A 230,686-nucleotide genomic window follows, 5' to 3' on the forward strand; every position below is an offset into this window, starting at 1 on the left:
TTGACCAGCTGAGAAAAATTGCCCTTTTACTCCATCAATATTTTCAATTGCTTTCTCATCAATAATTGTTTTGTCAACCAAAACAAGTCTTAATCTTGTAGCGCAATGCTCAACTGATTTGACATTTTCTTTCCCACCAATATATTTAATAATTTCACTAGCAACCACTTGTTCTTTCATCTCTAGCCCTCCCATTCTTTATTCTCATTTAGTGCACAATAACCGTTTAACTCGTATACATTGCCATAAAATCATCTAATTGCTGTTTTGTTGGGTAACCATTATAGTCTCCATACGATTGAACCGCTAATGCTCCAATAGCATTCCCTCTTCTCACAGACTCATAGATTGATAAATTTTCGAATAAAGCACTAATAAATCCAACTGAAAACCCATCCCCTGCTCCCACTGTGTCGACTACTCTCTCTACAGGAAAAGAATCCACTTGACCTTCCTCATGACTAGTCTTATAAAAAGTTCCTTTCTCACCCAATTTAACGATAACCGCCTCTACCCCTTGATCCAAATAGAAAGAGGCAATATCTCTTGGATGTTCATAACCAGTTAAAATTCGTCCTTCCTTTAATCCTGGAAGAACAAAATTGGACTTAAAAGCAAAATCATTTACAACACTAATCATTTCTTGTTCTGAATTCCAAAGCGCAGGACGCAAATTGGGGTCAAACGAGATGGGAATCCTTTTCTTTAATACACTGCGAACAATACAACTAGCAAATTCTTTAGCATATTTTGAAATTGCTAACGGAATTCCTGTTAAATGGACATGACTTGAATTTAAAAAAAAGTTTTCTTTAAACTCTTCCTTTCTCATATAACTAGCAGCGGAACCTTTCCTGAAATACTGTACTTCTGGATCGCCGACAAGAACTTTTGATTTTATTTGGAAGCCAGTGGGATATTTATCATCTATTACAACACAACTAGTGTCAACGTTTTCATTTTTAAGACGCTCCATAACAAACTTTCCAAATGAATCATCCCCCACTTTACTTGCCCAGCCGCTTTTTAATCCAAGGCGTGCTAGACCAATTGCCACATTAATTTCTGCTCCGGCAAGTTCTCTATAATAACGAGAGACTTCATGTAGTGGTCCTGGTTCTTCTGCAATAAACATCGCCATTGCTTCACCAAATGTGGTTACATCCAAATTCGTCAAACTAAATCGCTCCATTCTATAATACTTTTGCGCAAATAATCGAAAATAGCTTTTTTCTCCCCTTCCATTTGATAAATCGGTTTACTAAATCGGTTTAGTAATCTTATCGTAAATTATATGTAAGCGTTTGTCAACCGAAGATTTCAGAATTTTTCCTCATGGGCACTTTATGAGGACATAGTTTACGTTTCGCTAAGGTTTTTGTCCTCATGAAACCTTTATAAGGACAAACTTTGCTTCTTTTCTGCTTTCTTTGTCCCCATGAACCCCTTATGAGGACACAATTTGCTTCTTTTTAGCTTTCTTTGTCCTCATGAACACACCCTTTTCGCACACATGCTGTTTTGCTTATTCGCGATTTTTATTAATTAGTGAACAACAAGCAAGCAAAAACCCTCAAAAGTGAACTGCCTCCCAATTGTTAGACATTATCTAACAATTGAGAGGCAGTTCAAACCTGGGGGTTTAGGATCAACTTAGTGCTGCATTTTAGTCTCGTACTATTCTTTTTCAATTGCTTTTAAACGAGGCGCCTCAAAAAAACGGTAATGCAAATCTTCAGTCACTTCAAAAAAATAAACTATCATAATGATCGAGCCAACTTTTTTAGTCCTTGGAATTGGCCAGTGTTTGGAAGAACAGTCATTGCAAAACTTAGAAAAATTAAGCAATCTGCGCAAGCTTTATAAGGAACAGCTGCCAAAGTTAAAATGACAGGCAAGGCTGAAGCTGGATTCGCGAGTTCACTATAATGGATGAAGTACTTTCTCATCAGCTTAGAGGCCGCTGATTTTATGGAAATCAACGGCCTCTAAGCTTAAACTTATGAATTTAAGTCTGAGCGCAACATCCCGTACACAATACTGTCTGTCCACTCACCTTTATTCCAATAATCCTCAATAAAATGGCCCTCTTTGCGCATGCCTATACGTTCACACAACATTTGTGATGCTGTATTTCTTGCATCAAGATTGGCTTGGATACGATGCACTTTAAATTCAGTAAATAATCTTTCCACTAAACCACGCACCGCTTCAGTGGCATAGCCCTTTCCTGATGCTGCACTGGCAAAGCTATATCCTATTTCAACTGTATCCTTCATCCCTGTATACCATACAGATAAATCACCGATAACCTTTTTATGGCAAACAACTGCCAAGCTTAAACTAGATTCTTTTGTGAGGACATTATTGTTCAGCTTTTTATTAAATTCATCCTCCTTATTTTCAGCAGTCCACTTGTCATGCAAAAGGTATCTACATGTTTCCTCGTTATTGTAAATGGTAAAGACATCGTTTAAGTCATTATGGTTAAACAACCTAATTATCAGTCTCTCGGTTTTAAATTCCAACCAAAAACCTCCCTTAACGGTCAATTTAATTTTTGCCAAGTTGCTTTTAGCTCTTAAAATTCCTCGTAGACTGCAGGGTCTTGATTGGCAATTCTACCATCTGGGTGTGATAATGCTGAAATGCTCGCCATTTCTTCTTCATTAAGGACAAAATCAAAAATAGAAATATTTTCGAGTTGCCTTGTCGGCGATGCTGATTTCGGTATTGAAATGGCTCCAAGTTGATAATGCCAACGCAACACCACTTGAGGAATCGACTTGTTATAGCGATCAGCTATCGCTTGAAGTGTATCAATTTTTAAATCCTTCAGTCCTCTTGTAAAAGGACTCCAAGACTGGGTTGCGATGTTTTTTTCCTCATGATATTTTCGTTGCTCGGCTTGATTAAAAAACGGGTGCAGTTCTATTTGATTGATGCTGGGCTTTACACCTGTTTCTTTTTCCAATCGTTCAATATGCTCTGGGAGAAAATTACATACTCCAATTGAGCGGATCAAACCCCATTTTTTCGCATCTATTAGTGCTTGCCATGCCTCTACGTATTGATCTTTACTAGGATTAGGCCAATGAATAAGGTATAAATCATAATAATCTAATTGAGCTCGATATAATGATTCTTGAATAGCACTGACTGCCTTTTCGTATTCATGATAGCGACCAGGTAATTTGGAGGTGATTCTTAGCTCTGATCTTGGAATAGAACAGCGTCTAACTGCTTCCCCCACTGTTCCTTCATTTTCATAATTATAAGCTGAATCAAGAAGTCGATAGCCCTTTTCAATCGCACTTTGAATTGAAGCAGCACCACTACTCCCTTTAAGACTGTATGTACCAAGACCTACTATCGGTATTTTCAAACCATCATTAAGCGTTATTTCTGGAATTCGACTGCTCATTTTCAAACACTTCCTTTCTTCGATTACTTTAAAAATAGCATACTGCACTGAAATAATCACAGCACTTGTCTTGAGGAAAAAAATCCGCTCAAATAAAAAGCTCCATAAAGTAGCATGCCAACTACTTTATGGAGGTCCAACGGTTTGCTTTTAAATTTCAATTACGATCAATCATCAAGTCTATCAATATCTTTTTCCAAAATTACACCCGTCCTTGCATCAATTTCAAAGTCCACTTCATGCGTATCCGTGTGAATTTCTATTTCATACTCGCCATCGTCATACTCAACATCGACTACTTTACCTGGAGTATCTTTTGTTGCGATAGCAATCGCTTCTTCTTGCGTTAGTACTTTTCCGTTAATTGTTTTTGTATGGGCCGATTCCGTTTTCGTACCTTTCGCAGTTGAGGTAACTATTCTATCGTCATCATCATACTTCACTTTTAGTACTTCGCCTGAATACGCATCTACATACACTTCAATATCATCGTCATCCCCATATCCTCCATCGATCTCGACTTCATATGTTAAACGACCTTGCTTCTTGTCTAGCTCCACACTTTCAATTACACCGTTAACCTCTGCAGCAGCAATTTCCTTCACTTTATCAATGGAAAGCAGATTTTCATTTGGCTGTAATTTTTCATTGCTCTGTTGTTCAGAGACTGCACTTACACCTAGTGAACCACCTAATAACAACAAACCAGCCACACCAAAAATAATTATTTTCTTCTTCATCATTGTTTCCTCCTTATTTGATATATCTACAATATAGACAATCAAAATGAGAATTCACAGATAGCAAAATGAGAATTTGATGAGAAAAGGATGAACAGCCTATGATTACATCTATCGGTCGACATGCCTTGAGTTCATTCAGTTGTCTGACCATTGGGCAATTCCGACCCATATCTACACTCTTTTTCGCATAGAAAAACGGGCATTTTTCGCTCCTAACAAAAAAAGAGATGACCTCACCTTTAGTCATCCCATGTAATCGACATTACTTCACCGGAAATTGCATTAATTTGTACTGTCGCTTCCCTATCATTATTTGTTTCGATTTCTACGAGATAATAGTTTAAACCATTTGATTGTTCGATGTCCACATCATCTATTTCACCCTTCACTTGGCTAAGAGCAATTGAGATAGCCTCTTCTTTACTAATATGCGTTTGTTCTTTTTGTTCTTCAGGAGGTGATTCAGGAGTCACCACTTCTCCTCCACCTTCTGAACTTTGTTCCTCTGGAGTATTAGCAACCGCCTTGCTTACTCTGTTCAACTTTCCAATATCGCCCGTATCGCGAGCAATTTCTATCTCATACTTCCCGGTGTCGAGTTTTATTGTAATCTGATATACTTCCGCTGTTTCTTCAATATTGACGATTTCACCTTTATATAGTTCTTGAACCTTATTCTTAGCCTCCTCGGCCGAAACCGTTTGTTCAACTGTCATTAACCTTAACAGTTGCCAAGTCAATATCACGACAACAAAAATAACGACCAAGCCGATGCTCATTTTCTTCCAATTGACAGATTCCAACCATTTCACCTCATTTCGTTCCTGTAAAAAAATTATACATAATGAAGATGAGAATTTAATGAGAAAGTGCGGGTGGAAGAATGATTTTGACTGTCGTTCCTAAACCTTCCACACTCTCTAAGCTAATTTTTGCTCCCATCGCCTCGGCAATATCTGTTGCCAATGATAGTCCAAGGCCAAAGCCACCTGTTTTTCGCGTTCTTGCTTTATCCACTCGGTAAAATCGGTCAAACACTTTTTCCAACTCTAGAGCAGGAATGCCTATTCCGTAATCAATTATCTCCACAACAACTTCGTGCTGCAACGTCATAATTCGCACCTTGATCGTTTCCTCACTGTACTTCCGCGCATTATCAAGGAAGATATAAAATAATTGTTTAAATTTTTGCAAATCAGTTTGAACCGTTACTTCACCTTCAACCTCCAATTCAATTTTTCGTTGATAAGATTTTTCAATCGTACGGACCATTTCAGCGACCACATCGGCAAGAGCAACCTCCTCCATTTCGATTCTCAAAGGTTTATCATTTCTTGCTAAGTTCAACAACTGCTCTATTAAGCCCTTCATTCGGAGTGCCTCAGAGTGAATAGCTTGGACAGATTCGGCGAATAATTCAGGATCTTCATGTCCTCTTCTTTTCAACAAAGATGCATATGATTCAATAACAGTCAGCGGAGTATTTAACTCATGAGAAGCATTCGAAACAAACTGTCCCTGTTTCTCATAGTTCACTTCTAATAAATCAATCATCTCATTGAAAGTCTCAGCCATTTGATTAAGCTCATCCTTTGATTCCTTCGGCTGTGCAATTCGTCTAAATTGCCCGCTTTCTCGAATTTCTTTCATCGTCTGAATCATTGAAGTAATCGGACGAGTAATCAAGTTGCTTAGAAACCTAGAGGAAAGAAGAACTGGAATTGTCGCCAACAAGGTAACAATAATTTGTACTATTCGCAAGGTGGATAGGATTTCATCCGTTTGCTGTAAACTTACAGTTATTTGAAGATTTGCTACCTCCCCATTTCGCCAAATAATCGGAAGCGAGGCAAAAGTATGCGTCACCCGATCGTAAGAAGTGATTTCTTGAACTTGCTTCTCATAATACTGAACATCCATTTTATGTAAATATTGGTGGTTTGGATCAACGACCGCTGTTCCAGGGCTCCCATCGTTATTGACAATTTGCAGCATTCCATTAATCGGCATGTAAGCCCGCAAAACTTCCTGATGAGGAACCTTTCCCTCTATTTGGCCTACCCCATCAGCAGCACGCGTTGCTTGAGCTATTGTCCTTTCCAGTTCATTATTGTACATCATCTGACTAAAGGAAAAATAAATCGCCCCATTCAGTAAAATCAATAAAATAATAAACAATACCGTCGAATATAAATTAATTTTATTTCTTAGCCTCATTTTGCATCCTTCAGCACATAGCCGACTCCTCTTACCGTATGAATGAGGGAAGTGCTAAAAGGCTTGTCAATTTTATTGCGCAAGTAGCGGATATAAACGTCCACCACATTTGTATCTCCGTAATAATCATAACCCCAAACACCGTTTAATAATTGTTCCCTATTCAAAACCTGACGTGCATGCTTCATTAAAAAAGCTAGCAGTTCAAACTCCCGTGGTGTTAGTTCGATCGCTTCCCCTGCTCGTACAATTTCTCTCGTAACCTCATTTAATTTTAAATCTCCTACAATGAGCCAATCATCAGCATTTAAAACAGCCTGAACCGGAACCGGCACTCGCAAATTTGCTCGTATTCGCGCTAACAATTCCTCGATTTCAAAAGGCTTTGTCATATAGTCATTTGCACCAAGATCAAGACCAGATACTTTATCTTCAATTGAATTTTTTGCTGTAAGCATTATAATTGCCGTATGTTTGTTGACAGAACGAATTCTGCGCAGCAATTCAATGCCGCTTATCCCTGGAAGCATAACATCTAATAAAATTAAATCCCACTCTTGCTCTTGGAAAAGCTGTAAGCCTGTCAAACCGTCTAACGCCTTCCCGACTTCATACCCTTCATAAGTCAGCTCCAGCTCTAGAACTCGAGCAATCTTTTCCTCGTCTTCAACGATTAAAATTTTCTGCTTCGCCATTTTCCCTCTCCATCCGCTCTAAGTTTTACCGTCATTTTAACATGGTTACTCAACGAAACAACCGTTTTTGATCATTCTATCCATCTATTTTTTGAGCTAGTCGTTAAAAAAGAAGAGGTATTTTGACAAATTACTCGACCTAAAACCGCTTGTTTAATGATTATTCAAAACACGAAAAATCAACAAAGTAATTTTTTCTGGATACTCAAAAGCATCCAACAAAAGAGTTTCTCATAATCTAAAAACTGCTCTGACTCCATGAAGATAAAGAATTTATTTCAAGGAGCCAGAGCAAAAAAGGCACTAAGATCATAAAAATCAGCACAATAAAATATATACTTCAACTAACTGATACTTGCTGTCCAGTTCCCTCCCCCTTGATTACATGTGAAAGTGCCGCTTGCTCTTCTCCCTTCAATTCGCCCATTGTACTCGCAGTTATTTCCATCACTGCTGTTTCTTCTTAAGATTCGAACATTGTTGCCCTCCTGTGTCATCGTTAAGACAGCGGTTACTGGTGTTGCCCCTTGCCTCGTCCATCTTGCATCAAAAGTGTTACTGTTTCCTCGGCGAGTCCAAATGCCACGCCATGCTCCTTCTTGTACTTCCCATCGTCTTCCCAGATCCGGCTGTAGCGGTCTCCTGTGAATCGTTGCGCTCCAAGTGCCACCACCACGAATGCATACATTCGTCCCTCTTACTCTATTACCCTCAATAATACCAACATACTGACAATCGTTTCCGTCACTGCTGTTTCTCCGGGATATAGATACAAAACGATCATGTACATTTACTGTCATCACAGCTGTTATTGGCGTTGCCCCTTGCCTCGTCCATCTTGCATCAAAAACATTGCTATTCCCTCTACGGGTCCAAACTCCGCTCCATGCTCCTTCTTCAACCTGCCACCATCTTCCTAAATCTTGTGGCTGGCGCAACAGATATTCCTGCTGATTTGCATATGGAACAGGTGGTTGAAAATATGAATTGACATACGGGTAACCATAATAGTTCATTTTGGAACCTCCTCAACTTAAGTTATTTCATGACCATCATATGTAAAATTGAGTAAAGTGTACTGTTCCAATCTGGTTTTTATTAGGCATACTACAGCAGCCTTTTCCTCCTCCATTATAGTGACAGAACTCACTGATCTTTATCCTCGTGTAGTCTTATAATGACTTTTGTTCATCAATTTAATGAAGGTACGTGAAAAAATGGAAAAGCAAATGAACTACATTCCCTCTCGATTTAATGCTCTATCCCATACTGATGATGGCGGCGTTGTTCTATTTAATAGTTATACCGGTGCCATTACCCATTTTAGCGAGGAAGAAAAACAATCTGCTATTTCTGCTTTAAAAAGAACGGGTATAGAACTACTGGAGAATCATATACAGAAAGAATTATTTCGCAGTGGATTTCTTATTTCTAGTGATGTTGATGAAATGAAAAGGGCAAAATATCTCCATCAGACCTTACATCGAACAGATCTTTTACATCTCATTCTTATGCCTACGGAATCATGCAATTTTCGCTGCACTTATTGTTATGAAACATTCGAACGGGGAAAAATGAAACGAAGTGTCATCAACAGTTTAAAAGCTTTCGTCCAAGAAAAGGCCTCGCATCTATCGGCTTTACATATAAGTTGGTTTGGCGGCGAACCGCTTATTTCTTTGGATGTTATTGAAGAACTTTCGCAGTCTTTTTTATCCATTGCCGAGGAAAAACAGATCCGTTACACCTGTGACCTTGTAACAAATGGATACTTATTAACGAAAGATACTTTTAAGCAATTGCTATCATGGAATATTAATCAATTTATGATCACCGTTGATGGGGTCGGAGAAATACATGATAGGCGAAGACATTTATCGGATGGAGGTCAAACGTTTGAGCGAATCATCGATAATCTCATTGCTATCAAAACCATTCCTGATTCTTTCAATCTCACCATTCGTTCCAATTTTGACGAAGACAATTTAGGGGATGTTTCCAAGCTAACGAAGTTCTTAAAACAACATTTTGCTGACGATGAGCGTTACGGAGTCCTGTTTCGACCAGTTGGACAATGGGGTGGGAAAAACGATGAGGCTATCCCCGTCTGCAGCCGCACGATGGCGAATAAAAAAATTTGGGAATTAACTGATGAGGCAATAACAGAAGGTTTAAAAATGAGCCCCATGGTTATCGAATCATTAATGCCCTCAGCATCTGTCTGCTATGCGGCAAAACCACATTCATTAGTCGTGGGCGCTGATGGTCAATTGTATAAATGTACCCTCTCCGTACAGGAAGACTTCAATAAGGTTGGGAAAATTGACGACAACGGTCATTTTCAGCTTGACTATGACAAAATCGCTCATTGGGTTACATCTGGTGAGGAAACGGATTCCTCCTGTCAATCGTGCTTTTATCGACCAGCCTGCCAAGGAAACCACTGTCCATTATATCGAATGAGAACAGGTAAAAGACCATGCCCCTATGAGAAACGAAATATAAAAAAGGTCCTAAATTTAATTTGGAAAAATAGCTGACATCCCTATTTTTTGAAAGGTGGTGAGCAAACATGCGTATATTACGTCCAGCTGCATCTCCAGTTAATCAGCAAAATACCGGAAAAATCATGAAATCCGTGCCGGGTAATTTAAAATAAAAGTGAAAGCACCCAAATGGGGTGCTTTTACTTCTCTATACAACTGCTCATTGAAAGCAAACAATTACAAATTTAATTAATTTTTTATGCCATTTCCACGTTTAAACTTCCACTAAAAGCAACTGCACTTTGTTTTTAACTAAAAATACAGTTATGAAATGGATGCAACGAGATAGTCTTTTAATTTTCCCTTCGGCTCTCCAAAAATTTCAGCCTCCAGTCTCCGCCCAGTTGGTGTTGCTGCTAAACCGCCTTGTGCCGTTTCTCTTAATGCAGAAGGCATTGTTTTTCCTATTTCATACATGGCAGCAATTACTTCATCACACGGAATTCTACTTGTGATTCCTGCAAGTGCCATATCCGCAGCCGTTAACGCATTGGATGCTCCCATCGCATTCCGTTTCACGCAAGGAACCTCTACAAGTCCTGCCACTGGATCGCACACAAGTCCCAGCATGTTTTTCAACGTAATCGCCATTGCTTCAGCCGCTTGTCTTGGTGTACCTCCAGCCATTTCAACGATGGAAGCAGCCGCCATTCCTGCTGCTGAACCTACTTCCGCCTGACACCCTCCAGCAGCGCCCGAAACGGTCGCATTGTTTGCTACGACAAACCCAAAAGCAGCAGCCGTAAATAAAAACTCAATCATTTCCATTCGAGTTGGGTTCAACTTTTCTTTTACCGCAAATAAAGTTCCCGGCACCACTCCGGCAGAGCCTGCTGTTGGGGTTGCACAGATCACGCCCATGGCAGCATTCACTTCATTGGTCGCGACCGCTTTACTGACCGCATCCAAAAGCAAATTACCTGATAATCCCTTACCGCTTCTTATATAGTTTTGCAATAAAACGGCATCGCCACCAGTTAATCCAGTTTGTGATTTTACCCCGCTTAAACCTCTTTCTAGGGCCTTTTCCATCACATCTAAATTTTGCTCCATTTTTGCGATGATTTCTTCTCGTGGTCGTCCTGATACTTCTATTTCTTGACGAATCATGATTTCTGCAATTTTTACTTGAGACTGTTCCGCGAGCGAAACAAGCTCTGCAACATTTCGAAACATTTCTTGTCCTCCTACTTATTAACGTTAATCCTGATATTTCACAATATACACAGGTGAAGGATTCTGGAAGTCAGTCATTATGAAATTGAATTATTTAGCTGGATTAAGCAACCATTCGGATGACTCCTCTTACATTGGAAAGTTCTTTTATTTCATTTAATACCGCATCCTCAATTTTTTGATCAACTTGGATAACCATTATCGCCATATCTCCCTTTTCTTTGCGTGAAACCTCCATATGGCCAATGTTTATTTTATACTTTGACAGAATGGATGTCACACAAGAAACCACTCCAAATTTATCCTGGTGCATCACTAAGAAGGCCGGGTCGCCTGAGAGTTTTAATTTAAAAGAATTAATTTCTTTAATTTCAATCGCTCCACCGCCGATGGACACCCCAATTACTTCAAGTGTTTGCTCATCTGAAGCTAAAACCAACTTGACTGTATTTGGGTGCTCCGGAATTGCTCCTTCTTCATGAAAAACGACCTCCATATTGACTTCATTGGCGATTTTTAATGAATCGGGAATTCTTTCATTAAAGGTATCAAAATCTAAAAGCCCGGCAACTAATGCTAAATCCGTTCCATGGCCTTTATAGGTGGTTGCAAACGAACCGTACAAATGAATATCGACTTTCTTTGGCTGTTTTTCAAATAAGCTTCGAGCCACTCGGCCGATACGAACTGCACCAGCCGTATGGGAACTTGAAGGTCCTACCATCACTGGTCCAATAATATCAAAAGCTGATCGGTATTTCATCGTCCATTTCCCCTTTATTGTTGAAGGGCACAAAAAGTGCCCACTACTTTTTTCTCTTATTTAAGCAGCTGAGCCCTTCTCTGTCTCAAGAGTTTGAAGCTGGTCAACCGTTTTAATTTTATAATTTTTGAAGACCACTGACCCTAAAAACCCGCACAGCAGGCCTACTGCTGCACATGCTGATGCGATTAGTGTTACTTTCATAGGATCATTGAAACCATACATTACAGCTAAGCCCGCAATCGGTGTTGCTGTTCCTGTTGCATTGTTAATTAGTCCAGAAAGAGCAATAATTACGCCTGCACTTGCCCCGCCGACAAAATTTGTCACATACACAGGGATTGGGTTCGCAGAAATAATATGCGCTTGTGTTAAGGGTTCAATCGCAACAGAAATGGTTGTTTTACGATCGCCGAATTTCATGCGGTCAAATAAGATATAGTTCATAAACGAGGACCCAAATACAGCTAGAGCACCAATCGCCATCGGAACACCTGTTAAACCAAGCATTGCTGTTAGCGCCATTGAACTAAGTGGGGCAGTAGCGACCACGGTAATAACCCCGCCTAAGATAATTCCCATTAATACAGGGTTGCTGTTAGCAGTTTCCGTAATAATTCCCCCGATATTTAATAGAGTTGCATTAACAACAGGTGTCATTAATTCCCCTAATAAGCGCACAAGTGGAGCACAGAATAAGATAATAACGATTAAATCTAATCCACCAGGAACTTTTTTCTCGATAAGTTTTACAAGAAAAGCAATCAAATAGCCTGCGATAAATCCTGGCAATAATCCAAGTCCAGCACAACTAACACCAAGTAGTAATGCATATACAGGAGAAACTCCAACTGCTATTGCTACTAAAGCGGCAGCTGCGACTCCGCCCATGCTTCCTGCTGCTGTCCCAACTTCACCTAAAAACTCAATCCCAAGTAAATCGCCACCCACATATAATTGGAATGCCTCAACCAGGAAAGCTGCACAGGCAGCTCCAGCAAGCGCGGCCATCGCCTTCATTCCTTTAGGTGCTTTATAGCTAAATAGTGAAAAACCTGCTAAAACTAATAATAAAAGTGCTGTACCCTTAATAATATCCATCTGCTTTACCCCCAGTTATTCATTTGTTTCTTCTTCAAGATGATACTCATTTTGAGTCCTTATTTTGTTCAGATAGTTATAAATTGTAAACTTCGAAACTCCAAGTACGCTTGCTAAATATTCAGTAGAACCTTTTATTAAAAAGGCACCTTTTTCTTCCAACAAACGTACACATTCAATTTTTTCTTCTAAAGTCAGTTGTGTATGCGCTTTCTTGAAGTTTGTTAAAACTTGGTGAACCATATCGTGTATGACATCTTGCACAGTACTGTGGAAGTTTTCGGATTTATCATCTGCTACATTAAAGGAGAGAAACTCCTCCAGTTCTCCGACGTTGATCATCATCTGCGAAATATCATAGTTGATGCAAAGTGCTCCAATCACCCTTTTTTGTGCATCACGTAAAAATACAGTTGCTGATTTTAATAGTGTTCCATTACGTGCCTGTGTTTTGTAATTGGGGATATCTTCAATCTCAGCCGGGTCTTTTCTGAGCTCAGTTAGAACAAGATCAGTAATAGGTGAACCAATCTTTCTATTCGTGACATTACCCGCTATATAGATTAAAGATTTTTTTAAATCCTTGAAATCATGGACAACAACCTCGCAACGCTGACCAAACATTTTTACAAGCATATCTGCTGTCCGTTTCGCCAAATCGAATACTTGAACGTTGTTACCTTTTTCCATACATGTCACATCCTTTTGCAATCGTTTACATATAAAGTTAAAAAATATATTTCTAGAATAGTATCTTGATATAGAAATCATACCACGCATTATATAAAATTAAAATAAAATTTTAACAGTTACAAAAATATTTTAATAAGAGAATTTACTAAAAACCCCCTTCACACACTATTACAAGGGTTTCGTAAAAAAAAGACCATGCTCACAAAATTGTAATCATGGTCTTTATAAAAATGTAGTTGCATCTAAACTGTTTAAAATTATTATTATCCCTTTAAAGGGTTTCATTATTATTCAATTTATAAATCCTGCATGTAATCAGAAACCCAACAGCTAACTGTTTTGGGGATAACTCAAGTTCAAAGGAAACTTCAAAAGTTTATCGACCTTCCTCCTCAATTAACTTTACAACATATTCTCATTTGGACACGAATGGGAGGATCTTTACCATTTTCTGTCCTCATAATAAACTCACCATGGGGATTCGATAAGGTCTCAGATCAACCTTCAGATTTTCACTTGACAGTAGCTTTCAACATCCTGAATCCGCCAGCTACTTTAGAGTGTCTTCAAAAAACACAAAAGGGAAGGCGCTTATTTTTGCCTTCCCTTCCTCTTCTTTTATGCTTCGACCACTTCGTCTAAGCCACCTTTATCATTGTACACTTTTTCATCAAATTCGCCTGTAATTTTTCCAGTTAAGACACCGGATGTCATACTACCACTTACATTTAATGCTGTACGGCCCATATCAATAAGCGGTTCGACCGAAATTAATAGACCCACAATCGCTACAGGTAGGTTTAGAACTGAAAGTACGATTAAAGAAGCAAATGTTGCTCCGCCTCCTACACCGGCAACTCCAAACGAACCGATGATAACGACAAGGATCAATGAAAGGATAAAGCCAGGATCTAGCGGGTTGATCCCGACAGTTGGTGCTACCATAACTGCCAGCATGGCCGGATAAATTCCTGCACATCCATTTTGCCCAATGGTTAAACTAAATGGACCAACAAAATTAGCTATTCCCGGAGATACTCCAAATCCATCAGTTTGCGTTTTAATATTTAACGGTAAAGTACCTGCACTTGAGCGAGATGTGAAAGCAAAAGTTAATGCAGGCAAACCTTTTTTCACATACGTAACCGGGCTTAATTTAGCCAGACTAATCATTAATAAATGGACAAGGAACATTGCTATTAATGCCACATAAGAAGCAACGACAAATTTTCCTAAATTCACGATTGCTGCATAGTCACTAGTTGCGGCTACTTTTGTCATTAGCGCCAACACACCATATGGAGTAATACGTAAAATTAATGTTACGATGCGCATCACAATCGCATATAAAGAATCCACAATTTTGGCGAACAATTCTGCCTGTTCCGGCTGCTTTCGCCTTACACCTAAATAAGCAATTCCAATGAATGATGCAAAAATAACGACAGCAATCGTCGATGTTGAACGGGAACCTGCTAAATCTGCAAATGGATTCGTCGGAATGAAGGACAAAATCTGCTCAGGAATTGTCATATTTTCAACTGTTGCCACTCGCTCAACGAGCGCCTCATTTCGTGCATTCTCGGCATCTCCTGCTTGCAGTTGCACGCCTTCTAAACCAAAACCAAGAGCAGCGCCGATTCCAATTGCCGCGGCAATTCCTGTTGTCACTAATAAAATCCCAATTCCGTAAAGGCTAATTTTGCCAAGATTCTTGGAAACACTCACTTTCGTAAATGCTGCAATGATCGAAATAAAAACTAGCGGCATCACAACCATCTGCAGCAAGCTAACGTATCCAGAACCGACGATATTAAACCATTGAATCGTTGTCCCGGTTACATCTGAAGATGTGCCATATAAAAGATTGATGATAATCCCGAATAAAATACCCAGGCCAAGTCCAGCAAAAACTCGTTTAGAGAATTTCACATGTTTCTTTTGCATGATATATAAACCAACAATGAGTGCTAAAAGAATAGCGATATTCACAATAACAAGAAATGTATTCAAATTGGTCTCCTCCTTAATGTTATTAAACAACATTAACTACTATAATACATTAAAACCTATTGGTAAAGTATGAATTATTTTTAAAAAAGTTTGTGAGTAATTGAATAACTCACATTATTATTCCATGAAATCATCAAAATGGTTATCTGCTTTAATATGTCGGTTTTTCATTAATAATTGCCGGACGAATTCTTTCTTATTTTTTGGAGAGACAGCTATCGTCTGAAATCTAGCATAATTAATTTCAATCTTGTCTAGTGACAGGGCTGGAGCAGTAAACGGATTTCTTGCCGCTCTAATGCTTGTAATCTCGTTAATGTTAATTTCCTTTTTTATCGGCCCAAATTCAACTTTCAGAATAGATTCTTTTATCCAGTACCCTGTTTTAAACCAAATCCAGATTAATAAAGTGCCCACAAGAAATAAAAGTATAATACTAATCAAGGTTGCGACTCCTATGTCAGCTAATCGATCAGCCCCAAAGTCTAAGGAAAATATCGGTAAGAAGATAGAGACGGCACTACAAAACCAAATGATTATGCCCATCCACCAATCCTTCTTTGAAGGAAAAAACAAATGATCCCCTCCTTTTACTTAAGATGATTTTTTCTCACTTTCCTTCAATTTTACCAGAATATAATTATGAGTGTGTAAAACGATTTGGTTCCGATCATGATCCATAGAGGCAACGTGGTAGGAATTATGAAGTGTGACTACTCTCTTTTCTCTGGAACCAATCCGTTCACATATATATTCCGTATTTTCAGGTGGGACAACATGATCGATGGATGATTTAAAGGCTAATATTGGAGTGGTGATGGTAGGCAGGAGCTCTGGTGTTTTTTTCATTAATTTTTGCAATTGATGGATTGCTTTAAGGGGAACTTTAGAATACGTAATTTCTTGAACGCCCTCAAGCTTAATATCTGGTGCGCTCTCCTTTATATATCTCGGAGTTGATTTTCCGCTCCATTTTTCATAACTTGGTAGCGTCAGTGCTGGATTAATCAGCACGATTCCCTCTATATCATTATATTTATTTGCCAACCAAAGGGTTAAAGTGCCTCCCATTGATTGTCCTATCACAAATACAATCGAACAATGTTCTTTTAAAATTAGATACCCCTTTTCAATTTCTGAGAACCAATCAGAGTACGTAGCATTCTCCAAATCTTGATAATGTGTACCATGCCCTGTTAATCTAGGCGCAAATACGGAATAACCTAATTCAAAAAACTTTTCTCCTAAATATTGAACACTTTGTGGTGTCCCCATAAATCCGTGTGTTAGCAATATCCCTATCTCATTACCTTTTAGAAAAAAAGCTTCCGCTCCAGCGATAACCGGATATCTCTCCTTCATAGCGCTCCCTCCCCTGTCGGCTTTTCGAAAGTATTACCTCCGTTAATAAGTAATTCAAAGTATAAATCATATTATTCCTACCTGTCAACTTGTATTTAAAGACGTTTTTATAGCAAGAAAATAAATTCTCCTTTAATATACTGAATGTTCCATGAAATGTTATCAAATGAAGCAGTTTAATTGTTGAGTTACAACCTTTAATGAACTATTATATAAATGTAATCATTCTTCGGTAAAAATTTACCAACACCACATAAGACTATTCATTTCTATTAAATTTTTGGCTCGTTTCGTATTAAGACCAGTGTTTCACACGAGATAAGTTAAAAATCAGCACCGACATACAAAGCCAAATTTTTCAAGTAAAACGTTCTCATTCTCAACAATTTGAGAATTTATAAACACCCATTACCGTTTACATACCTCAATTCTATCGTTATTCGCTTTTTTTATGATTCTCCTGTCCCTCGCCACTATTAGCTTTCTAATATTTTTTTATTTTATAAGGGTTATTGCTTTTCTTTTTTGAAATAGATTAATATAATGATTACATAATAATAATTATTATTATGTTCTAGTTTCGACTAGATTCATAAATAAATATATTTAAAAGGAGAGAAGAGTAATGGACAACAAAAACAGTGCAAACATTGAAGGCTGCCCATTTCATGGAGGTGCTACTAGTCCAAAAACTAGCGGTACAACAAATACTGATTGGTGGCCAAATGCATTAAACTTAAACATTCTGCATCAGCATGATAAAAAATCTAATCCTATGGGAGAAGACTTTGATTATGCAGAAGAATTTAAGAAATTAGATTACGATGCTCTCAAAAACGATCTTAAAAAGTTAATGACAGACAGCCAAGATTGGTGGCCAGCTGACTATGGTCATTATGGTCCATTCTTCATCCGTATGTCTTGGCATGCTGCTGGTACATATCGTATCGGTGATGGCCGTGGTGGCGGAAATTCTGGCAATCAGCGTTTTGCTCCTCTTAACAGTTGGCCAGATAACGCTAGCCTTGATAAAGCACGTCGCCTATTATGGCCTATTAAGCAAAAATATGGTAACAAAATCTCTTGGGCAGACTTACTCGTTTTAGCTGGTAATGTTGCATTAGAAGATATGGGGTTAAAAACTATCGGTTTTGGTGCTGGTCGTCCAGACATTTGGCATCCAGAAGAAGATATCTACTGGGGTGTTGAAAAAGAGTGGTTAGACGATAAGCGTTACACAGGTGATCGTGAGCTTGAAAATCCACTTGCAGCCGTGCAGATGGGTCTAATCTATGTAAATCCTGAAGGTCCTAACGGTAAGCCAGATCCAATTGCTGCCGCTCGTGATATTCGCGAAACGTTCGGGCGCATGGGTATGAATGATGAAGAAACAGTTGCATTAATTGCTGGTGGGCATACTTTCGGTAAAGCACACGGTGCAGGCGATGCTGCTCATGTAGGTCCCGAGCCAGAGGCTGCTCCACTTGAAGCACAAGGTTTAGGTTGGGAGAACTCTTACGGCAGCGGAAAAGGCAGTGACACGATCACTAGTGGTCTTGAAGGCGCTTGGACTGCTAATCCTACACAATGGGATAATGGCTACTTTGATCTATTATTTGGATATGAATGGTGGTTAACGAAGAGTCCTGCTGGAGCATGGCAGTGGATGGCAGTGGATCCTGATGAAAAGGATCTTGCGCCAGATGCACATGACTCTTCCAAAAAAGTCCCAACTATTATGTTTACGACTGACCTTGCGTTACGTCATGATCCAGAATACGAAAAAATTTCTCGTCGTTTCCATAAGAACCCAGATGAGTTTGCTGATGCATTTGCAAAAGCGTGGTTCAAATTAATCCACCGTGACATGGGTCCAAAAGCTAGATACTTAGGTCCAGAAGTTCCAGAGGAAGATTTCATCTGGCAAGATCCAGTTCCAACAGTTGATTACGAACTAACTGAAGAAGAAATTGCTAAAATTAAAACATTAATTCTTGACTCAGGACTTACAATTAGCGAACTAGTAACAACAGCTTGGGCTTCTGCAAGTACATTCCGTGGCTCTGACATGCGTGGTGGAGCAAACGGAGCTCGCATCCGTCTTGAGCCTCAAAAAAACTGGGAAGTAAACCAACCAGAACAACTTGAAAAAGTTCTAACTGTACTTGAAGGAATTCAAGCTCATTTAGAAAAGAAAGTTAGCTTAGCTGACTTAATCGTGCTTGGTGGTAGTGCTGCGGTTGAAAAAGCTGCACAAGATGCAGGCTTTGACGTTACAGTTCCATTCCTTCCAGGACGCGGAGATGCGACTCAAGAACAAACTGATGTAGAAAGCTTTGCCGTACTTGAGCCAGTAGCTGATGGTTTCCGTAACTATCAAAAGCAACAGTACAGTGTAGCTTCTGCTGAATTACTTGTAGACAAGGCACAACTTCTAGGCTTAACAGCTCCTGAAATGACTGTCCTAATCGGCGGTATGCGTGTTCTTGGTACAAACTTCGGTGGAACAAAGCACGGCGTATTCACTGACCGTGTTGGTACACTAACGAATGACTTCTTCGTTAACTTACTTGATATGAATGTGAAATGGACTCCAGTAGGTAACGATGTATTTGAAGGTCGCAATCGCCAAACTGGTGAACTTGTACGCACTGCAACAGGTGTTGACCTCGTATTTGGTTCAAACTCTGTTCTACGTGCCCTTGCTGAAGTTTATGCACAAGACGACAACAAAGAAAAGTTCGTACGCGACTTCATTGCTGCTTGGGTAAAAATCATGAACGCTGATCGCTTCGACGTTAAAAATAGCGAGAAAAAAGCTGTTCAATTAGCAGTTAAATAATAATGCTTAAGGAACCCCTCTTGTTGCCATGAGGGGTTTTTTTATGTTGCCCTCAAAATCCCTTCGACAATATAAGCTGCTATTTCCGCTAGCTACATCGAAATCGCATTTTTTGCAAGCATCATATCATTTTGAAGAAGTTTATTTAAGTCATAGGAAGGATACAACCCGTTTTGATACATGTAATTAAAAATCCTTTCGTGACAAGCTATAGCTTGATTTAGCTGTTTCTGCAACACCTCTCTTAAAGCTGGGGTAGCCGTTTCTGTAATAGCTACTCCGTAGTTTCTTACCGCTGCTTTTGAAAAAGATAATAAATCCCCTGCTGAGAAGCTATCTGTGATCCGATATTCACTTGTTGGACCAGGATGAGGAGCATAAGGATAAAATTGAAGAAGTTCATTTAAGTTCAATTCAAGCTCTTTTATTGTTTGCAGGTAAATCCTTCTCAAATGTTGATCTTGGATATTTTTTAACCCCATTTTAATTTTCATTAAACCGATAGATTGAAAAGCCACCAATTCATGCATTTCAAGTGTTTCATGCCAAGCTAAAGTCGCTCTGTCCATTTATTAATCTCTCCTTTCATTGTTTCAACGCTAGTTTATGTACAAAAAGATAATTCAGGTACATATCCATATTAGTTTCTTTCCGTGTATAAAATAAAAGAAGGAACCTAAAAAGGCTCCTAAACCAAGTTATATACTGTAGTTCCCTTAAAAAACTTCATGGAAATACCATGAAAACATACGGTCAATAAAAAGGGGGAACTACTTGGGTCACATCGATTTATTCGCATATTCCTTCCTTTTTTAAGGTGCTCTCGATAAACTCTATCGCCTCAACCTCGTCCGTCCCCGCAGTTTTAATCTTTATATGTTCTCCTGTAACTACCCCTAAGGTCATTAACCCGACTATCGATCTTAAATTTGTCTCCCTACCTTTGTATTCTAACGTTATCGTACATTTAAATTTATTTGCAGTTTGTACAAGTTTCGTAGCAGGTCTTGCGTGGAGACCGGCACGGTCGATGATTTTATACTGCCTTTCTAACATATTCTTCACTCCAAATCATTTCGTTACCCTCCAAGAACAAGGGTGCCAGAAATACCAGGCACCCCGCTCAAGAAAGATGTATTATAGTTTTTTACTTCCAAGTTTTTTATGAAATTGAGGGTCTTTCGGGATACTCGGATCTACACCTTTTAAACTTGGTATTTCTGCACATATTAACTGAACAGGAATAATATATTCATAGGTTCTATAGTATGGATGGTTAATAAAATCTGCCTTGAGGTTCTGTTCATGATCGTCTACATCAGAGCCAATCACATAAATATGCTCAGTCCATTCAGAGAGTACCTCAATCATTTTTTGAACTCTTTTCTCTACTCCCGTATCAAGGATAATAATTGTTGAATCTTCATTTATCGCATTATAAATACCATGAATAAATTCTTCAAATTCATAGCCTGTTACCGGGATCCTTATCGTTTCAAGCAGCTTGAGGGCACTTTCCAACGTATCGCCGTAAATCTCACTTGTGCCAATTACCCTGATATCCTTAGCTTGTGATAGCTTTTCTTTATTCTTCTTAATCCATTGAAGAGAAGTGTCGTATATTTTAAGGAAATGATCAGCATTTTTTTCAATTGCTTTAATCTCTTGTTGATACGCTTCTTCAGATAAAACTCCTTTTTCTCTAGCGTACTGAAAAGCAAATAATGTTAAATTTAACTTTGTACAATAGTATCCCTTTGTTTTTGCACCCGCTTTTTCATCACCGCATTCAACAGTAAGGGTAAAATCTGCTAATTCATCAATTAGCGCCTCTTTTTTACCAGCCATCGAAGCAATTTTACAGCCAGCTTCTTTTGCTAATTTCATCGCATTATAAGTTGAATAGCTGCTACCACCTTGTGAAATTCCTATCACAAGAGTTCTAGAAGCATCACCAAGAAATGTATCCTGGTTAATGGCAAAAGGGTAGTAGACGTCAACTCGAATTTTTGTTACAGCCTGCATTAATTTTTGAGTTTGAAGCCCTGAATGATAACTTGTTCCTGAACCAGTAACAACAATTCTATCAAAGCTCTCTTTTCTCACTTCGGCAAATAACTGATCGGCATGGCCAATGATTTCTTTCATTTTTCCTGGGGTTTCTTGCAAATAATCTTGTATTCTCATTATTCTAACATCCTTTCAACTTATAATAATCCAATCCAATGAAGGAAAATTCCCGCAACGATAATTCCAAGAGTTAATTTTGTAATACTTACTTTCCTTTTCATTAAACCATAGACAATGAATGTTCCTAGTAATGGCAGGGCATTCGGCAATATTTGATCGAATATATCTTGAACTACTACCTTTGCTCCATTCATATCAAATTCAAGAGGAGTGGTTATATTTAACATTGTCGCTACCATTCCGCCAACTACAAGCAATCCAACAGTTGTAGTCATGGACATAATCTTTTCCATTAAACCTTCTTTTTGAATTCTCTCGAGTGAATTTACTCCAACACGATACCCCATTTTTAACCCTGCAATCCTAACAAATAGATGTGGGATGTTATATAGAATTAAAAATAAAATTGGACCAAAAATGTTACCTTGTGTTGCAAGCGAAACACCGATACCAGCAGCGATAATGCGAAATGTTCCCCAAAAAAGCGAATCGCCGATTCCTGCGAGCGGTCCCATTAGAGACGCCTTTACTGCATTGATTGAGTTAGAATCAAAATTTGAATCATTCGCATTTTGTTCCTCCATTGCTGCAGAGATTCCCATAATCGTTGTGGAAACAGCAGGAGTTGTATTAAATATTTCAAGATGTCTATTAAGTGCTTTTACTTGATCATCATGTTTTTCGTACAATTTCTTAATTACCGGAATCATTGCATAGGCATACCCTAAATTCTGCATTCGTTCGTAGTTGAAAGCTCCCTGGAGGGCAAATGATCTCCAAAATACTTGGCGTAGTTCACGTTTCGTTACTTTCTTCTGACTACTCAAAATCAATCTCTCCCTCTGTTAAATTATTGTAACTCTCCTTTTCTTGATGTCCTTGATTGCCATTGTTATTGTTTATAACGATATAGATCACCACAGCAATACACGCTCCGAATAGGGCAATCGCTGTAATATCTAAACTTGTGTAAGACGCTGCCAAAAATCCTAAGAAGAAAAATACAGCCATCTTTTTTGAGAACAGCATATCCATTAGTAAAGCAAAACCAACTACAGGTAACAGATTTCCAGCAACCTTCAAACCACCGAGAATTGTTTCCGGTACCGCTTCTATTAGGTTTTTCACTTGCTCAGCACCTAAAATGATGGCTAAAAACGTTGGAATGAACACACTGAGAAAGAAGAGTATCGGTGGAATCCACATCATCAATGTGACACCACGGAAATCTGCCTTTAAAGCAAATTTATCCGCTTTATGCATAAAATAGGTATTTATGATTCTGACTAATACACCTAAAGATTGGGCCAGTACTGCTATAGGAACTGCAAGAACTAAAGCAACCTCTGCTCCTTGACCGGAGAGTATGGCAAACGCTGTTCCTAGCACACCCCCTGTTACTACATCTGGCGGTGTTGCTGCACCAATTCCGGCTATTCCCATCCAAATTAATTCTAATTGCGCTCCTATTAAAACCCCTTGTTGAACATCTCCTAAAACCAATCCAACTAGAAATCCAGTAACGAGAGGGCGCTCCAACATCAAGACACCAAAAATGCGGCTATCCAGTATTCCAATACCAGCAATAATCCCTAACATAATTGCCTGCGCTACCATTTTCTCACCTCAATTTCTCTATTTTAGATTAGGTCGTCCAGTCCTTTTTTCTTATCTCGCGGCAGCATCCTAAATTCCAATTTGACTCCTAATTTTTCCATTTCTTTAAAATTAGAAAGATCCTGCTCATCAACTGCTATTAAATCTGTTAGTTTCTTTTTTCCCTCTGCATATCGGAGTCCACCAACATTTACTTCTTTTATAACGCCGCCGGAATTTTTCACAAGAGACAAGGCATCATCCGTATTTTTTACAAGAACTAGGACATTGCTTTTTTTAGAACCAGCAAATTTTTCAACAATTTCTCCAGATTCTTTAACACCGCGAATATACAAATTTACATTGTTTGGTTTCGCAAGGTTTAGAGCCATTGCCTTCATTTGATCCTTTTGTGCTTCATCGTTCACTACCAGAATAACGTTTACTCCAAGTGCCGAAGTCCATCCATATGCCACTTGGCCATGTATCAAACGGTCATCAATCCGTAATAATGAGATCATCGTTTGCACATCCCTTCTGCTTTTCTATAAATCTGTTAATATGAATAATTCCTTCCTGGGCCGCCGCAATACCTTGACTGATCGTTTCTTCCACACCCAGATCCGCGTCTGCTAAAATCATGGACAGCATCATTGGTAAATTTACACCTGTGATAATATCAAAATCGTCATTTTCCAGAAGTAGTTCCGTACAAATATTAGAAACACTTCCTCCAAAAATATCTGTCAATACAATAAAGTGCTCATCTTCCTTTTTGTTTTTTAATATTTTTCTTAATTCTGCTTTCGCCGTATCACCGGATTTTAATTTCGTCATTCCAAAATAAGAAACATTAGTCGACTTTCCAGCAATCATCTCCACTGTTTCAATAAATGACTTCGAAAGTTCTCCGTGAGTGGCGATTAAAAAGTGCTTCATTTCCAACCCCCATATCATTTTTTTATTTTTCAGATATTGATAATGCAAAAAGCATGCCAACTAGTGACATGCTTTTTAAAAAATAATAAATATTATCAGAATGTAGACAATTCATAAATAGATAGCCGTTTCCCTTCAGACTGAGCGAAATCGTTTGTCGAATCACAGAGCGAAGCCTTGGGAGGAGCAGTGTTTACTATAATAAGTAATGGCACCGGACAAGGCGAAGCAACAAAGAAAGCGAGCGTTTGCCAGCAGTCTGATATTATATTAATTTCTTTCTCTCAAGCAAATTAGATTGAATAATATTAAAAATGTAGCCAATCTCTGCTAACGTCATCTTCACACTATAATTTTCTTCTAGCACACTAAAGGCATTTTTAATTAGCAGGATTTCATCAGTGTGATTAGATTCAAATTCACTCATATTTGGGTATTCAGTAATTGGTGCTTTTCTAATTAAGCGTTCAATCATACAGCTAACATGAACAAAAAGAGCGATTTTTTTATCATTAGGAAGTTTTTGCCCCATCAATTTTTCTAATTGAATAATCCCTACCTCAACTTTGCGGATGATCTTCTCTGTATCCAGAATTGTTAAAGAATCAATCACTCTACTTAGTGAGAAGTTCATTATGATCCGATCGTTCACTTGACGAATTGTTTCTGCATCGGCAATTTTGCCAAATATACGAAATACATCATCTTCTCCCTCTCCCGAAATAATATCCTCTAATGAGATAAAGTTAATTCCTTCAATCTCTGGATTGGCAGTTCCTACTATGGCAAGCACATCATAAATTCGTAACGGTGCTTCTGCTTTTCCATACTTTCTTAATCGATCATAATCATGTGCCACTACTTTTATCTCCAGTAAATCTTCAATACTTTCTGAAAGGAGCTCTTGAATTTGGGTTGCGGTCCCTATTCCAGTAAAACAGGAAGTAATGATCGCGTACTCTCTTCCTTTTGTTGGATAATACAAATTGATGTTAGGCTGCACAAACTCCTTAATGGGGCTTATGATTTCTTCTACGGACTTACCTTGAATTAAATGATTTCCAATTTCTAAGGCGACTGGAGTTGATACTTGATCTATAAAGAGAAGTGGACCATCAATGGCATCTTTGATATGTTCATGTATCAAGCTTAGTGACCCCATATCTACTAATACAACAAGTCCAGAGGTTGTATCCTGCTCCTCCATATATTGAAGCATCTTTTTCGTAATGTCTCGTACAGTTGCGTCTACCGGCATATCAATCGAATCAAAAACATTGATTCCTAATAACCGGTTACATACATTGGCAATGCTGCTGGCAGTGGCATAACCATGAGCTACAATCATCGCTTTAACTCGATTATTGAAATTCTTAATCTTTGCCTTACAAAAAAACAATGTCATTAAAATAATATCTTCCATATATAAATTTATATCCAATCGTTTTTCAATAATGAACATAAGCTTTGTGACAATTGAATGCTCAGTTTTGTAATACTCCTTAATAAACTGAAGCATTAATTCTGATATATGCTGTTCCTGTTTTGTTAACTGAAAAGGAATTGACTTGAAAAACAAATAGGACGACAATGTATAAACGCTATTTCCATCATACTTCACATTATAGTTCACTTCCAAATATCTAAAAATATCTTGCACCGTTGATAAAGTGAACTCCATCATTAAATTTTTTGATTCATTCGGCCGTTCGAATATTAATTTATCCATCATTGCTGTAATTTCATCTGTACATTTGTCAATCAGGACAGATTCATTCCAAATTTGATTCGCAAATTTTTGGTAGTAATTGAGACAATTTTGAAAGGTTTGCTCAATCAGTGAAATCTTCATTTCATGAACATAATTAAACGGCTTACTATCAGGTGAAAATAGAATACTTCCTTCCCTTGCAGCATAATGGTTAAAAAGTTGCGGCGACTTTTTATATATGTCTTTTGGTAAGTCTTTAAGAGTTACATGTATTTTATCTGTTGTACTAGACTTCTTGGAATAGGCGAATCCACAAGCATATTTAATCATATTTTTACACTCGCCAATATTACCGGTGTAATGATACTTGTTTAAGATATCAAGCGTCTTATTTGTTACTTCAATTGGAAAACCAAGTAGTTTGCTCTCCTCCATAAAGAAATGGTGAATAAATTGATTTTTTTCGTCTTGCCCTCTTTCATCTAAACTAGGAACATTGACTGTAATAGGAATTCTTCTTATAAAAGTATCTAAAAAAACAGATAGACTTTCTGTTGTAGCAAAGACGAGGCGAACCTTTGATTTCCTCACAACACTAGTTTCGCCTAATCGAGTAAATATTCCCTGATCCATAAAGGTAAATAATTTTTCTTGCCCTTCTTTATTCAAACGATGAACCTCATCTAAAAATAATATGCCATTATGGGCCTGCTCAATGAGGCCAATTTGGTCCTTTAAGGCCCCTGTAAAGGCCCCTTTCGCATGGCCAAATAGATAGCTTGATAAAAGTTCCGGATTATTTGCATACTGGGCACAATTAAATACATAAAAGGGAGCATGATCTTCGATTACTTTTTTCGCACGTGAATAGTCATATAAAATTCTCGCGAGAAAAGTTTTACCTACTCCAGTAGGACCAAGAAATAATAAAGGTAGCCCATTATCAGGGTATAAGACGGCAGTTTTAACCTGCTCTATCGGTTCCTTTAAACTCTTCTCATACCCAATTAACCTTTTGAAGATTTCCTCAGATTTGTCTGAAGACATTTCCTTCTCAAAAGCATCCAAGCTTTCATATATTGATTTCTTAATTTGTCCATATTGTTTTTCTAGTGTCTCTCTATGAAAAAAACATACAGGGCGAGTATTAATTTTTATTAAGATATGTTCTTTCGTTAGATCATTTAGTATTCTACTTGCCCTCGTACGGTCTATATCAAAATGTCCTGCAATCACCTCTGTTTGATAAGCTTCAAGGCGGACCCCTTTTTTAAAGGAAAAATCAGACGTCGCTACTTCCATATAATTAACCATCTCATTCTTCATCGCTGTTCCTCCTGCCTATTAACTCTATGTTAATATTTCAGAATATTTAAAGCTTTCATAACTTAAATTTAGACTATTTTTACTTTTGTTTCAACACAACAATTTGAACTGTAGTATGTTCTGTTACTTTAATAGCTTTTACGCCTTCTCACTATGCCGGGCAACAAAATAGTTTAGCAGACGGATAATTTCCGGGCAAAACTTTACTCTGTCATTAACGCATACGCTGAAATTGCTTTAATTCGCCGTGAAACGAGCAAAGAAACAATATAGGCTAAAATCAGAATGCTGCTACAAATTAAGATAATAATAGGCAAATGAATGGTAAATTCCAAGCGTTTAACCCCTGCACCCGATAGTAAGACGGATAGCATAGGATTTGTGAAAAAGTACCCAAGGACTCCACCTAAAGCAACGCCGATCGTTATCACTGGTAGAAAACTAATTGATATTTGATTCATTAACTGCAGGGTTGAATAACCTAATGCTTTCATGACCCCAAACTCTTTTTTTCGCTTAATAATCATCGTCCTGATCACTAAATAGAGAATCAACACAACGACTAAAATCGTAATCAATAACACTAAGAGCATAAGCGCAAGCACTGCAGCGGTATACATCCCTGTTTGGCTCTCAATATTTTCATCTATATCCAGCGTTTCAATGATTTGCTCTCCGTATTGATTTTGAACATTTTTAACAAAATCTTTATTTGATATTCCATCTAAATAGACGTAAAGGGAAGTACCTGTATAGTCTGATTGCAATCGTTGTATCCCTTCCATTGTCACCGCTGCTACCTGCCCCAAATTACCGATAGACTGACTGATTCCCGTTACGAGAAATGAACTTGTTTCTGTCCCGTATTCCAATTCAACCATATCGCCAATGCCCTTGTTGATTTGTTCGGAGACAACCCATGAAAGTGCTATTTCATTTTCATGCTTTGGCTGCCGCCCTTCATAGACGATATTATTTTCTAATTGATTATAGTGATCAGTAATATTTGTATAGACTATTTGATCTTCAATCTTTGTTTCTATTAAATCGAATATATTTACTTTCTGAACATGGTCCATTTGCTGGATATTGTGCAAAAGCTCCTTTATGTCTGCATCCGCCTTAACCGTGATCATCAAATTTGCAGGTTCTGCACCAAATATATTTACGAATGCTGTTTTATCTGAACCAATGTTATAATACAGTACTGCTGAAAAAACTGTGGCAAAGGTCAAAGCAATAACAATGAGGAGGATCATCATATTTTGCTTTGCATTTGCTAACGTCGATTTAATCGCAAGGACGAAATGAAGATCGCCGCCTGTCTTTTCCAAAGGAAAGTAATTCTTTTTAAAACTGTGCGTTTGAATACCTCCTCGAAGTGCCGCAACCGGTAAAATTTTACGTACTCGATAAGCTGAAAATAAGGTAACGATAACTACGGAAAAAACAATAAGAACAATACTGACCAAGTTAATAAAAATATCTAATTTTTGTACCCATATTAATCCAGATAAGGACGAGATAATATTGCCGAAAAGGGGCATTAATCCATAGGATAGGGCGACCCCTACTCCACTCGCACAAAGGGCGATTAAGATGAACTGCAGAATAATGGATAAAAGAATTTGTCCACTTGTATAGCCAATCGCTTTAAGAGCTCCAATATTCCCCATCCCATCTTCTATATTATTGGAAACGCGGAATCTAATCACAATTAGTGACACAAGTACAATAATGGCTGCAAAAGCAACTAATATTGTTGCGACAATATTAATCGTTAATGTATTCACATTTTTAACCATTTCGATATCCAATCCAAAAATATACGCTCCCGCTTCATCCTTTTGAGAAAGTTGAACTTCCTTCATGAAATCGTTGCTTAGCTGGGAGGACTCTGTTTTATCCTCCATGATCACAGATAACAGCAACGCTTCTGAACGATTGTCCAATTCACTCGCTAATTTGCGGTAAGTGGTTTCCGGTAGCATAAATTTCATTACGCCTATATTGTTCGTACCCATCATCGTCGTCTCAAAGAATCCAGAAATCCGATATTCATAGTCCTTATTTTGTGATGTTAAGGTAAACTGATCCCCCAGTTGATAACCCCCATCTGTTTTAAAGCTGTATGGAACAAAAATATCATTGGTGCCTGGAGAATCTAATTTTTCAATAAACCTCGGCGCACCTATGTTACGTTCGGCATCTGCATTAAAAATAACCGCACTGCTATTCAATTCACCATTACCATATTTATAAGTGGAATTCTCCATATGGATAACATCTTCCTTTTCCGTCTCTGTTACCCCTTGATAGTCCTCTAAATATTCACTGCGGGAAGGATGATAGCTTTCCTTGTTGATAACAAACATGGCATGGGGATCCTTTAACTGATCAACTTTATCGTCAAAAAAAGGATTAACCTGTGTAACAACCATTAGTCCAATATTGAGTAATAATGAAGCCACTAAAACAAAAATAAACAAAGAAGCTGTAGCCGATTTACCTTTTCTAATATTCGCCAGCGCTAGATTCAGTATTTTCACATTACCACCCCATTTCTGCAAGGAACTCTTTCAGTCTTTCATGACGTTCGAGATTGTCATCGTCACTGTAAGAACCTAGTTGTAAATCGCCACAAATGACCCCGTCCTTTAAATAGATAACGCGATTTCCACGCAGGGCCGTATTTACGTCATGGGTGACCAAAACGATACTTTGTCCAGAGCGATTTATCTCTGAGAATACGTCTAAAACATTTTTACTAGATAATGAGTTTAATGCCCCTGTTGGTTCATCTGCAAACAGTATTTTCGGATTGTTAATGATCGCTCTGACAATTCCAACACGCTGAGCCTCACCCCCAGATAATTGAGTTGGAAATTTAGACCATGAATTTTCATTAATTCCTACTTGAAGAAGTAACTCTTTTGCTCTTTTAACAAGCTCCCGTTTATTTTTATTAACTAAAAGACCGCTCGCCAACACATTATCGAGTACGCTCATATTGTCTAGTAAATAAATCTGTTGAAAAACAAAGCCGCAGTGATTTCTTCTAAATATAGCCAGTCGATCATTGCTGAACTTAGTTAATTTTTGACCGGCAAAATCAATTTCGCCTAAAGTTGGTTTATCCATCCCGCTAATAGCGTAAAGCAGCGTTGATTTTCCAGAACCCGAGCTGCCCATGATTATGGTAAAATCCCCTTCAACGATACGTATATCAAGATTTTTTAATACATGCTGTTGAATCCCACCACTTGAGAAGGTTTTACACAATTTCTCCGTTCTAATGATTGTTTTTGTCACCGTGCGCATCTCCCTTTATATTAAAGTTGGTATCTTCTCGCCATAGAAAAAAGACTGTATAAAAGATTACAGTCTTATCTTACAAAACATTTCCTTATTAAATCTTTGTGCAATTCTTAACCAATTATTAATTATTATGCAAGCTTGATTTTTAAAGCGACTGTAAATCCATCATTGCGGTTGTAACAGACAATATCGCCACCCATATTTTCCATGAAATACTTTGAGATATAAAGACCAAGACCGGAGCCGTTTTTACCTGCGACATTTCCCCCACGATAATATTTATTAAATACTAGGGGTAATTCTTCATCACTCATCCCTGCTCCGAAATCATTAATCATCAATTCCAGGTACTCTTGATTAATCTGCGAAGCGATTTTAATTTTGGTGCCTGCATATTTATATGAGTTACTGATAATATTGTCGATTACCTGCTGGATTCGCAGCGGATCCGTTAAAATGATACAAGCTGGGATAGGATCATACTCAATTTTGTGGTCATAATTGACATTTTCAATCATTTCCACAAGCACATCACTCGCTACTTCTGTGACTTTTAATTTCAATTGTTGAAGTTCCTCCAGAGTGGCGTGAAACATATCTGTCACAAGCAAGTCAATTTGCTCTGCCTTTGAATAAATCGTATTCACTTGCCTAACTATCTTCTCATCTTTTGCTTGCATGAGCATCAACTCACTAACCGCTTTAATGGAAGCAACAGGCGTCTTAATATCATGGCTTAATGTCGCGACAAGCTCTTTCTTGCTGCGATTGGATTCATACTCCTTTTGCCGGGCAGCATCAAGCTCTTCACGCAATAAGTCAAAACTTTCTGTAAATGCACCAAAGTAATTATTCTTCTCCATATTTAAAGGGATGTCGAAATTGCCTCTTGCTATATTAGCGGCAAACTGTTGAAGCTGATGAAATGGCTGCAATAAAGTTTTGTTCAGATAAAAAATGTAAAAAATGCTTATCAGCATTAATAAACCAACGAAAAAAATCACAAATAAAAGCAATTCCCATTTCATTTGCTGGACGAGTTCCTGTTCATTATTGCGAATAATCAATTTTCCGACCAATTCGTTATCCTTCTGCAAATCGATAAACAGATCCCTATTTTTTATAGAATCATATACATCTATAAATTGCGCGTCAGGTGTTTGATAGATTACGTTTCCTAAATGGTCCGTAATCAAAAATGGTTGTGTTAACTCAGCATTGTGAAATGTTTCATCACTAACTTGGCCCCAATTTTTTTCGATTGTTTTAACTGCATCATTGATTGCCACAACATCCACTTCTGCCATATTTTTATTACTTATCGTAATCACGGAGAAAACAATTATTGCGCTAAAAAAAACTAGCATTGTTATCAAGGTAATCTTTAGTTTCATTGATCGTGGTCCTCTAAAACATATCCTGTTCCCCATACTGTTTTTATAAATTGCGGGTCATTCGGATTACTTTCAATCTTTTCACGCAAGTGGCGAATGTGAACGTTAAGGGTCCCATCTCCCACGAAAGCATCTCCCCATACATGTTGGAAAAGTTCGTCTTTAGAAATGATTCGATTTTTATGCTTTGCCAAATAAGAAAGAAGTTTATATTCCATCGTTTTTAAGTGAATGGCGTCTCCATTCACTTTGACTCGTTGTAGCTTTGTATCAATTTGGATTGGTCCAAATGTTAGGATGTCCTGGTGATCATTCGAAGCACTGCCATATCTTTTGAGCACTGCTTTGACCTTTGCTAAGAGAATACTTAATTTATAAGGCTTTTGAATATAATCGTCTCCCCCGATATTTAAAGCGATCAAAACATCGTCATCGCTCGAACGGGCACTGATAAATAAAATAGGAATCTGCATCGTTTGCCGCAGTTTTTTACATAAATCAAAACCAGAACATTCCCTTAAATTAATATCAAGAAGAATCACTGCCGTTTCATGTTCCTGCAAAAAAAGCTCACACTCCTCCGCACTTGTTACAAATGCTGTCCTAACATCAAACATATTAAAATACTCACACGTAGTCTCAGCTAACGCAAGTTCATCATCTACAATCAAGCAATCGTATTTCATTGTAAATCTCCTTGAAAAAAATTATCCTCACATGTTATCAGGGATACTAACAGTATACATTAGATTTAATTAGGCAGTGTAAATCTTTAAGAGTTGCATGTTAAAAACTCACTTGAGCTATGGTAAACTCCAAGCGAAAAAGTGGATTTCAGCAAATGTCTAAACAAAGGTTGGCTATTGCGTTAATTTCCTCATGACCGCATATTTAACTGTTATATTTATTTTTTACATCCAGTTTCTTACTCTTACAAATGATTTTAAATTGATCTGGAAAGCAGAAAGTTTGCATAGAATTGCGGGATTTGCCAATTAATCGTGGAATTTTTGAGGGAAAACCTGCGAATGACTCATAGCTCAAAAAAGCAAAAGGAGAAAAATCAAGCATTTTTCTCCTTTTGCTTTTTTATATCTGCCGAAAATATCCGGGCTTAACTCCCCATAATGAGAACAACGATACACTGTTCATCTTCTGTAAAAAGCAGACGTCCACACTCCATTTCCCTTCTGGATGGCATGACTCTTCGTATTGCAATCAAGTGTATATTCGCTTTACTTTTATTGCGCGTCTGTATAAAAATCTTCGATCGCTTCATCAACGTAAACCCAGCCCTTCCAGCCAAGGTGGAGCGTATCTTTCAAGAAATACGGATCATATTCATGATTTGTTAAATCAGCGACTTGAAAGCCTTCTTGTTCGATTTCTTTTTTTATCTTTTTATAAAAATCAGTCCGACCTTTATTTGGGAAGCCGGTATAATCATAAAATTTCCCATGTACAGGAACTAAGATAAATAGTGGTTCTGCACCGGATTCTTTCAATACATCCATCATGAGGTGGAAATCATGGAACTCAACGGACTCAGCATAATTCATATTTTTTTTACGGTCTTTAAGCTTTGTTAGCTGTGGTTCCAACCTCTTATAAACGCCGTTTGAGATTTTAAACTCATTGTTGTTGGATTCTTCGGCCCCAACCTTTTCGGCCATCTGCTTTAATTCATCCCACGACTTGTTTTTTACATCTTGAGAAATGGTCCTCTTTGGACTGATTCCTTTAACGATGGAATAGTAGATATCCTTTTTCTCCAGAATACTTCGGTAAGCTTTTGCCGGCGGAGTCAGAAGAGACAATGCCACTTTGTCCTGCTCGAGCTCGGCTTTAAAAAGAGCTGAAAGCAGAACGTCATTTTTCACTGCATGAAAATTAAGCATGCGTTTGATGAGTTTTTTATTCAGCTCGGAATCATCATTTTGATTAAACACAAGATTGTAAGCCTGCAAAGCCGAAAAGTTCGGCGCGAAGTGAGCTTCGTCTGAACCGCCTTTTTGAAACCACTGTGGAGAAATAATGAAAACAATTTTCTTGCCCTTTAATTGATCAGACCGTACCGCAAAGTTGATCGCATGGATCAAAGACTGTGAGCCGCCTTTTCCGACTAGGTAAGGCGTGAACCCTTGATTGTTTACTTTAAAATAGTTAGACGGATGGAATGCATCTAACCGGGACAATTCCGATGATCCGTAAATCGGCAAATATTGCGGATCTTCAAGCGCTTTGTCTTGAAGATACATCCCCTGAAACATCGTTGGGTTTAATTCAGTAGCTGCAGTTTCGACGCGTTCTTTAGGAACAAGCTTTAACAGCCATGCTTTTGGGATCAAGATCACGGTGAAAAAAAGGAAAAATGCCAAGATGATTGGCCCGAATAAAAAACGCTTTTTCATTATCTCAACTCATTCAACTGCTTTATGATTTGATTTGGCGTGCTCCATTCATCCCGATCGAATTCCGTTATCGGCACGGTAATGTTAAAGTGATTTTCAAATGCAATCAGCAGTTCCACCGTTCCGAAGGAATCAAGGATTCCCTCCTCGAATAGATCAATATCCGGATTTTCCTTTACAATATCGTCCTGACATACCTCTGCTAAAACTAAAAGTACTTCTTGATTAAAATCCATTATAAAAATCTCCTTTTAATGTATTAATTCGCCTGAGAAAATAAAAAATCCAAAACAGACAAAGTGGAAAGTCACCACGACTGAGACAGCTGTCGTCCACTTATTGTTCGGCCACCATTTATATTTCTTATTCCATTTTTCAAAGAAGTTAAAGCCGACCATAAGCAGCGCGTGATACAATCCATAGACGATGTATTGAAGAGCAAGGCCGTGCCAGACGCCCATAAGCAAGAACAGCAACAAATATCCAATATTGGAAACAGCCATCCTATTTGTGATCCATTTTTTCTTCGTCATCCACAGGACAAAGCGCATAAACACATAATCTCTGAACCAAAAGGAAAGCGACATATGCCAGCGATTCCAGAAATCTTTAATATTGCGGCTGATAAACGGCTTATTAAAGTTTTCAGGGGATTTGACTCCCATGATATAACTGATGCCGACCGCAAAAGCCGTGTAGCCGGCAAAATCAAAGAACAGATAGAGACTGTACGCATACATATATGCCAATCCATGCGAGAAACTGCTGGAAGTCCAATACTGCATTGTCATAATGACATACGTATTAATGCAATAGCCAAGAATGAACTTATATAAAAAGCCGAGAAAAATTTTATTGATTCCTTTGTAAAGCAGGTCTTCGTATTGCTCCTTCGTCCATACCGTCTGATCGTCTTTCTCAAATCTGCGATACCTGTCGATTGGACCTGATGAGATGGTTGGAAAAAAGAGAATAAAATAAAGCAGTCTGCTGATTGGGAGCTGCTTTTTAATGAGACCGTCGCGGGTTTCAATGATGAGCTGAACCCCTTTAAAAGTTAAATACGAGATTCCGAGAAATGTTGCCCAGTTGTCAACAGCGAAAAACGGCAGCAGCTTTGACAACGCCAATGGCAGAATAGAAGCTGCTGCTGCCAGACAAAATATGATGCCGCTGTTCGCTTCGCGACGGTAAGCGATATAGCTTTTGATCAAAATTGTCTGCCAAAGCGTAAACAGGCACAGCATGATCAAGCCGTGCAGGCTGTTGGAAAAAATAAGTGCCAGAACCAGGACGGAAACCAGCATATTATATAAACGAAAGCTTTTTCCGTTCAGTCCGAGAATGATGGTCGGCGCCAATAAAATCCCTAAAATAATGAAGAATAGAAATGAACTATAAGGCGTCATACGGTTACCTCTTCTTTTAATCTCTTGCGATCAATTTTACCGTTTGCCGTCATCGGAATCTCGTTTTGATACATGAATTTCCTCGGAATCATATAGGCCGGCAGCCTGCTGCCCAAATCTTTCTTAATGGCACTGGTTAACTGGTAGTCCTTTTCGAAATTATGTTCGGCAGGCACGATCATGGCGATCAGATACTCAATTTTTTCCTCGCGATAAAATGGAGTAATGACTGCCGACTGCACGTATCGGGACTGTTTGATTTGATATTCGATCTCCTCAAGCTCAATCCGGTAGCCATGCAATTTAATTTGGAAATCAAGTCTTCCGAGGAAGAACAATTGCCCATTTTCTTTATAACCTGCGTCACCGGTGCGGTAAGCAGGAGCGCCGTTGTAAGAAAAAAACGCTTTTTCCGTCAGCGCTTTTTCACCTAAATAGCCTTTGCTGACACTGGTTCCGGTAATAATGATCTCGCCTTTTTCCCCATCTTGGACGGCTGTTCCGTCTTCATTGATGATCACGATTTCGGTTTCGGGCTTTTCAGAACCGACGGGAAGTGAAGAATAGTTGTTTAATACGTCGTCTGTTACTTCGATGGAAGTAACGGCAACGGTCGCCTCGGTCGGGCCGTATGTGTTAAAAACACGTGCCTTTGGAAATCTTTCTTTAAGCTGTCTGGCGACTGACGCAGGCAGCGTTTCTCCGCAAAACATAAACAAGCTCAGGTCCGGAAGCAGCTCTTCCGAATAAGAGGGATCCATCAGGCACATTTGTGCGAAAGAAGGCGTCGATGTCCAGACGTTAACATTCGACTGCTTCAGTGCTTTAAACAATAGTTTAGGCCGATTAATCATGTCTTTCGTAACCGTCCATAATGTACCCCCAGACTGCAGGCACGGATAAAGATCCATTACCGATAAATCAAAGGAGAACGGGGCTTGATTTAAGAACACTTGACCGCTTTCTACCGGAAAGTCATTCGTGACCCAATCTGTGAAGCTCTGAAGATTGTCAGCTGAAATTTGCACGCCTTTTGGATTTCCCGTGCTTCCAGATGTATAGATAATGTAAAAAGTATCTTCACCATCAACCCAGAGTCCGGGATCTGTCTCCGGCCCCCCGTCTCCTTCAAGAACGCCCGGTTCCACTACAGAAATGAGGACATCTCCCGTGTTAACCAAAGTGCCTGAATTATTGAGTAAAAGCTCGGTTTTTGAACTGTTGATGATTTTCAGAACCCGGTCTGCCGGAATCGATACGTCAACTGGAATGTACGGATGCCCGGCTTTCACACAAGCCAGGAAGGAAACCGCCATAGCCGGTTTCATATGCCCATAGACAATGATCGGAGAAGCATCTGTTAAAGCCTCGCTTTGAATCCTTGCGGCAAGGCGCTCAGATTGTGACCAAAGCTCTCCGTATGTCAGTTTTTCTTCTTCATTCAAAAAAGCAAGGGTATCGGGTTGTGTTTGCGCATATTCTTTAATTGTTTCTATCAATCTCATTGTTTTTTCTCCATTAAAAATCATTATAAATATATGAACCTGTATTAGCTGTATGGAATCCGTAAATTAAAAACAGCAGCATTAAAATAAGAAAATAATAGGAAGTTTTGAGCAGCCACTTCATTGCTGTTTTTTCATACAACATTTTTAGCTTATTTAACATTGGTCTGTTCCTTTCCAAAATGTCTTAACAAAAATATATAACGAAAATGTTTATATAAAAGTTTCACTTATGAGGAAATTTGTATATCCAAGTGATACAATTATCAGCTCGCTGCCTGACTCCATATTAAATTTTTGTTCTATAATAATTCAGGATTATTTGCATACTGAGTGCACTTAAACACATAAAAAGATGCATTTTCCTCTATTACTTTTTATCACGTGAACAGTTATATAAAATTCTTGTCAAAAAGATTTTGCCTCCTTCTGAAAAGCAGTGAACCCATTATCCGGATAAAACACGGTTGTTTTAACTAACTCTATCGGTGCTTTTAAACTATTCTCGTACCCAATTATTTTTTTAAAGATTTCTTCTGATTTGTCTAAAGAAAATTTCCTTCTCAATAAAATCCAAGCTATCATTTATGGACTTTCTAAGTCTCAAGATTTTAAAAAATAAAGGATAACCCTGCGTAATTAATAACTTTTATTGACCCTTCATATTTAATTTCAACAAAATATGATCGGATTTTTTGTAGTATTTTTTAGTTTTTTGTAGTTAAGATAATATGATGATTGAAAGGTTGTACTAAATCATAGAATTAATAACTAGACTATTATGTAACAGGAGGCGAAAATACTTGATCCTTTTTCGCAATGTAAATAAACACTATGGAAATTTCCACGTACTGAAAAACATTAATCTTTCCATTGAACGTGGAGAAGTAGTTGTTATTCTTGGACCTTCAGGATCCGGAAAAAGCACAATGCTCCGCTGTATCAATCGTCTCGAAACAATATCTGACGGCGAGTTGATCGTAAATGATATTCCCATTCACGATAAAAAGACAGATATTAACAAATTACGCCGCAACATCGGGATGGTTTTCCAACATTTCAATCTATACCCTCATAAAAAAGTTATTGATAACATCACGTTAGCTCCCAAGAAAGTTGCAAAAATCTCCGACGAGGAGGCAAAAGCTACTGCAATGCAATACTTGCAAAAAGTCGGCATTCCAGAAAAAGCTGATTCTTTTCCATCTCAGCTATCTGGCGGTCAACAGCAGAGGGTTGCAATCGCTCGAGGGCTTGCCATGAAACCTGAAGTAATGTTATTCGATGAACCAACATCTGCCTTGGACCCAGAAATGATCGGAGAAGTACTTGATGTTATGAAAACACTTGCAAAAGAAGGCATGACAATGGTTGTTGTTACCCATGAAATGGGATTTGCAAAAGAAGTAGCGGATCGAATCATTTTTATGGATGAAGGCCAAATCGTGGAAGAAGCAACTCCTGCTGAGTTCTTTAGCAACCCTAAGGAAGAACGCACTCGGATTTTCCTCAGCAGATTGTTGCATTAATAAAAAATAAGCTTTGTTATACGATACTGTTGATTCTTAGCTCATTTCGAATATCTCACGTCTTTCAGCTATGCAAAACAGATAGCTCTGACTCGCTGAAACGGGAAGGCTCACTTTCTCGTTTCAGCGAGTCAGAGCTTAAGGAGCCAATAATCAGCAATATTGTATTGCATCAAAAAATAATAAAAAAAGGGGTATGTTCAATGAAAAAGCTAATTTTTAGTCTGATTTCACTTACCATGATCTTCGTATTGGCGGCATGCGGCGGAGGTAATGAAGAGGAAGCCAATGGCGCATCTGGATTGGACGCAATCAAAGAACGAGATAAACTTATTGTCGGTGTTAAATATGATACGAAATTATTCGGTTTGCAAGACCCATCAACAAAAGAAGTAGAAGGCTTTGATATCGATATTGCAAAAGAAATTGCAAAAGAAATTCTTGGAGATGAATCAAAGATTGAATTAAAAGAGGTAACTTCAAAAACAAGGATTCCTATGCTAAACAATGGCGAAATTGATGCTATTATCGCAACTATGACCATTACTGAAGAGCGCAAAAAAGAAGTTAACTTCTCAGACGTATATTTCAATGCAGGGCAATCTTTACTAGTTAAGAAAGGAAGCCCGATCAAAAGCATTGATGATGTAGGTGCAGATACAACCGTTTTGGCCGTTAAAGGTTCCACTTCATCTATTAATATTCGTGAAAAAGCACCGGATGCTACCTTATTAGAATTCGAAAATTATCAAGAGGCATTCCTTGCCCTGAAAGCAGGTCAAGGTGATACTTTAACGACAGATAATGCAATTCTTTACGGTATGGCACAGCAAGATAACAATTATGAAGTTGTCGGTGACACCTTCACTGATGAGCCATATGGAATCGCGATTAAAAAAGGAAATGATGACCTGACTGAAGCAATCAATGAAGTTTTGAACAAATTAAAAGAATCAGGCAAATATGATGAAATCTATGAAAAATGGATTGGTGAGAAGCCGAAAAACTAATTCTTTCAAAGAATAGGAGTAAGTATACTCCTATTCTATTGATACACAGGAGGATCTTACCTTGATTAACTTTTCCATTCTAATCAACTACTGGGACATGTTCCTCGAAGGGTTCCAAAATACACTCATTGCCAGCATGATAGCACTGCTTGGCAGCTTTGTGCTCGGAACCATTATTGCAGTATTTCGAATTGCTCCTTTTCGTCCCTTAAATTGGGTCGGAGCTGCCTATGTTGAATTTATCCGTAATATTCCCCTGCTCTTAATCGTTTTTGTATTTTTTTACGGTTTTAAATTTGGCGGATTTACAGCAGGAACACTTGGATTAATTATATATACGGCTGCCTTTATTGCTGAGGCAATTCGCGCAGGCATCCTTTCAATTCCAAAGGGCCAGACGGAAGCAGCTAGATCTTCCGGTCTAACCTATATACAAACAATGCGATATGTTATATTACCTCAGGCGATTAAGGTTGTCATTCCGCCACTTGGTAACCAATCGCTTAATTTAGTGAAAAACTCCTCTATCTTAGGAGTTGTAGCAGGTTTAGACCTAATGTATTATGCTGATCTTGTTTCTCTACATACATATGTAGTTTTCAGTGTCTACATTATTGTTGCATTGTTCTATCTTGCTATTACAATACCGCTGAGCTTCTTAGTCGAGTACTTAGAACGCCGGCTAACAACGAGTTATTAAGGAGGGAAAGCAATGGATTTCATAGGTGCTTATTCTCCAGAGAATCTAACGTTTTTATTGTCCGGCTTCATGGTTACGCTTAAGGTAGCGGCAATCGCTATTGTTCTCAGCTTTTTACTCGGTACTATCATTGCGATAATCCGCTATGCAAAAGTACCGGTGTTGTCACAAATACTGGCTGTTGCTGTAAATATTATACGGAATCTGCCGTTACTACTCATTATATTCTTTATGCGATTTGCACTTCCGGAAGTCGGCATCAATCTTGACATTATGACGGCAGCGATTGCAGGATTGACTATTTTCGAAGCTGCTCTTATTTCTGAACTTATCCGTAGCGGTCTCAACTCGATTGATAAAGGACAAATTGAAGCAGCCAGATCCTCTGGGTTGAATTACATTCAAACATTATGGCATATCGTATTACCACAGGCAGTTCAAAGAATGGTTCCGCCTACTGTCAGCCAATTTATTGCCTTATTGAAGGATACATCGCTGGCAGTCGTTATTTCCTTGCCAGAGCTCATGCACCATGCTCGGATCATTAACGGTGGCCATCAAGACTATGTCATTCCAATCTTCATCATGGTTGCCTTTATGTACTTTACAGTAAATTATTTGCTTTCCATATTTGCAAAACGTTTTGAAGCAAAACATGCATAAAAATGCAAGGTGTCTTTGCACCACTTACATTAAGATAAAATGCTAACCCGTTGAAGCAATTCGAAAGCTGATTGTATTTGGGATGATAAAAAAAAATAAAGTGATGCGGTTTCTGTCAATCCCCCATCACTTTATTTTTTCCAATGTTTCCAGGTAAAGCACCTGCAAAAACTTCTTCACATTCACTTTCACATTACTCCGCTTCTCGTTGTTTTCAAGCTCTTGCATTTTTAACCTCACATCTTGAAAATCAAAAAACAAGGGTGCAAAATGTTCAAACTTAGGATGTGAGTAATCTGTCAATCCTAAAGAAGCAATATTGTTCAATGCTGATACTACTGTTCTGCGTATTCTCTGTTCAATTGCCTTTACTTCTTTTAATATATCTTCCCTATCTTCCTTCAAATGTTCTGCAATCATCGTATACAACTTCTTTAATGGTGGCAATTCAATGGTTGTCTCTTCATTGATGAGAAGTTCCATTGCAATGACAAGATCCTTGCTTCCCTTCTCTGCCAATATTCCCATATCTTTTAAAATTTGCGAAACAATCTCCTTAACGGAAAGCCTTTGAATATCCCTTGAAATTTCAGGCTGCATTATCTCCAGACCTGTTAATGATCGCCTGATTTCGACAATGGAGCGGTCCAAAGTCATCTGCATCCTGATCCGATTTAATACTGCCTCAACCTCTATACTATTGATGGGTTTATGAATAAAAAATTCTATCCCCACTTTATAGGCCTCTCCTACCATTTCTTTATTGCTGATTTGAGAAATCATGATAAATTTTCCATTATAGCCACGTTTTTTCAATTCTACAATCATTTCTATTCCATCAATCTCTGGCATCAGCAAGTCGATTAAAACAACATGCGGTTTTTCCTCCAAAATTAAATGAATTGCTTCTTCTCCTCCTGTAGCACTTCCTATCACTATGCCTAATCTGCAATCCGTAATGATATTCTCGATCATTTTGCGACTGGCCGTGTCGTCATCTATAATACAATAGGTAATCATATACTCTACTCCCCGACTTTTAATTTCGCCGTCAGTATCTTCATAACAAAAGATGTCCCTTCGCCTTCAATTGAGTTGACCGTTATCTCACCATTGAAGCCTTCCACAATATTATTTACATGCGAAAGACCAATGCCTGTCGCCGCAACACCTCTCTGGTCATATTTCGTTGTATATCCAGGCACAAAGATATACGGAAGTTCTCCTTCTTTTATCCCTTCCCCAGTATCTTCAATCTGGAAAATAGTCATCTTCCTTTGTTCAGATACCCTAATTCTCACACTGCCACTTCCCTCTATCGCTTCCACTCCATTTGCCGCAAGATTATTTAAGGCAGTCAAAAGCAGCAGATGATGTGATGTCAGATAATTTACATGTAAGTGGCAGGAGAACTCTATCTCTTTTTGCAGCCATTTACTATATTGCTGATTAGCTCTTATTACAAAATCTATAATATCCGATAGCAGCATTTCATTATTCAGCTCTGTATCGTTATGTAATTTAAGTAAGCCGGCCCGGATTCTCTGAGCGTCTTTTTTAATTTCATGTATGCCTTCTGCTATCGATAGGGCATGCTTGCTATGTGCATACAGCCGCTCTTTTTTCAAGCTACGGTAGTGGTCATAACTGCTTAACGTTAAATTTTCAATTTCATCCATTATTTTCTTCATATAAAAACTTTCACTGTATAAACTTGCCCCAACACTTAGAGTATGTTCGTATCGTTTCTGCTGTTCAAAATGAACTGCCTGCAATTGTTTTAAAATTATATTGGCGTATAAACCAATGACAAAGAAGACTCTGATACACGCCACCAACAAAAATGTCATCCACTCTGTAAGGGAAAGTGATGTAGTTTCAATTAGAATTTTTCTAAAACCTATTTCGACCATATTGGAATAAAAATCGACAAAAGTCACAATAATGCCTAGTAAAAATAAGCGAGATTGAAAAAATTGCTTCGGTATCCTGCTCATCCCGAAAGCAAATGCAATATAATAAAACATTGCTGGCACGTGAGTAACAAGGACTTCCCAAAACAAACTAGGTTCGATGATAAAGCTTCTACCCGTTAATGTCCGAAACAAGACGACTACCATTCCAGTAACTACACCTGTACGAAGCATGGGAACATTATTCATCAAAAGCAACAATAGAAAAAACATGCTGCTTCCCAATCCAAAGCGAAACTCCCAGCCAAAAGGGACTATTCGCAGTTCTCCAAATATAGCCGTTGCTACTGCAATAAAAAGAATTTGCAAACTAATATACTTCCTAATAAAATTTATCAAAGGTTCTACTTCTCCCAAACATACAATGTTCGTCATGAGCAAATGACGATACTCATTTTTTGAAATATCTGAAATTATATTTACAATTATATCATTACGTTACTTCACTACACCATATCTTTTACTACTTAATCCTTTAGGGCCCTTCGTTAAGATAAAAGGTTCAAGGCAGAAGCCTGCTAGTTATTTATGTTTCTAGTTATGCTTTCAAAATATAAAAACCACCTCATTCTTCGGTGAGTGAGAACTGTCAACACTACCAAACAGAAGAGGTGTCCCTTATATGATAAAATACAATGACCAAAACAAGCAACTGGAAAGCCGTTTTCCCTGTTATAGTACGAAGTGATATAGAATGGTCTATTAAAATTTTAATAATTGTTAAATAGTTTCTCATTCAGACTTGTCTTTCTCTCTTACCCTTCCACTTTCTTTGCCGCAAAATGATCGAGCATGGCCCGGACTTCATCTGTTGATTTTGTACTCATCAATTGATTTCTTAATTCACTCGCCCCGCGAAACCCTTTTACATAAATCTTAAAGAAACGTTGAAGAGCGGTAAATGGACGTGGCTCCAATTCCTTTGAATATTTATCATGAAGATCAAGATGCAGCCGCAAAAGAGCAAGATGTTCTTCACTACTATGTTCCTTCTTCTCTGTTTCAAATGCAAATGGATTTTTAAAAATACCGCGTCCGATCATAATGCCATCGACACCATATTGCTCAGCAAGATTCATGCCTGTTTCACGATCAGGAATATCCCCATTGATCGTCAATAGTGTATCAGGGGCTATCTCGTCGCGAAGTCTCTTAATGTCCGGAATCAATTCCCAATGAGCATCCACTTGGCTCATTTCCTTTCGTGTGCGCAGATGAATAGAAAGATTCACGATGTCTTGTTTCAAAATATGTGTGAGCCAGCTCTGCCACTCATCTACATTCGTGTAACCGAGCCTAGTCTTCACACTTACCGGCAAGCCACCCGCCTTTGCAGCTTCAATAATGTCTGCAGCAACTTCTGGACGAAGGATAAGGCCACTTCCCTTCCCTTTCTGTGCTACGTTAGGCACCGGACAGCCCATATTAATATCCACACCTTTAAAGCCAAGCTGTGCCATGCCGACACTCATTTGCCGAAAATACTCGGGCTTATCTCCCCATATATGAGCAACGATTGGCTGTTCATCTTTTGTGAACAGCAATCGTCCACGTACACTTCGATTCCCTTCTGGATGACAATAACTTTCCGTGTTGGCAAACTCTGTGAAAAATACATCAGGTCTACCCGCTTCACTTACGACATGGCGAAACACAACATCTGTCACATCTTCCATCGGTGCAAGTACAAAAAATGGTCGTGGTAACTCCCGCCAAAAATTTTCTTTCAATTCAAACTCAAATCCCCTCGTCATGGTAACGACGTCAAACCTCGTCCCAAAGTTGTAAATATATTGTTCATACTTATTTTACATTTATATCATGCTTAGCGACTTATTATCAAACCATATTTACTTTACACATTTTTGAAATATCTCTATCTCTTTCACTAAAACAATCCGGTTTCCATTTTTAACATAAAATTCCAAAAATTACGAGACAGGCGTTTAATCTGCTCCTATGATTGTTCCTTGAGTTTCTCGTAAATACGTCGTTTCTTATACAGCATTTTCCCCGTTTCTCCAATATCGTGAATCATCGATTTATTAATAAAAGATCCAAAAATCATGCCGGCAATCGGAATCATCTGAAATAGCTTTTTCCAGCCAAAATTATCTCTGTATGTCATGATTACCTCTCTCCAGCCTTGCACCTGAGAAATTATTTCATCATTCTTTTCCATCGAAGGGTCTGAGTAGGCCGACAATTCTTTTAAAACAGCTTGCTTCCCGACAATATCCGAAGAAGTGAATTGTAGACATTTTACGATAAAAATTCGCTCCTTTTTATCATTCGGGTCATAGCCATAAGCAACAGCAATTTCCTGAAGTGTCTTTAGTGAAATACCAAGAAGTAGCGGAATATCAATCGACAATGTAAAGATCCCGCCTATTCCAGTTGTGGCTCCTTGTGTCATCGCCATATTTTTTCTTGAATGAATCAATTCATCACTAACTTCATCCATCATGTTTAGCGGTAACTCAGGAATGGATTCTAGTGTGATCTCCTCAACGCCTGTTTTCCGAACGTACCTTTTTAAAATGTCCTTTTCATTTAAGAGATAACGGCCACCCGTTTGTAAATAGCTACCCAATTCATCCAGTGCTTGTCCGATCTTTTTGTGAATAAACTGTGGCGTAAGGCGATCAAGAAGCTTAAAAGGGAGACGGCCGAGCTTTTCCCAAAACCATAGACCCTTTTGTTCTTCCTCCCACTTTTGTATGGCATCTAATTCTTTTAGCAGTTGCTCTTTTGTTTCCATTCTCTACTCTCCCCCGGAATTTCCTATTCGAAATATTTTTATCAATCTTTGCACAAATTCTTGAAAATCAAACGGACTGCCCTGCTTCTGGTTATACCATTTTCTCACCGTTTCGATGAGCCACAAGGGGATTTCTTTTCCATCAATTAAATCATAGTACTCTTCATACCCTTTTCTCAAATAAGTCCAGCGATGGTCATTTCCTTCCTTTAAGTATTCAGAAACATCGAGAAGCTTTCCTCTTCCTTCATGTAAAAGGATATTTTTCAAATGAATATCTCTCGGGTTCAATCCTTTCGATATCGCATAAGCACGGGCTTCCTCCACATCCGTGATCACTTGCCTTGGAATGTGAATCCCCTTTACTAAACAATCATAAAGCGTAACCCCTTTTTCATAACTTAAAATAAGAAAATGACTACCTGCCCCATAATAAATTGGAAAATAGGGGGAATCGCCAAGTTGTTCATATACTTGCTTCTCCCTTTCCATTGTTTCTAATTTATCCTCACTAAATACCTTATACACATATTGCGTGTCCCCTTCAATATGGAAAACTGCCGCATCTGTCCCAACACCAATACATTTCAATTGGTCGGAACCACCTTTAACCGTTACAGGGTTATTATTCTTCGAAGAAATGACCTGGATATCCTTTATGATATTTTCAACATTATGATTTTTCAAATCTTCACCTCAAATTTAGCTTTCGTTTAAGTAACATATGAACTCTTTCATTCCACATTCCCTAAATTTTTAAAATAAAGCCCTTGTTTCGTTACTTTCGTTTATTAGTCCTTAGTTTCCGAATATAAAACAAAAAGACCTTTACCATATGTTTGGTAAAGGTCTTGAAAAATCGAATATATATCACCTTTACCGAATGGCAAAGGTCTCGCAAACAACTTTCGTTGCCAGTTTAGCCGGTGATCATATAATCACGTAATGACGACATAACTGTAAGCTACTCCCCTTTGGAGTAATTAACTTTTACATGTGTACAGTCCTAACTCTAAGACTGTACTTAAAGGATACTATATTTTTGCAGTATACGTCAATTGAAAGGGTTCATGCCCATATATTATCTAATTTCTCAGGGCTTCTTTTGAAAATTTTCTTGTGTTTTTTGTTCACATCTATTATCTTATATCTAAATGATATATATCCTTTAGATAGGTGTGGGAATATTGAAGCGTTATAACGATACAACATATGCAATATTAGGAATATTAACTACGGAATGTAAATCTGGTTATGCAATTAAACAGATAATGGATCAAAGCTTAAATCATTTTTGGAAAATAAGTTATGGTCAAATTTATCCAACTCTTAAACTAATTGTTCAAGAAGAATTAGCTGAAGTTCGTACTTTATCAAGTCAAGGAAGACCTGATAGAAATGAGTACCATCTAACCTCGAAGGGTATTGAGGTACTAAAAAATTGGTTGGAGCAGCCAATTGAGCACTTCCCAATTGAGCGGAATGAAGTTTTGCTTAAATTATTTTTTGGCCGTTTTCAAACTCAAGAAAAACAGGTGTTTCTTTTACAAACTTATAAGAAAGAACTTGACAGACGTTATCAAACCTATATAACTATTGAACAGGCTATTATCAATCAGAACTATAACGATGAAGATTCAAAATATTGGTTGTTAACATTGGATTATGGTAAAAGAATAACCAAAGCCGCAATTGAATGGTGTGTGTTTACTCTAGAAAATAAGCTATAGGAAGGGGAATTCGTGATGAACCATGTTTATACGGGCCGTTATACCACTGACAATAAAGAGGATATTGTCGTCTTCATCATTGGAATGCGAATAAACAGACGGCTAGCCATTCATAAGTGGTTACCAGTATTCACTGCCATGCCTGGAATGATAAAAGAACTTAACACTAAGAAAGAGGAGCTAGGATTTTTATCGATGGAAAGTTTTTTTGGTCTTAGAACAACGGCGATGATCCAATATTGGCGTTCTGTCGATGACCTGCTCGCCTATGCTAAAAATGATAAACATTTAACTGCTTGGAGAAATTTCAATCAAAAAGTCGGGAATAATGATGCCGTTGGAATCTATCATGAAACTTATCATGTTAGGAAAGGAAGATATGAATCGATTTATGCAAATATGCCTCTCTATGGTTTAGGAAAAGCAGTAAACCATATTTCCACTACTCCTGAACGAAACTCCGCTCGTGAACGACTTAAAAATGTTTAAATAAGAAAAAGGAGGCAAATTATATTTCAATTGCCCAGAGTGTAGACAAAGTCAAAAATAAATTTTAGCTTTCTTTGTCCTCATGCATTCCTAGAAGGGAAAGTACCTGTTGTTCATCCAGAGTTATCAGGCTTGCCAACGATGCCAGCCCGATGGACAAAACTCATTGAATTCGCTCAACAATGGATTACCCAACAGTGGTCTGCCTCACTTTTTGTTTGCAGAAAACGTTTGATAGCTTGATTTATAGCAAAAAACCCGGATTTGTATTAGAACAAACCCGGGGATTCTTTTATTGGGTACAGCTTCATCATTGCTTCGCAGTGACTTGTGAGGAAGTATTTCCGTTCTCAGAAACGTACCCACGGTTTGAATCTTCAGTATGAGAGAACTTATCTATACCATTCTCAACAATTAGCCTTTTTTTCATTAACATATTTTGAAGACGCTCAGATGTTAAGACACGTCGCTATAGACCTTTTCATATCATTAACAAGTTCAGCCACTTCAGTCTCCATTCCTTCCCAATTATCCTCATACTCTCCTAAATAGGCCTTTCTTGCTTTGTCGAGTAAAATCGCATGCTCTTTATTTAATTGAGGTATCGCCCATTCAGCCGCCAAATCTTTTGAACTAATTTCACCGGTAGAGGCAGTCAGCCACATTCTGGCTAAAGTTAAAATTACATTGCGTTCATCCCCTTTCATGCCAGCTATCAACCCTGGTAAAGACTCTTTAATCGCCTTTTGAATATCTGTCATTGGTACTGATTCAAGAACTTCTGTTGCCTTTAGTCCAAAAAGGTTAATACTATTTTTTCTTAATTGAGCTAAAAGAATTGTTAAATCCGGATCAAAAGTCGGCTCTGGAATTTCTCCCTTCTCAAATTGTTCTCTTAACCACTCTCCGTACATAAATTCATATTTGGGAGGAAATTGCCAAGGAACAACATCTTTTTGATTGATAACCGTAACTTCCAGCGGTCTTATAGCATCTACGTTTCCTATTTCCCCAGATATAAGCATCAGCCTCTCTGCAAGCTCTTTTCGAGTTCTTTCAGATATATTATCATTAGTTACTACCAATATATCTATATCACTATCCGTGCGCAAACCTTCCATTACAGCAGAACCATATAAATATACTGCCACTAATATCCCGTCAAACAGCTCCACGATAATTTTTAATGCTTGAATTGCTTCATTCGGTATTTCTTTGTTATTCATATTCTCGGCAGGGAGCTCCTTTCATTCAAACAAACTTAAACACTCTTTTACCTATGCGCTTTATTAAATTTATCGCCACTGCAGTATTACCTGACACCATTTGCCCGCTCCATAATTTCTTGAACGATCGATGCTTTGGCATCTGCGTAATGCTGAACATGATGCCACTTACTTTTTGCCAAACTTCGCTTAACTTGCACACTTTCTTCCCAGTCTGTTTCACTGGCTCTTAATCCATCTCGATTCAGTGTTTTTTTTATCATTCTTATTTTCTCCTGTTGGCTTTTGGCCATTTGTGGAACGGTACATATTGCACCATTGTTTTAAAAATAATACTCCACTGCTTTTCATCGAGTGTTCCAATTGCCTTTTCATTGTTGATTTTTAGGTTTTTTCTCAAATATTTCATCTGAGGTGGTGTAAAAACACCAGATAAAGCAATTTCGAATGGAGCTTGTGGTTGCCTTAGAGCATATTCTGCAAGCCGTAAAAAATTTCTATACTCTTTTTTTGGCATTAACTCTTCTTTTTTTCGAGTAATCATCACCATTGCTGAATCTACTCTCGGTGGAGGCGAGAAATTATTACGGGAAATTTCTTTTATATAACGAAGATCAAACCACATTTTCCAAACTAAAACATATGAATTCTTAATGAATTTTGACGTGAAGCGCCTTGCTGCTCCTTTTTCCATTACAATTACACCACTTTGAAATCCACTTGATGGATTATCAAGAAGCATCTTCATAATTGGCGTCGTGATGGCATAGGGAATATTCGAAACGACGACAAATTTCTCTTTTGGCAATTGGATTTTCATAATATCTCTATGAATAATGATTGTATTGGAAGATTGCGCTGTTTTTCTGTTTAAAATATCTACAAACTTGGCATCATATTCTACCGCCAATACTTTTCTAGCTCTTTGACTTAATATTGTTGTTAAAGCACCCTTTCCAGCACCTAACTCTAAAACAATATCGTTGTTGCTAACATTTGCCCGATTTACAATTTCATCTAACAACTTCTTATTATGCATTAAATGCTGACCAGAAAAATTGGGAGGCTCCCCACGACTTAATTTTTTCCCACTATACTTATGAAATTTTTTTGTCATTTCTTCTCTTCCTTTCCTAATAAAAAATCACAGGCGATCTGCCTGTGATTCAGAGTAAAAGGGAGAAGACCCATCCTTATTAACCTAATGGATTCAGTAGCTTCATCAAATAAACCTCCTGTTCAATTAATAAGGAAGGAAAATTAGACAAAAATAAAGAAAGGCAGAATTATCCGTCTTTCTAAACATTACATATTTTACTATCTCTACACAAAGATAGTATAAAAAACACAGCGTAATTGCTGAATGGCAAAATACGTGTATTACAATACGAAATGAAGATTATTAAAAAAGGACAGACTTATCCCATCTACTCTGCATTCACAAACAGAGCCTTTGAAAGTATTCAATTACTGATTCAAAGTTGAGAAACGAAGTCTGATAGAATGTGTCATTTTTTAATAATCCTCCTACAAATTTAAAATACAATAGTCATTATAGACTCCCTGTTAAAAAAAGTCAAATGGAAATCATACTACCTACATTTACCTTAACCTAATTTTTTCTAACTTCCATATTTTCGAAATCAATGATTAATTCATGGGCAAGAAAAAAATCACTGCCGATGACATCATCAAATCCATGCATTTCTCTAACATCACCAAGTTGTATAGTGAATTTATCGAGTTGAAACATATCAATTGTCATGCTGCTTACTTCTTGTTCTATACAAATTTCTGTGCCGCCAATTCCGTACATTTTTCGTGTAACGACATTTTCTAAATCAAGCATCAGCCCGATTTCTTCACATAAGTCCGTATCTAAAATGGTTGAAGAACAGCCAGTATCAAGGAGCACGTTATTGAATGTCTTTCTGTTTCCATTGTATTTAATCTCAACAGATACTAGAGGTAAGTGATCATTCATCTGAAATCTCATACTCTTCTTCGCACTCCTATATACGGCTGCTCAATTATCTTTATTTCTTCATTATTTGTGTGAAAAATATATAATTCACGATTTTGATTTTCCGCATGTAGCTTTTTATATACTTTCCATGCAGCATTGCCATTTTCAAAGTCATCGATTACTGACATTTCTTCGATAATTCTTTCTTTTCCTCTTGTTTCTGATTTTAATGCTTCCACTAAAACACAGCGTTCTGGAAAAAGCTGACGAACTTCAGACCCTTTCAATTTAAAGTCCCTCCATTTGGAAAGTGATTTACATTTATTATAACATTAATTAGATTTATATAAGTTAATCCCCTTACAAACAAACACTATTAAGGACTTTAGAAACATTGATACGTCTTTATAAATCCGAGAATCTTCCACCGATTTTCGGCTTCTGGTGCTCATCCATTAATTTAACACTTAGAGTCGTTTTCTGTTTAACACAGACCCTTGTTCTTAAGAGGATACAGGTAATAGGTTAAAACTTGATGTATCTTTTATATATACCAATAATTTACACATTCATTCCACTTGCCTAATATACCCCCATAGCCGGGCAAGGGAAAATGCACCTATTAAAATTGGGTATATTTTTTACGTATACTTTCTATGTACATGCTCACTTTCTCATCATAATCAGGATATTTATAATTAAATGTTTTTGCAATAAAATGGGACGTTTCTCTAAATAATTCAATACTAGTATTAAGTGCTTCCCACATTTTTTGATACGAGCCCATATCATAAGTAGATAAAATGTTATTCCACATTTCTTCAGAAATATATTCTTTTAAGAACTTATCCGATTTTCCAATGCTTACAGAAAAACCTGTTTCCACTCCAACCTTCCAACGCAACATGGTATGCAAACTTGGACGAAATGCATGATTCATGATATCAATAGCAAAGAGAATTTCCCTTCTTGCAAGACCTTTTACAACATATGTAGATGTCATCCAAAACTCATTACAACAGTCATCAAATGATTGTTCACTTGGCTTATGAATGTGGTACAAGCGATCTGTCGGAATAACTGAATTCTGAATAAGATTATCCTTATCCAACAAGACTTCAACAAGTCCATCGCTATTTTTGAAATAATCTTCATATTCATTAAGCGGAATAAGTGTAAGGTCAATTTTCGTACCATCTTCAAAAATCATTAGATACGAGTACCAATTACCCAGCTCTGGTGGATACAATTCCATGGCTTCTGGTTTCTGCATAATTATCCTTTCACCAAAATAACTTAACCAATCATCACTTTTTTTGAAATCATCCATATCTGTAACAAAATAACTAAAATCATAATCTTGAAATTCATCCTTCGGAATATTTATATTTGTTCGTGACCCCTCAAGAGTAAAGAGTCTAATTTTTTCACAATTAAGAGCAAAATTCATCCCTAAATCCATCATTTCTTTCTTACTTCTCAATGTTATCACCTCCATAGACTGTTATAAAAATTATAATTCATCTGAAAAATTTATCGCAATGCTTTCAACGATTAATATGGCGAACGGAGATGGCCAGGAGCATTCAAAGAGTGTATAAAATGACGCAAGACTTTATATCATTAATCAGTAGTCAATGAAAAAAGGGGCGAGGAACGAAGCCCCCGAGGTGAGCGAACCGAACGGAGAATACATAGGTACTAATTAAAGTATTGCTATGACTCTTATTTTTCTTAATACTTTTCTATTTAATCCATTCATCAGCTAGTATGCCATAAACAACATGGTCAACATAATGGTCGTATAACCATTCTGCTCTTCTAATGCAGCCCTCATTAACGAAAGCTAGTCTTTCAGGTATTCTTCTACTTTTCTTATTCCCCACAGCAGCCCTAATTTCCACTTTATTTAATTTTAATTCAGTAAATGCATAATCAGTTAATGCTTTAGCTACCCTTGTCATAATACCATTTCCTTGATATCCTTCTCCGAGCCAATAGCCAATATATGCTGTATTGTTTGACCAATTAATACTATTAAAGCCAGCAACTCCAACGATATTTCCTTTGAATAAAATGACTGTACTCAGACTTTTATTTTCAGCAAAACCTTTTAAGCACATTTTTATATATTCAATTGTATCTTCAATTTTTATTGTAGTATCTAGCCATGGAAGCCATTCTCTTAAATACTCCCTTGAATTATTGGTTAATTCGAATATTCTTTCTCCATCCCTTAATTCAATTAATTTTAAAGATAAATCTTCATCGATTTTATGAACAAACATATTAACCCCTCCATACAATTTAATCTATCAAATTATAAATTGAAAAGATTTTACCAAATCGAGGAACTAAATTCTAGTAAACATTTAATTCCCTTCTCCTAAACTTTAGAAAACTATTCGCCCACATAGAACAATTGCTAGGTTTGAGAGGGGCGATAATTATGAACATTAAAAGAGAATTTATCGGAACACAGTACTTTGGTTCAGTTCAAAAGATTAACATCCGCGATGTTACTACATTTCATTGATAAAACCGAAGTAACCGAAAACAAAGTTGTTAAGATTTACTACAAGTTTGCACAGGTTGAGGGGTTATAATTCCCCTCAATCATTTTTTAAAACTAACTGTGAAACACACTCCACATGGCTCGAGAGGACAGAATGAATGTCATTTGAGCGTATCCGTTCTCGGAAACATATCCACTACGTTTTTGGCACTATCGGTAGGCGGGAACATATCGACATATATAATTATAACGCCAACTACTAGATTTGTAATTGGCGTTATAATTATTATGACTTTAGTTTTGCTTTTAACTCTTTTATTTTTGTTTCTATTGTTGATATTACTTTTTTAAATTCCTCATCACTCTTACCTGTAGGATCATCCAACCCCCAATCTTCCCTGTGTTTACATGGAAGGTAAGGGCATTCCACATTACACCCCATTGTAATAACAATATCTACTGGAGGTATTTCATCAAGCAACTTTGAATGTTGAGTTTTCTCCATATCTATATCATAAAGCTCTTTCATTAGGCGCACAGCATCCTGGTTAATTTGAGGTTTTGTTTCTGTGCCAGCAGAGTAGCTTTCAAATATATCTCCTGCAAAGTGCTTACCAAGTGCCTCGGCTATTTGGCTTCGACATGAATTATGAACACATATAAATGCGACCTTTAGTTTATTACTCATTAAGCATTACCTCCTTTCTAGCTTTTTTCTGGAAACCAGTGCCTTGTATTATTCGCTATCTTTACTAATATCAACATAACAGGCACTTCTGTTAGAACCCCTACAATGGTAGCAAGTGCAGCTGGGCTTTGTGTTCCAAACAATGCAATCGCAACGGCAACTGCCAGTTCAAAAAAGTTAGAGGCACCAATCATACCAGCAGGCGCTGCTATCTCATGAGGTAGTTTTATAACCTTGCTTGCTAGATATGCAATGAAAAAGATTAGGAAAGTCTGAATAATTAATGGTATAGCAATTAAAACAATATGAAGTGGATTATTCAGAATTACATCGCCCTGGAATGAAAAGATTATTATTAATGTTAGCAATAGACCTATGGTAGTGATATTCCCAAACTTCGGTATAAAACTCTTTTCAAAGTAATCGAGTCCTCGCTTTTTTGTGATGTAATTACGGGTAATTATACCACCAGCCAGCGGGATAACAACAAACAATACTACAGATAAAACAAGAGTGTCCCAGGGTATGGTTACACCGCCCACACCTAGAAGAAACGCAACTATAGGCGTGAAAGCTATGAGAATTATAAGATCATTTGTTGCCACTTGCACGACGGTATAAGCCGCGTTGCCTTTGGTCAAATAACTCCATACAAATACCATCGCTGTACACGGTGCAGCTCCAAGAAGTATTGCTCCCGCAAGATAGTCTTGTGCCAATTCTGCCGGAATTAGAGATTTGAAAATTACAAAGAAAAACAGCCATGCAATGCCGAACATGGTAAAAGGCTTTATCAACCAGTTGGTTATCCATGTAACAAAAAGCCCCTTAGGATTTTTGCCTACATTTCTTATGCTTTGAAAATCTACTTTTAACATCATTGGATATATCATAAGCCAGATTAAAATAGCCATAGGTATTGAAACATTTGCATATTCAAAACGCCCTAAAAACGCTGGGATTCCGGGTAAAAACTTTCCAATCAATACACCTGCAAACATACATAAAATAACCCATACAGTTAAGTACTTTTCAAAAAATCCAATTCCACTATTACGTTCCTTACTCATGTAAATCAATCCTCCTTTCTTTCTAAGCTATCGAAAAATGTAATTAAGTTTTGTGGGATTTCATATTTCTCATTTGTCAAGGGGATTGAACTATGGCCATTATAAACTTCTTTCAAAATTGCGTTAATAATCATGGATTTTGGTAGTTCCGTATATTCTATACCATCCTGCACCCAAACTCTGCAATCCACAGAGTCGCCACACAGATCCCCACATTCTTTGCAGGAAGATTCCTTAACCTCAAGAGCAATATCCCTGCCATTTACACGAATTGTTGGAGAACTTAAAAAATGGTGTTCAATGGCTAACTCCCTTGAATTTATATTAATCTTGTTTATAACTATATCAAACCCTGCTGCTCTTAATACCGTTGATACTTCATTAACTGCATCCTCAAGATTAGTTTCAGTTCCTTGACACCTCTTACATACACTCAGATCAAGATAAAGAAATTCTATTATAATCTGCCTTTTTTCCTGTTCTTGTCCGCAGCAACCACTGCCACAAGAGCAACAGCCAGCATCACTTTTATTCATCGCTTTTACTACCTCCAGAAAAGTCCACCATATTTTCAATTGATGCATCCTGAAACCAGGGGATTGCAACAAAGTTATCAGAACTTATTTGCTTAACTTTTTCCAGCCATTGCTTTTCAGCATCAGCGCGAGCTATTAACATACTATTTTTAGTATTCGTCAATGAAAGGCACTGATTAACCACCCACCATTTATTATTAATTCCCGCTCTATTTAGGTCATCACCCAGTCTCTGAGCTTCAAATACCGGTGTTGCTTCAGGCAATGTAACAATAATAACCTCTGTTTGTTTCTCATCCCGAAGTCTTGGAAGTAATCTTTGAACAGATATTGGCGTTTCACCTTTTGTTCTCTGAACCTCTTTATGATAACTCTGTGTAGAATCAAGCAACAGAAGCGTGTGACCCGTTGGTGCAGTATCAATAATTACAACTTCGTTTTCAGCCTTGTCAACAATCTCAGCAAAAGCTCTAAATACTGCAATCTCCTGTGTGCATGGAGAGCGTAAATCCTCTTCAACATAAGCAACATCATCTTCGCTCATTGTTTCACGAGCCTTACTTAATACCTCATTTTGATATCGCAATAGTTCCTGCTTTTCATCTATTTTACTTAGTTTAATATTTTTAGTATCTTCAACCACATATTTGAGATGATTAGCTGGGTCTGTAGATGTTAAATGTACCTTAACACCCTTTCTAGCAAGAGCCACAGCAATGGTTGCAGCAATAGTTGTTTTTCCAACACCGCCTTTGCCCATTGTAAATATCACTTTTTTACCTGCCCTATAAATATCTTCAATCAGAACATCTAGGTGTCTTAAATTTAAGGATTTGCTATAAAAATTATTTTTTGTGTAATCGTCACTATATAAAAATGTTTTAATATTATCAATACCTACAACGTTATAGGAACGAAGTGGTATAGTGAAAATTTTAAACTTTTTTAAACCCTGTGGCATATTTTCCAAAGCCTTTTGCTGCTTATCTAACATTTTAATCGAAACATCGTCAGTTGCTTCACTCAGTATACTATTGATAACTAAAACCTGATTGTTTATCCCTAGCTCACTAAGCTCATTGCTTGAACGTTCAGCTTCAATCAAAGGAGTTTCCTCCGGCCTTGATACCAATATCAAAGTTGTTTTATCTTTATCTGCAAGGTTTTCAACCGCATTCTTATACATATCCTTTTTATCTTGAAGTCCAGCGAGCTGACCTAAACATGACGCCCCATGTGTACTTTCACTGATAAAATTACTCCAGGCTGATGGTAATTGCAGCATACGAAGTGTGTGCCCTGTCGGAGCAGTATCAAAAATAATATAATCGTATTTATTCTCTGTGGATTTATCAGTGATGAAGTTCGAAAACTGGTCAAAAGCGGCAATTTCAACTGTACATGAACCTGAGAGTTGTTCCTCCATATTTACAATTACACTATCCGGCAACTTCCCCCTATATGGAGCAATAACCGATTCCCTATACTCTCTGGCAGCTTCCTCTGGGTTAAGATTCGCCACAACTAAACCCGGCACTCCATCAATCGGCACACCTTTGCCATCAAGCTCAGTATTAAAAACATCCTGCAAATTGGATGCAGGATCAGTGCTTATAAGGAGAACACTTTTTCCATTATCAGCTAAATTTACTGCCACAGCACAAGCGGTTGAGGTTTTACCTACACCACCCTTTCCTGTGAAAAACATATACTTAGTCAGATTTATCCCATCTAAACTAAATGGCTCATAATTATTCTTTAACATCTTAACAGCACCCCTTTGGTCCGCAGCAGCCGCTCTTCTTTTGAGGTTTTGTGCTTATTTCCACCCCTAACCATTCTGAAAACTCTTCGTTTGTTGGGTAGCTTTTGGTTTTTACAATTTCACCATCTGCCAGTGTTACAGGAAGAATATCTGCTCCTTCCTTTTGTAGAATTTCACTTATAACTTTATTGGAGATAAAATCCTGGGGTTCACTAGACAAACCATGCCTTTTTATAATAATCCCTTTTTCTTTAAGCGAATTAATAACAGTTGCTACTCTTAACAGCTCCGGATCAATAGATGGACCACAAACTCCTGTCGAGCAACACATTGCTGGGTCAAAAATCTCAATATTTTTCATTACTAAATCCTCCTTAACAACATTGATTATCAGATTTTTTATTTTTGCTCTTTTTACAAATACAATCTTCTTTGTCATTTGTTATGCATGTGAAGAAAGCTATTACCTCATCCGTTTTTTTCTTATTTAATGTATATCTCATCCAAGCCCCATCACGTACTGCATTTACAAGACCGCTTTCAGATAATATCTTCATATGATAACTAAGAGTGGATTGAGAAATACTGAATTCTTCTAATATATCGCATGCGCACATTTCTCCACACGATAGCATATCTATAATCTTTAACCGTGTTTCATCTGACATAGCCTTAATTGCAGGAACATAATCTGCATATGAATGTTTCATAAAATTACCTCCTATATATTCATATGTATCAATGACATCGAATGTTCTCGATATCTTATAACAAGAATATCAAGCATATCGATAGTTATCAATATGGTTTTATAATAAGTTAACGACAAAAAGCGCCGACTAAGATGCCACTGCACCTCAATCGGCGGTCAAATTCGTTTTATTTTTCTATATCAATTTCTATACCAGATTTAAATTCAATAGTTAGTTTATCATCATAGACCGTTATTTTCTCTATAAGTCTCCTTACTAGTTGCTCATCATACTCCTCAAGGAGGATGGATTGTTCATTAATGAATTTTTCCATATCTTCTAGCCTTTGCTTGGAGCCCTTTTTGCCAGCTTCTTCTGCTAAAGCCTTATGCCTTTCCTCTCTGAGCCTGTAAATCTCATCGGCTATATCGTTATAATCTTCTTTGGAATTGGCCAGCCTCAAAAGGTCTTTTTGTAATTCCTCTAGCTTTTTATCTATCTCGGAAACAATATTATTGTCCGTTTCACTTATCACTGTTTCTATATTTTCCTTTAAGATAGTTAAAAAGCCATCCTTTTGCCCTATTAGTTTATTAATTGCATCAACCGTAGCAAGGCCTATCATATCCTCCAGCACAGTTCGGGAATGACAAGTTAACCCTGTATTCTCAAGTCTACTGACGCATCTCCAAACAATCGATTTTTTACCTCGGTTATTCCAATGAACTCTACGGTATATTTCGCCACACTCACCACAGAAGATAATTTGCGAAAACACATGATTTGAACTAAAGTTTCTTTTCTTTCCACTAGTACTTATATGTCCTCTACTTCTACGAACTAACTCTTCTTGTACCTGCATGAAAATTTCACGCGGGATAATGGCTTCATGGTTATTCTCTACATAATACTGAGGTACGATTCCGTTATTCACAACCCTCTTTTTTGTAAGAAAATCTACCGTATAAGTTTTTTGGAGCAGTGCATCACCAATGTATTTTTCATTGCTTAATATTTTCCTTATAGTACTGGTATGCCACCTTTTTTTCCCCGCACCTGTAAGTATGCCATCAGCTTCAAGTCCTTTTTTGATTTTATCCATACTTGAGCCTTCAAGATACTCTCGGTAAATCCTTTTGACTATTTCAGCTTCCTCCGGTACAATTACTAATCGCTTATTTTCATCTTTGGTATATCCTAAAAACCTAGAACAATTGACCATTACCTCTCCCTGTTGGTATCGGTATTGATAGCCAAGCTTTACATTCTGGCTTAATGACTGGCTCTCTTGTTGCGCTAAGGATGCCATAATGGTAAGCATAATTTCACCTTTGGCATCCAGTGTATTGATATTTTCTTTCTCAAAATATACCGCAACATTTTTATCTTTAAGTTTTCTAATGTATTGTAGACAGTCCAAGGTATTTCTAGCAAATCGGCTTATTGATTTGGTAATAACCATATCAATTTTCCCAGCCATGCACTCATCAATCATTCGATTAAATTCGTCGCGATTTTTTGTATTTGTGCCGCTGATACCATCATCAGCAAAGATCCCTGCAAATTCCCACTCTGAATTCTTCTTGGTAAACTCTGTATAGTGTTCAATCTGCACTTCGTAACTACTAGCCTGCTCATCACTATCTGTAGAAACTCTGCAATAAGCAGCGACCCGAAGTTTTGGTGTTTCATCTTCTTTTCGATTGTTGCCTACACGTTTTATTGCAGGTATAATCATTACATTTTTATTAACTGCCATCTTGCTGCACCTCACTTTCTATTAAGCTGTATACATATTCCGCTTGTGTAAAAGGATTTGTATGCTTCTGAATTACTTGTCCTATGGTAAAATTCTTAGAAATAGTAGGTTTATCTTCTTTCTTGGGTTCAAAGATTCTACCTAGCTTTTTTGCTCTCTTTACCCTCTCTGCTTCTGCTTTTTCGTAGGTTTCTTTATCAATGATGGCAGGATAATAATCATCACCAAGATAACGTTCATTTCTTAGCATCCTTCCAGCAGTTCCATGATAAGCATCTATTCCAGCAGTCTTTGCTGCGACCGATAAGGAAAGGCCTGATAAGTAACCCTTATACAAATTCCTAACCTTTTCAGCTTTTTCTTCATCGATAACTGCTATTCCATTCTCTATCCTATAGCCATAAGGCGTATGTGCCACTTTTCTCACATCCTTTCCCTTAGTGTGATTCCACATTTCAGAACAAAACCTATCTCTACCCTTGAGTAAACTATAATTTTTTCAATATGATCATTGAAAATTTGCTCGTTAAAAGTGTTTATCATTTCAGCCTTATTTGTAAACTTTATTAAGTTACTGACTATAATATGGGGGTTTTTATCATCATCATAGATAGCACCGTTTGCCATTTGCAGAAGTTTGCCTGAAAGGACGGCTGCATTCATGGCATCTATTTCTTCATCAGCAAATTCAAGAACCATTTCTTCACGAAAGTGATCATATACTGATTGTTCTTTGTCATTTAGATACACAGGCACTTCATTGATCACGCACTCTGGCATTTTCAGAAAATCCACTGATTTCATGGAAATAGTGATATCCGAAATGAGCCGATAAATGGCATCTTCAGCACCTGGCAATGGTTTATATGAAAACACAATCTGCTGATTTCGTTTATCTGGTGTAAAGAAGGAATTGCGGTAGTGAGTTATGTACCTGCCGAGTCTTTTACCCATGTCGAGAATACGAAACTCTGCCCACAAATCCATTAACCCATTACTAGATGGTGTACCCGTAAGACCCACAATCCGTTTTGCCCTTGGTCTGACTTTTAGTAGACTTTTAAATCTTTTGGCACCATAGGACTTAAAGGATGATAGTTCATCAATGACCACCATATCGAAATTAAAAGGAATACCGCTTTTGTTTACCAACCAATCAACATTTTCTCTGTTTATAAGATAGACACTTGCAGGTTTCCTAAGAGCCGCCAATCGCTCCTGCTCTGTTCCAATCGCTACCGAAAACTCCAGCCCTTTTAAATGCTCCCACTTATTTATCTCAGCTGGCCAAGTATCCCTAGCTACTCGAAGTGGGGCAATGACCAGAACCTTTCCAATTTCAAAACTATCAAGACATAAGTCAAATATAGCCGTTAGAGTAATGACACTTTTGCCAAGGCCCATTTCTAAAAACACCGCAGCTATGGGATGCTCTAGAATGAAGTTCGTTGCATAGGTCTGATATTTATGAGGATTGTATTTCACCCAGTATCCCTCCAATCTGCTGAACATCATCAATGACATAGCAAGTAAAGCCTAACTTCTGTAATTGCCTTATTCTTCTAATCTGTAACGGACGAGGTTTCTTTCCGGGAGCCTTTAATTCCACAAAAGCCATCTTCCCATATGGTAAAAGCACTAGGCGGTCTGGCATCCCATCTAAACCTGGACTAACAAACTTCGCCGCAATGCCCCCCATCTTTTTTACCTCCGCCACCAGTTTCTTTTCGATATATTTTTCAAGCATAAATACCTCCCATATAAAAAGGCTCGGAACAAGAAAACAACTTTGACCCAATTTTCCTATACGCGCGTGTATGCGTGTATGCACAGGCTACTATTACTTCTTTTGACTATTTATAAATAAATAGAATACTTCTTGTTCCACTTGTTCCGAACCGTTGATTTTCCTTATTATTACTAACTTTAGGGAAGGAACTAGTATGGGAACAAGGTAAGGTACAACTTAGCGTTGTTCCTCGACTCGGGAATAAGCTCGTTGCTTTCCGTAGACAGGAAACGTCACAACACCATTCTTGTTCCCGGTGTACTTGTTCCACTCACTGATCTTTCTCATAATGGCACCGATGGCATAAGAATCTGAAGGCTTTAGCATTGAGGCCTCTTTACCGAAACACTCACACCAAATTTCCATATTACAGACAAGGGTTCTTTTTACTGTTCCAACACGGGTGCCGCCGCCAAATTCGCTACCGCCGAGGAAATTTCTACGCTCGTACAAAGACATCGTGTCCCAATCATCCGGCAAGAGCGTATCCAGATAGGTACGAACCAGTCCTTCTCGTTCATCTGTTTCCATCGCATCTGCCTGTTCACTCGTCGCCATGGATACATCATCACCTTCAAGGTAGAGTTTTTCTCCATTCTCATAAAGCACTAGTGCTTCTGCCCAAATCTGCTGTACTTCCTCTTTGGTCATCTGCCAAGCTTTCTTTTTACCGTCGCCGCTAATACGGACTGGCCAAAATCTGCGGTTGCCCGTAATATCTCGAAGAAATCCACTTTCTGCATTCGTTGAACCTACAATTACACACTGACGGGGATGGCTTTCGACGTTGACCCCATAACTGGCACGGTACTTATCATCCGCCCTTGAAATAAAGGACTTCACAACCTCCACATCCGTCTTACGCATTCCAGCAAGCTCTCCTAGTTCCAGTAACCAATATCCCTGAAGTTTCTCAGCCCCGGATTTATCCTTCATATCTGTAATAGTCAAACTATCTGAAAACCAGTCTCCAGCAAGTTTGGCAAAGAAGGTTGACTTACCGATACCTTGAGGCCCGTTTAAGATTAGAACACTATCAAACTTTGTACCGGGTCTATAAATGCGGGCTACCGCTGCAACCATAGTTTTGCGAATCACTGCTTTTGTATAGGAATTATCTGTTGCACCGAAATAATCAATGAGTAGATTTTCTACTCGGCTAATACCATCCCATTTTGGCAGGGAGTCTAGATACTCCTTAACAGGATGGTAGGCTCGTTCTGACGCTACAGCTAATACAGCATCTTTGGTCTTGGTAGGGGAATAGACTCCGTATTTGCTGCTTAAGTACACCTTAAGAAGTGCGTTATCCGAATCATTCCAACCCATCTTGATCTGTTCCCAAGGCAGACCACCTTTGGCATCAATACCGTCACGGTGGCAATTGAAAGCGATATGCTGTAATTCCTCATCATGCCGAATAATCAAGACAATGTTATCCAGTGTGTCTTTTATCCGACCTTGCTTATCTAGTTCCAAACCTGTCTGCCAATCCTCATCACTAAACTCCTCTTCAGCCTGAGCCTGTCTTTCCTTTGCGAACTCGGCTTTTACCGCTTCATCTTTTATAGCAAACTCGCACATTGCCACAAAAGACGGCATCCTGCCAGGAGCCGTAGTAGTGGAAGCTCTATCATCTAAAGAGCCGAATTTATGAATACGAACGAGATCAAAAGCATTAAGAAGCAGGCCGCTTGCTGGATCAGTAGCATGGTGGCTGTATGCAAATTTATCATCATAGATAATCACACCCGCACTACTGTCAGCTGGAATATAGTCATATCGCCCTTCCATAGCAGATGGGGCGTAAACTGCACCTAAAAATTTATCAATTGCTTCACGAACGGAATAGGCGCGACAGAAAGTTCCTACTACACCTTCCTTTAAAAGAGGATCTGCTTGTTCTTTAAGACTGCGATTAATAACTTCAGACTGCCTGCTTGATACGGGCCAAGTTGTTGTATCTCGCCAGTTTTCATATTTAGAGAGATAAACATCAGGGTCAAGTAATGCCCCATCCTGTTCTTCATAGACAAATTGACCGTTAGAGGAAGTGGATGGCCAATACATAAGGCGATGGGCTTCATATGTCGTATCATCGAAAAGATCAATACCGATTTCTTTTGCCACCATACGTCCAACAGCTGCATATTCTTCTTCGCTGATCTCACAAGCAAGGGGAACAATAAGTCTGAGTCTTGGATTTTCCGGTGTGTGCTTATGAGTGGAGTAAACGCAACATTTGAAATCAAAAAGCATACTGATTTGCTCCCAAATATCCGGTCTACCGTAATCCATATCAAGGGTAAGCAAAGAACGGCATAAAACATTGCCCTTCTTTCGCCTTCCTTCTTTTAAATGCCCTCCGACAAAGCCACCCACGTCTTTGATATCATCTTGCTGGCCTTTTTTAAGTTTCCGATATTCTTCTACCGTTTCTGTAGTACGTTGGGTTGTCTTTACACGGGAGCAAAAATCCTCCCAGGAGATATCTTTGTTTTTCCATTTTCTATCCATCCGGCTATTGCCCACTGCAATTTTCATAAGCTTTCAACCTCCTCATGCACCGGACTAAAATACCTGACCGTTTGCCTGCGTTTCTTGGCTACTTCAATCTCCCTTGCCATACCGGTTGAGATGGTATTGCCCAGCACCCACACCTCGGAGCATTTACCCATAAGCACGATGTCCATAAATATGGCAAGCTCTCGTTCCTCTGGGTTTTCATCATCCATAAACTGCGGAAACATAAGGTGGGGAGCAATTGGGATACAATTACTCTCCAAGGCAAATCTACAAAAGCTACGAGCCTTTTTAACATTTCCTTCTACATCACCGGAATAGGGAGAACAGATATATACAAGCGGCTTAAAGGCAGATTTTTTCTCTGCCTTTTCCTTTTTCATTATGTTGGTCAGTGCTTCATGTGGAGTTGGGTCATGGTATCCTTCGTGATTGAATTTGTTGATTCCCATTACACACCCTCCATTTCTATCTGTGGCAAAATACCGTCTGCCTTCATTAGTTCGTAAATGAAGAGTCTGCCTTTTTGAGTCCAGTATGTATGGACCTTTGTATGCTGCTGCCCGTTACTGCCAAGGTAGCTATGTGTCTTAGTGCTGGTGTAGCCTTTTTCCGCATACTTCTGATATAAAAGCCAGATGCCGCCTTGTTTAAACTGGACGCCCTTTTTATTAAGATAGCGGTTCATCCAAATAGCTGACTTGCCGTAATCTTTGGCAATTGCTGATGTAGAAATGAGGTCTTTGCAATTTAAAACCACATCGTAATAAGAGACTTTCGGTTTCATTTCTGCAATTTGCTGATTCTGAACAGCAATCGTACCTTCAAGCACTTTATTTTGTTTCCTTACTTGAGTTAGCTGTTGATTGGCAATTTGAAGTGCCCTTGCCATGATTGCCTCTGGGGAATTCCATCTTCTTTCTATTTCAAGAAAGTATTGGCGACACTCTTTCCCTTTTGGAGTACGCTGTATCATGCATAGCTCTTTTGCCATGTCAATTGTTAACTGATGGTCAATGCTTGGTCTGCCTCCAGTACTTTCGCTCAAAATGAGCTAAAGTCTGATCCTTCCTCAAATCCGTACTCACACATTCTTGGAAACCAATCTTTATAAGCGGTCTTTACTTCCAAGGCTTCATGTAAATCACGACCGAGTACGGTTGGTCGTTGATTTTCATAATTGATTTTTACTAATTCGTCCATACGAATTACCTCCTGCAATATAGTCAGAGGATAGTTCCTCTACCTAATAGCCACAGGAGGTAATGATTGTTGAGGATTTTGAAAAAATAAATTATACATCTGATTGTTTTTCGGAATTTGAGAATGTAAAGTAGATTTAACAGTTGATTCAGTAATTTTCTACTTTAACAAACGGACTAGATTTCTAAACAAGAAATAGTGATTTGGAGCTAATAGGAAGAGAAAAACAGTCATTTTTGTATCATATTTTATCTATGACCTGGATGAGTAAGGTTGGTAGAGTCTGAAGATAATCAATTAAAATAAAAAATACAGAGCGAGAAATTCTCACTCTGTATTTTTTATTTTTGCATCGTTCACTTATCGCTTTTACTTGATGTTATTTTAAGAGTGGCTAAAGCTATGATCCCACCAACTGCAATAAATACAATGTCCAAAACGATTTCCAACCCTTGAAACGCATCAATATAATTTACTAAAAACCAACTTTTTCCTCCATTAGTCAAATGATTGATTAATCCTCCTACTCCCTGAATAATAAAAAGTAGGCTGAGTCCACTGATAATTTCTTTCATGATGAACACCTCTTTAATATTTTTTCTAATTTAATATGCCTCTAAGACCGATATTAAAAAAAACTGCACCTATGACTCCTGTCGCTACCAAGAGTGAAGAGATTGGAGCTTCATTTAATTTTGACCTCATTTTAACAAGAATTTGTTGCAACCTTTCTTTAAATATAATATTAACCCCTAATAGTAATAGAGAAGGAAGCACCATTACTAGATTGTATCCAATAATTATTAAGATAGCAGGTGTAGTCTCAATTGTTTGATGATACATTAAAAAGATTGAATAAAAGTAAGGCAGTGCCGTTACAAATTCAATTAGGAAAACAATGATCCCTAATATAATCATCCCTTTAATAGTTGTATTTTTGGGGATAAATGAAATTAAACGTTTTTTTGTAGTCTCTTTTGGTTTACTGAAGCTTATTAGAACAAGAACTGCTCCAAGTAGGATATAAAACCAATTGATAAAGTCAAACTGAGACAATTGTTCTATTCTCTTCAATAATGAATTTCCACCAAAGTAGAGTAATAAACCCGTGATGAAATAGCCTAACTGCGTGATGAATAAAAACACAAATAAACGAGAAGATAACTGATTCGGTTGTGTCAGTAATAAATAGGCTGTTACAGTCAGTACACCGGGACTTAAAATATCAATTAAAGCACACAAAAAAATAATCATTAATGCTGAAGAAATGTCTAATGATGAAGAAGGCATCAATGCTTCAATAGTTTCGATCAAACAAACTAGTCCTCCTTTAAATGTTGTGGTATTATCTATTTAACACATCGTGCTATAAAAATATAATAACACACTGCGCTAAATAAAGGAAGTGATTTTTATAATGCCAAAAATTGTTGATCATGATGAAAAGCGCAAACAAATTGCTGAGGCTGCATGGAATATTATTAGGAAAGAAGGGGTTGAGAAGGCGTCTATACGAAGAGTTGCAGCTGAGGCAGGGATGTCTTCTGGTGCGTTAAGACATTATTTTTCAACTCAAGATGAAATGTTATTATTTATTATGAATTACTACTTAGAAGAAGGGAAAAAACGTTCTCAAAATAAAGAATGGTCAGAAAACCCAGTGCAGGCAGTAGAAGAAGTTTTATTAGAGCTAGTACCAATAGATGAAGAAAAGAAAATTGAAACGAGTGTTTGGTGGATTCTTGCATTACGTTCACTTACAAGTGATACAATAAAGGACAAAAAAGATGAAATTACGGACGGTACATATGAATTAGCAAATTCAATGATTGAAATCTTAGCTCTAAAAGGCGTATTATCAGATTCAATGAATGCAGAATTAGAAAAGAGTAGGTTAACGGCATTAATAGAGGGATTGTCGATTCATGCTTTATTAAGACCTGATGTATACTCTCCAGAAAAGGTGAAGGAAGTTATTCGTTATCATTTAGAGACACTCTGCAATAAAATCAATTAAGCTAATCGGTCGATGTAATTATTGTCCCATGTGTTTTTAATAGATTTAGTCTTACCCCATGATTTATTATTAACTTTATAGAGAGAGGAGTCAAAATCGGTTCTTTCACTATATTTCTTCAAGATTCGAATTTTAACCCTTTATTCCACAAAAATGGAGCGTTTATTAAACAAACAAGATAGCACGTACCGGTCATAAAATAAGTGCTATCCTGTTTTCATTATTTAAAAATTGAAGGTCTTTTAACCTCCTCCCACACGATTATCCGATTACCAATTAATTTAATCTTTTTGATACAACTGACACTCATAACCATCAGCACTAAGCAACAGGCCATTTGCCCATGTTGGTATCTTAGCCATCTGTTCACAAATAGCGGAAAGTAACGTCCCCATATCTGCCTCGATGATAATTTCATCGTGTACATGAGCCACAATAGAACAATTCTTTAATGTCTGCATGGCATGACACAAAATGTCACGACTGATTGCCTGAACAATATTCTCTACAAATTTGGGTCCATAGCTATCGATTCTTTCCCATTTCTTCGTCCCACCGACCCCTTCGTAAGTAACCGACTCACCGCCGAACACGTTCTCTCCCATACGGGGTTTCACATAGGCAAGCCGTCTACCAGAAGGAAGGACAATGAAGAGCATTCCACTTTGATATATAAATTTAATGCCGTGTGTCGCTGTGGGAGTTTTTTGCTTAACACAAGTTTTTACTGCACGGTCAACATCCCACCACAATTTTGTGATATTGGGATTGGACTGTCTCCAAGCCGTTACAAGGGGCTGAAGTTCCTCTTCTTCAATTCCCATCTCCAAAGCACCCATTGATTTTAATGCTCCAACAGATCCACCATAACCGAGGGCAAGTTCGGCTATTTTCCCTTTCTGACGAAGGTGACCGTTCACACCATGCTTTTCAACAGGTACATTAAACATCTGAGAGGCACTGGCACAGTAGATGTCACCGCCGTTTTGGAATACATCTATTCTCCATTTTTCACTTGCAAGCCAAGCAATGACGCGAGCCTCAATCGCTGAAAAATCTGCCACAATGAACTTCATACCTTCTCGCGGTATAAAAGCAGTACGGATAAGTTCCGACAGTACCTCTGGAATTGAATCATAGAGTAAAGTAAGAGCATCAAAGTTTCCGCTTCGAACTAAAGCACGAGCCTGTTCCAAATCGGGCATATGGTTTTGGGGGAGATTTTGCAACTGAATCAGCCTGCCAGAGAATCTGCCGGTTCTGTTGGCTCCGTAAAACTGAAACATTCCTCTTGCACGACCGTCACTACATACCGCATTTTCCATTGCCGTGTATTTTTTCACCGATGATTTTGCAAGCTGCTGACGAAGTTCCAAAACGGTGCCTAGTGGTTCAGGTGCTGTCTTTAACATCTCAGCAACTGCTTTTTTACCAAGACTATCTGTTTCCAATCCGTTATCAGCAAGCCATTCTTTCATTTGTTGTACAGAGTTTGGATTCTCCAAATTAGTTATATCCTGCATTAAAGCCATTAGCTTTTCCCGCGACTGTTCATCCATCTTGACGGCTTGTTTTACAAAAGCCATGTCAATAGCGATACCACGATCATTGATTTTCTGGTCAAGATGATATTCTGACCATATATTCTCTGGAAGCGGGAATTTAGATAGTCTCTGCTGTATTGACATCTCGGCTTCCACATCACGGAGGTTATATGCTTTAAATCGCTCCCATTTATCCATGTCGTGTTTTGGCAAATTACGAACTCGTCCTCCGTTTGATTTAGTAGGGGAGCAAGGTGTACAGAAATATTTAATGAGGTCTTTGCCTTCCGTCAATTTTTGTTTTTCCAATCCTAAGACTGCACCGACGCCCTCAAGTGAAAGTGGAAGTCCCATATAAGCCGACCATACCATAGAACATTTCCAGGATGTAGGATCAAGATAATCAGTAAGGTTAAGCCATTTTGATAGGCAAACACGCTCAAACATAGCATTAAAGGCCCATTTGGTAACGGAATTATCCATAAGTGCGTTTATAATTTCAGCTGGGATTTCCTCTCCGCAGGCAAGATCAACAACTTGTACTTCACCAGAATCTACCGAATAGCCAAATAGTAGAATTTCAAAATCATCACTCTCGGCATAACGGTAAACTCCAGACTTTTGAAGATTGGCACTACTAAATGTTTCAATATCAATAGATATAGAATTCATGTATTACACCCTTTCCAATGCAAACGAGGGTGGCAGAAGAACAACTTCCACCACCCCGTTTGTATTCATACTTTAGCTGTTATGCTAGGAAATCATCATCTTCAATTGTGGTGAAATCATTAGCCGCTGTGGTTCTGCTGCCTAAAGGCTCTCCGTCTCTAATCTTCTGGATGTTACCAAGTCCGCAGGCCACACCCTTGTTCCCATTAGAATTGAAAGCATAGAAATTAAGTGACACTCTTGCATAGCAACCACTATATACCTCGTTGCGATCCAGAATGGGCTTGACTGCTTTATCTACAATCTGAGGCGGAGTAGTACTGTTGGCATTTACGAAATAATGTCCTTTATAAGCCTCATCATCTCGTTCTACATCACCATCTCGAAGTGGTAGCTTGATAGCAGCCTTATTTGGCTTTTTACCACCAAACTTTGCAATGCCCTCTTCAATGGCTACATCTACTGCTGCATTGATAGCATTAATGGTTTCCTTATCTGTTTTGGGAATCAATACAGATACGCTGTACTTTTCCGCTCCGCCATTGATGGATACGGGCTCCCAGCCGTGAAAGTAGCTAAGACGTGTGTTGACGCTTGTAACAACCTTAGTTCTGTTTTGATTATTCATATTCCAATTCCTCCGTTATTTCGTTAAATTCGTTTTTTACGTTTGATATATTCATAGCCTGCCGCTTATCCGAATTTGGAACCAGCGTTGGCTTGCCCGGTGGTTTATGTATGAGACCACCGAGAATTTGCTCAAATTTCTTTTTGCCCATCAGCTTCTGCATTTCCGTAAGGTTAATGAGACTCTGACGATAGATATCCTTATAGCCGTTTGCCTTGGCTGCTTCAGCCACAGCTTCTTCGTCCTTATATTTACGGATTGATCTGCCCTCGACTACCTTAAAACCGTGCCACTCTTTCCCGTGATTAACGGCAGTATCCGTGGCATAAGCAATGATTTCATTTGCCCACTTTGTAAGGTCAGACAGTTTAGAAAGAACTTCTTCAATTTCGGAGTCCGGAAGTAGGGGTGGCAATTTAAAGACAATTATCCTAAGGCAGTGGGTTTAGCAAAAATCGCAGAGAAGCATTGGGATATATTTGGCAGGATTCAGCTCATTCGACTTAAAAAAGGTGTAGATGGTCGTGAACATTTCTATCGACTAGATATGGGAAAAACAACGATTAGGAATAAAGTTCGTGGCATAACATCAAATGAGGAACTGGATAGAATTTTCGATACAGATGCTGTACGAGAAGATTAAATAATACATCTATCCTGTCTCCTCAACCTCAATAAAAAATCTAATCTGTCAACTCGACCCTATCGTTTTCAGGGTAGTTGATATGTTTCCTCAAAGAATAAAAATGAGGGTTTCCCGACTTTAACATCCTCGGCAAAGTAGCCGTGAGCAAAGTTCAATGTCAGGAAACCCTTTATTTATCAGTGCTTTGAATAGCCTTATTTCTCCACCTGTACCATAAGAATAATCATCTGCTAAATCCCACCTCTCCAACCCGCATTCCACCGTTCGAGTCATAATAAAGTTTTGCTACAGACCCCTCATTTTTATCCAATTTTGGATTAAAATCGATCGTTTTACGAGCCTTTTTTAGCTGTTTTTTCATGGTTTTTTCGGAGTTAGAATAAAGTTTTGACATAATAGAGGGAAGAAAATAATGGAGATAAGAGATCAAGAGGAAAGATAAAAATATTGGATAAGTATTGATTTGTTATTGAAATAGTATTGAATCGAATATTGGAAAAAGCCAGTAACATCAATAGTTTGGGAACATTACTGTATTGAAAAGATATTGAAAAAGACATGAAAAAACCCGGGTTCCTGATGAGGAAAACCCGAATTTTTAATGAGTTTTATATTGAAAAAGCAAAGGTTTATTCTTACAGAATTGGTGGTAAAGTTAGCAAAAGTTTATTATGACTGTCAAGAGTTTATTATTGATCTACATAGTAGAAAAAGAGTTTCAGATATAAGAAAATAGATTTTCTACTTAAATTACTTTCTTAACCTTTTGGTACAAAACCCACCAAGTAAGTCATCATCCACACTACTTTTCGAGAGTGAAGTATTTTAGAACAAAGATCAGAAGAACCTATTAAGCATCCAGTCCGATCTTAATTTAATTGTTCTTTTTCAATTTATCTATATGTCCACCTATTATGAACTCGAGATTATCACTAATTTTCTTAGAATCCCAATCCCACCACTTTATTGTTAGCCAATCCTCTATTACTTTATCTGAATAACGTTTTTTTATAACTATCGCAGGATTTCCTCCAACAACTGTATAGGGGGCTACATTTTTTGTAACAACTGATTGTGCAGCAATTATTGCTCCATCTCCAATTTTGACTCCAGGCATAATTGTTACATCTCTTCCTATCCATACATCATTTCCGACTTCAGTATCTCCTTTAATCGGCAGGTCGTCTAAGGTAGGTACATACATATCCCACCCACTGCCAAACAAATGGAATGGATAAGTAGAGCCATCCATTTGATGGTTCGCTCCATTCATAATAAAGGTTGTTCCTGGACCTATCGAACAAAACTTTCCTATAATCAGTTCATCACCTATTACTTCATAGTGATATAGAACTTGTTCTTCAAATGACTCTCCATGTTTACTATCATAGTACGAATAATCCCCAACAGAAACATTTTTTCTTGTTATAGTTGGCTTAATAAATTGAACATTTTTATTTCCTTCTAATGGAAATGGAGTTTGTGGATTTGGTCCAGGAAAATTATTAGCAGACATAAACTCACTCCTTTATATCATTGTTTAAAGATGACTTGCTAATTTAATCACAACGAATTATTTCACACAGGCCGAGGCAGCGGTCGTTTTTTCCATTTCCCCTACTAACTGGTTAAAGTCTATTTTTTTATAGTCAAAAAATGCTTAATAATGTTACTCGAAGTATGAATCAATTAAGAAATGGATTAAACTACCATGAAAGATATACTTTTAATAGAGGGGCTCTAAAAACGGAACAGCTGTATCATCTCCAATTCTAGAACTTCTTCAGAAAAAACCATATTGAACACCAATAAAAAAGATATAATTAATGGTCATATTCTTAATTTTAATTTACATTTTATTCAAAAAACACACGAGGATATTCAACAACTCCTGAAACTTTATCAAGGGTATTTCCGCCTAACTCCACTGCCATAAACGACTCGTCTGGCACTTCAAAAGGTGCTTTTATTCCCCAAGTGGATGCTTTTTTGAACCCGAACTTCGGATAATATTCAGGATGCCCTAAAACAACAACCGAATTAAATCTAAGCTCTTTTGCCTTTTGCAATGCTTTACTAATCAATAATTTACCTACGCCTTGATTTTGATATTCTGGTAGGACAGATACAGGTGCAAGAGCGAGTGACTCTACAACTTGATCTTCATTTTTAATTTTTATCTTGGATAATAGAATATGTCCCACTTGTTTGTTATCATCATTATCCATCGCCACTAAAGATAATTCTGGTATAAATACGTTTGAATTTCTAATACGAGACACCAAATGATGTTCATTTTTATCACTGTGCTCCGCATTAGCGAATGCATTCTTTACCACTTCTTCAGTTATTTTATAGTCTTTCACCTGTTCTTGTTTAATTACTATGTTCATTTCTTTATAGCTCCTGTTCAAGTACATATTTTTACTTTACTCTTTCCCTAGAAATGTTGTAATAACTCGGGTAAACTCTTCCGGTCTCTCTTTCTGTGGCCAATGTTTACACCCTTCCATTACATACAGCTCGGAAGCCTTCATAGCCTCATGTGCTTCAAACGCATGTTTAATAGGAACTGAGGTATCTTTTGACCCATGAACGATTAATGTCCGTTTTTTAATTTCAGATAGATTTTCTGCCAACTTAGTTCTAAGTCCTGTGCGTGTAATCTCACTTCTCTGGAATGACATAAATGCTTTACCAGCATGTGGTGCTTGTAAAAATCCATAAATTTCATCTACAAGTTCTTCTGATACATTATTAGGATTTCCAAATAAACTATTTAGCAGCGTCCACTTCACAAATCTTCTGCTTTTACTTGACCATTTATACGAAAGTTCATTGAGGAATGATTGTGTATACCAATAAGTGAGAAGATGATAAGGAAGTTTACTAAATAGCCCCCACGCACCTACTAATACTAGCTTTTCTACTCGAGCTGGATATTCGAGCGTATACCCAAGAGAGATTCCTCCACCTAAAGATAGTCCAACCAAGTTAGCCTTCTCAAGGTGAAGACGATCTATTATTTGATTCAATATATCAATGTAAAAGGAAAGTGAATATTCCACATTAGGTTTATCACTTTCTCCATACCCAGGAAGGTCAGGAGCAAATACACGGTGATTTTTTGATAAAGGACCTAATACCTCACTCCAAGATATATTTGCTGAATCAACTCCTGCACCATGCAAAAGTATCACAGGAGAACCAGATTCTCCAGCTGTATAGCAATTGACATTTATATCATTTAATTTTAGTTTTATCGTTTTAATTTCTGGAAAGTTTCCTATCATAATATTAATCCTCCACAGCATTTTAATAGATTCATGTTTCATCGCCTTTAAATTATGAACTATTTTAACTCGTTTATTTCATAATATACAAAAACTATTTTTTCTGCAACAACTTATGAACTATTTTTATTGTTTTATTACATAATTTTTATTAAACTAACAATGAGGTGAAGAAAATGGATGGGTTTGAAAAACGTAGGGAACAAAAGAAAAGAGACATTTTAAATGCCGCATTAGCCCTATTCATGGAGTATGGATTACAAAAGGTATCTATTACAGAAATAGCTAAAAAGGCCAATGTATCGCAAGTCACCATATATAATTACTTTGAAAGTAAAGAAAATCTAGTTCGTTTAGTTTTTAAGTTTTATGTTGATCAGATATGGGATGAACAAAAACATCTATTAGTTAATGACCTTCCATTTAATGAGAAGATTAAAAAGATTATATTTGAAAAAGGTATTGCCGCTAATCAAATAAGCGAACGATTTTTTCAAGACTTTATGAAAGATTATGCAAGTGGGCAGAGTTATGTTGAAGAAGTATATCAAAAGGAAGCCCTTCCACTCTTCATTAAACTTTTTAATGAAGGTAGAGAACAAGGATATATTGACTCTGAGATATCAGATGAAGCTATTTTATTCTATTTAAAGATGTTTCAAGAATATTTGCAGCGTGAAGATGTTGCCACAATGACACTTCCAATTGCTGAGGATCTTACCAAGTTATTCTTTTACGGCATAGCAGGTAAGAAAGAAGATTAAGACCTTGTTTACCAAGTAAAGTTGGGTAGGAATTCTTAAATTAAGTATTTAATAAAAATGAAGACTTATTTTCGGAATTACTCCTTGGGCTTATCCTCGATTAAACCAAACAAAAGCATTTGAGAAAAAACTTTACTGAGGGAATTTTCAAACTATAATTCAAGTAAATGTTCTTAAAGAAATATTTTATCAAAATAAGGAGTTGAATCTTGTTTTAGATTCAACCCTTCATTTTTTATCTATATTTTCTCTCTTTTTTCTTTTAAGAACTTCCAAATGTTCATTTTAACGATATTCGGATCAGAGTCGGTAATGTTTATTTTAATTGAGAGATTTACTTTTTAAACAGACAATTTTCCACCATAAGAATAATCATTTGCTAAAACCCCACCCCTCCAACCCGCATTCCACCGTTTCACTCATAATAATGTTTTGCTACAGACCCCTCATTTTTATCCAATTTTGGATTAATATCGGTCGTTTTTCGGGCCTTTTTCGGCTGTTTTTTCACGGTTTTTTCGGAGTTGGAATAAAGTTTTGCCATAATAGAGGGAAGAAAATGGTTGAGATAAGAGGTAAAGAAAAAAGATAAAAATAGTGGAAAAATTATTGAGATTATATTGATTAGTATATTGGATAAACCCACTATTATCAATCGGTTTAGGTACATATATGTATTGAAATGATATTGAAAAAGACATAAAAAACTCGGGATCCTGATGTGGAAAAACCGAGTTTTTAATGAGTTTTATATTGAAAAAGCAAATGTTTATTTTGACAGTATTGGTGGTGAAGTTAGCAAGAGTTTATTTTGGTTGCCAAGAGATTAATATTTATCTACACCACTGTTCTTTTAAAAAAATCTCACCCCATCTTCACCCCACGCCAACCCGCATTCCACCGTTGCCGTTTAAAATAAAGTCACGCTATCTTTCCCTCATTTTCACACATTTTTAATCACGTTTTGCACGTTTTTCCGCCCTTTTTTCACACTTTTTGTTCACGTTTTTCTCGATTTAAAATAAAGTTCTGTAAGATTCAAATCAAGAAAAGATAGTAGTTACAAGGGTTTCGGGCATTTTGGGTACAGGACTTTATTTTAAACGGTTGAATATGGATATTGCGACTTTATTATAAAGTACAGGAGTTTATTGCTTGTCTACAACCACCCTAGACATCCACGCCACACACTCCACATGCCCCGTATGCGGAAACATATCCACTGGCTGAACTTCAACGGTCCGATAGCCTCCGTCCTCCAGGATTCGTAAATCTCGCGCCAGGGTAGCAGGATTACAAGAGACGTAAACAACCTTTTTCGGCTTCATCTTGATTATGGTCTGGAGCAATGCCTCGTCACAGCCCTTGCGTGGAGGATCAACAACCAGCACATCAGCCTTATTGCCTGCCTCATACCATTTCGGAATCACGATTTCGGCTGCTCCTGATTCAAATACTGCATTAGTAATCCCATTCAATTTAGCATTCTTCTTAGCATCCTCAATCGCTTCAGGAACAAGCTCGACCCCGAATACTTTCCTTGCCTTCTGGGCTAGAAACAATGAAATCGTGCCAATTCCACAATAAGCATCAATAACTGACTCTGTTCCTGTTAGTGCGGCATATTCAAGGGCCTTATCATAGAGCACCTTTGTCTGAATGGGATTCACCTGATAAAATGATAAAGCTGAAATGGCAAAGCGCACATTGCCAATATAATCATAAATCACTTCATTGCCCCAAAGCACCTTTGTATGCTCGCCAAGAATAACATTTGTTCTTTTTGAATTAATGTTATGAATAATGGATTTGACCTTGGGCAAACGAGTAATGATCTCCTCCATAAGCTGCTCTTGATGAGGAATATCTGGAGTCCGAGTTACAAGCACAATCATCAATTCCCCAGTTTGTTGACCATAACGGGCCATAATATGACGCAGAACCCCTTTATGGGCACCCTCATCATATGGGCGAATGCCGAGCTTGGCGCAAATTTCTTTCACTATCTGAACTGCTTCATTAATTTCTGGAATTTGAATCAAACTTTCATCCGTATCGACAATTTCATGGCTTCTCGGTTTGAAAAAGCCCGCAATCAGTTGGCCATCTTTTTCGCCGACCGGAACCTGCGCTTTATTGCGATAATGCCACGGATTGTCCATTCCTAGAATCGGGTGAATTACAACATCTTCAAGTTTCCCAATGCGTGCCAGAACTTGGCGGACCTGATTTTCCTTATACTTCAATTGTCCATCATAACGAATATGTTCAAGCTGGCAGCCACCATATTTATGGAGTTCTTCTTTGCTGATTTCGACCCGATATGGACTTTTTTCATACAGTTCTATTAGTCTGCCAAAGCCATATCCTTTATTGACTTTAATAACCTTGATTAATGCTTTTTCTCCCGGCAGACCATTAGGGACAAAAATCGGATAGCCCTCAATTTTTGCTACTCCTGCTCCTTCATGAGTTAGATCTTCAAATATCACATCTATGTATGTATTCTTTTCAACCGGTAATGTACGTTTCATCGATAAATTCCTTCCTTCATACATGTGAGATTGTATCATACCTTTATAGGAAAATAAAAAAAGCTAACATAATGCTAGCTCTTCATTCAATCAGTGTCGTTCACTTCGGCGTCCTTTGTTTTCTTTGAATCTGTGTGTATAAAGTCTTTTAAATCGTCTTGTACAGATTCTTCAGCGAGTGCTACATTTGAGCGATAAGCGGACCGAACTAACACGTGCGCTGCAACCGGAGCAGTTAAGAACACAAAAAATATGCCTAAAAATAATCGAATACTAAAGTAATGTTCCTCTAATAGAAAAAAGAGAAATGTTCCTACTAAGATAAAGAGAACTCCAAGAGTCGTGCTTTTGGAAGCAGCATGCGAACGAGTATATACATCAGGTAAACGCACTAACCCAATTGCACTTAACAAACTAAAAATGGTACCAATTAAAATCAACAAAATGGGCAGAACTTCACTTGGGATGTTTGCGTTCAATGACTACACCTCTTTCCAGATATCTTGCAAATGCAATGGTGCCAATAAAAGAGAGAATGCCGATCAGAAGGATGACCTCAAAAAAACCCGTACTCCTCATTAATACAGAGAAAACAGCAACCCCGGAAATAATATTAATTCCTAATGTATCAAGTGCTTGAACGCGATCAGACGCTGATGGTCCCTTCACTAACCGATACATAATAGCAATAATCGATAAAGTGAGAAAAATTAACGAGCAAATTAACATAATCTCTATCATAATCTCGTCACCCTCTTTATAGCCGTTTCAAATTTCTCTTTTGATTTAATAACAGCATTACTTGAGTCTGGAATATCCATGGCATGAATAAAAAAACGTTTGTTATCAGGTGAAATTTCAACTACGACAGAGCCAGGAGTTAGCGTCAATAATAATGCTAATAAAGTAACCTCCAAATCACCTTCCAAATCAGTTTCCAAAGTAAAGATCCCAGGTGAAATGTCAATCTTCGGCTTTGTGACCTGCCGAATCACCAGAATACTTGAGGAAAATAGTTCATAAATAAAAACGAGAACTAGTTTTAAAATGGCTAATAATGTTACAGGGTAAAATTTAGCAGGAAGAAATCTGCGTAAAATATATAACACTAGCAGTCCAAATAAAAAACCACTAAAGAACGTCAGGACACTCCAATTATCTTGAAAAAACATCCAAAGTACACCGATAAATAAATTAATTAAGATTTGCACGGGCATTTTAACCACCCCTTTTCATTTTTCCATCTAGGATTATGGTTTTGGATTAACGCCTAATACTGCTTCAATATATAAATTCGGATTCATTAATACCTCTACTGCTAAGTCCACATAATCATGAATCGCTTCTGCCCCTAGTCCAAGAGCAATGGTAAGGGTAGTTAGCAGGCCAATCGGCAGTAATAGACCTTTCGTTGTGCCGTACTCATCCTCTTCTCGAATAACCGTATATCCCCAAAAAGCATTCATAAAGACCTTCATAATGGAGTAAAGAACTAAGAGGCTGGTAATTAGACCAATCGCACCTAGCCAAAAATAACCCGATTCAAATGTTCCCTCCGTAATGAAGATTTTTCCGAGAAATCCACTTAATGGTGGTATCCCTGATAAGGATAAGGCAGCAACGAAAAACATCCAGCCTAATTGAGGATGCAAGCGAATAAGACCACTTAAGTCTTTCAGATTGCTCGTACCCGTTAGATAGATAATCGTTCCTCCTAAAAGGAAAATAAGTGCTTTAACAATCATATCGTGAATTAAGTAGTATAGCGCACCCGTCATCCCAACTGTAGTAAAAGAGGCAACCCCAGCTAAAATAAAACCAACCCCAACGATCACATTGTAGGTGAGAATTCTTTTGATATCCCAATAGGCAACCGCACCAATTGCCCCTAATCCCATTGTGATGGCAGCTAACAGCCCAATAAACCAGTGAGTCACCTCTGGCTCATGATAGAACACCAAAGTAAATACTCGAATAATTGCATAAATTCCTACCTTCGTAAGAAGTGCAGCAAAAATAGCTGAAATGGCTGTTGGTGGGGCACTATAAGCTCCCGGTAACCAAAAGAAGAGAAACAGTCCAGCTTTTAAGCTGAAAACAATTAAGAACAATATCGCAACAGTCGTCATCAGTCCTCCTTGGCCAACCTCCGCCACACGAAGGGAAAGATGAGCAAAGTTTAACGTCCCAGTCATTGCATAAAGAAAGGCAATTGCCACTAAGAAAAGGAAGGATGACAATATATTAATTAAAATATACTTTATTGACTCCCTCAGTTGGATTTTGGTTCCACCTAAAGAAATGAGGACGTAAGAAGCTACTAGCATAACTTCAAAGCAGACAAATAAATTAAAGATATCACCTGTTATAAATGAGCCATTTACTCCGGCAATTAAAAATAGAAATAGAGGATAAAAGTAAAACTTTTCTCTTTCCTCTCCTATGGTATGAAAAGCATAGAGTAAGCAGCAAAAGGCTACTATGCTCGTTACCATAATCAGCAGGGCTGCAAACAAATCAATCACCATACTCACTCCATAAGGTGCTTCCCAACCACCTAATTGAAGCGTTTGGATTCCCTCACTCTTAATTTGAAATATTAAATAAAGAGTTACAGAGCCTACAGCAAGCATAGAAAAGAGGCTTAAAAACCGTTGAATCTTTATCTGTTTTCTCATAATCACCATTATCATCCCTATAACAACTGGAATAATGATGGGTAATATCACTAAATTATTCATCTTCTTTACCTCTCAGTTGCTCCGTATCATCCGTACCTAAAACCGTATAGGCACGATAGCTTAATACTAAAAATAAGGCTGTAGTAGCAAAATTAATTACGATTGCTGTTAATAAGAGAGCCTGGGGCAAGGAATCAGCATAAGTCACATTTTCAATCCCCAAAAGTGGTGGTCCCCCTTTTTTTAACCCGCCCATTGTAATAATGAGAAGATTTACCCCATGTCCAATAATAGATGTTCCAAGGATAATCCTTAACAGTGTTTTCGTTAAGATCAAGTACGTCCCGATCATGAACAACAAACCAACAACTATGCACATTAATGTCTCCATTATCGATCATCCCCTATACTCATAATAATCGTTAGAGACGTTCCAATTACAGCAAGTGCAACCCCTATATCAAAAAGAACAGCTGTTGCTAATTCGGTTTTTCCAAAAATAGGGAGATTAAAGTAATCAAAGGCTTGGGTCAGAAAAGGAACACCCAATAACATAGCTCCAACTCCTGTTAGGACTGCAATTAATACCCCTAAAGCCGCTATCACTTTAAAATCAACGGGAAAGTTTTTACGAACCGTTTCAATATTAAAGGTTAAGAAAAGAAGAACTACGGCGGAAGAAAACGCTAATCCACCAATAAAGCCACCACCAGGATAATGGTGTCCTGAAATAAATAAGTTGATCGCAAATGTAAAAATAATCACAACCGCAACTTTTGAGACACTGCGGATCAAGACATCATTCGGCTCCTTCATTCTTATCCCTCCTTGCCATTCTTAATTTAATCAGCGTGTATACACCTAATCCCGCCATCGTTAAAACCAAAATTTCTAACATCGTATCGATTCCACGGAAATCAACAAGAATCGCATTAACAATATTCTTTGCACCAGCAAGTTCGTATGAATTTTCATAGTAGCTTGATATTGAATCGAACAACCGTGTCCCTTTGGCAGATAGTGCAACAACTGTAATGATCACTCCCACTCCAATAGAAATGATCGCATTTGTCATTTTAAACGGAATCTTCCCAATCTCTTTACGTAATTCTGGAAGATGATAGAAGCATAATAAAAACAGCACAGTCGTCACAGTTTCTACCACTAATTGGGTGAGAGCCAGATCGGGAGCTCGAAAAAGAACAAAGAAAAACGAAACAAGAAACCCTAATGCTCCGATTGCGAGGATCGACGTAAGTCTGGATTTTGAAAAAAGGACGGTCACTGCTGAAATAATCATGGCGATTACTAATCCCGCCTCATATATATTGATATCAGCATCCTGTGATACATCAAAAGTAAAGCCGCCAAACGTCCAAAATACCCCACCAACAATCACGACGATGAACGCAAATATATACACGAGGTAATCTCTGATAAAGCCAGTCATATATTTGTTGGTTGCCTTCTTTGATAGAACTTCCATATTCTCTAGACTGAAATTATAAATAGTATTCAGCGTTAAAGCTTGAGGATAGTAATTATAAATCCGATACCACTTTCTTATATAGAGATACATCAATATCCCTAATCCCACAACCCCCAGAGTCATTATTAGTTCTGGAGTCCATCCGTGCCATGGGCTAAGTTTGATACTTAATTCTCCTGCTTGAGCAAGACTCGGCAATACCCCTTCCCACGCAGGCAACAAAAAGTACTTAGAAAATAGATTTGGGAAAAAGAAAATTGCCACTACTAATATTGCTAAAATTAGTGGTGAGATTAACATCCCAAAAGGTGCCTCATGTACTGGTTTATCCACTCTTACAAATCTATGCTTTCCTCTAAATGTTTTAAACACAAGAATCATACTATAAATAAATGTAAAAATACTCGCTACCCAAGCAATAACCGGGATGACAAATCCAAGGTTAGCCAAATTGAAAATAGACATATTCGCTGCCTGAAGAGTTGCAGTAAAGAACAGTTCTTTACTAAGAAATCCATTGAATGGCGGTAGTCCTGCCATTGAAAAGCCACCAATAATCATTAATGTAAAAGAAATTGGCATTAGATGCATGAGACCGCCCAACTTTCGCAAATCACGCGTCCCTGTCTCATGGTCAATAATTCCTACCACCATAAATAGGCATCCTTTAAAAGTGGAATGGTTAACAAGATGAAAAATGGCTGCAAATATAGCGGTGGCATAAATGAAAGATTCATCGCCGTAACCGAAGTATAAAGCGCCAGATCCCATCCCGAGAAGACTCATAATTAAGCCCAATTGACTGATGGTTGAGTAGGCTAAGAGAGCTTTCAGGTCCGTTTGACGAACAGCATTGACCGAACCGTATAGGAGGGTCACCAAACCCACTCCCGTGACAATCCAGAACCATTCACCAGTCCCTCCAAAAATAGGAGTCAGCCTTGCAACTAAATAAATCCCCGCTTTGACCATCGTTGCTGAATGTAGGTACGCACTAATCGGGGTAGGTGCTTCCATAGCGTCGGGAAGCCAAATGCTGAATGGAAATTGGGCAGACTTCGTAAAGGCGCCTAATAAGATCAAAATCATTGCCGGTAAAAACAATGTGTTAGAAGTGATTGCTTCCAAATTGTGACTGGTTAACATTTCCCGAATACTATATGTATCTGACATCATCGCCAACATAATCAGACCAGCCAGCATCGCAAGTCCGCCAAAAACCGTAATAAGCATTGATTTTTGGGCACCATATTTTGATTTTTCACGTTCATACCAATAAGCAATTAATAAGAAAGAAGACACGCTTGTCATTTCCCAAAATACATATAAAACAAAAATATTATCTGAGAAAACAAGCCCGAGCATCGCTCCCATGAACATCAATAAATACACATAGAAGTTATGCAATGCTTCACGGTCTTTAGACATATAATAAATGGAGTAAAGCACAACTAGTGCACCAATTCCTGCAATAAGTAGGGCAAAGATGAGGCTTAATCCATCCATATAGATTGCAAAATCAATATTATAGGATGGGAGCCACGGTAATATTTTCATAAAGGTATTACCGCCAGAGATTTCGGGGATAAATGTAATGAGATAAGCAAATATGAATACTGGGATAAAGAACACAAACCAACCAGTATGAATTTTCTGATTGAATTTTTTATATAAATATGGCACAATCGTTGCAAAAATAAATGGTGTCAGCACCATTACGTGTATCCAAGACAATAGGTGTCCCTCCTCTACATTTAGACAAAAAGCTGTCAATTTCCAAACATTCTCCAACTTTGAAGTTCGAAAATCCATTGACTGAAAATGTGGCATGGGTTATAGTCATACATAGTTTATAAAATGGAACAAAAAATTAACCAATGAATACCCATTTTTATTTGAGGTGAATCAATAATGAAAACAATGAAAGAGCGGATGGATGAAAGCATCCTTGTCTGTGTTTATTATGGTCCGAATGGTGAACGTCTCATTCAGCGTGGCTGCAAAATAGCCAATATGCTTAATTGCCCCTTATATATTCTTACGGTTGACCCGAAACGTTTTGATGATTTAGACGCAGAAAAAACAAATTATATTACTAGATGGAAAGAATTAGCTGAACAGCATAGTGCAGAAGCTTTTATTTTGAAAGACAATGAAAAGAGACCTGTTCACCAAGTGATAGCAGAAGTTGCTCGAGAAAAACATGTTACTCAAATCATTATCGGTCAAACAGCTCAGAGCCGTTGGGAACAGATTGCAAAAGGATCCATTATCAACTCCTTACTTCGAGAGATCCCGTTTGTAGATCTGCATATCATTTCTGTTGCCCGCTATTTAAAAAATCCGGATAAACATTATGATAAAGGAATTCGCGCTTACTTAATCAAGGAAGATGACCATTATCGAATCATCTTTAAGCATACTAAGGATGTAGAATATGAAGGTATCTTCTTCAAGGAACTTGGAACAGATTTTAATAATGGCATCTTCAAGTTCATAAAAGGAACAGAGACATTGCAGGTTCATGTAGATGAGAACATTGTTAAAAGCTTAACAAATGTTGAAATGGATACTACAATAGAGGATGAAGACGACTATTTGTAATGTTAGCCCTCCAATTAAATGGAGGGTTTTCTTTATCAAACTCTTTTTTAAAAAATGGGACTTAGATTTTATAAATGGCGAGACTTTCCTCTATAAAAATGAATCATTTATAAATTCACATCTACCTTTATCAGCCTTTTTTCATTTTTATCAATTCCCAAATACCTTAAAGTTTCTGACGCAGATTGATGGCTGTAAATTTTCATTAAAATCGATATGGCAATACCTTTCCGATAAGCATGATAGCCGAACGTCTTTCTTAAGGTATGCATCCCAATTTTCCCTTTAATTCCAACTTCCTTTGCGGCGGCATTGATGATTCGATACGCTTGCTGACGAGAAATGGGCTTGTCATTTTTCTTTGATTTAAATAAATAATCTGTTTCTTTAAAATCATATTGGCTAAAGTAAATACTCAATGCCCACTTTACACGATCGTTGAGATAAAACGCCCGTTCTTCCTCTCCATTTGAATCCTTTAAATAAAGGAACTCCTTAACCTTCTCTCCATCCCATACATCTGTGATCCTTAATGAAAGCAGTTCACTTACTCTTATTCCTGTATTAATTCCAAAAATAAACAATAGCAAATCCCTTTGAGAACTCTTTTTTAAAATACGTTTAATCGCATTAATTTTTTCGATATCCCTGATTGGCTCGACGTACTCCACAGAATCGCCCTCCGCTTATGTTACATAATTATATCCTAACATATACTAAGTTACATGACAATTCCTTAGTATCCCTTTTCACTAGAAACCTTTTGAAAACCGAAAACAGTAATGTTCATCTTTAAAAGTTCAACCTTTGCATAGAATTGCGAGGATTTTCCGGTTGATTGAATTTAGATGCGGGATTTATTGAAATTCTGAGGAAATAAAAGCGGGGGCAAAAAAGCCCTTGAATGTGAGAAGAAAGCCACCATCTACAGCTCGACACAAAATCGAAATAGAAAGTGTTCTGTCACATCAAGGGCAATCAATTTTTCCATGTATTTTTACTGCGGGTTATTAATAAACGACATGTCTTAGTTCGAAAATTGCAGCATTCACCAACCGCATCCTCAGAGGACTCATCAAGAGAAAAACGAACCGTTTTTTTCTCCTACTGTCAAGTGTTTTATTTGGCAATCCTTCTAATCTGGCCGGTCTTCATCCCGTATTTGATCAATCGGAACGAATACCTCTAGGTGACGGTATAAATTGACGAATTCTGCCGGAAGTATTCCTCCGAATTCCCCATCTAAGTTCAGTTGAACTTTATCATCAGAATGGACTTTAATGCGGTTTGCCTGTGTATAAATAACAGATGGATCATGAATATGTTCACCGCGAAGAGCAAGGGTGGCGACACGGATAAAGTCAGCTAGATTAGTTTTTTTCAAAATGAGAAGTGAAAATAAACCATCATTAATCGAGGAATTCGGTGCGAGCTTCTCGAAGCCACCCACTGAGTTTGTGAGGCCGACTAAAAATAGCATGACCTCTCCTTCGAACAGTTTTCCATCATACTCGATTCGAACTTCCGTCGCTTTGAAGGAAGGGAGCATCTCAATCCCTTTCAAATAATAAGCTAGTTGTCCGAGCATCGTCTTAAGCTTACTTGGCACCTCATAAGTAAGCTCTGTAATACGACCACCGCCACTTATATTGATAAAATATTTATCATTCATCCGACCGAGATCAACCGGGATTGTGTCACCCTTAACAATGATCTCTGTTGCCGCATCAATATCTCGCGGAATATGCAATGCCCTGGCAAAGTCGTTCGTTGTGCCAGCAGGAATAATTCCAAGCTTCGGGATGTATTTTTGTTCAGCTAAACCGTTGACGACCTCGTTGATCGTCCCATCTCCTCCAACCGCGACAACAAGATCATGCTTACGCTCAACCGCAACTCTTGCTGCTGTAGTAGCATCACCAGCACCAGTTGTTGCATGACATGAAGTCTCATAACCTGCCTTCTCTAGTTTTTGTAGAACTTCAGGCAAATGCTTTTTGAATGCTTCACGGCCTGAAGTTGGATTATAAATAACTCTTGCTCGTTTCATATCTATCCATCCTAAACATAATATTTAAATCGCTCCAAGTGCTTTTTACATTAGTAAATAATTCCATACCTATCATATCGCAAAAGAAGTCTGACTTCCACTTATAGACCTTTTTCTTTCTTCATAAAAAAGAGAATTCCCAGCCTAAACTGAGAATATCTACTTTAAGGACTCACCGTTGACACATTTACCTGATAGGCTCTTTTTATATCAATACTATGTGTACCTGCGCCTATTTTCATCCTACCATTTTGGTTTAAATCGCCATCAAATTCCGGTTTTGAAGTTACCGTCCACTCGCTAGTCTCACTGAGTAAGTCTTGAACTTGTTGGGCAGAGATTTCAACATCGCTATTTTCCTGAATGAGCAGTGAAACCTCTCCGGCATTTTCGATTAACCAATTATTGCTAAGCTCCCGCGGTTTTAAAGTGATACGATTATTTTGCCCCGTTATTTCAAATTTAACATCCTTAGGCACTAATATTGTCACTTCCATATTGCCATAGTAGTGGTAAAACGGTCCATTTCCGTTTGGTAAATTTTTCATTTCGAGGTATAATGTATCCCCCTTTGTGTTGATGGACATATAATCTTCCACTTTCGATAGAAGTTTCTTTTCTCCAGTTGGAAAGGTTGCTGTATATGTCCCAAACATTGATATTTCTTGACTATTCGTTCCTTCTATAGCAATCTCATGTTCCGTCTTTAACACAATCCTTTTTATATTCTGATCAATCGTTTGAGAAAATGGCGGAAGCTCTACTGTTCGTTCCTCACGGGTCATCAATTCTCCGACAGCATTCGTAATCCCCAGTGAACTTACAATCGCAAATGCAATTCCGATTGTTCCTATCATTCCAACAAAGAAAATACTTAAGAAATCATATTTTAAGAACGGCTTTTCTTTTCTTGAAACAAAAAGATAAAGAAGGATTTCAATCCCTAAAATAATGAGAATAATTGGCCACCACGAAATCATAATGCTCATCATGCTCAAATCGAAAAACTGTGAGAGAAGAAGGAAAATTCCTAGAAAAAGTAGAGAAGCTCCCATTGAAATCGTCCCGACTCGCCATGTTCTAATCTGTTTCTCCTCCATCATTCTGCCTTACCTTCTTTCTTTCGTTTACTTCCCATTAATAGTTTGATTCCGCCGCCAATCATAAGAACACAAACGATTCCTGTTTGAAAATAGCGATCGAACCAATAACGTACATCAATATTGATCAATTCACTAATCATTGGAGAGAAAGCCGGCAGTACAATATTGCTTGTTAAATAGTACAAACCTAATAAAACGAGTCCAATTCCAACCCATTTTTGATGATTAATAAAATGGGAGATAATCGGAACATCCTCCAACTCTTCCCTACCATATCTTGATGCTTTTTGTAAGCCGTCAAAGAAACTGTAAAACCAAATAATTGGGATGAGAAATAAAAATATCCCTAATCTTAAAACATCTAAAATATAAATGGAAAAAAGAAATGCTGCCATTAGCTGAATCCCGCGCTTTTGTAAACCAAGGTATAAATGACCCGCACCCGGGAAAATGGAGAGAAACGTCGCAATTGATTTGCTCTTTTTCCCGACCTCTCTTTTCATTTCTAAATCTTCTAAAATAGAACGGTCAACAAGTTCTTCTCCTAATTGCTTTTTGTTCAATTGCTGCATCGTATCAAAAAAACCGTACACCCAAATAACCGGGAGCAATGCTAAGAAGAGAAGAAACTCCATTCTTGACGACAATACCGTCACAAAAATCACCATGATAATGGTTCCTAAAAATGCTGTTAACAGCGTCATGCCACGATTCATCAATCCCAATTGAAAATGCCCAACCCCAGGAATGAAAGAGAGGACAATCGTAAAAAAACGCTCCTGTTCATTCGTTTGCACTTTTGATGGCTGCTGACCCTCTGTTTGCATGAATCCTGCTTTATAAACTGTTTTCGGCGCCGTTATGGCAGTATCAATAATATTGACTATATAGAGGATCACGCCCAAGATAAAAATAATGATCGCCAATCCCTCTTCCAATGCTGACATGAGGACAATGAACAAAAGAATTAACGCAAATTCTCCAAACATATAAGCTAATCCCCGAACAGTTTGCCTTAAGTACAGCAAACCGCCACCCGGAAAAAAAGATAGTAAAAACGCCAAAATCGGGTTTTTCATTAATTGTCCGCCCCCTTATTTTTCAGTTGATCCATCCACGCAAATGTTTTATTGACAAGCTCTTCTGTTACAGAAGGCGTACTTTGCTTGAGCTCTGAACCTTCTACTGCATCAACATAATTCGTAATTGATTGAAAGATGCCCGAAGCCATGAATAACAGTGTCATCGCAGCTGCAATTGTATAATGGAATAAGGTCTTTTGATAAAAAGGAACTTTTTTATCAATCTCCTTTTCCTTTGACTCGATCACTTGAGCCATGATAGCATTCGTAAAATCATCCGTATTCGACAAAACAGGTAATGTCGGTTCGAGTTCTGTTACTGCCTCAAGATAAAGCTCCAAACATTGGTCACAGGTGTATAAATGATCTTCATACCTTTCTCGGTCTCTTTCATTTAATTCATTTTCCACGTATCGTTTCCACTCGTCATATGAAATATGGGTCATGAAAAATCGTCCTCCTTCCAATGCTTTTTCATCCAGAGACGTGCCCGATATAACTTTGTTTCAATCGTCTTCACTTGGACTTGCTGTTCTTCTGCGATTTGCTGATAGCTTTTTTCAGCGATATAAAAATCGTAGATCACTTCCCGATAGTTTTCCGGAAGCTCTCCCAGCCTCTTTCGTACTAATTCTCGTCTTTCTTTATTAATGACTTCCTCCTCAATCCGATCACGAGTTGTTGCGAGAGAGTCATATTCAAGCGATTCGACCATTTCTTCTGGCTTTCTTGCTTTTTTTCGTTTTAGATCAATCGAATGATTGACAGCAATTCTTTTCATCCATGTTTTAAAGCCCTGATTCTCATATTGGGGGAGAGAATGGTAGATCTTTATAAACACTTCTTGAGTAGCATCTTCAGCATCCTTTTGATTCCGCAGCACCGCATAAACTGTTTTAAACAACTCCGTCCGGTACTTTTCAACAAGTAGCCTGAATGCATGATCATTGCCGCTTAATATTTTCTTAATTAGAACCTGATCGTCAATCTCTCTCTCCCCCTTTCGAGCAGCTTCTAAACAAATAGACGACATCCGTTGATAGAACCCCTACACTATTTTTAATAAGGCTTTATTACATAGAATTATTGTTAAAATGAGCCAAACATCGTTTTCTAAACCATATAGAATGAAATAATTATCTCATAAAAGACTCTCAAGATATGGTAAGATTTATGTACAGCTTTTTATGCTGTGCTTTTTCGATCGGCATCTCCTATATTTTAACTACAGAGCGTGAAATGCACGCTATCAATTATTATTGGAAACACTATAACTATAAAACTGGGGGTGTATTATGAACGTTATTTTCTTGCTTGCGGCCTATTTGATCGGTTCGATTCCAACAGCATTAATTGTTGGAAAGCTGTTTTTCAAAATAGACATTCGTGAGCATGGGAGCAATAATCCTGGAGCAACAAACACGATTAGGGTGTTGGGAAAACGTGCTGGTCTCATTGTCTTAATTGTCGATATTGGAAAAGGAGCTTTAGCCGCAGCACTCCCGCTTCTATTTCATTTAGATATGGAGCCACTTACGCTCGGATTAATTGCTGTCGTCGGACACTGTTTTCCGATCTTCGCCCACTTTCGAGGCGGAAAAGCGATTGCCACAACTGCTGGCACCTTGCTTGTCGTCAATCCATGGATGCTCTTAATTGCCTATGTCACCTTTTTTGGAGTCATCTTCATCACAAAATATGTCTTTCTTGGCTCAATATCCGTTGGTGTTGCTCTATTGATCTATTCCTTCTTTCAACCAGGAATGGGATATGAACTTATCTTTTTCTTATTTATAGTATTTTTGCTTTTCCTGCACCGATCGAACATTCGCAATTTCATCGCCCATAAAGAGCCAAAAATCAATGACAAAAAGGTTAAAGACGATCGCATAAAGAAATAGACTCCTTGTAAAAACATTGTCAATTTATAAACAGCGTTGTAACAGTAAAATAAGAATTCATTCCGAAACAATCAAAGCCGGTGGAATTTTACGCGTCGTAAAATCTCATCGGCTTTTCATTGTCATTATAACTGATGTGGATGTTGATAGTGCTCATATACGCACCCTTTTCCCTCTTAAAGGCAAGATTGCTTGAAAATGGCGCTCACACCATTGTTTAACTGAACCACCTGCTGAGTCACGCTTACTTGTTTCCTTCGTTTTAGTCGAATCAAGCTTGGATTCGAACTTATTCCCGATGGTTTGCTGCCCGGCTGGTCTAATCAGTCTTCTATTCGAACTTAATCCCGCTAATTGATGCTCGGGCACGTCTAATAGACCTGTGATTCGGACTTTCACCCAATAGCTGATGCTCGTTACGTTCAAATGAACCTGTGATTCGGACTCATCACCGCAATTTCTTGCTTGTTCCAGACGAATAGGCCTTTTAAAAAAGCTCACTTTAACTACTCAGCTCGTATAATCCGTCGAACTTGCTTCTATGGATTTTTGTTATCTGTTGCTTTTCAGTTTTTCAATCATGCTGGTCGCTACTGCGTGCCAAAGCTCTTGATCTGCTAAGTAGGTTTGTTTGATTTGCTTGTACATTTCTTTTTGTCTTTCTTGGAAATCAACTGCATCTTTAGAAGGCAATTTCTCGCGAAGATCGTCGACAAAGCTTTGTGCTTCAGGTGCTCTTGGGCCCCAAACAGCCTTTTCATTACCCTTATCATCAATAAAAATAAATATCGGGATTGAGCGTGCTGTTCCATTGGTCAAATATTGATCCATCAGTTCAAGATTGCTGTCTCGTAACACAAAGTGAACCTCTATTTCCAGCTCCTTAGCGATTTTCATTAAAATGGGATTGTTCATTAATGCATCTCCGCACCAATCCTCAGTCAAGACGATCGCTTTTGAAGCAACGTCTTTTAACGCTTGTAATTCCGCTCTAGCCGACTCATTTAGGGCAAATTGTTCGTAAACGGAATTCATTTCAGCAAGATTGACCTTCATTTGTTCTTTGTACTCATCATATGTGAACCCTTTATCAAACCATTCAAGTAAAGTCATTTCGATTCCCTCCATATAAAAAGCTGGTAAGCCTATTATAGCCTACCAGCCCTACTTACTAATAATTTAACGCTTTTGAATTTCCTGTTGTAAAAGTTTATTAACGATCTGCGGGTTGGCTTGACCTTTTGTCGCTTTCATCAATTGGCCAACAAGAAATCCAATTGCTTTGTTCTTGCCATTTTTAAAGTCTTCAATCGATTGTGGATTCTTATCCAATACTTCGGTTACGACCTTTAGAAGCTCACCCTCATCGGAAATTTGAACAAGCCCTTTGTCCTTAACAATTTGTTCAGGATCGCCGCCGTTTTCGATTAATTCTTTAAAAACCGTTTTCGCAATCTTCGAGGAGATTGTTCCGTTCTCAATGAGTTTAATCATGCCCGCTAACCCTTCCGCCGTAAGGGCAATATCTGCTAATTCTTTTTGTTCCGCATTCAAGTAAGCTGAAAGCTCACCCATCAACCAGTTCGAGGCCTGTTTCGCATCAGCTCCGGCTGCGACAGTCGCTTCAAACAGATCTGCCATTTCCTTTGTCATTGTAAGGACACCCGCATCATATGGCGGTAGTCCCAATTCTTCTACATAGCGTTTTTTCCGTGCATCCGGAAGTTCAGGAATCTCTGCGCGAACCCTTGCTTTCCATTCTTCATCAATATACAAATCTAATAAATCAGGCTCCGGGAAGTAACGATAGTCATCAGAGCCCTCTTTAACGCGCATGAGCACAGTCTTTCCTGTCGCTTCATCAAAGCGGCGTGTTTCTTGTTCAATTTTGCCACCTGCAAGAATGACTTCCTCTTGACGCTTTTCTTCGTATTCCAGGCCTTTACGGACAAAGTTAAATGAGTTTAAGTTTTTCAATTCCGTTTTCGTACCGAACTCTTCCTGGCCGACTGGTCGAATCGAGATGTTCGCGTCACAGCGTAATGAGCCCTCTTCCATTTTACAATCAGATACACCTGTGTATTGAATTATCGATTTCAGTTTTTCCAAATATGCATAGGCTTCATTTGGCGTGCGGATATCTGGCTCTGATACGATTTCAATTAACGGCGTCCCCTGCCTGTTGTAATCACAGAGGGAATAACCTTGCTCATGGTTAAGCTTACCTGCGTCCTCTTCTAAATGAATGCGAGTAATCCCGATTTTCTTTTTGTAGCCATCCACTTCAATCTCGATCCAGCCATGCTCACCAATCGGCTTATCAAATTGAGAGATTTGGTACGCCTTCGGATTATCAGGATAAAAATAGTTTTTACGATCAAATTTTGTCTCCGTGGCAATTTCACAATTAAGAGCCATTGCTGCCTTCATGCCATAATCAACGACCTTTTTATTTAAAACCGGTAGTACACCTGGATAACCTAAATCGATAACGCTTGTATTTGTATTTGGTGCTGCTCCAAAATGATTGGGGCTGGAGGAAAAGATTTTTGATTCTGTTTTTAATTCAACATGGACTTCAAGTCCGATCACCGTTTCGAATTTCACTTATTCTCACCCCTTACAATTGTGGTTTTTGTTTATGAAAATCTGTTGCCTGTTCAAATGCATGCGCGACCCGATAAACAGTGCTCTCATCAAAATGCTTTCCGATAATTTGCAATCCAAGTGGAAGGCCATTGCTAAATCCACATGGAACAGAAATTCCTGGAACGCCTGCAAGGTTTACTGGGATTGTTAAAATATCATTTCGATACATCGTCATGGGATCAGCCGTATTTTCCCCCATTTTGAAAGCAGGAGTCGGCGTTGTTGGGCCAATAATAACATCGTATTTTTCAAAAATATTTTCAAAGTCTTGTTTAATAAGAGTACGTACTTTTTGTGCCTTTTTATAATAAGCGTCATAGTAGCCGGAGCTTAAAGCAAAGGTACCTAGCATAATCCGTCTCTTAACCTCATCCCCAAAGCCTTCTGCCCGCGTATTTTTATATAAATTCATCAATGTGTCTGCATTGGGGGAACGATATCCATATCTCACTCCATCGAAGCGAGCAAGGTTTGCGGATGCCTCTGATGAAGATAGTAAATAATAGGTTGCTAACGCATACTTAGAATGCGGCAGCGACACTTCCTCCCATGTTGCTCCTAATTTTTCAAGTATTTTGAGAGCATCTAACACAGATTGTTTGACCTCTTCTTTTACTCCTTCACCAATATACTCTTTTGGTACAGCTATTTTAAGCCCCTTTACATCACCTGTTAAAGATTGCACAAAATTAGGGACATCGACATTCACAGAAGTGGAATCCATCGGATCAAGCCCTGCGATAGCTTGGAGCAAATAGGCATTGTCCTCTACCGTTCTTGTTACAGGTCCAATTTGGTCTAATGATGAAGCAAACGCAACAAGACCAAAACGGGACACTCGTCCATAGGTTGGTTTCAGTCCCACAACACCGCAAAAGGATGCCGGCTGACGAATCGATCCGCCCGTATCAGATCCCAATGAAAATGGTACTTCTCCAGCTGCAACGGCAGCTGCCGAACCACCGGATGATCCGCCTGGCACCGTTTCAAGATTCCACGGGTTTTTTGTTTTTTGAAAGCCTGAGTTCTCTGTTGATGACCCCATAGCAAACTCGTCCATATTTAGCTTTCCAATTGTAATAGATTCAGCCGCTTGCAGCTTTTGTACGACCGTAGCATCATAAATTGGATTAAAATTATCGAGGATCTTACTCGCACAAGTTGTCCGTAAATTACGCGTAACGATATTATCCTTTATCCCGATAGGCATTCCAAAAAGGAGGCCTTTCGCTTCATCCGTACCTAATTTTTGCTCAAGCTCTTTTGCTTTTAAACGGGCTCTCTCTTCATCCAATGTCAAAAATGCTTCCACTTTATCATCCACTTGTTCGATTCTTCGATAAGATTCATCGACAAGATCGGAAACAGAAATTTCCTTTTTCTTCAATTGTTCATGAAGTACACTTAATTTCTGATCAAATAAACTCAAGCCATTTCCCCTCCTTACTCAATAATCGACGGCACTTTAATTTGGCCCTTTTCATGTTCAGGTGCATTTTTGAGAACTTCTTCTTGTGGAAGCCCCTTCGAAGGGATGTCTTCTCTCATCACATTTTTCATATCTAATACATGTGAAGTTGGCTCCACATTTTCAGTATCTACTTCATTTAAAAGCTCTGCGTATGTAATAATCTCATCAAGACTTTTCTTAAATTGGTGCACTTCTTCTTCTGTTACTGCTAATCTAGCTAAATGGGCTACATGTCGAACTTCTTCCTCTGATATTCTTGACATCGTCGTCACCTCCATATTTTATAGTTTTTTCACATTCCTCATTTCATTGTGAAAAACTTCATTCTTTATTGATTTTTCGTAAGTCAACAATAACTTGATAATATCAAAATTTACTGCTATAAAGCAACAGAGAGTAGATTTTTGCCTATTTTCATATTCAACAATAACAAAAAAGGATGTCCTAAAAACTTAAATTTTTAAGGACATCCCAATAGAGCATTTTCACATTGTGCTAGTATCAATGACGAAACGATATTTTACATCTGAAGCTAACACCCGTTTGTAAGCTTCATCGATCTGTTCTGCCGAAATCACTTCAATTTTTGGAACGATTTTATGCTCAGCGCAGAAATCCAGCATTTCTTGAGTCTCACGGATACCTCCAATCATCGAACCTGCAAATGAACGACGATGGCCAATCAAATTAAAGACATTTAAAGCCAATGGCTCTGCTGGTGCCCCGACATTTACTAAAGTGCCATCGAGAGTAAGCAAACGCAAATAAGCATCTAAATTAATTTTTGCGCTGACTGTATTAATTATTAAATCAAACGATCCATTCAACTTCTCGAACGTTTCTGGATTGCTTGTCGCATAATAATGATCTGCTCCCAATTGCAGGCCATCTTCCTTCTTCTTTAATGTTTGTGACAACACGGTCACCTCAGCCCCCATGGCATGCGCAATTTGCACAGCCATATGTCCAAGACCACCCATTCCAACAACGGCAACTTTTTCCCCTGGTCCGGCTTTCCAATGATTTAATGGCGAGTAGGTTGTAATCCCTGCGCAAAGTAATGGCGCTGCCTCATCAAGCTCAATATTATCGGGAATTTTGAGAACAAAATTTTCCTGTACGACAATATGAGTAGAATAGCCACCTTGAGTGGGTTCGCCATACTTATCAACACCTGCATAGGTTTGAATATTTCCTTTCAGGCAATACTGTTCTTCACCTTTAAGGCAGTTTTCACATTCGCCGCAAGAATCTACCATACATCCGACCCCAACACGATCACCGATCTTATATTTGGTCACTTTTGCCCCTACATCGGTAACAATTCCTGCAATCTCATGACCAGGCACAAGTGGATAGTTTACCTGACCCCATTCTCCATGTGCCGTATGGATGTCAGAATGGCATATTCCGGCATATTTAATTTCAATTAAAACATCATGCAAATCTAAATCACGTCGCTTAATTTCAGCTGCACGGAACGGTTTGTCCGGTCCATCGACAGCTCTTGCCTTTGCCATTACCATTAATAACTCCTCCTTAAAAAGCTACATTTCAAGCGAATGAGTTTACTTTGTTTTCTCTTGCAACCTTATGTTAATCGTTATAGTTAACTCTAGGTCAAGTGTTTAACTTAAATTTTTCTAATCAAATTTCTTGAAATTTTGAATGGATGTAATTAGAGTTAACTCAAAGTCTATATGATGTAGAGAAAGAAGGTTACGTATTGAAAACTTATTCAATTAGTGAAGTAGCAAAAGAGTTGAACCTCACCACTTATACGCTACGTTATTATGATAAAGAAGGTTTGCTCCCTTTTGTTGAACGAAAAGCAAATGGCACCCGTATATTTAACCAATCTGATATTGAAGCTTTAAAAATTGTTGAGTGTCTAAAGTCAACAGGGATGCCGATTAAGGAAATAAAGCATTTCATTGATTGGTGTGGAGAAGGTGATTCAACCTTGCAAAAACGTTATGACATGTTTATGGAAAGGAAAGCTTGCGTAGAAGCACAGTTGGAGGAACTGAAAAAAACAATGGAAGTTATCGAACATAAATGTTCATACTACAAAACAGCGTTAGATGCCGGTACAGAGGATATTCATAAAAACGTTCATATTGCTGCTTCCCTTACTAAATAAAGAAAGTTACATGCGTTTAAAAGCAGGCAGTGGCTCCTTCTAACACTTTTAAGCCAAAGTTTTTGTTATAATTTGCTCATTTTTGCTTCGATTCCATGAAGCGATAAAGTTCCACATATAACTGAAAGACGTGTGAAGCCAAGGTATCATACGAAATAAGCCCTTTTTACCAAGGCCTAAACTCTATAGGCATGAGTTCAAATTCCGAGCAATAACTATAACTACTTTATTGCTCGGAAAATGGTGAAATTTGGCGACTTATTAGGAAATCTCTCACAATCGCATTAGCATTGGAACAAAAAGCTAGATACGAGCGTTTTTCGCTGCTTTCTATGTCTTAGAGACTTGTTCATCCGCGCCGCTTAAAGAGCTTCGAAAAGAAACCTTTCTTATCATTGCTTTCTTCATATGTGATCTTTGATTTCGTGACGTAAATGTCCTCTTTATCGATAGCATAGTCATGAGCAAGGACTAATCCAATATCAGAATTATGTTCTTTGTTTGTCACAATCGTATATTTGACATCATGATCAGTACAAATTTTCATGTATTTGGATAGATGTCTATAATCAATATTGCCATTTAGCAACAATGTAGCAGTACGGTTTAATTTTATCGCTGCTTCTACTTCTGAAAAAATGGTTTCCTCCCGGACTTGCGCTTGAGTGAGGGCAATAACGACTCTTTCCCTAAGTGTCCCTAAAAACTTTCTCCTTTCATCCGGATTAATTTCCTTTTGCCCATGAATCCCCTGCTGAAGATAATCCTCCAAATTTGGACCTGACATTGTAAACCCTCCTTACCTTAGGCTATTATGATCTATGTATAAACAAGAGCCAATGTTCATCATTGTTCAAACGATTGATTGAATAATTATAGTGTACCCAATTTCATCATAACAAAAAAGGAATACACCCTCTGGCTGCCAGCAAACCTTACTTTTTTGCCCTCTCTTCCTGTACGGAGTGTTTTCAATCAAAACAGCAAAAGAGTACTTTACCTTCCCCTGTTGAATTCCTTCCTCAAAACTTCATACTCAATACAACATTTTCTACCACCTGAAAACAGTTTTAATATGTCGGTTTGATTTACGGCGTATTTCGTGTAAAATTTTGTACACACGAAATACGCCATAAATCATTTTATCAACCATCCTGTTTAACTCCGCATGAAGGTCTCATGAGGACAGCAAAGCCTAAATAAAAAGATGACTCCCTATTCAATACGGGAATCATCTTCTAGTTACTTAGACTCTTTTTTATATGGTCCTGGGCACAGGTACATGTTTAAACATGAAATCCTTTTTTCATTAGTCCTTTCTTTAAGACAACTTCCATGCAGGAATTAATGAATGAAACTTAAAGAAGTAACTCATTGGAATATGCAGGACTGTGTATAGGACAAGCGTCAATAAATAGGTCAAAAACCATTGCCAGACGGATACGTTCAAGAATGTATAGAGTAAAAACATTCCGACTGGAAATGGAATGAACACGATTAACCACATTGGGCTACCAATTGCTTCCGTTAAAGCTCCAAGAGAAACAACGGCAAAACCAATAATTAATGCTTCCCACAGAGGCAGGCCCTTTTGCAAAATGAGGCTTGCTATAAAATAAGAACATCCTGTCAAAAACACTGCAAGTAGAAAATTAAATAGATATTTCACTAAGAACCCTCCCGTAAGTTCTTCATTCATGCACCCCGTGAATCGCAAAATTCAGACAACAAGAGTTTATCATAGAAGGGTTCCGCCTGAGAACAGATTATGTGCATTCTTTACCTAAAGTTAATGATTCTGTTTGTAAAATTACTATAATCTGCATTCTTTTTTCGAATAATGGCCGTACAACGTTTGTTTTTCAAGGAATACAATGAAAATTCGAATGATTGCTATGGGGATGAATCGACGGACTTCTCTTAGCGCTCATCTTTATCCAACTATAATGGGGGCTTAGCGGTCGTTAAAAATGCTGGTAACAAGGCTGCTTTGCAACGTTGCTACCAGCATTACTTTTACACTTACTTTGTACTACTTGCTGTAAACTGTTCCTCTTCCGTTGAGCCTTTTAAGGCAGTCGTTGAAGATGTTCCTCCTGTGACAACCATCGACACTTGGTCGAAGTAGCCTGTGCCAACTTCCCGTTGGTGACGAGTTGCTGTATAACCATCGTGCTCACTTGCAAATTCTGCTTGCTGAAGCTCTGAATATGCTGCCATTCCCCGTTCTTTATAACCTAAAGCAAGCTTAAACATACTGTGGTTCAAAGCATGGAAACCGGCTAATGTAACAAACTGGAACTTATAACCCATTTTTCCTAGCTCAATTTGGAAATTAGCGATTTCTTCATCACTTAATTTCGCCTTCCAGTTGAAAGATGGCGAACAGTTATAGGCCAACAACTTGCCTGGATATTCCTTATGAATTGCTTCAGCAAAGGCGCGAGCCTCGTCGATATTTGGCTCAGACGTTTCGCACCAAATTAGATCGGCATACGGCGCATATGCAAGACCACGCGCGATTGCTTGCTCTAGCCCTGCCTTTGTACGGAAAAATCCTTCTGCTGTGCGTTCTCCGGTAATAAAAGCCCGATCATAAGGGTCGATATCACTTGTGATTAAATCTGCCGCATTGGCATCTGTTCTCGCCACAAGCACAGTTGGTACACCCATTACGTCTGCTGCTAGACGTGCAGAAATAAGGTTTCTAACTGCCGTTTGTGTTGGCAGCAGTACCTTCCCACCAAGATGTCCGCATTTTTTCTCGGAGGAAAGTTGATCCTCAAAGTGAACGCCTGCTGCTCCCGCTTCAATCATTCCCTTCATAAGCTCGAACACATTGAGTTGTCCTCCAAAGCCTGCTTCAGCATCCGCTACAATTGGAGCAAACCAATCGATCGAATGATCGCCTTCTAAATAATGGATTTGGTCAGCACGCTGCAGCGCTTGGTTAATCCGCTTTACAACACTTGGTACACTGTTGGCAGGGTACAGGCTTTGATCAGGGTACATATGCCCTGAGAGATTGGCATCTGCTGCCACTTGCCAGCCACTTAAATAAATTGCTTTAAGTCCGGCTTTTACTTGCTGCACCGCTTGGTTCCCAGTCAACGCACCGAGAGCATTGACAAAATCCTCTGTGTTTACAAGCTTCCACAACTTCTCAGCTCCACGGCGAGCAAGCGTATGTTCAATATCGATTGAGCCTCTTAGTTTAATAACTTCTTCAGCCGAATAAGGCCTTTCGATGCCCAACCACCGTTGATCTTGCTCCCAACTTGCTTGTAATTGCTCTGCTCTTTCGTTTGTCATTCCCATTCTCCTCTCACATTGAAATGTCTTCCTTTTTGTCTGCCTCATTTTGTTATAATACAGTATTACATTATATATTTTGTATTATATAACAGTAAAAATAAAAATGTAACCTTTTTTTGAAAATTTAAACAAAAAATCGGATATAAATCAGATTAAGAGAGTTTCTTTTAGGGATTATAATTTTCTAGATTAGGAAAAAATAGACAACATAAATAAAACGATAATTGAAGGATGATGTAGATGGTTTATATTTTGCTAATAATCGGCTTTGTCCTGTTAATAAAAGGAGCTGATTTTTTTGTGGAAGGCTCCTCCAATATCGCTGCCCTGCTCAAAATTGCACCGATGATAATCGGCCTGACGATCGTTTCTTTTGGAACGAGCTCACCTGAAGCTGCTGTCAGTATTACCGCGGCACTTAACGGGAATGCCGGAGTAACCCTTGGAAATGTTGTCGGGAGCAATATTTTTAATATTACTTTAGTCATTGGAATCTCAGCATTTCTTAATCCTTTAAAGGTCGAAAGCGATACAATCCGTAAAGAAATTCCGTTCACACTTTTAGCGAGTGTCGCTTTGTTTATTATGATTAGTGATATTTCTCTCCAATTTTTTGATGCGAATTCTCTCACACGTGGAGATGGACTCATCCTGCTATTGTTTTTTGCCATTTTCATGTACTACGTTATTGAGATTGCACTTAATAGTAGGGAGCAGGGACTTCATGAAGAATCTAACAAAAAAACAGGCTCTTGGGGCAAAAATATTGTCTTTACGATTGGAGGACTTGCCGGAATTATTTTGGGCGGCAATATAGTCGTCGATAGCAGTACAACCATTGCCTATTCGCTTGGAATGAGTGAAACATTAGTCGGACTGACCATTGTTGCGATCGGCACATCTTTACCTGAATTGATTACCTCTGTTACTGCTTCATATAAAAAGCTTAGTGAAATTGCCTTGGGTAATATTGTCGGAAGTAATATCTTTAACATATTGTTCGTACTTGGAGCATCATCCGCAATTTCCCCACTTCCAGTTGATGGAAAGCTGTTTACGGATGTTATCTTAATGATCGGTTTAACAATCCTTCTTTTTATCTTTTCCCGCTCTAATTATCGAATTGGTAAAATCGAAGGGGTGATTATGGCATTAACCTATGTTGCTTATATGGTTTTCATCATAATGAGAAACTAACTTGATGAGGAATCGCATTATGATTGCTTTTTCCGGAATTGCACATGAAATTTCCGGAATTGTTACTGATTTTTCCGGAATTAGACACGAAATTCCGGAATTATTTTTCATTTTTCCGGAATCCAATCCCCACGGCTCTCTCTGAAATGGCGTATAGATTTAAATTTTCAGCATGGCTATCATTATAAACAAAAAACCGCACTCCCGTAACTTCGGAATGCGGTTTAACTATCTATCTTTTATTAATACATTTCAGATGTTGTCTTGGCCTGCATGTGAAGTAATAAGTAGTCTGGGCCACCAGCTTTGGAGTCAGTTCCAGACATGTTGAAGCCACCAAATGGTTGGTAACCAACGATTGCACCTGTACACCCACGGTTGAAGTATAAGTTTCCAACATGGAAGTCTTCACGCGCTTGTTCCATATGTTCACGGTTTGATGTAATGACAGCTCCCGTTAAACCATATTCTGTATTGTTAGCAATTTCTAATGCTTCATCAAAGTCTTTCGCTTTTGTGAAACCAACAACTGGACCAAAAATTTCTTCCTGCATCAATCTTGCTGTTGGAGAAAGATCTGCAAAAACAGTAGGCTTAACGAAGAAGCCTGTAGAGCTATCGCCTTCTCCTCCGGTCATTAAGCGACCTTCTTCTTTTCCGATTTCGATATAGCTCATGATTTTATCAAAAGCTGCTTGGTCAATAACAGGCCCCATAAAATTATTTTGGTCTTCCGGGTTTCCTTGAGTCAGTTGGTTTGTTAATTCGACAACACGAGTTAGCACTTGATCGTACACATCTTCCACAATTACTGCACGAGAGCAAGCTGAACATTTTTGTCCAGAAAAACCGAAGGCAGATGCAACAATCGATTGAGCGGCAAGCTCTAAATCAGCTTCCTTATCCACGACAATGGTGTCTTTTCCACCCATTTCAGCAATTACTCGCTTGAGCCAAATTTGACCTTCATTCAACTTTGAAGCTCTTTCATAGATTCGTAGACCGACATCACGAGAACCCGTGAAGCTGATGAAACGAGTGTCTTTATGGTCCACTAAATAATCGCCAACTTCCGCTCCGCTTCCTGGTACAAAGTTCAGAACCCCTTTAGGTAGTCCTGCTTCTTCCATCACTTCTACAAATTTCGCTGCAACAACAGGTGTTGTAGATGCTGGTTTTAATAAGACAGTATTTCCTGAAACAATTGCGGCAACAGTCGTTCCAGCCATAATCGCTAACGGAAAATTCCATGGTGAAATAATGACACCTACACCAAGCGGAATGTAATCATAACGGTTATATTCATTTGGTCGGCTTTGTACCGGAACACCGTCCTTTAGCTTTAACATTTGACGGGCGTAAAACTCCAGGAAATCAATCGCTTCTGCTGTATCAGCATCAGCTTCTCTCCATGGTTTTCCAGCTTCTTTTGTTAATAGCGCCGAGAATTCATGCTTGCGTCGACGAATGATCGCAGCTGCTTTAAATAACACATCTGCACGCATTTCAGGCTTTGCCTTTTTCCATGTTTTAAACGCTTTCACAGCCGCCTGCATCGCTTGCTCAGCAAGATCCTTATTAGCCTTCGAAACACGCCCAATGACTTCAGCCTTGTTCGCTGGATTAATTGAAACAATTTTATCCTCAGTGGAAATGCGCTCACCACCAATGACGAGATCATAATCCTTTCCTAAATACCCTTCAACTGTCTTTAAAGCTTGTAAATAGCCTTCACGTTCCTTTTCTACTGAAAAATCTGTAAATGGCTCATGCTTATATTCCTGTACCAATCAAACCGCCTCCTTAGTACTGATTATGTAAGAAAATTCCACAAAAGACTTAAAGAAAACGAACTTTTCGCAAAGAAACACAATAGTTCGTATTTTTAAACTAAGCCTTTATGAAATTGACTAACGAAGTATTCACTCACATTCTATCAGTTTTACTTATATCGTTCAATCATCTTAAAATAGTCTTTATTTCAAGTTCAATAGCAAGAGCCTCAATTGAGGCCCTGGCTTGTTCAATATGGGTCTGAAGGGTGTCCTACTTGTTCCGCCTGCTGTACCGCTTCCTCTGTTTTTGTTGTGCCGATAGGCCCATGGCCAGTTTCCATATGCATCATCTTCAATCCTTCTGCGACTCGCTTGCCATAATCTGGGTCGCATTTTGTTAAATGCTCGACCATCGCATCCTGTATTTCCTTCCGGCAGGAGTGTAGGGTATTAACAAGATTATTAATTAATTCATTTCGCTCCCACTCATTAAATCTACGGTATGTTTCGCCAGCTTGACCATAGTTATTCTGACGCTCGATTGCCTCTCGTTTTACTTCACCTTCGACGTGTGGCGTGTACTCCTTGCCTACCTGCTTCGCTTCTTTTAACCCACCGATAATGGAAGGCTCATAATTGACATGAGGATTTTGATGGGTACCTTGGTCCACTCGGTATTCCATTTGACCTCCCCTTTGATTTGTTGCCACATGCTTTTTCGGAGCATTGATGGGCAGTTGCAAATAATTTGCTCCAACCCGATAACGCTGCGTATCCGAATAGGCGAATGTTCGCCCTTGAAGTAGCTTATCATCAGAGAAATCTAGTCCATCAACTAAAACCCCTGTTCCAAATGCAGCTTGTTCAACTTCAGCATGAAAGTTTTGTGGATTTTTGTTTAAAACTAATTTTCCGACTTTTCTCCATGGTACATCGTCTTTATACCAAAGCTTCGTTGGATCAAGTGGATCAAAATCCCATTCGGAATGCTCATCATCTGAAATAATTTGTACATACATCTCCCACTCAGGATATTCTCCCTTTTCAATTGCTTCATACAAGTCCTGTGTTGCATGATTGAAGTTTTTCCCCTGAATTTCCTCTGCTTCTGCTTGGGTTAAATTTTTAATTCCTTGCAAAGGCTCGAAATGATACTTTACTAGCACCGCTTTCCCTTCATCATTGACCCAACGATAGGCATGAACTCCGGAACCTTGCATTTGACGATAATTAGCTGGTATTCCCCAAGGAGAGAATAAGAACGTAATCATATGCATCGCTTCTGGAGATTGAGATATAAAATCAAAAATTCTTTCCCCATCCTGAATATTTGTCACAGGATCTGGTTGAAATGCGTGAACTAAGTCTGGAAATTTTAACGGATCACGAATAAAGAAAATTTTCAAATTATTTCCAACTAAATCCCAATTGCCATCCTCCGTATAAAATTTGACAGCAAACCCGCGCGGATCTCTTAAAGTCTCAGGCGAATGCTTACCATGATTGACAGTAGAAAAGCGAACAAATACAGGCGTCTTTTTACCCTTTTCCTGAAAAAGCTTTGCCCTTGTATATTTAGATATGGGTTCATCTCCGATCGTTCCATAGGCTTCAAAATACCCATGTGCTCCTGCTCCTCGTGCATGTACGACCCGCTCAGGAATACGCTCTCTGTCAAAATGACTGATCTTCTCCAAAAAGTCGTAATTCTCAAGCGTTGTCGGTCCACGATTACCGACTGTTCTAACATTTTGATTGTCCGTGACAGGGTGGCCTTGACGATTGGTTAATGTATCCTCCGTCTCATTCTCCCCAGTCTTGTTTTTCAACACTTCCTCTGAACCTTCCACATTTGTTCCAAAGTACTCATTTTCCTTTTTACCCATCAGTCTACCTCTCTTTTCATTAATAGTTAACACTATCAATATGCGCATTGAGAGGGCATTTTATGAAAGAAAGGTAATTATTAGAGAGATTTTATTAACGAAATGATTTCAGGAAGGATAATAAATAACACAAGCCCTGCACAAATGAGGAGCGCACCAAATAAATAATATAATTGCCTATTGCGATAAATTTGGATGATCAGTATGACGTTGGAAACAAGCATGATCAGAAGGAGCCAAATAGAATTACCTTTCTCAATCAACTCACCATCTTCAAGTGCAAAAAACCCCATCATTATCAATAAAACAAAAGTTATAAAGAAAAATTTCTTGCCTTTTTTATTCCAATTTGACGTTTCTATTTTATTTTCAGCCATCCACGATTTGCCCCTATTCATTCTTTAGTGCTATTAAGGTTCATCTTCTCTGCTTTCGCTTCAAACCAATTCTAATAAAACGACATGACAAACTGACTGACTGGTTCAACAGCCTTTTTCCAGCTCCAAATTTGATTGCTTCCTAACAAAACAAATAGAAGCATTGCTAGTAACTGCATGTTCGAAAATGCTAGATTCCCATTTCCGTTAATTCGTCAAGATTGCTGCCACTCAAACGGAACAGCTAATAAACTTAACCATACAAATACGTTAGCAATCAGCCTAAATTGCCAATTTCCCAATGAGACTCCCTCCCGCAAAAATCAACTCAGCTCATTCACTTTTCATGAAAGGCAGAATAGTTGTAAAGCCTTTTGCCTGAAGAACAAGCCCTCTATTGCCGCTTTCTCCTTAGAAATAATTGGATTTTTTCGTCCAATCAAACGTTTGTACAATTCCTAATTAACACTGACTTCTTTATTGTCTAAATCATATTCAATAATCGTTCCTATTCGGTTGCTCAGGCGAAATCATGAAGAATTTTCACGGTTTCATTTCTTTTCCCCTCTGCTGTTTGCTCACGAATTTCATAGATTTCAAATGTTCCTTTTTCAAAGAACAGCGGAAATCTTCTTCTAAACCATGGCTGCATCGGTAAATTTAATGCCTCCTTAATCGGTACCCAGCGCAATTCTCCCTCTGGCGGATTATCAAGCAGCTCTCCTTCGAATGACTTCGCTAAGTAATTAAAGACCATATAACGATAATTTTGTTGCGGATCGACAAACTCAGCCAACCCTTTATAAATTAGCTCCTTAACCATTAAGCCTGTCTCCTCCCGGACTTCTCGAATGGCCCCCTCAGTCAGACTTTCAGGAAAATCAACTTTTCCACCGGCAGCGATGTATCCTGGAAATCCTCGCTCACTCGGCCTGTTAATTAATAACACCTTATCCCCATCCTGCACTAAACACATGGTGAACATATCAACTTTGACCATTGCTGTATTTCTCCTTTTTTTAAACATATGTATGAAAAACAGACCATTGCCAAATTGACTGGTCTGCTAAGTGTATATACTAAGTTCTCTTATTTTTGGACAAATGCTCTAAATACTCCACGAAACACACTAAAAATGATGACTAGACAAATGATCAATGCAATCATGCGATTAAACCCATTCGGCTCCCCAAAAATCAATAGAAATAGATCAGCAAAGCTATAAGGAACAAGAGCTGGTAGGAGAAATAATCCCGTTAAAATCCCTGCAGCTAAATATATAAGATATTTTTTCTTATTCATGTAGTCCCTCCGATCGTTTGCACGACATCTTTATTTTAATTCTAGCATAAAATTCCAGCATTGAACGTAAAAAAGCCTAAATTGACAGACGACAATTTAGGCTTTCATTTGTTTAATTGTAAATATGCACAAATGGGTCGTTTTGATCGACTTTGCGGACGATTAATGCTTCCGGTCCATTCACAGAAGAGATGTTCACTTCAACCGAAATATAGTTTGGAAAATGATCCACTATTAAGCCCGTTACATACTGAGTAAACCCGATCGTCTCCGCTTTTCCATAAAATTGAATGGGGATACTGATGCTTAAATCCTGAAGTTCATTATCGCTATAAAAGGCTTTTCCAATTACGCCATTAAAGTTTGGGAAGAATTCTTCCACATCCTGTTTGAAATTTAAAAAGGTCGTTAAATCATCTCGATAATTATTTTGAGCATCTGTCGATGGGAATAGAACATAGTCTTCCTTCACATTTTCCCAGCTGCCAAGTTTTGAGCTGCCCTCTGACACATTTGCATAAGCAAAGAAATTACCTGGCACAACAGATGAGTTGCTTTCCTGTTCAAACAAAGCAATCGTAATCGGTACTTTTTCCAGCCCTTTGATTTGTCTTAAACGCGTCACAACCTCTTGCGCAATTTTTTTTCCTTCACTATCCAATTTAGCGTGATCAATCTTTGTTTCCAATGTTGGCCCATACTGGATTTCTTGGAAATAGTGAACGGAGTTTAACGCTAAGCCGATGACAATTCCTCCAAGACGGGCCGTTTCGCCTTCTTTCACAAGATAATTATGCTCCAAAATATGGGCTAAATAAATAGGATTTTCTTTATTTCTTGTTTTTACATCGCCTTTGCCCGGATCTGCAGGGTTAAGTCCGATGTTATCTTCTGGTTTAATCTTCATTTGCTCTAATTGCTCATCCGTATATTTTCGGTTCAGCCACAAACCAACTGTTTTACGATCTAAATACTGTCCCTCTTGAAAATAAAATTTATCGGTATTAAAGACGTTTTGGGCAATTCGCATCAACCCTGTTTCGAATTCATCAATATCGTATCTTGTATTTAATTGGCTAACCGTTAAACCGCGGGCTTCCGAAGGCACAAATGGTATTATCGTTTGATAATATTGATCAGATATTTTATATTTTGGGATAATCGCTTTCTCTTTCGAGTCATCCTTTTCCTGAACGATCTCCTGTTCCTTTTGAAAATTAGGAGCGCAGCCAGTTAGTAAAAGGAAAAAAGCTAAAACGACCAATGAGATCTTTCTCACGGTACATTCACCTCTTAATTCCGTAGTAAGTTCTTCTTATCTCTAGTGTACTTAAGACTTCTTCAATTCATCTATTAATTTCTCCTCATTCCATACTTCAACACCTAGTTCCTCTGCCTTTGACAGCTTGGAACCAGCATCTTCTCCTGCAATGACAAGATCCGTTTTCTTACTGACACTTCCGGAAACCTTTCCACCGAGCTTTTCAATTTCCTCTTTTGCCTCATTGCGGGATAACTGTTCAAGCTTACCTGTTAAAACAATTGTTTTTCCTGCGAAAAATGATGTAGATTCTTCGAGCGAGACGGGCTTTGGCCCCTTATATTCTGTATTCACTCCGATTGCTTTTAATTCCTCGAGCAAATCCTTTACTTCTTCAAGCTCAAAATAAGAAACAATCGAATCCGCCATTTTATCGCCAATTTCATTGATAGCCGTTAGTTGTTCGGAGGTTGCTTCTGCTAAATTATCGAGTGTATTAAACTCCATTGCCAACGTCTTTGCTGCTTTTGCCCCTACATGTCTGATCCCCAAACCAAAGAGCAGCCTCTCGAGAGAGTTGCTTTTAGAAGCTTCAATTGCTTGCAACAGATTGCTTACTGACTTTTCGCCCATTCTTTCCAATGCCAACAGTTGTTCTCTTGTGAGCTTATAAATATCTGCTACATCCTCAATCAACTGTGCAGAGAAAAGCTGACCAATTACTTTTTCACCCAACCCATCAATATTCATAGCATCTCTGGATACGAAATGAATCAACCCTTCGCGAATTTGTGCCGGACATTTCGGGTTAATACAGCGTAATGCCACTTCTCCTTCAAGTCTTACAAGTTCACTTTCACACTCTGGACAATGGGTCGGCATTTGAAAATCGATTTCTTTTCCTGTACGACTGTCTGCTAAGACGTTGACGACTTCAGGAATAATATCCCCTGCCTTTTTAACGACAACCTGATCACCAATTTTAATATCTTTTTCCCGAATCAAGTCTTCATTGTGCAAAGACGCCCGTTGCACGGTTGTTCCTGCAACACGAACAGGTTCTAAAATCGCAGTTGGCGTCACGACACCCGTTCGTCCTACACTTAACTCAATATCTTTAAGGATCGTCACCACTTCTTCTGCGGGAAATTTATACGCGATCGCCCAGCGAGGACTTTTTGCAGTGAAGCCTAGAATCCTTTGTTGTTCTAAAGAGTCGACCTTAATGACAAGCCCATCTATTTCATAAGGAAGATGCGGTCTTTTCTCAGCCCAGCCTGCAACGAACTCAATCACTTCCTCGATTGTTTTGCACATCTTTCTTTCCTTATTCGTTTTAAATCCTAAGCGATCTAAAAGCTCAAGTGCTCCACTATGGGAATCGACACCTGCTGCTTCTGTATTAGCAATGCTATAAAGAAAAACATCTAAATTTCGCGAAGCCGCAATTTTTGTATCTAATTGCCTTAAAGAGCCTGCTGCTGCATTGCGCGGGTTTGCAAACGGCTCCTCTTCACGCTCCTTTTTCAGCCTATTTAAAGCTTCAAAAGAACGTTTTGGCATGAATACCTCTCCGCGAACCTCAATGGACACAGGCTCACGCAAACGCAATGGAATCGAGCGAATCGTCCGTAAATTTGCGGTAATATCCTCTCCGGTTGTCCCATCACCTCGAGTTGCCCCGCGAATAAATAAACCATTTTCATAGCGTAAAGAAACGGCCAAGCCATCAATTTTTAACTCACATACATAGGAATGATCCATGCCAACAGCCTGGGTAACGCGGCGATCAAAATCAACCAAGTCCTGCTCATTAAAGGCATTGCCCAGGCTGAGCATCGGAATTTCATGCTGAACTTTTTCAAACAGGTCAAGAACCTGCCCTCCTACCCGTTGTGTAGGTGAGTCAGAAGTCTTTAGCTGCGGAAATCGTTCTTCAATCTGAATTAACTGTTGCATCAATCGATCATATTCTGAATCTGGAACGGAAGGTTTATCTAATACATGGTATTCATAATTATACTGATTCAATCTTTGATGAAGTTCTTTTACTTCTTTTTCTGCCGTTTGAAGATCCATCTTCCCACCCCTTTCACTTACACTTTTTGAATTGGAGCAAACTTTGCGAGAAGTCGTTTGATCCCTACTGGGCTTGGAAATGCAATATCAAGCTCCATGCTTTCGCCTTCTCCTTTGACACTAACTACCGTACCGACTCCCCATTTTCCATGCTGCGCTTTGTCGCCAACCGCCCAGCCTAATCCTTCTCCACCGGTAGAGGCTGGCACAGGTCGTTTAACTGCCGGTCTCATCGTTGGACGTGAAGCGGTAGCAAATGGAGATGATGCTCTTGCTTGCGGCTTGACCCCTTCTAATAATTCTTCCGGAATTTCGTTAATAAATCGTGAAGGAGGATTCATGTTCGTGCGGCCAAACAATGTTCGCATTTGAGCATTCGTTAGATAAAGCTCCTCCTCAGCTCGAGTAATTCCCACATAAGCTAAGCGGCGCTCTTCCTCCATTTCCGCCTCTTCCATTAATGAACGGCTGTGTGGAAATACCCCTTCTTCTAAGCCCATTAAAAAGACAACTGGAAATTCTAAACCTTTTGCTGAGTGCAATGTCATGAGCACAACCTGATCCATCTTTTCTCCCTCATCATCAAGCCGATCAATGTCAGCAACAAGAGCTAAATCCGTTAAAAATGCGACAAGGCTTTTATCGTCGCTTCCATCCTCAAAACTCTTAGTTACAGACAAAAATTCATCAATATTTTCTAGCCTGCTTTCCGATTCTAGCGATTTCTCCGCTTTTAACATTTCACGGTAACCTGTTTTATCAAGGACCTCTTCAACCAATTCTGTAACTGATAGATATTCTTGCATATTTGTATAGCCTTTAACAAGCTCACGGAATTCTGTAGCTGCCTTCGTAATTTTTGGACTTAGACCAATTAGTTCAATTGAATCGAGGGCACCAAACATCGAAAGATCATGGAGGGTGGCAAAATTGGCAATTTTGTCGATCGAGCTTGAGCCAATCCCCCGCTTCGGTACATTAATAACCCGCTGCAAGCTGATGTCATCATCGGGATTAGCAATCAATCTTAAATAAGCTAAAATATCTTTAATTTCTTTCCGATCATAGAATTTAATACCGCCGACAATAGCATAGCCGATGTTTGATTTAAGCAGCACTTCTTCCATCACACGGGACTGAGCATTCGTGCGGTAGAGAACCGCAAAGTCGGAATACTTCCGTTTTCCGCTGTCCACTAGCTCTTTCATTTTTCCGGCGACAAATTGAGCTTCTGTTTGCTCACTGTCCGCACGAAAATAGTAGATTTTGTTGCCGTCCATATTTTCCGTCCAAAGATTCTTCGGCTTACGATTTAGGTTGTTTTTAATCACTTCATTGGCTGCATTGAGAATCGTCTTTGTTGAGCGATAGTTTTGTTCCAGCAAAATCACAGCGGCACGTGGGTAGTCCTTTTCAAAGGAAAGAATATTGGCGATGTCAGCGCCCCTCCAACGATAGATTGATTGATCCGAGTCTCCGACAACACAAAGATTTTGAAAGCGGCTTGCCAATAATTTCACAAGCATATACTGAGCACGGTTTGTATCTTGATACTCATCAACATGAATATATTGAAATTTACGCTGATAAAATTCAAGAACCTCTGGAACCCGTTGAAAAAGCTGAATCGTAATCATAATCAAATCATCGAAGTCAAGCGCTTGATTTTTGCGCAGTTTTTTTTGATAAAGCTCGTACACATCCGCCACAACCTGATCATAATAACCACCAGCAGTCTTGCTGAATTCCTCGGGTGTCTTCAGCTCGTTTTTCGCGCTGCTAATCGCACCTAAAATCGCGCGAGGGTCAAATTTCTTCGGATCAATATTTTTCTCTTTTAGGATTCCTTTGATTACAGATTGTTGATCGGTTGAATCCAAAATCGTGAAGTTGCGATTATAGCCGATGCGATCAATATCACGGCGCAGTATCCTTACACACATTGAATGGAAAGTCGAAATCCAAATTTCATCCGCCGCTCCACCCATCATCTTGTAAATCCGTTCCTTCATTTCACGTGCAGCTTTGTTCGTAAAGGTAATGGCCAAAATATTATACGGATTAACGCGTTTTTCAACCATTAAATAAGCAATCCGATGGGTCAGTACTCTTGTTTTTCCACTACCTGCACCTGCCATAAGTAGCAAAGGGCCCTCTGTCGTTTTAACAGCTCTTTGCTGCTCTGGGTTTAAGCCATTTAGTAATTTATCTGTTAAATATTGCATTCCTTCACCACCAAACAAACATATGTTCTTTTTCTATTGTATAAGAGTTACGTTCAGCCTTCAATTTATATTTTCACCGTTTCAAGAGCTTTTTCTAAGTCCCTATAGATCGCATTGCCGACGACGATCACATCAGCGTATGCCGCCATCTCTTTTGCCTGACTTAAATTCGCAATTCCTCCACCGTAAAAAAGGACGGTATTATCAAGCACTTCTTTCGCCTCTTGAACGATTTGTACATCCCCATATGAGCCGCTGTATTCTAAATAAAAAATTGGCAAATGCAGCATATTCTCTGCAATTCTTGCATAAGCAGCCACATCCTCACCTGTCAAATTCGTCTTTGCTTTTGTCAGCTTTGCCACCTTACATTCTTCATTAAGAATACAATAGCCCTGCACAAGAATTTCATCCCAATTCATGATATCTCCGTATTCTTTTACTGCTTCATGATGCAATTCAATTATCCATTTAGAATGTGGGCTATTCAAGACAGAGGGAATAAAATAGAAGTCAAAGCCTGGAGTAATTGATTCAATATTAGAAACCTCTAGAACGCAAGGAACTGTGTATCTTCGAACTCTCGCCATTAAATCTAGTACCTTCTCAAGAGTCACACCGTCTGTCCCGCCAACAATGATCGCATCTGTTCCCGATTCACATAATTTTTCAAGGTTTTCATCAGAAATTTCTTTATTAGGATCCAGCTTAAACGCATGGCGCCAGTCACGAATATTGTACACTTACTACTTCCTCCAATTGAGTATATTTCAAAGATTGAAGATACACCGCAAATTAATGTTTTTTAATGGACAAAGCCATATTCCATTCCATCATTATAGCATTTGTTTAAAGGAATAAAAAATGAAAACAGGTTTAGTGCTGCGGTCAATTTTGTTTTTAATTGGATAGGAGCAATGTCGGGAAATGAGCTATTTTTTAAGATTTCGAGCGACCTTCATTCATCGATTGAACAGAATAGAAAAATAGTAAGCGCACGGATACGGTTGTACTTGTTGGACAAAAGAAAGCAGGCTTCCTAGAAAAAACAGCAAACAAAAAACCGAGGTTCCCTGCTTTCACCTCGGTTTCTTATCTGCTCACTCTTCTTCTTTTATCCGTTCAAGAGCCAGTTCATAGGCGTCATTACCATAATTTAAGCAACGTTTTACGCGAGAAATTGTCGCTGTGCTCGCACCCGTTTCAGTTTCAATTTTGTGATAGGTTTTCCCTTCACGAAGCATCCTTGCCACCTCTAGGCGCTGTGCTAAGGACTGAATTTCATTGACTGTGCAAAGATCATCAAAAAAGCGATAGCATTCTTCTAAATCTTTCAGCGATAAGACAGCTTTGAATAATTGATCCAGTTCTTTTCCTCTAAGTTTTTCAATTTGCATATATTTACCCCTTTAAGCTGTTTTCTCTTCTAAATGAAACGTTCACTTATTCTTCCGTAATAACAACTACATTCTCAATTCCTTTGTCAGATGGGACAACATTAATCCATGTTTTCCCTGGAACAAAACCAACCTCTCTCCCATTTTCATCATAGGGAAGAATACGTCCAGCGACATTTCTCCATTCCAATTCACGCCATTGCCCTCTTTGCAGCAAGTACGCTTTACCTCCTGATGCTAAATCAATCTCGCGTCGCCCATAGTCGTCAATGATCTTATGATCTGCTTCGACAACCAATATATTGTCTAACAAAACTGGTTCCTTGGAATCTAAATCTGCTGTTAATTCACCGTTGCTATAGCGCTCATACTTTTTCGTTTTCTCGTCATACTCATAAGTCACTTGAAATAAATCACTTGAAAAATAAGACACTTGAACAGAATGGGCTTTCGTCCCATCTAATGCCTCTACCTCATCCTCAGATAAAAAGGACAATGAGGAAGGAGCTTGCTCCATATTATAGCCAGCATCATCTGCACCTTTTAAAATATCCTCGGTCGTAATGTATGAATTATGGGGAGCAACACGGCTGCTGTCTCTCTTAAATAAAGTACCATCATGCTGCATCCCGTTGATATTATCGATATAGCCACTACTTAACATTGCCCTCGCTTCCGGACTATAGCCATGAGCAACGTATAAGGCATCATACCCTTTCGCTAAATCAATATAATAGTCGCGCGCACTTCTCACAGGTCCGATCCGTTCAGCTTCCTCACTTTGGAAAATAGCCAAAAAACGCGTAACATTTCCCTCTGCCAATAATTCATAAACAAGATCCGCTTTATGCAAGCCTGATTGCGGCCTTGCCTTTGGATCGTTATTAATCATGACACCGTATGCACGACTTGTTGATTCTTCTTTCACACCTACTCCTGTCAAAGGATATTGATAAGCAAACTCATCTTTATTAACTTCTTCATTTATGGGCTTTTCCTGATGTTCTTGTACCACTTCTTCATTTCCACTACAGCCAGCTAACAAGAAGAAAACCGTTGCCGTAGTATAGATCCATTTACTTTTCATTCTGCACCCCTTACATCCTGCGCATATACTCTTTTATATTTTAACGCATTATCGTTGGAAAGAGTACCATTTTGTTCATGACATCATACATTCCTTGCTGAGTTACACGAATATAAGGCAGATGCGTCGAAGTAAAAAACAATAGAGAATAAACCGGATCATTGAATCTATAGCCTCTCTCGACTAAGTAAGAAGACAGTTTTTTCTCATCAATAATCAACTCTTCAACCTTCTTATCCGACATAACTCCATTTAAAGGAAGCGGTACTTCAAGAACAATTTCCTCATTCTCACTAAAAACAATGCCGCCACCGATTTCTTTCAGACGTCTAAAAGCTCTCATCATCTCATTTTTATTCTTTCCAATCAGAACAATATCGCCAGTATTAGTAAAGGAGCTTGCCAACCCAGGAAGTTTGTTGGCAAATCCTTTCAGCACCGTATTTGTTCTCCAATTTCCTTCTTTATCAATCAGCATAAAGAAACATTCATCATGAGTATTCGGAAGTTCGTCATGATTCACATCGATTGAAATCGAATAAGGTTTTGTAATAACCGAACTCTCCATTTGAATTCCAAAAGGCATCGAAAATTGCATATCATCATTCGTTAGATCCCAATCAATTTTTAATGGCTCAAGTCCATGTGTTTCCCAATTTATCTCCTCATATACATCGACATTTTCTCCATCTCTTTTCACCCATTTTCCTTTTGCCAGTACAGAGACTGGTGTCGGATTTTTCTCATCGCTGAGAAAATTAATATTGGCAACTCTGCCGGTTGCAATATTTCCATGGAGGTATTCCAGGTTATAATAGCGGGCAACGTTAATTGTTGCCATATTATAAGCGTCAATGACCGGAACCCCTTTTTCAATGGCGATTCGAATCATATTGTCAATAATCCCTTGTTCATAAAAGGATGCCGAAGAGCCATCTGTATTGAAAATAAAGCGATCATAATGTTCAATTCCGAGCTCGTGAATTTCATCGAGTAGAACCGGCAAATCAGGTCGAATCGATGAATGTCTCAACGAGACCATATAACCTTGCATCAGTCGATCGTAGACCTCTTTACCTGAGATTGCCTCATGATCACAATCCGCACCGAATAACGTCATTTTTGCTAATGTTTTTTCCGATGCACCAGGAAAATGCCCTTCGATTTTCTTTCTCATCCTTTTCGATTCTTGAATCCAGTGGAGCATTAAATCATCGCCATCTACAAGCTTAGGCCACCCTGTTAACTCTCCCCCTTGTAAAACGGCGTCATGCTCTAGCCATGATTTTACATTCGCATGGGAAAAAGTATCCACTTCATCCAATATTTCTGTTTGCGAGTCGAAACGGCACCACCAGTACATCGTTGTTGGAATGTTGCGGAGCTCCCTCATTAAAGAAAACGCTTTCTTTTTGTCTAACTGCAAAACAAGCGCCATATTGTCATTAATTAAGGTAGTTGTTCCAAACTGGGATGCATATCGAGCCAACGAATGGGGATTATATAAATGAAATGGGTGAGCATGAGGTTCGATATAACCTGGTACAAGAAGCTGTCCCTTGCAATCAATAATCTCACAGTTACCTGTATTTTCAGGCAGTTTTTCACCTACATACACAATGCGATCCTCGTAAATCCAAATATTTGCTGTGATCCACTTGCGCAGCACTTGATTTAAATAACGAGCATTTTGCAATAATATGGTCGGTGATAGTTTTCCATCAATAACTGAAACATGCTCACGAATATGTTTATTTTTCCAACGATATCTTTGTTCTAGCACAATGTTCCCTCCCCTTTGAAATTTCAATGATGTATATACATTGGCTTATTATTTATATTCTTTAACTTTAGTCCATTTCATCATTGCGCACTTCAAGTTAAAAAACGAACGTTCATTTGAATTTTACATTATTTTAAGGAGTAAACACGGATATAAATGATGATTAAACATGATATGGTTCGTTTTTTAATTAGCGATGGTACATGATGAAATCAATTCACTTGAATTACCCGATCATAAAATGATATGAAAGTAAGTTACTAAACTTTCCATCATTTTTATATATACTACCATATTTTGTTGTTTAACACATTAAAGACTTAAAAAATTATGTTAAGAAATTGTGAAGGAGACATGAATATGCAAATTAAACAAAATATCGGAATTGTTAATGCCCTGATCCGTATTACTTGCGGACTGACCATTTTAGCTTGGAGCACAGCGAAAATGGTTAAAAAACCTTGGAAAAATGCATTCCTAATAACGGCTATCCTTGGGGCCATGAAAGTTGGGGAAGGCATTGTCCGTTATTGCCCTGTCACGTCACTCATTGAAGAGGGCATGAAAAAGGCTCCCCAAAAGAAAAACGAAGAAGATTCCTTACAAGAAACAATTGTTCCTTCTAATCCATCTTAAAAAAATTTACGGTGCTTTCCTCAACCAAGGAGGAAAGCACCGAGAAAATGAAAGCCTGAATAAAGGAGATGTACAGATATAATGTTTTGGGAATACGTTACCGACATGTCTTTCTTAATTATTGTTTTAATTGGTAGCATCGTTGCTTTATGCTACGCCTTTGTTAAAAAATCTAGAGGGAAACATGTGCGATAGCTTTATGACCGATATCCTTGCGGTAAAAAACACCTTCACAGTTAAGCTTCGTTAACTCTTGATACACTAACTTCTGCGCTTCTGCTAATGTATTTGATTTAGCTCCTACAAGTAAGACTCGACCGCCATTTGTCAGGAATGGGCCTGCTTCGTCTTTTTTCGTTCCAGCGTGATACACAAATCCAGCAATCTTGTCCAAGCCCATTAGCTCTGCTCCCTTTTCATAGGCTTCTGGGTACCCTTTTGAAGCGACGACCACACCGATCATCGATTGAGAATCCCATTTAATTTCTGGTGTTTTGCCATTGATCAAATCCAGCATGACTTGAACTAGATCAGATTGCATACGCGGAAGGACAACTTGCGTTTCAGGATCACCAAACCGCGCGTTAAATTCAATCACTTTTGGCCCTGTATCCGTTTGAATCAATCCAGCATATAAGATCCCGCAGAAGCTTCGTCCTTCTTGTACAAGTGCTTTTGCCGCTGGTTTAACTATCGTTTCCACAGCTAAGCGAATATCCTCCTCAGCAATTTGCGGCACAGGTGAATAAGCTCCCATTCCTCCTGTGTTTGGTCCTGTATCACCATCAAACGCCCTTTTGTGATCTTGAGCGATCTCAAGTGGAACAACATTTTCTCCGTTTACAAAAGCCATGAGTGAAAATTCTTCCCCTGCAAGGAACTCCTCTACAACGACAGTGGAAGAAGCCTCACCAAACTTTGAGTCCTGAAGCATTTCCTTGAGACTGGCAAGTGCCTCTTCAAGCGTCATCGCTACTGTTACACCCTTGCCTGCTGCAAGTCCATCAGCCTTAATCACAATTGGTGCACCTTTCTCTTCAACATATTGTCGAGCAGCTTCATAGTCGCTAAAAACTTCGTATTCTGCTGTTGGAATAGCATACTTTTTCATTAAATCTTTAGCAAAGGATTTACTTCCTTCGATTTCAGCAGCCTTCTGATTTGGTCCAAATACCGTAAGTCCTGCTTCCCGGAATTTATCTGCAAGTCCTGTCAGCAAAGGGACTTCAGGACCAATGATCGAAAGGTCAATTTCTTCTTCCTTGGCAAATTGAACGAGCTTCTCTAGTTCAGTTTCACCGATATCCACAAGCTCAGCTATATCCACCATTCCATCATTTCCAGGTGCAGCAAATATTTTTTCAACTTGCGGGCTTTCGCTTACCTTTTGACAAATCGCATGTTCACGGCCACCACGACCAACAACCAACACCTTCATTCCGTCAACCTCCGCTTTTTATTTACTCCTGATCTAATCGTGAGTATGATGTTGGCAAAAGCTTAGTTTTGCCGTCGTTTGCTAGTCTCTTGTTTTAAGATGCCTCATTAATGTTTAAAATGTCTAACACCCGTAAAGAGCATGGCAATTCCAAATTCATCTGCCTTTTTGATTGAATCCTCATCACGGACAGAGCCACCTGGCTGAATAATCGCTTTAATTCCGGCTTTTGCTGCCGCTTCAACTGTATCATCCATCGGAAAAAAGGCATCTGAAGCAAGAACAGCTCCAACTGCTTTTGCACCTGCTTGCTCAAGAGCAATTTTTGCTGCACCAACGCGATTCATTTGTCCCGCACCAATCCCTAATGTCATGTCACGATTATTAACTACAATCGCATTTGACTTTACATGCTTAACAATTTTCCAGCCGAGTTCCAACGCCTTCATTTCCTCGTCTGTTGGCTTGCGCTTCGTAGGAACGGTTACCGTTGCATCCTTTAAACCAAACCGATCCTGTTCTTGGACTAGCAATCCGCCTTCTATGGAAGTCAATTTTACTTCCTTTTTCGCCTTTTTATCAAACGGAATCGTTAAAAGACGCAGGTTTTTCTTACTTGTTAAAATTTCAATAGCTTCATCTGAGAAAGATGGTGCAATGATGATCTCTAAAAAGACTTCATGGAGCTTTTCTGCTGTCGCCTTATCCACTTCACGGTTTAAGGCGATGATTCCTCCAAATATCGACACAGGGTCTGCCGCGAATGCCTTTGAAAAGGCAGAAAATATGTCGTTCCCTGTCCCAACACCACAGGGATTCATATGTTTTACCGCAACAGCAGCTGGTTCAGTGAATTCTTTGACAATTTGTAAGGCTGCATCAGCGTCATTAATATTATTGTAAGAAAGCTCTTTACCGTGTAATTGAGTTGCATTGGCAATCGAAAATACGGAGCCTAAAGGCTTGCGATAAAAGGCGGCCTTTTGATGTGGATTTTCACCGTAACGTAATGATTGCTTCAATTCGTATGTCACGGTTAAGTTTTCTGGTGTTTCTTCCTGGGCAAGCTCTGTCATGTATTCAGCAATCATTGCATCATAAGCTGCCATATGTCTAAATACTTTGGCAGCCAGCTTCCGGCGAGTTTCTTTTTGGACTTCACCACTAGCTTTTAATTCCTCAATTACAGTTGTATAATCAACGGGGTCCACAACGACCGTAACATATTCATGATTTTTTGCTGATGCTCGCAGCATCGTTGGTCCGCCGATATCAATGTTTTCAATTGCCGTTTCAACCGTTACATCTGGCTTAGCAATCGTTTGTTGAAACGGATATAAATTTACACATACGACATGAATAGGTTGGATTTGATGCTCGGAGAGCTGTTCTTGATGACTCGCCTCTGAGAACTTCGCCAGCAATCCACCGTGAATCATCGGATTCAGTGTTTTAACCCGTCCTTCAAGAATTTCTGGGAAGCCTGTCACCTCACTAACACTCATAACAGGGATACCGGCATCTTCAATGGCCTTTTTCGTCCCGCCAGTGCTAATAATCTCAAAATCCAGTTCATGCAATTGTTTGGCAAAATCCGTAATTCCAGCTTTATCCGATACACTTATGAGCGCTCTCTTCTTCATCATAAAATCCTCCTAGTTATTGATCTGTGTTTTCTGCTTGTTTATAAAAAGCTAAAGTATGCTAAAAAGGTCCTCTGATTCCATGAAGCGATAGAAAAAAACTATCGCTTCATGGAATCAGAGAGAAAATAAACCAAAAATCAACACTGATTTATAAAAAAGCCTAAAAAATGCTGAGCATTTCACCTCTATATGTTAAGAGAGTGTCACTTTTTCACGGAAATACCCTCTTTTATAAGTTGTTGAATAACCTTAGGGTATAATTCGTGCTCCACTTGATGAATTTTCATTTGTAAACTTTCCTTTGTTTCCTGTTCACTAATTTCGATCGGCTTTTGGGCAATTATCGGTCCCGTATCCATTCCAGCATCAACATAATGAACCGTCACACCACTTACCTTTACCTTCGCCGTTAATGCCTGACCTATTGCATCCTTACCTGGAAAAGCAGGAAGAAGAGATGGATGAATATTCATGATCCTTCCTTCAAACTCATCCAAAAGTGTCTTCCCAATCAAACGCATGTATCCTGCAAGTACGATGAAGTCTACTTCATGCTTTTTTAATTTTTTTAAAATCTCAATTTCATACGCTTCTTTGCCGTCATACTCTTTCGCATTAAAAACAAAATAAGGAATCTCTTCATTTTTCGCTCGTTCTAGCGCATAAGCCCCTAACTTATCACAAACAAGCAAAGCAATATCAGCTTCGAGCTCACCTTTTTTAACGGCCTCAATGATAGCTTGAAAATTACTTCCGCTACCGGAAGCAAAAATAGCAATCTTCTTCATGGTAACCTCCGCTATTCCTTAATCTGTACCCCTGCTTGTTCCGTCACAGCACCCATTACATATGCTTTTTCTCCGAGTTCCGTAAACAGTTGAATCACTGCATGAACGTCGTCCTTATTGACTGCCATTACCATTCCCGTCCCCATATTAAAGATGTTGTACATTTCTTGACGTTCTAATTTACCGAGCTTTTCCATTAATGAAAAAATGGCTGGTACGGTCCAATTGCTTTCTAAAAGCTCAGCTCCAAATCCATCCGGTAGCATGCGCGGAATATTTTCGATAAATCCCCCACCCGTAATATGAGAAATACCTTTAATTTCAAATTTGCGCATAGCTGCTAACAGAGGCTTCACATAAATTCTTGTTGGACGTAAAAGCTCCTCACCAAGCGTGCAGCCAAGTTCCTCGACCTCATCTTCAAGCGACATTCCCGCTTGCTCTAGGAAAATTTTCCGGACAAGAGAGTAACCATTGCTATGAATTCCATTTGAAGCCAAACCGATTAGAACATCACCTGGTTTAATATTCTCACCCGTAATAATATTTTCTTTCTCACAAGCCCCAACTGAAAAACCAGCTAAATCATATTCGTCCTCACTATACATTCCCGGCATTTCAGCAGTCTCTCCCCCAACGAGGGCACAGCCTGCTTGCTCACAGCCATCAGCAATCCCTTTAACTATCGCTTCAATCTTCTCCGGTGCAGCTTTCCCGCAAGCAATGTAATCCAAAAAGTAAAGCGGTTCTGCCCCTTGAACGACAATATCATTAACACACATAGCAACTGCATCAATGCCGATCGTATCGTGCTTATCCATGAGAAAAGCGAGCATCAGCTTTGTACCCACACCATCAGTACCCGATATGAGAACAGGTTCTTTCAAATTTAGGGAAGATAAATCAAACATTCCACCAAAACCGCCAAGTCCCCCCATAACTCCTGGGCGAATCGTACGGTTCACATGCTTCTTCATTCTTGTGACTGCCTCATAGCCGGCCTCTATATCAACACCTGCTTGCCTATAAGCATTGGCCATGTTAAGACCTCCTAATGATTATTTCGGACATATTTGCGTAAATATTGTCATTTTAAATGAGTGATTTCGTTAGACAATATGGCTGTTCGAACAATTTGGCACTCATTTCGTGGGAAACCTTAGTTTCACACGCTTTTCAATTACGCTGGAAAGTTGAAAGAATGAGCCAAGGAACAGCCTTTAAGCCTCTTACCACGCAACGAAGCGAAGCGAAAAACCGCGCCATTTTTTCTTAATTTCAGGTTCAGCATGATACAAGATAAAACTCCGGTGAATAGAAAAGCGGCATCTAGTGCCGCTAGTCAATATAGACAAAGTTACATACAAGCAAATTCAAAAAACTTTAACCTAAACCTTTTCATACATTCTCGCTGTACTTGGATAAATCTCCGTAGGATATTTACCTGTAAAGCAAGCGAGGCATTGCCCACAATTTTCATCCGCGCTCACCTTGCCGATCCCTTCTAATAAACCTTCTACACTTAAAAAGGTTAGCGTATCGGCACCGATGATTTCCCGCATTTCTTCAACAGAATGACTAGCCGCCATCAACTCTTCTTTGGATGAGGTATCAATCCCATAGAAACATGGATTTTTAATCGGTGGTGAACTGATGACAACATGCACTTCTGTTGCACCTGCTTCCTTCAACATCGTCACAATTCTGCGACTCGTCGTTCCTCTAACAATCGAATCGTCGACCATGATTACCCTTTTTCCTTCCACGACACCGCGAACAGCGGAGAGCTTCATTTTTACCCCTTGCTCACGCAAAGACTGCGAAGGCTGAATAAATGTCCGCCCGACATATTTATTTTTAATCAAGCCCATCTCATAAGGAATCCCTGACTCTTCAGCATAACCGATTGCAGCAGAAATACTTGAATCAGGAACACCTGTAACAACGTCTGCCTCAATTGGAGCCTCAAGCGCTAGTTTTTTCCCTAAATTTTTACGGGCTGTATGAACATTGATCCCTTGAATATCACTATCCGGACGGGAAAAATAAACATATTCCATCGAACACATCGCTTGATTGGCAGGCATTGCATATCTCTCAGAACGGATTCCTGTGTCATCAATGATGACCAATTCCCCTGCCTCGACATCACGAACAAAGCTTGCACCAACTACGTCCAGAGCACATGTTTCAGAAGCAACTACGAAAGCATCTCCTAAACGGCCGATAGAGAGCGGACGCATGCCATTTGGATCAAGAGCAATCATCAGCTGTGTTTCTGTCATAATTAAGAAAGCATAAGCCCCTTTTAGCATGGTCAAAGCATTCTGCACTTGCTCCACAAGCGGTGCATTTCCGCCACGTCTAATTAAATGGGCAAGCACCTCTGTATCAGAGCTTGTTTGAAAAATGCTTCCCTGCCCTTCAAGCTGACGTCTTAACGCCGTGGCATTGACCAAATTTCCATTATGGGCAAGTGCTAGACTTCCAGATTGCGAGTGGAAGAGCAGCGGCTGCACATTCTCATAGCCACCGCCTCCTGCGGTGGCATAGCGAACATGACCAATGGCTCCTGTACCTGTTAATTGCTCGATGGCCTCCGCTGTGAAAATTTCAGCGACAAGTCCCTCTCCTTTTACCCCTTTAAGCTTCTGACCGTCTGTGACAACCATTCCGGTTCCTTCTTGCCCACGATGTTGCAAGGTGTGTAAACCGTAATAAGTGATTTGAGCTGCATCAGGATGCCCCCATACACCAAAGATGCCACACTCCTCATTTAATCCCCTTATTTCAGCAAGCATGGGATAGCCCCTTTCCAAGCAGCCTCCAAATCCACCACTTTTTGATCAAGAACAAGCTTATCATCAGTATAGATTTGAAGATTAGATGTATTTGTCGTTTCACCAATTAATTGCGCCTTTACTAAGCTTTCAAATTGGGCTTTATTTTCTTTTTTCACGGATAGTAGGAAACGTGATTGTGATTCACTGAAAAGTGCAGAGGTTACATCCCCATTTACCGTCACTTTTGCACCAAGATCAGTGGTTCCCATCAATCCTTCTGCTAATGCAACAGCGAGTCCTCCTTCTGCAATATCATGAGCGGATGCTACAACTCCCGCACGAATTGCAGCTAGAACACTCTTTTGATTTTGTTCTTCCACATCAAGGTCAATTTCTGGTGCCTTGCCAAAAATTCGTCCATATGTGAGCTTTTGCAATTCACTTCCGCCAAATTCAGGCTTGGTTTCCCCAACTAGATAAATAAGGTCTCCTGCGCTTTTAAAGTTTTGTGTCGTCACATGTGCAAGGTTTTCCACAAGACCGACCATTCCAACAACAGGTGTTGGGTAAACGGCTGTACCATTCGTTTCATTATAAAGGGATACGTTACCGCCAATGACTGGTGCATTAAGCTTCGTACAAGCAGCACTCATCCCGTCTACTGCTTTCTCAAACTGCCAGAAGATTTCCGGTTTTTCTGGATTCCCAAAGTTCAGGCAATCTGTAATCGCTAACGGCTCACCACCAGAAGCAACGATGTTTCTCGCTGCTTCGGCAACGGCAATTTTTCCACCTGACTCTGGATCTAAATATATATATCTTGAGTTACAATCCGTCGTCATTGCCAATGCTTTTTCTGTTCCACGAATACGGACAATCGCAGCATCTGATCCTGGAGCCACTACCGTATTGGTGCGTACCATATAGTCATATTGATCATAAACCCATTCTTTGCTTGCAATGGTTGCTTGCTGCAAAAGTTTAACAAGCGCTTCATTGTAATCACCGACAGCAGGAATATCATTGCCCATCGCTTGGAACTCGCGGAAGTATTCGGGCTCGCGCGAAGGTTTATAATATACTGGCGCATCCTCTGCTAGAGCGTCAGCAGGTACATTTGCAACAACTTCCCCATTGTGTAGGAGACGAAGCATTTTATCATCGGTTACTTGACCAATTGCAACGCATTCTAAATCATATTTTGAAAATAAATCTACAATTTCTTGCTCACGGCCCTTCTTCACCACAATGAGCATGCGCTCTTGTGACTCAGATAGCATCATTTCATAAGCCGTCATTCCTGTTTCTCGTTGCGGCACAAGATCAAGATTCATTTCAATTCCTGAACCAGCCTTACTGGCCATTTCCGCAGAAGAACTTGTTAATCCCGCTGCTCCCATATCTTGAATTCCAATAAGGGCATCTGATTGAATTAATTCAAGGCAAGCTTCAATGAGAAGTTTCTCCATAAACGGATCTCCAACTTGAACTGCTGGGCGTTTTTCATCTGAATCCTCTGTTAATTCTTCCGATGCAAATGTTGCTCCGTGAATGCCGTCTCGACCTGTCTTAGCACCGACATACATCACCGTATTGCCGATTCCATGTGCCTGACCCTTTTTAATGTCCTTATGGTCAATTAACCCCACACACATTGCGTTCACGAGTGGATTACCTTCATAGCAAGGGTCAAACTGTACCTCTCCCCCGACCGTTGGGATTCCAATACAGTTTCCATAGCCAGCTATTCCAGCGACAACTTCTTTAAAAAGGTAGCGTACACGAGGAGAGGCATCTAACTCTCCAAAACGTAAAGAGTTCAATAAAGCAATCGGTCTTGCTCCCATGGAAAAAACGTCACGAATGATCCCACCGACACCTGTTGCCGCTCCTTGATAAGGCTCTATTGCAGAAGGATGATTATGGCTTTCGATTTTAAAGACAACCGCTTGATCATCGCCAATATCAACAATTCCCGCTCCCTCTCCAGGACCTTGAAGGACTCGTTCCCCTTTTGTTGGAAACTTTCTTAATACTGGCTTTGAATTTTTATAGCTGCAATGCTCTGACCACATAACAGAAAAAAGGCCAGTTTCTGTATAATTAGGAGTTCTTCCAAGGATTTTCTCTACATTCGCAAATTCCTCGTCAGTTAAACCCATTTCTCGATAAATTTTTTCTTCTTTTATTTGTTGTGGACTTGGTTCAAGCATGATCGACATGTGCTTCCCTCCATAATTTTACGATAGATGACTGCTTTGTTTACCAGCTTATGCGCAGGAATCTTTAGCCTACTGCCACCTGATGATTTTATACGACAACAGCATTTCGAAAAGTTTTCACGATCGAGCGGAATAGCTTCAAGCCATCTGCTCCTCCTAATAATTCATCAACTGCTCTTTCAGGATGGGGCATCATGCCAAGTACATTTCCCTTTTCATTGATGATTCCAGCGATGTCCTCTAAAGAACCGTTTGGATTGTTTTCATACGTAAAGACAATTTGGCGATTGTCCTTTAATTTTTGTAAGGTCTCCTCATCACAATAGTAATTCCCTTCACCATGGGCGATCGGAACGGTAATGATTTCGCTTTTTTTATACTCAGAAGTAAAAATAGTCTCGTTATTTTCTACCTTTAATCTCGTTGGTCTACAAATGAATTTCAGGCTTTCATTCCGTCTCATCGCACCTGGTAACAGCCCGCTTTCGAGGAGGATCTGAAAGCCATTACAAACACCAAGGACAGGTTTTCCTGCATTGGCTGCTTTCACAACCTCTTGCATCACCTTGCTAAAGCGAGCAATTGCTCCTGTGCGCAAGTAATCTCCGTAGGAAAATCCACCAGGTAAAAGGATTCCATCAAATTCATCTAAATGATCTGCATCATGCCAAACATACTCGACTTCTTCGCCAAGTTCATCTCTAATTGCGTGATACATATCTACATCACAGTTGGAGCCTGGGAACACGATGACAGCAAACTTCATTGGGCTACACACTCCTCAATTTCATAGCGATAGTCTTCAATAACAGGGTTTGCTAGGAGGCGCTCACACACTTCCTTTACGACATCTTCAACGTTGCGTTCTGATTTTTCAACCGTTAACTCCATGTATTTTCCAATTCGAACGTCTGATACTTCGTTATAGCTTAATGACTGTAATGAGTGCTTTACCGCAGCCCCTTGTGGATCAAGTACACTTTCTCTTAATGTTACATAAACCTTTACTTTATACATGTGATGGACCTCCCAGTCTCGCAAGAATGTTTTCATAAGCATCTGTTAAGCTTCCTAAATTACGGCGGAATACATCTTTATCCAGCTTCTCATTCGTGTTGCTATCCCATAGGCGACAGGTATCTGGTGAAATTTCATCAGCTAGGACGATGTTCCCTTCGGCATCCTTTCCGAATTCCAGCTTAAAGTCGATGAGGCGAATATTTAATTCAAGAAACAACCTCGATAACACTTCATTGACCTGCAGTGCTTTTTCTTTTAAAAGGGCTACTTCGTCCTTCGTCGCCAATTGTAATTCTTCGATATGGTCATCCGTAATGAGTGGATCTCCAAGAGCATCATCTTTATAGTAAAATTCAACGAGGGGTTTTGAGAGAGGGTTTCCTTCATTAATCCCCAGTCTTTTAGAAAAGCTGCCTGCTGCCACATTGCGTATGACAACTTCAAGAGGAATAATCGTTACCTTCTTTACAAGCTGTTCCGTTTCGGAAAGCTTCTTAACAAAATGAGTGGCAATTCCCTCTTTTTTCAACTTTGAAAATATTAAACTTGTAATCTCGTTATTTAATTTTCCTTTACCCGTAATCTGCTCCTTCTTTTCACCATTAAAAGCTGTCGCAGAATCCTTGTACTCCAACCATACGAGATTTTCATCATCCGTTTGATATACTCTCTTTGCTTTTCCTTCATATAACAATGCTCTTTTTTCCATGATTAGGAGAGCCTCCTATACTAAAAGTGGAAGTGCCTTGGTCATCGCCTTACAAACTTTTCGATTGAAGAAACTTTGACTTATCGTAGGATGTAAAACCAGTATCAGAAGTTTGAAAGGCGATAGGCGCTCATTTAAAAATGAATCCTTCTATAGTCCTAAACGATCAAAGATTGTATCGACATGCTTTAAGTGGTAATTATAATCAAAACAATCATCAATTTCTGCTGGTGAAAGCTTTGCTGTTATGGTTTCATCGGCAGAAATTAAGCTCTTAAACGGAACTTGCTTTTCCCATGCTTCCATCGCTCTTGGTTGCACCGTATCATACGCTTCTTCACGTGGTAGGCCTTTATCGATTAAGGCGAGTAGAACACGTTGAGAGTAAATAAGACCAAGTGTACGATCCATGTTGCGCTTCATGTTTTCTGGGAAGACCGTTAAATTTTTCACGATATTGCCGAAGCGATTTAACATGTAATTCAAAGCAATCGTGGCATCTGGTAAAATAATTCGCTCTGCTGAAGAATGTGAAATATCACGTTCATGCCAAAGCGGGACATTTTCATATGCAGTCAACATATGTCCACGGATGACACGGGCAAGTCCAGTCATATTTTCAGAACCGATCGGGTTGCGTTTATGCGGCATAGCAGAAGAGCCTTTTTGACCTTTTGCAAAAAATTCTTCTACCTCTCGGGTTTCACTCTTTTGCAGACCTCTTATTTCGACTGCCATTTTTTCGATTGATGTAGCGATTAATGCTATTGTTGACATATAGTGAGCATGGCGATCACGTTGCAATGTTTGCGTAGAAATGGGCGCTGGTTTAATTCCAAGCTTCTCACATACATATCTCTCAACAAATGGATCAATATTGGCATATGTTCCAACTGCCCCAGATATTTTTCCGTATTCAACCCCCTCAGCAGCTTGCTTAAAGCGTTCTAGGTTACGCTTCATTTCTTCATACCAAAGGGCTAGCTTCAGTCCAAATGTTGTTGGCTCCGCATGAACTCCGTGAGTACGTCCCATCATCACTGTATATTTATGTTCCTGTGCTTTGTTTTTTAAGATTTCAACAAAACCTTCTATATCCTTTAGCAAAATGTCATTGGCTTGCTTTATTAAATAGGATAAAGCCGTGTCAACAACATCCGTTGAAGTTAGTCCATAGTGAACCCATTTTCTTTCCTCACCAAGTGTTTCGGATACAGCACGAGTAAATGCGACAACATCATGTCGTGTCTCTTCTTCAATCTCTTTAATGCGGTTAATATCAAACGATGCCTTCTCACGGATTTTTTGAACATCTTCCTTTGGAATTTCTCCAAGCTCCACCCATGCTTCACATGCTAAAATCTCTACTTCTAACCAAGCTTTAAAACGATTTTCCTCTGTCCAAATAGCGCCCATTTCGGGTCTTGTATAACGATCAATCATGTTTTTATCCTCCGATTCTTTCCTTCGCCTGTTCCCAAATTCCACTGCTGTCAATTTCAGATAGGGCGTCCTCTATTGAATGATTTAAAATGGTCACATGCCCCATTTTTCTTTTTACTTTCGCTTCTTTTTTTCCATATAAGTGAATTTTCCAGTTTGGGTAATCGCTTATTTTTTCAATAATTGGTTCTTGATGTTCACCAAGAATATTCACCATAACGACAGGCTTTAATAATTCGGTACTTCCGAGCGGTAGATTGCAAACCGCACGAATATGCTGTTCAAATTGAGATGTTTCACAAGCCTCTATCGAGTAATGACCTGAATTATGCGGCCGAGGCGCCAATTCATTTATATAGATTTCGCCTTCTGCCGTTAAAAACATCTCCACCGCTAATGTACCGACTAAATTTAATGTTCTGGCAAGCTCTATTGCAAGTGAGATTGCTCTTTCCTTCGCATCCTCTGCCATTCTTGCTGGCACGATTGTTTCATGCAGAATGTTGTCCTTATGAATATTCTCTCCCACCGGAAAAACGGAAGTCTCCCCTTTTGGGTTGCGTACCACAATAACGGAGATTTCTTTTTCAAAAGAAATCCACTGCTCTAGAACACATAATCCAGATTCAACTAGCGGTGCTCCTTTTTCAATGTCATCTCTTGAACGAATAACAAGCTGTCCTTTACCATCGTAACCACCCGTTGCTGTTTTTAGTACACAAGGATAGCCGATTTCATCGATATAAGCATAAATGTCATTCATGTCATTAATTACCCTATACGGAGCGACTTCTGCACCCGCCTTTTGAATCGCTGCTTTTTCTGTTGCTCTATTTTGGGTGATTTCTAACACTTCTTTTCCTTGTGGCACATAAGCATTCTCACAAAGCCAGTCGAGCGCCTCCGCATCGATATTTTCGAACTCGTACGTAATAACATCACTAACTTCAGCCAGTTTTTGAATCGCCAGTAAATCATGATATTGTGCAACAATTTCAATATCGGCAACTTGCCCACAAGGAGAATTTTCTGTTGGATCCAGCACAGCAACGCAGTAGCCTTTTTCTTTCGCTGCTATTGCCATCATTCTCCCAAGCTGCCCTCCACCGATAATTCCAATCGTTTGTCCAGGTAAAATGGTTTTAAACAAGCTCATCACTACTTTCCATTACAGCCTCTCTCGTTGCTTCACGCATTTTGTCGAGTCGTTCTGCTACTGCGAAATCAGTCGCACCAAGTATTTGCGCAGCAAGCAATCCAGCATTCGTGGCTCCTGCCTTGCCGATAGCTACTGTCGCTACCGGAACACCACCCGGCATTTGTACGATCGATAATAAAGAATCCAATCCATTTAATGCTTTTGATTGAATTGGCACACCGATTACAGGAAGAGTCGTTTTAGCCGCTACCATACCTGGAAGATGAGCCGCCCCTCCTGCACCTGCAATAATTACGTTAAAGCCCCGTCCTCTTGCTTCTTCTGCATATTGAAACATAAGGTCTGGAGTCCTATGTGCGGATACTACTTTTTTTTCATAGGAAATCTCGAGCTTATCCAGCACGTCACACGCATGCTTCATTGTTTCCCAATCCGATGTACTCCCCATAATTACTGCAACCTGCACGCTCATTTTTCTCCTCCATTTTTAACCATAATAAAAGCCCGGAACAAACTGCTTAATCCTATGAAGGAAAGCAATCTGTCCGGGCACATTGTTCATTTATTGAGGCACAGAAAATAAAAGGACATCATCTAAGGCTGCGCTAGCACAGCCATTCCACCCATGTCCGCTTATGCCCTTCAATTAAAGATCAATTTTTATCCCGTCATTTACTTTCCTCATAGTCCAACAATTTAAGGTTGTCGGGTAGAAACTTATGGGCCATATTCCCATTATATATGAGGTAAATTGTATTTTTTTATCGATTATTCCATTTGCACTACCATAGTAACAACATTAACGGTGTGTGTCAACAATAATCGAACAATAATAAAATATTCTTCTATTAATGTTCGTGTTTTAACCCTCTGTCCTCTTTGCCTCAAAAATAATTTGCCTTCCTATAGGCTCATAGACCACCGTGGAGCCTTGCTTTTTCTCCTGAAATATTGGTTTTTCTTCTCTTCGTACAGGAATGTAGCCAGCCTTTTGGATGCGGTCCAGACATTGATCAATCGTCTCATTTTCTTGTACTTCAAATCTTTGCTTCAATCTGCTCATGAAAACAATCTTCCCTTCTTAACCGATTTAACCCAAAATCCACCGTAGATCGTTTTCGGTTCATACGCGATAATAAACGCTTTCGGGTCAAGCTCTTTAATGGTTGCATAGAGCTTTAATTCATATTTTCTTGGCGTTAAAATTTGCAACGCCATCCGATCCCCCTCAAGGCCATTCGCGGCCCAGCTCGTCACACCATAGCCTTTTTCCCGCAGAAGTCTCGGTAAATCCCGATCATATTCCTTCGTAATTACATTGACGGTAATATAGCCCAACGCAAGCTTCTCCTCAATTTTCATTCCTACGATTACACCAATCCCGTAACCAACTGCATACGCAATCAAGTTCTGAATCTGGTTCAAATTATCAAGTACTAACCCAAGCCCGATAACATAAATAACAACCTCAATCATACTTATAAAAGCAGCTAAATACCTTTGTCCCTTTAATGTCAAAATCATTCTAATCGTAAAAAAGGACACATAGACAATATTAATGACGAGAATAATGAGCACCATTACCAATCCATTTTGTAACACGGAAATGTCCTCCTAATAAAGCAAAATCGTGTATGCCTCATTTTACTAAAAATGAAACCTAATTGCACTCTATTTCAGCTACTTCTGTTAGATGAGTACTTGTGTCCTATTGCTTGAGCCCGATCCCTCTGACCTTGTCGATAAAATCCAACTGCTCTCGACTATACAATTGCACACATTAGACATACTTGCACGCAGTTGCTTTGAATTGCACCGATTTAAAGTATATTGCGCTTAATTTTTCTCAATTTGCTTTTATCTTTTCCCTCTCGGTTTGGAAAAAACCTAAGATTGCAAAATGAAATTTACGAAAACGTCCAATATTTTTAGTGAGGGGGTAGCTGAATTGTTGTGAAATCGAGGAATTATTAATAGATGGACGAATTATTTGTAAGATGGACGAATGTTTGTGAAGTGGGCGAATTATTGTTTTATGCAAACACAACATTCCCGGATTTTGTGTTTGATTGCAGCAGGTTACTTGTCACTGCAGCGAAGGTGGGTAGGGTTGAGGTGATTACATAGGGATTATTTGTGGAGTATACGATTTTGGCAAGGATTGCGCTTGTTGTGCCTTCGATTGCGGCTATTTGTGGCTTGATTGCGCTTGTTTTACACCTGATTGCGCCGATCTAAGGCATAATTGCGCGCATTTCAATGCTTATTGCGCATCTCGCCATTTCAGCCACACTTGGGATCAAAAAAAGAGCACCCATCATATGGGATACTCTTTTTACTTTGCCCGGCAACGTCCTACTCTCACAAGGGCTCGTCCCCTCATTACCATCGGCGCCGAAGCTTCACTTCCGTGTTCGGAGTCGGCTGTCTATCACCTTCGGATCTCTTCGTCAGCTTCGTTCCTTCCGTCCTCGTGTACATCGTACACTCCGGGCTTCACTCTCTTGTTTCCTCGACCTCCTCGGTTCTAGCCACCCTCCGGTTTCTGCTTTTGATTTTACTGGCGTTTTATTTCTTGTCCTTACGGACATTCAGATCAAAAAAAGAGCACCCATCATATTGGATACTCTTTTTACTTCGTCCGGCAACGTCCTACTCTCACAAGGGGACAGCCCCTCACTACCATCGGCGCCGAAGCTTCACTTCCGTGCTCGGAGTCGGCTGTCTATCACCTTCGGATCTCTTCGTCAGCTTCGTTCCTTCCGTCCTCGTGTACATCGTACACTCCGGGCTTCCCTCTCTCGCTTCCTCGACCTCCTCGGTTCTAGCCACCCTCCGGTTTCTGCTTTTGATTTTACTGGCGTTTTATTTCTTGTCCTTACGGACATTCAGATCAAAAAAAGAGCACCCATCATATGGGATACTCTTTTTACTTTGCCCGGCAACGTCCTACTCTCACAAGGGGACAGCCCCTCATTACCATCGGCGCTGAGAAGCTTAACTTCCGTGTTCGGTATGGGAACGGGTGTGACCTTCTCGCTATCGTCACCGGACTATTGGTTTAAAGGTGATGCAACTTATTTGGCTTACGCAAAAAGCTTTGTACCTTCAAAACTAGATAATGGATGAAGAAGAAAAAGACCGAGTAACCTATTTGGTTAAGTCCTCGAACGATTAGTATCAGTCAGCTCCACATGTCACCATGCTTCCACCTCTGACCTATCAACCTGATCATCTTTCAGGGTTCTTACTAGCTTGCGCTATGGGAAATCTCATCTTGAGGGGGGCTTCATGCTTAGATGCTTTCAGCACTTATCCCTTCCGCACATAGCTACCCAGCGATGCTCTTGGCAGAACAACTGGTACACCAGCGGTGCGTCCATCCCGGTCCTCTCGTACTAAGGACAGCTCCTCTCAAATTTCCTACGCCCACGACGGATAGGGACCGAACTGTCTCACGACGTTCTGAACCCAGCTCGCGTACCGCTTTAATGGGCGAACAGCCCAACCCTTGGGACCGACTACAGCCCCAGGATGCGATGAGCCGACATCGAGGTGCCAAACCTCCCCGTCGATGTGGACTCTTGGGGGAGATAAGCCTGTTATCCCCGGGGTAGCTTTTATCCGTTGAGCGATGGCCCTTCCATGCGGAACCACCGGATCACTAAGCCCGACTTTCGTCCCTGCTCGACTTGTAGGTCTCGCAGTCAAGCTCCCTTGTGCCTTTACACTCTACGAATGATTTCCAACCATTCTGAGGGAACCTTTGGGCGCCTCCGTTACTCTTTAGGAGGCGACCGCCCCAGTCAAACTGCCCACCTGACACTGTCTCCCACCTCGATCAGAGGTGCGGGTTAGAATGTCAATACAGCCAGAGTAGTATCCCACCGACGCCTCCACCGAAGCTAGCGCTCCGGCTTCCACGGCTCCTACCTATCCTGTACAAGCTGTACCAAAATTCAATATCAGGCTACAGTAAAGCTCCACGGGGTCTTTCCGTCCTGTCGCGGGTAACCTGCATCTTCACAGGTACTATAATTTCACCGAGTCTCTCGTTGAGACAGTGCCCAGATCGTTACGCCTTTCGTGCGGGTCGGAACTTACCCGACAAGGAATTTCGCTACCTTAGGACCGTTATAGTTACGGCCGCCGTTTACTGGGGCTTCAATTCAGAGCTTCGCGTAAGCTAACCCCTCCTCTTAACCTTCCAGCACCGGGCAGGCGTCAGCCCCTATACTTCGCCTTGCGGCTTCGCAGAGACCTGTGTTTTTGCTAAACAGTCGCCTGGGCCTATTCACTGCGGCTCTTCAGGGCTATGCACCCTAAAAAGCACCCCTTCTCCCGAAGTTACGGGGTCATTTTGCCGAGTTCCTTAACGAGAGTTCTCTCGCTCACCTTAGGATTCTCTCCTCGCCTACCTGTGTCGGTTTGCGGTACGGGCACCTGTTTTCTCACTAGAGGCTTTTCTTGGCAGTGTGGAATCAGGAACTTCGGTACTTGATTTCCCTCGCTGTCACAGCTCAAGCGTATGGCAAGCGGATTTGCCTACTTGCCGCTCTAACTGCTTAGACGCACATATCCAGCAGTGCGCTTACCCTATCCTCCTGCGTCCCCCCATCGCTCAAACAAAAACGAGGTGGTACAGGAATATCAACCTGTTGTCCATCGCCTACGCCTTTCGGCCTCGGCTTAGGTCCCGACTAACCCTGAGCGGACGAGCCTTCCTCAGGAAACCTTAGGCATTCGGTGGATGGGATTCTCACCCATCTTTCGCTACTCATACCGGCATTCTCACTTCTAAGCGCTCCACCAGTCCTTCCGGTCTAGCTTCAACGCCCTTAGAACGCTCTCCTACCGCGTACACCTACGGTGTACACCCACAGCTTCGGTGATACGTTTAGCCCCGGTACATTTTCGGCGCGGGGTCACTCGACCAGTGAGCTATTACGCACTCTTTAAATGATGGCTGCTTCTAAGCCAACATCCTGGTTGTCTAAGCAACCCCACATCCTTTTCCACTTAACGTATACTTTGGGACCTTAGCTGGTGGTCTGGGCTGTTTCCCTTTTGACTACGGATCTTATCACTCGCAGTCTGACTCCCACGTTTAAGTACTTGGCATTCGGAGTTTGTCTGAATTCGGTAACCCGATGAGGGCCCCTAGTCCAAACAGTGCTCTACCTCCAAGACTCGTTCTTCGTGAGGCTAGCCCTAAAGCTATTTCGGAGAGAACCAGCTATCTCCAAGTTCGATTGGAATTTCTCCGCTACCCACACCTCATCCCCGCACTTTTCAACGTGCGTGGGTTCGGTCCTCCATTCAGTGTTACCTGAACTTCAACCTGGACATGGGTAGATCACCTGGTTTCGGGTCTACGACTACATACTCAAGACGCCCTATTCAGACTCGCTTTCGCTGCGGCTCCGTCTTCTCAACTTAACCTTGCATGCAATCGTAACTCGCCGGTTCATTCTACAAAAGGCACGCTATCACCCAGCATGTTTCCAAAGGAAATATGCATAGGGCTCTAACTACTTGTAGGCACACGGTTTCAGGTTCTCTTTCACTCCCCTTCCGGGGTGCTTTTCACCTTTCCCTCACGGTACTGGTTCACTATCGGTCACTAGGGAGTATTTAGCCTTGGGAGATGGTCCTCCCAGCTTCCGACGGGATTTCACGTGTCCCGCCGTACTCAGGATCCACTCAAGAGGGAACGAAGTTTCAACTACAGGGTTGTTACCTTCTCTGACCAGCCTTTCCAGACTTGTTCGTTTACTCCGTTCCTTTGTAACTCCGTATAGAGTGTCCTACAACCCCAAGAGGCAAGCCTCTTGGTTTGGGCTAATCCCGTTTCGCTCGCCGCTACTCAGGGAATCGCGTTTGCTTTCTCTTCCTCCGGGTACTTAGATGTTTCAGTTCCCCGGGTCTGCCTTCCATCCCCTATGTATTCAGGTATGGATACCATCCCATTACGGATGATGGGTTTCCCCATTCGGAAATCTCCGGATCAAAGCTTACTTACAGCTCCCCGAAGCATATCGGTGTTAGTCCCGTCCTTCATCGGCTCCTAGTGCCAAGGCATCCACCGTGCGCCCTTTATAACTTAACCATTCGGCAAATGATCAGCTACACATCTCTTCGTCATCTTTACTCGTCAGTATCCTCGCGTACAGACTACGTACGCTCCGGTACTTCCTCGCTTGATTCCTCGACTTGTTTGCTTCTCATTTCCCTCAACTTTCGGCTTCCGATAAGCGGCGCATCTCTGCGTCAGCTCCCTCTCTACGCTCCTCACGTACCCATTACGTACGCTCCGATGCTCGTTCGGTCGCTTCCTTGATCTACTTGCTTCTCGAAACCCTCTTGTTCGGCTTTCAATACATCAACACAACTTTGTGTGATTTCTTGAAACCCTCGCGGTTTACTCTATGAATAAATCAATAGAGAGAAAAACTAAAATGGCGATTACTCGGTAATTTCTTGGTTCTTCTTCATTATCATTATCTAGTTTTCAAGGTACAAACGGCGAATGATAAGCTTCGCATCTTTTCGTCAACTTCCCTCGTTCTGCTCCTCATGTATCAAATACACTCCGGTGCCCACTCAGTCGTTTCCTCAATCTGCTCGCTTCTAATTCACCTTCATTCTATTTTGAGAGATTGCACTCTCAAAACTAAACAAACCATACGGCTATTTTGACTTGGCAAAATAGCCTCATCAACTTTACGATTTATGAGACATCTAAGCCTCAATATTCCTTAGAAAGGAGGTGATCCAGCCGCACCTTCCGATACGGCTACCTTGTTACGACTTCACCCCAATCATCTGTCCCACCTTAGGCGGCTGGCTCTAGTGGTTTCACTGAATTTCCGACTACTTTTATCAGATACTCAGTGAAACCACCAGTTACCTCACCGACTTCGGGTGTTACAAACTCTCGTGGTGTGACGGGCGGTGTGTACAAGGCCCGGGAACGTATTCACCGCGGCATGCTGATCCGCGATTACTAGCGATTCCGGCTTCATGTAGGCGAGTTGCAGCCTACAATCCGAACTGAGAATGGTTTTATGGGATTCGCTCCACCTCGCGGCTTCGCTGCCCTTTGTACCATCCATTGTAGCACGTGTGTAGCCCAGGTCATAAGGGGCATGATGATTTGACGTCATCCCCACCTTCCTCCGGTTTGTCACCGGCAGTCACCTTAGAGTGCCCAACTGAATGCTGGCAACTAAGATCAAGGGTTGCGCTCGTTGCGGGACTTAACCCAACATCTCACGACACGAGCTGACGACAACCATGCACCACCTGTCACTCCGTCCCCCGAAGGGGAACGCCCTATCTCTAGGGGTGGCAGAGGATGTCAAGACCTGGTAAGGTTCTTCGCGTTGCTTCGAATTAAACCACATGCTCCACCGCTTGTGCGGGCCCCCGTCAATTCCTTTGAGTTTCAGCCTTGCGGCCGTACTCCCCAGGCGGAGTGCTTAATGCGTTTGCTGCAGCACTAAAGGGCGGAAACCCTCTAACACTTAGCACTCATCGTTTACGGCGTGGACTACCAGGGTATCTAATCCTGTTTGCTCCCCACGCTTTCGCGCCTCAGCGTCAGTTACAGACCAAAGAGCCGCCTTCGCCACTGGTGTTCCTCCACATCTCTACGCATTTCACCGCTACACGTGGAATTCCGCTCTTCTCTTCTGCACTCAAGTTCCCCAGTTTCCAATGACCCTCCACGGTTGAGCCGTGGGCTTTCACATCAGACTTAAAGAACCGCCTGCGCGCGCTTTACGCCCAATAATTCCGGACAACGCTTGCCACCTACGTATTACCGCGGCTGCTGGCACGTAGTTAGCCGTGGCTTTCTGGTTAGGTACCGTCAAGGTACCGGCAGTTACTCCGGTACTTGTTCTTCCCTAACAACAGAGTTTTACGATCCGAAAACCTTCATCACTCACGCGGCGTTGCTCCGTCAGACTTTCGTCCATTGCGGAAGATTCCCTACTGCTGCCTCCCGTAGGAGTCTGGGCCGTGTCTCAGTCCCAGTGTGGCCGATCACCCTCTCAGGTCGGCTACGCATCGTCGCCTTGGTGAGCCGTTACCTCACCAACTAGCTAATGCGCCGCGGGCCCATCTATAAGTGATAGCCGAAACCATCTTTCCGCTTTCGAACATGTGTTCAAAAGCATTATCCGGTATTAGCTCCGGTTTCCCGAAGTTATCCCAGTCTTATAGGCAGGTTGCCCACGTGTTACTCACCCGTCCGCCGCTCAAGCAACAAGAAAGCAAGCTTTCTTGTGCAAGCGCTCGACTTGCATGTATTAGGCACGCCGCCAGCGTTCGTCCTGAGCCAGGATCAAACTCTCCAATAAAGAGTAAGATTAGCTCTTATGTTTAAAAAACGTTGGCTAGTTTCAGCTTCTCAAAGAAAGATAGCCTCCACTATAATTATTTGTTGACGTATGATTTGTTTAGTTTTCAAAGTGCAATTTTTTGCTTCACTCAATATATTATTCACTGTTTCACAAGAGCAACTTTCGTTTCTCAAGCAACTATATTAGAATAACACCCATTCAAATCCGTGTCAATAGTTTTTTAAAAGATTCAAAAAAACTTATTGAAGAAGTAGATTTCTATTCTAACATGTATATGCCAATTCGTCTAGTAGAAATCCGCAATAACTTCTCACGAAAACGACTTACTAATATTATCACCCTGTTCATCATAATGCAATGAAAAATTTATGGTCAAAATTAAAACGGCCTCACGAAATTCGCAAGGCCGTTTTTTATCTAGTTTATAAGTTAGAAATCGTAATGATATCCGCTTCACCCATATCTACTTCACCTTGCTTGTTTAAAACAACTTGTTCACCATCAGCTAGATTTGTAAATACAACTGGTGTAATAATAGAAGGAACTTTATCTTTAATCACTTCAAGATCTACCTTTAATAAAGGTTGGCCTTTCTCCACACGGTCATCTTCATTAACTAAAGCTTCAAAGCCTACGCCTTTTAAATTAACCGTATCGATCCCAACATGAATAAGTATTTCCCGACCGGAGTCAGCTAGAATTCCTAAAGCATGCTTTGTTGGAAAGAAATTAACGATTTTACCATCGACTGGTGAAACAACGATTCCTTCAGTCGGTACGATCGCAAAGCCATCACCCATCATTTTTCCAGAGAAAACCGCATCTGGAACTTCTGTAATCGGCTTGATTTCACCTTTTAACGGAGAAACAAAATCATCTTTGCCCAATTTCATATCAGCAGGAGTTACATCCTCTGTTTGCCCCGCACCTTTATCAGGGGCTTTTTCCACTGGACGAGGTCTCTTTCCTTCCATTATATCTTTCATCTGTCCTTTAATTGTTTCAGAGCGAGGTCCGAATATCGCTTGAATATTGTTTCCTACTTCAAGAACACCCGATGCGCCTAATTTTTTCAAACGTTCTTTATCAACATTTTCAATAGCATTTACCGATACACGTAAACGTGTAATACAAGCATCTAAATGAGAAATATTTTCTTTCCCACCCATTGCATCAAGAATATCGTATGGAAGATCACTCGTTTTTCCGTGCGTATCTTCATCATTTGCATCCTCATCTTCACGGCCAGGAGTTTTCAAGTTAAACTTCCGAATCGCAAATCGGAATCCAAAGTAATAAATAACCGAAAACACTAGACCAACCGGAATAACTAACCAAGCGTTTGTTTGTGGGTTAATTAATCCGAATAAAATATAATCAATTAGTCCACCTGAGAAAGTCATCCCGATTTTTACATTCAACAGATGCATGGTCATAAATGAAAGACCAGCAAAGATAGTATGAATACCAAATAGTACAGGTGCTACGAATAAAAATGAGAATTCAATTGGCTCGGTGATCCCTGTTAAGAAAGCAGTAAGGGCAGCAGATGCCATCAATCCTCCAACCACTACCTTTCTTTCTGGACGAGCTTCATGATAGATCGCTAATGCCGCCGCTGGCAAACCAAACATCATGAATGGGAATTTACCTGTCATAAATGTTCCCGCTGTTAAATCTTGAACATTGTCTGTAATTTGCGCCATGAAAATACGTTGGTCGCCACGAACCAATTGTCCAGCCGCATTGACATATTCACCGAATTCATACCAGAATGGAGAATAGAAAATATGATGCAATCCAAAAGGAATTAACGCACGTTCAATAACACCGAAAATAAAAGCCGATAGTGTTAAATTAGCGTGAACCATGTTTTGCGAGAAAGCATTTAATCCATTTTGAATTGGTGGCCAGATAATCAGCATCAATAATCCTAAAACAACTGCTGAGCCTGCTGTAATAATCGGTACAAATCGCTTACCTGCAAAAAAACCTAAGTAAGATGGCAATTCTATTTCATAAAAACGATTGTAAAGTGATGCAGCAATGATTCCAACAATAATACCACCAAATACTCCAGTCTGTAAGGTCGGAACTCCAAGCACACTAGCATAATTTAATCCGTTGACATCTTCTGCTGTAATTCCAAGAGTTGTCCCCATTGTTACGTTCATGATTAAGTAACCGATGATCGCCGCTAGCCCGGCAACACCGTCACCTCCAGCTAAACCAACAGCTACCCCTACAGCAAATAAAACAGGCAGATTACCGAAAACGATATCACCAGCGTTTTGCATAATAGATGCAACCAAATCAACCCCGCTATTATCTAAAAAGGGCGCTAATTCAAGTAAGGCCGGGTTTCTCAACGCAGCTCCCAACGCCAGTAAAATACCTGCAGCCGGCAGTAGTGCTACTGGTAGCATTAGTGCTTTACCAACTTTTTGTAACACCCCAAAAAATTTTTTAAACATGTTGCCAACCTCCTATTAATATTTTTCAACTCATTAAGCTTCATTTCAAAATTTCTGCAAAACTCCAGCTTTGAAAGCACAAAAAAAGGCATGAGGAAAAAATAACTGAATAGAACTGTTTGGGCTTATCGTACCCTTAACAGTTTGATTCAATTACATTTTTCACTCATGCCTGATCGAATCAGTAACACGTGATATTGAAACCGAAAGGCTTCTTTCGGAATTTAATTAACTATTTAACCTTTTTCTGAAGACGCTGTAAATGCATGGTCAAGTATACTGCTTCAGCATTATAAACAGGCTTCCTCAGCTCTTGCTGCATAACCTTAATGAGTTTCCATGAAAGATTGTAACACACCGGATATTCTTCCTTCAAGAGCAAACTGATCTTTTCTGGTTCTTCTACCTTTTCCCCAGTTTGAACCCGTTCAATCGTGAAACGAATATGGCGTACAAGACGCATATAATCAACGCTTTCCTTATCCAATTTAATCTTCAATCTTTCCTCAATCATGTCCACCAGCTTTGTAACAAGTTGGGAATGACGATTCACATCTGAAAGATTTTTGTTCATGACAGCAGAATGGATATGAAGAGCGATAAAACCAACTTCCCCTTCTGGAAGCTTCACGTCTGTTTTCTCTCCAATCAGCTTGACAACATCTCGGGCAATATCATATTCAAACGGATAGAGCGCTTTCGTTTCAATCAAAAAAGGATTGCTCATTTCCATTCCTTTTGAAAGCCTTGAAACAGCAAACAATAGATGATCCGTTAGCGCAACATGAATATGCTCATTCAAAGTTGCTTTTGTTCTCTTCTTGATTAATTCAATACAAGAAATGAACACTTCTAATAAATCATTATCTAAAAATGGCAGAAGCTTTATATAATTCTTTTGCTCTTTTTCATCTTTCAAAACAAAAAGCTTTTCCACAACGGTCGAATCAATGCTATCTCCTTGCTGGCGATTGAAACCGATCCCTTTTCCGATGATCACAACTTCCCCATATGTCGGATGATTACCAATTAACACATTATTGTTGAGCGCTTTCAATACTTTTAATTGCTCCATCGTATCTCCTCTTTCATCACACCCATTCCTTTATGCTATATAAATATTGATAAAGAATCAATAAGAAAAGTTGCAAAATAACAAAAAAGAACTGCACATTAAAGTGCAGCTCTTCTTTCAGCAATTATTATTTCAAGAAAATAAAGTAAAGAACAAAGACGACAAATAGTCCGTACATAATCGGGTGAATTTCTTTAGTTCTTCCTTTTACAATCATTGTAATTGGATAAAAAATAAAGCCGATCGCAATTCCTGTTGCAATGCTATATGTTAATGGCATTGCTAGAATTGTCAAAAATGCAGGAACCGCAATTTCGAATTTTGTCCAATCAATTTTTCCAAGTGATGCTACCATTAAGACCCCAACAATGATTAATGCCGGTGCAGTAACCGCAGAAGTAACCACTGATAACACAGGGAAGAAAAATAATGATAGTAAGAATAAAACTGCTGTTACAATAGAAGCAAATCCTGTTCTCGCACCTGCAGCAACCCCAGCAGATGATTCGATATAAGAAGTTGTAGTGGATGTCCCTAGCACTGCACCTGACACTGTAGCTACCGCGTCAGCAAAAAGCGCTTTACCGGCGCGAGGCAACTTATTATCCTTCATAAGACCAGCCTGATTTGCTACTCCAACTAAAGTCCCCGCTGTATCAAAGAAGTCTACGAAAAGGAATGTCAGTACAACGACAAGCATTTGTGTCGTAAAGAACGAGCTATCACTAAATGCACCAAATGCTGCACCAAAAGTTGGAGCTATACTTGGAATAGAGTCAACAATTTTTTCTGGTCTATCAATTAATCCTAATAGCATTCCGGCTATGGCTGTAATTACCATCCCGATAAAGATTCCACCATTCACGCCTCTTGTCATTAAAATAACCGTAATGATAATCCCGAATACAGCAAGTAGCACATTGCCATCGTGAATATCGCCTAAAACAACTAAAGTAGCATCATCATTGACAATGATCCCTGCATTTTGGGCACCAACAAATGTAATAAACAAACCGATACCAGCACTTACTGCATACTTTAATTCTGCCGGAATCGCATTTATGATTTTTTCACGAAACCCCGAAAGTGTTAAAATTACAAATATAACCCCAGAAATAAATACTCCACCTAAAGCGTGCTGCCAAGGAACGCCCATCGTTAAAACAACAGTAAACGCAAAAAAAGCATTCAAGCCCATTCCTGGTGCCAAAGCTATCGGATACTTAGCAATCAATCCCATTAAGAGAGAACCGATAGCTGCAGCCACTGCAGTTGCAACAAATACCGCTCCCATATTCATTCGCATTTCATCTGGCAAGTCTGGAACATCTGCTAGAGAAAGCATAAGAGGGTTTACTACTAAAATGTATGCCATTGATAAAAAGGTTGTTACACCACCAATAATTTCGCGACGGTAGTTTGTACCGAGCTGTTCAAACTGAAAATAATTCTTCATTCCTTCGATTCCTCCTAAAGAGTTGTCAGCGTTACTTCATATTTTCAAGAATAAATAAAAAAAAACGCCCCGTACATACCAGGAGCGTTGACAACGAGCTTGTGAAACAATCGAAAAAAGAAAAATAAGAGCATTAACCGTTCGATCATCACTTACTTCGTAGTCAAGCCATTTACGGTAGCCTGGTAGAAACTTTTGGGCCATATCCCCAACATTATACGATGTACACGACAATATTAAATTCTTTCTCATTTTAACAAGGACAAAGACCTACGTCAATATATAAAAGCGAACATTATTCAAGGTTATTTTTTTATTGTTCGGATATTATTGTTTAGTTGAGTCCACTTCATAATTGCGCACTTCAAGTAAAAAAACGAACGTTCATTTTAATTTTACATTATTTTAAGGAGTAAATGCGGACATAAATGATTATTAAACGTAATACTGTTCGTTTTTTAATTAGCAATGGTACATGATGAAATCGATTCAGTTACCGAAGAAAACTTCTTCTTTTTGGCCGGATCCACTACTTGTTTCATATTCCAAAAATTATTTAAGGCTTATTTGCTATAATGAAAGTAAAAGCATCGGTTACAAATCATGCCTAATCATCCGAATTTAATTTAAAAATTGCCTGTCTGTAAGGATAAAACTAATTGTTTAGGAGTAGAAAAATGAAAGAAATTTCAATATTGATCGCCGATGACGAAAAGGAAATCGCAGACCTCATTGCAATACATTTAAAAAAGGAAGGCTTCCATGTTATTAAAGCATCAGACGGACTGGAAACAATTCGTATTGTGGAGTCTCAATCAATCGATTTACTAATTTTGGATATCATGATGCCCAAAATAGATGGATATGAGGTGACCAAAAGGATTCGCGAAAAATATAATATGCCTATCATTTTTTTGAGTGCAAAAACATCCGATTTCGACAAAGTACATGGACTTGTTATTGGAGCAGATGATTATATGACTAAACCATTCACTCCGATAGAGTTGATTGCTCGTGTCAATGCTCAGCTTCGCCGTTTCATGAAGTTAAATCAAACCGTTAAAGATATTAAAAATGATTTAGAATATGGTAGCTTAGTTATTTCTCTTGAACAGCGTAAAGTTACTCTTTATGGTGAAATTATCGAGCTTACACCAAAGGAGTTTGATATTTTATATTTGTTAGCAAGTCATCCAAAAAAGGTTTTTAGTGTCGAGAATATTTTTACACAGGTATGGGGAGAAGCATACTTCGAAGGTAGAAACACCGTTATGGTCCATATACGCACACTTCGGAAAAAGCTTGAAGAAGATACACGAAAAGAGAAATGGATCAAAACAGTTTGGGGAGTTGGGTATGCATTCAATGGTTAAGCTATCCCGTAGTTTTCGTGCAAAAATGATACTATTATTCGTAATAAGTATGTCTTGTTCAGCAAGTATTACCTATCTATTCTTTAAAGGTTTGCAGTTCTATTATCACACAAGTGCTCAACACGAAGATCTAATTGCTAAAATTCGCATTCTGATAGGTAATTTTGGAGATTTTAATCTCTTTTTCATTTTATTTATTTTGTTATCTTTCCTCTTTTTCTTTTTTCTTACTAAACCTTATTCTGTTTACTTTAATGAAATTTCAAACGGAATTCGTTATCTCGCGCGCGGTGACTTTAATCACAAAGTGCATATCCCATCAAATGATGAATTTAAAGATATCGCTCTAGACATTAATTTAGCAAGCGAGAAATTGCAAGAAGCGATTCAACGAGGAGATTTTTCGGAAAGCAGCAAAGATCAGTTAGTCGTAAATTTAGCTCATGATTTACGCACTCCACTTACCTCTGTTCTTGGATATTTGGATTTAATCCTTAAGGATGAAAACTTAACTAAAGAACAAGTCAGACATTTTTTAACCATTACTTTTAATAAATCCAAACGATTGGAAAGACTAATTGACGAATTATTTGAAATTACTAGAATGAATTATGGAATGATTACCCTTAAAAAAAGTAGAATTAATTTAACCGATCTCCTTAATCAATTAAAAGAAGAAATGTATCCTTTACTTGAAAAAAATCGTTTGACTGTTCGCTTGGATTGCGATCCTCATCTATTCATTGTAGGGGATGGAGATCTACTGGCACGTGTGTTCGAAAATCTTCTGGCTAATGCGATTCGTTATGGAAATGATGGTCAGTACATCGATGTTAACGGTTTTAAAGACGACAGCAACGCTGTCGTTCAAGTAATCAATTATGGAGGAAGCATCCCTTCCGATGAACTTCCACATCTCTTTGAAATGTTCTATACAGGAGATAAATCGCGAACACATAAAGAAAATAGCACAGGTCTTGGATTGTTTATAGCAAAGAATATTGTGGAACAGCATAAAGGAATGATTACTGCCGACAGTAACGTAATAGAGACTGTGTTTGAAGTACGATTGCCAAGAGAAGAGTAAAGATACAATAACTCTAGCTCCAATTTCTTAATTTAAGAAAAATTTAAGTTTTACCCTACTTAATATTTAAATAGTTTTACCTATACTTTACCTAGCCTAAAAGAATATGTTAGCAAAGGGTAGAGGTTACATGAAAAAATTGATAACGTTTATGTTAGTAATTGCAGTTGTAGTGTTGTTTTTTTTATTTAAATTAGAAGATAGCGAAAGTACAGAAATCAAGGAGTCGAATGATTACGTCAATCCAAACATTGATATCATTGATAAAGAAATCCAAAGGGATACGACCGATTACACCAGTTCATATATTTATCTGATCGATAGAAAAACAGGGAGTGTGGTTCATGAAAAAAATGCGAAAGAAAAGGCATATCCCGCATCACTTACAAAAATAATGACAGCCATCGTAGCACTTGAACATATTAATGATTTATCGGAAACTGCCCCTATAGATATAGATACATATAAAAAAATGGTGGCGAGAAACTCTTCAATGGCAGGTTTTTTTGGAAGAGAAAAAGTAACCTACCGTGATCTATTGTATGGTACGATTTTAAGTTCAGGTGGAGAAGCCGCTAACTCCTTAGCCGTTCACATCGCAGGAAATGTGGACAGTTTTGTTCAAATGATGAATGACAAAGCGGATGAAATCGGCTTAAATGATACGCACTTTACTAACCCAGAAGGTCTCCATAATGAAAATCAGTATACGACGGCATTTGACATGGCCAAACTCTTAGATTATGCATTAGATAACGGTCATTTTAAAGCAATTTTTACAAAAGAGACCTTTCAAACAACATCAACAGCGGAGCATCCCGATGGAATTTTGTTAGAGTCCTCTGTTCTTAAGTTTCTTAATAAAGAGGAGCAGAACGGATTTGAAATTATTGGGGGTAAATCCGGCACAACGTCCGAAGCTGGACAATGCTGGGCAACACTTGGGTTGGTAAACGGTCATGAATATATATGTATTGTCATGGGCGCTCCATTAAAAGATATTCGTAATCCAGATAGAGCCCAAATCGCAGATACGCTAAAGCTATATACAAAAGCCAAGTCTAACATATAATCAACATAACTTATGGATGGTATCGCTCACTTATGGGCTGTTCCGCTCAGTATGAACACAATTTAGAAATAAGGATGCTATAAGCCAACTGTTTTCAGTTGGTTTTTTCTTAATTTGAGGATTTCTCCCCTTCATTTTATATTTAAGAAATACGTAAAGGTAATAAAAAATTGTAATAACAATACAAAGAAAACAGATAAGACCCTAAATCCTTATCCGTTAAAGGCCATCGGTTCACCTTCAATTGCTTCCGCACTATATGGTATTTTCTTTGTTTCACCTGCAAAGCGCGGTAAAATTATTTGCTGCAGGACTCATCATCACAGCCTTGATCTTGCATTTTACCACTATTTGTAATTCGGTTCTCCACGTGTTATTTGGTTGTCATGCATCATCTTCAGAAAACCAGAAGATGATGCATTTTAGTCGTTTGCCATAAGGTGCAACTTCAATTCATTTAATAAATGTCTTTTTATATTTCATCCAGATACTCTCCGGAACCTTGACTGCCGGCACTCATTCGCGACCTCAAGAACGACACCACCACGATCGCAATAGCGACTCCAACCATCCCGACCCATGTAATGGCTGATAGAGACACACGGTCGACCATGATGCCTCCGATTGCAGCGCCCGCAGCCATGGACAACTGCATCATGGATTGGTTCAGGCTCAGCATGATTCCAGAATAATTCGGTTCAATCCGAACTAGATTGACTTGTTGCGTTGGACCGGAGGACCATGCAGCAAACGACCACAAGATCAGGAGGATGACAATCGGCAACCACGAATGCGTATAGGTAACGGTGAAAGAGAGGAGAAGCAGCGCTAAGACATGCAAGAGCATCCCCCCTGACAGTGTCGGAAATACCCCCCATTTATCCGTGCTGAAACCGCCGAATTTGGATCCGAGCAAGCTAGCGATGCCGAAAGCCAACAGCACTCCACTCAGCATCCCTTCTTTCAATCCGGCAACATCAAGTAGATACGGTGAAATGTAGGTATAGGCGATCGAGTATCCGCCAAGCCAGAAAAAGGTAATCGCAAGTCCTAGCGCTACGTTTCCGTTTTTCAAAAAGGCAAGTTGCTTGGACAACGGAATCGGTTTATCCCCTTGAACTCGAGGGATGATAGCGTACAGAACGAACATAGCTACCAGACCGGCCAGTGCCAATATACCAAAAACAGTTTTCCATCCGAACTGTGCTGCAACGATACGTCCAAGCGGCACGCCGATAATCAGGGAAGCCGTAAAACCCATCACCACGGTAGCAATCGCGCTGGCTTGTTTGCCTGGAGCCGCAATTTTTGCGGCGATGTCCAAAGCAGTTACCACGACCATTCCCGCACCTAAAGCCATTATGACGCGAGCGGCGAGAAACGATGCATAGCCAGGCAAAACGAATGACAATACATTCCCAATTACGAAGATACCTAGCGCCCAAACCAGCAGTTTTTGTCTTTCCACCTTAGCAGTCAAAGCCATAAGGATTGGGGTGCCAATGGCGTATACAAAGGAAAAAATCGTGACTAACTGCCCCGCAGAAGTAACGGAAATACCCATTGTATCCGAGATTTTATCTAAGATGCCGGAAATAACGTACTCTGATGTACCCACTAAAAAAGTAACTAAAGCCAATAAATAGACTCTCCACGTGTTAGACATTACGTTCACTTCTCCTTTTTTATTGTTTTTACAATTACCGATATGAGGATCCTTTTAATAAATTTACATATTGCGATATTTCGATATGTAGGGCCGAAAAACTGAATACGTTTAAGGTATTCAGTTCAGAGTTTCTGATTCAAATATGCAGCCAACTCACTGATCTTTTCTTCATCCCGTTTGTAGTACGTGTATTTGCCGATCCGCTTAGTTCGAATCAGTCCGGCCCGTTGTAGAATGAACAAATACTGCGATGCTGTCGACTGTGTCATGTTCAACTTATCTGTCACTTGACTGACACACACCCCGATTTCCCTCATATCCACTCCTTCATGGGGCACAAAATGTTTTTCAGGCTCCTTAAGCCACTGTAAAATCTGTAATCTCGACTCGTTAGACAACGCTTTGAACACTTTAATTGGATCCATGCTTTTATTATATCTACATTTTGCGATATGTCAATCCTAATTAGTTCCCTTCTACTCTCGCTCATTTTATTCCTCTACGGCGATACCGGCAGCCCTTAAGTGCCCATAGGCAACAATTTTACTAAACTGAGATGAAATCTCCTCTTTAGAAAGGGGCTTATCGTTTTTAATCGACCAAATTATAATTCCCATGAAAGCCGATACGAGGTATTCGATCAGTAATTCCTTGGATATCGCTAATGGGGCGTTTTCCTGAGCAGGTTTCCACCCCTCCATTAATTTATCCTTAATGATATTCTCCATTTTCGCTTGAAACTGATAGATTCGATTCTCTTCAATTAACATGGAACGGTAAAAGGTCATATTTAGAGAAATATGCTCCAGTACTGTTTGCATGACTGTCTCGAGTAGAGAAATGCTGAAAGGATTCATGCTGATCGGACAAAGAAGGATTGCTTCTTTTAAATCACTTAACAGTTCATTCACTAGGATCAGTCACAACTGTAAAGGTTTCCTTTTGGCGGAGATAATCCTTCAAAGGATATTTATAAATAGGTTTCCTTTATTAATTTACTCCCCTCACTTTCTAATCACACATGCGCGACAACACTAATAAACAATGACTTAAAAATGATTTAGATTCAAAAAAAGAGCCACTGCTTTTATACAGTAGCTCTACTTCCCTGCCTATTCCTCTGGCGGAATCTTGGTGGAGAACCTATTCATTTTTTAATTGTTTTATCCATTTTGTACCATTGAAATGCAGTCAAATCAACGTCATTTCAAATGCCTTTAGTGAATTATTCCCACTCAATCGTAGCTGGTGGCTTACTTGTAATATCATACACTACACGGTTAACGTGGCTTACCTCGTTGACAATGCGCGTTGAAATGACTTCGAGAACATCCCACGGAATTCTTGCCCAGTCAGAAGTCATTCCATCGATAGAAGTAACGGCACGGATGCCGATCGTGTAATCATACGTTCTTGCATCGCCCATTACACCGACGCTGCGAATATCCGGAAGGACAGTAAAGTATTGCCAAATATCACGGTCCAACCCAGCTTTCTTTATTTCTTCACGTAAAATCCAGTCGGATTCACGGACAATTTCAAGCTTGTCTTCTGAAATTTCCCCGAGAACGCGAATGCCAAGACCTGGTCCTGGGAATGGCTGCCTCCAGACAATCTCATCAGGAATTCCTAATTCTGTTCCTAGAGCACGGACTTCATCCTTAAAGAGCGTATTCAACGGCTCAATTAGCTTGAATTGCATGTCCTCTGGAAGTCCACCAACATTATGATGTGATTTAATTGTTTGCGCTGTCGCTGTCCCACTTTCAATAATATCCGTATAAAGAGTTCCTTGTGCTAGGAACTCAATTCCTTCAAGCTTCGTAGCCTCATCATCAAAAACATAAATGAATTCATTTCCGATAATTTTACGTTTTTTCTCTGGATCGCTAACCCCTTGGAGCTTGGATAAGAATCGTTCCTTGGCGTCGACTTTAATGACATTCATGTTAAAGCCGTCAGCGAAAGTTTTCATGACACTATCAGCTTCACCCTTGCGCAATAAACCGTGATCGACGAAAATACAAGTTAATTGATCACCGATCGCTTTGTGAATCAAAACTGCTACAACAGAAGAGTCAACTCCACCGCTGAGGGCACATAAAACTTTTTTATCTCCAACGGTTTGACGAATTTTTTCCATTTCAATTTCAATAAAGTTCTCCATTGACCAATTCCCTTGACACTTACAAACATTGAATACAAAATTTCTCAATAGCTCGTTTCCGTATTGGGAATGACGCACCTCAGGATGGAACTGCACCGCATACAGATTGCGAGATTCATCGCTCATCGCCGAAATCGGACATGAAGGACTCGTTGCATCAACAGTAAAGCCAGCCGGTGCTTCAACAACAAGATCGCCATGACTCATCCACACAATTTGCTCCTGTGGAAGCTGTCCAAAAAGTCTTGTCTCATTTTCAACTTTAATTTCAGCCTTTCCATACTCACGATTCTTCGCCGGCTCCACTTTCCCATTAAAATGCTGAGTCATGAGCTGCATTCCATAGCAAATCCCCAAAATTGGGAGTCCTAAATCAAAAATAGCCTCATCTGCACGGAATGAATTCTCATCATACACACTATTTGGTCCGCCAGAAAAAATAATTCCTGTCGCATTCATTTGTTTAATTTCTTCTGCCGTAATCGTATGTGGATGAAGCTCACTATAAACGCCAAACTCGCGTATTCTTCTTGTGATTAACTGATTATACTGACTTCCGAAGTCCAACACAACTATTTTTTCTTGTCCTTGTAAACCCTCAATTGTCATCTCTTTCGTCCACCTCGTTATTTAATCTCAGTACTAGTTTGCCTCATTATGTGTTTATAACTCCTGTAAATGAGGTTCTAGCAAGTGTTATTCCATACCGTATTTTATCCATCCTTCATATGAGTGACCATTCTATCTCCGCAATAAAAAAACTAGAGTCTCCTCCAAAAAAAATGACGTGAAGGCAGAATTCTAGTTTCGTAGCTAAAATAGAATATTCCTGCCTTCATAGTCAAATCATTTAAGGTGATTCGGTAGAGACTCTCGGACCATATTACCGAGGATATATGAAGGGTATATGCAATATTTTTAATGATATATTACGATAGTACGGTTTATCAACCATTTTTAATCATTTGTGAAAATATTTCTCGTATATAAATGATGGAGTTGTCCAAGCTCATTTTAGAGCTAAAGCGATACTACTTCTCAATTAGTCAAAGATTATCACAAGTGTTGCATTAACACTGACTGAACTTTCAGTTTTAAGGTTCTTGCTGTTTAGAGCCAAAAATGCAAATACCTAAACAAAGGTGGCTCCATCCACTTGGAAATTTATTTACAATTAGACCTGTGCGACAACGACAATTTGAGTATTAAGGAATGGCTCTTTCTTCAATCTTTCGAAGCAGATATGTGCTGGTTTCCACAAAGCAGCCCTTAAGTACCGGCTAATTTGTAAGATTTTTCGCTTGTTCTTTGTTTCAATTTGTACAAGAACATGTAGACAAAAAACAATGAGTGCCATGAATACTTGGTTTTAAATGGCCCATTCGCTCTGTCCGTAGAACTTTTTTATACTGAGATGTTGTTTTATCCATTTGAAAAACAACTCTATGGCCCAGCGTGATTTGTAAAAGGATTCTGTCGTAAGTTTTTTCGTATAGAAATCTAATTTCAATGTTTTCACCTGTTCATCAAATAATTCAAGATTTATCGGTGAAAACCATTGTCCAAATGAAGTTTTTCGTGTAATCTTATCCATCTTATCCATGCGAATGTTCCTTTATTTTGGATTTGAACGGGATTATCACCTGACTTATCCATTATAAAGGACTTTTTTTATACGCAAGATAAAATCATTGGACATTTTGAGTATTTTTAATAATGAAACTAAATTAATGCAATAATAGTAAAAAATTATATTTAATGATTTTACAATTGTATAAGATCATAAATAATCAACATACTCTTTAACATCTATTTAGAGTTTCTTTTTTAACTTTCAAGTGATACACATAATGCTCCCACTCGAATCATAAATTCAAGTCCATTACAAGAAAAAAAACGAACCATCAGCAATTACTTGCTACCAATGATTAGTTTCGATACTTAAATAACGCGTTGAAATAACATAGTGTTTTTATCAACTTACTCTTTTCAATTGACCATAAACACTTCCATTAACTCCACAGCCAACAATTGTCTCAATTGTTCCGCTTTTCAAAGTTATCGATGCCCATCTTATGCCAATGCCCGCTTCATACCGTAATCTTGAATAGATTTCAACATATTTATATCCTTCAATAGAAATTGCTCTTGTTTTTGGCATAGTTTCAGGAATTAGATTAAGAGTTGAACCCCAAAAATGCCTTTGAAAATCACCATCAATATTTTGTGAAACCACGTTTGAGCCGTTGTATTTAAATCCACCTTCAGACCATAGCGTAAACATCTTGCTTCCAACAGCATTATAGGCTATACCGGTAGTTCTTTCTATTGCAGTTTCCCTTTGAGCATACAAAGGTTGTATAGGAGCCTCTTTAATAGTTCTAAACTCCATAATAGCTATTTCCCCTGTATTTCCTAAATATACTTCAATTTTAGAATTATCGTTTTTATATAAAAAGACTTTTCCAAGCTCTTCAGTTTTTTTCTGAATTTCTAAAAATTCATTCAAATCCCCTTTTGTCATTTGATGATATTTCTCATTCGCTTCTGTCAATTCCGGTAAGACATCCTCTATCTTTAAGTTACCTTTTAACATGGCTTCTGGAGGCGGATTCTCATTATAATAACCCTCAATTATTGATTCAATATCTGCTAAATTAGACATTTTATCTAATTTTCCAAATTGTTCTTTTAAGTAATCAACAGAACTCTCAATATAATTTTTCACTTTTCTGATATCGTACTCCTTCGATTCACTGGATTCAGCAAGGACATTTCCTGAGAATGTACCCAATATCATTAAAACAAACAACAACATGTAACCGATCCTTCTAAACATAAAAGACCTCCTCATTTTTTACTACATTAAATATTCAACTAAAAATGGGAAAATCCTCTATTTATGTAAAAAAATGTTTTTCATCAAGGAGTATTCCAATCTTTCCATAAAAGAAAGCCGGTTAACAGTAAAATAATAACAATTATTGGTAAGGCCTTTACTCCTATAGTAATAAATAAACCCAATACTATTCCAACAATAAAAAAAAGGCTTAAAAACCTCAACAAATTACATCACCCTTATAAATTTTTAAAAATGCCAAAAAATAAATGTTTAAGTTACTAAGGATAGGCCTCACTCGCTTGCAAAAGACATTTCTTGAAAATGTTCTTAATATCAATGAAACAAACAACAGCATTTAACTAATCCTTCTAAACAAAAAAACTCCTCAATTCCACTACATTATTAACATATTCAACTAAAAATGGGAAAATCCTCTATTTATAAAAAAATATATTTTTTTATCGAGGGGTATTCCAATCCTTCCATAAAAGAAAGCCTGTTAACAAAAAAATAATAATTATTATTGGTAAGGCCCTTACTCCAAAATCAATAAGTAACCCTAATACTATTCCAACAATTAAAAATAGACTTATAAACCTTAACAAATTACATCACCCTAATGATTTTTTTATTAAACATGTATCAAAGATATTTAAATTAAATGTAAGTATAAGTTACTAAAGAAAGATTATACCCAATGCGAAAAATCGAACGAATACTTCGTTCAAATAAATCAATATATATTTTCATTATCGGTTTTTAATAATTTTCCCCATCTAGAAAACCCCTCAAAACATAGCCAAAATAGTTAAGAGCAAATGACATATTACCAGTAATCATATCCCATTCGCTCTCACACCTCATCCTCATTATCGATATTAGAATAAAAATCATACAATAAACGTTCGCTTCTTCCAATTAAAAATATAGTTTAACAGGTCAAGCGATTGTTTTTTTAATTAAATTTTCCCACAATTCTTTTGTATTTTCCCAGCTTCCCTCTTGCAATTTTCCCTTATAAAGATACTGCTCATAGGTTGAGGTTAATGCACTCATCTCCCCACTGGAAAAATAATGGTCGACATAGCGGGCATATTCCCTTAAGGTTTGTTCCTGGTTCCTCTTCAAGCCGTACCGATTTAACTGTGTTAATAAGGCGATATATGCTTCAGGGAAATCCTCGTCCTTTTTTCTTCTCCTGTAGCGGAAGATTAAAAAGTAAGGAAGCCATTTTAGTCGTTTTTTATACAAAATATAGGTTGTTAAGGTAAACACCGCAATCGCAGCTGCAAACCACAGCCAATTTGTGCGCAAAAATTGCGTAGTCTTATCGAAAGTATCTTTCCATGAAAAAGAAGTTTGGGCAGATTGCTCAGGGGCATCCGTTTCTTCTGGTTTATCCACTTCCGGTGCCTCCGGCGCTTCTAAAACATCATCCTGCTGACCCGGCTGCTCACTGTCTAAATCAAATGTAAATTGAGCGTTATTCGAGAATCCTTTCGTCGGCTCAAACGGCACCCAGCCTACTTCAGGAAAAAACACCTCTACCCATGAATGGGCATTATTATTCGTAATGACATACAGCCTCTTACCTGAGTCTGTCATCCCGCGAAAATCGCCTTCCGTGTAACCCTTAACCCAACGAGCTGGAATTCCAATCGACCTAAGCATCACAACCATTGAAGTTGAAAAATTATCACAGTAGCCTTTCTGCGTCTCAAATAAAAACTGATCTACATAGTCTTCATTTCTTCCTGGAACTGCTACGTCCTTCTGATCATATTGAAAATCTACACGACCAAAATAGTCTTCGATCGCTTTCGCTTTCTCATACCAATTCTCTTTGTCCTGTGTAAGCTCTAACGCCAAGTCTCTTACTCTCTCAGGCAATTCATCAGGCAGCTGTGTGTAACGGGCAAGGAAATCTTCTGTTAAAAGCGGATGGTTTTGATCAACCGTACTCATCATCCCGCGAATACTGAATCTTGGTGATTCATATTCCACTGTATACTGACCGATACCCGGGAGATTTCCTAAATCAGCACCACTTATTTTTTCTAAGCTCAAATCCACTTCGTATGAATGCCCAATGTCATTTTCAACAACTTTCAATCCTAACGGATAAATAATATGAGGATATTGAAGAAACGGCCTTATCGTCGCTGTTCTTTCATCCACGGTCATTTCTTCATCTGTATAGTTAGAAATCGGAAACTCTTCTCCTTGGGCAAAGGCAATCTTTTCTCCGTTCTCTTCAGCAATAACCCAGCCTTTTCCTGTATAAACATCCTTCGTTTCAACCTTCCAATACTGGCGATGATCCGCTTCCGTCTCATAAACAACGGTATCATCCGGCATGAACGGACCTCCCAAAGTGGAGTCATCCATTCCATACCCGACCTTTCGTATCCCCCCGCTGCCATTTCCATCTTCACGATTATCTTGTGAATAGGATTTAATATATGGAACTGGATCAGGCCAAATAGGACTTGCCTTCGGTGCAGCGTAACCAATAATAATACTTACGCACACCATCCCCACCAATGGAATAAGCCATTTTCTCGCGAAAGCAGCTGGCATTTGCAGGTTTTCCCGATCTAAAATCCGATAAAATGTCAATATTCCCATAAGCGCAAAACCAATTACGATTGTCCGGACAATGGCAAATTCAGCTTCGTAGGAAGTAAATGTATCAAGGACGGTAATATATAATAAAGTCATAAAAAAGAAAACGAAGATTTGCCTTCGACTTATGAGCCAATATCGAAGCAGGTAAGCCATTAGCCCAAGCAAGATGAAAAAAAGGATGCTTCGAAAGTCATCGGTTAAGGATACCCAGCTCCCTTGAAATACAGCTCGCATGTTCTCAATTACTGAATCTGTCACATAAAAGAACCACTTCAGCTTAAAAAAGGAGTCTTCAAAATACAACAGATTTATTGTGTAAAGAACATAAAGCAGCTTAATGCCATTTCGAACAAAAATATTGACCTTAAAATAAGCTAAAACGAGCGATACGACTAGAAAAATGATAAAGACAGTTAAGTTGGCCGTATCCGTCAACTGTTTTAACGGTCTGAGCCATTCCCATAATAAAAGAAAGCCACATATATAAAGCCACATATTCAATATATTGCTTTGTAATTTCCCTCCGTTCATCCTCTACCCACCTCCGAGAAAGCCTGGGAGAACTGACCATTATGAACAAATACAACCCGTACGCCTCTTGAGTTCGCTTCGCTTTTTAAGGCAATTTCTTTGCTGCCGATCGTTTCTTGCTCCTCTTTTAGCAGATATATCGTCATCATTCCTGTTCTCATGGAAAATTGACTTGCTTTCTCTACCAACTCTTTCGTTAATTGGGAAGTGATTAACATAAAGGAAGCATTTTGCAACATCATAAAGCTCTCACTGTCAAGTACAGCATCTAATGCTACTGGACTTCGATCCTTTACTTTCGCCAAATGGTAAAAAAGTTGCTGCTGATGACCCTCACCACCTTGGATCGGAAATAATCTTCTCTCCTCTCCATAAGTAAGAAGTCCGACTTGGGCCCCTTTGCGCAAAATTCCTCTCACCAGCGATGCGGTAAAAGAAACGATTGCCTCAAATCTGATATCTGGAGCACAATCCATCATTAAGAAAACATCATGTGATTTCCGTTGTTCAAATTCTTTAGTCATAATGTCATTTCTCTTCGCTGTCGCCTTCCAGTTAATCCACGAATAACGATCGCCCGGTTGATATTCTCTAATTCCAATCGCCATAGAAGTATCCCTCTGTACTCTTTCCTTTGATGCAGTCATTCCCTGCTCATAATGATTGTCCATCAACCGATAGATGATCTCTTCATAAGCTGGGTAGACAAGGAGTTTATCATCTTCTGTTTCAATATGAATTTGTTTTTCTATGAGCCCTAAAGGATCGCCAAACTTAATGTGAATTCCTTTTAAGTGATGTTCTCCTCGTGGAAGGGATTCAATCACATACTCAAAATCTATTTCCTTACGAAAATGGGGGTAGACAAATGTTTTCATCTGACCTTTCTGAGTCGGGGCCAATAATTCATTGCTTAAGTCATCCTCAATTATCATATAAAAAAGAGGAAAAGATGAGGGGCGTTTCAACTTGATTTTTACTTTAAGTTTTTCTCCTGCGTGGTATTCTTCTTTCAAAAACTCTCTTTTCACTGTCATGTGCCGAACTCCATAAAACACCAGTGCCAGACTATATAAAGCAAAAGGAAGAAAACTATAAAATAGAAACCAACTCACAAAACCTCCCTGAAACATCGCATAGGAAAAGGTCAATACAACTAAAAATAATAGGACTAACAGCTTCCACACAGGCCTCATGCGATTCATAAATTGTCTCATTTTATTTCACAAGCCTTTGAACTGGAATCGGCACCCGAGCCAATACACGCTCCAGCACATCCTCAGCTGAAATTCCTTCAAACTTCGCTTCCGATTTTAAAATAATTCGATGGGCAAGCACATATGACGCTAAAAATTGCACATCATCCGGTAGTACATAATCACGTTTATACATATAAGCATATGCTTGTGCCGCTTTCATAAGCGCAATCGAACCACGAGGGCTAGCACCTAAGTAGACACTGCTATTTCTTCGTGTTCCATTTACGATATCGACAATGTAACGTTTAATCGTATCATCTACCGTTACAAGTTTAATATTTTCTTGTAGTTCTCTAAGATCATTCAAATCGATAACCGACTCTAGCTCTTCAATTGGCATCGTCCTTTGAGCACGACTAAGCACTTCCATCTCTTCGTTCACATCAGGATAGCCCATTTTCATTTTTAACAAGAAACGATCAAGCTGGGCCTCTGGTAAAGGATAAGTTCCTTCGTATTCAATAGGATTTTGAGTCGCCATGACAAAAAAAGGCTTCTCCAAACGATGGGTTATTCCGTCAACGGTTACACTGCTTTCCTCCATTCCTTCCAGCAATGCCGATTGAGTTTTAGGAGAAGTACGATTAATTTCATCAGCCAATATAATATTTCCCATAATCGGACCTGGGCGAAATTGAAACTCTAATTCTTTCGGATTGTAAATAGACACACCTGTCACATCGGACGGAAGAAGATCAGGAGTGAACTGAATGCGTCGAAACTTGGCATTCACCGATTTTGCAAGCGCACGAACCATCATTGTCTTTCCTACACCTGGGACATCCTCAAGTAGGACATGCCCACCTGATAACAGCGCAACTAAACTTAATTCCGCCACATTTCTTTTTCCAATCATTACTTTTTCTATATTTTCTAAGATCCTTCCGATCGTCGGATTCAATTGTTCGTGTGTCATGCTTTCCCTCCCGCAATTTGCTTTTGATGTTTCTTCTATTTTAACTTATTTTCGATATGATTCTGCAAAATTCCTCTTAAAAGGAGAAAATTAACAATGTATTAATGCAGCAAAAGCCTCTATCCGCTCTTCTCTTACCCTTATTTATTGTCCAAATAACCTTGTACTTTAGAGAGCCCATATTTATAAATTTCTTTAATTTCAAGCAAAAAATAATACTTATTAATTAGACGCTTCCTACTAATGAAAGTTTCAACTCAGCTATTTTAAACATCTCTTCGTACTACTTGACCTTTTCTGAGAATAACTTATAATAGTTAATGCTGATTATTGGAAAAACACGGGGATGTTTAAAGGAAAATTCGTGGACAACATTTCACATGAACGAACTGCTTCTTGAGCATTTCCTTTCACGTGTAAAGTTAATTATGTCCCAGTAGCTCAGTAGGATAGAGCACGTTCGAGTCCGCTTCTCTGATTTTTCTACAGCGTACTGATTGAGTCGCTCCTTGAGTTTGCTTTCTGAAATCAGGACGACAGTTTCCTTTTGTGTGCGTAAATTATCATATATTTTATTTCAATATGTCCCAGTAGCTCAGCAGGATAGAGCAACAGTTTCCTAAACTGTAGGTCGGGGGTTCGAATCCCTCCTGGGACGTCCTGTATGTTTTAAAATGTTCTAACAAAAAACGTCAACCTCAATTGTATCAAGGGATTGACGCTTTTTTATTTTTCTTAGAATCCTAGTGTATTTTTCGCATTTTATATTTAGGTTTCAATTAGTTACTCAGGTGGATAATATTCGCATTCTAATTTTTTGAAATCTTTTTTATCCCATGTAAGTACGGGGAGATTTTCTTTAGATTTTACACTTAGTAATGCGTCGGCAAAATCAACGTTTTTTTCTGCAAAAACTTTTAATGCTTCAATTGTTATACTTTCTTCGGTTCCATTTTCTATAGTATTTACTGTTCCAATGCTTCTGGATAAATAATCGTATCAAATACTTCCCCAGTATCAGCATCTTTTAGAAAGATGGTTACTTTATAATCATCAGGATTCACACCATCAAACATCTGATACAACATACTGCTAATAGCCACACCTAAAACTGCAAAGCCATCAAAACTACCCTCGTATTTTTCTCTAATTACCACCAAAGTGATCTCAGAAAAGGACTTATTATATTCCACATCTTTGATTGAGGCAAAATCTTCACTATTTTTCATTTCTTCAATAGAAGTTTTTGTCTGGTTTTCTAACTCACTCATCATTTCTTTATGTTTTGCTTTTGACATTTTATAAGTTAAGGACCCATCACTATTCTTAGTAACACTAATACCTTCTGATTCTGCCTCGGCAATCACTTGAGCAATATCCTGCTCTTGTTCCTTAAAGAATGACTCAGGTAATGTTACCTCAACATCTAATAAATTTTTATCTACTTCTATCTTTTCATTTCCCTCTGTTTTATTATCGGTTTTCTCGCTGGATTCATTTTGTTTAGCTTCTCGACTTCCACAGGCAGAAACTAAAAGCATTATAGTCGCTAAAAGTATCATTATATTTCGTGTTTTCACTTTGTTACCCTCCAATATTATCTCTATTATTCAATAGTATAATATATTGGGAAAAATAGGCATCATTTTTTTAAACATATAGCTGTAGGGTTTTTCTCCCCTGCTTATAAGCTCATTGTTCCATCCCCTTCACCTATCAAGTATTGCTACCAAAATTTACGTGTACATAAATAAAATATTTAAAGTTACAAATCACCTACATATTAGTGCTTACGTCAGGGAATTTTATCCTTAACGAGAAAAATATAATTTCTTTATTAATCGCTTTGCTATTGAATCATTTTAGTCATTACAGCTGCTAATAAAAAATCGTTTTTATTCACATTTTTAAATGCCCAACTTTCGTTTTTAAACTTGAAGTACACAATTAAAAAATGAACGGACTCTAATTGAATCCCGATTTAGGAGGAAGTGCATCCATGGTAATTAATTTCATTCGAGTTTTATTAATTTCTTCTTTAGGGAGCTTATATTTCATTCCCCGAAAAACAATTAAGCGATTTTTGCCAGTAACTACCATGTCTCTATTAATCACAATGACCATTAATTTTATTGGAGCACATTTTAATTTATTTAAAGTTAAAGGCGGAATCTCAAATAAAATCATTAATATCTTGTCTCTTGTTTTGTGTGGTTTTTCTGTTGCTACAATTTGGACATTCAAATTAACATACGGGAAATTTTGGTTATATTTACTGACAAATTTATTGCAAAATCTGCTTTTTTCATTTCCATTAATAGCCTTTTTTGAAAAAACACAATTTCTTAACTATGTGAAGTTTTCCCGGTATCATCATTTTTACCTCTCAATGGCAATGGCTTTATTTTTATATGGTTATCAAAAAATCATTGATAAGTAAGAGCCAAGAGTTTAACACAGACTCAAATTCGTATTTTAAAACCTAACAAACACCTATATTTTTAATTATTGTTTATATGCCAAGCACTCGATCGCATAAAATTAGTAACAACCCAAAAGGTGGAGTGCGAGTGAAGACAAATAATCATAAATTTATCTTTTACACCATTGAAGGTTCTAAAATAAAATCAATCTTTACGTATGATATTATGCTAGGAACAACCCTTTATTATGTTTTTAAAGCGCTTTTTTCAATTGAAATTCTTTCATTAATTGGTTGTATCGTTGGAACGGAAGCCGTGAAAAGATTACGAAACTGTAAATTTACTTAAACCCAGGTTTCATATTTGCCTCCGCTCAATCTTTACTTTTCTCCCATTCCCTTTAATCAGTCACCTACAGCAAATCGAGAAAATGATACTGGAATGGAACATAGTGCGTACATTGTGCTCAAAATCACCGATAAAGGGGACGCAATTATTTAAAGAGTTAGAGGTATGGGCCTCATTCACAGACTTGAACTGACAGTCACAATACAACCGATATTGCACTAAAGAAAATGGGCTTTGAAATTGAAGGCGGAAAAAAGCATTTTTTAAAAGTCGATCAGCCGTTTATAAATGCATACTACATGGTGAAATGAATGTAAGCTCCACTTTGCTCCTCCTAACAATGCTCACTCGCCTCATGAAACTCGGCTTCACCCAAATTGCCTCTAGCTTCAATCTATATTAAACTTTTATTAACAATACAAGGTAATGAAATCGGAGGAATTTGGATATGAGTGTGTTGGTTTTAGGTGGGGCTGGTTATATAGGCTCTCACGCCGTTTATCAATTAATTGATCAAGGGGAAGAGGTTGTCGTTGTTGATAATCTCAAGACAGGACATAAAGATGCGGTTCATCCAAAAGCAAAATTTTATAAAGGGGACATTCGTCATATCGAATTCCTTCGATCCGTGTTCGAACAAGAAACGATCGATGCGGTTCTCCATTTTGCAGCCCATTCTTTAGTCGGAGAATCAATGGAAGTTCCGCTTAAATACTTTGATAACAATGTTTATGGAACGCAAATTTTGCTTCAAGTAATGAACGAATATGATGTTAAAAAAATAGTCTTTTCTTCCACAGCAGCTACATACGGTGAACCTGAGACTATACCCATTTCGGAAACGATGCCGACGAATCCGACGAATACATACGGAGAAACAAAACGAATGATGGAAAAAATCATGAGCTGGGTCGAGAGAGCTCATGGTATTAAGTATGTTTCCTTACGATATTTCAATGTGGCTGGCGCTAGAGAATCTGGAGAAATCGGAGAAGATCATTTTCCCGAAACCCATTTAATTCCGCTCCTGCTCCAAACAGCACTTGGACAGCGACCGCATATTACCATTTTTGGAGAAGATTATGACACAGCGGACGGGACATGCATCCGTGATTACATTCATGTAGAAGACCTCATTGCTGCCCATCTATTGGCGTTAAAACATTTAAGAGAAGGCGGAAAAAGTGACATTTTCAATCTCGGCAGCAGCCAAGGTTTTTCTGTTAAAGAAATGATTGATACGGCAAGACAAGTGACAGGTAAGGAAATTCCCGCACTGTCAGGGCCACGCAGAGCTGGCGATCCTAGTATTTTAATTGCAAGCTCGGAAAAAGCTCAGCAAATGTTAGGCTGGAATCCTATTCGTACCTCCATTACGAAAATTATGGAAGACGCTTGGAGATGGCATTCTACACATCCAAACGGCTATCCAAAAGAGAAATAGCTTAATGATCCACTCTAAAATTAGGAATGAACATGCATCTCATCATAAGTGTTGCACATCCCAAATGAGGTTTATCGGCGGTTATGGTGATATATCGGCGAAAAATTGAATTTATCGGCTTTTATAAAGATATATCGGTGAAAAAACAAATATATCGGCGAATCCGCCTTAACTGCTGAAAAAGCTGTGGCAAAATAGCGTTGACACAGCTTTTTTCGTGGTTAATTTAACTCTTTTTTGGCTGCAGACAAAGCTGCAGCTATCACCTGATGCATATCATAGTACTTATACATCCCTAATCGGCCACCAAAAATGATATGTGGTTGTTCTTCGGCAAGCTTGGCATACTGCCTGAATATCTCATTGTTTCGGGTATCGTTCATTGGATAATAAGGCTCATCACCCATCTCCCATGTTTTCGGATATTCTCTCGTTATGACAGTTTTCGGCTGATTGCCAAATTCAAAATGCTTATGCTCAATAATTCTTGTATATGGGGTTTTGGCGTCCGTATAATTCACGACCGCATTCCCTTGATAGTTTTCCTGTTCCAAAACGGATGTTTCAAATTGTAGACTGCGATATTCTAATTGGCCAAACTGATAATCAAAAAATTGGTCAATCATGCCCGTATAAACAATTCTCGGATAATCTTTTAAATATTCCGCTTTATTTGCAAAGAAATCCTTATTCACTTCCACCTCGATTTTCTCGCTGGAAAGCATTTTCTCAATAATTTGTGTATAGCCTCCGATTGGAATTCCTTGGTAGCGATCGTTAAAGTAATTATTATCATAAGTAAATCGCACAGGAAGACGTTTAATAATAAACGCAGGCAGCTCGCTTGCTTTTCTTCCCCACTGTTTTTCTGTATAACCTTTAATCAGCTTTTCATAAATATCAATCCCCACCAAGGAAATAGCCTGTTCCTCTAAATTGGTAGGGTTTTCGATATTTGCTTCTTTTCTTTGCTCCTCTATTTTTGCCTTTGCCTCTTCAGGGGTAGTAACGCCCCATAATTTATGAAAGGTGTTCATATTAAAGGGCAAGTTATAAATCTCCCCGCGGAAGTTTGCAATAGGACTATTTGTATATCGATTAAACTCGGCAAACTGATTGATATAATCCCATATTTCTTTATCATTCGTATGGAAGATATGTGCCCCATATTTATGCACGTTAATCCCTGCGATATTTTCCGTGTAAATATTCCCACCAATATGCGCTCTTTTTTCAATTACTTTTACTCTTTTTCCTTTTTTGGCTGCTTCATAAGCGAACGTACTGCCAAATAAGCCAGAGCCGACAACTAAATAATCAAAACTCATGTTAATATTCCTCCAACTGAAAATTAAGCAAAAATAGCCCTCTATGAAATTTTTTCATAGAAAGCTATTTTTACATGAACATTAATTGAATCCAACCAATTTCTGTGATATTTTATAGGCCCCGATTGAAACACTGCGTCCTAACCTACCTGGTAAATTCATTAAATGCCCCATCATACCATAACGAATATCATGATACAACTCCGAGTCTTTTTCCTTAATATAGTTCCATAAATCTTTTTTCTTCTGGATATTTTCAGCTGTCCCTGAACGGATCAAAAGGATTGCCGATACAACTGTAACAATTTCAAGATGATGGAATAGATACTGGCGCAAATTCGGATTCTTAATCGTGCTTAATGGGATCGTATCGATCATTAGCTTATTCACTTTAATCTGCTGGTCAATTCTTTTGATCATGATCTTTTCTTGAACAGACTGATCTTCTCTACCAATATAGTATCTGTAAAACTCCACGTTCATATAGTACATCGTCTTAACATGCTTAAGAGGAACATAGACAAATAAATTGTCAACATAAAAAGTATGCTTCGGTAGCTCCAACCCACAATCCTTTAACAATTGTGTTCGATATATAAGCGAATGCATTAAGAGATACTGGCCTTTGCGAAATGGCTCTATATCGTCCCAAGTGAAAATTTCTCCAATTGGCAGCACGTTTTCATATTTCATCACTTTCTTATACTTTGCGCCTTCTTTTTCATAAACAAAATTGCTAACCAGCATGTCGATTGTTTGATTTTTTGCTGTAAATTCTTGAAGCTGATGCAATATTTTCAGATAAGCTCTCGTATCAACCCAATCATCACTGTCAACTACCTTCAAGTATAAACCAGCTGCATGACGAATGCCTGCATTCACAGCTTCCCCATGTCCACCGTTCTCCTGATGAATCGCCCTGATGATTGAAGGATATTTTTTTGCATACTCATCTGCAATTAAAGCGGTATTATCAGATGAGCCATCATTCACTATCAGCAGTTCAACACTTTCACCACCAGGCAAAAGAGATTCTATGCAATATCTCATATAGGCTTCTGAATTATAGCAAGGAATTACCACTGATAATAATTTCATTACTCGCACTTCCTTTACTTGACCTTGTTTTCAGGTTCTTGCTTGAAAATAATTTTGAAAATTGGAAAGAACACCCAGAATGAAATAGCACTATTGATAATCATCGTAATAACATCTGCCGTTGTTTCCCCGACTGCTCCCCATCCCCAAGTATTCATCAATAGGTTATAAATTGGAGCTTTATAGAAGCCTTGTGCTGCCGCTGCCCCAATCGTAATGACAATATAAGCAACTAAGTACCAAAAAGCAGCTTTCCAAATATTACTGTTTGATTTAAATGTAATACTTCTTTGGGCAAAAAAGTTAATGACCTGCGCGATTCCAATCGTAATTTGAACAGCAAGGAAATACGCAAGACCGCCACCACCACCTGAGGCAAGTGATCCTGCCGCATAATCAAAAACGTAGTAAGGACTGCCGTCAAAATTGTGACCAAACTGCAATACTTGAAAATTTGTAGTGACTAAGGCTGTTTTCGCGAAAATACTCTTAAAAACAGGCATTAATACTAGCTGTAATACGGTGATCCCATTACTTAACATAAAGAATACAAGGAACTGTGCAATATTAGGATGTTTTTCTTTATAATTGTTCCAAAAACCTACTGTCCTAGCAAGAACTTTATTATTTTTGTTATTCAGGTTGCTCATTCTATTCTACATCTCCTTCTCCATTCTTGCTAGGGGCTGTTCTACCTTTATCTTTTTTATCATCTTTTTTCTTTCTCTTAGCACATGCCTCAGACCCTTAAAAAATCGACCATTAACAATCATTAAAATGCCGTCTAGCATCGGCATATTAATGATTCCTCCGGTCATTCTCGCTACACCTCTAAACGGCATGTGATAGACTGACATCATGATTAAATTGGCTGTGCTTCTTTTTCCAATTTTCCATAAAAATCTATGGGCAAAAGTAATGGCATGAAAGGAAAATCTTGCAAAAGCACCCTTTGCATACTGGCATTGGGCAATCGTATCATTGTATCCAAGCGGACGGGTACGATCCCATTTCGAGTCCGGCACTTTATAGCCTAGCAGCTCTTCAAATTCTTCCACGCTCACATTATTCGCTTTGCCAGAATAGTAGCTAGGTAGCTTCACCTTCTCATATGGAAGTGGTGCACCTGTACCTGCAACAAAATGAGATTCTACTAAGCGAATATCTTCGCTTGATGCACCAATCATAATCTCATACTCAGCTTCTTCAATTTCCCATTTATTTGTCTTTACATTGAAATAACGGAATGTTTTATCATCAAACGGGATCAAAACCGTTTTTGTTTCACCGGCATTCAAAAATACTTTCGCAAAACCTTTTAACTCTTTTTTCGGTCTAAAAATATCTGTCGACTGACATCCTACGTATAGCTGGGCTACTTCCATCCCCGCCATCTCCCCGGAATTCGTTAAGTTAAAAGTAACTCCTTCGGTTGTGACATGGATATTTGTATACTCAAAGCTTGTATAACTGAGTCCAAATCCAAATGGGAAAAGAACATCTACATTTGCCGTATCATAATAACGATAGCCGATATAAAGACTTTCTCGGTATTCTACACTAACTTCTTTCCCTGGAAAGTTATGATAAGAAGGGGTATCCTCATAACGAAGTGGATATGTTTCCGCTAATTTCCCCGAAGGATTTACAGCGCCGGTAAGAACCCGAAGAATTGCCTTCGTTCCAGCCTGTCCAGCTAAGTATCCATGAACCAACCCTTTCACTTTATCAATCCACGGCATTTCTACTGCTGCTCCACATGAAAGAACGACAACAATATTTTCATTCACTTCATGCAAAGCCGATAATAAATCAACCTGGTTCTGCGGGATCTTCATGTTTTGTCTATCTAAGCCTTCCGCTTCGGTTACTTCATCAAGACCCATATATAAAAGAACAACATCTGCCTCTTTCGCAAGTGCACATGCTTTATTTATCTTCTTCCGACTATTTTTCCCGTAACGGTCAAATCCTGGTTCATAACCAATACTTGTAATCCCCGAATCGTTAAGACTATCCAATGTATTATCAAGTCGCGTTGGGTTAACGATTGATGACCCTGCACCTTGATAGCGTGGATTATGGGCAAAGTCGCCAATAATGGCAACCTTTTTGTCCTTTTGCAGCGGTAAAATATGGTCGTCATTTTTTAGCAGTACGATCGATTCCTCAGCAGCTTTTTGGGCCAGCTTATGATGTTCCTCGACATCGAATTCTCTCTGCGGTTGTTTGTAGACCTCTTCGGTTGTAAAAATTAACTCTAATAATCGATCTACACATTCATCTAAGACTTCTTCTTTTAGATTGCCACTCTTAATGGCAGCGATTATTTCTTCGTTTGTTTCACCTGCTGTCGTTGGCATCTCCAGCTCATTACCGGCAATCAGTCCTGCTACACGATCATTGCTGCCACCCCAATCCGTCACAACAACTCCATCAAATCCCCATTCATCACGGAGAATTTCGCGCATTAAGTGGATATTTTCATTGGTATAGGCGCCATTTAGCATATTGTAAGCAGACATGACTGTTTTTGTTTTGCCTTCTTTTATGGCGATTTCAAATGCTGTTAAGTAAATTTCCCGCAGTGTCCGTTCGTCAACAATCGTATCAATTGACATCCGTCTTTCTTCCTGATTGTTTACGGCAAAATGTTTCACACAAGCTGATATTCCGTGGGATTGGATTCCTCTAATCATGCTTGCAGCCAGCTTACCTGCTAGATATGGATCTTCACTAAAATATTCGAAGTTTCTCCCAGCAAGTGGATTTCTCTTCATATTGATCCCTGGACCAAGAAGGACATTCACTTTTTGGGCAAGTGCTTCTTTTCCTAAATAATCTCCTATTGTTTCTCCTAGTTCAACATTCCAACTATTTGCTATTGTTGCAGCAGTCGGATAACAAGTTGCTGGAATACTTTCATTTAATCCCAAATGATCTGCAGCAGCAGCCTGTTTGCGAATTCCATGAGGTCCATCGGCTAAAAAAATGCTGTTAATGCCGAGACGCTCTATGTCCATCGTTTGCCAGAAATCTTTTCCTGACATCAATGATGCTTTCTCTTCTAAGGTCATTTTGTTTATTAATTCTCTGTATTTCATGCTCAATTCCTCTTTTTATGATAAGGCGATACGTAAAATAGTATCGCCTTATCACTTATTTTTAGTTGTAATTTCATGTAGCGTTATTACACTAAATCGATATTTATTTCGTCTCTCTTCCTGCTATTCCGAAAGACAAAGTAGAATGCCGTTGCAATAACTAAAGCAAGCAGAATGTCAACAATAATAGTAATCACAACCCATTGAGGCATATCCGTGCTCAAGCCTCCATCAATAGCACTACTATTAGCTATCGTATATAAAATATTGTGAGCAGCATCCCTTAATGCCCATAATGTATCATTACTGTCAGTATTTATTTCCGGTACTCCCATTGGTGCAGCACCTGTAAGCATTAAATCATTTCCGTTGCGGACCGCAAGCTCTACATTCATGTATGGATAAGCATTAAGTCCACCACCATTCATATAGAAATCCGTAATCACATGGCCATTGAAACCCCATTCTTTACGGAGGATTTCCTTAAGCAGACCGTCATCAGCTCCAGCCCATTTATTTCCGATACTGTTAAATGAGGACATGACAGCTTTTGCTCCTCCTTCTTTAACAGCGATTTCAAATGGCTTTAGATAAACTTCTCGAATGGCTTGTTCGTTACTCCAAGTCAGCACGCCAAATGTACGGTTTGTTTCCTGATCATTTAATGCAAAGTGCTTGATATAGACATATCCACCTTGGTTTTGGAATCCCTTCGTTACTGCAGCAGCCATTTTACCAGAAAGAAAACCGTCTTCTGAATAGTATTCAAAGTTTCTTCCAGCAAATGCTGTACGATGTACATTTATACCTGGGGCATACCAACCACTAACACCATAGGCTTTAGCTTCGGCGCCAATATGCTCTCCCATCGCTTCGGCAAGCTCAAGATTCCAAGTTGCCGCAATCATGATTTCTGACGGGAATGCCGTACCGGATTGACCATTGGCAGCCATATTCATATTATTAATAGCAGCTGGTCCATCATAGTCTAGTGTTGCAGGTTTTCCTACAGACTCAACCTCGATCGTTCTATATCCACCAAGTGTTGCTAATTCTGCTAATTCTTTGACTGTCAATTGATCAAGTAATTGATTCCATGACTCATCATTAATATCCACACCAACATAATCTTCTAATTTCTTCCCATTATCAGCTCCTGTAGTTGGTGCTGAATCATGCGTATCAGCAGGTACATCATAGCGAATTCCATTAATGAAGTTAACAAATTCTGAATCTACTAATTTACCTAAGACCTCTTTAGTTGTTCCATCCTCTGTTGTTACCGTATAAACTTCATTTTTATTTAATTCTGTTAGGTTTTCAAAGCCGTTGGCTCTTGATAAATAGGTGGAGATACTTCCTTCACCTGTTACTTCATCATCAAACTGGTTAATGGCAATTTGTTCATCAGTAGAACGCCCTGTAGTATCATAGACAACTTCACTAAGGTTTTTACTTCCTACATCAGCAATCTTGTCATGAGAATTGTTCATAAGCATAAGTTTATATTCGCCTGCTTCTAGAACGTATGAACCAGAATTGCTGTATTCTTTGTTCGCATCATAAGCAGCCATGTCTTCCACATTAAATGTAAGTGTTACTGTTTCAGATTCTCCTGGCTTAATGATATCGGTTTTTTCAAATGCGATTAAATCAATGGAGGAGCGTTCAATTTTCCCTGTGTAAGGTGCTGAGAAATATAATTGAACAACTTCTTTTCCTTCTACTGCTCCTGTATTTGTTACTTTTACATCGACCGTTACTTCCGAATCAGTCCAATTTAGACTGTTTGCAACAACTTCTTGTTCAAAATTGGTGTAACTCAACCCATAGCCAAATGGATACTGAACTTTTTCTTCATAATTTATGACACCTAACTCTGCAGCCGTTTCATAGAAGCGATATCCTACATAAATTCCTTCTGAGTAATCCACATATTTTAATGGGACATTGCTTGAGTCAAAGGCCTGTGCATAGGATCCATCTGCGTTTTCAATTACATAATCAAAATCACCAAAGTTTATCATTGCAGGTGGATCAAGAAGATCCTTTGTATAAATATCGACCGTTTTACCTGATGGATTTACTTCCCCAGAAAGAACCTTTCCTAATGAATTAAATCCATTTTGACCCGGTCCGGCGACATTCAATATACTTTTAATTTCTTCGTACTCTTCAACCCACCCTAGTTCAAATGTATTAGCACTGTTTACAACAAGAATAACGTTATCAAAATTTTCTGTGACAGCATCAATCATTCCTTGCTCTCTATTGCTTAATTGTAAATAGTGCTTACTTGCATCTAGATCATCCTCGTAACCAAACTTTTGACCTGTTGGACCAAATGCGCCCCCGTTTGGATCAAATGTATCTGGTCCGTCCATACTTCTAGGTAAGTCTGCACCTTCACCACCTGAACGAGCAATGAAAATAATGGCAACATCTGAGAAATCTTTCGCCTGTTGCATCAATTCACTTGTATAGAATTCAGATGGCTTTGGTTCTGGAATTGACCAATCCTGTCCATCCATTCCAACAATAGGTCTTTCAATCCCTGTATCAACATAAGCTTTATATAAATGCTCATTAATTTCAAAACCTGCGTTTTCAAGGCCCGCCTTCGGTGTTACAGCTTTTGAGGCATCGGCTGAACCTGAACCAGTACCACCATAAATTGGCTCCGTGAAACTCCAACCAAAAACATTTACCTTAGCCTTATTATCTTCTGATGTTTGGATAGGCAAAGTATTATCATTATTTTGTAACAGAATAATTCCTTCATCAGCAATTTGCTCAACAATGCCCTCTGATTTTTGGCGAGCTTCGACTGCCTCAGCACTCTCTAGATCTATCGTTGAAAAATAAGCAGAAATGACATCCGAGAACTGAGCTAACGCAACGTTCGCTGCAACAATAATAACAAGTAAAACTGATAATATAGAGCTCCATACGATACGAAACTTCTTCTTACTCATTTTCTTTTTTTTCATCTTCTTTTCCCCCTATAAGTCTAAAAAAGATAAGTAAGCAAACCATGTACTTCTTTTTACCTCCCTATTAGTCAATGTATTAAGCGCTTTCTTTTCTATTAAAAATATTGAAGGGATCATGACTGTGCCTAACGCTAAAGTCAAAAGCGCTTTCATCAAGCATTTAAGAGAGGTAAACACCCCTATCTCTTTCAACGAAAATGGTAACACATTTACTCCTCGATATTATCGAGCCTTCATAAACTGTTTGATTTTTTGCATGAACTGTAATCGTATACATGAACTAAAGCACGGAGACCCTCGGAACAATTAAAGTTCGAATCGATCATGCGATGCTGAATTAAAGTCATGTTCATTTGTGCCCATCACCGTGCAGCCCGTCTATTGATAATGAAAACCTACGGTTAAAATATCATTGGCTGTAAAAATCCAAGTACCAATATTTACAGGCTTTAGGCTGCTTGCCAAGACTAGATGCACTCATTGAAAGAGCTGTACACAACTAATTTCCTCAACAAAAATGAAAGCTTGGATAGGTATCTCCACACCATCCAAGCCACTAAGTTTTCCAGCAATTAAATACTTCTAAACCAATTGTTGAGGCATTAATATTTTTAATTCAAACCATTTATCTTTCTTCGCTACATTGACAACACCGTTGTATTTTTGCACGGAATAGCGAATACTTTTTAAGCCGTAACCATGGTTGAATGTATCGAGCTTCGTCGTTGTCGGCAATCCACCTTCAAGATTAAGTTCTCCTTCAAAGTAATTTTCAAAGCGGATCATAATAAACCCTTTTTGAGAAAAAAGCGAAACGTGGATCAATCTCTTTTCCCGATCGGCAATTTTTTGCACATACTCAATCGCATTATCAAGGGCGTTCCCAAATATCGTACAAATATCGATGACGTCCATTCCATTCAGCAATGAACCATCTGCAACGCAAGTTAATGTAATCCCATTCTTTATGCAGTGCATGTTTTTACTGGTGAGCACAGTATCCAGCACCTGGTTTCCTGTTTTATTTTGAGCTTCATACGCCTTAATTTCATTTTCCATTTGCGTCAAAAACGCATTTCGTTTTTCCGGATCTTCCTCAGCCCTTAATGCAATAATCTGATTTTTTAAATCGTGATACTTATAATTAATCATTTCAATACTTTCTTTCGATTGCTGATATTGTACGTATTGATTTTGAAGGATATCGTTTACAGCTTTTAATTCATGTTTAATCCTTAAGTCGTTTAATTGAATATGGTAGGCATATAATATTGAAAAACCACCCAAGTCTACTAATGTACGAATATTAAATATCTCCTGGGCATATTGCCCACTAAAAGGGGTACGAGACGAAACAAAGCTTAAATTACTAATTCCAAAAACAGCAACTCCGATTAAAACCGTTGACCATAGTTCTCCTTGTCTTATATTTAGCTTCCCTTCGTCCGGTATATGACGTTTTTCTAAGAACCAGAAAAACAAGAATAAAAGTGCAAAAATAAAGACCAAAAGAGTTAAATCTAAAATCAAACGATTTTCTTCTCCACCTAAGAAAAAGAAATGCACCTGCCACTCTAATGAGGCAACAAATTCTGCTGCCACGAATGCTCTTACGCTAAAATAACCTGCTTCTAATGGATTGATGTCGCAACACATATAAATGAATAAATACATGATTCCGATGGCAACAATCATACACGGAATCCAAAAGACAATCGGCAAATTTTTCGTAACGATTAAAAAAACAGACTGTAAAATAAGAATTCCGGCAGCAAAAGAATAAAACTTCCATCCGCAAAGCCTCTTCTTTAAAACAGAAATATAAATCATGCAAGCAATCCATTCAGCCAACGCTGTATAAAACCGTGGAATATCGGGAATGACATCAATCACTTGATCACCTCACCCCAATAATGGGACAGTGCTTCCATAAACGCCTTTCTTCTATTTCGACTTATAAGAAGTTCCTTTCCCTTCACAATTGCACAGTTATCGTTCATTCCTTCTACATGCTCCAAATTAATCAAATAGCCTTTATTCCCACGAAAGAAATGAAAACTAGATAACTGTTTTTCTAATTCCTTTAACGTCCCCGAAGTGATAAAATCTCCTGCCTTGGAAGAAAAAACAAGATTATGCCCCTGGCTTTCAACATAATAAATATCGGAAATTTTAAACCGTTGTACGCCCCCTTTTATCTTTATCGTAAGATGCTGCGTCTCCCTTTTCTTCATTCGTTCTGCCGCCCGATGTAATCGCTGAGAAAATTGGAAATACGAAATCGGTTTCAAAACATAATCTAGCGCATCAACCGCATAGCCTTTGATCGCATACTGCGCCAAATTCGTAATAAAAATAATGACCACTTCCGAGTCCTTATTTCGAATTTCCTCTGCTGCGGACATCCCATCCATAAATGGCATTTGTATATCCATTAAAATAATGTCAAATTGCGCCTGATAATTTTCAACAAATTCATCGCCGTCAGTATAAGTTTCTATTTCAATTTTTTCGCCCCTGTCTTGCTCAAACCTGCGAAGAAATTCGATCAACTGTTCTTGATAATTCATTTCGTCTTCGACTACTGCAATTCTTATCATTCTATCCCTCCTTAATAAACAGCAATAATAAGCATTCATTTATAAGAAGCCAAGAACAACTTATTTTAAACTTTGTTAAATGAAAAAATTATCCCGTGTAGTTATAAATAACGCTATATCCTTCAAATACAAACAACTAAGGACGCAAGTAAAAAATTGACTACACTAATTATAAAAAGATTCTACTGGATCATAAAAGCCTTCCATTATAATAAACTATCGTTCCTTCTGCCTATTATAAGACAAGAATGCCTTTTTAGCATCCAGAGTTGTTAAATCTTTTTTAACAGAAAAAACGCTTCACCATGAACGGCCATAATACGAGAAACAGCTGCGCCTCGAAACAATTTCGGACTAAATAAAGGAGTACAAAGCACCCAGCACCTTGCAACTTATTTCACTCATAACAGCAATTCGTTGATTGCATGATGTCAACACCCGTAGCCAATAAGAAGCATGCCTAAACAAAAATTAAATTGCCAAAACGCTCTAGCTAAAAGATAATAAATCTGTGCCCCATAAACCATAAATCGGAACGAATCAGGTGATAAATATGAACACAGCTAATATTTATTTTGAAATTAACGAGCTTGAATACACAGATAGCGGTTACCGCATTTCCGTGTCTTACTCATTTTGGAAGCCGCTTATGAACTATATTTTAGCTATGTCTGATTCGATAGAAATTAGATGCTGGAATGATGAAAAAGAAGTGATAAATGAGCTAAAAGAAAGATTCTTGACGGAGCTTGTCTATAAAGTAGAACGAAATGAAACGGTATTTTCCGGAGCGTTAACACCAAAAATCGCAGAATATCTTACTTCTAATTTTCTTGGCAAGGAAAACCAGCTAAAGTGGTTTTCCCTATTCTTTCATAGAAAAGGTCGTTTCTTGTTTTCTTCTGAACATAATGGGACCGAATTTGTTGGTTATGATTTTAATACAGAACAAATTGAGACAATAAAGAAACGAATGCCTAACAATATAAACTTTCATACGTGGTAATCTTTCTAAAAAACGAAAAGCATCGATTTCAACAATCGATGCTTTTTTAGTTCAATAAGCTTAATCTCCTTCCTTTGGATTTGAGATAGCACCGATAAACAAAATTGTACCGGACTGTTCATCCGTCATGACTATTACAAATGGCCGATTTACATCCATGTAGAATGGCTCTTCAGAAGTGATTTTCGCTGATTCCTCCATTGTTACTGAAGTTACCGCAGCCGCTTCCGACCCTTCTTCATTCACGTTGAGAAATGTTTTCTGCTTTACTTCACTAATTGCCACAGAAGAAGCACCTTCGAACATGTTTGAGAAATTTGCATCATCGTTAAACGCTGAGGGCATTCCAAGAGCGATTAACGCATCATTTAACAATGTTTCATATTCCATTTGAAACTTCGGGAGGAGCATCGTTCCTTCCTTTTCTTGAAAGTGAGAATTCCACTTTATCCAATTATCATATGAGAATATTTGTTCAAGCTCTTCTAAACTGGAGCTTTCTCTCGGCAAGAATATTTTCATACTCATTTCTCCATCGCCGTAAGGAAGAGACACTGCTTGAAAATCCTCGTTCTCCATGTAGGGTAATTCTTCATTAAGAAGCATTGCAGGAAGCTTATTAATAGTCTCACCATCGCTATAAAACGGACGATTCTCTGTTTGATTCTTATTAAAACCATACTTCCATTCACCATGAAAATAAATGGCGTTAATAAGCATCGCCACTAGTGACGGATCCAATTGATCCGAAACAATTTTTTCTATTTTTTTATTTGTGTTTTCCTTAACCCAATTGTTAATCTGCTTAGCTGATTTAGGCGCAGAAGGATCAATTTCTTCGATCATGGCATTATAGTAATCTTGATTATTTTGAGCAAAATCAGCTTGAAACTGATAAGCCTCATTTAGCCATATTGAATTGGCCACATTCAATTGAATTTTCTTGGAGTCCTTTTGCAGCATCGATGCCATAGATGCATTAGCCTGATTCAACTTCTCTGCATCTATTCCTTTACTATTTAAAACATTGGTCATTTCATCTTTCGTTACACCATCTGCTCCATTAAAAACCATTGATAATGCCATAAATAAACTAATAGGTGAAATCAAAATATTTCCATCATCATTAGGCTCCACTTTAGAAAGTAATTCAAACCCTAATTGATTATTAGGTGCAACGATTTCTTGATAATCATCCTTTTGAAAGTCGGCATTGCTAGTTTCTTTCCCACAACCTGTTGTCACTATAACGATTGTCATTAAAATACTAAGCACGTTTAACCTCTTCAAACTATTCACCACACGATCTTTTATAACATTAGACTGTAAAAAGGAAGAAGTCGTTACAGTAAAACCTCTGCTAAATACAGTACTGAATGATGAATAGAAAACGAATTTTTAAAAGAGTATATAACTGAAGATGAATTCATGCTTAAATCCTTTACAACAAATTGATTTTAAGAAAGGAGGTGTTCCCATTGCCAAACAACATAAATAAAATCCAAAATAAACAAGCTAAAGGGTTTAACAAAGAGGGTTCAAATTATCATCAAGAACATGCAGGAAATGTGGAAGGATACGGAGAGCCACATCCTGTGAATGGCAAAACAGCTAAAAATAAAAACTAATTCATTATTGTTTAAGAGTGAATGATCTCTCATTCGCTCTTTTCAGCTTTTTGTGTCGCCTATGATATTGTCTCTATAATGAGGTGACTATCTATTGTTTAAGAATTTTGGTAGTTGTGTAGCCATTGTGTATAGCCATCACGGCGATTGATAAAGAACAAACAAAAAATCGTGTGTATTACGTAAACGAAGGTGAATTCCGGAAAAATCGTGATTAATTCCGGAAAAAGCAGAGGTATTTCCGGAAAAATTGCCTTAATTCCGGAATTTCACCCTACAATTCCGGAAAACAGATCAAAAGCGTGGTAACTAGTTTCATTTAAAAATACCATCTGACCAGAAGGAAGATTTAACTGTGCCAGCGCCTCCTCCTGAATACCAAATCAACTGCAAGCCGAGAACCTCTTTATACCATGAAATGGACGTCTCCATATTTCTTACAGGTATTTCATTAAACAAGATTTTTTCCAACATCACTTTTTCTCCCTTACATTACTTATAATTTACAGGCGCTTATTAGTGGATGCAATTAAATTTGAGTATACATATTCATTACTATTCAATTAAAGATAGCAAAAAACCTCCTTTCCTCATAATCAGATCGGAGGTCTCTCGCGTATTTACATTTATAATTTAAACTGTTTAATTAAATCTTGAAGGTTTTCTGCTAAATTGGCTAAGGATTGTGCTGATGATGCAATTTCCTCCATCGCTGCTAGCTGTTCTTCGGTCGCTGCTGTAACCGATTGTGTACTAGCGGCAGCCTCCTGTGAAACCCCCTGTACTTCAACAATAGACGTGTAAACTTGATCTGTTCCCGTAAGAAGCTCTTTAATTAGTTCCGAAACCTGATTTATTTGAGGAACAACACCATTAATAGCTGTTTCAATTTCGGTGAAAGTCTTTCCAGCTTCTGCTACAACTAAAATTCCTTCCTTCACTTCAGCAGTTGTATTATTAACAGTTTCCATTGTTTCTTTAGTATCTGTTTGAATATGTGCAACTAATTTGGAGATTTGTTCTGCAGAATGAGCTGATTCTTCTGCCAATTTCCTAACCTCATCTGCGACAACCGCAAAGCCTTTTCCATGCTCACCAGCTCTTGCAGCTTCAATCGCGGCATTTAGTGCCAGTAAGTTGGTTTGTGCTGCGATATTCGTAATCACTTCAATAATATTACCAATCTCTTTTGAACGAGCTGATAAAACATTAAAAGATTCAACCAGTGAAGTCACCTTATTATCAATAAACATCATTTGGTCATTTACTTGGTTAATTACTTTTCTTCCATCTCCAGACATCTGTGCTGCCTGATGTACTGTTCCAGATACCTTTTGTGTATTCTCATATATTTGTTGAGTGCTGTTATTTATTTGACTAAAGACACTTGTACTCTCTTCAATATGCTTCACCTGATCCTCTGCTCCTACAGCAAGCTCTTGAATCGTTTCTGAAATATGCTCACTAGATTTTGTGCTTTGCTCAGCACTTGCGCTCAATTCTTCAGAGGAAGCGGCAACTTGTTCAGATGTTTCCCCGACCGTACGAATAACCTTATTTACACCCTCGATCATGTTATTAAATGATTGATTCAACATTCCAATTTCATCCTTTGAATCATAGCGACCAATAACGGTAAAATCACCTTTTTCAGCTAAACCTAGTAACTTCTGTATATCTTTAATTGGTTTTGTAATTAATCCTGCAATCAATATACCGACTAAAGAAGAGATTAATAAGGAAACAATAATCACAATAATGACAATTTTCGTCGCATTTTCAGAATCGGACACTGCCAATTCATAAGTGGTTTTCGCACTTGTTGAATTTAAAGTTGAAATATTTTCAATAAGGTCATTCAACTCTACTCTTTTATCCTCTATTTTCTCTTGAAACAATTCATAAGCTTGCCCATTCTTGTTCTCCATTGCTAATCTTTTTACGTCTTCTCTTGCAATATTCAGCTCTTCATTAAGCGAAGTTAATAGATCTAATTGTTGTTTTATTTCGGGGTTCAGCTGCATTGAGGATAGTTCTTCTAATATGCTTTGCGAATTTTTGATCGTTTGATCAATATTTTCACTTAAATATAGGTTTCGTCCAGTATCTTCCGTAATTAAAAGTTCTAATAAGTATGAATTTATTGCTCTGTTGTCCTCACTAATTTGACTGAATAATTCAGCTGGAACAAGTTGTTCATGATAAATTGTCGCTGAACTTTTTGCTGTCTCAGATAACTTACTAATACTGACATATGAAATGGCTAGGATGGATATAGCAAAAAATACTATAAGGAAAAGAAGCTTGTGTAATACTTTCATATTTTTTAAGAATTTTATCGTTGTTCTCCCCATCTATAAATTTTTAAATGCATTAATAATGACCCATTTCTATTGATAAATAGAATGGGCCATTTTAAGTTAAAATTTTTTCCATTTTTATTCCTGCTTTTTGTTCACCTTTTCTCTTCTCCCACGCTCTTATAATGGGGTAAGCATTAGAGTAAAGCAACTACGGATTCTCCCCTTTCATGCAAAACTTGTCTCAGCTTTTTTAATGTGTAAACAAATATTATCACAGTTAAAATGAGTTTAATAGTATTATTTTTTCTAATTAGAATATTATTTCAATTCAGACTCATAATGAACAAACACTCATTAAAAATAAGAAAAGTCAATTTACCATTTAAGAGTTTCAGAAAACAGGTTTTATCAATTCAACTCTCCTAATCACAGGGAAATTTTTAATAGATCTTATTAAATATTACTCTCTGACTTGTTCGAGCTATTCAACACTTGCGCCCACAATCCACTCAAAAAAATATATTTCTTTAAAATTTTAATAACTTTTTTGGAGATAGGTTAATTCATTCTGTCGGCACTTTGCCTAAAAAGCTCTCTTTATTTTTGTGCAAGATGCCATTGTCCATCTATACAGCTAAAGGTAGACTATTGTTGTAAGCCTTTTCAAAAACAAAAAGGAGGTCATAAAGATGGCTCAATTAAAATTAGATCATGTTTATAAAATATATGACAATAAAGTAACTGCGGTAGAAGACTTCAATTTGCAAATTGAAGATAAGGAATTCATTGTATTTGTTGGTCCGTCTGGATGTGGAAAATCTACAACATTACGAATGATTGCAGGGCTTGAGGAAATCTCAAAAGGCAACCTCTATATCGATGAGAAGCGGGTTAATGACGTACCGCCAAAGGACAGAGATATTGCTATGGTATTCCAAAACTATGCCCTCTATCCGCATATGACTGTATACGATAATATGGCTTTTGGATTAAAGCTCCGAAAATTTTCTAAAAAGGAAATTGATGAGAGGGTTAAAGAAGCTGCAAAAATATTAGGATTGGAATCTTACTTAACTCGTAAGCCAAAAGCGCTCTCCGGCGGTCAACGTCAGCGTGTTGCACTTGGTCGTGCGATTGTTCGTGATGCGAAGGTGTTTTTAATGGATGAACCTTTGTCCAATCTTGATGCCAAACTTCGCGTGCAGATGCGTGCGGAAATCGTTAAGCTTCATCGCCGTTTAGAAACAACAACGATCTATGTTACCCACGATCAAACCGAAGCGATGACGATGGCAAGCCGCCTAGTTGTTATGAAGGATGGAGTGATTCAGCAGGTTGGAGCTCCGAAAGAAGTATATGAGAACCCTGAAAATATCTTTGTAGGCGGCTTTATCGGTTCTCCTTCCATGAACTTTTTCAATGGAATAATTGAAGAAGGCAAATTTGTAACCGGCAGTACAGAAATAGATATTCCTGAAGGGAAAATGAAAATGTTGCGTACTCAAGGATATGTGGGGAAAGAAGTCGTCCTAGGAATCAGACCAGAAGATATTCATGATGAGCAGTTATTTATTGAAGCCTCTCAAGGCTCTAAGCTTCAAGTAAAAGTTGATGTTGCCGAGCTTACAGGTGCTGAAACGATGATCTATTCTTCCCTGGAAGATCAGAACTTTGTTGCCAGAATCGATTCACGCAGCCAGATCGCACCAGGCGAAAACATCGATATCGCATTCGATATGAACAAAGTACATTTCTTTGATAAGGAAACAGAAATGAGAATTCGCTAACATAGACAAAGTCAAAGATGATAAATAGCCGTTTCCCTTCAGACTGAATGAAACGTTTGTCTTTCGAGGGAAGGAGCGGAGTTACCTTAATTGGTAATGAGCACCGGACAAGGCGAAGCAACAAAGAAAGCGAGCGTTTGCAGGTAAGTCTGAAAGGAGAACTTTTTCACATGAAAAGGTTCTCCTTTTTTCGTTATTGAAATGGATTGTAAAAACGATTCCCGTCATGAAATGTAATGATAAGACTGGCAGCTAAAATCAGAATAAAGCATGTTAGAACTAGGTAATCACTTTTTTGAAAAGGACGGGAGCTATACCACGTTCTTTTTTTGTTTTTCCCAAAACCGCGGAGTTCCATCGCATTGCTAATAGTTTCGATTTTATCTAAGCTAGATAATATAAGCGGAATAATGATAGAAGCGGCATTCTTCACACGCTTTGGCAGCTTCTCCTTATTCGACATATCCAGCCCTCGAGCCTGTTGGGCCAGAGCGATATTGCGAAAATCTCTCTGCACATCCGGAATGTAACGAAGTGCCAAAGAAACTGCGTAAGATATTCGATAGCTAATTCCAATCTTATTTAAAGAAGCTGCAAATTCACTTGGATGTGTCGTTACAATAAAGAGCAATGCCACAGGGGCAACTGTAAAGTATTTTAAGGTAATATTAAATTGATAAAAAATCTGTTCCAGCGTTACATTGTATCTCCCTGCTATTTCAAACAAAACATGGCTTGTACCATAAATCTTGACTCCTTCTTGAGGAGAAAACCCATAAATCGCCACATTATTCAACAGCAAAAAAATGAAAATAAAAATGAGAACAAAGGAAACCTCTTTTATCTCTATCTTTGAAACAATGAAAATCCAAATGCTCATAAGAAACAAAAAAATAAGGATGCGGGTATCATAAGTAAGCATTGCCGCCGTAGACCAGAGGATAAAGCATAGGAGCTTTGTAACACCAGTTAAGCGGTGCACCGCCGTATTTTTTTCTATATATGAGAGCATTTCTACTGCCATTTCCCTCGCTCCTCCCTATCAAAGACAATGAAGCGTTCAACAAACTCCTTTGGTTCCTCTATGCCGATGCGCTCTGCCAACTCAAATAAGGATGTTTCTTTTAAATTAGCTTGTTTAATAAGTTCCCTATTCGTCAACACAGCCGCTGCAGAATCGTCGGCTATGATTTGTCCATCTGTAATGACAATCGCTCTCGATGTATACTCAAGCATAATGTGCATATCATGAGTAACCATGAGAATTGTCATTCCTTGCCGATTTAATTCAACTAAGAACTCCATAATCTCTGTATAATGGCGAAGATCCTGACCAGCAGTTGGTTCATCAAGAATGAGGATTTCCGGCTCTAAAACAAGAATCGAGGCAATGGTTACTCGTTTCTTTTGCCCAAAGCTTAAAGCTGAAATCGGCCAGTTTCGAAACGGATAAAGGCCGCAAACTTTCAGTGTTTTTTCCACTCTCTCTTTAATTTTGTTTTCCGGGACACCACGAATTGTTAATCCTAAAGCAACCTCATCGAAAATCATGTTTTTGGAAATCATATGATTAGGGTTTTGCATCACCATGCCAACTCTAAGAGCTCTCTCTTTAATCGAATCCGCGGTCACCTCTTGACCATGAAACATAATTTTCCCAGACTGGGGCTTTTCAAATCCACAAATAAGCTTCGAAAGGGTTGATTTCCCTGCTCCATTCTTACCAACGATACTGACCATTTCACCTTTCTGGACCGAAAAAGAAATGTCTTGAATGATTTCTTTACCACCGTGATATGAAAAAGACAGGTGTTCGACTTCTAGCACAGGTGAGCTGCTTTTTGTCTTCCCTTCTCTTTCCACATTTTCATACCATTCTATCAGCTTTTCTTGACAATTTTTTAAAGCAAATGTATGCAGCCGGGAAGGACGCATCTCTGCTGTTAATGCACAGCCAGCGTATTTTGCTGCTTTCACATATAATGGTTCTCGAATATGATGCTGTTCTAAAATTGAGCTTGCCAATATTGCATCCGGATGCTCATCAGCAACGATTCTCCCCTCATCTATAACAATAATGCGATCAACATTTCGGTGTAAAACATCCTCTAAGCGATGCTCGATAATGATGATCGTTTTATTCATCTGCTCATGAATCTGATCAATAAGTTCAATGGCTGATTTTCCTGTCGTCGGATCAAGATTAGCCAGCGGCTCATCAAACAATAAAATATCAACTTGGTCAACCATCACTCCTGCTAATGACACCCTTTGCTTTTGTCCGCCAGACAAATGATGGACAGACGATTGCAAGCGTCTTTCCATATCCACCATTTTCGCAATATCATCGACCATTTGAACCATTTGAGATTGGTCGATACAATCATTTTCTAACGAAAAAGCAATATCTTCCCCAACTGTCAGACCAATGAATTGACCATCCGGATCCTGCAAAACAGTCCCGACCATTTTTGATAAAGTAAAAATATCTAAATTCCTTGCTTCTTGGCCAAAAATCGCAAGGCTTCCAGTCACTTCACCTTTATATGAAAAAGGAACCAACCCATTGAGGCACTGACCAATCGTACTTTTCCCGGAACCAGAGGGTCCCACAATCACCACTTTTTCCCCTTCGTAGATAGTAAGGTTCAGATTGTGCAGAGTGGGCTCAACCTGGCTGTTGTATTTAAAGCTATAATTGCTAAATTCAATGACTGGTTTTTTCATCTTCTTAATCGAATCCTCTCGAAATACTCCTTATAATTCCTTATGCAAGCTGTTGCTCTGACTGCGCGTTTTGGCATAGGCGAATAGCAAAATCGTTCCTAATACCCCCACCGTAACAATGTTAGACAGTCCAGCAAATACACCTTGTGCAAATACTTTATTAGCCGGCTCTGCATAAATAAGAATGTCTAACGCCGGGGCAATTAAAAACCAACCAATTCCTTGAGCCACTGCTTGAATAACATTGAATGTAATGACTTTTTTTACGGTAAAACCACCTGCTTCAATGTTTATTCTCTTCGCAAACAGACCAATCGTTGCTCCTACAAATAAGGATACAATAACCCAGCTCCACCACACTGACCCATAGGAGATCGCATCATTAAGGGCGTGACCGATAAAACCAATTAACCCACCTGCAATCGGCCCAAAAACTGCAGCCATTAACGCTAAAAATGCATAAGAGGTTTGGATTGAAGTATTCGGAATCGGAGAAGGAATGGAAGCAAATTTGGCTAAAATCATAAATAGTGCAGCTCCAATTCCAATAGCTACGATCGTTTTAATGGATAAATAATTTCTGTTCAATATGTCCAGCTCCTTATCTTTTGAATATTACAATTACTAATTATAAACTCTTTTCTAAATATTTGTTACATTTTTCCGCATATTACAAAGGAATTCTCATTAATTGTTCGGAAAAACCACTAATTATAGCTTATATTCTGAACTTTACGTATCGAAATTGTCCAATTAACCCCTGTTTCAACATGGTATGCTTTTGCAAAAGAACCTTGGTTTAGAGCAACGCCTATTTTATCTAAAGAATTGACGTATAGAAGTGGTTCTCCTAAATGACTGTCTGCGAAAGAACGACCAAAAGTCATAATGTTCTTATAGACCTGACGTGTATCATTCTCTATCGTCACTTCAAAGGAATCACCATAGACGATGTCTAATTGCTTAAAAAGTTCTCGCTCGATATTGGTCCATAAGTTTCCAAACCGAACATCAAGAATATCAATGCTGCCAGTCACGCCCCCTTTAATCAATTTTGCTTCAGATACTGGCAATTCAATAATTGAATCGACCTCTACCTCAGGACCAACTTGTTCGTACGTGATGATTCCTGTTGCCAACCTTGCTCCCGTAAACGCATATACATCACGACCATGGAATGTATATGACTCGCCTGATTTCGGAAGGCGATTCACCTTCTCGTCAATAATTCTTGCTTCAACTATTCCTATTTCCTTCTTAATTTGTGTCAATGTTCCATTATCGGGAGTGACAATATAGTGATTGGTTGCTGTTTTCACGACAACACTCCTTCGTTCAGAACCAACACCAGGATCAACAACAGATACGAAAACTGTACCTTCAGGCCAATAAGAAATGGTTTGATAAAGGCGATAAGCCCCTTCCCAAATATTGTATTGAGGGATGTCATGAGTTAAATCAAATATTCGAATAGCTGGATGAACAGATAAGGCAACTCCATACATCGCGCTCACAGCACCGTCACTGATCCCAAAATCCGTTTGTAGCACTAAATAGTTATTCACAATAATTCCTCCCTATTAGAAAAGTGGAAGCGCCTTGCTCATCGCCGTATGAACTGGAAGGTTTCGACTGAGATACAGAAAACTTGAATGGTGAAAAGCAATCAAAAGTTGACTTATCGTAAGGAAGAAACTGAAGTTTGATAGGCGATAGGCGTTGGAGCTTGACAATTCTCTAAATTAAAATTTAATGTTCCTGTAAAGAAATAAAAAAACACGTCTTTATCCATCACTGGATAAGGACGTGTTTATCATTCACGTGGTACCACCTTACTTCACTGTTTGCTCGCACAAAACAGCCTCAACGAGTACATGGGCATTTTTCTCCCAGATACTGTGGTATTGATAACGAGTACCAAATCTCGTCGGAACCTACTAATATCAATGATGATATGTTCAGCACGAAACTCAGAGGCCATTGTTCAGATTCGAATTTTTGCTTCTTTTCAGCTACCGAAGCTCTCTGTGTAAAATTGCAAAATCCTACTTTTTCTCTTCATCGTCTTTCATTTCTTAAATTTCAATTAATTTTAAAATTGATTATAGAGCATTCTTTTCGTGAGCGCAAGAAGAATTTTTTTAATTATTTTATTGTTGGGTACTTCTTGTCCACAAAACTCATAATAATGCTGATTCTCTTTTTTTATACTAAAAAAACAAAGGAGATTTATTCATGGCAAAAGATAAAGTGAGAAAACCTTTTTATAAAAAATGGTGGTTTTGGTTATTAGCGATCATTATCGTTATTGCCTTAACCCAGTGTGGAGATGAGGAGGCAAACAATAACGAAACTGCCAACAAAAAGGCGCAGACAGATGAGACGAACAATGAACGTGATAAAGAAGCGCCAACGGAGAAAGAAGGGAAAAACGATTCCAAAATTAATGCAGGGGTGTATAAAGTCGGTTCCGATATCCCTGCCGGCGAGTATCTGGTCCTTGCCAATGGAGCCGGTTACATCGAAAGCGCATCTGATAGTACTGGACAATTGGATAGCATTATTTTTAACGACAACTTAGTGAGCGGAGGGCACACTTATGTGACGTTAAACGACGGGGAATATTTCAAACTTCAAGGTACAGAAATGTATCCAGTTGATTCGGCTCCATCAATTATTCCAGAAGACGGACTCTATCAAAATGGAATGTTCAAGGTAGGGCAAGATATCCCTGCAGGTGAATATAAAGTAATTCTAGACAGTTCAATAGGGATGGGCTATTTAGAAGTTTCGAAAAACAGTAGACACCAAATCGACAGTATTGTCACAAACGAAAATGTCCAATCTGATATGTACATTACGATTAGCGATGGACAATATATTAAACTTCAAGATTGCCAAATCCAAGCATAATTGAAAAGCTGGTGCCTTAAAACGCACCAGCTTTCATCATTTATATTTTAAACTTCGCAAGTTCATTTTGCAGTGTTTCAGACATCTCACTTAACGACTTAGCTGATTCTGAAATCTCCTCCATCGATGCAAGCTGCTCTCTGGAAGCTGTAACAATCGTTTGAGTTCCTTCAGAACTTTGTGTTGCGATCGTTTGAACTTCTTGAACAGATGCTGATACCTCTTGTGTATTGGCTGACATCTGCTCAGAAATGGCAGAAACTTCATGAATTTGCTCTGCAACCCGGATTTCGGCAGCTAAAATCTTCTTAAAGGCTTCGCCTGCTTCATTGACATCCAATGTCCCTGCCTCAACCTCTTCGACAACTCTCATCATTGACTGAATCGAATCATTCGTGTCTTCCTGTGTCTTTTCAATCAATTCTTTAATTTTCCCTGCTGACTCTTGCGATTGCTCAGCTAATTTTCTTACTTCATCTGCGACGACAGCAAAGCCCTTCCCATGTTCTCCTGCTCTTGCTGCTTCAATAGCTGCATTCAAGGCAAGCAGATTTGTTTGACTTGAAATATCAGTTATCGCTGTAACAATGTCACCAATTTGCTTTGATCTTTCCCATAATTGTTTAATAATTGCAGAAGTCGATTCGACTGTTCCAGAAATTCGACTCATTTGTTCTACTGCTCGGTCAATCTTTGTATTTCCATCTTTGGCTATATCAGTAGATTGCTGCGACATAGCTGCGACTTCTGAAGAGGACTCCGCAATTCTTTGAACACCGATGCTTACCTCTTCCATCGCAAGCGCACTGTTGGTCGCTACTTCTGCCGAAACTTCAGACCCCTTCGCAACTTCATTGATATTATTAACGACATGCTCAGTGGCAGCCGTTGTCAGTTCAGCACTTGCCGACAATTCCTCCGATGATGCAGCTACTTGCTCAGTCACTTTTTGCACACTCTCAACCAAGCCTTTTAAACTTACAGACATCAAATTAACTGAAGTACTTAACTGTCCGATTTCATCGTTAGAAATTATTTTCAAATCATCCCCTGTGAAATCTCCTTTGGCAATTTGGTTCATCTTTTCAACAACATGATGAACCGGTCTCACAATATAATTAGCAAGGAAAAGAGCAACTGCTACGCCAAGTACAATCGCGATAATCGTTAAAATAATCACAAAGCTATTCATGGCAATCCCACGATTAAGCAACTCCTTGCCGCTTTGTTCGACCATTTTTTCTTTCTCGCTAACCCGCTCGTCAAATGAATCCATCAATTGCTGCCCAATCGGGCCTACTTGATCATTGACGATTTTCAAAGCCAGCTCGCGTTCGCCTCTGTCATAAGCTGTAAACACTCGTTCCTGAATGAGCATGCCCCAGTTGTTACTTGCATATAGAAGCTGTTCCAGCTCCTTGGAATTATCCATTTCCAATAGCTTATCTTCTAACTTTTTACTATTTCTTGTGTGTTCATCAAAAAGCTCTTTATCTTGTGTATCGCCGAATAAAAGAAATCCCCTCAACATCGCCATTCGATTGGCGATATTGTAACTCATTTGTGACTCATATGTAAGGGTCTGTACATCCTCTTGAATCGTTTTTTCAATTTGACGATTAAGGCTGTTTACATTAAAAAGAACACTCGCTCCCAATATAATGAGCAATAATAAAACAACCCCATAACCGAGCAAAATTTTCGTTTTTAAGCCTTGTCCTTTTATGTTTATAAACGATAGCCTCTTTAAAGAAATACTTTTCTGCTGAAAGTTTTTCTTTTGAGAATTATTTAATTTTTTAAACTTAAATCTTTTTCTCATATACGAATCCTCCTCTGTTGATAGCGGGCTGTTTGGCGAAACGTTTCGACATTTCTTTCTATAAAATTTTTCACTTCATGCTGTTTATCTTCGTTGCTTCTTTCATTTTTTTATTCATTATTACTATTTTCATATAAAAAAATGTACATGAGTAGATTTTACTGTTTTAAAAGACCTATTTCCATAAAAACATTTCATTTTTTCGAATTCAGAATTAGTATTATATTTCAAAAATTTAAACACACAAAAAAAGAGCTTACACGTTTTGTACTGCACCCCAAAAGTTAGAGTGAAATTTAACTTTTGGGTGTATTTTTATGGCAAAATATAGTGAACAATTTAAGTTAATGCTAGTTAGAGAGTATCAAAAAGGAAAATTAGGATATGATCTCTTGGCAGAGAAATATAAAATGACAAGCAGTTCTCCAATTAAACGTTGGGTAAAACTGTACGAGAAATTTGGGATGGATGGCTTGATGAGGAAGAAGGAAAAGCAAACTTATTCTGTTCAATTCAAGCTTGATGTATTAAGCTTTATGAAGAGAACAGGTTCTTCTGAAACGGAAACAGCCCTCCATTTTGGGTTAACGAACCCTCCCTTAATAGCATCATGGAAGAAAGCTTTTCATGATGGGGGTGTTGAAGGCCTGAATAAACTTAAAGGACGGCCTCCTATGTCTGATAAAGCAAAGAACACAAAAAACACGGAATCAAAAGAAATGACATATGAACAAAAGTTGGAAAGAGAAAACGAACTTCTACGTTTAGAGGTAGAATACTTAAAAAAGTTGCGAGCTTTTCAGATGGATCCAGAGGGCTATCTCGAAAAGCACAAGCAGCGTTATCATTCGAACTCAAAGAAACCTTCAAGCTAATAGATGTTTTACAAAAAGTCGGCATTCCAGAATCCTCCTACCATTATCATATGAAAATGTTGAAGGAGGAGAATCCAGACCAGGAGTTGGAGGAACTTATTCAGTCCATTTTCGAAGAACATAACGGAAATTATGGTTATCGTCGTATTCAATTGGAATTAAAAAACCGTGGGTTTGAAGTGAATCATAAGAAAGTGCAACGTATCATGAATAAACTCGGGCTCAAAGGAGATAAATTCAGATTAAAATTGCGCAAGTACAGTTCTTACAAGGGTACGACTGGAACTGTTGCCAAGAACCTTATCAATCGTCGTTTTTACACAAACGTGTGTCATCAAAAATTAACCACAGATATTACAGAATTTAAGTGTTCAGACGGTGTAAAACTGTATCTAAATCCAATTATGGATATGTTTAATGGGGAAATTCTTTCATTCGGGATAAGTATGCGTCCAACCCTAGAATTAGCAATGAAGCCTCTCGAGGAAGCACTAGAAATTGTAAGAGATTCAAAGTTTAGAACTACTATACATTCTGATCAAGGGTGGCATTATCAACATACTAAATGGGTAAACACGCTCAGAAAAAACAAAGTGTTCCAGAGTATGTCGCGAAAAGGAAACTGTTTAGATAATTCGCCCATGGAGAACTTTTTCGGCTTATTGAAACAAGAAATGTATTATGGAGAATCACTGTGCGCTTTTGATGAATTAAGAAAGAGAATGGAAGAGTATATCAATTATTATAATAACAAGCGTATAAAGCAAAAATTGGCAGGCATGAGTCCGGTTCAATACCGTACCCATACCAGCCAATTAGCTGCTTAAATTAAAACTCTAACTTTGTGGGGTCACCACCAGGTTACTTTTAACCGCGGAGCTTTTTCTGATTTTTATCCAGATTAATCTCTTACTTTAAATTGCTGAACCAATTCATTTAATCTAGTTGCATTCTCTTCCAACAATCTTGCACTATTTGATACTTCTTCCATTGCACTGCTTGACTGCTGTGAAGTCGCTGACACTTGCTCCAAACCAGCAGCACTTTCTTCAGAAACAGAAGCAATATTTTCGATTGAATTATTAATGGATTGAGTGTTATCCAGAATACCATACAACGATGCCGCCATTGATTCGATATTGTTTTCCACTTCTTCAATACTCCCTTGAATTTTCATAAAGGTTCTTCCTGTTGAAGAAATTTGGGCTGTCCCTTCTTGAACAAGTTCGTAACCATTATCTAATGAATCCACCACTTGTTTTGATTCATTTTGAATATCTGTGACAATTGAAGTGATATCTGAAACTGAGTTACTAACTTGCTCAGCGAGCTTTCGTACTTCATCGGCCACAACAGCAAAGCCTTTTCCTTGCTCACCAGCACGAGCAGCTTCGATGGCTGCGTTCAGTGCTAATAAATTCGTTTGGTCAGCAATTTCTCGAATGACATTAACCAATTGTGTAATTTCATTTGTTTTACTGTCTAAACCCTTGACCATAGAATTGGACTTCTTCATACTTTCATTAATCACTGCCATTTTTTGAATCGATTCATCCATCGCATGGCTGCCCTCATTTGTTAATTGAACCATTGAGCCTGCCTTTTCTTTTACCCCTTCCCCTTCAACCACTACTTGCATGATCTCTTGGGCAAAATCGCTCATTTTTTCATTTAAAGAAGCTGATGAACTTGCTTGTTCTTCTGCCCCTTTAGATAGTTCCTCCATCGTGGTGGCAATTTGTTGACTACCAATCTTTACTTCATCAGCATATTGAGTGAGTTCTTCACCTTGGCTCGTTACATCCTCAGAAACGTGTCTGATTTGAATAATCATATTTCTAACATTTTCATTCATCGTATTAACAGCAGTAATTAACTGACCAATTTCATCTTTTAACTTTGTCTTCAGTGGTTCTGCTGGAAGCTCACCTTTAGCAATGATGTTCATCCTATTTACAATTAGTCTGATCGGTTTTGTAATGACTCCAGACGTATATGTGGCGATTGCTAAGCCGATGAGGACAATGGCGATAGAGACAATAATGCCATTCAACTGAATATTTTCTCCAAACTCTAAAGCACTGTTACCATTTTTGATAGCATTTTCCTCTTGCTTCTTTGCAAGCGCCTGATATCGATCTATAAGGTTCTCAGCAACTGGCTGTGATTTCGTTTCTAAAATTCTCGCAGCCTCATCTCTTTCCCCCTTATCGTAAACGGCAAACACTTCTTCTTGGATTACTCGGTGCCATTCTTCTGTTAATTCAAGCAGTCCTAAAATCTCTGCAGATTGCTCACCTTTAAGAAGCTGCTCCTTAATATCTTCACTCTGTAAGTAGTATTCATCATAATCGCTTCTATAGCTCTTGTCCCCATACAGCATAAAGCTATTTAATAGGGAAACTCTATTAGCGATATTATACGATAATTCCTTGCCCGCAATTAACGTTGGCAAGTCATTCGAAAGCATCCCCTTTGTTTTTTGATTCATCATAGAAAGTGAGAAATAATTAAATATGGCTAAGCCCGAGCAAAGTACGATAATCGCCAAAAAACTTAATGTTAGTCTCATGCGGATACTCTTCATATCTGTAAGCGCCTTCTTTCTCTAGTCTTGTATTTAGAGTGATGCATATTCACTCTAAACCCTACAAATGATTCTTTAATACTATGTATTGCTGCTTCTATTATAAAACTATGGAACTATTTACTTTTGACACTTTTCCTATAATAATATCATATTTATATCATAATATACATAAGTCAATGCATCTTTTATCATAAAAAAACATCTTTTTTCCAGCGTCCTTTTATTTTAAAAAACAAGCATTAGTACCTTGACTGTATTTATAAATTTAGAACCCTATGGACTCAAATGGAGTTTCGAGACATCTGGGAAGTTTTTTATTATGTAATTGTTAAAAAACATCTCAACGTGTTTCCTTCAATCAAATAAATGAAATAGTTCTCTTGCATTTCATTATTTCCAACCCCCATATTTTTATTGACAAATCGAAAGACTTCTAATATAATATTATATTGTCAATTAAATACCTTCGTTAGGTGAGGCTCCTGTGCTGGAGATATGCTGCTGCCCAGAAATATCCAAAGATGCCAATGGGTCAACAGAAACCATCGAATTAAGGTGGTTTTTAATGTAGCTGGAATTTATTCCTATGCCGCACAGTGCTAAAACTCTACGAATGAAGGAAATCTCTAAAAAAGTTGTATTTTATTTGATATTACACCTTCATTCTGTGATGGTGTTTTTTTATTTTTAGGGGGTGGTTAAAAATGGATAGTAGTCCTTATTCGCATAGGTTAATGAACAGAATATTAAGAAACAAAAGGATGTATGTCCATTTTAAGCACTCTCAAGAGTTGCCTTCTTTTAAAATGGACTGATACATCCTAGTTAAGTAGAAGAAGGTGAGAACAATGGTAAAAGACTATACGCTAAATGAAATCACAATCCAAGTGATTCAATACCTCAAAGATGCAAAGAGAACTGAATTTAATCGTTTATTAGATGAATTACATCCGTATGATATTGCACGAATTTATGAATTGTTGCCTATTAAGCATCGAAATCGATTTTTATCGTTTCTAAATATCGCTCAATTGGCAAGTATGCTTCAAGAGTTGGACAATGAACAACAACAAAATGTCTTAAATCATTTAGGCATTGAAAAAGCAGTAAAAGTAATGGACAAAATGGATAACGATGACTTAGTAACCCTCCTTGAAGAACTATTGCCAGAAAGTAAAGAAAAATTTTTGGCGAATATGAAAAAGGAGGAGTCGCAAGTAGTTCAAGATTTAATGAACTATTCTCCTGAAACTGCAGGGAGACTTATGACGAATCGATATGTCTGGATCCCCCAACACTATACTGTTAAAGACGTAATGAATAAACTAAGGGAGTATGCAGAAATTGCCGAAAGCATAAACTACTTATATGTCATTAATGATAAGAAGCAACTAATTGGTGTTATTTCCTATCGTGACCTTATTTTATCCGAGCCTAAAGAACAAGTTGAAACGATTATGTATGAACGGGTCATCTCAGTGACAGTCGATACGGACCAAGAGCGCGCTGCCCAAATTATTCAAAGATACGATTTTTTAGCCCTGCCTGTTGTGAATCATGATAATGTTTTAGTTGGGATTCTAACAGTGGATGACATGATCGATGTTTTAATTCAAGAGGCTTCGGAGGACATTGAGAAATTATCTGCATCAGGAAAAGATATTGACTTTGATACAAAGGCTCCAATAGCAGCATACCGTAGACTGCCTTGGCTAATCTTGTTATTATTTATCGGACTAGTCTCAGGAACTATTGTCAGTACTTTTGAGGAAACGCTCCAAAAGGTTGTAGCTTTAGCATTCTTCATGCCCATGATTGCGGGAATGACAGGAAACACAGGCACACAATCTTTAGCAGTTGTTGTGAGAGGACTTACTTCTAGAGATATAAATAAAAAAGTAGTAATGAAGCTAATTTTCAGAGAACTACTTGTTGGAATTATTATTGGACTTACGTGTGGGATATTAATATCGATCATCGCTTATATATGGCAAGGAAATCCACTATTGGGGCTCGTTATCGGCAGTACACTCGTCATTACACTTATTATTGGAACTTTGGCAGGGACCATTATTCCACTAATCCTTCACCAATTTAAAGTCGATCCTGCCGTAGCATCTGGCCCGCTGATTACAACCTTAAATGATGTTTTGTCATTATTAATCTATTTTGGAATAGCATCCATATTTATATCTCATTTAATGTAGAGCCTTCTCTAGAAAGAAAGGGCTCGCTTTGTAAAAAATATGTAAAAACAGGTTGTCTCAAAAATCTATGCTTTTGGGACAACCTGCTTTCTAGTTAAATATCTATCTAAGTTTTATTGAGGAATAACCATTATTCCTAACGCCACTAAAATATTGGCAATAATACCAACTGCAATTGCACCTAGTGGACCGACAGCCATACGAACAATCGGTCTTCCTGCTACCTCATTCAATAAATAGAAGCCTGCAATAAAGAAGAAACCGAAGCCAGGTGCGATCATGTTAGAAGCGTTTGCACCACCAATTAACAAGGCAACTTCTAGAAGTTTAGTCATAGCGCTACGAATATTCTCCCCAGAATTTCTAACACCAGGATATTTATCTAGAAATCTTGCAATAAAGCTTAATAACATTACTTCACCAAAAATAACGATTGCTCCGATAACGACTGCCAACCATACATTTGGAGAAAATAAACCAACAACAAAAATTAATGTGAATCCAACAGGACTGTATACACCTGTTGCAATTGCCGTACTAGCAACTAACGGGATAAAGCCAATCGCTCTTGCAGCTGCCGCAATACCTGCATCTGTTTGTTTCCCTTCAGCAAGTAGATTTAATGAAATCGGATCTCCTGCCATTAATAAAAGGTTAGTCGCTCCCGCAATTAGACCGCCAATAATCATAAAGAAGACAACGTTTTTCTTAATAGACTTTACTTTATCACTAAACACTGAAGCTAAATCAATACTCGCCCCGTCTACCGCTTTTTCTTTCATTGCATAAGTGAATAAGAAAATCATTCCAATAATTAAAGCCATACCCTCTTGGTTTAATGTGACTACATTGTCTCCAATCTTTAAAAACTCACTAGTATTCATCCATACCGCCAACTGTCTAACTAAAGCGGATACAATAAAAGTTAAAATCCCTTTTTTAATACCAAATTGCATGGCAACAGCTAAAGCTGGGAATGCCATAAACGTAACAACAACCGGGGTTCCCACTTCACCAAGCGGAGTTAAAAAATTCACCGGCAAATGATCAAATAATTTCACGAAGCCTTCCAAACCGGCAATAAGTCCCCAGCCATATAAAGCACCGATTGCAGCGGCAACAGGAGTTCCCCATTTATTCCTTGGCGTGATTAATCCAATAATATCTGTACCTAATAAAATACTATGAATTAAAATAATACTGGCTGATAACGTAAACGGAATACCGAAGCCGATAACTAGCCCAAAGCTCATGGCAAACGCTGTTAATCCTAGCTCTCGCCGTTTCAGCCTTCCTTCACTATTTTCCGAAACAATTGGTCGTAAACCATCATTAAAAACAGCAATATTTCTATTCGATAAAACGGCAGCGACTGCACCAATTAATACAACGAATAATGTTTCCATCTCTTATTTCCTCCTATCTCAGTTGATTATGAATTTGATTTAATCGCTTTAATGATCATTGGTACTGCCTCATCAACATGATCTCCAGTAAACCCAAAAGCTTTCTTTCCATTTTGTACAGCTTCCAGTACTTTTTCTTCATTTGGTTTCTTACCTGGCATGGATACTGTTTCACATTTATCTTTCCCAATCAGGGCAATGGCCATTGCTAAGGCACCGCCACCACCCGTATGACATGCACCAAAATAATAATCAGCCTGTCCTGTTTTCATCAACATAGCCGCTTCTAAATCAGACTTCACAACAGTCTCAATCGATGAATCCAACTCCTTAATCAAATTCTCAATTTGTTTCTTTTCTACTTGCCCACCTACGACAATTTTCATTTTATTTTCCTCCTTCACTATTTACATTCAGTACGGTTGTGTAATGCATATATAGATAGTTTTTCTCTTCCTCAGGTATGGAACTTCCCCATTTTTCTTCAATTAAATCTACCTGCGCCTTTGCAATCGGGAAATAATTAGATTGAGTGATTTCATTCATGATCGCATTACTTGGACCTTCTACTTCTTTTCCACTATTGCAACGATCTAATGCCATCGGTAAATGAGTGAATAACATTTCTGCTTGCTCAACATCATTTTTATTTAGCTTTTTACTCAACTCTTTAAATGCAAGTAATGCAAGATCATGAGATTTACCAGAAATCACGTTTTGTTCCAGTAGAATTTTTAATCTTTCGGTATACTCGTATAAATTCATTCTTTTACTCTCCTTTCAACAAACAAATTATTGTAAATCCAAGCCTGTAAATTTAGGTTCCTGAATAAAATAACGCTTCCAAATTTCTGGCATTGAAATGACCTCTTCAAGTCTTGCCGCCATCTCAAGAGCAATCATTGATGTCTCGAAACCTTTTTTGGCAATGATCACTAATCCACAAGCTAATGTTTCAATTGGAACCGTAATAGCGGTTGTTCCACACATGTTGGCTGCTCTCACTAGGTATTTACCATGATTTCTTGTCAGTTCTCGACCCGGATTTCCCAAAAATTGTGGAATCGTTTCTCCATAGCCATACACATCGATGGGTCCCTCACAAGTAACGATTATGTCAGCTCCCCTTTGTTCAAAGGATTCATGGATAATTTCTATTCCGCGTTTTCGGTCATCGATTCCACTCATCTCTGTCTCTTCAACGGAGTACTCACCACATTGTATTTTTGACAGGTAGTGCATAACTTTTTTATTCATATCTTGACCATCTGGACAGTTAACAGTTCCCTTTTTTGGCACAATGACTTTGAATCCTCTATTGGCTTTCCTCTCAAAATTTGTTCCGATTAGGCATTCCATTACTTCTTTTAACGTCTTTATATTCTTACCGATAACCCCTATACTACCTGTAAACGAAAGCCCCTCTGTAGACTTCTTTTGATGTTTTACTAAAAGTCCAAGTCCTGATCCAATCATTGAAGGCAATTGACAACTAAGTGCTGGGGCTAATACAGAACCTCCCCCATCAGTTCCGATAGCAAAATCAATCATTCCCTTCAAGATATTGATTGGACCACCGCTTGTCGAACCTGTCATAACACGATAGGTAACAGGATTGATTAAGTCTGTATCTATGGCACGTCCTCTATTTGATGCCTTATCCACTGTTAACCAAAGATAATCGGGATGATATCTAAGCCTATTAATGATGTTATCAGGGATCTGGTTGGTATCCTTCAGCCCAAAATATAATGGATGTTGATTTTTTGTTTCACTTTCCTCTCTGACATTTGGATTGATATAGATAACAGACCTCCCTACTTCTCTTTTAGCAAGTTCAAGTTTGTTGCTCAAATTTGTCATTAAGCTCACTCGCAATCTATATCTAAACTATTATTCCTATACAATATATTGTATATTGTAATTATAGCGCTAACATTTGCTTCGTTCAATGTGATGTTAAGATTTATATTCTTTTATATCTTCATCAACAAATAAATTCATTTTGTAAACGAAGCTTTTTTAGTGCAGCTTTATCACCAATTAAGACAACATTAGGATGGCGCTGTAAAACAGAAGCTGGAAAATCCTCTGATATCTCTCCATTCATTAGTCGCTCTACTGCTTCTGCTTTCCTCTCTCCCGAAACTAGTAGAATAATCTTTTTACTTTTCATGATGGTATTAATCCCCATCGTAATGGCCCGTTCAGGAACATCCTCTATTGTTTTAAAATAGCGAGAATTTGCTTTTCTTGTCGATTCAGTTAAATGGACAAGATGCGTCCTGCTTAAGAAAGATGTACCAGGCTCATTAAAACCGATATGACCATTTAACCCTAAACCCAACACTTGAATATCGATGTTCCGTATTTTTGCTTCATAATTCTCACACTCTTGTTCCAAATCATTTGCCAATCCATTCGGAATGTGTATGTTATGATGCTGAATATCAATATAATCAAAAAAATGGCTATGCATGAAAAAGTGATAGCTGTTTGTATCTGTTTCAGAAAGTCCAATGTATTCATCCAAATTAAAGGTCGTCACATCTTTAAACGATACTTTATCCTGTCTGTTTTTTTGAATTAAACTTCTGTATAGACCCTCCGGTGTAGAGCCTGTTGCCAGTCCTAATGTTGAATGAGGAACATGTTTTATTTGGTCCGCAATCATCGCTGCAGCTCTTTCGCTCATTTCATCATAGTTATTCACACAGATTATCTCCACTCAATTCCTTCCTTTCATAAGTAATCATTCCCAGAAAGTTTTAACGTATTACGTTTCCTTTTGAATCGTAAATACCTAACAATTCAGGGTTTGTTGTTATATTTCCAACTACTGCTACCTGGGCATTTGTGACGAAGACTTGAGTACGAAAAGCATATATGGCCGTATCACCAATCTTGACATCATTTGTTTTCAAGGCACCATAATAATCGATATTGGTAGGATCATTTTCGACAATAGGATAGTATCTAAGGTTATCTATACTTGAACCTACGAGTGCCCCCTGCATTTTCGATCTCGGGTAAAATCCCCCTCCAAATACAAATGCTTTGTCATTATAGAAATGGGATACTTCTGAAACATAGACCATAGCTGGTTTCTCTGCTAAATCTTCCATTGCGTGCAATGGAGTGGTACCTGTCAATGCATGCCCCGGTTCCCCCTGTGTGGCACCGCACATTTTCAACAGATTTAGCGTCGCTGTTGATGTGGCACTCGGCATATTCATTTCAAGACTTTGATAATCTCTTCCTTCTAAAAATTCCTTAACTTTAAGCATAGACTCTACATTCGGAGTTGTTTCTGGAATGCCTCCATCTATTAATAAACAAGGAAAACTTGTCAATCCTGCGATTTCTATTCCCGTCAATTTCTCTAGCTGTTCAATTTGTTCTGTTAGTTGTTTATACGTGAAGCCACCTTCTTGACCGTCGTAAAGAAAATCATTTTCATTCGCAACCCGTAAAAATATTTTTTGCTTTTTATTCATGCTGGCAGAAACATCACTAATATTTTTAGCATTTTCATAACTAAAAACAGTCACAAAATCTGGATTAAGCATAAGGATTTGGGGAATCATCTTTTTAGGAATCTGTACAAGATGCCCTACATGTCCGATTTTGATCCCATTTTTATTTAAGGAAAGTGCTTCCCAAGGATCAACTGCAACCGCTTTTTCTATACCGGCTTCAACAATCGCTTTCGAAAGCAAAGGATTGCGGCCAAATTGCTTTGTCATGAAAAAAAGTTCAATATCCAGTTTTTTGGCTTCTCTGGAAATAGCTTGACTATTATTTTTTATCGTTTCTAAGTCAACAACATATGTGTTCGGTGAGATGAAGCCTTTCTGATGAAGCTCTGTAGCAAATTCTACTAATTTAGGATTTCTTCTTTGAACGACTTCTAAAAACATAATTCTCACTCCTTTCTTGGCTGTTCTATTAGTGGGAGAAATGATGTTCCATTTTCTATATTTGATAGACCCAGGAAATCTGCTGCTGTTGCCGCAATATCTGATAATGTCTTTCGCTCTCCCAATTCCACTGGTTTGCATTGTTTTTGATAAGCTAACAAGTAAGTTTTTTCTCTTGTATGTTGATTATGACCGATTGTAGGATCGTTTCCGTGATCAGCACTCATAATCAGGAGATCATCGTCTTTCATCTTTTCGAGTAATTTGGGTAAATAACGATCGACTACTTCGATCCGATTTGCATAACGAACCGGGTCTTGAGCGTGACCTGCCAGATCAGTTTCTTGGACAGTTGCTGCAATCACTCCATTTGAAACTTGATCTAGTTCAGCTAATATATCCTCCATTACTTGAGCAGTATCTACTCCAGGAAACTTATTAGCCCCCTCGCAATAAATAACATCCTGCATCTTCCCAACAAGTGAAACATTATAGCCTGCTTTTATAGCTAAAGTCGGCAATTGATGCTCCGGATTTATGCCAAAACCTAAATGTCGCACTTGATATCCTTTGTTATAAACATTGGATTTAGGAGAGTTAACCCCAACTAACCCATCTTCTCTTCTTTCTACAGAATTCTGCAGATGCTGTGGAGTAACATTTTCCCCACCTAGAGCAATGACCCGATTCACTTTTACATGCTCTCTTACACATTGACCAATCTTCAATACTTCATTAAACGCGATGTAGTCCAGCGGTGCACTTACATTATAAATTTGACCGTAATCCGTCTCAATATTGTCCGCAACAATAACGAGATCATTTATTAATAAATAGGGCAAATCTTGATTTGGAATTGTGACCTTATAGCCTTCCTTCTCCAATGCCTCTTTTACAATTTCTATATTTTCGATAAACGGAGCAAGATAAGCTTTTTTCGGTTTCGTGCCCATAATCTCATTATGTCCTTCAAAACTATCTGCACCATGATGCATTAAGTTACAAACACCATAACTGGCTATACTGTCTCGATTTTTTAAAAGAGGATGATTTAAAATTTTATTTATGCCTAATTGTTCAAACGTTGGAATCGTTAGTTGTGGCACAGCATCTAGAATATGCGCAAAGGTATTTGCACCTACATCTTGTGGATGATAATCCTTCGCATCCTCCATAAAACCAACACCTAAGCTATCTAATATTAAAATAATTGCCCTTCTGTTCATGATACCTTCCTCCAAAGTGTTAAGTTAACGATTCTCTGTTACCCTTTCTATCGATGTTCGTAGTATTCTAACAATCGTTTCAACACCACTTCTTAATGGATTGATGCGAATCATCCTTTTTGCGAGTGAAGGCTCTGCAGCAAGAAATGTACCTGATACTCGATAGAACATTGGGACGATTTCATATTTAGATTCTGCTCCTACAGGGTTAGGAGCTGCCCCTAATTCATTTGCTTGTTTCAAAACCTCCTCAGCGATCGGCTCAGCCAGCTCTACCAATAATACTTTTGATTGGGCATTAGCAAGATAAGCTTTTTTTACACCTGCCACTTCACCATTATTTAAAAGCCTTACTAATTCTTCGTTGACATTCGCCTGAATCGCTAACATAACTGGTGCATAAACAAGTCCACGAATTGCCTCTAAAGCCTCGTATCCTTGAACTTGACTACCACCTGAATAGTTTAATTTTTCTATTTGATTAATAAAGCGTTCTTTTCCAAGAATTAATCCGATTCCTTCTGGTCCCAGTAATTTAAATAGTGAAAAGGTAGCTAAGTCTGCTCCAGCTTGTGTACCAATCTTCTCTACTTTCATCGCTGCATAGTTATCATCCGTGATGATGGTTAGATTTGGACTCACTGAACGGATTGCCTCGATCGTTTCAGTTAGATCGTAATGATCATCCATCTTTTGACGTGTATGCTGGATCAGCACTCCTTTTAAACCTGGGTTACGCTCAATCACATTTTTTATTTGCTCATGGTTATGAAAATCTGCATGAACCGCCTGAACACCCATAAATTCTAGTGTCGTCTTGCTAGTTGGATATATCGGTGCATCATGCACCAGAAGCTTATCACCTGGCTTTAAGAAACTCATAAATCCGAAACGCAGTGCCCCGGTACCGGCCCCGCGTACGAGCATTGCTTTCTCAGCACCAAAATACTCTGCTAACGCCGCCTCTACTTTTTTTGTAAACCGTGGTTTGTTAAGTCCCTTTACAACACCCAGATCACCTAATGTAAGCAGCTCTTCCCCGTGAAAATGTCTCGTAATAATATCAACTAACTTAAATTGCCTCTTCATAGCTTCTTCCAGAGAAATGCTCTTCAATGGGCATGTGTCCATTTCATTCACCTTAACCTTCCATAAACGCGATTGGGTTCTTAATTAACATTTTTTCGATGGATTCATCTGTTAATCCACTTTGCTGCAAACGTGGAATGAAATGATCCAATAAGAAAGAATAGCCCAATCCACCTTGATATTCTAGATGGGATTTTCGAGTAATATCCATTGATAACAATACTCTGTCGATATATCCTAAGTCCTGGAGTTTTTTTAAAATATCAGCGCGCACTTGATCAGGCATGTAATTTTCTTTCCCAATCGTGTCAAATTCGACGTATGCTCCTTCTTTTATAATTTTCAGGATATAGTCGAAATCCCCTGTTAAATCAACATGTCCAATAATCACTCGATTTAAGTCAACGCCATGCTTCTTGAAAAACTCAACCTGCTCATGTCCGAGCGTTCCTAGTGAAGTATGTGTAGTAATCGGTTTATTTGTTTCCTTATGGACCATGACGACCGCCTCAAATACCTTTTTCTCTGCTTCAGTCCAATTATTATAACTTGTACCAATCTCCCCGATAATTTCTGCTTTCTCTTCCGTTCCTTTTATGCCTTCATGAATTTCTTTGAACATTCTCTCTGCTAGCTGCTCTTTTGATTCACGAAAAACCTGGATGGGATAAAATTTATCCTGGTAAAACCCTGTTGCATAAATAATATTAATCCCAGATTCTTTAGACACTTTTTGAACAAAAGGGATATTTCTCCCCATGCCAAAATTCGTGACATCGACAATGTTACGAACACCTTTTTCATATAGCTTTTTATATTCCTTCACTGTTTCAGAAAAGACGTCTAATTGACAGTCTTCATTACATTTTAATTCTGATAAGTCAATCGTTGTGTGCTCATGCATATAAGTAATTCCATACTCCAACATCAAACTAACACTCCTTCTCATTTTTGGATGAAGCGGATGTCACATCGGATAAAAGACTAATAGCTTGGCAATCTTTCTCCAGATTCTACGCTTTTTTGAATCTCTAAAACCCTTTGAATTTCAACAGAGTTCCATTTATCGGTTATTTCATCTTCACGTTCTCCATCAATAACAATAACGGCCTCTGATGTCCCTTCAGATATTTCCTTTGCAGTGGGAGATTCAAAGTCAATCGCTTTAAAAGAGCTGCTCATCCTCCGATCATCCATATTCCACACTGCCGCATCAATACTTTTAGAATGGAGCATGTCAAATATTTGCATATAATTAATGTTTACAAATTCAACATTACGCCCTTCAAATTCTGCAAAGGTTAAACTCTTCTGGTCAAGGGAATCTAAATCTACCCCGATTTTCATACCATCTCTTACACTTTCTATTGCTGGATCTGATATGAAAATTTTATGAACTGACACATAACTATTTGTTCCTAGTTCCTTCATTATTTTCAAACTGGGATAATCAGCCAGCACTTTTTCAGCTGTGACCTTCGAAACGATAGCAAAATCGCTTCTTTTTGTACGGACTGTTTCAATCCGCTTAAGTCCGCCCCGCATATAAGTTAAATAAATTTTTTTTCCTAAAAACTCAAATGCCTCAATAATTCCTGTAGCCAACCCTTCATATTTCCTTGAATATGGTAATGGCATGGAACCAATTAATGGAGATATCCCTGCAATTTCACGAAGCAAATCATTATCCTTCCTCATTAAAAAAGTCCCTAAATGACCTCTTGGTTCCAATTTAATAGCTTTCATTTCTTCAAGTAAACTTAATGCACTTTGTACTGTCCCTCTTCCGAAATTCAGTTTCTCACTGTAATCCGCAACTCGAGGTATCTTTTCCCCAATCTCTAGTTCTATTAGTTCCTGTGCAATAATTTTTGCTGCCAATCCATTTTTCGAATACAATTTTTCCCACATTTACATCGACTCCATAAACAATATACTATATTTTGTATATTACAATTATAAACGCTTCCATTTAGTTTTTCAATAGCTTATTTTCTTTGTATACTGTAAGTTACAGATGAACAAAGAGAGGCTAAAAAACAAAACTCGCTCTTTTTTCTATTTTATAGCAATGTTAAATAATATGATGGAAAACTGAGTAAAAAGAGAGGTCGTTATGATGACAAAGTTCATTGAATTAGAAGATGAAGCCATTTTATATTATGTTTATAATTTGAACTGGTTATTGCCAAAGGAAAATCAGGAAGAAGCAATTGACATTTTATCAAAAATAGATCCAAATAAAGCCGATATGATCCTCCCGAAATACGGAAAGGAATGCTGGGAGAACGGGGTACAAGTGTTGAAAATCATGGGGTATCCATCTAATAAGAAAGCACTTCCCCGCTTGGCAGCACTTCTGCAAGATAGAAATTGGCCCGGTGCCCTTGAAGCAATTGAATTATTTCGTTCCCTCGGAAAAGAAATTGCATTGCCATATATTGAAAATGCATGCTTAGAAGCAATAGAACAAAATGATCTTGATTGGCTAGAACATCTCTTTTTTGCTTGTGAAAGTCTCGATTATCATGAAGAAGACTTTTCTAATACAAAAGCTTATGGTTTTATGAAAGAAAGCGCACAATCATTGCAGTAAGATGGCTGCAGAAACTTCAAATGATTTTCACATAATTTTCTCTCCTTTGCGAAAGCTATGATGTAGATGTAGGAAGGAGTGGGAATTAATGTTGCTATCATTTATGCGAATTTTTCTATTTTCTTCTTGGGCGAGCGTATTCATTATTCCGAGAAAATTACTTAAACGCTTTTTACCCGTTTCAATTCTTGCCTCTTTATTAACATTAATTATTGTTTTTGTTGGGACCCACTACGATTTTTGGAAATTTAAAGGAAGTTCAAAAACAAAGATTCTCACTTTATTATCGATTGTTCTTGGGGCATTTCCTGTCGGAGCATTATGGATCTTTAGATTTACTTTTGGGAAGTTTTGGCTGTATATACTAACAAATTTGATTCAAAATCTAATTTATGCCTTTCCCATTATTACATTTTTCGAAAAAATAAACTTTATCAAATATGTTAGGTTTACGCGTTTTCACCATCTGCTCGTGTCCATGACCATCTCGCTTATTTTGTATGGTTATCAATTATTCATCGGCCATTCACATTCAGAGTGATTGATTTAAGAAACACTTATGATCTTCGAGTGCTTCTTTGTTATTTTTCCCTGCAAATTTGCACGTCCACCCCTGATAAAATACATCGCTTATTCGGACTGTTCCTGTACTCGGTTTGGTTTTTTCGGTCGATTACATTTCGTATTCGGACTAAATCTCTACTCAGTTCGGGTTTTGCCGTCGAATTCGTTCCTTATATCCTGTACACCAAAATCTCCGCTTTTCCTTATCTATATTTTAAAATTGCATGACGAGCAAATAGCATTCAGCTACTTTTTCCTTTTACATATCCCACAAACTGAGATACACTTATTTTTCGGGTATACTCACTAGTATATGTGCGTGATCCTTACATGCTATTGCTTTTATAATTTCAACACCCTTTTCTCGTATACTTCTCCATAAATGACTTGTCTTTACCAAATACCTTCATAAACTAATCTATATCACTTAACATTAATCAAAATAAAAATTTATTCACTTCCGAAAATATAAAAAGTCTAATAGCTCTGTATTTTTAACAAGGTACTAGACAAATAGGCTACAATAATCGCGCCATCTTCTTATTTTGTTATTAAAAAGAGACACCATCCTACTTGGATTAGCGTCTCTTTTGCTAAACAAATCAAGCTTTTAAATTTTAACCCCGTTATTTAGCTTTAACCGGAACCCATAATTCTACTTCGGAATCAAGTGGATTTCCATTTAGTAAAATTTCAACAATGGCTTCTCCATGAAGTTCATATGGAAATTCTTTGTTAAGAATTTCGTTAAATGCTTGATCTTCAAGTCTATCAAAAGCCAATCGAGATAGACCTCCTTTTCCTGAAAGAACAAGATAGTCTCCTTCTTTAAACAAAACCTCCTCTGTATCAGCTTTTACTGGTTGTGATGTTAATACACCAGCATAGTAAAAAGTGTTTTTTCCATCCGATTTTACTACAGCATAGCCATTTTTACTCTCAGAAATAGGCTGAAGAGATGCCATCTTTCCACTTTGAACCACACTCTTGAAGAATTCCGTTTTTTGATCAGAAAATTCGTCCGAGTGAATGAATGATGCTCCCTCTAGTTTTGTCTTAAATCCTACGAAACGAAATGAAGCTTTTTTTTCGACTTTGAAATTGTTCACGAACAATTCCTCCCTCTAATGTATTTAATGACCGTTTTAATATAGCATTCCATTTATGACACCTGTTTGTCATAATTAATAATGAGGTGATTTTTTTTTTATGAAAATAGAACGTCTTATCGCGATTATTATGATTCTTTTAGAAAGAGATAATGTCCCTACAAGTGAGCTTGCTGAAAAACTGGAGGTAAGTAGGAGAACCATATTTAGAGACATTGATACTTTAAATTTGGCAGGATTGCCAATTGTGGTAACTAGGGGTTCGAACGGTGGTGTGAGCTTGATGAATTCCTATAAAGTTGATAGAAAGCTATTTACTCCTAAAGATGTCCATAAAATAATAACTAGCTTACAAAGTTATCAACAGTTACTGCAGAATAAAGAAATTTCTACTATTTTGACTAAACTGCACAGCATGAGTGAGAACAATGAAAACCTATCACACAATGTTCATTACGAACGCGTTTCAGTTGATTTAACGCTAAATGAAGGGAATCATTCATTACGAGATATACTCAGTAAAATTGAAGCAGCAATGTCTAATTTTCAATATCTAATATTTAATTACATGGACAAAAATGGTCAAAATTCTCTTCGAAAAGTAGAGCCCTACCATATAGTATTCAAAGAAAGCAGCTGGTATTTACAAGCTTTTAGTATGGAAAGAGATGATTATAGAATATTCAAAGTGGCTAGGATGGAAAAAGTAACGATTTCGGATGAAACATTTAGCCCAAGAAAATTTGCACCAATACGCATGGATGGCTCAGACTGGATGGAAGAAAAAGTACCTGTGATGATAAAAATTGATAAATCTATTAGGGATAGAGTCATCGAGCGTTTCGGAGAAGAGTATATAGTTGAGAAAAAAGAAAGTGAATATATAGCGAAATATCCAATTGTAGATAATGAAGAAGGATACAATGTATTACTTAGGTTTGGAAACAAATGCGAAATCATTGAACCCGTTACGATTAGAGAAAAGTTCAAAAGATATTTGCGAGAAATAGCGCAACGATACGAAAATAATTAGGAAAAAACATTGTTTTTGATTAAATAAACAGTACTTTTATCCTTCTAGGGCTTGTCAAGAATGTGTAAATAAATATCTAGAATAACTTACACACTTTTCTTGACAAACCCAATTGGTAATTTTTTACTGTATTAAGTTATCATTAAAACCATCATTTCTGTTCCTTTTCCCTTTTCACTTTTAGCCGAAATTTTACTATTGTGTAATTCAAGAATTTTTTTGACGATAGAGAGGCCGAGACCATTGCCCCCTGCTTCCCTATTCCGAGATTTGTCCGCTTTATAAAAGCGTTCAAAAATATGTGTTAGTGCTTCCTTATCTATGCCAATTCCTGTATCTCTTATTACCACCGTAGCATGTCCTTGCTCTGAAAGAAATGCCTTTACGTCAATGGTGCCATTATGAGGGGTGAATTTTATACTATTATGAATTAGGTTGGTCCAAACCTGTTCCATCATATCCTCATCGGCAGTAACGGTTATATTATCAAGCGAGATGTCCATATTAATCATTTTTTCCGACCATTGTGGTTCATTTGCTAGAATAATTCGTCGAAGTTGATGATCTAATCGGTATTTTCGTTTTTCTAATTGGACATGTTTTGCTTCTAATGAAGTCAGCTTTAATAAATTCTCACTCAGCTTAGACAGTCTTACACTTTCCTTCTCAATAATTTTCAGATAATGATCTCTTTCTTCCTTTGTCAAATGATCATTTCTTAGTGTATGTGCAAAACCTCTAATCGAAGTTAAAGGAGACTGAATTTCATGCGATACATTGGAAATAAACTCCTGGCGTATTTCTTCCATTTCTCCTAATTTGTCTGCCATATGACTTATATTATGAATAATTTTATAGTAAGGATGATCTTCATTATTAAAGTCACCAAATTGTTTTTCATAAAACGAAAGATCAATATTGAAATTACCTTGAGCCATCATTTTCATCGCATGAATCAGTGGTAATACGAATTGCTCTTGCCTTGCTTTTATCAAAGGAATTCTACTCACCATAAAGATCAACCCTAAAAAAATGAAAAATCCTAAAGAAGATATGATCAGCTGTCTGGTTAGGTCATGAAGAGTAACCTGTAACAAAGTGCATACCCACTCTGTTATCCAATACGCGCACAGCCAACACAAAGGGAGCAGAAGGATGACCCCCATTATACTTATTACCCTGAGCAATTTTTTAGACCAGCTCACTTATTTTCCTCCAGTCGGTAACCTAATCCTCTAATAGTCGTAATCTTAAAAGGGCATGCCTCATGAGAGAACCGTTGCCTTAGGCGTTTAATATGAACATCAACCGTTCTTTCATCACCTTCATAGTCAAAACCCCATATATCTTCAATCAATTGTTCTCTTGAAAGTATTTTCCTTTGATGTGTTGCAAGCTTAAACAATAGCTCAAATTCTTTTAAAGGTAAGGTCACTTCTTCGTTTCCTACTGAGACTTTATGCGAATCACGATCAATGACAATATTTCCAATCTCTATTTTATTTGAAATACTAATTTGGTACCGCTTGAGAAGCGCCTTAACCCTAACCACAAGTTCAGCCGGGGCAAAAGGTTTGACTAAATAATCATCTGCTCCTATATTAAAACCTTTTACTTTTTGCGTTGTTTCTCCTTTGGCAGTTAGCATCAAAATGGGAAGCGTATCAGAATAATAAGATCTTACCTCTTTACAAAACTCCCATCCGTCCATATTTGGCATCATAATATCAAGGATAACCAAATCAATATTATTTTTCTCGAGAATAGAAAGTGCTTTTTCTCCATCTTCTGCTTCTACGATGGTTATACCTTCTTTCACAAGAATAGCACGTAATAATTCTCGGATATGTGGATCATCATCAACTACAACTATTTTTGCCATCTTACTCATTCCTTTTCATTTTCTCTAACTATCTAACCTCAGAAGTTACGGACTGATGAATAATGGTATCTTATCACTTATAATTAATGATTACATTATGCGCGTTTCATGTAGGCTCGTACTGTAAGTGGTGCAAAAATTGCTACGATAACTGCTGCTCCTATAAGAGAGATAGCAAAATCCCATCCTACTATACCAGAATTAGTTAACTCTCTTATTGCTGTAACTAGATGTGAAACGGGATTGATGTTTGAGAACCATTCCAATAGCTTCGGTAACGTTTCTGCAGGCACAAATGCATTAGACAAAAATGTTAAAGGAAATAGTACAATCATTGACATCCCTTGTACACTTGAAGCTGTGCGGGCAATAACACCTAAGAACGCAAAAATCCAACTAACTGCCCAAGCACAAACAATAACAAGTAATCCTGCAAGCAGAAGAAATGCGAATCCACCTTCAGGCCGATATCCCATTATATATCCCATCGTAAAAGTAAGTGTTGTAGCAATGGTAAAACGTACTGTATCAGCCAACAAAGAACCAGCTAATGGAGCAATCCGTGCGATTGGCAATGACTTAAATCGATCAAAAACCCCTTTATCCATATCCTCACGTAGCTGTACACCCGTCACTACAGATGTCGTAATAACAGTTTGGACTAGGATGCCCGGAATAATAATAGGTAAATAGTTACTGACATTCCCAGCAATAGCCCCACCAAAAATATACGTAAACATCAGTGTGAACAAAATAGGCTGTAATGTTACATCAATTAATTGTTCTGGTGTTCGTTTAATTTTAATTAAACCTCTATATGCCATTGTAAATGAATTTCTTACAGACTGACGAAAACTACTTCTTTGTCGATTGAGTGCATTAGTACTTGTGTTGCTCATGCTGATACCTCCTGACTGTCTTTATTGTCGGAACCAACATTTGTTTGACCAGTAATGGATAAGAAGACCTCATCTAGTGTTGGTTTTTGCACACTGAATTCCTCTAACGGAATATCTGCTTCCCTAAAAGCTAAGAGTAAATCTGTCATTCTATTAGCATCTTTCATTGGTGCTATAATCTTACCACCTTCCATTGATACGGTGGACTGGACATTGAGTACTTTTTCTACTAGTGAAAGTGCACGCTGCTTATCATTATCATTTTTCATACTCAAATGTAAGGAAGAAGACCCTACGGATTGTTTTACCTCATTTACGGTACCTTCTGCGACCACTTGACCACGATCAATAACAGCGATCCTGTCTGCTAATTCATCTGCCTCTTGTAGATACTGTGTTGTCAGTAACACGGTAGAGCCCCCATTCACTAAGCGACGAATCGTCTCCCACATTTGATTACGAGTTCTTGGATCTAATCCAGTAGTAGGTTCATCCAAGAAGATCAGCGGAGGCTGAGAAATAAGGCTAGCTGCTAAGTCTAGCCTGCGACGCATTCCACCGGAGAAATGTTTTAATGGACGTTTCGCTGCCTCTGTTAGACCAAATTCCTCTAATAATTCTACTGCCTTGTTTTTTGCCTCTTTACGCCCCAAACCTAATAACCGTGAAAAGATAATTAAGTTTTCAGTAGCACTAAGAGACTCATCCACAGAGGCATATTGCCCTGTCACGCCAATTAACTGGCGAACAAGGTGTGGATCCTTTTCCACATCATATCCAAAGATTTTTGCCGTACCTCCATCTAGTTTTAATAAGGTCGCTAGCATTCTGATACTAGTCGTTTTCCCCGCCCCATTTGGCCCCAACACGCCATAGATCATCCCTTTAGGGACACGCAAATCGACTCCATCAACTGCTTTATGGTCTCCAAATTGTTTAATTAACCCCTTTGCCTGCACAGCATACTCGCTATTTTCAATTATTTTAATTTTGCTCATCATATCATTCATATACATTCACCCTTTCAATATTATCTAGGTGTATATTAAATCTACATTATGAACGGAGTGTGAACTTTTATTTAGGAGGTTACAGAAATTACGTTCATAAAAAAAGAAGCATCTCTGTGCTTCGTTTTTTATACGTTATATATGGTAAGCTCACAATATTTACAACCTATATGTAAATACTGAAGCTGCAAATCTTATTTCGAATCCTCAGCCTGCTGATTATCATTCCCATGCTATTTTATCTAAACGGAAACCGATAACGTCAAAGGAAATTAGATCTTAAGAACTGTAAATAAATATTAAATAGCATTTGAGGCTTTTGAAGGATTTAGCCTGTTTAACCCATATATATAGAAAATATTATCTAAAAAATAAATATTGATAATGACATTTTTATTTGAGTTCGTCCAATCTTCTTTTCGTATTCTAAAAACTATATATGAATCCATCCAATAAAATGATTTAAGCAGTAAAAATGTTTATTTAATTTCATTAATTAGTCTGATATCTATGGCAATATCTAAACCGCATATACTTGTGGCAAGGTTCCCCACTATTAATGCTAAACTGCATCCTTAACAATCTTTCCCGATTATAGTATAGGAAACAATCTTATTCGGACTGAACCTCTACTTGATTCGAGTTTCCCATCGAGTGCGTCCCTTGGTTGACATTTTTTGAAAGAAAGCAGCTCTAGACTTGATCGTTCTCAGCGTGCATCATCCTCAACCGGCTTTTAAATAAGAGATTTGTGAACCAAGAATCGTTTGGGCAACATTATTAATTAACAAAGCTAAAGCTTGTATTTAATTGCGATTGACACGTTTATACTATAATGTATAATTTTACTATAAACATAGTGAATTTATACTAAATAATAATCTCGATTGGAGGAGGTACAATATGGCAGTAATCGCAACGATCGGTTCTCTACTATTTTTCTTTTCATTGCTTTATTTATTCATTCATTTTTTCCGTAAACTCAAAAATCGTAATAAACAGCTTTCCAAAAAGACATTCTATCCAGCGTTTATCGGCGGCTTGCTTCTCTTTATTATCGGTACATCCAGCGTAGACAACGAGACCCAAGAACAGCTTGCAGAAGCACAGGAAGCAAACAAGACACTTCTTGCGGAGAATCAGGAACTTAAAGATACGATAAAAGAATATGAGGCAAATATTAAGGATTTAGCTGGAACAAACGAAAAATTAAATAACGATTTTCAGGAGCTCGCCTCCAAGGCTGAGGCTGCCGAGAAAGCAGAACTAGAAAAAGAGAATCTAACTCAAAAAATTGCCGAGCTTGAGGAAAAAAATAAATCTTTAGAAGACAAAATCACCTCTTTAAACGGACAATTAGCAAGTAAAACAACTACTACCGCTTCTACAGCTTCTTCACAATCAAAAAAAGCACCTAAGAACTCGTCTTCTAGCGGGAGTTCAAGTCAAAAGACAACAACCACTGCAAATACAACAGAATATTTCGCGAACTGTACAGAATTAAGAAAAGTCTACCCTAACGGCGTTGCATCCGATCACCCCGCCTATCAGCCAAAAATGGATCGGGACAAAGACAATTGGGCCTGTGAAAGATAAAAAAGCCATTAATGAAAATTCCTTTTTGAGAAGCAGATTTTCATTTCCACTGTCTTCGCTTTCAAGAGCAGAGTGTCCTTGGTAAAGCAATCGATGTCGACAATCATAACAGTGTTAAACTTTAGAAGGTTTGCGTTAAAAGTAGGTGCCCTCATGAAATAAGTTCAACACTAAACGACTAAAAAGCTTTAGCTCTCAAACGAAGAGCTAAAGCTTTGTTATTCCCCGATATATCCTTCTAAAGTCCTGCGAACAGCATCTGGGCCTTCAACCTGTGCGGTTTAAAATAAGTAGTTGAAAACAGTGGAAAAATAATTTACACAATACGTTAACTAGATCCTATCATAAGCCGTTATGTATTTTTTCTATATTATTAGAGAAATTTACTAAATTGTTAAATAAAAAATCATTGTTCGTGAACTGACTCTTTTCCATTATTTCCTTCATTTCTGTGACAAACTCATGAATATTGGCTGTGCTTATCCCTTTAAACCGGTTCGTAATCGTTGTATTTTCCAACGCTGTCATACGACTGTTTTGCTCAGACAGGAATTGTTCTCTCCATTCAGGGTGAGCCTTTGCTTTTTGTGTAAATTGAATGAGAATACTGGCAAAATTAGTGCCCCCACCCTCCAATTCAGCTTGCAATTTCCCATACAATTCCGGATCAAACCTTTTCATTAAATCCTTAGTTGAAATATAATCACTTGGAGCACCAACGGGTCTTTGAGGTAGTTCAGCATATCTTGCAGTACCTGTTTTCGGATCAACCTCTCTTGTTTTTGATAGAGCAGCCAATAAATTCATTGTTTTCATAAACTCCGATGATTCCCCTTTAGACATATAATGCTCTGCCAAGTAATCAGCTTGTGACAAGCCCATTTCTAATAAAGCTGCCCTTTCCTCATCACTATAATCCATATTCGTTGGAAAAATATTAAACTCTATTATTTGATATACCGTCCGCTTTATTTCTTCACTTTTATTTTCTACTACCTTATCAAGAGAAGCATTAATTTCACTATTAAAGAAAAAGTGAGGGGTCACGTGGTGAATCGCATCTTCCGGAAGTTCTCTCGTTGGCGTCACTGAACTAAGCTCCAACGAATCATAACGTACAAAATTGGTATCTTTGACTGTATACATTTGCGGCTTTTGATGGTGACCATTTCGAAGCTGTATATTTGGATAATGACTTGACCCAGATCTAGATTGGATTTCCATATTCCATCCTCCCCAATAAACATATTTTTCCTTTATATCGGAATATTTTAGTAGTTATTAAGGATATACAGCTTAACATGAGTAAAAAAAGGGTTACCATTATCTGAACCATTTATCATTATAAATAAAAAGAACCTTCCCACAAAAGTAAATTTGTAGAAAGATTCTTTTCCGTCATTTATTCATAAACGACCGTTTTGATTTTAAGCTGGAACACTCAAGCTGCGAGCTAACCATTTAAAATAGCAATATTAACTGGATATCACGTCAAAATTTGCGATTTTGTCTTTATTTCGAAGCCAGTTCTAAAGCTGTACGATCTCTAGACATATTTTATGCTTGATTAGCCCAATCAGCAGGAAAAGTCACATATAGAAATCTGGCAAAGCCTGAAACAGAAAATTGTATTTTACTCCTCTTAGGTATGAAGATTACTTCTCCTTGCGAAGCACTCATTTTTCTGCCATCGATTATAATATCCAACTGGCCTTCAATAACGTAGTCAATTTCATCATAATTTAATGTCCAATCAAACGTCGTATCTTTCATCTCCATTATTCCACAGCCTAATTTTGGGCTTTCATCCAAGGAAAACAGGTCTTTTGTATAAACGAAATCCTGATTATTACCTGTATTTAAACGATCTTTTTCAGATACTTTAACAGTTGGCACACGAACAGAAATAATCCCGCTTGGATCAGAGGTTTTATCTATTATAGAGTTCGTTTCATCACCGCCCAACTGCTCGGCGATCAGCTTTCTTACTAACTTTTCTAACGATGCTTTATCCAACGCTTGCAAACCGTTCACCTCCGTTTAATTTTTTTCAGGTTTTCCATACATACTGTTGGCAATAAAAGTGGCAAAGATGATGGCGGTAACGCCTCCCACTAATTTACCGACAATCATTGAAAAGATCATATCCTGAGCAACTCCTGCCGCAAACCCTAAATGATCACCGATTACGAAGGCAGCACACACCGAAAAGGCCACATTGATGATTTTTCCTCGATTATCCATATCCTTCATCATCGCAAACATCGGAATATTATTTGCCAATGTAGCAACCATACCTGCTGCGGAAACCTCATTCATACCAAGGAATTTTCCCAACTTCATAAGAGGCTTATTAAAGAGCTTTACAATGACTTCTACCATGACATAAGCACCGGCTAATACGATGGCAATGCTACCTACGATGGCAATACCCTCTTCAATTGGAGCAGTACCCGGGATAAGTGTAAGCGGCGTTAGAGCATGAATAATTCCAATAGCTAATCCGAGTATTGCGACAATAACAACTCCATGTCCAAAGACCGTAAATCCTTTTATCATTTTTTCTGGAATCTTCCATAAACCGAGAGCCAATAAAACAGCTACTAAAATGATCGGAACCAGATTACTCAAGATCATTCCAATTGAAAACCCTGCTACCATTCCTCCGATAAAACAGCCAACTGGAATTGCGATCATTCCTGCCATTATCCCTGTAGCTAAAAACTTATGATCCTCTTTTCTGATGATCCCTAATGACACCGGGATGGAAAAAACAATCGTCGCCCCCATCATCGAGCCTAAAATAACGCCCGAAAAAAGGCCAGCCTCTTCCGTTCCTGCCATTTCAACAGCTAATTGGAATCCTCCCATATCAATAGCTAGTAAACTGGTTGCAAACATGGCAGGATCTGCACCTAAAAATCCATAAATGGGGACGATGATTGGACTCAATACTTTCGCAAGCACCGGAGCGATAACAATAATTCCGACCATCCCCAATGTTAAGGAGCCCATTGCATTGATGCCCTCTTCAAATTTTTCTCCTAATCGCAGCTTGCCATTTAAACATTTATCAATAGCACCTATAACCATAAAAATAACCATTAAATAAACGATAATTTCATTTATTCCCATAATTGGATTCCCCCGATTTTTTGTTCGAGATTTTCCAGATGATGAACGAGATGGTACATATTCGCATCTGAAGTGATCGCCGGTTCAACTTCTTGGAGAAAGACCTCAAAATTTTTCTTCGATCGCCGCTCGTTTCTTATTCCTCATTTTCAATTTCGATGGAGTCGACTACTCCTACAATAACTGCATCAACTGGAGTTTGGGAATTTTCGAGGGATGCTCTCGCTCCTCCACCTGTCGTCACTAACACTAAATCATTTACTCCAGCACCCGCATTATCGGCAGCAATAAACAGCTCATTATCATGACCATAAATTGGCTTGACTACAAGAAACTTCAGACCATTTAATTTGTCATCCTTCCTTGTTGCCCATAAACTACCAACTACTTTTCCAACCTTCATTTCACTTCCCACTTTCAATAATTTTTAAATGGTGGGTACGAATAAAATCCTTTGCCAATGGCGTGATAATACTATTTTTATCAATCATAATTTCTTTTGTATTTTGCAAATACAGCTTCTGCAAAGAGGCTTCTGTAATGAGCCGTTTCTTAAAAAAGTAAATTTCTTTTGCGGATGAATCCACTTCTTCATCCCTCTCAATTTCCACATGTACATTTGAGCCTTCAGCTTCAAAAGAGATGCCAAATTTTTCGAGTTTCTTTTCATACTCGTTGTACATTTTGTATAATGGTGCCGGTGATGACTGCTTGTACGCATAATACTCAACACCTTTACGCAGAACAGCAACTTTCTTCCCTTTTAAAAGTGAAGTAAGAATAAATTCTTCTTCGCGAGTGCTGCTCACTCCATTAGCTAGATTTGCTAACATTTTGATGGATAAGCGAGGGATGATAATCCTCTCAAACTCGCTATCTTCCATGTCTTCGGCAAAGTACACGAGATTGTACTGTTCTTTAAGAGCTTCTTCTAGCTCCAATTCCTCTGTAGAAGAAACAACGCAAACCGTCGTCTTTATTTCTTCTTTGTTTTTTAGCTTTTTAACGATTTCTTCATACAATCGATCAACTAAATCATTCATTTCCATCATCATCACCCTTTAGGTTCTTTCTTAATGATGCGACCTAAAGTACCTTTATAAAATCCGCATGCATTCGCTTCATCATAATCAATATGAAGGACTGTACGATAACGATCGCTTACACGAACTAGCACATCATCAAAAATAAGCGGACGTTTCCCATAAACATGCACCTGTACCGTTTCCTGATCCTTAACATCAAATCGAACAGCATCTTCTGGACTCATATGAATATGCCTTTTCGCAACGATAAGCCCCTGCGGCACTTTTACTTCATTCCGTTCTGCCCTTATTGTAATGGCAGGGGTATTTTCGATCTTTCCACTTTCTCGAACTGGCACATTGATCCCGATCGATACAGCGTCAGTTAAAGAGATCTCAACTTGAGAATGCTTTCGTTCAGGTCCAAGAATAACTACATTTTCTAATTTCCCTTTCGGTCCAATGATCGTTACCCTTTCTCGACAAACAAATTGACCTGGCTGTGAAAGATCTTTCATCTTCGTTAGCTTATAATCTTCTCCAAATAACTGATTAACTGCTTCTCTATTTAAATGGATATGTCGGCCTGAAGCTTCAACTTCAATAAACCTTTCCATAACTCTATCAATGACAGTATCAACTAATCTTTCCATATTCATTTCGGTCAATCACAGCATCCTCCTTACGGGTTATACTGCCCTGCGTGATATTTAAGCATCATAATCCAGAATAAAGACGAAAGGCGATTTAAAGCTAAGATGATATCATTTCGTTTTGCCTCACCTGTCTCCTCTTTAAAGGCCTCGTACGCCGCTAGCTCTGTTTCACGCGTTGTACTTCGCAGTGTATTTAATCTCACCAAAACTTCACCCATCTTATAATCAGGAATCAAGTGGGCTATGCCATAATATTTCTGTGGGTTATGGGAGATTTCTCGCACTTCCGCTTCGTTCATATTCTGCAAGGAAAGCTCTTGCAGCTCTTCTTCCAGCACTTCACACCTTAAGATTTGCCGTACAAATTCCAATATCTCTTGCAAATCTGCCACTAATCTTTTGCACTTTAATGCATGAAACGAAGTTTGTGTCTCCAAGATTTTTGACTCTAACGAATCAAGCTTCCCTCTAAAAATAATTCGTTTATGATCCTTAAATACTAAAACATTGCCGTATAAAGACGTCATATGCTCTGGCTTTTCTTCCAAAACCCCTCCATAAAGGGTTGTATATTTATAGTGAGAGCTTCTTTGTACTTCCTCTCTCACTTCTATATTCATTTCAGAAGTATCCTCAATGTAGTTAAGTTGAATATGATGCTCACTCAAAAAACCTTTAGCTGAAGGGGTGACAATTGTCCCTTTAGGAACGTCAATCGTTTTAAAGGCTTTTAGATCTTGTCCTTTTAATCGCTTTCGTAATTCACTCTCCGTGAGTAGTCCAGCCAAATTTGTCACTTCCTTTTGAAAGGGGGCTAACCCTGATAGAAAAGCTTTTGGACGAATAATTAGGCTTTTTCACCTGAAATTTTTTCTACCGGATCAGCCCCTGCTTCTTACTCTTCTACATTTGGCAAAATAGCGGACACTTCCGTATGAGGACGTGGAATCACATGCACTGAGATGAGTTCTCCTACACGCTCTGCTGCTGCAGCCCCAGCATCTGTTGCTGCCTTTACAGCACCCACATCGCCACGAACCATAACTGTTACTAAACCTGCACCAATTTGTTCCTTGCCAATTAGTGTTACATTCGCAGCCTTGACCATTGCATCCGCTGCTTCAATTGCTCCAACAAGACCTTTCGTTTCTACCATTCCTAATGCATTTGCGTTTGCCATTTTTATTTCCTCCTCTTTCAATTAAATTCATTTATTTAAGAAAGATACGATTGCTAAATGATGCCTTTTGCAATCATCTCTTCTTCCTATTTCATTTCTTCTAGCACTTGCTTCAAGATTCTTTCGATAAGTTCCTTATGCGGATGATCATCGAATTTCTCAGGCTTCTTATCTCCGCGGATGTCTTCCAGTTCTTTGACACCCCACGCAACACGGCGAATATTAATTAAGTTTAATGGACCGATATTATCAGAGGTTGAACCGCCTCCAATCGCTCCACATCCTAAAGTAAGTGCTGGAACAAGACTTGTGGAAGCACCAATACCGCCGAGAGTAGCTGAAGTGTTGACCAATAACCGAGAAACTGGTTTCTTTAAAGCGAATTCCCTGATGACATCTTCGTTCTGTGAGTGAATAGCCATCGTATGGCCGACTCCTTCATTATGCAAAATTTCAATGCATCTTTCGCACGCTGCTTCCCAATCCTTTTCAGTATAAAAGGCTAGAATGGGAGCCAACTTCTCTCGCGAATACGGTACATTCTTCCCGACCTTCGTCTCTTCTGCGATAAGCACTTTTGTACCCTTTGGAATTGAAATCTGAGCTAAGTCAGCTATTTGTTCCGCTGTTTTGCCCACGATTGCCGGATTCATCGAACCATTATCTCTAAGGATGAATTTCTCAAGTTTTCTTCCCTCAGGGTAGGATAAGAAATAAGCATCCTGTGCCATAAATTCGGCCATTACTTCTTCACGAATGCATTCTTCAACTATGACAGACTGTTCAGATGCACAAATGACCCCATTATCAAAGGTCTTGGAATCGATAATTCTTTTGACAGCTAGTGGAATATCAGCACTTTTCTCAATGAATGCTGGACCATTCCCCGGTCCGACCCCTATCGCTGGAGTTCCTGAAGAATAGGCAGCTTTCACCATAGCCGAACCACCTGTTGCTAAAATCAAGGAAACTTGATCATGTTTCATCAATGTATCCGTTCCTTGAAGTGTCACATTTGAGATACAATTGATCGCATCTTCCGGACATCCAGCCTTCTCAGCAGCTTCCTTAATAATTCTCGTCGTTTCCAGTATGCAATTTAAGGCACTTGGGTGTGGTGAAAAAATAATCGCATTCCCCGCCTTAATGGAAATCAGCGCCTTATAAATGGCGGTTGATGTTGGATTAGTTGAAGGGATTAGGGCAGCAATCACACCAACCGGAACACCGATTTCTATTATCTTCTGGCTTGGGTCTTCTTTAATAATTCCCACTGTTTTTAAATTTTTAATAGAGTGATAAACAGCTTGAGAAGCAAAAGCATTTTTTATTACTTTATCTCTCCAATTGCCAAACCCGGTTTCCACAACTGCAAGCTTTGCTAATTTTTCTCGATTTTCGAAAGCTTCATCAGCGATCGCTTTGACAATAAGGTCAAGTTTTTCTTGGCTTAATTGCGCCAGCTTTTTCTGAGCTGCATTGGCTTTGACAATTAAATCTCGCGTTTCTTGAATAGACAGCAAATCTCTATCCTTGAGTTTCATTCACTTTCCTCCTCTCGATAATGGTCCGTTATTTTTTGTATTAAAAAATCTTTTCTACCATACTTAATATCTTTCGGACTGACATCTTTTAAATGAAATGAGCGAGCTAATTTTCGCAATTCTCCCACCGTTAGGCTTTCAAGCTCTTGTTCAGCGATAAAATCATTGGAAACCGGATTGCTGAGAGGACCTTTTTTCTGCTCCTCTTCATTTTGTTCAGCAGATATAGCAGCCTCCACGTCTATTACTTCCAGTTCGTCTTCCTTACGATTTGGTTGCGCTGTTTCATTAACACGCTTGAAGTTTGAATGCTTGAGCACATTCATTGTTTCTTCATGTACTCTTGGAATGACATGGGAAGAAATTAATAACGCAACCTTTTTTGCCGCTTCTCCTCCAGCGTCAACCGCTGCTTGCACGGCCGCTACGTCGCCTATGAGCTTCACGGTCACAAGACCACTGCTTATTTTCTCCATATTTAACAAAGTAACATTCGCCGCTTTTAAGGCAGCGTCTACAGCCTCAATCGCACCTACATACCCTTTAACCTCAATGAGCCCAAGAGAAGTTGTTTTCATTTTTTCTTAGCTCCTAATAATTTGTTGGATTTTCTGCAACAAATTGGACTGCTTCTGCAAATGCATCACACGCTGCTTTGCATGCAGATTGACTTCCTGTTAATAAGCCACCTCCAAAGTTAGTTTCTGATGGAGGTCCATAAAATGCTGCTATCGTAACATTGGCCGCTTTTAAGGCTGCATCTAAGCCATACATTGCCTCAAGTGGTGGCGCTATTAAGTATGCAAGCGCCTCCCCCTCTTTAATTCCGGCTACTTGAGATAAATAGGAGCCTGTTCTTGATACGCAATGGGCAAAATAGGGAATCGAATTGTCATCATTTGCACTGATGAAATGAGCGCCGTTTTCAATAAAGTCCACTGCTGCATTAAGACCGCTTCGCACTTCTGCCGGGCTTGGACCAGCCAAAATCCCAATTATTTCTCCAGCTAGTTTGGTGGAAGCATTGGCGCTTCCTGCATAAAGTGATTTTGCGTAGACAACCTCAACATCTGCCGCTTTCGTAGCTTCATCCAATGCAGTGTAAGTTACATCATCCGTATCAGCTGTGATGAGGCCAAGACTTTTATGATATGGTTTCAATTCCAATTCTTTGGCCATATCAGGACTGATATTGGAGATGATCTTCACGCTTAAGATATTTGCTTGCAGTCTTTCGTTCTTCATCTATCCTCTCTCCTCCGTCCTCTACTTTTTCAAATCTATACCCGAAGCTTTTTTATCAAGCATCGTTTTAATCACTTCCGCTATATGAGCTCCTGCCTCCACAGGCGGGGTTCCACCTCTGTGAATATTTGAGATTACAGTTCTTCTCGCCTCCGGCATATCTACTGTCGGTTTATATGCGATGTAAGCACTCATCGATTCTGCAGTTACAAGTCCTGGTCGTTCCCCAACAAGTAAACAAACAACATCTGCATTTGTTTCCTCGCCAATCACATCCATTGCCGGCACCCGGCAATGTTTCACAAATAAAATAGCGTCAATCTCAATACCGTAAATTTTTAAACCTTGCTTAATCGCTGGAACAACATCTTCCATATTGGCTTCAATCGCCGCTGAGCTTAGTCCATCTCCAATCACAAGCTGAACTTTCGGTTTGCCACAGGCTTTTTTCATTTTCTCGACCATTTCTTTAGAGAACTCTCTTCCTAAATCTGGTCGTGTTAAATATTCATCTTTGTTTTTACAAAGAGTTTCAATTTGCACAAGTCCGTTCTTCTCAACAAAATCTGTTGGGACGTATGAAAAGACAGCGTCTTGTGCAGCAGCATGATCCGCTCTAAAGCGCAATGATGTAATGGTTTTGTAGCGAGGTCCCGAGCGCCACACTCCCAATCTTGCAGGAGTCATTTCTTTCATTTTTAAATAGCCCTCACGATTCATCGGCTCTGGTACTAGCAACTGTTTCTTCAAGTCAAATTCAGTAATGTCATCAATGCATCCAGTGTCGCATTCGTTCCCACCTTGTTCGTCTTTTAATGCAACAGCCGCATTCGCTGGTTTCTTTTCTTCTTCACTTCCGCCAACCATATCCCTTAAAATATTTTCAATATAGGCTTTAATTTCGTTTTCATTTACCATGATTTTTTCCTCCTTCCTATACTAAGAATGCTGATGCGTCTCCTGCTTTATAAGTTAGTTTTCCGTTCTGATCAATGAAGCCCATGTTCATCATCCACTGCTCAAATTCCTTTATCGGCTTTAGTCCTAGCAACTCTCTTAATGCTGCCGTATCATGGTAGCCTGTACATTGATAGTTCAGCATGACGTCATCTCCATGCGGGATTCCCATGAAATAGTTATTGCCGGCAGCAGATAAAAGCACCGCTAAGTTTTCAATATCATTTTGATCGGCTTTCATATGATTTGTATAACATGCATCACAGCCCATAGGAATTCCTGTTAATTTCCCCATAAAGTGATCCTCTAGACCTGCACGAACAACCTGCTTTGAATCGTATAAAAATTCTGGTCCAATAAATCCTACAACGGTATTAACAAGGAATGGATCGAATTTTTTAGCAAGTCCGTAGCAGCGAGCTTCCATTGTTAATTGGTCTACTCCGAGGTGTGCATTTGCCGAAAGCTCAGAACCTTGTCCGGTTTCAAAATACATAACATTCGGTCCATATGCCGTTCCTTCCTTTAAAGCTAATTGACGTGCTTCCTCCAATAATTCTGCGTTTATGCCAAATGCTGTATTCCCTTTTTCAGAACCAGCAATGGATTGGAAAATTAAATCAGTAGGAGCTCCTTTTCGTACAGCTTCCATTTGTGTCGTAACATGAGCGAGGACGCAAATTTGCGTTGGAATCTCCCATTTAAACTTAAACTCATCGAATCTCTTCAAAACTCTTGATACGCTTTCGACTGAATCATCTACTGGATTCAGGCCTATAACCGCATCCCCAACTCCGTACGTTAGCCCTTCCATAATAGAGGCGATAATCCCATCTGGATCATCTGTCGGATGGTTTGGCTGCAAACGGGCTGACAATGTTCCATCAAGCCCTATCGTAGTGTTAGCTGTGGCAGTAACTCTAATTTTTTTAGCGCCGTAAATTAAATCCAAATTAGACATCAATTTGGTCACTGCTGCCACCATCTCCGATGTTAGTCCTCTAGAAACACGTTTTATCATGGACTCTGTTGTGTTTTCATCTAAAATCCATTCACGGAGATCCTGAACCGTCCAGTTTTTAATTTCGCTATAAATTTTTTCATTAACCGAGTCCTGTATAATTCTCGTTACTTCATCCTGTTCATAGGGTACCGCTGGATTATTACGTAAATCAGCTAATGTTAAGTTTGAAACGACTACTTTAGCAGCGACTCTTTCCTCCGCTGACTCAGCGGCAATCTGAGCCAGCTTATCACCTGACTTTTCCTCATTTGCTTTCGCCATTACTTCATTAATTGTTTTAAACTGATAAGTTCTATTGAAAAGCTTCGTTTTTAAAATCACAGAAATCCTCCTCTCAAATCCTGTTTAATGAAATACTAATGTTTTAATCACGACCGGCAGCACTTTTCCGTCTGCTATTGGTTTCCCAATATCGATGTAGTCTCCGTTCTCTACCTTTATTCCGTCTAGACATATCACCTTTTCTTCATTACCTGTTTGGGAAAAGAGTGTTTGCCCTAGAACTTTCCCAATATCTTCTTCCGTAATGATAATAATCGGGGATTCTTTCGACATTAACTCTGCCAAGCCTAAAGCTAAGCCAGTCCCCAATTTTTCAATTTCTTTAAAAGTAGGGCTATGTTTGCCTCGCAAAGCAATAGCAACATGTTCTAGCCTTCCATCAACCTTAAACCATTCCAATTTCTCTTTTATTCTTTCACCGAACTCTTCTGGAGCCAGTCTCTCTTCATCGCTTGCCAATTTCAAAACAGGAATATTTTTGATTGGAAAAAAATCTCCCGTATACGTAATCGTGCTTCCACTGATCTCGGTTGTATGCGAGCCTGCTCCAACAACTGTTGCTCTAATCGTTTCATCCGGTCTGACTAATGTGAAATTTTCTAAAATACTCGATTGACGAATAGCTGTACCAAACAAAATCCCTATATCTCCATACAGAAACGGGTCTCCTTCATAATCGTTATAAATAGAGTCCGCAACACCTCCAGTAAAGGATATGCAATTTGCGTTTTGATTTCTTTTTAATCCTTTATGGGTAAGACATCTTTCGTAAAAAGGAGAATGAACCTCCATCCCTACACTTACCTTGACTAATTGAACCATTTCCTTAATTAAGGGAGCTAATTTATCCTCGGTTGCAGTATCTCCTAATCGGATAGACAGTTTTTTCATCTCAATAAGCTCTTGAATTTTTGGAGAGATGTATGTAATTTCTTTTGTCTGTCGATCAACTTTCACTAGTCTCCCTCCAAGGTCTAAACACCCTGTATCTACTACTTCTCCGTTATGGATGAAAGCTAGATTACTGGTCCCACCTCCAATATCAATGTTAATCACCGAAGTTGAGTGTTCTTGCGAATAGTTATGAACTCCCGCCCCCTTTGCTGCGATAATGCTTTCTAGATCAGGTCCGGCCGTAGCCACAACAAAATCGCCGGCAAAGCCACTTAATGCTCGTAACACCTCATTGGCATTCTCTCTTCTGGCAGTTTCCCCAGTAATAATCACTGCCCCTGTTTGAATTTCCTCCTTTTGTATTCCTGCAGCCACATATTGCTGTTCTACAAAACTCTCTATCTTTTCCATGTCAATTCTGTTATCTTCTAAAATCGGAGTGAAAATAATCGCACTTTTGTAAATGACCCGCTTATCAACAATCACGATCCTTGGTACAGTAAAATTGGATGCCATGTTTTCAATTGTGAGCATCGATAAGACTAATTGTGTAGTAGATGTGCCAATATCGATCCCCACACTTAACATGTTCTCACTCAATTTGCTCACCTCCCTTAATTCCAACTAAGAGCAACATTTTTTCAATTACATTTTTGCGCATCCCACACGGCTTGGCTGATAAGGAGACCGTCGTGCTGGCGCGCGAGACTAGAGGACCTTTTCAGCAAAGGAAAATTCCACATAAAATGAGGCAAAGGTTGTTTAATCAACAATATGGTTTATATAGAAAAAAGGCTTAAAGTTATAGCTGTTTCCAAATCGGAAATAGAACTTATAACCTTAAGCCTCTTTGCTTTCGGACTTCTGCCGCAACACTGCGTCATATATCAACATATTAACTTTTGAAATGTTAATTATACAGTAAACCTAAAGAAGACATCAGTACCCTTTTCTCTTTTTGTAATCCCTAATTTGCCCCGCAGCTTATCTCGTACGTAACTTTGAACAATTGAAAAACCAAGGCTTTTTTCTATTTCTTCTGTATATATAAAGCCTACACCATTATCTTGAACATTGATCGTTACAATCTCATTTTGTTTGTTAACATCTACAATAATTTCGCCTTTCTCCAATCCTTTAAAGGCATGATCATAACAATTTTGTACTAATTCGTTAACAATTAACGCAATGACAGTTGCTTTATCACTCTCGATTAAAAATTCCTCGTTAAATGTGAAAAACAGTTGAATTTCGTCACTTTCCGTATAGCTAGCTTGCAAATTTTTCAAGACGAAATCGATGACCTCTATTAAGTTGATCTCATCGCTCAATTGTTTTGACAATAATTCGTGTGTTGCCGCAATTGATAGGATTCGATTAAGACTGTCTTTTAAAATTTTTTTTGCCTCTTCACTTTCACTTCTCCTCGACTGTAGCCGAAGCATGGAGGCAATTGTTTGTAAATTATTCTTTATTCGATGATGAATTTCCCGAATAGCTACTGTCTTCATTGAAATTTCTGCATCTTTATCCTTTAACTGAGTAATGTCTTGCAAAATAATCGCTAATTTCCTTTCACCATTAGGTACCATCACTTTTTTCATTAAAAAATAAAAGTTTCCGATTTTTATCTCATGCTGAGTGTTATCCGCTTGTAAAAACTGTTCAAAGGTCATATCAATGAGCCTTAGCTCGTTAAAATGTTTTCCTTCATTTTCTTCTGTAAATCCTAGGCTGTGAAAAAGGATATCTGCTTTCACATTTTTTGTCAGAAGTTTTCCTGTATGATCAAAAATTAGAATGGCATCATCCAAGTAATCATTTAAATTTTTTATTAAAATTAATGTTGACGACATATCATAATTGGCTTTATGGTTCATGCTGAAATGCATAATATTATAACTTATGTCTCTTTCCATAATTAATGTGCCAATGACCTTTTCACGGTTAAAGATCGGGTAAATGTTTTGTGTTATGTAACGTCCTTCTTGAGTTTTTGCTTTAATATTCTTCGACACTTTTCCCGTTTGCAACGTTTGCCACACTCCAGGCTCATTGCCAATTTCAGCCCTTTGCCCGGTAGGAGAATGTTTATAGATAGATTTTATTCTTGGCTTAACATGATAGACAACGATTGCACCGTCTTTTTGCCGTGAGGGAATGTCGATAAAAATATCGCAGTCTAAAGAATCACCAACTACATCAATAGAATCGGCAACGTCTATTATTTTATTAATATCCTCTTTCGTTAGGCTGCTATATTTTTGACATAAAAAAGGGATGTTTGTTTTTCTATTCATACATAATCACAATTGTTCGAGCAATTTCTCCCATTGAACAACGGCGATTCATACTCAATTGCCTCAGCATATGATAAGCTTCATCTTCCGATATTTTCTTATCCTTCATTAGCAAGCCTTTCGCCATATCAACAACTTTTCGATCTTCAAGCTTTTTTGATATTTTCTCATAATCATTGCCTAGTTTATTGATTTCTTGACCTCTGGCAATCGCCACCTCAACCGTTGGAATAAACGATTTTTCGTCCAATGGCTTTACTAAATACCCCAGTGCTCCAACATCTTTGGCTTGCTGAATATAGTCAAGATCATTAAAGGCACTAAGCAGTAAAATACCGCCTGCAAGCTTATCATGTTTAATAATTTTACTAGCTTTTAGCCCGTCTAATACAGGCATTTTTATATCGATGATAACTAAATCAGGTACATAATTTCTACATACGTCAATTGCTTCAAAGCCATCTGAAGCCTCGCCTACAACATCGAAGCCTGCTTCACATAACAAATCACGAATGTCCATTCTTGTAATAGGTTCATCATCGACTATTACAATTTGACTTTTCATATCGCTTCTCCTTAATCAAAAATTATTTAAATGGTTCCTTGCAAATAATCTTTTAATTCTTTCATTCCTTCTTCTAAAGATATGGAAATAGGGAATATCCGATCTGCCCCTGCCAATTTTAAATACTTTTCAGAAAGGAGAATATCCTCTTTACTTTTTGCTAAATCAATTTTTGTAATGATTCCTATTACAGGCTTCGGAAAAACGGAGCCAAACGATGGAGGAAAATAGTTATACTCTTCCGTACAATCGTGCACAAGCCCAATAAAATCAGCGTCAGCCGCAGAGACAATTAACGCTTTATAATAAAAGCGATTCTCAATGTATTCTCCTGGGGTATCAATCGCATACTCAAAAGGAACGATAGCCTGTGTCTTTTTGTATTCAATGTTTTCACCATGTAGCTTCTGACATAGTGTTGTTTTCCCACTGCCTGTTTTGCCTATGAAAATAATCTTTTTCATCATAAAGCATTAAGTCCTTGTGATGGTTGGGATTGAGAATTTTAAGATCTCGGCTAGTCCACTTATGACCTCTTTTAATGCATGTTCAATTGAAGATACATCTCCCGTAATGACAACGGAGCCGCTGAAGCGATCGACAAATCCAATCTCAACGCTACCTGATTTTGTCGCAATATCAGCAGCGATAATAGAGGCTTCACTAGGTGTGATCGTTAATATTCCAATCGCATTCATACTTTGATTATTAAGGCCTAACTTTTTTTTCAAATCTGGAGTAGGATTTGCAATAATATGGGCTAAAGTGACTTGTTTCCCAGGAACATATTCCTGTATAACCCTTGCCCTTTCTTCCATGTTCATCCATCCGTTCTTCTATTTGATTTTGTCCAATAAATTAAGTATCCTCGATTCATTGGATTGAAAAAAGGAGCCTTTGAAAAAGTTAAACATAACTTTTTTCAAAAGCCCCTTTGCCCTCGAAGTTTAATCAGCACTACCTTGTGCCTTCTCTAATTATTTTATCAAAGCTGGAAACGTTGTCAATCAAATTTTTGTGAATTATTAATGAATTTATTTGATTGATTCAATAATCTTTTCTAAATCTTCTATGGCTGGAATCTTACAATTCGTTTTCGTACAAGCATCGATTAATGCGGCTTCACTAATCACCCTTTTCTCTTTAACAACTTGATCGTAAGTTACACCACATTGCCGAAGTGATGTGGGCATATCGAGCTCTTTTTGTAAAAGGCGTATATGTTGATTTAAATTTTTGACGCCGATTCTACAATTCGTAGAAGAAAGACCCAGTATCTTTGCTAGTTTTGCATATTTTTTCGCAGCATTACTATAATGACGATTTGAAAAATCCTGGATATCAGCATTAAATTCAATCACAGTTGTTAAAAGAAGCGAATTCATTCTACCATGTGGAATATGAAAATGGGCTCCACTAGCATGGGCAATACTATGATTAATACCAAGCCCTGCAATATTAAAGGCGATCCCCGCCAAACAAGAGGCGTGATGCACTTTTTCCCTTGCTTCAAGATCTTCACCATTTTTATATGCCCTTGGTAAATACTCAAAGATTAATTGAATCGCTTTTTCCGCAAAGGCATCTGAAAAATCAGTAGCATTGATGGAGACATAAGCCTCGATACCATGGGTTAAAACATCCATCCCTGTATCTGCTGTTATAGCAGGAGGAACTGATTTCACTAAATTAGGAGCAAGTATTGCCTCTTGCGGTAATAATGAATCAGAAACAATAGGATATTTCAACTGTTTCTCTTGGTCAGTAATGACAGAAAATGATGTTACTTCTGTCCCTGTACCGCTTGTTGTCGGAATCGCAATTAGCTTTGGCTCTGTTTTTAGAATCGATAGTTTTATCGCGAAATCCTTGATGGCCTTTGCAGCATCAATTGTGGAACCGCCTCCGAAGGCGATAATAACACCAGGGTTTAATTCCTCGATTACCTTTACTCCGGAAACTACGGTCTCAATAGGTGGATCGGGTACGATCTCGCTAAAAACCTCAAAATCATTGTTCCTACCTTTCATACGTGCTAACACTTCATCCAACATCCCAGACTTTTCAATGAAAGGATCTGTGATTAAAAAAATATTTTCATTTGTTAGTTGCTCTAGGCGATCGAGAGCATCGTCTCCCATAAATATTTTCGTTGGTAAATAAAATTCCTTCACTTCTGTCTCTCCTTTCTAATCATCAAATGAAAAACACGCAGGGCATCTTCAAAACGATTCAAGTACAAATGATACCTGCTAGGGCTGAGATTTTTCGCAAATTCCTTCGTCATTCTTCAATAAATAAGACCCTTTCTTGACTTATCCCAAAAGTTTGCTCTGGTCCTCCCTGCTTGTGCTTGAGGTAAATACAATAATGGAAAGTAAACCTTCTTTTCTAAACTTGTTAAACGATATTGTAAGTAGAGCGATTTTGGGCTCATGTTCTGGGAACCAAAGCTTCACACGACTTTCATTATGAGTAAAGAGCAACACCAACATATAACAAAGCCAAACAAAAAAAGAGAAGCCTTACAGAAAGATGAACTCATCTTATCTATAAAGCTTCTCTGCTTTTTTCTACACGTCATTGTGTTCAGTTCAAGATTACTACTAAGATTTATTTTTGTCAAAGCTTATCACAAATTCGTAACGATTCCATCTGCATGTATGTTATCATTG

Annotated in this window: 214 protein-coding genes, 1 tRNA gene, 3 rRNA genes, 5 pseudogenes, 4 riboswitches and 1 other annotated feature (1 of these 228 running past the window's edge); of the genes and pseudogenes, 37 read left to right on the top strand and 186 right to left on the bottom strand. The window is 38.6% G+C overall.

The annotated features are described in order from the left end of the window. The 9 genes from NST02_RS22015 to NST02_RS22055 all read right to left on the bottom strand — a co-directional run. Positions 1-180, bottom strand: partial view of a PTS transporter subunit EIIC gene (locus NST02_RS22015; protein WP_095308957.1) — the start only. It extends 1,176 nt beyond the left edge of the window; the window shows 180 of its 1,356 coding nt (coding positions 1-180); it begins with the start codon at positions 178-180; its stop codon lies beyond the left edge, outside the window. Between the two features lie 46 nt (positions 181-226). Beyond that, a complete protein-coding gene (locus tag NST02_RS22020) occupies positions 227-1,177 on the bottom strand; it encodes a sugar kinase (RefSeq protein WP_235879410.1) in 951 nt (316 codons plus the stop codon). A gap of 823 nt (positions 1,178-2,000) precedes the next feature. Further along, positions 2,001-2,528 carry a GNAT family N-acetyltransferase gene (locus NST02_RS22025; protein ID WP_095308960.1) on the bottom strand — a complete coding sequence of 176 codons (528 nt, stop codon included), beginning with the start codon at positions 2,526-2,528 and terminating at the stop codon, positions 2,001-2,003. Between the two features lie 53 nt (positions 2,529-2,581). Continuing rightward, the gene (locus NST02_RS22030) at positions 2,582-3,424 is read right to left on the bottom strand and encodes an aldo/keto reductase (protein WP_095308962.1); all 843 of its coding nucleotides are present in this window, start codon (positions 3,422-3,424) and stop codon (positions 2,582-2,584) included. 167 nt (positions 3,425-3,591) lie between these two features. Then, the gene (locus tag NST02_RS22035) at positions 3,592-4,167 is read right to left on the bottom strand and encodes a PepSY domain-containing protein (RefSeq protein WP_095308964.1); all 576 of its coding nucleotides are present in this window, start codon (positions 4,165-4,167) and stop codon (positions 3,592-3,594) included. Between the two features lie 239 nt (positions 4,168-4,406). After that, on the bottom strand, positions 4,407-4,979 hold the full coding sequence (locus tag NST02_RS22040; protein ID WP_137743004.1) for a PepSY domain-containing protein: 573 nt from the start codon (positions 4,977-4,979) through the stop codon (positions 4,407-4,409). A 46-nt stretch (positions 4,980-5,025) separates the two neighbouring features. Beyond that, the gene (locus NST02_RS22045) at positions 5,026-6,384 is read right to left on the bottom strand and encodes a sensor histidine kinase (protein WP_137743005.1); all 1,359 of its coding nucleotides are present in this window, start codon (positions 6,382-6,384) and stop codon (positions 5,026-5,028) included. Beyond that, entirely contained in the window at positions 6,381-7,079 is a 699-nt protein-coding gene (locus NST02_RS22050) for a response regulator transcription factor (protein WP_137743006.1), read from the bottom strand. The genes NST02_RS22045 and NST02_RS22050 overlap by 4 nt, the downstream gene beginning before the upstream one ends. Before the next feature lie 344 nt (positions 7,080-7,423). Next, entirely contained in the window at positions 7,424-8,095 is a 672-nt protein-coding gene (locus tag NST02_RS22055; protein WP_340949805.1) for a hypothetical protein, read from the bottom strand. Positions 8,096-8,296: 201 nt separating this feature from the next. On the opposite strand from NST02_RS22055, the gene NST02_RS22060 reads away from it, so the two are divergent. Further along, complete coding sequence (locus NST02_RS22060; protein WP_235879411.1) at positions 8,297-9,619, top strand: radical SAM/SPASM domain-containing protein; 1,323 nt, start codon at positions 8,297-8,299, stop codon at positions 9,617-9,619. A 270-nt stretch (positions 9,620-9,889) separates the two neighbouring features. Here NST02_RS22060 and sdaAA read toward each other — a convergent pair whose 3' ends face one another. The 7 genes from sdaAA to NST02_RS22095 all read right to left on the bottom strand — a co-directional run bounded on the left by sdaAA (position 9,890) and on the right by NST02_RS22095 (position 16,733). Next, on the bottom strand, positions 9,890-10,801 hold the full coding sequence (gene sdaAA, locus NST02_RS22065) for an L-serine ammonia-lyase, iron-sulfur-dependent, subunit alpha (protein WP_137743007.1): 912 nt from the start codon (positions 10,799-10,801) through the stop codon (positions 9,890-9,892). Positions 10,802-10,904: 103 nt separating this feature from the next. Then, complete coding sequence (gene sdaAB / locus NST02_RS22070; protein WP_095308975.1) at positions 10,905-11,564, bottom strand: L-serine ammonia-lyase, iron-sulfur-dependent subunit beta; 660 nt, start codon at positions 11,562-11,564, stop codon at positions 10,905-10,907. 60 nt (positions 11,565-11,624) lie between these two features. Continuing rightward, positions 11,625-12,665 (bottom strand): PTS sugar transporter subunit IIC, encoded by a 1,041-nt coding sequence (locus NST02_RS22075; RefSeq protein WP_095308976.1) that lies wholly within the window; start codon positions 12,663-12,665, stop codon positions 11,625-11,627. A gap of 15 nt (positions 12,666-12,680) precedes the next feature. Beyond that, complete coding sequence (locus NST02_RS22080) at positions 12,681-13,355, bottom strand: helix-turn-helix transcriptional regulator (RefSeq protein WP_095308978.1); 675 nt, start codon at positions 13,353-13,355, stop codon at positions 12,681-12,683. 621 nt (positions 13,356-13,976) lie between these two features. Then, the gene (locus NST02_RS22085; protein ID WP_095308980.1) at positions 13,977-15,371 is read right to left on the bottom strand and encodes an L-cystine transporter; all 1,395 of its coding nucleotides are present in this window, start codon (positions 15,369-15,371) and stop codon (positions 13,977-13,979) included. Positions 15,372-15,488: 117 nt separating this feature from the next. Further along, positions 15,489-15,947 carry a PH domain-containing protein gene (locus tag NST02_RS22090; RefSeq protein ID WP_095308982.1) on the bottom strand — a complete coding sequence of 153 codons (459 nt, stop codon included), beginning with the start codon at positions 15,945-15,947 and terminating at the stop codon, positions 15,489-15,491. Between the two features lie 18 nt (positions 15,948-15,965). Then, positions 15,966-16,733, bottom strand: a complete 768-nt coding sequence (locus NST02_RS22095) for an alpha/beta hydrolase (RefSeq protein WP_137743008.1) — start codon at positions 16,731-16,733, stop codon at positions 15,966-15,968. Between the two features lie 625 nt (positions 16,734-17,358). On the opposite strand from NST02_RS22095, the gene katG reads away from it, so the two are divergent. Beyond that, entirely contained in the window at positions 17,359-19,575 is a 2,217-nt protein-coding gene (gene katG / locus NST02_RS22100; protein WP_095308986.1) for a catalase/peroxidase HPI, read from the top strand. A 92-nt stretch (positions 19,576-19,667) separates the two neighbouring features. Here the strand turns inward: katG and NST02_RS22105 are convergent, their stop codons facing one another. From NST02_RS22105 to NST02_RS22185, 17 genes are all read right to left on the bottom strand, one after another. Beyond that, positions 19,668-20,144, bottom strand: coding sequence for a spore coat protein (locus tag NST02_RS22105; protein ID WP_212934222.1), 477 nt, complete (start codon positions 20,142-20,144; stop codon positions 19,668-19,670). A 220-nt stretch (positions 20,145-20,364) separates the two neighbouring features. Further along, positions 20,365-20,631 (bottom strand): HPr family phosphocarrier protein, encoded by a 267-nt coding sequence (locus NST02_RS22110; protein WP_095308990.1) that lies wholly within the window; start codon positions 20,629-20,631, stop codon positions 20,365-20,367. Positions 20,632-20,712: 81 nt separating this feature from the next. Next, on the bottom strand, positions 20,713-21,762 hold the full coding sequence (locus NST02_RS22115; protein WP_095308992.1) for an SIS domain-containing protein: 1,050 nt from the start codon (positions 21,760-21,762) through the stop codon (positions 20,713-20,715). Positions 21,763-21,782: 20 nt separating this feature from the next. Then, on the bottom strand, positions 21,783-22,592 hold the full coding sequence (locus tag NST02_RS22120; RefSeq protein WP_095308994.1) for a PTS system mannose/fructose/sorbose family transporter subunit IID: 810 nt from the start codon (positions 22,590-22,592) through the stop codon (positions 21,783-21,785). Next, positions 22,585-23,382 carry a PTS mannose/fructose/sorbose/N-acetylgalactosamine transporter subunit IIC gene (locus tag NST02_RS22125; RefSeq protein ID WP_095308996.1) on the bottom strand — a complete coding sequence of 266 codons (798 nt, stop codon included), beginning with the start codon at positions 23,380-23,382 and terminating at the stop codon, positions 22,585-22,587. The genes NST02_RS22120 and NST02_RS22125 overlap by 8 nt, the downstream gene beginning before the upstream one ends. A gap of 23 nt (positions 23,383-23,405) precedes the next feature. Further along, complete coding sequence (locus NST02_RS22130; protein ID WP_095308998.1) at positions 23,406-23,882, bottom strand: PTS sugar transporter subunit IIB; 477 nt, start codon at positions 23,880-23,882, stop codon at positions 23,406-23,408. Next, entirely contained in the window at positions 23,860-24,300 is a 441-nt protein-coding gene (locus NST02_RS22135; RefSeq protein ID WP_095309000.1) for a PTS sugar transporter subunit IIA, read from the bottom strand. The genes NST02_RS22130 and NST02_RS22135 overlap by 23 nt, the downstream gene beginning before the upstream one ends. 265 nt (positions 24,301-24,565) lie before the next feature. Beyond that, on the bottom strand, positions 24,566-27,337 hold the full coding sequence (locus NST02_RS22140; RefSeq protein ID WP_340949810.1) for a sigma 54-interacting transcriptional regulator: 2,772 nt from the start codon (positions 27,335-27,337) through the stop codon (positions 24,566-24,568). A gap of 203 nt (positions 27,338-27,540) precedes the next feature. Continuing rightward, positions 27,541-29,886: an ABC transporter permease gene (locus NST02_RS22145; RefSeq protein ID WP_340949811.1), complete on the bottom strand. Its 2,346-nt coding sequence runs from the start codon at positions 29,884-29,886 to the stop codon at positions 27,541-27,543. A gap of 1 nt (position 29,887) precedes the next feature. Then, positions 29,888-30,649, bottom strand: coding sequence for an ABC transporter ATP-binding protein (locus NST02_RS22150; protein ID WP_095309005.1), 762 nt, complete (start codon positions 30,647-30,649; stop codon positions 29,888-29,890). A 134-nt stretch (positions 30,650-30,783) separates the two neighbouring features. Beyond that, positions 30,784-32,049, bottom strand: a complete 1,266-nt coding sequence (locus tag NST02_RS22155; protein WP_095309008.1) for a HAMP domain-containing sensor histidine kinase — start codon at positions 32,047-32,049, stop codon at positions 30,784-30,786. After that, positions 32,046-32,735 (bottom strand): response regulator transcription factor, encoded by a 690-nt coding sequence (locus NST02_RS22160; protein WP_095309010.1) that lies wholly within the window; start codon positions 32,733-32,735, stop codon positions 32,046-32,048. Before NST02_RS22160 ends, NST02_RS22155 begins: the two co-directional genes overlap by 4 nt. 555 nt (positions 32,736-33,290) lie before the next feature. Next, on the bottom strand, positions 33,291-34,460 hold the full coding sequence (gene dltD / locus NST02_RS22165; RefSeq protein ID WP_137743012.1) for a D-alanyl-lipoteichoic acid biosynthesis protein DltD: 1,170 nt from the start codon (positions 34,458-34,460) through the stop codon (positions 33,291-33,293). Beyond that, on the bottom strand, positions 34,460-34,696 hold the full coding sequence (dltC, locus tag NST02_RS22170; RefSeq protein WP_095309015.1) for a D-alanine--poly(phosphoribitol) ligase subunit 2: 237 nt from the start codon (positions 34,694-34,696) through the stop codon (positions 34,460-34,462). Before dltC ends, dltD begins: the two co-directional genes overlap by 1 nt. 15 nt (positions 34,697-34,711) lie before the next feature. Then, positions 34,712-35,869, bottom strand: a complete 1,158-nt coding sequence (gene dltB, locus NST02_RS22175) for a D-alanyl-lipoteichoic acid biosynthesis protein DltB (RefSeq protein WP_137743013.1) — start codon at positions 35,867-35,869, stop codon at positions 34,712-34,714. Next, the gene (gene dltA, locus NST02_RS22180) at positions 35,866-37,374 is read right to left on the bottom strand and encodes a D-alanine--poly(phosphoribitol) ligase subunit DltA (RefSeq protein ID WP_137743014.1); all 1,509 of its coding nucleotides are present in this window, start codon (positions 37,372-37,374) and stop codon (positions 35,866-35,868) included. Before dltA ends, dltB begins: the two co-directional genes overlap by 4 nt. A gap of 13 nt (positions 37,375-37,387) precedes the next feature. Continuing rightward, positions 37,388-37,537 carry a teichoic acid D-Ala incorporation-associated protein DltX gene (locus NST02_RS22185; protein ID WP_095309019.1) on the bottom strand — a complete coding sequence of 50 codons (150 nt, stop codon included), beginning with the start codon at positions 37,535-37,537 and terminating at the stop codon, positions 37,388-37,390. Between the two features lie 640 nt (positions 37,538-38,177). Between NST02_RS22185 and NST02_RS22190 the strand changes: the two genes are divergently transcribed. The 4 genes from NST02_RS22190 to NST02_RS22205 all read left to right on the top strand — a co-directional run bounded on the left by NST02_RS22190 (position 38,178) and on the right by NST02_RS22205 (position 41,276). Continuing rightward, on the top strand, positions 38,178-38,903 hold the full coding sequence (locus NST02_RS22190; RefSeq protein WP_095309020.1) for an amino acid ABC transporter ATP-binding protein: 726 nt from the start codon (positions 38,178-38,180) through the stop codon (positions 38,901-38,903). Positions 38,904-39,106: 203 nt separating this feature from the next. Beyond that, positions 39,107-39,913 (top strand): transporter substrate-binding domain-containing protein, encoded by an 807-nt coding sequence (locus tag NST02_RS22195; protein WP_095309022.1) that lies wholly within the window; start codon positions 39,107-39,109, stop codon positions 39,911-39,913. 61 nt (positions 39,914-39,974) lie between these two features. Then, positions 39,975-40,613: an amino acid ABC transporter permease gene (locus NST02_RS22200; RefSeq protein WP_095309024.1), complete on the top strand. Its 639-nt coding sequence runs from the start codon at positions 39,975-39,977 to the stop codon at positions 40,611-40,613. A 12-nt stretch (positions 40,614-40,625) separates the two neighbouring features. Beyond that, positions 40,626-41,276 carry an amino acid ABC transporter permease gene (locus NST02_RS22205; RefSeq protein WP_095309026.1) on the top strand — a complete coding sequence of 217 codons (651 nt, stop codon included), beginning with the start codon at positions 40,626-40,628 and terminating at the stop codon, positions 41,274-41,276. Between the two features lie 126 nt (positions 41,277-41,402). Here the strand turns inward: NST02_RS22205 and NST02_RS22210 are convergent, their stop codons facing one another. The 5 genes from NST02_RS22210 to NST02_RS22230 all read right to left on the bottom strand — a co-directional run bounded on the left by NST02_RS22210 (position 41,403) and on the right by NST02_RS22230 (position 46,697). Further along, on the bottom strand, positions 41,403-42,296 hold the full coding sequence (locus NST02_RS22210; protein ID WP_170943548.1) for a response regulator: 894 nt from the start codon (positions 42,294-42,296) through the stop codon (positions 41,403-41,405). A gap of 5 nt (positions 42,297-42,301) precedes the next feature. Continuing rightward, positions 42,302-43,588 carry an ATP-binding protein gene (locus tag NST02_RS22215; protein WP_170211204.1) on the bottom strand — a complete coding sequence of 429 codons (1,287 nt, stop codon included), beginning with the start codon at positions 43,586-43,588 and terminating at the stop codon, positions 42,302-42,304. 416 nt (positions 43,589-44,004) lie between these two features. After that, entirely contained in the window at positions 44,005-45,003 is a 999-nt protein-coding gene (locus NST02_RS22220; protein ID WP_340949812.1) for a tRNA dihydrouridine synthase, read from the bottom strand. A gap of 203 nt (positions 45,004-45,206) precedes the next feature. Next, positions 45,207-46,010 (bottom strand): EcsC family protein, encoded by an 804-nt coding sequence (locus tag NST02_RS22225; RefSeq protein ID WP_137743018.1) that lies wholly within the window; start codon positions 46,008-46,010, stop codon positions 45,207-45,209. A 3-nt stretch (positions 46,011-46,013) separates the two neighbouring features. Beyond that, positions 46,014-46,697 carry a serine/threonine protein kinase gene (locus NST02_RS22230; RefSeq protein WP_095309033.1) on the bottom strand — a complete coding sequence of 228 codons (684 nt, stop codon included), beginning with the start codon at positions 46,695-46,697 and terminating at the stop codon, positions 46,014-46,016. Between the two features lie 500 nt (positions 46,698-47,197). Between NST02_RS22230 and NST02_RS22235 the strand changes: the two genes are divergently transcribed. The 3 genes and pseudogenes from NST02_RS22235 to NST02_RS23825 all read left to right on the top strand — a co-directional run. After that, positions 47,198-47,740: a PadR family transcriptional regulator gene (locus tag NST02_RS22235; RefSeq protein WP_095309035.1), complete on the top strand. Its 543-nt coding sequence runs from the start codon at positions 47,198-47,200 to the stop codon at positions 47,738-47,740. A gap of 15 nt (positions 47,741-47,755) precedes the next feature. After that, positions 47,756-48,229 carry a DUF4188 domain-containing protein gene (locus NST02_RS22240; protein WP_373315136.1) on the top strand — a complete coding sequence of 158 codons (474 nt, stop codon included), beginning with the start codon at positions 47,756-47,758 and terminating at the stop codon, positions 48,227-48,229. A 63-nt stretch (positions 48,230-48,292) separates the two neighbouring features. Further along, positions 48,293-48,472 (top strand): annotated as a pseudogene (locus tag NST02_RS23825) (hypothetical protein); the annotation flags it as partial. A gap of 206 nt (positions 48,473-48,678) precedes the next feature. Here NST02_RS23825 and ant(9) read toward each other — a convergent pair. The 25 genes and pseudogenes from ant(9) to NST02_RS22350 all read right to left on the bottom strand — a co-directional run bounded on the left by ant(9) (position 48,679) and on the right by NST02_RS22350 (position 67,275). Continuing rightward, a complete protein-coding gene (gene ant(9) / locus NST02_RS22245; protein ID WP_095309039.1) occupies positions 48,679-49,455 on the bottom strand; it encodes an aminoglycoside nucleotidyltransferase ANT(9) in 777 nt (258 codons plus the stop codon). 86 nt (positions 49,456-49,541) lie between these two features. Continuing rightward, positions 49,542-49,718 (bottom strand): GrpB family protein, encoded by a 177-nt coding sequence (locus NST02_RS22250; protein WP_235879413.1) that lies wholly within the window; start codon positions 49,716-49,718, stop codon positions 49,542-49,544. Between the two features lie 2 nt (positions 49,719-49,720). Beyond that, positions 49,721-50,572: a 23S ribosomal RNA methyltransferase Erm gene (erm, locus tag NST02_RS22255; protein ID WP_095309042.1), complete on the bottom strand. Its 852-nt coding sequence runs from the start codon at positions 50,570-50,572 to the stop codon at positions 49,721-49,723. 350 nt (positions 50,573-50,922) lie between these two features. After that, positions 50,923-50,967 carry an erythromycin resistance leader peptide gene (locus tag NST02_RS23830; protein WP_137743070.1) on the bottom strand — a complete coding sequence of 15 codons (45 nt, stop codon included), beginning with the start codon at positions 50,965-50,967 and terminating at the stop codon, positions 50,923-50,925. 100 nt (positions 50,968-51,067) lie between these two features. Next, positions 51,068-51,451, bottom strand: a complete 384-nt coding sequence (locus tag NST02_RS22260; RefSeq protein ID WP_095309044.1) for a retropepsin-like aspartic protease — start codon at positions 51,449-51,451, stop codon at positions 51,068-51,070. Then, the gene (locus tag NST02_RS22265) at positions 51,448-51,708 is read right to left on the bottom strand and encodes a hypothetical protein (RefSeq protein WP_095309046.1); all 261 of its coding nucleotides are present in this window, start codon (positions 51,706-51,708) and stop codon (positions 51,448-51,450) included. The genes NST02_RS22260 and NST02_RS22265 overlap by 4 nt, the downstream gene beginning before the upstream one ends. A gap of 335 nt (positions 51,709-52,043) precedes the next feature. Next, positions 52,044-52,904 (bottom strand): aminoglycoside 6-adenylyltransferase, encoded by an 861-nt coding sequence (gene ant(6), locus NST02_RS22270; RefSeq protein WP_137743020.1) that lies wholly within the window; start codon positions 52,902-52,904, stop codon positions 52,044-52,046. Between the two features lie 262 nt (positions 52,905-53,166). Then, complete coding sequence (locus tag NST02_RS22275; RefSeq protein WP_095309050.1) at positions 53,167-53,709, bottom strand: GNAT family N-acetyltransferase; 543 nt, start codon at positions 53,707-53,709, stop codon at positions 53,167-53,169. Between the two features lie 513 nt (positions 53,710-54,222). Further along, positions 54,223-54,624, bottom strand: a complete 402-nt coding sequence (locus NST02_RS22280; RefSeq protein ID WP_014097261.1) for an arsenate reductase ArsC — start codon at positions 54,622-54,624, stop codon at positions 54,223-54,225. Positions 54,625-54,641: 17 nt separating this feature from the next. Further along, positions 54,642-55,694 (bottom strand): ACR3 family arsenite efflux transporter, encoded by a 1,053-nt coding sequence (gene arsB / locus NST02_RS22285; RefSeq protein ID WP_061857590.1) that lies wholly within the window; start codon positions 55,692-55,694, stop codon positions 54,642-54,644. A 5-nt stretch (positions 55,695-55,699) separates the two neighbouring features. Then, a complete protein-coding gene (locus NST02_RS22290; protein WP_340949816.1) occupies positions 55,700-56,230 on the bottom strand; it encodes a DUF2703 domain-containing protein in 531 nt (176 codons plus the stop codon). After that, a complete protein-coding gene (gene arsA, locus NST02_RS22295) occupies positions 56,223-57,995 on the bottom strand; it encodes an arsenical pump-driving ATPase (protein WP_340949817.1) in 1,773 nt (590 codons plus the stop codon). The genes NST02_RS22290 and arsA overlap by 8 nt, the downstream gene beginning before the upstream one ends. Before the next feature lies 1 nt (position 57,996). Continuing rightward, positions 57,997-58,356 (bottom strand): arsenite efflux transporter metallochaperone ArsD, encoded by a 360-nt coding sequence (arsD, locus tag NST02_RS22300; protein ID WP_014097257.1) that lies wholly within the window; start codon positions 58,354-58,356, stop codon positions 57,997-57,999. Positions 58,357-58,369: 13 nt separating this feature from the next. Continuing rightward, the gene (locus tag NST02_RS22305) at positions 58,370-58,705 is read right to left on the bottom strand and encodes an ArsR/SmtB family transcription factor (RefSeq protein WP_014097256.1); all 336 of its coding nucleotides are present in this window, start codon (positions 58,703-58,705) and stop codon (positions 58,370-58,372) included. A gap of 169 nt (positions 58,706-58,874) precedes the next feature. Then, positions 58,875-60,446, bottom strand: a complete 1,572-nt coding sequence (locus NST02_RS22310) for a recombinase family protein (RefSeq protein WP_340949821.1) — start codon at positions 60,444-60,446, stop codon at positions 58,875-58,877. Continuing rightward, complete coding sequence (locus NST02_RS22315; RefSeq protein ID WP_061566590.1) at positions 60,436-60,864, bottom strand: recombinase family protein; 429 nt, start codon at positions 60,862-60,864, stop codon at positions 60,436-60,438. Before NST02_RS22315 ends, NST02_RS22310 begins: the two co-directional genes overlap by 11 nt. A gap of 5 nt (positions 60,865-60,869) precedes the next feature. Then, positions 60,870-61,931 (bottom strand): SNF2-related protein, encoded by a 1,062-nt coding sequence (locus tag NST02_RS22320; protein ID WP_340949823.1) that lies wholly within the window; start codon positions 61,929-61,931, stop codon positions 60,870-60,872. After that, entirely contained in the window at positions 61,912-62,193 is a 282-nt protein-coding gene (locus NST02_RS22325) for a VRR-NUC domain-containing protein (RefSeq protein WP_340949825.1), read from the bottom strand. The genes NST02_RS22320 and NST02_RS22325 overlap by 20 nt, the downstream gene beginning before the upstream one ends. Positions 62,194-62,412: 219 nt before the next feature. After that, on the bottom strand, positions 62,413-64,779 hold the full coding sequence (locus tag NST02_RS22330; protein WP_340949826.1) for a virulence-associated E family protein: 2,367 nt from the start codon (positions 64,777-64,779) through the stop codon (positions 62,413-62,415). Next, entirely contained in the window at positions 64,776-65,210 is a 435-nt protein-coding gene (locus NST02_RS22335; RefSeq protein WP_340949827.1) for a DUF7768 domain-containing protein, read from the bottom strand. The genes NST02_RS22330 and NST02_RS22335 overlap by 4 nt, the downstream gene beginning before the upstream one ends. Then, positions 65,210-65,734: a phage antirepressor KilAC domain-containing protein gene (locus NST02_RS22340; RefSeq protein ID WP_441193845.1), complete on the bottom strand. Its 525-nt coding sequence runs from the start codon at positions 65,732-65,734 to the stop codon at positions 65,210-65,212. The genes NST02_RS22335 and NST02_RS22340 overlap by 1 nt, the downstream gene beginning before the upstream one ends. Positions 65,735-65,758: 24 nt before the next feature. After that, positions 65,759-65,806 (bottom strand): annotated as a pseudogene (locus NST02_RS23835) (hypothetical protein); the annotation flags it as partial. Further along, on the bottom strand, positions 65,803-65,961 hold the full coding sequence (locus NST02_RS23840; protein WP_307257804.1) for an antA/AntB antirepressor family protein: 159 nt from the start codon (positions 65,959-65,961) through the stop codon (positions 65,803-65,805). The pseudogene NST02_RS23835 and the gene NST02_RS23840, both read right to left, overlap by 4 nt. 356 nt (positions 65,962-66,317) lie before the next feature. After that, on the bottom strand, positions 66,318-66,536 hold the full coding sequence (locus tag NST02_RS22345) for a hypothetical protein (protein ID WP_340949828.1): 219 nt from the start codon (positions 66,534-66,536) through the stop codon (positions 66,318-66,320). 25 nt (positions 66,537-66,561) lie between these two features. Beyond that, positions 66,562-67,275, bottom strand: coding sequence for a GAP family protein (locus tag NST02_RS22350; protein ID WP_340949830.1), 714 nt, complete (start codon positions 67,273-67,275; stop codon positions 66,562-66,564). A 103-nt stretch (positions 67,276-67,378) separates the two neighbouring features. Between NST02_RS22350 and NST02_RS22355 the strand changes: the two genes are divergently transcribed. Next, positions 67,379-67,978: a TetR/AcrR family transcriptional regulator gene (locus tag NST02_RS22355; RefSeq protein ID WP_340949833.1), complete on the top strand. Its 600-nt coding sequence runs from the start codon at positions 67,379-67,381 to the stop codon at positions 67,976-67,978. A 281-nt stretch (positions 67,979-68,259) separates the two neighbouring features. On the opposite strand, the gene NST02_RS22360 is transcribed toward NST02_RS22355, so the two are convergent. From NST02_RS22360 to NST02_RS22370, 3 genes are all read right to left on the bottom strand, one after another. After that, positions 68,260-70,194: a DNA polymerase gene (locus tag NST02_RS22360; protein WP_340949835.1), complete on the bottom strand. Its 1,935-nt coding sequence runs from the start codon at positions 70,192-70,194 to the stop codon at positions 68,260-68,262. 79 nt (positions 70,195-70,273) lie between these two features. Then, the gene (locus NST02_RS22365; protein ID WP_340949836.1) at positions 70,274-70,822 is read right to left on the bottom strand and encodes a DUF2815 family protein; all 549 of its coding nucleotides are present in this window, start codon (positions 70,820-70,822) and stop codon (positions 70,274-70,276) included. Next, entirely contained in the window at positions 70,815-71,237 is a 423-nt protein-coding gene (locus NST02_RS22370; RefSeq protein ID WP_235879415.1) for a DUF2800 domain-containing protein, read from the bottom strand. Before NST02_RS22370 ends, NST02_RS22365 begins: the two co-directional genes overlap by 8 nt. A 24-nt stretch (positions 71,238-71,261) precedes the next feature. Here NST02_RS22370 and NST02_RS22375 point away from each other — a divergent pair, with 24 nt between their 5' ends. Next, entirely contained in the window at positions 71,262-71,465 is a 204-nt protein-coding gene (locus NST02_RS22375) for a hypothetical protein (RefSeq protein ID WP_211344083.1), read from the top strand. Between the two features lie 877 nt (positions 71,466-72,342). Here NST02_RS22375 and NST02_RS22380 read toward each other — a convergent pair. The 3 genes from NST02_RS22380 to NST02_RS22390 form a co-directional block, all read right to left on the bottom strand. After that, positions 72,343-72,984, bottom strand: a complete 642-nt coding sequence (locus NST02_RS22380) for a Vat family streptogramin A O-acetyltransferase (protein WP_018664385.1) — start codon at positions 72,982-72,984, stop codon at positions 72,343-72,345. Positions 72,985-73,324: 340 nt separating this feature from the next. Beyond that, positions 73,325-73,861 carry a GNAT family N-acetyltransferase gene (locus tag NST02_RS22385; RefSeq protein ID WP_137743049.1) on the bottom strand — a complete coding sequence of 179 codons (537 nt, stop codon included), beginning with the start codon at positions 73,859-73,861 and terminating at the stop codon, positions 73,325-73,327. Positions 73,862-73,897: 36 nt separating this feature from the next. Continuing rightward, complete coding sequence (locus NST02_RS22390; RefSeq protein WP_018664383.1) at positions 73,898-74,761, bottom strand: alpha/beta fold hydrolase; 864 nt, start codon at positions 74,759-74,761, stop codon at positions 73,898-73,900. A 176-nt stretch (positions 74,762-74,937) separates the two neighbouring features. Between NST02_RS22390 and NST02_RS22395 the strand changes: the two genes are divergently transcribed. After that, positions 74,938-75,525: a TetR/AcrR family transcriptional regulator gene (locus tag NST02_RS22395; protein ID WP_018664382.1), complete on the top strand. Its 588-nt coding sequence runs from the start codon at positions 74,938-74,940 to the stop codon at positions 75,523-75,525. Between the two features lie 1,148 nt (positions 75,526-76,673). Here NST02_RS22395 and rlmD read toward each other — a convergent pair. The 8 genes from rlmD to NST02_RS22435 all read right to left on the bottom strand — a co-directional run bounded on the left by rlmD (position 76,674) and on the right by NST02_RS22435 (position 83,963). After that, a complete protein-coding gene (gene rlmD / locus NST02_RS22400; RefSeq protein ID WP_340949837.1) occupies positions 76,674-78,059 on the bottom strand; it encodes a 23S rRNA (uracil(1939)-C(5))-methyltransferase RlmD in 1,386 nt (461 codons plus the stop codon). Between the two features lie 86 nt (positions 78,060-78,145). Continuing rightward, complete coding sequence (gene mnhG / locus NST02_RS22405) at positions 78,146-78,538, bottom strand: monovalent cation/H(+) antiporter subunit G (protein WP_095309054.1); 393 nt, start codon at positions 78,536-78,538, stop codon at positions 78,146-78,148. Beyond that, positions 78,516-78,800 carry a Na(+)/H(+) antiporter subunit F1 gene (locus tag NST02_RS22410; protein ID WP_095309055.1) on the bottom strand — a complete coding sequence of 95 codons (285 nt, stop codon included), beginning with the start codon at positions 78,798-78,800 and terminating at the stop codon, positions 78,516-78,518. Before NST02_RS22410 ends, mnhG begins: the two co-directional genes overlap by 23 nt. After that, on the bottom strand, positions 78,797-79,276 hold the full coding sequence (locus NST02_RS22415; protein ID WP_095309057.1) for a Na+/H+ antiporter subunit E: 480 nt from the start codon (positions 79,274-79,276) through the stop codon (positions 78,797-78,799). The genes NST02_RS22410 and NST02_RS22415 overlap by 4 nt, the downstream gene beginning before the upstream one ends. Positions 79,277-79,309: 33 nt before the next feature. Further along, positions 79,310-80,800, bottom strand: coding sequence for a Na+/H+ antiporter subunit D (locus NST02_RS22420; RefSeq protein WP_137743051.1), 1,491 nt, complete (start codon positions 80,798-80,800; stop codon positions 79,310-79,312). Further along, a complete protein-coding gene (locus tag NST02_RS22425; protein WP_095309060.1) occupies positions 80,793-81,131 on the bottom strand; it encodes a Na(+)/H(+) antiporter subunit C in 339 nt (112 codons plus the stop codon). Before NST02_RS22425 ends, NST02_RS22420 begins: the two co-directional genes overlap by 8 nt. Next, positions 81,131-81,556 carry a Na(+)/H(+) antiporter subunit B gene (locus NST02_RS22430; RefSeq protein WP_095309062.1) on the bottom strand — a complete coding sequence of 142 codons (426 nt, stop codon included), beginning with the start codon at positions 81,554-81,556 and terminating at the stop codon, positions 81,131-81,133. Before NST02_RS22430 ends, NST02_RS22425 begins: the two co-directional genes overlap by 1 nt. Then, positions 81,540-83,963 (bottom strand): Na+/H+ antiporter subunit A, encoded by a 2,424-nt coding sequence (locus tag NST02_RS22435; protein ID WP_095309064.1) that lies wholly within the window; start codon positions 83,961-83,963, stop codon positions 81,540-81,542. Before NST02_RS22435 ends, NST02_RS22430 begins: the two co-directional genes overlap by 17 nt. Before the next feature lie 177 nt (positions 83,964-84,140). Here NST02_RS22435 and NST02_RS22440 point away from each other — a divergent pair, with 177 nt between their 5' ends. Next, positions 84,141-84,833 (top strand): universal stress protein, encoded by a 693-nt coding sequence (locus tag NST02_RS22440; RefSeq protein WP_095309066.1) that lies wholly within the window; start codon positions 84,141-84,143, stop codon positions 84,831-84,833. Between the two features lie 107 nt (positions 84,834-84,940). Here the strand turns inward: NST02_RS22440 and NST02_RS22445 are convergent, their stop codons facing one another. The 6 genes from NST02_RS22445 to NST02_RS22470 form a co-directional block, all read right to left on the bottom strand. Then, positions 84,941-85,504 (bottom strand): tyrosine-type recombinase/integrase, encoded by a 564-nt coding sequence (locus tag NST02_RS22445; RefSeq protein ID WP_095309068.1) that lies wholly within the window; start codon positions 85,502-85,504, stop codon positions 84,941-84,943. A gap of 464 nt (positions 85,505-85,968) precedes the next feature. Further along, entirely contained in the window at positions 85,969-86,883 is a 915-nt protein-coding gene (locus NST02_RS22450; RefSeq protein WP_095309070.1) for a diacylglycerol kinase, read from the bottom strand. A gap of 164 nt (positions 86,884-87,047) precedes the next feature. After that, the gene (locus NST02_RS22455) at positions 87,048-87,986 is read right to left on the bottom strand and encodes a LiaF transmembrane domain-containing protein (protein WP_095309072.1); all 939 of its coding nucleotides are present in this window, start codon (positions 87,984-87,986) and stop codon (positions 87,048-87,050) included. After that, complete coding sequence (locus NST02_RS22460) at positions 87,983-89,065, bottom strand: hypothetical protein (protein WP_095309074.1); 1,083 nt, start codon at positions 89,063-89,065, stop codon at positions 87,983-87,985. The genes NST02_RS22455 and NST02_RS22460 overlap by 4 nt, the downstream gene beginning before the upstream one ends. After that, complete coding sequence (locus tag NST02_RS22465) at positions 89,065-89,514, bottom strand: anti-sigma factor family protein (RefSeq protein ID WP_095309076.1); 450 nt, start codon at positions 89,512-89,514, stop codon at positions 89,065-89,067. The genes NST02_RS22460 and NST02_RS22465 overlap by 1 nt, the downstream gene beginning before the upstream one ends. Next, positions 89,511-90,101, bottom strand: a complete 591-nt coding sequence (locus NST02_RS22470) for an RNA polymerase sigma factor (RefSeq protein WP_095309078.1) — start codon at positions 90,099-90,101, stop codon at positions 89,511-89,513. Before NST02_RS22470 ends, NST02_RS22465 begins: the two co-directional genes overlap by 4 nt. Positions 90,102-90,363: 262 nt before the next feature. On the opposite strand from NST02_RS22470, the gene plsY reads away from it, so the two are divergent. After that, the gene (gene plsY / locus NST02_RS22475) at positions 90,364-90,969 is read left to right on the top strand and encodes a glycerol-3-phosphate 1-O-acyltransferase PlsY (protein WP_095309080.1); all 606 of its coding nucleotides are present in this window, start codon (positions 90,364-90,366) and stop codon (positions 90,967-90,969) included. A 153-nt stretch (positions 90,970-91,122) separates the two neighbouring features. Here the strand turns inward: plsY and NST02_RS22480 are convergent, their stop codons facing one another. The 6 genes from NST02_RS22480 to NST02_RS22505 form a co-directional block, all read right to left on the bottom strand. Next, complete coding sequence (locus NST02_RS22480; protein WP_340949842.1) at positions 91,123-91,470, bottom strand: hypothetical protein; 348 nt, start codon at positions 91,468-91,470, stop codon at positions 91,123-91,125. 51 nt (positions 91,471-91,521) lie between these two features. Continuing rightward, on the bottom strand, positions 91,522-92,082 hold the full coding sequence (locus NST02_RS22485; RefSeq protein WP_095309083.1) for a thioredoxin family protein: 561 nt from the start codon (positions 92,080-92,082) through the stop codon (positions 91,522-91,524). A gap of 66 nt (positions 92,083-92,148) precedes the next feature. Next, positions 92,149-93,576: an Asp-tRNA(Asn)/Glu-tRNA(Gln) amidotransferase subunit GatB gene (gene gatB, locus NST02_RS22490; RefSeq protein WP_095309085.1), complete on the bottom strand. Its 1,428-nt coding sequence runs from the start codon at positions 93,574-93,576 to the stop codon at positions 92,149-92,151. Positions 93,577-93,589: 13 nt separating this feature from the next. Next, on the bottom strand, positions 93,590-95,047 hold the full coding sequence (gene gatA / locus NST02_RS22495) for an Asp-tRNA(Asn)/Glu-tRNA(Gln) amidotransferase subunit GatA (protein WP_095309087.1): 1,458 nt from the start codon (positions 95,045-95,047) through the stop codon (positions 93,590-93,592). A gap of 14 nt (positions 95,048-95,061) precedes the next feature. Next, positions 95,062-95,352: an Asp-tRNA(Asn)/Glu-tRNA(Gln) amidotransferase subunit GatC gene (gatC, locus tag NST02_RS22500; RefSeq protein ID WP_095309089.1), complete on the bottom strand. Its 291-nt coding sequence runs from the start codon at positions 95,350-95,352 to the stop codon at positions 95,062-95,064. A 222-nt stretch (positions 95,353-95,574) separates the two neighbouring features. Continuing rightward, on the bottom strand, positions 95,575-96,615 hold the full coding sequence (locus NST02_RS22505) for an NAD(P)-dependent alcohol dehydrogenase (RefSeq protein ID WP_095309091.1): 1,041 nt from the start codon (positions 96,613-96,615) through the stop codon (positions 95,575-95,577). A gap of 200 nt (positions 96,616-96,815) precedes the next feature. Between NST02_RS22505 and NST02_RS22510 the strand changes: the two genes are divergently transcribed. Then, positions 96,816-97,232 carry a MerR family transcriptional regulator gene (locus tag NST02_RS22510; RefSeq protein WP_095309093.1) on the top strand — a complete coding sequence of 139 codons (417 nt, stop codon included), beginning with the start codon at positions 96,816-96,818 and terminating at the stop codon, positions 97,230-97,232. A gap of 349 nt (positions 97,233-97,581) precedes the next feature. On the opposite strand, the gene NST02_RS22515 is transcribed toward NST02_RS22510, so the two are convergent. The 3 genes from NST02_RS22515 to aceA all read right to left on the bottom strand — a co-directional run bounded on the left by NST02_RS22515 (position 97,582) and on the right by aceA (position 100,544). Next, positions 97,582-98,019, bottom strand: a complete 438-nt coding sequence (locus NST02_RS22515; protein ID WP_095309106.1) for a YueI family protein — start codon at positions 98,017-98,019, stop codon at positions 97,582-97,584. A gap of 534 nt (positions 98,020-98,553) precedes the next feature. Next, positions 98,554-98,901, bottom strand: a complete 348-nt coding sequence (locus NST02_RS22520; RefSeq protein WP_340949844.1) for a hypothetical protein — start codon at positions 98,899-98,901, stop codon at positions 98,554-98,556. Positions 98,902-99,254: 353 nt separating this feature from the next. Further along, positions 99,255-100,544 (bottom strand): isocitrate lyase, encoded by a 1,290-nt coding sequence (gene aceA / locus NST02_RS22525; RefSeq protein ID WP_095309110.1) that lies wholly within the window; start codon positions 100,542-100,544, stop codon positions 99,255-99,257. A gap of 243 nt (positions 100,545-100,787) precedes the next feature. On the opposite strand from aceA, the gene NST02_RS22530 reads away from it, so the two are divergent. After that, complete coding sequence (locus tag NST02_RS22530; RefSeq protein WP_137743057.1) at positions 100,788-101,744, top strand: calcium/sodium antiporter; 957 nt, start codon at positions 100,788-100,790, stop codon at positions 101,742-101,744. A gap of 242 nt (positions 101,745-101,986) precedes the next feature. Here the strand turns inward: NST02_RS22530 and pruA are convergent, their stop codons facing one another. From pruA to NST02_RS22590, 12 genes are all read right to left on the bottom strand, one after another. Then, positions 101,987-103,534 carry an L-glutamate gamma-semialdehyde dehydrogenase gene (gene pruA / locus NST02_RS22535; RefSeq protein ID WP_095309114.1) on the bottom strand — a complete coding sequence of 516 codons (1,548 nt, stop codon included), beginning with the start codon at positions 103,532-103,534 and terminating at the stop codon, positions 101,987-101,989. Between the two features lie 233 nt (positions 103,535-103,767). Further along, on the bottom strand, positions 103,768-105,405 hold the full coding sequence (katX, locus tag NST02_RS22540) for a catalase KatX (RefSeq protein WP_137743058.1): 1,638 nt from the start codon (positions 105,403-105,405) through the stop codon (positions 103,768-103,770). A gap of 80 nt (positions 105,406-105,485) precedes the next feature. Further along, the gene (locus NST02_RS22545) at positions 105,486-105,782 is read right to left on the bottom strand and encodes a hypothetical protein (protein WP_137743059.1); all 297 of its coding nucleotides are present in this window, start codon (positions 105,780-105,782) and stop codon (positions 105,486-105,488) included. Between the two features lie 520 nt (positions 105,783-106,302). Beyond that, on the bottom strand, positions 106,303-106,782 hold the full coding sequence (locus NST02_RS22550) for an 8-oxo-dGTP diphosphatase (protein ID WP_340949845.1): 480 nt from the start codon (positions 106,780-106,782) through the stop codon (positions 106,303-106,305). A gap of 89 nt (positions 106,783-106,871) precedes the next feature. Further along, a complete protein-coding gene (locus NST02_RS22555) occupies positions 106,872-107,084 on the bottom strand; it encodes a hypothetical protein (protein WP_095309119.1) in 213 nt (70 codons plus the stop codon). Positions 107,085-107,196: 112 nt separating this feature from the next. Next, positions 107,197-108,363 (bottom strand): CamS family sex pheromone protein, encoded by a 1,167-nt coding sequence (locus tag NST02_RS22560; RefSeq protein ID WP_095309121.1) that lies wholly within the window; start codon positions 108,361-108,363, stop codon positions 107,197-107,199. A 51-nt stretch (positions 108,364-108,414) separates the two neighbouring features. Continuing rightward, a complete protein-coding gene (gene ligA, locus NST02_RS22565; RefSeq protein ID WP_095309123.1) occupies positions 108,415-110,424 on the bottom strand; it encodes an NAD-dependent DNA ligase LigA in 2,010 nt (669 codons plus the stop codon). A gap of 17 nt (positions 110,425-110,441) precedes the next feature. Next, positions 110,442-112,649 (bottom strand): DNA helicase PcrA, encoded by a 2,208-nt coding sequence (gene pcrA / locus NST02_RS22570; protein ID WP_095309125.1) that lies wholly within the window; start codon positions 112,647-112,649, stop codon positions 110,442-110,444. Between the two features lie 65 nt (positions 112,650-112,714). Next, positions 112,715-113,392 carry a heptaprenylglyceryl phosphate synthase gene (locus NST02_RS22575; protein WP_095309127.1) on the bottom strand — a complete coding sequence of 226 codons (678 nt, stop codon included), beginning with the start codon at positions 113,390-113,392 and terminating at the stop codon, positions 112,715-112,717. A gap of 357 nt (positions 113,393-113,749) precedes the next feature. Continuing rightward, a complete protein-coding gene (locus tag NST02_RS22580; RefSeq protein WP_095309129.1) occupies positions 113,750-114,046 on the bottom strand; it encodes a YerC/YecD family TrpR-related protein in 297 nt (98 codons plus the stop codon). A gap of 46 nt (positions 114,047-114,092) precedes the next feature. Continuing rightward, positions 114,093-115,133 carry a DUF3048 domain-containing protein gene (locus tag NST02_RS22585; RefSeq protein ID WP_340949846.1) on the bottom strand — a complete coding sequence of 347 codons (1,041 nt, stop codon included), beginning with the start codon at positions 115,131-115,133 and terminating at the stop codon, positions 114,093-114,095. A gap of 40 nt (positions 115,134-115,173) precedes the next feature. Continuing rightward, on the bottom strand, positions 115,174-116,916 hold the full coding sequence (locus tag NST02_RS22590; RefSeq protein WP_340949848.1) for an adenine deaminase C-terminal domain-containing protein: 1,743 nt from the start codon (positions 116,914-116,916) through the stop codon (positions 115,174-115,176). Positions 116,917-117,276: 360 nt separating this feature from the next. Between NST02_RS22590 and NST02_RS22595 the strand changes: the two genes are divergently transcribed. Next, positions 117,277-117,552 carry a YgaP family membrane protein gene (locus NST02_RS22595; RefSeq protein WP_095309132.1) on the top strand — a complete coding sequence of 92 codons (276 nt, stop codon included), beginning with the start codon at positions 117,277-117,279 and terminating at the stop codon, positions 117,550-117,552. 105 nt (positions 117,553-117,657) lie between these two features. Next, positions 117,658-117,747 (top strand): EYxxD motif small membrane protein, encoded by a 90-nt coding sequence (locus NST02_RS22600; protein ID WP_340950036.1) that lies wholly within the window; start codon positions 117,658-117,660, stop codon positions 117,745-117,747. On the opposite strand, the gene purD is transcribed toward NST02_RS22600, so the two are convergent. The 14 genes from purD to NST02_RS22670 all read right to left on the bottom strand — a co-directional run bounded on the left by purD (position 117,725) and on the right by NST02_RS22670 (position 132,362). Beyond that, positions 117,725-118,990 carry a phosphoribosylamine--glycine ligase gene (gene purD / locus NST02_RS22605; protein ID WP_212934247.1) on the bottom strand — a complete coding sequence of 422 codons (1,266 nt, stop codon included), beginning with the start codon at positions 118,988-118,990 and terminating at the stop codon, positions 117,725-117,727. The two genes, NST02_RS22600 and purD, sit on opposite strands and share 23 nt — an antisense overlap. A 107-nt stretch (positions 118,991-119,097) precedes the next feature. Then, the gene (gene purH, locus NST02_RS22610) at positions 119,098-120,633 is read right to left on the bottom strand and encodes a bifunctional phosphoribosylaminoimidazolecarboxamide formyltransferase/IMP cyclohydrolase (protein ID WP_340950037.1); all 1,536 of its coding nucleotides are present in this window, start codon (positions 120,631-120,633) and stop codon (positions 119,098-119,100) included. Between the two features lie 206 nt (positions 120,634-120,839). Next, positions 120,840-121,424 (bottom strand): phosphoribosylglycinamide formyltransferase, encoded by a 585-nt coding sequence (purN, locus tag NST02_RS22615; protein ID WP_340949850.1) that lies wholly within the window; start codon positions 121,422-121,424, stop codon positions 120,840-120,842. Positions 121,425-121,435: 11 nt separating this feature from the next. Next, entirely contained in the window at positions 121,436-122,464 is a 1,029-nt protein-coding gene (gene purM / locus NST02_RS22620) for a phosphoribosylformylglycinamidine cyclo-ligase (RefSeq protein ID WP_095309138.1), read from the bottom strand. Between the two features lie 348 nt (positions 122,465-122,812). Then, positions 122,813-124,225, bottom strand: coding sequence for an amidophosphoribosyltransferase (gene purF / locus NST02_RS22625; RefSeq protein WP_095309140.1), 1,413 nt, complete (start codon positions 124,223-124,225; stop codon positions 122,813-122,815). Beyond that, a complete protein-coding gene (purL, locus tag NST02_RS22630) occupies positions 124,210-126,429 on the bottom strand; it encodes a phosphoribosylformylglycinamidine synthase subunit PurL (RefSeq protein ID WP_137743060.1) in 2,220 nt (739 codons plus the stop codon). The genes purF and purL overlap by 16 nt, the downstream gene beginning before the upstream one ends. Before the next feature lie 88 nt (positions 126,430-126,517). Then, on the bottom strand, positions 126,518-127,195 hold the full coding sequence (purQ, locus tag NST02_RS22635; protein WP_137743061.1) for a phosphoribosylformylglycinamidine synthase subunit PurQ: 678 nt from the start codon (positions 127,193-127,195) through the stop codon (positions 126,518-126,520). Continuing rightward, the gene (gene purS / locus NST02_RS22640) at positions 127,192-127,446 is read right to left on the bottom strand and encodes a phosphoribosylformylglycinamidine synthase subunit PurS (RefSeq protein ID WP_095309146.1); all 255 of its coding nucleotides are present in this window, start codon (positions 127,444-127,446) and stop codon (positions 127,192-127,194) included. The genes purQ and purS overlap by 4 nt, the downstream gene beginning before the upstream one ends. Further along, complete coding sequence (gene purC / locus NST02_RS22645) at positions 127,439-128,158, bottom strand: phosphoribosylaminoimidazolesuccinocarboxamide synthase (protein ID WP_095309148.1); 720 nt, start codon at positions 128,156-128,158, stop codon at positions 127,439-127,441. Before purC ends, purS begins: the two co-directional genes overlap by 8 nt. A 150-nt stretch (positions 128,159-128,308) precedes the next feature. Then, positions 128,309-129,601 (bottom strand): adenylosuccinate lyase, encoded by a 1,293-nt coding sequence (purB, locus tag NST02_RS22650; RefSeq protein WP_340949851.1) that lies wholly within the window; start codon positions 129,599-129,601, stop codon positions 128,309-128,311. Positions 129,602-129,605: 4 nt separating this feature from the next. Next, entirely contained in the window at positions 129,606-130,757 is a 1,152-nt protein-coding gene (gene purK, locus NST02_RS22655) for a 5-(carboxyamino)imidazole ribonucleotide synthase (protein ID WP_340949852.1), read from the bottom strand. After that, complete coding sequence (purE, locus tag NST02_RS22660; RefSeq protein ID WP_137743064.1) at positions 130,744-131,232, bottom strand: 5-(carboxyamino)imidazole ribonucleotide mutase; 489 nt, start codon at positions 131,230-131,232, stop codon at positions 130,744-130,746. Before purE ends, purK begins: the two co-directional genes overlap by 14 nt. 192 nt (positions 131,233-131,424) lie before the next feature. After that, positions 131,425-131,525, bottom strand: a riboswitch (purine riboswitch). 97 nt (positions 131,526-131,622) lie between these two features. After that, entirely contained in the window at positions 131,623-131,823 is a 201-nt protein-coding gene (locus tag NST02_RS22665; protein WP_095309156.1) for an NETI motif-containing protein, read from the bottom strand. Then, positions 131,820-132,362: a DUF2179 domain-containing protein gene (locus NST02_RS22670; RefSeq protein WP_095309158.1), complete on the bottom strand. Its 543-nt coding sequence runs from the start codon at positions 132,360-132,362 to the stop codon at positions 131,820-131,822. Before NST02_RS22670 ends, NST02_RS22665 begins: the two co-directional genes overlap by 4 nt. Before the next feature lie 375 nt (positions 132,363-132,737). Here NST02_RS22670 and NST02_RS22675 point away from each other — a divergent pair, with 375 nt between their 5' ends. Beyond that, positions 132,738-132,887 carry a hypothetical protein gene (locus NST02_RS22675; RefSeq protein WP_340949853.1) on the top strand — a complete coding sequence of 50 codons (150 nt, stop codon included), beginning with the start codon at positions 132,738-132,740 and terminating at the stop codon, positions 132,885-132,887. A gap of 809 nt (positions 132,888-133,696) precedes the next feature. On the opposite strand, the gene rrf is transcribed toward NST02_RS22675, so the two are convergent. From rrf to NST02_RS22705, 6 genes are all read right to left on the bottom strand, one after another. Further along, positions 133,697-133,813: ribosomal RNA gene (rrf, locus tag NST02_RS22680) — 5S ribosomal RNA — on the bottom strand. A gap of 101 nt (positions 133,814-133,914) precedes the next feature. Next, positions 133,915-136,869: ribosomal RNA gene (locus NST02_RS22685) — 23S ribosomal RNA — on the bottom strand. A 653-nt stretch (positions 136,870-137,522) separates the two neighbouring features. Then, positions 137,523-139,126 (bottom strand): 16S ribosomal RNA (locus NST02_RS22690). Together the 16S, 23S and 5S rRNA genes form the textbook arrangement of a ribosomal RNA operon. Before the next feature lie 425 nt (positions 139,127-139,551). After that, a complete protein-coding gene (ptsG, locus tag NST02_RS22695; RefSeq protein WP_340949855.1) occupies positions 139,552-141,603 on the bottom strand; it encodes a glucose-specific PTS transporter subunit IIBC in 2,052 nt (683 codons plus the stop codon). Positions 141,604-141,835: 232 nt separating this feature from the next. Further along, a complete protein-coding gene (gene glcT, locus NST02_RS22700; RefSeq protein ID WP_095314205.1) occupies positions 141,836-142,678 on the bottom strand; it encodes a glucose PTS transporter transcription antiterminator GlcT in 843 nt (280 codons plus the stop codon). Positions 142,679-142,805: 127 nt separating this feature from the next. Then, positions 142,806-144,134, bottom strand: a complete 1,329-nt coding sequence (locus NST02_RS22705; protein ID WP_095314207.1) for an NCS2 family permease — start codon at positions 144,132-144,134, stop codon at positions 142,806-142,808. Positions 144,135-144,274: 140 nt separating this feature from the next. After that, a riboswitch (purine riboswitch) is annotated at positions 144,275-144,376 on the bottom strand. A gap of 435 nt (positions 144,377-144,811) precedes the next feature. Between NST02_RS22705 and NST02_RS22710 the strand changes: the two genes are divergently transcribed. From NST02_RS22710 to NST02_RS22720, 3 genes are all read left to right on the top strand, one after another. After that, on the top strand, positions 144,812-145,507 hold the full coding sequence (locus NST02_RS22710) for a response regulator transcription factor (protein WP_095314210.1): 696 nt from the start codon (positions 144,812-144,814) through the stop codon (positions 145,505-145,507). Next, entirely contained in the window at positions 145,500-146,594 is a 1,095-nt protein-coding gene (locus NST02_RS22715) for a sensor histidine kinase (protein ID WP_340950038.1), read from the top strand. The genes NST02_RS22710 and NST02_RS22715 overlap by 8 nt, the downstream gene beginning before the upstream one ends. 130 nt (positions 146,595-146,724) lie before the next feature. Next, the gene (locus tag NST02_RS22720) at positions 146,725-147,666 is read left to right on the top strand and encodes a D-alanyl-D-alanine carboxypeptidase family protein (protein WP_340949856.1); all 942 of its coding nucleotides are present in this window, start codon (positions 146,725-146,727) and stop codon (positions 147,664-147,666) included. A 472-nt stretch (positions 147,667-148,138) separates the two neighbouring features. On the opposite strand, the gene NST02_RS22725 is transcribed toward NST02_RS22720, so the two are convergent. The 10 genes and pseudogenes from NST02_RS22725 to NST02_RS22770 form a co-directional block, all read right to left on the bottom strand. Then, on the bottom strand, positions 148,139-149,332 hold the full coding sequence (locus tag NST02_RS22725) for an MFS transporter (protein ID WP_137744242.1): 1,194 nt from the start codon (positions 149,330-149,332) through the stop codon (positions 148,139-148,141). Positions 149,333-149,457: 125 nt separating this feature from the next. Next, positions 149,458-149,760, bottom strand: coding sequence for an ArsR/SmtB family transcription factor (locus NST02_RS22730; protein WP_095314216.1), 303 nt, complete (start codon positions 149,758-149,760; stop codon positions 149,458-149,460). A gap of 66 nt (positions 149,761-149,826) precedes the next feature. After that, positions 149,827-150,246 carry a TetR-like C-terminal domain-containing protein gene (locus tag NST02_RS22735; RefSeq protein ID WP_235879528.1) on the bottom strand — a complete coding sequence of 140 codons (420 nt, stop codon included), beginning with the start codon at positions 150,244-150,246 and terminating at the stop codon, positions 149,827-149,829. 314 nt (positions 150,247-150,560) lie between these two features. Continuing rightward, positions 150,561-152,111 carry a glutamine-hydrolyzing GMP synthase gene (gene guaA / locus NST02_RS22740; protein ID WP_095314280.1) on the bottom strand — a complete coding sequence of 517 codons (1,551 nt, stop codon included), beginning with the start codon at positions 152,109-152,111 and terminating at the stop codon, positions 150,561-150,563. A gap of 209 nt (positions 152,112-152,320) precedes the next feature. Continuing rightward, a riboswitch (purine riboswitch) is annotated at positions 152,321-152,422 on the bottom strand. Positions 152,423-152,707: 285 nt separating this feature from the next. Next, positions 152,708-152,973: pseudogene (locus tag NST02_RS22745) on the bottom strand (transposase); the annotation flags it as partial. 45 nt (positions 152,974-153,018) lie between these two features. Beyond that, a pseudogene (locus NST02_RS22750) lies at positions 153,019-153,105 on the bottom strand (hypothetical protein); the annotation flags it as partial. Between the two features lie 372 nt (positions 153,106-153,477). Beyond that, on the bottom strand, positions 153,478-154,341 hold the full coding sequence (locus NST02_RS22755; RefSeq protein ID WP_340949858.1) for a hypothetical protein: 864 nt from the start codon (positions 154,339-154,341) through the stop codon (positions 153,478-153,480). Between the two features lie 942 nt (positions 154,342-155,283). Next, complete coding sequence (locus NST02_RS22760; protein WP_340949859.1) at positions 155,284-157,503, bottom strand: DUF4129 domain-containing transglutaminase family protein; 2,220 nt, start codon at positions 157,501-157,503, stop codon at positions 155,284-155,286. Then, entirely contained in the window at positions 157,500-158,720 is a 1,221-nt protein-coding gene (locus NST02_RS22765) for a DUF58 domain-containing protein (RefSeq protein ID WP_340949860.1), read from the bottom strand. The genes NST02_RS22760 and NST02_RS22765 overlap by 4 nt, the downstream gene beginning before the upstream one ends. A gap of 1 nt (position 158,721) precedes the next feature. Further along, entirely contained in the window at positions 158,722-159,678 is a 957-nt protein-coding gene (locus NST02_RS22770; RefSeq protein ID WP_137744231.1) for an AAA family ATPase, read from the bottom strand. 584 nt (positions 159,679-160,262) lie between these two features. On the opposite strand from NST02_RS22770, the gene NST02_RS22775 reads away from it, so the two are divergent. After that, positions 160,263-160,336: transfer RNA gene (locus NST02_RS22775), tRNA-Arg, on the top strand. Positions 160,337-160,643: 307 nt separating this feature from the next. Here NST02_RS22775 and NST02_RS22780 read toward each other — a convergent pair. Further along, the gene (locus NST02_RS22780) at positions 160,644-161,258 is read right to left on the bottom strand and encodes a hypothetical protein (protein WP_244988979.1); all 615 of its coding nucleotides are present in this window, start codon (positions 161,256-161,258) and stop codon (positions 160,644-160,646) included. Between the two features lie 419 nt (positions 161,259-161,677). On the opposite strand from NST02_RS22780, the gene NST02_RS22785 reads away from it, so the two are divergent. The 3 genes from NST02_RS22785 to galE all read left to right on the top strand — a co-directional run bounded on the left by NST02_RS22785 (position 161,678) and on the right by galE (position 163,893). Continuing rightward, positions 161,678-162,118, top strand: a complete 441-nt coding sequence (locus NST02_RS22785) for a hypothetical protein (RefSeq protein ID WP_340949861.1) — start codon at positions 161,678-161,680, stop codon at positions 162,116-162,118. Positions 162,119-162,248: 130 nt separating this feature from the next. Next, positions 162,249-162,449, top strand: a complete 201-nt coding sequence (locus NST02_RS22790) for a hypothetical protein (protein ID WP_095312810.1) — start codon at positions 162,249-162,251, stop codon at positions 162,447-162,449. Between the two features lie 448 nt (positions 162,450-162,897). Then, positions 162,898-163,893, top strand: a complete 996-nt coding sequence (gene galE / locus NST02_RS22795; RefSeq protein ID WP_340949862.1) for a UDP-glucose 4-epimerase GalE — start codon at positions 162,898-162,900, stop codon at positions 163,891-163,893. 221 nt (positions 163,894-164,114) lie between these two features. On the opposite strand, the gene glf is transcribed toward galE, so the two are convergent. The 7 genes from glf to NST02_RS22830 form a co-directional block, all read right to left on the bottom strand. Further along, on the bottom strand, positions 164,115-165,221 hold the full coding sequence (gene glf, locus NST02_RS22800; RefSeq protein WP_095312813.1) for a UDP-galactopyranose mutase: 1,107 nt from the start codon (positions 165,219-165,221) through the stop codon (positions 164,115-164,117). Between the two features lie 81 nt (positions 165,222-165,302). Then, positions 165,303-166,319, bottom strand: a complete 1,017-nt coding sequence (locus tag NST02_RS22805) for a glycosyltransferase family 2 protein (RefSeq protein ID WP_137744228.1) — start codon at positions 166,317-166,319, stop codon at positions 165,303-165,305. 14 nt (positions 166,320-166,333) lie between these two features. Continuing rightward, entirely contained in the window at positions 166,334-166,969 is a 636-nt protein-coding gene (locus tag NST02_RS22810) for a hypothetical protein (protein WP_095312817.1), read from the bottom strand. A gap of 6 nt (positions 166,970-166,975) precedes the next feature. After that, positions 166,976-169,423 (bottom strand): glycoside hydrolase family 3 C-terminal domain-containing protein, encoded by a 2,448-nt coding sequence (locus NST02_RS22815; protein WP_340949863.1) that lies wholly within the window; start codon positions 169,421-169,423, stop codon positions 166,976-166,978. 86 nt (positions 169,424-169,509) lie between these two features. Then, on the bottom strand, positions 169,510-172,413 hold the full coding sequence (locus NST02_RS22820; RefSeq protein WP_137744226.1) for a beta-glucosidase: 2,904 nt from the start codon (positions 172,411-172,413) through the stop codon (positions 169,510-169,512). Between the two features lie 585 nt (positions 172,414-172,998). Continuing rightward, positions 172,999-174,309: an ATP-binding protein gene (locus NST02_RS22825; RefSeq protein ID WP_340949865.1), complete on the bottom strand. Its 1,311-nt coding sequence runs from the start codon at positions 174,307-174,309 to the stop codon at positions 172,999-173,001. After that, positions 174,306-175,016, bottom strand: coding sequence for a LytR/AlgR family response regulator transcription factor (locus NST02_RS22830; RefSeq protein ID WP_095312824.1), 711 nt, complete (start codon positions 175,014-175,016; stop codon positions 174,306-174,308). The genes NST02_RS22825 and NST02_RS22830 overlap by 4 nt, the downstream gene beginning before the upstream one ends. Before the next feature lie 553 nt (positions 175,017-175,569). Here NST02_RS22830 and NST02_RS22835 point away from each other — a divergent pair. After that, on the top strand, positions 175,570-176,022 hold the full coding sequence (locus NST02_RS22835) for a hypothetical protein (protein ID WP_340949867.1): 453 nt from the start codon (positions 175,570-175,572) through the stop codon (positions 176,020-176,022). A 60-nt stretch (positions 176,023-176,082) separates the two neighbouring features. Here NST02_RS22835 and NST02_RS22840 read toward each other — a convergent pair whose 3' ends face one another. Continuing rightward, positions 176,083-177,297: a serpin family protein gene (locus tag NST02_RS22840; RefSeq protein WP_340949868.1), complete on the bottom strand. Its 1,215-nt coding sequence runs from the start codon at positions 177,295-177,297 to the stop codon at positions 176,083-176,085. Positions 177,298-177,500: 203 nt separating this feature from the next. Between NST02_RS22840 and NST02_RS22845 the strand changes: the two genes are divergently transcribed. Then, positions 177,501-177,650, top strand: a complete 150-nt coding sequence (locus NST02_RS22845; protein ID WP_170211339.1) for a hypothetical protein — start codon at positions 177,501-177,503, stop codon at positions 177,648-177,650. A 315-nt stretch (positions 177,651-177,965) separates the two neighbouring features. On the opposite strand, the gene NST02_RS22850 is transcribed toward NST02_RS22845, so the two are convergent. Next, complete coding sequence (locus NST02_RS22850) at positions 177,966-178,124, bottom strand: VOC family protein (RefSeq protein ID WP_095312830.1); 159 nt, start codon at positions 178,122-178,124, stop codon at positions 177,966-177,968. A gap of 152 nt (positions 178,125-178,276) precedes the next feature. Further along, positions 178,277-179,971, bottom strand: a complete 1,695-nt coding sequence (locus NST02_RS22855; RefSeq protein ID WP_170211338.1) for a methyl-accepting chemotaxis protein — start codon at positions 179,969-179,971, stop codon at positions 178,277-178,279. A gap of 671 nt (positions 179,972-180,642) precedes the next feature. Here NST02_RS22855 and NST02_RS22860 point away from each other — a divergent pair. Further along, the gene (locus NST02_RS22860; RefSeq protein WP_095312834.1) at positions 180,643-181,740 is read left to right on the top strand and encodes an ABC transporter ATP-binding protein; all 1,098 of its coding nucleotides are present in this window, start codon (positions 180,643-180,645) and stop codon (positions 181,738-181,740) included. A 193-nt stretch (positions 181,741-181,933) separates the two neighbouring features. On the opposite strand, the gene NST02_RS22865 is transcribed toward NST02_RS22860, so the two are convergent. The 4 genes from NST02_RS22865 to NST02_RS22880 all read right to left on the bottom strand — a co-directional run bounded on the left by NST02_RS22865 (position 181,934) and on the right by NST02_RS22880 (position 186,035). Then, positions 181,934-182,764, bottom strand: coding sequence for an energy-coupling factor transporter transmembrane component T family protein (locus tag NST02_RS22865; protein WP_137744221.1), 831 nt, complete (start codon positions 182,762-182,764; stop codon positions 181,934-181,936). After that, complete coding sequence (locus tag NST02_RS22870; protein ID WP_137744220.1) at positions 182,755-184,467, bottom strand: ABC transporter ATP-binding protein; 1,713 nt, start codon at positions 184,465-184,467, stop codon at positions 182,755-182,757. The genes NST02_RS22865 and NST02_RS22870 overlap by 10 nt, the downstream gene beginning before the upstream one ends. Positions 184,468-184,497: 30 nt before the next feature. After that, on the bottom strand, positions 184,498-185,055 hold the full coding sequence (locus tag NST02_RS22875; protein ID WP_095312840.1) for an ECF-type riboflavin transporter substrate-binding protein: 558 nt from the start codon (positions 185,053-185,055) through the stop codon (positions 184,498-184,500). Between the two features lie 119 nt (positions 185,056-185,174). Beyond that, entirely contained in the window at positions 185,175-186,035 is an 861-nt protein-coding gene (locus NST02_RS22880; protein WP_211344132.1) for an SAM hydrolase/SAM-dependent halogenase family protein, read from the bottom strand. Positions 186,036-186,264: 229 nt separating this feature from the next. Then, positions 186,265-186,538, bottom strand: a binding site (T-box leader). Positions 186,539-186,702: 164 nt separating this feature from the next. Here NST02_RS22880 and NST02_RS22885 point away from each other — a divergent pair. After that, positions 186,703-187,380, top strand: a complete 678-nt coding sequence (locus NST02_RS22885; RefSeq protein ID WP_340949870.1) for a hypothetical protein — start codon at positions 186,703-186,705, stop codon at positions 187,378-187,380. A 40-nt stretch (positions 187,381-187,420) separates the two neighbouring features. On the opposite strand, the gene NST02_RS22890 is transcribed toward NST02_RS22885, so the two are convergent. Next, entirely contained in the window at positions 187,421-189,202 is a 1,782-nt protein-coding gene (locus tag NST02_RS22890; RefSeq protein ID WP_137744218.1) for a methyl-accepting chemotaxis protein, read from the bottom strand. A gap of 317 nt (positions 189,203-189,519) precedes the next feature. Here NST02_RS22890 and NST02_RS22895 point away from each other — a divergent pair, with 317 nt between their 5' ends. After that, positions 189,520-190,077 (top strand): helix-turn-helix domain-containing protein, encoded by a 558-nt coding sequence (locus NST02_RS22895; protein WP_340949871.1) that lies wholly within the window; start codon positions 189,520-189,522, stop codon positions 190,075-190,077. Next, the gene (locus NST02_RS22900) at positions 189,978-190,904 is read left to right on the top strand and encodes an IS3 family transposase (protein ID WP_137744216.1); all 927 of its coding nucleotides are present in this window, start codon (positions 189,978-189,980) and stop codon (positions 190,902-190,904) included. The genes NST02_RS22895 and NST02_RS22900 overlap by 100 nt, the downstream gene beginning before the upstream one ends. Before the next feature lie 74 nt (positions 190,905-190,978). On the opposite strand, the gene NST02_RS22905 is transcribed toward NST02_RS22900, so the two are convergent. Continuing rightward, positions 190,979-192,649, bottom strand: coding sequence for a methyl-accepting chemotaxis protein (locus NST02_RS22905; protein ID WP_235879524.1), 1,671 nt, complete (start codon positions 192,647-192,649; stop codon positions 190,979-190,981). A 476-nt stretch (positions 192,650-193,125) separates the two neighbouring features. Next, a riboswitch (M-box (ykoK) riboswitch) is annotated at positions 193,126-193,292 on the top strand. Between the two features lie 223 nt (positions 193,293-193,515). On the opposite strand from NST02_RS22905, the gene mgtE reads away from it, so the two are divergent. Beyond that, on the top strand, positions 193,516-194,874 hold the full coding sequence (gene mgtE, locus NST02_RS22910) for a magnesium transporter (protein ID WP_095312848.1): 1,359 nt from the start codon (positions 193,516-193,518) through the stop codon (positions 194,872-194,874). A 113-nt stretch (positions 194,875-194,987) separates the two neighbouring features. Here mgtE and NST02_RS22915 read toward each other — a convergent pair whose 3' ends face one another. The 10 genes from NST02_RS22915 to yhfZ all read right to left on the bottom strand — a co-directional run bounded on the left by NST02_RS22915 (position 194,988) and on the right by yhfZ (position 204,426). Then, on the bottom strand, positions 194,988-196,280 hold the full coding sequence (locus NST02_RS22915) for a YhfT family protein (RefSeq protein ID WP_095312850.1): 1,293 nt from the start codon (positions 196,278-196,280) through the stop codon (positions 194,988-194,990). Between the two features lie 26 nt (positions 196,281-196,306). After that, the gene (locus tag NST02_RS22920; RefSeq protein ID WP_095312852.1) at positions 196,307-196,666 is read right to left on the bottom strand and encodes a DUF2620 domain-containing protein; all 360 of its coding nucleotides are present in this window, start codon (positions 196,664-196,666) and stop codon (positions 196,307-196,309) included. A gap of 1 nt (position 196,667) precedes the next feature. Next, positions 196,668-197,045 carry a PRD domain-containing protein gene (locus NST02_RS22925; RefSeq protein WP_095312853.1) on the bottom strand — a complete coding sequence of 126 codons (378 nt, stop codon included), beginning with the start codon at positions 197,043-197,045 and terminating at the stop codon, positions 196,668-196,670. 27 nt (positions 197,046-197,072) lie between these two features. Further along, complete coding sequence (locus tag NST02_RS22930) at positions 197,073-198,143, bottom strand: amidase family protein (protein WP_095312855.1); 1,071 nt, start codon at positions 198,141-198,143, stop codon at positions 197,073-197,075. Between the two features lie 124 nt (positions 198,144-198,267). Then, entirely contained in the window at positions 198,268-199,008 is a 741-nt protein-coding gene (nagB, locus tag NST02_RS22935) for a glucosamine-6-phosphate deaminase (RefSeq protein WP_095312857.1), read from the bottom strand. Between the two features lie 40 nt (positions 199,009-199,048). Beyond that, complete coding sequence (locus NST02_RS22940; protein WP_212934307.1) at positions 199,049-200,200, bottom strand: YhfX family PLP-dependent enzyme; 1,152 nt, start codon at positions 200,198-200,200, stop codon at positions 199,049-199,051. A gap of 5 nt (positions 200,201-200,205) precedes the next feature. Then, positions 200,206-201,426: a phosphopentomutase gene (locus NST02_RS22945; RefSeq protein WP_095312861.1), complete on the bottom strand. Its 1,221-nt coding sequence runs from the start codon at positions 201,424-201,426 to the stop codon at positions 200,206-200,208. Positions 201,427-201,450: 24 nt separating this feature from the next. After that, the gene (locus NST02_RS22950) at positions 201,451-202,557 is read right to left on the bottom strand and encodes an aminotransferase class V-fold PLP-dependent enzyme (RefSeq protein WP_340950040.1); all 1,107 of its coding nucleotides are present in this window, start codon (positions 202,555-202,557) and stop codon (positions 201,451-201,453) included. A 10-nt stretch (positions 202,558-202,567) separates the two neighbouring features. Then, complete coding sequence (locus NST02_RS22955) at positions 202,568-203,443, bottom strand: phosphotriesterase family protein (RefSeq protein ID WP_095312863.1); 876 nt, start codon at positions 203,441-203,443, stop codon at positions 202,568-202,570. A gap of 56 nt (positions 203,444-203,499) precedes the next feature. Beyond that, the gene (yhfZ, locus tag NST02_RS22960) at positions 203,500-204,426 is read right to left on the bottom strand and encodes a GntR family transcriptional regulator YhfZ (protein WP_095312865.1); all 927 of its coding nucleotides are present in this window, start codon (positions 204,424-204,426) and stop codon (positions 203,500-203,502) included. A 205-nt stretch (positions 204,427-204,631) separates the two neighbouring features. Between yhfZ and NST02_RS22965 the strand changes: the two genes are divergently transcribed. Both NST02_RS22965 and NST02_RS22970 read left to right on the top strand, forming a co-directional pair. Next, positions 204,632-205,111 carry a hypothetical protein gene (locus NST02_RS22965; protein ID WP_244988981.1) on the top strand — a complete coding sequence of 160 codons (480 nt, stop codon included), beginning with the start codon at positions 204,632-204,634 and terminating at the stop codon, positions 205,109-205,111. A gap of 88 nt (positions 205,112-205,199) precedes the next feature. Then, positions 205,200-205,652 carry a hypothetical protein gene (locus NST02_RS22970; RefSeq protein ID WP_137744214.1) on the top strand — a complete coding sequence of 151 codons (453 nt, stop codon included), beginning with the start codon at positions 205,200-205,202 and terminating at the stop codon, positions 205,650-205,652. A 195-nt stretch (positions 205,653-205,847) separates the two neighbouring features. Here the strand turns inward: NST02_RS22970 and NST02_RS23845 are convergent. Both NST02_RS23845 and NST02_RS22980 read right to left on the bottom strand, forming a co-directional pair. Beyond that, positions 205,848-206,036, bottom strand: a pseudogene (locus tag NST02_RS23845) (transposase); the annotation flags it as partial. A 265-nt stretch (positions 206,037-206,301) separates the two neighbouring features. Further along, the gene (locus NST02_RS22980) at positions 206,302-206,784 is read right to left on the bottom strand and encodes a GyrI-like domain-containing protein (protein ID WP_095312871.1); all 483 of its coding nucleotides are present in this window, start codon (positions 206,782-206,784) and stop codon (positions 206,302-206,304) included. A 100-nt stretch (positions 206,785-206,884) separates the two neighbouring features. Here NST02_RS22980 and NST02_RS22985 point away from each other — a divergent pair, with 100 nt between their 5' ends. After that, positions 206,885-207,817 carry a helix-turn-helix transcriptional regulator gene (locus NST02_RS22985; protein WP_212934309.1) on the top strand — a complete coding sequence of 311 codons (933 nt, stop codon included), beginning with the start codon at positions 206,885-206,887 and terminating at the stop codon, positions 207,815-207,817. A 131-nt stretch (positions 207,818-207,948) separates the two neighbouring features. Here NST02_RS22985 and NST02_RS22990 read toward each other — a convergent pair whose 3' ends face one another. The 4 genes from NST02_RS22990 to NST02_RS23005 all read right to left on the bottom strand — a co-directional run bounded on the left by NST02_RS22990 (position 207,949) and on the right by NST02_RS23005 (position 211,599). Beyond that, entirely contained in the window at positions 207,949-208,830 is an 882-nt protein-coding gene (locus NST02_RS22990) for a sensor histidine kinase (protein ID WP_235879563.1), read from the bottom strand. A 188-nt stretch (positions 208,831-209,018) separates the two neighbouring features. Next, positions 209,019-209,699: a response regulator transcription factor gene (locus NST02_RS22995; RefSeq protein ID WP_095312875.1), complete on the bottom strand. Its 681-nt coding sequence runs from the start codon at positions 209,697-209,699 to the stop codon at positions 209,019-209,021. 95 nt (positions 209,700-209,794) lie between these two features. After that, positions 209,795-210,598: an ABC transporter permease gene (locus NST02_RS23000; RefSeq protein WP_095312877.1), complete on the bottom strand. Its 804-nt coding sequence runs from the start codon at positions 210,596-210,598 to the stop codon at positions 209,795-209,797. Next, a complete protein-coding gene (locus NST02_RS23005) occupies positions 210,595-211,599 on the bottom strand; it encodes an ATP-binding cassette domain-containing protein (RefSeq protein ID WP_408014809.1) in 1,005 nt (334 codons plus the stop codon). Before NST02_RS23005 ends, NST02_RS23000 begins: the two co-directional genes overlap by 4 nt. A gap of 912 nt (positions 211,600-212,511) precedes the next feature. Between NST02_RS23005 and NST02_RS23010 the strand changes: the two genes are divergently transcribed. Then, complete coding sequence (locus tag NST02_RS23010) at positions 212,512-213,204, top strand: excalibur calcium-binding domain-containing protein (protein ID WP_095312881.1); 693 nt, start codon at positions 212,512-212,514, stop codon at positions 213,202-213,204. Positions 213,205-213,546: 342 nt separating this feature from the next. Here NST02_RS23010 and NST02_RS23015 read toward each other — a convergent pair whose 3' ends face one another. The 19 genes from NST02_RS23015 to NST02_RS23105 form a co-directional block, all read right to left on the bottom strand. Then, positions 213,547-214,428, bottom strand: coding sequence for a hypothetical protein (locus NST02_RS23015; protein ID WP_340949876.1), 882 nt, complete (start codon positions 214,426-214,428; stop codon positions 213,547-213,549). 333 nt (positions 214,429-214,761) lie between these two features. Continuing rightward, entirely contained in the window at positions 214,762-215,229 is a 468-nt protein-coding gene (locus NST02_RS23020) for a cupin domain-containing protein (RefSeq protein WP_095312885.1), read from the bottom strand. Between the two features lie 15 nt (positions 215,230-215,244). After that, positions 215,245-216,339: an ethanolamine utilization protein EutH gene (gene eutH, locus NST02_RS23025; RefSeq protein ID WP_095312887.1), complete on the bottom strand. Its 1,095-nt coding sequence runs from the start codon at positions 216,337-216,339 to the stop codon at positions 215,245-215,247. Between the two features lie 136 nt (positions 216,340-216,475). Then, positions 216,476-216,742 (bottom strand): EutN/CcmL family microcompartment protein, encoded by a 267-nt coding sequence (locus tag NST02_RS23030; RefSeq protein WP_095312889.1) that lies wholly within the window; start codon positions 216,740-216,742, stop codon positions 216,476-216,478. A 1-nt stretch (position 216,743) separates the two neighbouring features. Then, a complete protein-coding gene (locus NST02_RS23035; protein WP_142946955.1) occupies positions 216,744-217,382 on the bottom strand; it encodes a hypothetical protein in 639 nt (212 codons plus the stop codon). 11 nt (positions 217,383-217,393) lie between these two features. Then, a complete protein-coding gene (gene eutD, locus NST02_RS23040) occupies positions 217,394-218,023 on the bottom strand; it encodes an ethanolamine utilization phosphate acetyltransferase EutD (protein WP_095312985.1) in 630 nt (209 codons plus the stop codon). Positions 218,024-218,046: 23 nt separating this feature from the next. Next, a complete protein-coding gene (locus NST02_RS23045) occupies positions 218,047-218,808 on the bottom strand; it encodes a cobalamin adenosyltransferase (RefSeq protein ID WP_340949877.1) in 762 nt (253 codons plus the stop codon). Positions 218,809-218,915: 107 nt separating this feature from the next. Beyond that, on the bottom strand, positions 218,916-219,200 hold the full coding sequence (gene pduA, locus NST02_RS23050) for a propanediol utilization microcompartment protein PduA (protein ID WP_095312896.1): 285 nt from the start codon (positions 219,198-219,200) through the stop codon (positions 218,916-218,918). A gap of 86 nt (positions 219,201-219,286) precedes the next feature. Next, positions 219,287-220,744 carry an acetaldehyde dehydrogenase (acetylating) gene (locus NST02_RS23055; RefSeq protein ID WP_212934315.1) on the bottom strand — a complete coding sequence of 486 codons (1,458 nt, stop codon included), beginning with the start codon at positions 220,742-220,744 and terminating at the stop codon, positions 219,287-219,289. Then, on the bottom strand, positions 220,741-221,322 hold the full coding sequence (locus NST02_RS23060) for a BMC domain-containing protein (RefSeq protein WP_137744701.1): 582 nt from the start codon (positions 221,320-221,322) through the stop codon (positions 220,741-220,743). The genes NST02_RS23055 and NST02_RS23060 overlap by 4 nt, the downstream gene beginning before the upstream one ends. A gap of 13 nt (positions 221,323-221,335) precedes the next feature. Then, positions 221,336-221,989, bottom strand: a complete 654-nt coding sequence (gene eutL / locus NST02_RS23065; protein WP_095312902.1) for an ethanolamine utilization microcompartment protein EutL — start codon at positions 221,987-221,989, stop codon at positions 221,336-221,338. Positions 221,990-222,010: 21 nt separating this feature from the next. Further along, the gene (eutC, locus tag NST02_RS23070) at positions 222,011-222,907 is read right to left on the bottom strand and encodes an ethanolamine ammonia-lyase subunit EutC (protein ID WP_137744702.1); all 897 of its coding nucleotides are present in this window, start codon (positions 222,905-222,907) and stop codon (positions 222,011-222,013) included. Positions 222,908-222,923: 16 nt separating this feature from the next. After that, the gene (locus NST02_RS23075; protein WP_095312905.1) at positions 222,924-224,291 is read right to left on the bottom strand and encodes an ethanolamine ammonia-lyase subunit EutB; all 1,368 of its coding nucleotides are present in this window, start codon (positions 224,289-224,291) and stop codon (positions 222,924-222,926) included. A gap of 24 nt (positions 224,292-224,315) precedes the next feature. Then, entirely contained in the window at positions 224,316-225,746 is a 1,431-nt protein-coding gene (gene eutA, locus NST02_RS23080; protein WP_137744703.1) for an ethanolamine ammonia-lyase reactivating factor EutA, read from the bottom strand. Positions 225,747-226,060: 314 nt separating this feature from the next. Further along, positions 226,061-227,446: a sensor histidine kinase gene (locus NST02_RS23085; RefSeq protein WP_340949879.1), complete on the bottom strand. Its 1,386-nt coding sequence runs from the start codon at positions 227,444-227,446 to the stop codon at positions 226,061-226,063. After that, positions 227,439-228,011 (bottom strand): ANTAR domain-containing response regulator, encoded by a 573-nt coding sequence (locus NST02_RS23090; protein WP_137744705.1) that lies wholly within the window; start codon positions 228,009-228,011, stop codon positions 227,439-227,441. Before NST02_RS23090 ends, NST02_RS23085 begins: the two co-directional genes overlap by 8 nt. 26 nt (positions 228,012-228,037) lie before the next feature. Continuing rightward, positions 228,038-228,475 (bottom strand): EutP/PduV family microcompartment system protein, encoded by a 438-nt coding sequence (locus NST02_RS23095; protein WP_095312988.1) that lies wholly within the window; start codon positions 228,473-228,475, stop codon positions 228,038-228,040. A 9-nt stretch (positions 228,476-228,484) separates the two neighbouring features. Further along, entirely contained in the window at positions 228,485-228,829 is a 345-nt protein-coding gene (locus tag NST02_RS23100) for a BMC domain-containing protein (RefSeq protein ID WP_137744721.1), read from the bottom strand. Positions 228,830-229,045: 216 nt separating this feature from the next. After that, entirely contained in the window at positions 229,046-230,185 is a 1,140-nt protein-coding gene (locus tag NST02_RS23105) for a 1-propanol dehydrogenase PduQ (RefSeq protein ID WP_095312914.1), read from the bottom strand. Between the last annotated feature and the right edge of the window lie 501 nt (positions 230,186-230,686).

It is taken from the genome of Robertmurraya sp. FSL W8-0741 (assembly GCF_038004005.1).
Lineage (GTDB): Bacteria > Bacillota > Bacilli > Bacillales > Cytobacillaceae > Robertmurraya > Robertmurraya siralis.

Excerpts from the sequence above, each read along its gene's own strand:
- NST02_RS22030 (WP_095308962.1), bottom strand. The coding sequence starts at position 3,424 with ATGAGCAGTCGAATTCCAGAAATAACGCTTAATGATGGTTTGAAAATA.
- NST02_RS22035 (WP_095308964.1), bottom strand. The coding sequence starts at position 4,167 with ATGATGAAGAAGAAAATAATTATTTTTGGTGTGGCTGGTTTGTTGTTA.
- NST02_RS22045 (WP_137743005.1), bottom strand. The coding sequence starts at position 6,384 with ATGAGGCTAAGAAATAAAATTAATTTATATTCGACGGTATTGTTTATT.
- NST02_RS22050 (WP_137743006.1), bottom strand. The coding sequence starts at position 7,079 with ATGGCGAAGCAGAAAATTTTAATCGTTGAAGACGAGGAAAAGATTGCT.
- NST02_RS22055 (WP_340949805.1), bottom strand. The coding sequence starts at position 8,095 with ATGAACTATTATGGTTACCCGTATGTCAATTCATATTTTCAACCACCT.
- NST02_RS22060 (WP_235879411.1), top strand. The coding sequence starts at position 8,297 with ATGGAAAAGCAAATGAACTACATTCCCTCTCGATTTAATGCTCTATCC.
- sdaAA (WP_137743007.1), bottom strand. The coding sequence starts at position 10,801 with ATGTTTCGAAATGTTGCAGAGCTTGTTTCGCTCGCGGAACAGTCTCAA.
- sdaAB (WP_095308975.1), bottom strand. The coding sequence starts at position 11,564 with ATGAAATACCGATCAGCTTTTGATATTATTGGACCAGTGATGGTAGGA.
- NST02_RS22075 (WP_095308976.1), bottom strand. The coding sequence starts at position 12,665 with ATGGATATTATTAAGGGTACAGCACTTTTATTATTAGTTTTAGCAGGT.
- NST02_RS22080 (WP_095308978.1), bottom strand. The coding sequence starts at position 13,355 with ATGGAAAAAGGTAACAACGTTCAAGTATTCGATTTGGCGAAACGGACA.
- NST02_RS22095 (WP_137743008.1), bottom strand. The coding sequence starts at position 16,733 with ATGAAGGAGAGATATCCGGTTATCGCTGGAGCGGAAGCTTTTTTTCTA.
- katG (WP_095308986.1), top strand. The coding sequence starts at position 17,359 with ATGGACAACAAAAACAGTGCAAACATTGAAGGCTGCCCATTTCATGGA.
- NST02_RS22105 (WP_212934222.1), bottom strand. The coding sequence starts at position 20,144 with ATGGACAGAGCGACTTTAGCTTGGCATGAAACACTTGAAATGCATGAA.
- NST02_RS22110 (WP_095308990.1), bottom strand. The coding sequence starts at position 20,631 with ATGTTAGAAAGGCAGTATAAAATCATCGACCGTGCCGGTCTCCACGCA.
- NST02_RS22115 (WP_095308992.1), bottom strand. The coding sequence starts at position 21,762 with ATGAGAATACAAGATTATTTGCAAGAAACCCCAGGAAAAATGAAAGAA.
- NST02_RS22125 (WP_095308996.1), bottom strand. The coding sequence starts at position 23,382 with ATGGTAGCGCAGGCAATTATGTTAGGGATTATTGCTGGTATTGGAATA.
- NST02_RS22130 (WP_095308998.1), bottom strand. The coding sequence starts at position 23,882 with ATGATCTCATTATTACGGATTGATGACCGTTTGATACATGGCCAAGTG.
- NST02_RS22135 (WP_095309000.1), bottom strand. The coding sequence starts at position 24,300 with ATGAAGCACTTTTTAATCGCCACTCACGGAGAACTTTCGAAGTCATTT.
- NST02_RS22140 (WP_340949810.1), bottom strand. The coding sequence starts at position 27,337 with ATGAAGAATGAGATGGTTAATTATATGGAAGTAGCGACGTCTGATTTT.
- NST02_RS22155 (WP_095309008.1), bottom strand. The coding sequence starts at position 32,049 with ATGAAACTAAAGATTACCTTGATAACAATGCTAGTTTTTTTTAGCGCA.
- NST02_RS22160 (WP_095309010.1), bottom strand. The coding sequence starts at position 32,735 with ATGAAATACGATTGCTTGATTGTAGATGATGAACTTGCGTTAGCTGAG.
- dltD (WP_137743012.1), bottom strand. The coding sequence starts at position 34,460 with ATGAAAAAGCGTTTTTTATTCGGGCCAATCATCTTGGCATTTTTCCTT.
- dltC (WP_095309015.1), bottom strand. The coding sequence starts at position 34,696 with ATGGATTTTAATCAAGAAGTACTTTTAGTTTTAGCAGAGGTATGTCAG.
- dltB (WP_137743013.1), bottom strand. The coding sequence starts at position 35,869 with ATGACGCCTTATAGTTCATTTCTATTCTTCATTATTTTAGGGATTTTA.
- dltA (WP_137743014.1), bottom strand. The coding sequence starts at position 37,374 with ATGAGATTGATAGAAACAATTAAAGAATATGCGCAAACACAACCCGAT.
- NST02_RS22185 (WP_095309019.1), bottom strand. The coding sequence starts at position 37,537 with ATGTTAAATAAGCTAAAAATGTTGTATGAAAAAACAGCAATGAAGTGG.
- NST02_RS22195 (WP_095309022.1), top strand. The coding sequence starts at position 39,107 with ATGAAAAAGCTAATTTTTAGTCTGATTTCACTTACCATGATCTTCGTA.
- NST02_RS22205 (WP_095309026.1), top strand. The coding sequence starts at position 40,626 with ATGGATTTCATAGGTGCTTATTCTCCAGAGAATCTAACGTTTTTATTG.
- NST02_RS22210 (WP_170943548.1), bottom strand. The coding sequence starts at position 42,296 with ATGATTACCTATTGTATTATAGATGACGACACGGCCAGTCGCAAAATG.
- NST02_RS22220 (WP_340949812.1), bottom strand. The coding sequence starts at position 45,003 with ATGACGAGGGGATTTGAGTTTGAATTGAAAGAAAATTTTTGGCGGGAG.
- NST02_RS22225 (WP_137743018.1), bottom strand. The coding sequence starts at position 46,010 with ATGGAAACAAAAGAGCAACTGCTAAAAGAATTAGATGCCATACAAAAG.
- NST02_RS22240 (WP_373315136.1), top strand. The coding sequence starts at position 47,756 with ATGAACCATGTTTATACGGGCCGTTATACCACTGACAATAAAGAGGAT.
- NST02_RS22250 (WP_235879413.1), bottom strand. The coding sequence starts at position 49,718 with ATGATAAAAAAAACACTGAATCGAGATGGATTAAGAGCCAGTGAAACA.
- erm (WP_095309042.1), bottom strand. The coding sequence starts at position 50,572 with ATGACAAAAAAATTTCATAAGTATAGTGGGAAAAAATTAAGTCGTGGG.
- NST02_RS22260 (WP_095309044.1), bottom strand. The coding sequence starts at position 51,451 with ATGAGATTTCAGATGAATGATCACTTACCTCTAGTATCTGTTGAGATT.
- NST02_RS22275 (WP_095309050.1), bottom strand. The coding sequence starts at position 53,709 with ATGTTTGTTCATAAAATCGATGAAGATTTATCTTTAAAATTAATTGAA.
- NST02_RS22280 (WP_014097261.1), bottom strand. The coding sequence starts at position 54,624 with ATGAGTAATAAACTAAAGGTCGCATTTATATGTGTTCATAATTCATGT.
- arsB (WP_061857590.1), bottom strand. The coding sequence starts at position 55,694 with ATGAGTAAGGAACGTAATAGTGGAATTGGATTTTTTGAAAAGTACTTA.
- NST02_RS22290 (WP_340949816.1), bottom strand. The coding sequence starts at position 56,230 with ATGAATAAAAGTGATGCTGGCTGTTGCTCTTGTGGCAGTGGTTGCTGC.
- arsA (WP_340949817.1), bottom strand. The coding sequence starts at position 57,995 with ATGTTAAAGAATAATTATGAGCCATTTAGTTTAGATGGGATAAATCTG.
- arsD (WP_014097257.1), bottom strand. The coding sequence starts at position 58,356 with ATGAAAAATATTGAGATTTTTGACCCAGCAATGTGTTGCTCGACAGGA.
- NST02_RS22305 (WP_014097256.1), bottom strand. The coding sequence starts at position 58,705 with ATGAAACATTCATATGCAGATTATGTTCCTGCAATTAAGGCTATGTCA.
- NST02_RS22310 (WP_340949821.1), bottom strand. The coding sequence starts at position 60,446 with ATGGCAGTTAATAAAAATGTAATGATTATACCTGCAATAAAACGTGTA.
- NST02_RS22325 (WP_340949825.1), bottom strand. The coding sequence starts at position 62,193 with ATGCTTGAAAAATATATCGAAAAGAAACTGGTGGCGGAGGTAAAAAAG.
- NST02_RS22330 (WP_340949826.1), bottom strand. The coding sequence starts at position 64,779 with ATGAAAATTGCAGTGGGCAATAGCCGGATGGATAGAAAATGGAAAAAC.
- NST02_RS22335 (WP_340949827.1), bottom strand. The coding sequence starts at position 65,210 with ATGGGAATCAACAAATTCAATCACGAAGGATACCATGACCCAACTCCA.
- NST02_RS22340 (WP_441193845.1), bottom strand. The coding sequence starts at position 65,734 with ATGATACAGCGTACTCCAAAAGGGAAAGAGTGTCGCCAATACTTTCTT.
- NST02_RS23840 (WP_307257804.1), bottom strand. The coding sequence starts at position 65,961 with ATGGACGAATTAGTAAAAATCAATTATGAAAATCAACGACCAACCGTA.
- NST02_RS22345 (WP_340949828.1), bottom strand. The coding sequence starts at position 66,536 with ATGAAAGAAATTATCAGTGGACTCAGCCTACTTTTTATTATTCAGGGA.
- NST02_RS22355 (WP_340949833.1), top strand. The coding sequence starts at position 67,379 with ATGCCAAAAATTGTTGATCATGATGAAAAGCGCAAACAAATTGCTGAG.
- NST02_RS22360 (WP_340949835.1), bottom strand. The coding sequence starts at position 70,194 with ATGAATTCTATATCTATTGATATTGAAACATTTAGTAGTGCCAATCTT.
- NST02_RS22365 (WP_340949836.1), bottom strand. The coding sequence starts at position 70,822 with ATGAATAATCAAAACAGAACTAAGGTTGTTACAAGCGTCAACACACGT.
- NST02_RS22380 (WP_018664385.1), bottom strand. The coding sequence starts at position 72,984 with ATGTCTGCTAATAATTTTCCTGGACCAAATCCACAAACTCCATTTCCA.
- NST02_RS22385 (WP_137743049.1), bottom strand. The coding sequence starts at position 73,861 with ATGAACATAGTAATTAAACAAGAACAGGTGAAAGACTATAAAATAACT.
- NST02_RS22390 (WP_018664383.1), bottom strand. The coding sequence starts at position 74,761 with ATGATAGGAAACTTTCCAGAAATTAAAACGATAAAACTAAAATTAAAT.
- NST02_RS22395 (WP_018664382.1), top strand. The coding sequence starts at position 74,938 with ATGGATGGGTTTGAAAAACGTAGGGAACAAAAGAAAAGAGACATTTTA.
- rlmD (WP_340949837.1), bottom strand. The coding sequence starts at position 78,059 with ATGAAACGTACATTACCGGTTGAAAAGAATACATACATAGATGTGATA.
- NST02_RS22410 (WP_095309055.1), bottom strand. The coding sequence starts at position 78,800 with ATGATAGAGATTATGTTAATTTGCTCGTTAATTTTTCTCACTTTATCG.
- NST02_RS22415 (WP_095309057.1), bottom strand. The coding sequence starts at position 79,276 with ATGCCCGTGCAAATCTTAATTAATTTATTTATCGGTGTACTTTGGATG.
- NST02_RS22420 (WP_137743051.1), bottom strand. The coding sequence starts at position 80,800 with ATGAATAATTTAGTGATATTACCCATCATTATTCCAGTTGTTATAGGG.
- NST02_RS22425 (WP_095309060.1), bottom strand. The coding sequence starts at position 81,131 with ATGGAGACATTAATGTGCATAGTTGTTGGTTTGTTGTTCATGATCGGG.
- NST02_RS22430 (WP_095309062.1), bottom strand. The coding sequence starts at position 81,556 with ATGAAGGAGCCGAATGATGTCTTGATCCGCAGTGTCTCAAAAGTTGCG.
- NST02_RS22440 (WP_095309066.1), top strand. The coding sequence starts at position 84,141 with ATGAAAACAATGAAAGAGCGGATGGATGAAAGCATCCTTGTCTGTGTT.
- NST02_RS22450 (WP_095309070.1), bottom strand. The coding sequence starts at position 86,883 with ATGAAACGAGCAAGAGTTATTTATAATCCAACTTCAGGCCGTGAAGCA.
- NST02_RS22455 (WP_095309072.1), bottom strand. The coding sequence starts at position 87,986 with ATGATGGAGGAGAAACAGATTAGAACATGGCGAGTCGGGACGATTTCA.
- NST02_RS22460 (WP_095309074.1), bottom strand. The coding sequence starts at position 89,065 with ATGAAAAACCCGATTTTGGCGTTTTTACTATCTTTTTTTCCGGGTGGC.
- NST02_RS22465 (WP_095309076.1), bottom strand. The coding sequence starts at position 89,514 with ATGACCCATATTTCATATGACGAGTGGAAACGATACGTGGAAAATGAA.
- NST02_RS22470 (WP_095309078.1), bottom strand. The coding sequence starts at position 90,101 with ATGTCGTCTATTTGTTTAGAAGCTGCTCGAAAGGGGGAGAGAGAGATT.
- plsY (WP_095309080.1), top strand. The coding sequence starts at position 90,364 with ATGAACGTTATTTTCTTGCTTGCGGCCTATTTGATCGGTTCGATTCCA.
- NST02_RS22485 (WP_095309083.1), bottom strand. The coding sequence starts at position 92,082 with ATGACTTTACTTGAATGGTTTGATAAAGGGTTCACATATGATGAGTAC.
- gatC (WP_095309089.1), bottom strand. The coding sequence starts at position 95,352 with ATGTCAAGAATATCAGAGGAAGAAGTTCGACATGTAGCCCATTTAGCT.
- NST02_RS22505 (WP_095309091.1), bottom strand. The coding sequence starts at position 96,615 with ATGGTAATGGCAAAGGCAAGAGCTGTCGATGGACCGGACAAACCGTTC.
- NST02_RS22515 (WP_095309106.1), bottom strand. The coding sequence starts at position 98,019 with ATGTCAGGTCCAAATTTGGAGGATTATCTTCAGCAGGGGATTCATGGG.
- aceA (WP_095309110.1), bottom strand. The coding sequence starts at position 100,544 with ATGACAAACGAAAGAGCAGAGCAATTACAAGCAAGTTGGGAGCAAGAT.
- NST02_RS22530 (WP_137743057.1), top strand. The coding sequence starts at position 100,788 with ATGGTTTATATTTTGCTAATAATCGGCTTTGTCCTGTTAATAAAAGGA.
- katX (WP_137743058.1), bottom strand. The coding sequence starts at position 105,405 with ATGGGTAAAAAGGAAAATGAGTACTTTGGAACAAATGTGGAAGGTTCA.
- NST02_RS22545 (WP_137743059.1), bottom strand. The coding sequence starts at position 105,782 with ATGGCTGAAAATAAAATAGAAACGTCAAATTGGAATAAAAAAGGCAAG.
- NST02_RS22550 (WP_340949845.1), bottom strand. The coding sequence starts at position 106,782 with ATGGTCAAAGTTGATATGTTCACCATGTGTTTAGTGCAGGATGGGGAT.
- NST02_RS22555 (WP_095309119.1), bottom strand. The coding sequence starts at position 107,084 with ATGAATAAGAAAAAATATCTTATATATTTAGCTGCAGGGATTTTAACG.
- ligA (WP_095309123.1), bottom strand. The coding sequence starts at position 110,424 with ATGGATCTTCAAACGGCAGAAAAAGAAGTAAAAGAACTTCATCAAAGA.
- pcrA (WP_095309125.1), bottom strand. The coding sequence starts at position 112,649 with ATGCAATATTTAACAGATAAATTACTAAATGGCTTAAACCCAGAGCAG.
- NST02_RS22580 (WP_095309129.1), bottom strand. The coding sequence starts at position 114,046 with ATGCAAATTGAAAAACTTAGAGGAAAAGAACTGGATCAATTATTCAAA.
- NST02_RS22585 (WP_340949846.1), bottom strand. The coding sequence starts at position 115,133 with ATGAAAAGTAAATGGATCTATACTACGGCAACGGTTTTCTTCTTGTTA.
- NST02_RS22595 (WP_095309132.1), top strand. The coding sequence starts at position 117,277 with ATGCAAATTAAACAAAATATCGGAATTGTTAATGCCCTGATCCGTATT.
- NST02_RS22600 (WP_340950036.1), top strand. The coding sequence starts at position 117,658 with ATGTCTTTCTTAATTATTGTTTTAATTGGTAGCATCGTTGCTTTATGC.
- purD (WP_212934247.1), bottom strand. The coding sequence starts at position 118,990 with ATGAAGGTGTTGGTTGTTGGTCGTGGTGGCCGTGAACATGCGATTTGT.
- purH (WP_340950037.1), bottom strand. The coding sequence starts at position 120,633 with ATGAAGAAGAGAGCGCTCATAAGTGTATCGGATAAAGCTGGAATTACG.
- purN (WP_340949850.1), bottom strand. The coding sequence starts at position 121,424 with ATGAAGAAGATTGCTATTTTTGCTTCCGGTAGCGGAAGTAATTTTCAA.
- purM (WP_095309138.1), bottom strand. The coding sequence starts at position 122,464 with ATGGCCAATGCTTATAGGCAAGCAGGTGTTGATATAGAGGCCGGCTAT.
- purF (WP_095309140.1), bottom strand. The coding sequence starts at position 124,225 with ATGCTTGCTGAAATAAGGGGATTAAATGAGGAGTGTGGCATCTTTGGT.
- purL (WP_137743060.1), bottom strand. The coding sequence starts at position 126,429 with ATGTCGATCATGCTTGAACCAAGTCCACAACAAATAAAAGAAGAAAAA.
- purQ (WP_137743061.1), bottom strand. The coding sequence starts at position 127,195 with ATGAAGTTTGCTGTCATCGTGTTCCCAGGCTCCAACTGTGATGTAGAT.
- purS (WP_095309146.1), bottom strand. The coding sequence starts at position 127,446 with ATGTATAAAGTAAAGGTTTATGTAACATTAAGAGAAAGTGTACTTGAT.
- purC (WP_095309148.1), bottom strand. The coding sequence starts at position 128,158 with ATGGAAAAAAGAGCATTGTTATATGAAGGAAAAGCAAAGAGAGTATAT.
- purB (WP_340949851.1), bottom strand. The coding sequence starts at position 129,601 with ATGATTGATCGTTATACAAGACCCGAAATGGGCGCTATTTGGACAGAG.
- purK (WP_340949852.1), bottom strand. The coding sequence starts at position 130,757 with ATGAGCTTGTTTAAAACCATTTTACCTGGACAAACGATTGGAATTATC.
- purE (WP_137743064.1), bottom strand. The coding sequence starts at position 131,232 with ATGAGCGTGCAGGTTGCAGTAATTATGGGGAGTACATCGGATTGGGAA.
- NST02_RS22665 (WP_095309156.1), bottom strand. The coding sequence starts at position 131,823 with ATGAGCAGATTGAAGCAAAGATTTGAAGTACAAGAAAATGAGACGATT.
- NST02_RS22675 (WP_340949853.1), top strand. The coding sequence starts at position 132,738 with ATGGACGAATTATTTGTAAGATGGACGAATGTTTGTGAAGTGGGCGAA.
- ptsG (WP_340949855.1), bottom strand. The coding sequence starts at position 141,603 with ATGTTTAAAAAATTTTTTGGGGTGTTACAAAAAGTTGGTAAAGCACTA.
- glcT (WP_095314205.1), bottom strand. The coding sequence starts at position 142,678 with ATGGAGCAATTAAAAGTATTGAAAGCGCTCAACAATAATGTGTTAATT.
- NST02_RS22705 (WP_095314207.1), bottom strand. The coding sequence starts at position 144,134 with ATGAAGAATTATTTTCAGTTTGAACAGCTCGGTACAAACTACCGTCGC.
- NST02_RS22710 (WP_095314210.1), top strand. The coding sequence starts at position 144,812 with ATGAAAGAAATTTCAATATTGATCGCCGATGACGAAAAGGAAATCGCA.
- NST02_RS22715 (WP_340950038.1), top strand. The coding sequence starts at position 145,500 with ATGGTTAAGCTATCCCGTAGTTTTCGTGCAAAAATGATACTATTATTC.
- NST02_RS22720 (WP_340949856.1), top strand. The coding sequence starts at position 146,725 with ATGAAAAAATTGATAACGTTTATGTTAGTAATTGCAGTTGTAGTGTTG.
- NST02_RS22725 (WP_137744242.1), bottom strand. The coding sequence starts at position 149,332 with ATGTCTAACACGTGGAGAGTCTATTTATTGGCTTTAGTTACTTTTTTA.
- NST02_RS22730 (WP_095314216.1), bottom strand. The coding sequence starts at position 149,760 with ATGGATCCAATTAAAGTGTTCAAAGCGTTGTCTAACGAGTCGAGATTA.
- guaA (WP_095314280.1), bottom strand. The coding sequence starts at position 152,111 with ATGACAATTGAGGGTTTACAAGGACAAGAAAAAATAGTTGTGTTGGAC.
- NST02_RS22755 (WP_340949858.1), bottom strand. The coding sequence starts at position 154,341 with ATGTTTAGAAGGATCGGTTACATGTTGTTGTTTGTTTTAATGATATTG.
- NST02_RS22760 (WP_340949859.1), bottom strand. The coding sequence starts at position 157,503 with ATGAACGGAGGGAAATTACAAAGCAATATATTGAATATGTGGCTTTAT.
- NST02_RS22765 (WP_340949860.1), bottom strand. The coding sequence starts at position 158,720 with ATGAGACAATTTATGAATCGCATGAGGCCTGTGTGGAAGCTGTTAGTC.
- NST02_RS22770 (WP_137744231.1), bottom strand. The coding sequence starts at position 159,678 with ATGACACACGAACAATTGAATCCGACGATCGGAAGGATCTTAGAAAAT.
- NST02_RS22785 (WP_340949861.1), top strand. The coding sequence starts at position 161,678 with ATGGTAATTAATTTCATTCGAGTTTTATTAATTTCTTCTTTAGGGAGC.
- galE (WP_340949862.1), top strand. The coding sequence starts at position 162,898 with ATGAGTGTGTTGGTTTTAGGTGGGGCTGGTTATATAGGCTCTCACGCC.
- glf (WP_095312813.1), bottom strand. The coding sequence starts at position 165,221 with ATGAGTTTTGATTATTTAGTTGTCGGCTCTGGCTTATTTGGCAGTACG.
- NST02_RS22805 (WP_137744228.1), bottom strand. The coding sequence starts at position 166,319 with ATGAAATTATTATCAGTGGTAATTCCTTGCTATAATTCAGAAGCCTAT.
- NST02_RS22810 (WP_095312817.1), bottom strand. The coding sequence starts at position 166,969 with ATGAGCAACCTGAATAACAAAAATAATAAAGTTCTTGCTAGGACAGTA.
- NST02_RS22815 (WP_340949863.1), bottom strand. The coding sequence starts at position 169,423 with ATGAAATACAGAGAATTAATAAACAAAATGACCTTAGAAGAGAAAGCA.
- NST02_RS22820 (WP_137744226.1), bottom strand. The coding sequence starts at position 172,413 with ATGAAAAAAAAGAAAATGAGTAAGAAGAAGTTTCGTATCGTATGGAGC.
- NST02_RS22830 (WP_095312824.1), bottom strand. The coding sequence starts at position 175,016 with ATGATAAGAATTGCAGTAGTCGAAGACGAAATGAATTATCAAGAACAG.
- NST02_RS22835 (WP_340949867.1), top strand. The coding sequence starts at position 175,570 with ATGAACACAGCTAATATTTATTTTGAAATTAACGAGCTTGAATACACA.
- NST02_RS22850 (WP_095312830.1), bottom strand. The coding sequence starts at position 178,124 with ATGTTGGAAAAAATCTTGTTTAATGAAATACCTGTAAGAAATATGGAG.
- NST02_RS22855 (WP_170211338.1), bottom strand. The coding sequence starts at position 179,971 with ATGAAAGTATTACACAAGCTTCTTTTCCTTATAGTATTTTTTGCTATA.
- NST02_RS22860 (WP_095312834.1), top strand. The coding sequence starts at position 180,643 with ATGGCTCAATTAAAATTAGATCATGTTTATAAAATATATGACAATAAA.
- NST02_RS22865 (WP_137744221.1), bottom strand. The coding sequence starts at position 182,764 with ATGGCAGTAGAAATGCTCTCATATATAGAAAAAAATACGGCGGTGCAC.
- NST02_RS22870 (WP_137744220.1), bottom strand. The coding sequence starts at position 184,467 with ATGAAAAAACCAGTCATTGAATTTAGCAATTATAGCTTTAAATACAAC.
- NST02_RS22885 (WP_340949870.1), top strand. The coding sequence starts at position 186,703 with ATGGCAAAAGATAAAGTGAGAAAACCTTTTTATAAAAAATGGTGGTTT.
- NST02_RS22890 (WP_137744218.1), bottom strand. The coding sequence starts at position 189,202 with ATGAGAAAAAGATTTAAGTTTAAAAAATTAAATAATTCTCAAAAGAAA.
- NST02_RS22895 (WP_340949871.1), top strand. The coding sequence starts at position 189,520 with ATGGCAAAATATAGTGAACAATTTAAGTTAATGCTAGTTAGAGAGTAT.
- NST02_RS22905 (WP_235879524.1), bottom strand. The coding sequence starts at position 192,649 with ATGAGACTAACATTAAGTTTTTTGGCGATTATCGTACTTTGCTCGGGC.
- mgtE (WP_095312848.1), top strand. The coding sequence starts at position 193,516 with ATGGTAAAAGACTATACGCTAAATGAAATCACAATCCAAGTGATTCAA.
- NST02_RS22915 (WP_095312850.1), bottom strand. The coding sequence starts at position 196,280 with ATGGAAACATTATTCGTTGTATTAATTGGTGCAGTCGCTGCCGTTTTA.
- NST02_RS22920 (WP_095312852.1), bottom strand. The coding sequence starts at position 196,666 with ATGAAAATTGTCGTAGGTGGGCAAGTAGAAAAGAAACAAATTGAGAAT.
- NST02_RS22925 (WP_095312853.1), bottom strand. The coding sequence starts at position 197,045 with ATGAATTTATACGAGTATACCGAAAGATTAAAAATTCTACTGGAACAA.
- NST02_RS22930 (WP_095312855.1), bottom strand. The coding sequence starts at position 198,143 with ATGACAAATTTGAGCAACAAACTTGAACTTGCTAAAAGAGAAGTAGGG.
- NST02_RS22940 (WP_212934307.1), bottom strand. The coding sequence starts at position 200,200 with ATGTTTTTAGAAGTCGTTCAAAGAAGAAATCCTAAATTAGTAGAATTT.
- NST02_RS22945 (WP_095312861.1), bottom strand. The coding sequence starts at position 201,426 with ATGAACAGAAGGGCAATTATTTTAATATTAGATAGCTTAGGTGTTGGT.
- NST02_RS22950 (WP_340950040.1), bottom strand. The coding sequence starts at position 202,557 with ATGGACACATGCCCATTGAAGAGCATTTCTCTGGAAGAAGCTATGAAG.
- NST02_RS22955 (WP_095312863.1), bottom strand. The coding sequence starts at position 203,443 with ATGTTGGAGTATGGAATTACTTATATGCATGAGCACACAACGATTGAC.
- yhfZ (WP_095312865.1), bottom strand. The coding sequence starts at position 204,426 with ATGTGGGAAAAATTGTATTCGAAAAATGGATTGGCAGCAAAAATTATT.
- NST02_RS22965 (WP_244988981.1), top strand. The coding sequence starts at position 204,632 with ATGATGACAAAGTTCATTGAATTAGAAGATGAAGCCATTTTATATTAT.
- NST02_RS22970 (WP_137744214.1), top strand. The coding sequence starts at position 205,200 with ATGTTGCTATCATTTATGCGAATTTTTCTATTTTCTTCTTGGGCGAGC.
- NST02_RS22985 (WP_212934309.1), top strand. The coding sequence starts at position 206,885 with ATGAAAATAGAACGTCTTATCGCGATTATTATGATTCTTTTAGAAAGA.
- NST02_RS22990 (WP_235879563.1), bottom strand. The coding sequence starts at position 208,830 with ATGGTGAGTAGAATTCCTTTGATAAAAGCAAGGCAAGAGCAATTCGTA.
- NST02_RS22995 (WP_095312875.1), bottom strand. The coding sequence starts at position 209,699 with ATGGCAAAAATAGTTGTAGTTGATGATGATCCACATATCCGAGAATTA.
- NST02_RS23000 (WP_095312877.1), bottom strand. The coding sequence starts at position 210,598 with ATGAGCAACACAAGTACTAATGCACTCAATCGACAAAGAAGTAGTTTT.
- NST02_RS23005 (WP_408014809.1), bottom strand. The coding sequence starts at position 211,599 with ATGATGAGCAAAATTAAAATAATTGAAAATAGCGAGTATGCTGTGCAG.
- NST02_RS23010 (WP_095312881.1), top strand. The coding sequence starts at position 212,512 with ATGGCAGTAATCGCAACGATCGGTTCTCTACTATTTTTCTTTTCATTG.
- NST02_RS23015 (WP_340949876.1), bottom strand. The coding sequence starts at position 214,428 with ATGGAAATCCAATCTAGATCTGGGTCAAGTCATTATCCAAATATACAG.
- eutH (WP_095312887.1), bottom strand. The coding sequence starts at position 216,339 with ATGGGAATAAATGAAATTATCGTTTATTTAATGGTTATTTTTATGGTT.
- NST02_RS23030 (WP_095312889.1), bottom strand. The coding sequence starts at position 216,742 with ATGAAGGTTGGAAAAGTAGTTGGTAGTTTATGGGCAACAAGGAAGGAT.
- NST02_RS23035 (WP_142946955.1), bottom strand. The coding sequence starts at position 217,382 with ATGAATGATTTAGTTGATCGATTGTATGAAGAAATCGTTAAAAAGCTA.
- eutD (WP_095312985.1), bottom strand. The coding sequence starts at position 218,023 with ATGAATATGGAAAGATTAGTTGATACTGTCATTGATAGAGTTATGGAA.
- pduA (WP_095312896.1), bottom strand. The coding sequence starts at position 219,200 with ATGGCAAACGCAAATGCATTAGGAATGGTAGAAACGAAAGGTCTTGTT.
- NST02_RS23055 (WP_212934315.1), bottom strand. The coding sequence starts at position 220,744 with ATGAAACTCAAGGATAGAGATTTGCTGTCTATTCAAGAAACGCGAGAT.
- NST02_RS23060 (WP_137744701.1), bottom strand. The coding sequence starts at position 221,322 with ATGAAAACAACTTCTCTTGGGCTCATTGAGGTTAAAGGGTATGTAGGT.
- eutL (WP_095312902.1), bottom strand. The coding sequence starts at position 221,989 with ATGAAGAACGAAAGACTGCAAGCAAATATCTTAAGCGTGAAGATCATC.
- eutC (WP_137744702.1), bottom strand. The coding sequence starts at position 222,907 with ATGGTAAATGAAAACGAAATTAAAGCCTATATTGAAAATATTTTAAGG.
- NST02_RS23085 (WP_340949879.1), bottom strand. The coding sequence starts at position 227,446 with ATGAATAGAAAAACAAACATCCCTTTTTTATGTCAAAAATATAGCAGC.
- NST02_RS23090 (WP_137744705.1), bottom strand. The coding sequence starts at position 228,011 with ATGAAAAGTCAAATTGTAATAGTCGATGATGAACCTATTACAAGAATG.
- NST02_RS23095 (WP_095312988.1), bottom strand. The coding sequence starts at position 228,475 with ATGAAAAAGATTATTTTCATAGGCAAAACAGGCAGTGGGAAAACAACA.
- NST02_RS23100 (WP_137744721.1), bottom strand. The coding sequence starts at position 228,829 with ATGGAAGAAAGGGCAAGGGTTATACAGGAATATGTTCCTGGGAAACAA.